This is a genomic window from Pseudomonas sp. LBUM1662, from assembly GCF_059695915.1.
In genome coordinates this window covers 1,150,829-1,380,631 of the sequence record NZ_CP166793.1, presented here as the reverse complement: position 1 = coordinate 1,380,631, position 229,803 = coordinate 1,150,829, and the positions used below count along the sequence as shown (strand labels likewise).

Genomic DNA, 229,803 nt, shown 5'->3' with positions numbered 1-229,803 from the left:
CGCTTCTCTGTAGGCATCCATGCGCGGCTTGACGATGGTCAGGTCCGGGCACAGCTTCAAGGCATGCCCGGAAGACATCGCCGAGCGCACACCATAGGCCCGCGCCTCATAGTTGCAGGTGGCAATCACCCCGCGCCGGTCCGCCGAACCACCCACCGCCAAGGGTTTACCCGCCAGGCGCGGGTCGTCACGCATCTCGATGGCAGCGTAGAAGCAGTCACAATCGACGTGGATGATTTTTCGCTGGGTCATATAAAAGCGGTGTTCATGGTGAAGAAATGGCGTATTGGCGTGTCGGATCGGCAGTATCTCACTGACACTGTATATAGCACCAGTAGTCTGAATCTTCTTCCCCACCGGTAGGAAAAGTAACCGATGAATTTATTTTCTCAATCGAAAAGCTCAGCCCAATAGAGCTGCAAGCCTTGCCATACCTGACTCGCAGACGATCGCCCTCCCCTGATTTCAAGCTAAGCGATTGAACCAGAAGAGGTTTTATCAGGATTGAAGGTTGACAGCCCAGCGATCCTCTGTAGAATGCCGACACACAGACGCGGGATGGAGCAGTCTGGTAGCTCGTCGGGCTCATAACCCGAAGGTCGTCGGTTCAAATCCGGCTCCCGCAACCAAACATCAAAAAAGGCTACTCGAAAGAGTGGCCTTTTTTGTGCGCGCCTGTTTTGTGCCGCTATTTTTACCAGAAGTGAGAAATCGTTCTGATTCCGAAACTTAGCGCTCCCCTGCGACCGTTCGCCGCTCTTTTGCGCTTATTTGATCCTTCCGGGGATTAACGGTTGACACACAGGCGTATCTCTATAGAATGCCGCCACACAGACGCGGGATGGAGCAGTCTGGTAGCTCGTCGGGCTCATAACCCGAAGGTCGTCGGTTCAAATCCGGCTCCCGCAACCAAACATCAAAAAAGGCTACTCGAAAGAGTGGCCTTTTTTGTATCTGTTGAAAAAGTCCTTTCGCAACAATGACCTGTCACTGTGTAGGGAAGCGTTCGGGATCATCATAGCCCTGAGACAGGACTATGCTGAATCGCAGACAGAACCCTCTACGACGGATGACCTGCCATCGCCGCTACCCGGTGAGAGGCGTTAATATTTGTGATTATTTTTTTCTACAGGGATTGGTAACTTGGCTCGATACCCCCATCCTGTCGCGCACAATCCAAGAGGTGATTGATGCGCGCCAACTCGTCTGATCCAAAAGACACCGTCACAGCGACACAACCGATCAAGGCCGAGCGTTTGCGCGTGCTGGATCTGGTCAGCAAATATCGTCAGCCCATCGGCCTGGCGGTTACTTTGCTGTTGTTCGCTATCGCGCTGATTGCCTGTCGTCATCTGCTGAGCGAACTCGACCTGTACGCTTTGCACGACTCGATTCTCGAAGTTCCGAAACCCGCATTGCTGGGCGCACTGGCGGCGACCGTGATCGGCTTCATCATTCTGCTGGGTTACGAATGGTCCGCCAGCCGCTACGCGGGCGTGACACTGGCACCGCGCATCCTGGCGCTGGGCGGCTTCACCGCTTTTGCCATTGGCAACGCCATCGGCCTGTCGATGCTCTCGGGGGGCTCGGTCCGTTACCGTTTATATGCACGTCACGGGTTAGGCGCCTCAGACGTCGCCCACATGACCCTGTTCGCCAGTCTCTCGCTCGGCTGCGCCCTTCCCCCACTGGCCGCCCTGGCAACCCTCAGCAATCTGCCGGCCGCCTCTGCCGCGCTGGGATTGTCCGAAGGTTTGCTGGGCGTCGTTGCCGCAGCCGTGTTGCTGCTGTTCAGCGTGCTGGCCATCGGCATCTACCGCCGTCGCCTGCCGGACCAGCCTTCCCCGGACAACCTGCTGGTCAAGGTCGGACGCCGAACCCTGCGCCTGCCTGGGCGCCGCCTGACTTTCCTGCAACTGATCATCACCGCCCTCGACGTGGCCGCCGCCGCGACAGTGCTCTATCTGTTGCTGCCGGAAGCACCGCCCTTCGGCGCGTTCCTGCTGGTGTACCTGCTGGCCCTGGCCGCTGGCGTACTCAGCCATGTGCCCGGCGGTGTCGGCGTCTTTGAAGCCATCCTGCTGGCCGCCTTCGCCGACACACTCGGCGCCGCTCCACTGGCCGCCGCGCTGCTGCTCTATCGCCTGATCTACGTCGTGCTGCCCTTGCTGGTGGCCTGTGTGTTCTTGCTGATCAATGAAGGGCAGCGCCTGTTTCAGACTCGTCAGACACTGCGCGCAGCCTCCGGTCTGGCTGCGCCGATCCTCGCGGTACTGGTGTTTCTGTCCGGCGTCGTTTTGCTGTTCTCCGGTGTGACCCCGGAAATCGACACCCGCCTGGAACACATCGGCTTTCTGATTCCGCACCGATTGGTCGACGCTTCGCACTTCGGCGCCAGTCTGGTCGGCGTCCTCTGCCTGCTGCTCGCTCAAGGCTTGCGCCGCCGGCTGTCCGCCGCGTGGATGCTGACCACCATTCTGCTGCTGGTCGGCGCCCTGCTCTCGCTGCTCAAGGGTTTCGACTGGGAAGAAGCCTGCCTGCTGATCCTGACCGCAAGCCTGCTCGGGGTTTTCCGGCGTTCGTTCTACCGCCCCAGCCGCCTGACTGAAGTGCCGTTCTCGCCGCTGTATCTGGTGTCGAGCCTGTGCGTACTCGGGGCCTCGATCTGGTTGCTGTTGTTCGCCTATCAGGACGTCCCCTACAGCCATCAACTCTGGTGGCAGTTCACCCTCGACGCCGATGCCCCGCGCGGCCTGCGCTCGTTGCTCGGCGCTGCGGTGCTGCTGGTGGTGGTGTCCCTGACCTGGCTGCTGCGCACCGCGCGTCCGGTGATTCATTTGCCAACGCCGGATGAGCTGGAGCGTGCGGTAAAGATCCTGATGGCCTCCGTGCAACCGGACGGTGGCCTCGCCCTGACCGGTGACAAGGCGTTGCTGTTTCACCCCAACGACGAGGCGTTCCTGATGTACGCCCGCCGTGGCCGCAGCCTGGTGGCCTTGTACGACCCGATCGGCCCGACCCAGCAACGGGCGGAAATGATCTGGCAGTTCCGCGACCTCTGCGACATCCACCACGCCCGCCCCGTGTTCTATCAAGTGCGTGCCGAGAACCTGCCGTACTACATGGACATCGGCCTGACCGCGATCAAACTCGGCGAAGAGGCCCGGGTGGATCTGAAGCGCTTTGATCTCGAAGCCAAGGGCAAAGAGATGAAAGACCTGCGCTACACCTGGAACCGCGGCACCCGCGATGGCTTGTCGCTGGAGATATTTGAACCGGGTCACGCGCCGATGGATGAGCTCAGGGTCATTTCCGATGCCTGGCTGACCGGCAAGAACGTGCGTGAGAAAGGCTTCTCGCTCGGTCGATTCAGCGACGACTACATCAAGCATTTCCGGGTGGCGGTGATCCGTTTCGAAGGGCGCCCGGTGGCGTTCGCCAACCTGCTTGAGACGTACGGCCATGAGCTGGCGAGCCTCGACCTGATGCGCGCACACCCGGACGCCCCCAAGCTGACCATGGAGTTCATGATGGTCGGCCTGATTCAACATTATAAAAATCATGGATACGCGCGCTTCAGCCTGGGCATGGTGCCGCTGTCGGGGTTGCAACCCCGGCGTGGCGCACCGCTGACCCAGCGTCTGGGCTCGATGGTTTTCCGCCGTGGTGAGCAGCTCTACAACTTCCAAGGCTTGCGCCGCTTCAAAGACAAATTCCAGCCTGACTGGGAACCCCGTTATATGGCCGTGCCCGCCGGACTCGATCCGCTGGTTGCCCTGGCCGATACTGCTGCCCTGATTGCGGGCGGCTTGACTGGATTGGTGAAACGCTGATGATTCAACGCTCCTTGCGGTACGTACTGGGCACGCTGGTCGTGCTGGCCCTGATTCTCGGTGGCGGCTTCTGGTACCTGAAACGCCCGGCACCCGAACCGACCCTCGAACAATTGACTCCGGCCGATGGCGCGGCGATGACCCGCGTCATCCCCGGCAACACGCCTCGCGCCCAGGTGCTGGTGGCGGTCAACGAAGACCAGAAACTCAGCGACAAACAATTGATGACCCTGAGCCGCACCGGCTCGGCGCAGATTGTTCAGGTGATTCTGCCGAAAGACTGCCTGCTGCAAAGTCGTGCCTTGCAAGCCGGCTTGCGCGAACTCAAAGGCCCGGCGACCCTGGTCAGCGGCATCGGCCCCGGCGCCGTGCTGGCGTGGCGCTGGTTGTCCGAGCAGAAGGACGACAAGGCTCAGGCCGTCTCCGTCGACCTGGCGCTGGAAAAACCCGGCTGCACCCACCTGCTGCCAAAAAGCGCCGCTCACGGTCACTGGCTGGTGGCGTGGAACGACAACCCGGACGACACCAGCGCCGGCTTCGTGCGTGACCAGGCCAACGCCGAAACCAGCATCAGCGACTACGACATCAACCTGCCGCAAGTGCTGAACAACGAGCTGCGCAAGCTCCTCGTCGGTGGCGATAAAGCCGCCGGTGGCCTGCAAATCCCCGTGGTCGAAGTCCCGGCCGGCCAGGCCAAGGACACCGTGACCCTGTTCCTGTCCGGTGACGGCGGCTGGCGCGACCTCGACCGCGACGTGGCGGGCGAGATGGCCAAGATCGGCTACCCGGTGGTCGGCATCGACACCCTGCGCTACTACTGGCAGCACAAGAGCCCGGAGCAAAGCGCCCTGGACCTCGCCGAGCTGATGCAACACTACCGGCAGAAATGGGGCACCAAGCGCTTCATCCTGACCGGTTACTCGTTCGGTGCTGACGTATTGCCAGCGATCTACAACCGCCTGGCCGAATCGGAACAGCAACGCGTCGACGCTATCATCCTGCTCGCCTTCGCCCGCACCGGCAGCTTCGAAATCGAAGTCGAAGGCTGGCTCGGCAACGCCGGCAAAGAAGCCGCCACCGGCCCGGAAATGGCCAAGCTGCCACCCGAGAAAGTGGTGTGCATCTACGGCGAAGAAGAAGTCGACGAAAGCGGCTGCACCGACAAGACCGCCGTGGGCGAAGCGATGAAACTGCCGGGCGGCCACCACTTCGACGAGAACTACCCGGCGCTGGCCAAGCGCTTGGTGGACATCATCGAGAAGCGCCAGGCCAAGAGTGAGACGGCTCAGGAGTGATCTGAGGCCCGCCCAAAAAAAGCCCCCGTTACCTCTCAGTAACGGGGGCTTTTTCATATTTACCGATTCAACTAATCACCACAGATCCCTGTGGGAGCGGGCTTGCTCGCGAAAGCGGCGTGTCAGTCGACATCAATGTTGGATGTCAGACCGCTTTCGCGAGCAAGCCCGCTCCCACAGGATCCGCATGCCAGTCTGTGCAAATGCGTCTACCACCCTAGAGACGGGTACTTAGTCTTTCCTGGCGTACCGTGTCCTCATATCGTCGTGACAAATTACATTGGCCTGATCAAAACCGGCCAAGCGCTCCGCAGCCACTGCTTCAACGCGAAGATCCTTAAGCTCGTCGAGCATTTCCTGATAGACATCGACATTGATAATGACTGCTGCTGGCTGATTATTTTTGACAATGACCAAGGACTCAATGGCACGGCTTGAGATCTCCTTGAGTCTCGTACTGAAGCCCCTGACTATTGCAGTCGTCGATACAGCACGCATTGATGATGCCGTCATACTTACCTCTCTTCACATCATGCAAATCTGAAACGCAGCTCAACGTATCGTTTACTTAACGTGTCGCAATATCGGATGACGCCCGCAGACCTTGTAGGCAAACTCCGAATCTCGCGTTTGGGCACTTTGCCGCCTTGTTGCGTTTTTCTTCGACGGGATACTCTCCGGACGTCGCTGACCTTTCAGCGATCGGGCTTGGAAACCCGTCGGATACTGGCCGCAACAGTGCCCCTTCATGATTGCATGTGTTTTTTGTGCTCATGAGTTATGGCAGCTGTGCGTGGGACGCCCTCGGGCGTGCCGGTTTCCTAGTTCCCGGTTTTCCAACCTGCGTACAGCTGTCACCCATTCGCTTGGAAACGAATGAGTCAGCTCCTCAACTAGGATTTTTGACTATGACTAAAATTGATGTTTCCGCGATTTCAGAATTAAAGACTATCGGCTTCACCCCTCTCATCTACTGCCAGGATGAGGCATTGTTCAACGTCCGCGCCGGCGTTCCCATCGTTGCTGCATTGTCACAAGCCTCCGACCTGCTGTTCCTCGCGAAATCATTTTCCGAAGATGCCGCCTACGCAAGAGACACCGACCGGCATGCCTGGGCCGCTCACTATCTGACGGCGATGGGCAAGGCCGTGATTGATGATGTGGTGAAGGTGCTGACGCCGCGACCAGCCCGTACAAAGACTGAATCAGAAGAAGACCTGCCCGAAAGCAAATAACACCGCAAATCCCCTGTGGGAGCGGGCTTGCTCGCGAAAGCGGCGTGTCAGTCGACATCAATGGCGCATGTGAGTCCGTCTTCGCGAGCAAGCCCGCTCCCACATGGGTTCTCCACTGCTATCAAGTTTTGCACTCGGGCACAAAAAAGCCCCCGTTACCGCAAAGGCAACGGGGGCTTTTTCGATTAGGGCTTACATCTCGACCTGTGTACCCAACTCAATCACCCGGTTCAGCGGCAAATTGAAGAACCGCAAATTGCCATTGGCATTCTTCAACATGAAGGCGAACAGCGCCTCGCGCCAACGGGCCATGCCTTCGAGTTTGGAGGCGATCACCGTCTCGCGGCTGAGGAAGTAGGTGGTGCGCATCGGGCTGAAGTCCAGGTCATCGAGATGACACAGTTTCAGCGCTTGCGGTACGTCCGGCTCGTCGACGAAGCCGAAGTGCAGGATCACCCGGAAGAAGCCTTCGCCGTGGGCTTCAACCTCGAAGCGCCGTGTCGGCGGGACTCGCGGAATGTCTTCGTAGACCACGGTCAGCAGCACCACTTGCTCGTGCAGCACCTGGTTATGCAGCAGGTTGTGCAACAGCGCGTGAGGCACGGCGTCCGGGCGCGCGGTGAGGAACACGGCGGTGCCCTGGACGCGATGCGGCGGTTGCACGGCGATACTGCTGATGAAAATCGGCAGCGGCAGGCCGCCCTCGTCCATGCGCTCCACCAGCAGTTGCTTGCCGCGCTTCCAGGTGGTCATCAGCACAAACAGGGCGATACCGGCGATCACGGGGAACGCGCCGCCCTGAATGATTTTCGGCACGTTGGCGGCGAAGTACAGACCGTCCACCAGCAGGAAACCGAGCAACACGGGAACAGCGAGGAACGGAGGCCATTTCCACAGCAGCAATATCACCGCCGAGACCAGGATGGTGGTCATCAACATGGTCCCGGTCACGGCCACGCCGTAAGCCGAGGCCAGGGCGCCGGAGGACTCGAAGCCCAGCACGAGCAGGATCACGCCGACCATCAGCGACCAGTTCACCGCGCCGATGTAGATCTGGCCCTGCTCGGCACTGGACGTGTGCTGGATGTGCATGCGCGGGATGTAACCGAGCTGGATCGCCTGACGGGTCAGGGAGAACGCGCCGGAAATCACCGCTTGCGAGGCAATCACCGTGGCCAGGGTCGACAACCCCACCAACGGGATCAACGCCCAGCTTGGCGCCAGCAGATAGAACGGGTTGCGAGCTGCTTCCGGATCACCGAGCAGCAAGGCGCCCTGGCCGAAGTAGTTCAGCACAAGCGCCGGCAGCACCAGGATGAACCATGCGCGGGCAATCGGCTTGCGCCCGAAGTGGCCCATGTCGGCGTACAGCGCTTCGGCACCGGTGAGTGCCAGCACCACCGCGCCGAGGATCGCCACGCCCATGCCCGGGTGAACGATGAAGAAGCGCACGCCCCAGACCGGGTTCATCGCTTGCAACACTTCCGGGTGTTGCAGGATGCCGTAGACACCGAGCGCGCCGAGCACCAAAAACCAGGTGACCATGATCGGCCCGAACAGAATGCCGATGCGCGCGGTGCCGTGGCTCTGGATCAGAAACAGCGCCACCAGTACGACCAGCGACAGCGGCACCACCCAATGGTCGATGCCTTCAAACGCCAGCCCCAGGCCTTCAATCGCCGAGAGGACGGAAATCGCCGGGGTGATCATGCTGTCGCCATAAAACAGCGCCGCGCCGATCAGCCCGCAGACCACCAGCAACCCTCGCAATTTGCGACGCCCCGCCGCCGCCCGCCTGGCCAGTGCGGTCAAGGCCATGATGCCGCCTTCGCCCTGGTTGTCGGCGCGCAGCACGAACATCATGTACTTGATCGAAACGACCCAGATCAGCGACCAGAAGATCAGCGCCAGGATACCCAGCACGCCGTCATGGTTGACCGGTACGCCATAGCCTCCGGAAAACACTTCTTTGAGGGTGTACAGCGGGCTTGTGCCGATATCGCCATAAACCACCCCGACCGCTGCGACCAGCATGCCGATCGGCTTCGCCGCCGAATGCTCGGCACCCGCTGCCTGACTACTTGCCTGACCCATCCACCACTCCTACTACCCAGATCGGACTTCTTTGAAAGAAGCACTTTGCTTTGCCACGCAGCATGCGCTGTTTTACATGACGTTACAGACGTTTTGTTGACTGTAAAAATTCGGTAAAGCGTAAAGGCGCGAAGCATAGCGCAGCACTCGTCGCATTTCCCTCCATAAAGCTGGTCAAGTGCGCCTCTCATCGCTAGAATTGCGCACTTTTTGACCAGAGGCGCAACATAGCGCCCGTCAGTCGCCTTGCCGTCTTCGGCTGGAGGCGTCTCAAATACCGAGGTTAGACATGTCCACCACTCCTGCGCCGGCCAATCCAAAGGTTGGCTTCGTATCCCTGGGTTGCCCCAAAGCACTGGTCGACTCCGAGCGCATCCTTACCCAGCTGCGCATGGAAGGTTATGACGTTGTGTCCACTTACGAGGACGCCGACGTTGTGGTGGTCAACACCTGCGGTTTCATCGACTCGGCCAAGGCTGAATCCTTGGAAGTGATCGGCGAAGCCATCAAGGAAAACGGCAAGGTCATCGTGACCGGCTGCATGGGCGTCGAAGAAGGCAACATCCGCAAGGTGCACCCGAGCGTGTTGGCCGTGACCGGTCCGCAGCAGTACGAGCAAGTGGTCAACGCCGTGCACGATGCCGTGCCGCCGCGTCAGGATCACAACCCGCTGATCGACCTGGTGCCGCCGCAAGGCATCAAGCTGACCCCGCGCCACTACGCGTACCTGAAGATTTCCGAAGGCTGCAACCACAGCTGCAGCTTCTGCATCATCCCGTCGATGCGCGGCAAACTGGTCAGCCGTCCGGTCGGTGACGTGCTCGACGAGGCTCAGCGCCTGGTCAAGGCCGGCGTCAAAGAGCTGTTGGTGATCTCGCAAGACACCAGCGCCTACGGCGTCGATGTGAAATATCGCACCGGTTTCTGGAACGGCGCGCCGGTGAAAACCCGCATGACCGAACTCTGCGAAGCCCTGAGCACCCTCGGTGTCTGGGTCCGCTTGCACTACGTTTACCCGTACCCGCACGTCGACGAACTGATCCCGCTGATGGCCGCCGGGAAAATCTTGCCGTACCTGGACATCCCGTTCCAGCACGCCAGCCCGAAAGTCCTGAAAGCCATGAAACGCCCGGCCTTCGAAGACAAGACCCTGGCGCGCATCAAGAACTGGCGCGAAATCTGCCCGGACCTGATCATTCGTTCGACCTTTATCGTCGGCTTCCCGGGCGAAACCGAAGAAGACTTCCAGTACCTGCTGAACTGGCTGACCGAAGCCCAGCTCGACCGCGTCGGCTGCTTCCAGTATTCGCCAGTCGAAGGCGCACCGGCCAACCTGCTGGACGCGGCCATCGTGCCGGACGACGTCAAGCAAGACCGTTGGGACCGCTTCATGGCGCACCAGCAGGCCATCAGCTCGGCGCGCCTGCAAATGCGCGTTGGCCGTGAAATCGAAGTGCTGGTCGATGAAGTCGACGAGCAAGGCGCCGTTGGCCGCTGCTTCTTCGATGCTCCGGAAATCGACGGTAATGTGTTCATCGACAACGGCAGCAACTTGAAGCCGGGCGACAAGGTCTGGTGCAAAGTGACCGACGCCGACGAATACGACCTGTGGGCTGAACAGATCTAAACGCAAAAAATACGAAAAGCCCTGCTCTCTTGACGAGATGCGGGGCTTTTTTACGTCTATCGTTTTGTGGGAGAAAGGACTCGCACATTCCACGGTAAAAGGGGCATTCGGCCATGCGCCAACATTCGGTCATCTACACGCCGAAACAGAGCGACTACCAAGAACTCACGCAAGTCTGGGAAGCCTCGGTGCGCGCCACCCATGACTTTCTGCCGGACAGCTATATTGAATTGCTGAAGAACCTGGTGCTGACCCGCTACCTCGACGCGGTGATGCTGATTTGCACCAAGGACTCGCGCCAGCGCATCACCGGGTTTGCCGGGGTGGCGGCGGGCAAGATCGAGATGCTCTTCATCGACCCGGCCCACCGTGGCCAGGGTTTGGGCAAGCAGTTGCTGCGTTACGCCATGGAACACCTGAACGCCGACGAGCTGGACGTCAACGAGCAGAACCCGCAAGCGCTGGGGTTTTACTTCAAGCTGGGGTTCGAGGTGATCGGCCGTTCGGAGGTTGATGGCATGGGGCAGCCGTATCCGCTGTTGCACATGCGGTTGCGCCAGGCGCAACAAAAGACACGTAATGGCTGACACTGCATGAAACCCTTGTGGGAGCGGGCTTGCTCGCGAATGCTATCTGTCAGCCGACATTGATGTCGGCTGACAGATAGCATTCGCGAGCAAGCCCGCTCCCACATTAAAAGCACCTGCGGCAAATGGAGCCGGGATTAACCGGCGCCACGCAGGTACAATGCCCACCCCTTTTTTGTTACGGCCCTGTCATGACTGACCCGATTCGTCTCTCCAAACGCCTCATCGAACTCGTCGGCTGTTCCCGTCGGGAGGCTGAGCTGTTCATCGAGGGCGGCTGGGTCACCGTGGACGGTGAAGTCATCGACGAGCCGCAATTCAAGGTCGACACCCAGAAAGTCGAGCTCGATCCAGAGGCCAAGGCCACTGCACCCGAGCCGGTGACCATCCTGCTGAACGTGCCCGTGGGCATGGACGCGGAAACGGCCATGGCAACCATCAGCGCCGAGACCCTGAGCGAAGAACACCGCTTCAGCAAACGCCCGCTCAAGGGCCACTTCCTGCGCCTGACCGCCAGCACCGATTTGCAGGCCAATGCCAGCGGTCTGCTGGTGTTCACCCAGGACTGGAAGATCTTGCGCAAGCTCACCGCCGATTCGGCCAAGATCGAACAAGAATATGTCGTCGAGGTAGAAGGCGACATGGTGGCGCACGGCCTCAACCGCCTGAACCACGGCCTCACCTACAAAGGAAAGGAACTGCCGCCGGTCAAGGCCAGCTGGCAGAACGAAAACCGCCTGCGTTTTGCGATGAAGAACCCGCAACCGGGCGTGATCGCCCTGTTTTGCCAGGCCGTTGGCCTGAAGGTCGTCGCCATCCGCCGCATCCGCATCGGCGGCGTGTCCATCGGCAAAGTGCCGTTGGGGCAATGGCGTTACCTGTCCGGCAAAGAGAAGTTCTAAGACTTTTCACGCCGCCACACATTTTGGCGCCGCTGTTTACGCGGCGCCCACTGCTGAATATCAGGATTGCACACCATGATTCATAACGACGTACTGCGCAGCGTGCGCTACATGCTCGACATCAGCGACAAGAAAGTCATCGAGATCATCAAGATCGGTGGCATGGACGTGTCCCTGGAAGACTTGCTGACCTACCTCGACAAGAAAGAGGAAGACGAGGAAGGCTTCGTACGCTGCCCGGACGAAGTCATGGCGCATTTCCTCGACGGTTTGGTGATCTTCAAGCGCGGCAAGGACGAAAGCCGTCCGCCGCAGCCGATCGAAGTGCCGGTGACCAACAACATCATTCTGAAGAAGCTGCGCGTGGCCTTCGAACTGAAAGAAGACGACATGCACGCCATCCTCAAGGCATCCGAGTTCCCGGTGTCCAAGCCTGAACTGAGTGCGCTGTTCCGCAAGTTCGGCCACACCAACTACCGCACCTGCGGCGACCAGTTGCTGCGCAACTTCCTCAAGGGCCTGACCCTGCGCGTTCGCCCGCAGTAACGTGTGAAACGTAGGCGCGGTGTAGGAGCTGTGTAGGAGCTGTCGAGTGAAACGAGGCTGCGATCTTTTGATCTTGTTTTTAAAAGATCAAAGTCAAAAGATCGCAGCCTCGTTTCACTCGACAGCTCCTACACAGCTCCTACAAGGCCGTATGGCCGCACATTCCTCGCAAAAATAGTGGCTCCGCTTCCGGCGGCTGACGACTAGGGTGTATTGACCCTCAGCTCTCAGGATTCGCCATGCACCCGTACTTTTCCCTGCAAGGCCGCACCGCTCTGGTGACCGGCGGCACCCGTGGTATCGGCAAAATGATCGCCAAGGCTTATGTCGAGGCCGGCGCTACCGTGTACGTCTGCGCCCGGGATGCCGAGGCCTGTCAGAAAACGGCTGATGAATTGAGCGCCTTCGGGACGTGCCACGGTGTGGCGGCCAATCTGGCCAATGAAGAAGGCGTATTGCAACTCGCCACGCGGCTGGGCGAACAGATTCCTCATCTGGATATTTTGGTGAACAACGCCGGCACCACATGGGGAGCACCGCTGGAAAGCTACCCGGTCAAGGGCTGGGAGAAGGTCATGCAGCTCAACGTGACCTCGGTGTTCAACTGCATCCAGCAGTTTTTGCCGCTGCTGCGCAAGGCCGGTTCAGAAGCTAATCCGGCGCGGATCATCAACATCGGCTCAGTGGCGGGGATTTCTTCCTTTGGCGAACAGGCCTATGCCTACGGGCCGAGCAAGGCTGCCCTGCATCAACTGTCGCGGATTCTCGCGCGGGAACTGGTGAGCCAGCACATCAACGTCAACGTGATTGCGCCGGGACGTTTTCCGAGCAAGATGACGCAACACATTGGCAATGATGAACAGGCGCTGGCGGAGGATACGGCGCTGATTCCGATGAAGCGCTGGGGCCGGGAGGAAGAGATGGCGGCGTTGGCGATCAGCCTCGCGAGTACGGCTGGGGCGTATATGACCGGGAATATTATTCCGCTGGATGGTGGGTTCAGTCTCTGAGATTGGTGGTGCGGCTATCGCGGGCAAGCCTCGCTCCTACAGGTTCTTTGGCTTACACATACTCCGTGTTCGCTCGATAACCCTGTAGGAGCGAGGCTTGCCCGCGAAGAGGCCCGCTCAGTCACCACCTGTCTTGAGGCCCGCCGGGTTATCATGCCCGCCCCATCCCGCCTCGACCCAAATCATGACCTACAGCGTTTCCCCCATCGGCTTCGTGCGCTCCTGTTTCAAGGAGAAGTTCGCCATTCCGCGCCAGCCGCAACTGGCCCCGGCCGCTCGCGGAGTGCTGGAACTGGTGGCGCCGTTCGACCAGGGCGATGCGGTGCAAGGTCTGGAGCAGGTCAGCCACGTCTGGTTGCTGTTCCTGTTCCATCAGGCCCTCGAAGAAAAGCCACGCCTGAAAGTCCGCCCTCCTCGTCTGGGCGGCAACAAATCCATGGGTGTGTTCGCCACCCGCGCGACGCATCGACCCAATGGCATCGGCCAATCCGTGGTGAAGCTGGACAAGGTTGAAGCCAGTCGGCTGTGGATATCGGGCATCGACCTGCTCGACGGGACGCCGATTCTCGACATCAAACCCTACGTGCCTTACGCGGACATCATCGACACGGCCTCCAATAGCATCGCCAGCGCCGCGCCACAGTTGATTCCCGTGGAGTGGACGGATTCGGCGCTGCAACAGGCTCATGGCCATGCTCAGCGCCTTGAAGAGCCGTTGGTGGCGTTGATCGAGCAATGCCTGGCACAAGACCCACGCCCGGCGTACCAGATTCCTACGCCGGAACGGGAATATGGCGCGCAGTTCTGGGACCTGGATGTGCGCTGGCATTACCCCGAGGCCGGCGTGATCCGCGTCCTCGAAGTCATCCCCGCCTCCAACCTGTAAGAGCTGTGTAGGAGCTATGTAGGAGCTGTCGAGTGAAACGAGGCTGCGATCTTTTGACTTTGATTTTGATTTTTAAAAAACAAGATCAAAAGATCGCAGCCTCGTTTCACTCGACAGCTCCTACACTGCTCCTACACAGCTCCTACGCAGTTCCCCGCAGGATTTGTGTCAGGCATAAAAAAGCCCCCATTGCCTGCACAGGCAATGGGGGCTTTTCAGTGAAGCGTTGTGCTTACTTCTCGACGAACGCACGCTCGATCAGGTAGTCACCCGGCTCGCGCATCCGCGGCGAAACTTTCAGGCCGAAGCTGTTCAACACTTCGCTGGTTTCGTCGAGCATGCTCGGGCTGCCGCACAGCATGGCGCGGTCGTCCTGCGGGTTGATCGGTGGCAGACCGATGTCGCTGAACAGCTTGCCGCTGCGCATCAGGTCGGTCAGGCGACCTTCGTTCTCGAACGGCTCGCGGGTCACGGTCGGGTAGTAGATCAACTTGTCACGCAGCGCCTCGCCGAAGAACTCGTTCTGCGGCAGGTGCTCGGTGATGAACTCGCGATAAGCGACTTCGTTGACGTAACGCACGCCGTGGCACAGGATCACTTTTTCGAAACGCTCGTAGGTTTCCGGGTCCTGGATGACGCTCATGAACGGCGCCAGACCGGTACCGGTGCTGAGCAGGTACAAATGTTTGCCAGGCTTCAAGTCATCCAGCACCAGCGTGCCGGTAGGCTTCTTGCTGATGATGATCTCGTCGCCTTCCTTCAGATGCTGAAGCTGGGAAGTCAACGGGCCATCAGGCACCTTGATGCTGAAGAACTCGAGATGCTCTTCCCAGTTCGGGCTGGCAATCGAGTACGCGCGCATGAGCGGCCGGCCGTTGGGCTGTTGCAGGCCGATCATCACGAACTGACCGTTCTCGAAGCGCAGGCCCGGATCGCGGGTGCACTTGAAGCTGAACAGAGTGTCGTTCCAGTGATGAACACTGAGGACACGCTCGTGGTTCATGTTGCTCATGTACGTGGGACTCCTGGAGATTTTGCCTGCGCCGCTGATGTGCGCAATTGCATCGCATTCTAATGGCAGCGACAATATCTGTTAAATGGATTATTAAGATAAGGGTTATCGGTTATATAGATATGCGATTTACTCTCCGTCAACTTCAAGTATTCGTCGCCGTCGCCCAGCAGGAAAGCGTATCCCGTGCTGCCTTGACGCTCAACCTCTCGCAATCGGCGGCGAGCACCTCGATCACCGAGCTAGAGCGTCAGTGCAGCTGCCAGCTGTTCGACCGCGCCGGCAAACGGCTGAGCCTCAACGCCCTCGGCAAACAGCTGTTGCCGCAAGCGGTGGCCCTGCTCGACCAGGCCAAGGAAATCGAAGACCTGCTGAACGGCAAGTCCGGCTTCGGCTCTTTGGCGGTCGGTGCGACCCTGACCATCGGCAATTACCTGGCCACCTTGCTGATCGGCAGCTTCATGCAGCGCCATCCGGAAAGCCAGGTGAAACTGCACGTGCAGAACACTGCCAACATCGTGCAGCAAGTCGCTCACTATGAAATTGATCTGGGTCTAATCGAAGGTGACTGCAGTCATCCGGACATCGAAGTGCAGAGCTGGGTCGAGGATGAGCTGGTGGTGTTCTGCGCGCCGCAGCATCCGCTGGCCAAACGCGGCATGGCGACCATGGAGGAGCTGAGTCACGAGGCGTGGATTTTGCGCGAGCAAGGCTCTGGCACGCGGCTCACCTTTGACCAGGCCATGCGTCACCATCGCAGCGCGCTGAATATCCGTCTGGAACTGGAACACACCGAAGCGATCAAGCGCGCCGTGGAATCAGGCCTGGGGATTGGCTGTATTTCGCGCCTGGCGCTGCGCGATGCGTTCCGCCGCGGCAGCCTGGTGCCGGTCGAGACACCGGATCTGGACCTGGCGCGGCAGTTCTATTTCATCTGGCACAAACAGAAATATCAGACATCGGCGATGCGCGAATTCCTCGACCTGTGCCGCGCCTTCACCGCCGGGGTTCAGCGCAGCGACGAGATCGTGCTGCCCAGCATCGCTTAAAGCAGAATCACCGCCCACACCAGCGCGATCATGCTCAACGCCACGAATTGAGCGGCGCTGCCCATGTCCTTGGCGTTCTTGGACAGTGGGTGCAATTCAAGGGAAATGCGGTCGATGGCCGCTTCTACGGCCGAATTGAGTAATTCGACGATCAACGCCAACAGGCAGACCGCGATCAGCAACGCCTGCTCGACACGGCTGACGTTCAGAAAGAACGACAGGGGAATCAGGATGACGTTGAGCAACACCAGTTGCCGAAAAGCCGCTTCGCCGGTGAAGGCTGCGCGCAGGCCGTCCAGCGAATAGCCGGAAGCGTTGAGGATGCGTTTGAGGCCGGTCTGGCCTTTGAATGGAGACATAGAGTTGGCAACTGACCAAAAAGGAATGGGAAAGCTAGATCAACCAAAGTCAAAAAAGCGTGAACAGGCCAACTCTTAGTGGCTCGAAATTGACTCAAGTTGTTGCAAGAGCAACGCAGCCTGGGTGCGAGTCCGCACATTCAGCTTACGAAATATAGCCGTAACATGCGCCTTGATCGTCGCTTCGGAAACGCTCAGCTCGTAAGCGATCTGCTTGTTCAGCAACCCTTCACAGACCATGGTCAGCACCCGGAACTGCTGCGGCGTCAGGCTTGCGAGGCCTTCGCTGGCGGCCTTGGCTTCAGCGGAAACGCTGACAGCTTCGAACGCCTGAGGCGGCCAGAACACATCGCCGTCGAGTACCGCACGCACAGCTTTCTGGATGACGCTCAGGTCACTGGACTTGGGAATGAAGCCGCTGGCGCCGAACTCGCGGGACTTCACCATGATCGTGGCCTCTTCCTGGGCCGACACCATCACCACCGGAATCTGCGGGTACTGACCGCGCAGCAGCACCAGCCCGGAAAAACCGTAGGCCCCCGGCATGTTGAGGTCCAGCAGCACCAGATCCCAGTCAGACTTTTCATCGAGTCGGGTTTCCAGCTCGGCAATGCTTGCCACTTCCACCAGACGGACATCCGGACCCAGGCCCAGGGTCAACGCTTGATGCAGGGCGCTTCGAAAAAGAGGGTGGTCATCGGCAATCAGGATTTCGTATGTGGCCATTTTTTAAATGATCCTGTTTTTCTAACAACTCAAGGTACAGCCACGGAGCTGCACCAACAGGGCACGTTCAACGCCAATTACGTGGCTATCACGTAAAGAATACGGCGTATCAAACTTTGGCCGCGCCCCAATCGGCGCCAAGCATGCCCAGCGAAACCGGGGTGGTCAAGGTGCATGGCCGGTACAGTTCTTTGCAGTATGGGCGACAATCAGCAGAGCACCGGGGCCGCGTTCTGCACGAAAGGCATCAGTTCGGCGTGGGCTGGCGTTGCAACGTTCATGTCCAACTGATGTTTGGCGTCCAGGTAATGCTGGCTGAACACGTCGAAATAAGCGTCCAGCGCCGACGCTGCGTCGGTATCGCCCGCAAGATCCAGACACAAAGCCGCCACCTCGGCGGTGCACAAATGCTCGCTGCGGGTCGACCGGCGCAGTCGATAGCGTGAAAGCTTTTCGGGCAGCAGGCTCAAAATCGGCAAGCGATCAAAATACGGGCTCTTGCGGAATATCTTCCGGGCCTCGGTCCAGGTCGCGTCGAGCAGAATGAACAGCGGGCGCTTGGCGCTATCGGCCTCGACGGTGTTCGTCACTCGTTCAGGCTCGACATATTCACCCGGGAAGACCAGATACGGCTGCCATTGCGGGTCGGCCAGCAACGCCAGCAACTGCGGATCCGTTTCCGTGCGTGACCAGATAAAGGCATGGTTGTCGCGCACCACGTCGGCGATCAGCCAACCGGTGTTGCTCGGTTTGAACACTTCTTTATTGGTCATGATCAGGCACACGCCAGAGCGGGCCTCGACCTGCGGGCGCCAGGCGCACAGGCAGTGACTCTCGATCACACGACAGGCACGGCACCGCGGTGCCCTCCAGCCACGGGCCTGAATCGGCTTGATGCCCTCCTCCTCTCGCTCGTCGCGCAAGCGGGCGACGGCGTTTGCAGCAAAGGGTGGAGTTACTGGGCTCATCGCAGGCAGCACCGGAGGGGAAAGAAAATCGACACGAAAAACACTCGGCAAGGCAGAAAGTGGCGGCAGTTTATCAGAGCGGCCGGCGCAAGCCTGTACCGTCCAGGCCTCGTCCCCTATAATTCGCCGCCACTGAACGCACAGTCATGTGACAGGTCGAACCACCAGTCACTGAACCAGGAGAGTTTCATGCTGCGCCTTATCGTTCCCACCGCTGCCCTTTTGCTGGCGTCGTCCTTCAGCGCTCAGGCTGCTTCCTTGAGTGAGCAGAATCTCAACCGAGAACTGCGAAACGTCGCCACACAAAGCAGTGTCGGTACTCCACGGGCGATCAACGAGGACATTCTTGATCAGGGCTACACCGTCGAAGGCAACACGCTGATCAACCATCTGAGCGTACAAAGCAGCCACGCCAACAAGATGCGTGCCGACCCCAAGGCCGTGTATTTCCAACTGGGCGCCTCTGTATGCAACAACCCATCGTTCCGCAAACTGATGGCCAAGGGCGCGGTCATGCGCTACGACTTCACTGAGGTGAAGACCAACCGCTCGGTCGGTTCGGCCAGCTATCAGGAATCGGATTGCCCGAAAGCGGCACCGGCCAAGAAGAAGTAATCATCGGGAATTGGCGCGCCGCTGTTCATCCTCGGCGCGCAGTTCGGCCACCAACGCCTGCAAATAGCGCGAACGCCGCTCGCCGCCCTCCAGACGCCGGCAGCACTCCTCTTCGAGACTCAAATGATTGGTCTCGGCGGATGATTTCAGCAATCGATACAGCTGCGTATCGATTTCCAGAATGACTCTGGCCATGGTGTCCAGCCTCCCTGCACCTCGCCCTGCTTGAGCGAAAAATCCTTGAACCGCTTGGACTGTGCGTCCTGCCTTTGACGCAAAGTTGTCGTGTCACGCCTGTAACTTAGTAAATCAGAGCGCCGGGCCTGCGGCACGCGTTCGGACGAACGGTGAATCCACCTTGCAAATCGTCAATAAGCGGTTGCCAGGAAAGACTTTGCGGCGCAATGATCAAGGCAGCGAGAATCTCTGCAAGGGTCTAGATTCAGAGTGTTCACGATCACTTTTCTGGGCAGGAAAGGGGCTGCCCGTCGCGTGTTTTGTTGTGCGAACGTTTCTTTCATCCAAGGGAAAAACAGAGCCTGTATGGACGACTCGAACCGAGTCGGGTGGAGCGCCCAGGCATGGGCTTGGGCTGACAGCGACACATGAGGTGTCGCGGCGCTGACGACTGTTTCGTCGGTGCCAAGGGTTCTGTGCAGAAGGAGTAGTTGAATGCCTTACCAACCGAATGACCTCCTGAGCCGTCATTTCGAAGAAAGCGGCCACGACCTCATCAGCAAGGTCGAAGAGCAACTCAACCTGGTTTCACCCAACAGTCCGAACATCCCGATTTACCGCGACATGATCCTGACCGTGCTGCGCATGGCCCAGGAAGATCACAATCGCTGGAATGCCAAGATCACCCTTCAAGCCCTGCGTGAACTGGAGCATGCCTTCCGCGTACTCGAGCAGTTCAGGGGCCGACGCAAGGTCACGGTTTTCGGCTCGGCGCGCACGCCGATCGAACACCCGCTGTATGGCCTGGCCCGGGAACTTGGCGCCGCACTGGCGCGTTCGGACCTGATGGTCATCACCGGTGCCGGTGGCGGCATCATGGCGGCGGCCCATGAAGGTGCCGGCCTGGAACACAGTCTGGGGTTCAATATCACCCTGCCCTTCGAGCAGCATGCCAATCCCACCGTCCAGGGCACGGGCAACCTGCTGCCCTTCCACTTCTTCTTTACCCGCAAGCTGTTCTTTGTCAAAGAGGCCGATGCGCTGGTCCTGTGTCCAGGCGGTTTCGGCACCCTGGATGAAGCGCTCGAAGTGCTGACGTTGATTCAGACCGGCAAAAGCCCGCTGGTGCCGGTGGTGCTGCTGGACGCGCCGGGCGGCAAATTCTGGCAAGGCGCGCTGGACTTCATTCACCATCAACTGGAGGAAAACCGCTACATCCTGCCGACCGATATGAAGCTCGTGAGCCTGGTCTACAGCGCCGAAGAAGCGGTGGAGCAGATCAATCAGTTCTATGGCAACTTCCACTCCAGTCGCTGGCTCAAGCATCAGTTCGTGATCCGCATGAACCACAAGCTCAGCGACCAGGCGCTCGAACACATGCAGGAAACGTTCGCCGACCTGTGCCTGAGCGATCACTTTCATCAGCATGCCTATAGCGGCGAGGAGCACGATGACGCGCAGTTCAGCCATCTGGCGCGTCTGGCCTTCAACTTCAACGCCAGGGATCATGGGCGCCTGCGGGAGCTGGTGGACTACATCAACCTGCCGGAAAACTGGGCCCATTCCAAACCCCAGGCGCAACAGCGCACGCGAGAGCCGTCCAAGGTGACGTGAGGCAAAACCGAGGCAAAAAAAAACGGCCCGCTATCGAAATAGCGGGCCGTTCTTATTCAATCATCCATTCCCCGACCGCTGAACAAGCGGCCGATCATTTCCATGGAGTATCCCCGATAACTAAGGAAACGCCCTTGCTTGGCGCGTTCCCGGGCGTCTATCGGCAGATGCCCGGCAAATTTGCGTCGCCAGGTCTCTTCCAGTTGCTCCTGCCAGTTGATACCGCTCTCGCGCAAGGCGAGTTCGATGTCGTTACGTTGCAGGCCGCGCTGGCTCAGTTCTTCGCGAATACGCAAAGGGCCGTAGCCGGAGCGAGAACGGTAGGAAACGAAGCTTTCGAGGTAACGGGATTCAGACAGCAACCCCTCTTCCGTCAACCGGTCGAGTGCGGTGTCGATCATTTCAGGGAGGGCGCCGCGCTGACGCAGTTTACGCGTCAGCTCGACTCGACCGTGCTCGCGTCGTGCGAGCAGGTCCATGGCGGTTCGCCGCACCGCGACGAGTGTATCGAGTACGGCGGTCATCGGATCAATCAGATATCAGCGTCAGCCAGGTCATCAGCCGTCTCTTTGACTGGCGATGCTTTGACGTCCGGCGCTGGAGTCAGCAACTTGTCACGCAGTTGCTTCTCGAGCTTGGCGGCAATTTCCGGATTGTCTGCCAGGAACTTGGCCGAGTTGGCCTTGCCCTGACCGATCTTGGTGCCTTCATAGGCATACCAGGCGCCAGACTTCTCAACGAAACCGTGCAGCACGCCCAGGTCGATCATCTCGCCGTTGAGGTAGATGCCCTTGCCGTAAAGAATCTGGAACTCGGCCTGACGGAACGGCGAAGCCACCTTGTTCTTGACGACTTTGACGCGGGTTTCGCTGCCGACGACTTCATCACCTTCTTTCACCGCGCCAGTACGACGGATGTCCAGACGAACCGAAGCGTAAAACTTCAGCGCGTTACCACCGGTGGTGGTTTCCGGGCTGCCGAACATCACGCCGATTTTCATGCGGATCTGGTTGATGAAGATCACCAGGCAGTTGGCGTTCTTGATGTTACCGGTGATTTTACGCAGCGCCTGGGACATCAGACGGGCTTGCAGGCCCACGTGCATGTCACCCATTTCGCCTTCAATTTCAGCCTTCGGAACCAGCGCGGCCACGGAGTCGACGATGATCACGTCAACCGCGTTGGAACGCACCAGCATGTCGGTGATTTCCAGGGCCTGCTCGCCGGTGTCCGGCTGGGAAACCAGCAGGTCGTCGACGTTGACGCCCAGTTTGCCGGCGTATTCAGGGTCGAGGGCGTGTTCGGCGTCGACGAATGCGCAGGTCGCGCCGGCTTTTTGAGCCTGAGCGATCACCGACAACGTCAGCGTGGTTTTACCGGAGGATTCAGGACCGTAGATTTCAACGATACGGCCTTTTGGCAGACCGCCAATGCCGAGCGCGATGTCCAGACCCAGAGAGCCAGTGGAGATAGCCGGGATCGCCTGACGGTCCTGATCGCCCATACGCATTACGGCACCCTTGCCGAATTGACGTTCGATCTGACCCAGGGCCGCAGCCAAGGCTTTCTTCTTGTTGTCGTCCATTAAAGTCCTCACGTAATCAATAAGGCCTGACGGCCAACACCTGTATAAGTAGCCAGTATTATTCCACAGCGTTTCAGGATCGCCTACCCCTGATTTGAGATTTCTCCGGCGGCATGGCGCAGCAGCCCCTCTAGCGCGGCCTTAACCGTTTGTCGGCGGACCTCATCGCGGTTACCGGCGAAGTGCTGCACCTCGCTGAACACCTGCTCACCGACGCCCCAGGCCAGCCAGACCGTGCCGACCGGTTTGTTCGGCGAACCGCCATCCGGGCCGGCTACGCCGCTGACCGCCACGGCAAAATGCGCCTGGCTTTTTTCCTGTGCGCCGCGAACCATCGCCTCGACCACCTCGCGACTGACCGCGCCTACCGCAGGGAACAATTCGGGAGAAACGTTCAACTGCTCGGTTTTCTGCCGGTTGGAATACGTCACATAACCGGCCTCGAACCACGCCGAACTCCCGGGAATGCGAGTGATCGCCTCCGAGATCCCACCGCCGGTACACGACTCGGCAGCGGTGACGTGCGCATTGAGAACCTGCAAGCGCCTGCCAAGTTCAGCGGCCAGTTGAGTGATTTCTTTCACGGTCATCTCCTGAGCGAGCGGAATGAGCACTACCGTACACGAGCGGATTGCGCTTGCAAGGCGCAGGATCGATCAAAATGTTAGCGAACAATGGCTCTGATATAGGCCTGACAAGCCTGCAAGGCAATCAGTCCGCTGTCGCCGGCGTCGGTGATGGCGATAATTCGTTGAGCATGCGCCGGGTCAAGTCGGGCTCGCGCCGCTCCATGATCCACGCCGCCGGCGCCGGAGGTGGCTTGCATTGAACAGCCTGAGGCAGCGTCATTGGTATCGAGGAGGACTGACAAGCGCACATCAGCAGTGGCAAGACGATCGCGCAGGCGACCTTGATCACGTTGGGCATCGCTAAGCGCTCGGAAATGGGTTTGTTCGCTGGCTGACAGGCGTTGCTCCAGCGCCAGGCGCTTGTCCTGTTCGGCCTGTTGTTGCGTTGCGGCGGCCAGCGTCAGCTGGTTCAGTGCCTCTGCGTGCAACCTGGTCTGATCCGCGAGTTGTCGGCCATAACGCCAATCCTGAAATTGCCAGGTCAGCGCGGCTGAGCCAGCGGCCAACACCGCCAGTAACAAAACAAGGCCAATTGCCCGGTAAGAAACCGGGATCACACCGAAGGCTGGCATAACACCGCCCTCGCCCGCGCCCAGAGTTGCAGGCGATCTTGCAAACCGTTCAGGCCACCGTTGATACGGCGGGTGATGCTGTTGAACTGATCGCGGTCGGCCAGTTCGTTCAGTCCGTTCTCTTGCCAGAACCAGGCGGCTGACTCGGCGGCCCATTGAGGCTTTTCCAGCAATTCCGGCAAAAACAACAAACGATCATCGCCGAACAGTCCGAGACTGCATTGGCGGTAATTGTCGCGACCGGTGATCTGGATCAGGCCTCGTCCGCGATACTTTTGGCCGTCGCCGTCGAGCGCTGGTGTGTTACCCAAACGGGCGGCCAGGGCGCCTGTGTCGTACTTGCTCAAATACTGATCACTGCCGAGTTCACGCACGTACTGCAATTGTCCCGACTCGTGCCCGACTTGTGCCAGAAATGCGGCGATGCGTTTGGGGGTGTTGATGTTGAAACGAAGCATGGCTTTGTTGAGAGCGGAAATGAAAACGCCCGCTTGGGAGCGGGCGTTTGGCAAGATCTTCAGCAATTGCCCTTCAGTTAGCGGCATGACACGTCCTCGACTTACTGTTTGATTGAATCGAAAAAGTGAGAGCAGTTTTTGTGTCAGTGCCTTGAGCGAGCGGCACGCTACACCACTGCGCAGCCCAAGGCTCTTCACTCAAAGCCCTATTCAAGCACCGGATGATGCTTTTGGCGGGGCTGGCTTCCTGACTCTCTTCTTTCTAGCAGGGGGCGCTTGTTCTTCGACCATCAAAACTGGCCGGTTGGCCATCGAGGGGAAGCCTTGCGTTGCCGGCCAGTTTCGCAATGCAAGTCGATAGCCCTGCAATGTTTCATACCCTGACGTTGACAGTGTGGTTTCGAGGCCTGCCTCTAACTGATCCCGATGACGCGCGACGATTGCGTCTGTCTCAAAGAGTCGGACATCACGCCATGTCCGCTCAACGACTGCCGCGAATTCAGATGCTCGATCAGGGGAGTCCTCAAGCATCGGTAAGCCATCAACGTCTGCCACGATCCGGCAGTTTCGCTGCTCTCCTGCCAGCAACAGGTCGCGATGTTCGCTGGAGATTTCAACGGCATCTTGTGGCAATACAGTGTTGATTCGTGAATCAAAGAAACCTCTTGCTGAACTGCTCCAATATATTTTCATAACGAATTATTTCCCAAACGCAATAAAGTTTCCGCCTAGCGACGGACTGGACCCTCGGGATACAAATGAACCCTGGGTATAAGGTGAAGCCGCCACATAGCCAATAGAACCAGAACCCGCGGTGTAACCGTTGCAAACAACGACCGACATAAAAGCGCTGTTAAAACTTACCGGCAATGTAGTAATCACATCTGTCGTCAAGCTATTGACAAACCCCCACTGAATGACGAACCCTCCCATCCATGATGGAAATGCCAAATATCCGATAAGCCCATTGTAATTGGTCGACAGAGTAAAACCCGACTTCAGCTTCTTCGGCGTTATCGCAGTAGCGTCATCAGTTCCGGTATTGACTTGAGCCTGAGTCGCTAATTTCAAGACACCCGAGATCAACTCGGAAGCAGAGCCTGGCACCTTATCGGATATTAATTTTGAGATGGCTTGCTTCAACTGACTGTCATCACCCTCCGATGGTGTTAACGCTCCGGCTCTAATGACTGTCAAAATCTCTTCAGTCACCGAGTTACCCCAACTCGCCGGAATCAATGATCCCGGCGTCCCGGTCAGAGGGTTTTCGTCGACAAACTTTCCATTCACCAGGCCTGCGCTGGGAATACTATTTGGGTAATCCATTATTTACTCCATCGAGTTTCGAATCGTCATAACAATGCCGACATTAAGAACGCAGAAATGAAAACGCCCGCTTGAGGGCGGGCGTTGAAGTGGACGGGGCGGAGCTGATGTTGTTTCTCGTTTTTTCCTTGAAGTCCTTATACCGTTCATCATCTATTGAAACGGCACCCTGATTTGGCCAGAAACGCGTATCTTGCACAGATGAAAACTCCGCAATAATGACCTTCCGTTCCTCACTGTCGAATTGAACATTGATCACATCCATAATAAATTCCTTATCAACTGAATGAATAACTGCCGATATACACTTCGAAAACCGGAGCCGCAGAATCACTTTGGCAAGTTATGTTAATCGTTTGTGGCGCAATCACAGGCATTGAGTAGTTGCTACCTAACGACCCACCCGAATCGAGCTTAATAGAAGCGATCTGCTGCCCTAATCCGCCGTTTGTGCTCAAAACCAAATTAAAGAATGACAAAGCGTTAGTGCCGTTAAGCAATATCATTTCCCCATTGATTTCAAATGCATTTGGAGGGACAACTCCCGCGATTGACAAGGGTGACGCATTCAGCAGAACCGTTCCCCTGAAGGCTTGGAAAAGCGGTATGAAAACTTTCCGCCCCCGCTGCGCACCAACTTTCAACTTCCCTGACGCGTCAGTTGCCCAGACGCTGATTAACGCCGAAGCGTCATAACCATTCGGCATTTTGCCGCCGCCGTACACACCAGGTGCAATCGTCGATGTACTGTTTACAGCAAGAATATTCTGTTCTCCGGTGACGGAATTATAGATAGCGTAAAGCGCAACATAACCATTGACAGGTGCAGGCCCTACATCCATCCCTCCCGCACCGGTAGTGGCGAGGTTGATAACCTTGCTGAAGTTCTGCAACCGACAGCCCACACCACTCAGTGCCGATTGAACGCTCAACTCATCAGCCTTGAAGATTCCAGTCAGTGAGGCAACGGTAATCGAGAAACTCGCATTCCCCAGCAATCCGGAAAGGGTTCCGGAGCGCTTCGAAGCGTCACTCATCAATTTTTTAATCGCTTCCAACAGCTGCTTGTTATTGCCTTCCGTGGCCGGAAGATTTGCCGCACCAATTACACCCAGTATTTCTTCAGTCACCCCATTCCCCCAACTCGCCGGAATCAACGACCCCGGCGTCCCGGCGAGCGGGTCTTCATCGACAAACTTCCCATTCACCAACCCGGCGCTGGGCACACTGTTCGGATAATCCATCTCACCATTCCTTAGTCATAATTGATGTGCACCTTGGTGTGCGCTGGTGCACTGCGGTGGATCAGGCATTCCAGCGCCGAGCCCGGGTTCATACCAAAACGTTCACCCCAGTAACTGGCACCGAAACGTCGGCCCAGCAGCAAACGTCCACCGGTATTGAGCGTCCACATGAACTGCGCCTGCCAAGTGCCGAAATGCGCCGCGCCGAATCGCGCGCGGCCCATTCGCGGGGCTTCGTGTTCGGTGATGGTGGCGTTCGGGTAGCCCTGAGTGCGGGCGATTTCGATGTAGTAGCTGACGGCCTGACTGCCGACCGCGAGCAGTCGACGGCGCACGGCAAGGCGTCGGTCGTCGAACAGCGGCGTGGCCCCCAGACACGGGTCGGGCAGGCTCATCACTCGCTCCCAGTCCGGCACCAGTTCGCTGACCCCTGCCGGGTCCATTTCGTTTAGCAGGTCGGCGGCGCGGGCGTCGAGGCGAGCCAGCTCCTGAGCGATGTCTTTGAGGACCTCTTCAAGTTCCGGCACCCGCTCTGGATCCCAGGCCGGGCCGCTGGGCAGCAAACTGCGCAGTTGCGCCTGGTACTGCGCGGCGGTTCTGATCACTGCCATACGCAGCCCCCGAAAATCAGTAACTGGTTGACGGCGGCTTGCACATTGGCCGACGGACTGGCCAGTACGTGATCACTTTCACCCGTCGCGCTGCTGATCGCTTCACGGATGTGGCTGATCAGCAAGGTGTCGCCCAGGCCGGCTTCGCGGTTGTGCAGGTCGCGCAGTTGCGCCTCGACAGCGGCGCGGACAGCGCTGGTATCGGGCGTCAGACTCAGTTGATAGGCGACTGGCTTTTGTACCGGTGGCAACACGTGCAACTCGGCGGTAACCGGGCGCAGGGGTTCGATGTAGGCCAGGACTTCAGCCAGTTGCGCGGGGGTGGGCAAGGGTTGTGGATCGTCATCGCGCATGATGAACAGGCCAACGGTGCCAGGGCCCAGGTAACTGCCGCGACACCAGGCGCGGGTCACCCCGGGAAATTCCAGCGCCCAGGTTTCGTAATCTTGCGCCGAGCCACCATGGGGGATGATGCGGTAGGAACTGATCACTCGGGACCGCAGGGATTCGAGACTTTCCCGAGCGACCCCACCGATCAATCCCGGTGCCTCAACAGTGAAGCTGCTGCCGACAATGCCCAGAATCGGCTGCACCGGAATCAGCGTCAGGCCGGCGTCGGCATTGCCCAGGCTGCCAGCGTCGAGCGCTGCGATGGTCGTGTTGTTGAGGCCATTGCGGGTGGTGCGTGAAGCGGTGACTTTATACGTGCGACCGTCGCTCGTTTGCAGCAACGTGTCGACGTCCAGCACGGCACCGGCGCTGGCGGTAAAACTGACGCTGCCCGTCGCCGCTTGAGCCGCTTTACGCGGCTGATTCAGGCGCAGTGCGGCGATCCGTTCCAGCGTCGACTCATCGGCTTTGTCTGGCAGAATCTGCTCGGCGATCCAGTCAAGGTAGCCATACAGACCATAAGCCGCGCCGCCGAGTGTTCGGGCCAGCACTTGCGCATCGGACTGGCGCAGCGAATCGCTGGCCAGGTCGCTTTGGGCGCGTTTGATCAGCACCGGCAGCGAAGGGGTTTCAAACGGCATAGATCACCTGCCAACTGTTATCAGGGTTGATGTCCAGGCGTTCGCCGTCGGCCAGGGTCAGGACCGTGCGCAGGTTCAGGCGCTGGGCGTCGAGGCGTTCGCTGATGATGTCGATAGCGCTGCAATGGCCGTCATCGAGCAGCCATTGCAAGGCTTCACGGGCATAGAACTCGGCGTCCATTTGGGTCTGACGGGTCAACTTGACCCGGCGCAGCAGCCACAGCCGCGAGCCGATCCGGTCGTCCGCCACTGTCGGAAAGGTGTCGCCCCACCAGCCGAAACGTTCCTCATCATCGAGGGCATCGTCATCGGCGGCGCGGCGCCAGGTGAACAGACTGATCAGCACTGAACGGGTCAGCGCGGTGTGGAGGGTCTGGCTGATGAACATCACTGCCCTCCTGCCGGCACACCGGTCTGGCCGTTGCCCGCCTGTACGCCCACGTGAACGTGTTTGATCTGGCTGATGCCGCCGGCAATCTGATCGCCGGTAGAAACGAGCTTTCCGGTCTGATTGATCACCGGCGTATCGAAGTTCACGGCTGTGCTGGCGCGGATGTTCAGGGTCGCGGTTTCGATGTCGATGACCCGTCCGCGCTTGAAGTGAATCTTGTCGCCCTCGTCGGTGTAGATCGCCACTTCGCCCTGGGCAAGTGCCTTAAGGCGATAGCGACGGTCCGCGACCACCAACACGATGGCGTGGGAACGGTCACCGCCCAGAAACGTAGCAATACCTTCGGCGCCGGCCAGTGGATTGCTAGTGAAACCGTAGGGTTCGAAGTGCTCCATGTCGTCGTTCACTTCGCCGGCGGTGAGGCGCATTTGCAGCGATTGAAGCTTGGTGGCCGAGTTGGCGAGCACGACAGTGCCGCGCGCCAGGAGGCGTGTCAGTAGGCTCATTGGGTTTCCTCAGGAGTCGGGGCAAACACAGAACACCTGTGGGAGCGGGCTTGCCCGCGATGGCGGTGGATCTGTCAGATAGATGTCGAATCAACTGCCGCCTTCGCGGGCAAGCCCGCTCCCACAGGTTTAGCGTCAACCTCAGGTTTTCTTCGGCGGTGCGGGGTTGGCGTCGAACGTGTGAGGTGGCGCGACTTGCAGGGTTGTGATCGAGCCCTGTTGCGAAAGCGAGTAAGTGACCTTGGAAATAAGCATGTCGCCGTCCACTTCCAGCACCGGATCCTTGACCCGCACCAGTGTGTTATGTCGCCACAAATCGCCGTTCGCTTGCCGCCAGCCTTGCACTTGATAGGTCGTGGTCAGGGCCTTGCCCATGCGGGTGGCGCTTTCCCAGTTGGCCCTTTGCAGGGCCAGTTCGGGCGTGATCTGCATGCCCTCATTGATCACGGTAGTCCGCCGTCGCTTGAAGCCCAGGTCAGTGGAAACCGCCTCGACTTCGCTGACCGCCGCCCCGCTTTTTTTGTCGTTGCCTTTCTGCTGACCAATCACCCGGTATTCGGAGAACACCTGGCTGTAGTCTGTCGGCGCATTGGCCGAGAGAATATTCTTGCCCAACTCCAGCGCTTCACTGGCACGTCCACCGCTGCCCGGCCGTGCAAGCACGACCCGGCCTTGCGCATCGTCGGTGGAAAACACTCGGAACAACGACAGCAACCGGTCGATGGACTGGAAAACCGTCTCGCCGGGCACAATGGTGTGGCTGTCTCGCCGAGCCGTTTCAGGGATTTCACTGACAACATAACCACCGTAGGACGAGACCAGGTCTTGCACGATTCGCAGCAGCGATTGCTGGTGCCACTGGTTGGGTTTGTTGGTCGCGGCACAATCCACCAGGTCCTGGGTCTTTGAGCTGCCTTCGATGCTCAAGCTGATGCGTTGCCCGTCATAGCTGATGGGGGCCTTGAACACATAGCCAGTCAGCACCAGATCACTGCCGATGCGCACTTCGCAGGGTGCGCCGGGTTGAATCCGGCGCACCTCGGTCTGCCCCGGCCATTGCCAGGTTATGTCAAGTTTGAAGGTGCGGAACTGACGCTCCAGGTCCGCCGTGATTTCTACGCTTTTCCAACCGCCATATTCCAGATTGTCGACGGTCAGGGTGACGCGATTATCCAGCTCGTTCATGGTTACTCCCCGGAGATTTTGAGTTCGCGCGGCGGGAGAAAACCCGGGTGGACAATGCCGTTGCGCTGAGTCACTTCCAGGACCCGAGTGGCGTCAGCCACCTGTCTGTAGATCGCAACCAGCGCCGGCAGGCTGTCCTGAAATGTCTTGCTCACCAGCCTGATGCCAGACGATGCAACGGCCTTGAGATGCGCTTTCAACTTCTGGCGCAGATCAGCGGCGGCCTGATAGTGCGCAGGATTGGCCTTGTCCTCGACCAGTTTGATCGCCTCTTCAATTTCTTTCAGCGCCCTTTGCACATCATCAATCACCGGCACCTCCGGGCGAGTAACCGGCTGCTCCACCTGCAGATCCAGCGGTGACGGCGAAACCTTCACCGGCAACGTCGCAATCGGCAACAACGCCACCCATTTGGCGGCCTGTACGACCAGGGCATCCTGCACCAGATTGGTCAGTGCCTGAGCCGCGGCCATGGTGTCTTTGCCGGTAGTCAATTTCGGAGCATCGGCTTTGCGGATCGCTTCGACCTGCTGGGAGACGTTGGCTATCACGCCACGATATCCCTCACGGGCGAAGTCCTTGAGCTCCTTGATGTCGCCGAGCAAAGCCTTGAACTCCGCAGCGACTTCCTTGGGCAATTCCTTCACGGCTTTGACCAGGTCGCTGATCTGGCGGTACTGGTCGATCAACGGTTGCAGCTGTTGCTGGATCACCCCGTAGATGTCCTTGATGCTGTTGCGCAGGTCGGCAATGCCGATCCGCGCCGCCTGGATCAGGCTCATGGCATCTTCGAAGCGTGCCACCGCCGAGCCCAGAAAAGTGTCCGCGGACGCCAGCAACAGTTTCTGTGTACTGACCGCCGCGACCGGAAACGGCACCGGCACATCCGGGTAGAACTTCAGGGCAAACGTCACCAACCCGCCATCCTGGCGGGTGTGGGTCATGTCGCATTCGCCGACCTTGACCTGTAGCCGTCCGAGCCACGGGTGGACCAGTTCGCCAGTGCCCTGCTCCAGCGCCTTGAGCAACTTGTCGCGCTGCTCCAGACAATCGGGGCCGACGATGAACGCCGTCAGATCGTGAACCTTCGCCTGTTGGCCAAGGCCTTCGAAATACGGCAGGTCTCGCTGCGGATACTCGTGCAGCTGGCCTTTTTGGCCGACCGGGGATTTCGCCTGGTCAATCCAGAATCCGACACCTCGAAAGGACGCCGGCATCAAACGGTCACGCCAGCTCATTAGAACCTCCAAGGGACAGTGTGCGGTAGCCGATGCGCGAAGTGAGCGCCAGCGCCGGTTGATTGGTTTGTGGTTGATCGGTGCGCATGCCGGTCGGCGCATTTTCGAAGCGCACGGTCAGGCCGCCTTCGAGTTGCGTGCGGTTGTTGGCGGCGCTTTGCTGGATCAGGGCACTGGAATGTTGTGGGAGATTGCCGGGCAACACTGAGGTCGCTTGCGGGGCCGGCGTGTCCTTGCGAAAGAACGAAGGCGCCAGGCCATTTTTGCTCTCAGCACCGGGCTTGCCATTTTGCTCGGTGACACTGTCGACGTTGCCGGTAATTGTCGCGACAAAACCGGAAAGGTTGCCATCCAGCAACGCTCTGATTGGCTCGATAACAGCCTGAAGTTTCGCCGACAAACCGCTGAACCACCCCAGTAGTGGTTCCCAGTTTGCTGTGAACTGGTCCTTGGGCGACCAACCGAATAACGACTGGAACAGGTCTTTTACTGTCTGAAGCGGGCCAGTCAAGGACGCCCACAAACCGGCAAAGTAACCTTCCACGCCTTCCCAGCAAGTGCGGACCCGTTCCTGCGCCGACCAATCGAACAAGCCTTTGAGAAGGCCCGCCACCGGCGCGCTCACCGCCCAAATGACATCCCATAGCGCGGCAAAAACACCCGCCAACGGTTGCCAGATTTCTTCGATGAGCGCTTTGGGTGACCAGGTGAACATTGACTGAAGTGTTTCCAGCCCCGCAACGACGCGGGCGGTGATGCCGTCAAAGACATGGGTATAGAGACCGACGACCGCGCTCATCGCCTTGTCGATTTGCTCTTTTGGCGACCAGTCAAAGTATGGCCTGAGTGTGTCCAGCCATCCGGTAACCGTGGTGGTGATGCTGATACCGGCTTTGAAGAAAGCCGACTTCACCTCATCCAGTGACTTGCGGATGTAGGCGCCGCCTCTGTCTATGGTGCCGGACATAGAGTCGCCCGCTTCATTCCAGTATTTCTTCACAACCTCACCCGGCTTCCAGTCGAACAGTTCCTTGACCCGGGTAAACGCAGCGTCGGTCTCACTTGAAATGCCTTGCCAGAGTCCGGCGAAAAATCCTGAAATCGGTTGCCAGTTGTTCATTATCAATCGGGCACCGATAACGAGGACCGCGACGACCGCCGCGACAGCAGCGGCAATCAAGCCAATCGGCGAGGTCAGAATGCCCATCACCGTGGCCAGGCCCATCGCGGCCACCGTGACAACGGTGAATGCCACCGCGGCGGCGGCCAACCCTTCCACCAGATAAGGGTTGTTCGCCACAAACTGGCCGATAGAGGTCATCACTGGCGCGAGCGCAGTGACGATGCTGTTGAGGGCCGGCAGCAGTGCCTGGCCGACTTTCAACGAAATGTCATCCAGTGACTTGTTGAATTTGGCGAGGTTGGCGGACGTTTCCCCGAGGTTGACTTTGGGGACTTTGAGCCCTTTTAGACGGCTGGCCTTTTTCGCCAACTCATCCTGAGCCGCGATCGCTTTTTTGATGCCGTCCTGAAACGGCTTCAACAAGCCGCCGCCAGAGATAAATCCAGAGAGATCCAGCGGCTTGAGACCGCTGTCCTCCATGCTCTTTTTAAACGCTGCGACCTTGCCGCGAATGCCCTTGAGCTCGGCGTCCAGCTTCTTGGCGCCCTGCATCACCACGATCATGTCTACCGTGGCCTGGATATTCGTCTGGCTCATGTTTATTTGTGTATTCGCCATCACTGCACCTGCTGCATCGCATTGATCCGTTGCGCGTGCTCCAGCGACTCGCGGAGCACATCCAGTGGCCTGGCCATCATCTGTTCGGGGTCAACCTTCCAGAACCAGGCCAGGTCATAGGCGACGGCGATCAGGTCGGTGATGGCGCCGACGCCGCACTCATGAAAAAACTCGCGACGGCCCAGCTCAGCGCGTTGAGGTCAGCCAGGTCCAGCTGATTGACCGACGACGGCGGGATGCCGGCGCAGACCGCGATGTATTTGGCCGCGACGTCCATGTCCAGGCTCACTTCTTCGCTCTTGTCGATCTTGTACGGCAGCGCCTTGATCGCTCGAACTTCCTGCACCGTCGGACGGCGCAGGTTGAGTTCGGTCAAGGGCTCGCCGTGAGCTTCAATCGCGACCTGAAGTTTCACAGCGCCGCTCATTGCCAAGTCCCCTTGATACCTTCGAATTTCAGTTCGATGGTGGCGTCATCGCCCTTGGATGCCGGCTCTTCCACCAGGTAGGCGCCGGCCAGCACGTAGACTTTGCCGTTGCTGAATTCGCAGGTGACGGTCATGTCGGAACCGGCCACCAGTTGCTTGAGCGGGAAGTCCGCAGTGTGCAGCGCCGTGACTTTGAACGACGGCGCGATGTCGGTTTCCTTGTAGAAGCCGGGTACGACGGTTTCCCGTTTCACCGCCATCAGTGGCGCTTCGCAGCCGCCGTTAATAGTCAGTTGAGCGCCGTCCACTTTGACGTAGCAGGTGCCCGCAATCAGTTGACCCATGGTGTTTCTCCCTTCAAATAAAAAGCCCACGCGCGGTGGGCTGAATTCACACAGTCATTACAGTCAGAGAGCGGCGGCGATCACGCTGCGTCGTCGTACTGCAGACGGAATTGGTTGAGCAGCGCGAACACGCGCAGGCCGTTGATGTAGTCCGGCGGGAACAACACGTTGACCCGGCTCGGGTCCTGCACATCGCGCTCGACGATCAGGTGCTGGGCGAACAGCTCGGCGTTTTCGACGTGGCCTTCCAGTTCGAGCTTGGCGTACTGGGCGATCAGCTCACCGCGAATAGTGCTCGGGGTCACGATCGGCTGGCCGGCGCCGAAACGGGTGCCGTCGGAAGCCAGTTTGTGGCGACCGTACTTGCTGGTGATCACGCTTTGCAGGCGACGCACGATGAATGCCGACTGGTGCATGGTTTCGCTGTCCAGGTAGGAATTGTCGGCCTGGCCGTAGGCGTTTTTCTGGTAGGTGGTGATCGAACGCTGGATGCGCACGTAGCCGCCTTCGTAGTACGCCGTAGCGATACCGTAATTGAGCAGCGACTGACGCTCGGTCAGGGTAAACCGCTCGCTCGCCGGGGCAGGGTCGAGGCCTGGCAGACTACCGCTTTGAGTCGGACGACTGGCATCGGCGGAGATGAACACCGACGTGCGTGCAGCCAGTGCAGCGGCCTGAACCCAGAATGGTTGCGGTACGCCCGGTTCCAGCGCCTGAAGGGTCATATGCTGATCGTTACGCGCCTGGCCGGCGGCAACCAGTGTTCCGATGGTGCCGCGCTTGGCGCTGTAGACGTGACCGAACAATTGCTTGGCCCACGACCAGCGACCGGTGCTGTCATCCATGACGGCTTGCCAGGTGTTGAGGGTCGACAGGTCCGACCACGGCATGCAGATGAACTCGAACGGCTCATCGCCCAGCGCTGCCACGGCGCCAACCTGATCCGGCACACCGGCGCCGCCGGCCATGGCGGTGATTGCCGAAGTCAGGCCGGCGGGCGTTTCTTCGCCATTGCTCTTGCCCAGGCGATTGAATTGCAGGCTGATGTCGTTGCCGCTGTCGCCGGTCCATTTGGCACTCAGGGTCACGACACCTTCCACCGCAGCGGCGGTGACTGGCAAATCGGCGGCTGCGTTGACTTTCAGCGCCAGCGTCGTTGCTGCTTGAGTCGCCGTCGCGCCGTTGACGATGGCTGCTTGAACACGCACGCCGCCCACATAAAGGTTGAGTACTCCGCTTTGGGTGGCCGCGCCAGTCAGGGTCAGTACACCTTTGGCAATGCTGCCTTCTGTGTTGTGCAGTGGCAGACACCAGATCTCGCCGACCGGATCGGTCTTGCGAAACGTCTCGTACATAGAGGCCAGCATCGAGCCTTGGCCACCGATGCTTTTGGCCAGCGCGACGCTGGACACCAGCACCAGTTTGCCGACATCGGCCGGCGCAATGTTGTCGTTGACCTGAGCAACGATCAGACGGCGCATGGCCGACGATGCGCTATTGGCCGCCGAGTTATCCATCTCGGCGTAGAACAGAGGAACACGAATGTCCGTGGGGATGTTGCTGAATCCGATCGCCATTATTTGGCTCCCTGTGGTTTTGCCGCTTTCACGGCTTTGGTAGTGATATCGCCATCGGCCAGACGTCGACGCCACCAGGCGTTGTCCGGCACTTCACGGCCCTCGAGGGGCAACAGATCGCCCGCTTCCGGGTCGGGCACGGCACGGCCTGGGGCCGGCAGCACGGTGATGCGTTTGCTCATGGGGTTACGTCTCCAGAGAAAGTCAGTTCCAGGCGCCCGTCGGGCCCCGGGCGTTTCAGATTGGGGTCCGCCGGGTCAATCGCATCGACCCGCACAGTGACCCCGGTAAAGGACGACAAGCCGTCCAGTTCACGTTCGTGCCAGCTCTCCGCAGGCTGGCCAGGCAGATTGCGGCCGAGCTGGAACTCGGTAAAAAAGCGCAGGCGATACAGCGCACGGCTACTGTTGATGGAAACCAGTTCGCCGCCGTCGTAGGCGATGGCGTCGTAGTCGCTGCCGGGCTTGAAACCCACCAGTGCACGCCATAGTTCGGCCCGCAGGTCGTGTATCAGATCCAGCGCTTTTGTAGCGTCCGTGGTGTCGAGCACCAGGGTTACTTCAAAGCGGTCGCGGATCGGTTGCAGGTTCAGGTGTTGCGCCACGCTCTTGCTCGCCAGATCGGCGATCGGAACGACATAGGCGCAAGGGGTTTGCAGTGGGTTGTTGGCTTGCAGCGTGGTGAGGTCGATGCCTGCGGCCACGCGATTGGCGAGGGTTGGGCAGTGATCACGCAGTTGCGAAATCAGTGGAGTGATCTTCATGGGTTTTCACCGGGCATTAAAAAACCCGCTGAGGGCGGGTTTGATTCAAAGATACTGGCCATGGGAAACCCGCATCCTTGCGGGTCGGATGCCGGTCGGCACCGCTGCTCACCAATCCATTGGACTTGGGTTTCAGTGATCCTGGCGGGTGTCGCGCGGTGGCACTTCGCAAACGCCAATTCGCTTGGCCGCCCAGCGCTCGTAAAGACCGATCGCGACGTCCGCCCCAGCCATCGCCGTCAGGCAGCCAAACGCGCAAGCGGCCCAGATAGACACGCCGGCGGCATACAGCAGCATGATGGCCGAGACTCCGCAGATAACGCAGGCTCCGGAACGCAAGGCCAGGCGCCGCATCAGTGACCAGCCACGGGCACCGTCCTTGTCGGCGCGCCACATTTCGCCGGACACCCCGCCCAACAAGGCGAGCACGATGACCAGCCAGATCGGCATGTCCAGCAACGCTTGTTGCTCGTTTGTCATGTCACGCCTCCCGGGGTGATTGATGAGTGATGTGTGGTTCTTTCAAACGATGTCTTTTGGGGTGTTGACGGTAGGTAGGCATTCCAAAAAGCCCGACGCTATATCGGGCTTTTCAGTAATGCGGTCCTGCTGACTTTTCGGCGCTACTGGCGCGGTACGAGTCCATTCAGATTGTTTTTCCGACCGCGGTCCCTGCCCGCCGGATAACTGCTTCTGGTGCTTTACGCTGCACACCCGGGTCAGTTGCCAACCCTCTGAACCGTTGAGGCCGGTTCATCGCTGCCTTTGTGATGGAACTAAAGAGATTCGTTTCGAGCTGCTTTGTTGAGCGGCTTGAGACAAATAATATGCATGGATGCATATACAGTCAATGCGTTAATGCATTTATTTATGCGCAAGAAATGCATTGACGCATCAACGCCCCGCAAATCAAGGCGCTGACGGTTTGGGCAGGCGAAAAAAAACCCGCTTGGAGGCGGGTTTTATTGCAGAGCGGAAAGGTTAACGGGCGTACATGCCCCACCAGAAGACGTGACCGAGGATGACGATTTGCTCTTCCTGGACTTCCTGGAAGGTGTAGTCCTCATCCGGATGTTCATCGCGATTGAAGCTGCGCAGGCGAATACCCGTCGGCAAGCGATAAAGCTGTTTCACCCGCAACTGGCCATTGTGATTGATGGCGTACAGGTCGCCATCAATGATGTCGCCAATCCCGCACTTGCCGGCATTCACCCCGACAGTGGCGCCATCGCGCAGCACCGGCAACATGCTGTTGCCGCGCACCGTCACACATTTGGCCTGGTCGAACTGCACACCGTTATGGCGCAAGCTGCGTTTGCCGAAGCGCAGGCTAGAGCGCTCGCTCTCTTCTATGACGAATCTTCCTGATCCCGCAGCCAATTCAACCTCGCGAAGAAAGGGAACCGACACCTCGTCATCATCGACGGGCGTATCGTCGTCCCACAGACTTATGTCCTTGAGTTCGGAATGCAATTGATCGCGCCCGGCATTGGCGGTGGCAGCGACATCTGCGCGCCCCCGCAACTGGTCGGTGCTCACGGCGAAGTACTCGGCGATTTTCGAAATGTGTTTATCCGAAGGATCGACGATCTTCCCGCTGAGGATTCGCGAGAGAGTGGATTGAGGCACGCCGGTGCGACGGTGAAGCTCCGTGGGGGAGATCCCGTGCTGATCGAGCAGCGCTCTTAGGACGGTAGAAACATTGCGTTTTTGCATAACCGGCATAGTGCTTGATCTTTTTTCGGGAGGCAAATGCTGATTTGCATAAATCGTGCACAAACCGCAGAAATGTGCAGGGGGCTTTCATGCCTGCGTCGGGCAGAGCGCTCATGTTAACCTTGCGCCCATCGCGGAAAAGCCGGGCCGATGTCCCTCCTTTGCCCTACACCTTTCAACGAATTTGCCTGATATCCGATGAATAAAGCACTGTCCGATCTGTCCTCCCACACGCCAATGATGCAGCAATACTGGCGCCTGAAAAACCAGCACCCCGACCAGCTGATGTTCTACCGCATGGGCGACTTCTACGAGATCTTCTATGAAGACGCGAAGAAGGCCGCCAAGTTGCTGGACATCACCCTGACGGCCCGTGGGCAATCGGCCGGTCAGGCGATTCCGATGTGTGGGATTCCTTACCACGCCGCCGAAGGTTACCTGGCGAAACTGGTCAAGCTCGGCGAGTCGGTGGTGATTTGTGAGCAGGTCGGCGATCCGGCGACCAGCAAAGGGCCGGTGGATCGTCAGGTGGTGCGGATCATCACGCCGGGGACGGTCAGCGATGAAGCCCTGCTGGATGAGCGTCGGGACAACCTGATCGCGGCGGTGCTGGGTGATGAGCGTCTGTTCGGCTTGGCCGTGCTGGACATCACCAGCGGCAACTTCACCGTGCTGGAAATCAAAGGCTGGGAAAACCTGCTGGCGGAACTGGAGCGGGTCAATCCAGTGGAGCTGATGATTCCGGATGACTGGCCAAAGGACCTGCCGGCGGAAAAACGTCGTGGAGTTCGTCGCTGTGCGCCGTGGGATTTCGAGCGCGACTCGGCGCTGAAAAGTCTTTGCCAGCAGTTCTCCACCCAGGATTTGAAAGGCTTCGGTTGCGAGAACCTGACTTTGGCCATCGGCGCCGCCGGTTGCCTGCTCAGCTACGCCAAGGAAACCCAGCGCACCGCCCTGCCGCACTTGCGCAGCCTGCGCCATGAGCGCCTGGACGACACCGTGGTGCTGGATGGCGCGAGCCGTCGCAACCTGGAGCTGGACACTAACCTGGCGGGCGGGCGCGACAACACGCTGCAATCGGTCGTCGATCGTTGCCAGACGGCCATGGGCAGCCGCCTGCTGACCCGCTGGCTGAACCGTCCGCTGCGCGATCTCACCGTATTGCTGGCGCGCCAGTCTTCGATTACCTGCCTGCTCGACGGTTACCGTTTCGAAAAACTGCAACCGCAGCTCAAGGAAATCGGCGACATCGAGCGAATTCTGGCGCGGATCGGCCTGCGCAATGCCCGCCCTCGTGACCTGGCACGCCTGCGCGATGCGCTCGGTGCGCTGCCAGAATTGCAAGTGGCGATGACCGAGCTGGAAGCGCCGCACATCATTCAACTGGCGAAGATCACCAGCACCTACCCGGAACTGGCGGCGCTGTTGGAAAAAGCCATCATCGACAACCCGCCGGCGGTGATCCGTGACGGCGGCGTGTTGAAGACCGGTTACGACAGCGAACTCGACGATCTGCAATCGCTGAGTGAAAACGCCGGGCAGTTCCTGATCGATCTGGAAGCACGCGAGAAGGCGCGCACCGGTCTGTCGCACCTGAAGGTCGGCTACAACCGCATTCACGGCTACTTCATCGAGTTGCCAAGCAAGCAAGCGGAGTCGGCACCGGCCGATTACATCCGCCGCCAGACGCTCAAAGGTGCCGAGCGCTTCATCACGCCGGAACTGAAGGCGTTCGAGGACAAGGCGTTGTCGGCCAAGAGCCGTGCCCTGGCCCGCGAGAAGATGCTGTACGAAGCGCTGCTCGAAGACCTGATCGCCCAGTTGCCACCTTTGCAAGATACCGCCGCGGCCCTGGCCGAGCTGGACGTGCTGAGCAACCTGGCCGAGCGCGCACTGAACCTCGACCTGAACTGCCCGCGCTTCGTTGACGAGCCGTGCATGCGCATCACCCAGGGTCGCCACCCGGTAGTCGAGCAAGTGCTGACCACGCCGTTCGTGGCCAACGACCTGAGCCTCGACGACAACACGCGCATGCTGGTGATCACCGGTCCGAACATGGGCGGTAAATCCACCTACATGCGCCAGACCGCTTTGATCGTGCTGTTGGCGCACATCGGCAGCTTCGTGCCGGCGGCCAGTTGCGAATTGTCGCTGGTGGACCGGATCTTCACCCGGATCGGCTCCAGCGATGACCTGGCGGGCGGGCGCTCGACCTTCATGGTCGAAATGAGCGAAACCGCAAACATTCTGCACAACGCCACCGAACGCAGCCTGGTGTTGATGGACGAAGTCGGCCGCGGCACCAGCACCTTCGATGGTCTGTCCCTGGCCTGGGCCGCCGCCGAACGCCTGGCCCATCTGCGGGCGTATACGCTGTTCGCCACCCACTACTTCGAGCTGACGGTGCTACCCGAAGCGCAACCGCTGGTGGCCAACGTTCACCTCAATGCCACCGAGCACAACGAGCGCATCGTGTTCCTGCACCACGTGCTGCCCGGGCCTGCCAGCCAGAGCTACGGCCTGGCGGTTGCACAGTTGGCCGGCGTGCCAAGCGAAGTGATCGTGCGTGCTCGCGAGCATCTGGGTCGGCTGGAAGCGACTGCCCTGCCCCATGAAGTTCCGAAACCGGCCAAAGGCAAACCGGCCGCGCCACAGCAGAGCGATATGTTCGCCAGCCTGCCGCATCCGGTGCTGGATGAACTGGCCAAACTGGATCTGGACGACATGACACCGCGTCGCGCGCTAGAAATGCTCTATACACTAAAGACACGGATCTAACGCACTTGCCTGCAAGCTGTTAGAATCTCGCGCGGTTTGGGATGCTGCAGGCTAATAGCCTGGCCTGCAGACTATCGCTCCCAAACCTGGCGACCCCAACGTGAAGGGGCTCCGCTGCCGCCGCCTGAGGAGAGAATTAGAAATGACCTTCGTCGTCACCGACAACTGCATCAAGTGCAAGTACACCGACTGCGTAGAAGTCTGTCCGGTGGACTGCTTTTACGAAGGCCCGAATTTCCTGGTGATTCACCCGGATGAGTGCATCGACTGCGCATTGTGCGAACCAGAATGCCCTGCCGTGGCCATCTTCTCTGAAGATGAAGTACCGGCCGGTATGGAACACTTCATTCAGCTGAACGTTGAGCTGGCTGAAATCTGGCCAAACATTACTGAGCGCAAAGACCCATTGCCCGATTCCGCTGCTTGGGATGGCAAGCCAGGCAAGATCGAACACCTCGAACGCTGATTTCTCCCGCGTTCTTGAAAAGGCCCCTCGTGGGCCTTTTTGCTTTTTTGCAGGCAAAAAAAAGGGGCGGTTTGACCCGCCCACATTTTTTCCCTATTCCCTGTGTTCCTTTTCATCGTCCTGATGAATCGCTCCCTGCGATGTCCTTCCCCTCATCCTTGAAGGGTGTGTCTGTCCGTCGACACAGTTCAGATACTAGAGAATTCCCCGCCGAGAGCAATCGACCAAAATCATCGAAGCTGTTTGTCATATGCTTTAAACATTAAATAATATTGATAAAAATCATATGGATAGCGATTACACCGAAAGAACATGGATGACTGCCACACTGTAAAAATAACGAACACTTACGAAAGAGTAAGCCAAGACTTACAGCGCAAGACTACAAAGCCGAGTCGATTGCCACCTCATATCCCAGGCAATAAAAAACCCCGAACCAGTCGGGGTTTCGATGCCACACAAGCTCATCGCCTATTGAAACAGCGACTCACTCGACAGGCCGTTCTTCTCGAGAATCTCCCGAAGACGTTTCAGGCCTTCCACCTGAATCTGTCTGACCCGTTCCCGGGTCAGGCCGATTTCAAGGCCTACATCTTCAAGCGTGCTGCTCTCGTGGCCGCGCAAGCCGAAGCGTCGGACCACCACTTCGCGTTGCTTGTCGGTCAGCTCCGAAAGCCATTGATCGATGCTCTGGGACAGGTCGTCATCCTGCAACAGCTCACATGGATCGGTTGGTCGGTCATCCGTAAGGGTGTCCAGCAGGGTTTTATCCGAATCCGGACCCAGCGAGACGTCGACCGAAGAAACCCGCTCGTTCAAGCCGAGCATGCGCTTGACCTCTGCCACTGGTTTTTCCAGCAGGTTGGCGATTTCTTCGGGTGAGGGTTCGTGATCGAGTTTTTGAGTCAGCTCCCGTGCAGCCCGCAGGTACACGTTGAGCTCTTTGACCACATGGATCGGCAACCGGATGGTCCGGGTCTGATTCATGATTGCGCGCTCGATGGTCTGACGAATCCACCAGGTAGCGTAAGTCGAAAAGCGGAAGCCGCGCTCAGGGTCGAATTTCTCCACTGCCCGGATCAGCCCGAGGTTGCCCTCTTCGATCAGGTCCAGCAGCGACAGCCCACGATTGACGTAGCGTCGGGCGATTTTCACCACCAGCCGCAGGTTGCTTTCAATCATGCGCTTGCGCCCGGCCGGATCGCCACTTTGCGACAAGCGCGCAAAATGAACTTCTTCTTCCGGGGAGAGCAATGGGGAAAAGCCGATTTCATTGAGGTACAGCTGCGTGGCATCGAGTGCCCGCGTGTAATCGATGTACTTGTGTTGCTTTAACGAAGCGGAGTGTTTGGATTTGGCACGAACGGAAGGTGGAGCAGCCCCTTCATCATTCGACATCGAATCCGTACCGATGCCGGTCTCCATCAGGAGAACCTCATCGTCGATGTCAAACTCCGGCACTTCTTTACTGAGAGCCATTGTTATAGTCCTTTGGTGAGTTCGACCTCAAGCTCAAGCGGCGCCTTTATCCTTGGCAACGCTGGAGCCTGTTCCCTCTACGTGACGGAACAGGCTGGCTAACAAATCAACGACGTGGCAGGAATTGCAGCGGATCTACAGGCTTACCTTGTCGGCGAATCTCAAAATGCAATTTCACCCGGTCTGTACCCGTTGACCCCATTTCGGCAATTGTCTGTCCGACCTTGACCTGCTGCCCCTCCCGAACCAAAAGCCTGCGGTTATGTCCGTAGGCACTGACGTAGGTATCGCTGTGTTTGATGATGACTAATTCGCCGTAGCCCCTTAAGCCACTCCCGGCGTATACCACCGTCCCATCAGACGCAGCTAAAACAGGCTGTCCCAAATCTCCGGCGATATCAATTCCTTTATTCAAACTACCGTTTGAGGAGAACTTTCCAATCAGAATGCCATTAGATGGCCATCCCCAGCCGGTCGGGGCCGGGCCGGCAGGAGGCATCGGAGCAGGGGCCGTCTTGTTGGCGACGGACGGTGCAACGACCGCTGTGCTGGTAGTTGCGCCATTCGGCTGGCGTCGGATTACCGTGGTTTTCAGCGACGACGAAGGCGTTGAATCGGTAGCACTGGCCATCGGTGCCGGGGTTGAACCGGTGCGACCGTCGAAGCGAATTGTCTGACCCGGATGGATCGTATACGGCGTAGGAATGTTGTTCCGTGCGGCGAGGGCTTTGTAGTCCCAGCCGTAGCGAAAAGCGATCGAGAACAACGTGTCTTTTGGTCGAACGACGTACTGACCCGTGGTCACCGCCGGACGCTGGGCAACACCTTTGTTGCGATCGACGACGCGCACGTCACTCGTTTTGGAACTGGAGCAACCGACCAGCAAGGTGCTCAAGACGAGGCCAGTCACCAGGCGCTGAAAGCTCTTTGTACCCATACGCTGCGCAATGACTGTGAGACTCACCCGCCGCTCCCTTTGTGGTGGCTGAAATTGTGGATTGCCGTGTTCCGGCACGAAATGTCGCAAGTATAACGGGCCGGACAGGCTTTACCTTTAATGAAGCGAAATCGCTTCGCGCACACGTTTGCTGCCCGCCGATGAATCCCGTTTAACCCATCGATGCCGCTGTAAGACCCGGGCAATCGAAGAGAATTCAGCGCGCCTGAACAAATGCTCAGGCGAGTGGCCCGTTGAGCAGTGGCACGAAGCGCACCGACCCCAGAACACGACGGGAAAAGCCGTGTTCTTCGCGGATGATCAGCATCAGTTGCTGCACCTCACCGGAGCCGACAGGAATCACCAGTCGCCCGCCTGGCGCCAACTGATCGAGCAGCGCCTGAGGGACATCGGTGGCCACTGCAGTGACGATAATGCCGTTGTACGGCGCCAGCGCCGGCCAGCCTTCCCAACCATCGCCCCAGCGAAACACCACGTTGCGCAGGTTCAGCTCCACCAGGCGTTCCTTGGCCCGGTCCTGCAAAACCTTGATGCGTTCCACGGAGAACACCCGCTCAACCAGCTGCGACAGTACCGCCGTCTGGTAGCCCGAGCCGGTGCCGATTTCCATCACCTTGTCCAAGGGACCGGCCTCCAGCAGCAACTCGCTCATGCGCGCCACCATATAAGGCTGGGAGATGGTCTGGTTGTGCCCGATCGGCAGCGCCGTGTCTTCGTAGGCGCGATGAGCCAGCGCTTCGTCGACGAACAGGTGACGCGGTGTACGGCGGATGACTTCCAGCACCTTGGCGTTGGAAACCCCTTCCTCATACAGGCGTTGAATCAGGCGCTCGCGGGTTCGTTGCGAGGTCATCCCGATGCCGCGACGCAGAATATCGTCTTGTTCACGAGCCATTAGCGCAGCCCCTCCAACCAGCCATCGAGACTTCTGAAGGCATCATTGAAGGTGCGATCCAGTTGCAGCGGGGTAATCGACACATAGCCCTGCATCACCGCGTGGAAATCGGTGCCCGGGCCGCCATCTTCGGCATCCCCGGCGGCGGCGATCCAGTAACCGGATTTGCCGCGCGGGTCGACCACTTTCATCGGTGCCGCCGCACGTGCGCGGTGCCCGAGGCGGGTCAGCTGAATGCCGCGAATGTGGTCCAGCGGCAAATTGGGAATGTTCACGTTCAATACCGTGCGCGGTGGCAGGTCGAGGTCAGCATGGGCCTCGACCAGTTTGCGCGCAAAGTAAGCGGCTGTGGGAAGGTTCTCCACTTGCCGTGAGACCAACGAAAAGGCGAACGAAGGACGCTCGAGGAAACGTCCCTCAAGGGCTGCCGCGACAGTGCCGGAATACAGCACGTCGTCCCCCAGGTTGGCGCCCAGGTTGATGCCGGAAACCACCATGTCCGGTTCGCGCTCCAACAAGCCGTTAAGGCCCAGGTGCACGCAATCGGTGGGTGTGCCGTTCAGGCTGATAAAGCCATTGGCCAGGGTTTGCGGGTGCAACGGACGGTCGAGCGTCAGCGAGCTGCTGGCGCCGCTTTTGTCCTGGTCCGGGGCGATAACCACGCATTCGGTGTAATCCGCCAGCGCAGCATAAAGCGCGGCGAGACCGGGTGCGGTTACCCCATCGTCGTTAGAAATCAGAATACGCATGGGCTGTCCGTCTGCCCCACCGGCACCAGATCAACAAGCTCGCGCACCAATACGGTGGCAAAGCATCCGGCCGGGAGGACGAATTCCAGTTGCAGAATGTCAGGCTCGGGATAATGCCACGTCAACCCACCAATGGGCAGCCGCAGGATGCGACGTTCGTGGCTCATTCCGGCGTTAATCAACCAATCGCGCAGATCCGCTTCGCGCGCGGCGATTGCCTGCTCCAGTACATGGACAGCGCCGGTCGCCGGCGAGTCACCTTCGCCCCACTGCGGGCCGGTCGGGTGCAAGTCGAGAATCGCCAGGCGCGGGTCGCTGCACTCGGCTTCGCCTGCCGGAAAAAAACTGCGGCTGTCGGTGAAGGCCAGCAGATCGCCGACCTGGGCTTTCTGCCAGGTGCCATCGGCGACACGCGCCGCCAGCACCTGATTGAACAGAAAACTGCGGGCGGTGGAAAGCAGCCGCGAACGCACGTTGCGTTGCTCCGGCAATGCCTTGCGCGCGGCCCAACCTCGTGCGTCGACCACGTTCCCGCCATCAAAGCCGAAACGCTGTGTACCGAAATAATTGGGAATACCTTGTTTGGCGATCAGTTGCAGCCGCTCTTCAATCGCGGCTTTGTCGCCGGCGAATTGCGTCAGGCGCAAGGTGAAGCCGTTGGCCGAGTGAGCGCCGCGTTGCAGCTTGCGCTTGTGCCGACCGGTCTTGAGGATTTTCAGCGTGTCGTTTTCCGCCGCCGACAAATCAGGATCTGCCTTGCCCGGCAACTGCACGCTGAACCACTGGCGAGTCAACGCCTGACGATCCTTGAGGCCCGCGTAACTGACGGTGCGCAATGGCACGCCCGCTGCCTTGGCAATCCGCCGTGCCGCTTCTTCGGTGTTCAGGCCACGCTTTTCCACCCAGATCCACAAGTGTTCGCCATCGCCGCTGAGGGGGATGTCGAGGACTTCATCGACTTGGAAATCTTCCGCCGTGGCTTTTAGAACCGCCGTGCCGAGGGCTTCGCCATAGGCTCGCGGGCCGAGCAATTGCAATTCGTTCATGCGCGCAGCAACAAGGCAACGGAATGCACGGCAATGCCTTCTTCGCGACCGACAAAGCCAAGCTTCTCGGTGGTGGTAGCTTTCACGTTCACTTGATCCAACTCAACTTGAAGATCCGCGGCAATCAGCGCGCGCATCGATTCGATATGCGGAGCCATTTTAGGCGCCTGGGCGACGATGGTGTTATCGACGTTGCCGACTTTCCAGCCCTTGGCGTGGATCAGTGCGACGACGTGACGCAACAGCACTCGGCTGTCAGCGCCCTTGAAGGTCGGGTCGGTGTCCGGGAAGTGCTTGCCGATATCACCCAGCGCAGCGGCGCCGAGCAAGGCATCGCTCAAGGCGTGCAGCAGGACGTCACCGTCGGAGTGAGCGAGCAGCCCGAAGCCGTGTGCGATACGCACGCCGCCCAGAGTAATGAAATCGCCTTCAGCGAAACGGTGCACATCATAGCCGTGGCCAATACGCATAAAAAAACGCCCCGATTTTTGTCAGGGCGTGATTCTACCTGCATTAGGCGCCTAGGGCGCGTGCGTGATGCTGCAAGTGTTCATCAATGAAGCTGGCGATGAAGAAATAGCTGTGGTCGTAGCCCGGTTGCAGGCGCAACGTCAGCGGATGACCGGCCAGTTTGGCGGCCTGTTGCAAGGCTTCAGGCTTGAGCTGAGTGGCCAGGAAATCATCGCGATCACCTTGATCCACCAGCAGTGGCAGCTTCTCGTCTGCCTCGGCGATCAGGGCGCACGCATCCCACTCGCGCCACTTCGAACGGTCTTCGCCCAGGTAACGGGAAAAGGCTTTCTGACCCCACGGGCAATCCATCGGATTGTTGATCGGCGAGAACGCCGACACCGACTGATATCGCCCCGGATTGCGCAAGGCGCAAACCAGCGCACCGTGGCCGCCCATGGAGTGACCGCTGATGCCGCGCTTGTCCGACGCCGGGAAATGAGCCTCAACCAATGCCGGCAATTCCTGCACGACATAGTCATGCATCCGATAGTGGCGCGACCACGGTTCCTGCGTGGCATTCAGATAGAACCCGGCGCCGAGACCGAAGTCCCAGGCACCGTCCGGATCGCCCGGCACATCAGGGCCGCGCGGGCTGGTGTCCGGCGCGACGATGATCAACCCCAACTCGGCAGCCATGCGCATTGCGCCGGCCTTGTGCATGAAGTTCTCATCGGTGCAGGTCAGGCCGGACAACCAGTACAGCACCGGCAACTTGCCGCCCTGCTCCGCTTGCGGCGGCAGGTACACGGCGAACACCATGTCGCAGCCGAGCACATCGGAGCGGTGCCTGTAGCGTTTGTGCCAGCCGCCGAAGCTTTTCTGGCAGGAGATATTTTCCAGGCTCATGACCGACCTCAGAAATGGATGACGCTACGGATGCTTTTGCCTTCGTGCATCAGGTCGAAAGCCTTGTTGATGTCTTCCAGGCCCATGGTGTGGGTGATGAACGTATCCAGCGGAATTTCGCCGGTTTCGGCCATCTCGACGTAGCTAGGCAACTCGGTACGACCGCGCACGCCGCCGAACGCCGAACCGCGCCAGACGCGACCGGTGACCAGTTGGAATGGACGGGTAGAGATTTCCTGACCGGCACCGGCAACACCGATGATTACCGACTCGCCCCACCCCTTGTGGCAGCACTCAAGTGCGGCGCGCATCAATTGCACATTGCCGATGCACTCGAAGGAAAAGTCGACGCCGCCGTCGGTCATGTCGACGATGACTTCCTGGATCGGACGGTCGAAATCTTTCGGGTTCACACAATCGGTTGCACCCAACTGCTTGGCGATTTCAAATTTGGCCGGGTTGATGTCGATGGCGATGATGCGACCAGCCTTGGCCTTGACCGCACCGATGATGGCTGACAAACCGATGCCGCCGAGACCGAAAATGGCCACGGTGTCACCCGGTTTTACCTTGGCGGTATTGAGCACAGCGCCGATGCCGGTGGTAACACCGCAACCCAGCAGGCAGACTTTTTCCAGGGGCGCTTCTTTCGCGATCTTGGCGACGGAGATTTCCGGCAACACGGTGTACTCGGAGAACGTCGAGGTCCCCATGTAGTGGAAAATCGGCTGGCCCTTGTAGGAAAAACGCGAAGTGCCATCCGGCATCAGGCCTTTGCCTTGAGTCGCGCGAATCGCCTGGCACAAGTTGGTTTTGCCCGACAGGCAGAATTTGCACTGACGGCATTCCGGGGTGTACAGCGGGATCACATGATCGCCGACAGCGACAGAGGTCACGCCCTCGCCGATCGCCTCAACCACCGCGCCACCTTCGTGACCGAGGATCGACGGGAAGATGCCTTCCGGGTCAGCGCCCGACAGGGTGTAGGCATCGGTATGACAAACACCGGAGGCCACCACACGCAACAACACTTCACCGGCCTTGGGCATGGCGACATCGACTTCGACGATCTCGAGGGGTTTCTTGGCCTCGAAGGCAACGGCAGCGCGCGACTTGATCATGTGGATTCTCCAGTGAATAAAAATGAGACAGGGAGTGTAATACAGCACCTTACGAGGAATAATCCGGACAAAAGCAAAACATTATTGCCATACAGGGATAATCCTTGATGTCCGAGAACCGCTGGGAAGGGATCGACGAGTTTGTCGCCGTGGCCGAGTGCAGCCAATTCACCGCTGCCGCCGAACGCCTTGGGGTCTCTTCCTCTCACATCAGTCGACAAATCGTACGCCTCGAAGAGCGCCTTCAGACGAAGCTGCTTTACCGCAGCACCCGCCGGGTCACGTTGACTGAGGCCGGGCAAACCTTTTTGCAGCATTGCCAGCGTTTGCAGGACGGTCGCGAAGAAGCCTTGCGCGCAGTCGGCGACCTGACCAGCGAACCCAAGGGCATGCTGCGCATGACCTGCGCCGTGGCGTATGGCGAACGCTTCATCGTGCCGCTGGTGACGCGCTTCATGGCGCTCTATCCGCAACTGCGCGTCGACATTGAATTGAGCAATCGCCCTCTCGATCTGGTGCACGAAGGGCTGGACCTGGCGATCCGCCTCGGTCGTCTTCAGGATTCGCGACTGGTCGCCACACGCCTGGCACCGCGGCGCATGTATTTGTGCGCCTCACCGTCCTACCTGGAACGGTATGGCCGCCCACACAGTTTGTCGGAACTCAGCCGGCACAATTGCCTGATCGGCAGTTCGGACATGTGGCAACTCGAACAGAACGGGCGGGAATTTTCGCAACGGGTGCAGGGAAACTGGCGTTGCAACAGTGGGCAAGCGGTGCTGGATGCGGCCCTGCAAGGTGTTGGGCTGTGTCAGTTGCCGGATTATTACGTGTTGGAGCATCTGAAAAACGGGGAGTTGATTTCGCTGCTGGAGGCGCACCAGCCCCCGAACACGGCGGTTTGGGCGCTTTATCCACAGCAGCGGCATCTGTCGCCGAAGGTGCGCAAGTTGGTGGATTATTTGAAGGAGGGGTTGGCGTTGAGGCCGGAGTATCGCGTTTGAAGATCAAAAGATCGCAGCCTCGTTGCACTCGACAGCTCCTACAAGGTATTGCGGTGAACGCGGACAATGTAGGAGCTGTCGAGTGCAACGAGGCTGCGATCTTTTAGCGGCGGTTAGCCCAACGCTGCCGCAGCCATTCGAGGTCTTCAGGGCGTGTGACTTTGAGGTTGTCGGATCGTCCTTCGATCAAACGAGGCGCCAGTCCCGCCCACTCCATGGCCGAAGCTTCATCCGTCACCAACGCATCCGCCACCAGACTGTCCGCCAATGCCCGATGCAACGCGCCAAGGCGAAACATCTGCGGGGTATACGCCTGCCAGATCACGCTGCGATCCACGGTTTCAACCACACGGCCGTGCTTGTCGACCCGTTTCAGGGTATCGCGTGCCGGCACTGCCAGCAGTCCACCGACAGGATCATCCGCCAATTCGCTTAGCAGTTTGTCCAGATCATCACGGCTCAGGTTGGGCCGTGCGGCGTCGTGAACCAGCACCCAGTCTTCATCGTCCGCGCCTTGCGCATGCAAATGCAGCAAGGCATTGAGCACCGAGCCGGAACGCTCGTCGCCACCGTCAACCCGCTGAATACGCGGATCGGCAGCACACGCCAGGTTCGGCCAATAAGGATCATCAACAGCAAGACTGACCACCAACCCCTTCAGGGCAGGATGATCAAGGAAACAGCCGAGGCTGTGTTCGAGAATAGTGCGCCCGCCCAGTTGCAAGTATTGCTTGGGACGGTCCGCGGCCATACGGGCACCGACGCCCGCGGCAGGAATCACGGCCCAGAAGGCCGGTAACGACTGGATCATTGGGCCAACTGGTAAAGGGTTTCACCGTCCTTGACCATGCCCAACTCATGGCGAGCCCGCTCTTCAACGGTCTCCATGCCTTTTTTCAACTCGCTGACTTCAGCGTCCATCACCCGATTGCGCTCGAGCAGACCCTCGTTCTCAGCGTGTTGATCCGCGATCTGCTGAGTCAGCTCGGCCACTTGCGCCAGACTGCCATTACCCACCCACAGGCGGTATTGCAGGCCAGCCAGCAGCAAGAGCAAGACGAGGAACAACCAATTGGGACTGCGCATCGAATATCAGGTATCCAGTGAAAAAAGACAGCCATGCCAAACTATGAAGCTTCTGATAGCACGAAGCCTGGAAGACCCAGGCTTGTGCTCTTAAGGCATCAGACTAGTGGCAAAAACGTCGCTGTAGCGATTTTTCCGACACAATCCGGTGTCTTTTTTACGCTGTAGCAATCAGCCGCGGAATTCGCTGCGACCGTTGTACTTGGCTTTGCCATTCAACTGCTCTTCGATACGCAGCAGTTGGTTGTACTTGGAAACGCGGTCCGAACGGCACAGGGAGCCGGTCTTGATCTGGCCAGCCGCGGTGCCCACAGCCAGGTCGGCAATGGTCGAATCTTCGGTTTCGCCGGAGCGGTGCGAGATCACGGCAGTGTAACCAGCGGCCTTGGCCATCTGGATGGCTTCCAGGGTTTCGGTCAGGGTGCCGATCTGGTTGAACTTGATCAGGATCGAGTTGGCGATCTTTTTATCGATGCCTTCTTTCAGGATCTTGGTGTTGGTCACGAACAGGTCGTCGCCTACCAGCTGGGTCTTCTCGCCGATCTTGTCGGTGAGGATTTTCCAGCCAGCCCAGTCGGACTCGTCCAGGCCGTCTTCGATCGAGATGATCGGATAACGCTCGGTCAGGCCTTTGAGGTAGTCAGCGAAACCTTCAGCGGTGAACACCTGGCCTTCGCCGGACAGGTTGTATTTACCGTCTTCGTAGAACTCGCTCGCCGCGCAGTCCAGCGCCAGGGTCACGTCGGTGCCCAGCTTGTAACCAGCGTTGGCCACCGCTTCCGAAATCACTTTCAAGGCGTCTTCGTTGGAAGCCAGGTTCGGTGCGAAACCACCTTCGTCGCCAACAGCAGTGCTCAGGCCACGGGCCTTCAGTACGGCTTTGAGGTGATGGAAAATCTCGGTGCCCATGCGCAGACCTTCCGAGAAAGACTTGGCGCCAACCGGCTGAACCATGAATTCCTGGATGTCGACGTTGTTATCGGCGTGCTCGCCACCGTTGATGATGTTCATCATCGGAACCGGCATCGAGTAAACACCCGGGGTGCCGTTCAGGTTGGCGATGTGAGCGTACAGCGGCAAGTCCTGGTCCTGTGCTGCTGCCTTCGCCGCGGCCAGGGAAACGGCGAGGATCGCGTTGGCGCCCAGGGAACCTTTGTTTTCAGTACCGTCGAGCTTGATCATCGCGTGATCGAGCGCTTTCTGGTCGCTTGGGTCTGTACCTTTCAACAGGTCGCGGATCGGACCGTTGATGTTGGCGACGGCTTTGAGTACGCCTTTGCCCAGGTAACGGCTCTTGTCGCCATCACGCAGCTCGAGCGCTTCACGCGAGCCAGTGGAAGCACCGGACGGCGCGCAAGCGCTACCGATGATGCCGTTATCGAGAAGCACGTCCGCTTCCACGGTGGGATTGCCACGGGAGTCGAGAACTTCACGACCTTTGATGTCGACGATTTTTGCCATTGTTGTAAACACTCCAAAGTTGACGAAAACGACGCAGCTAGAGGAAATCTTTTACCGTCGGCAAGTGGTGTGCAGCGGGCAGACTTGCGGACGATAAGGCTCAGGCCCGAGGGCCTGAGCAACAAATCGTGCGGTACTTTACCGGAGAAATGAGGTTTACGCGGTCTCTACCGTCGGAAAACTCTTCACCAGTTCGTCCAGAGCTTTGAGCTGGGCCAGGAATGGCTCCAGTTTGTCCAGACGCAAGGCACAAGGGCCGTCGCATTTGGCGTTGTCCGGGTCCGGGTGGGCCTCGAGGAACAGACCGGCCAGGGACTGGCTCATGCCGGCCTTGGCCAGATCGAGGACCTGGGCGCGACGGCCGCCAGCTGAATCGGAGCGACCGCCGGGCATTTGCAGCGCGTGGGTCACGTCGAAGAATACCGGGTATTCGAACTGCTTCATGATGCCGAAGCCAAGCATGTCGACGACCAGGTTGTTGTAGCCGAAGCTCGAACCGCGTTCGCAGAGGATCAACTGATCGTTACCCGCTTCCACGCACTTGTTCAGGATGTGTTTCATTTCCTGAGGCGCGAGGAACTGGGCTTTCTTGATGTTGATCACTGCGCCGGTCTTGGCCATTGCGACCACGAGGTCGGTCTGGCGCGACAGGAAGGCCGGCAGCTGGATGATGTCGCAGACTTCAGCGACGACCGCAGCCTGCTCAGGCTCGTGAACGTCGGTGATAATCGGCACGCCGAAGGCTTGCTTGATGTCCTGGAAAATCCGCATGCCCTCTTCCAGGCCGGGGCCACGGTAAGAGGTCACGGAGGAACGGTTGGCCTTGTCGAAGCTGGCCTTGAACACGTAAGGGATACCGAGTTTCTCGGTGACCTTTACGTATTCTTCGCAGACCTGCATCGCCATGTCGCGGCTTTCCAGCACGTTCATGCCACCGAAAAGCACCATTGGCTTGTCGTTGGCAATCTCGATATCGCCTACACGGATGATCTTCTGCGCCATTGGAGTTACGCCTTCTTCTGGTGTTGAACCAAAGCTGCTTTAACGAAACCGCTGAACAACGGGTGACCGTCGCGCGGTGTCGAGGTGAACTCAGGGTGGAACTGGCAAGCGACGAACCATGGATGATCCGGGGCTTCAACCACTTCGACCAGCGCGCCATCACCGGAACGACCGGAGATTTTCAGGCCGGCTTCCATGATTTGCGGCAGCAGGTTGTTGTTCACTTCGTAGCGATGACGGTGACGCTCGACGATCACGTCCTTGGCGTAGCAATCGTGCACCAGGGAACCCGGCTCAAGCAGGCAATCCTGAGCGCCGAGGCGCATGGTGCCGCCCAGGTCGGACGCTTCGGTACGGGTTTCGACGGCGCCGGTGGCATCTTCCCACTCGGTGATCAGGCCCACGACCGGGTGACCGCTGGCGCGATCGAACTCGGTGGAGTTGGCGTCTTTCCAGCCCAGCACGTTACGAGCGAACTCGATCACGGCCACTTGCATGCCCAGGCAGATGCCGAGGTACGGAACCTTGTTTTCGCGAGCGTATTGAACGGCGGTGATCTTGCCTTCCACGCCACGCAGACCGAAGCCGCCCGGTACGAGGATCGCGTCGACACCTTCCAGCAGCGCGGTGCCCTGGTTTTCAATGTCTTCGGAATCGATGTAGCGCAGGTTGACCTTGGTGCGGTTGCTGATGCCGGCATGACTCATCGCTTCGATCAGCGACTTGTAGGCGTCCAGCAGTTCCATGTACTTGCCAACCATCGCGATGGTGACTTCGTGTTCCGGGTTCAGCTTGGCGTCAACGACGGCTTCCCACTCGGACAGGTCGGCGCTGCCGCATTGCAGGCCGAAGCGCTCGACAACGAAATCATCCAGGCCCTGGGAGTGCAGGATGCCCGGGATCTTGTAGATGGTGTCGGCGTCTTCCAGCGCGATCACCGCACGTTCTTCAACGTTGGTGAATTGTGCGATCTTGCGACGCGACGAGATGTCGATCGGGTGATCGGAACGGCACACCAGCACGTCTGGCTGCAGGCCGATGGAACGCAGTTCCTTGACCGAGTGCTGGGTTGGTTTGGTCTTGGTTTCGCCAGCGGTGGCGATGTACGGCACCAGTGTCAGGTGCATCAGCATCGCGCGCTTGGCGCCGACTTCGAAACGCAATTGACGAATGGCTTCGAGGAACGGTTGCGACTCGATGTCACCCACGGTGCCACCGATCTCGACCATGGCCACGTCGGCATCGCCGGCACCCTTGATGATGCGGCGCTTGATTTCGTCAGTGATGTGCGGGATCACCTGGATGGTTGCACCCAGGTAGTCACCACGGCGCTCTTTGCGCAGGACGTGTTCGTAGACACGGCCGGTGGTGAAGTTGTTGTTCTGGGTCATGGTCGTGCGGATGAACCGCTCGTAGTGGCCCAGGTCCAGGTCGGTCTCGGCGCCGTCGTGGGTGACGAACACTTCACCGTGCTGGAACGGGCTCATGGTGCCCGGGTCAACGTTGATGTACGGGTCCAGCTTCAGCATGGTGACCTTAAGTCCCCGCGCCTCCAGGATGGCCGCCAATGAAGCCGAGGCAATGCCTTTCCCCAATGAAGAAACAACACCGCCCGTGACGAATATGTAGCGCGTCATGAAAAACCCTAGAAGTCTGCGTTAAAGCGGTCCGAGCCGCCGGGGAAAGCGAAGGAAGGCCGAAGCCCCCGATCACCTGCATTAATCACAGTGCACCTTTCAAAAAAACCGCCGCGTTGGGACAGACCGGCAGATGAAACACCGGTACGTTGCTCGCTACACATTTTTTGGAATCGCCCAGCAAAGACTGCTTGGTAATCGGCAACTTCTGTAATTCAGGCGAATCCACAGAAGTTGTATCAAGAAGGGAGCGTAGTCTACCGGAAAGCCCCTTTCAGCTCAAACCTTGATCTTCGCTCAGTGGGTCCCAATGCAAATGCCAGCCCTCCTGCTCGCTGCCATCAAGGCCCCGCAGGTTGGCCACCGCCAGCAATTGCTCGCCGCGATAGACCAGCGGCAATCTGCCACGGACGAAGCCCGGAACACCGCGTTCGTTGAGCAAACGCTTGAGATCCCGGTGGCCGCGATCAGGCAGATGCATGACCTCTCCCCCCTCACGATAGCGGATCTGCAGCGGGCCAGCGGGGATTTGGCCGGTGCAGGTGAGCACGCCGTTTTCCGGCAATACCAGCGCAGTCGAGGGATCAGACCAGACGCCGGCGGGTGGCGAATTGCGCAGCCAACCGCCTGACAGCCACCAGATGCGTCCGCCCGCCCGATGCAGTTCGCCTTCGGCCAGCCGCCAGACGGGACGGGCATCGCCCGTGGCATCGCGCAAATCGTCCCAACCCGACCAATGGTCGCTATCCGGCAACCGCGTCAGCGCTGTGAGCCAGTGACTCAATGCGTTGCGCTGCCGCTCGGCAGAGAGTTTTGCCAGCGGCGCCAACTCAAGGGACGGCAGCCCCAGCCAATCGAAATCATTGACGGTGTTGGCACTGGCCAGATCGATTTGCGCCAGTTCATCGAGCAACCCCTGCGCTTCGCTCAGATGCGCGGCGCTGCGGGCCATGGTCGCCATCGCTTGCGGCCAGCGCTCGGTCAATGCCGGGAACACTTGATGGCGCAGGTAATTGCGCGAGAACTGGCGGTCCTGGTTCGAAGGGTCTTCGATCCAGCTCAGCTGATGCTCGGCTGCGTAAGCCTCAAGTTCGGCGCGCGTGACATCGAGCAACGGACGCAGCAGATGCCCGCGACCCAAGGCGCGTTCGCGAGGCATGCCTGACAAGCCCCTCACCCCTGCCCCGCGTAACAGCCGAAACAGCAGGGTTTCCGCCTGATCGTCACGGTGTTGGGCGGTGAGCAGCACTTCGTTCGCTTGAGTGGCTTCAACGAAGGCGCCATAGCGCGCATCCCGGGCGGCACGCTCAAGGCTGGCGCCGGGCCGAACCTGAACGTGGACTACCTGTAGCGGCACACCCAACGCGTCACAGACCGACTGACAATGTTGCGGCCACGCATCAGCCGCAGCTTGAAGGCCGTGATGGACATGGATGGCGCTGAGCGCCGGCAAGGAATGGGTTTTTGCGAGGTGGGCGAGCAGATGCAGCAGAACGGTGGAGTCGAGCCCGCCACTGAAAGCAATGCGCCAGGTTGTGGCGTTACGCCAAGGGGCTAGATTCAGCAGAAGCCGGGACGGCAAATCAATCATGGACTGACTCATATCGATCACTTCACACGAAACAAATGTGGGAGCGGGCTTGCTCGCGAAGGCGGCTCAACATTCAACACATCAGTTGACTGTTATACCGCTTTCGCGAGCAAGCCCGCTCCCACATTGAAGCCGAGGTCAGATCAGAGACCGTAGCTCATCAGACGCTCGTAACGACGGGCCAGCAGCGCTTCGTTGTCGAACTTCTTCAGCATCGCCAGTTGCGAGCTCAGCTCGGCACGGATCGAAGCCGCAGCCGCTGCCGGATCGCGATGTGCGCCGCCCAATGGCTCGCCGATCACTTTATCCACGATACCCAGGCCTTTCAGGCGCTCGGCGGTGATGCCCATCGCTTCTGCGGCGTCCGGAGCTTTCTCGGCGGTTTTCCACAGGATCGAGGCGCAACCTTCCGGCGAGATCACCGCGTAGGTCGAGTACTGCAGCATGTTCAGCTGATCGCAAACGCCGATCGCCAGAGCGCCACCAGAACCACCTTCACCGATCACGGTGGCGATGATTGGGGTTTTCAGGCGGGCCATGACGCGCAGGTTCCAGGCAATCGCTTCGCTCTGGTTGCGCTCTTCAGCGTCGATGCCAGGATAAGCGCCCGGGGTGTCGATGAAGGTCAGGATCGGCATTTTGAAACGTTCGGCCATTTCCATCAGGCGGCACGCCTTGCGGTAGCCTTCCGGACGCGGCATGCCGAAGTTGCGGCGAACTTTCTCGCGCACTTCACGGCCCTTCTGGTGACCGATGATCATCACCGGCTGGTCGTCCAGACGGGCAATGCCGCCCACGATCGCAGCGTCGTCGGAGAAGTGACGGTCGCCGTGCAGTTCGTCGAACTCGGTAAAGATGTGTTCGATGTAGTCCAGGGTATACGGACGTTTCGGGTGACGCGCGAGACGTGCGATCTGCCAGCTGGTCAGCTTGCCGAAGATGTCTTCGGTCAGCGTGCTGCTTTTGTCCTGCAGGCGGGAGATCTCATCGCCGATATTCAGCGAATTGTCGTTACCGACCAAGCGCAACTCTTCGATCTTGGCTTGCAGGTCGGCGATCGGCTGTTCGAAATCTAGAAAATTCGGGTTCATAGGCGTCCGTCTTGGGTCGACGTCCAAGAGAGCTTGGGCCGGCCGGTTGTCTATTCGCGCCCTACCTTAAGGGACAGGCGCGTTCAGGTCGAGATTAAAAATTCAGGTCGAGATCAGGGCCTTCGGCGGAACCTGACCGTCAACGGTATTGGAGGAAGACGTTGTCTCGCCCGAACTGGTCACGCAAGGCTTGAATCAACGCATCCGCCGGGTCGATTCGCCAGGTCTCGCCAAACTGCAGCAAGGCCTTCGCATCGGGGCTCGTGTACTCCATGGTGATCGGGCACGCGCCGCGGTGACGTTTGAACAACTCACCCAGCCAGCGTAGCTGATCGCCCTTCAAATCCTTGGTCTGCAGCTTCAGGCGCAGGCTTTCGGCGAGGTTGGTGCGCGCATCTTCCATGCTCATCACCCGTTTGACCCGCAGGCGCAAGCCACCGGAGAAGTCGTCGTTGCTGACTTCGCCTTCGACTACCACCATCGCATCGGTCTGCAACAGCGATTGCGCGGAATGGAACGCTTCGGCAAACAACGAAGCTTCGATCCGACCGGAGCGGTCATCGAGGGTGATGAAACCCATCTTGTCGCCCTTTTTGTTCTTCATTACCCGCAGGGCGATGATCATGCCCGCGACGGTCTGCGTATCGCGAGCCGGCTTCAGGTCGATGATGCGCTGACGGGCAAAACGGCGGATCTCGCCTTCGTATTCGTCAATCGGGTGACCGGTCAGGTACAGGCCCAGGGTGTCTTTCTCCCCTTTCAGGCGTTCCTTGAGGGTCAGCTCCTTGGCCTTGCGGTTATTGGCGTAGACATCGGCGTCTTCTTCGACGAACAGACCGCCGAACAGGTCGACGTGACCGCTGTCTTTGGTGCGCAGGGTTTGTTCCGCGGCCTTGATCGCCCCTTCCATGGCGTTCAGCAGGACCGCACGGTTGCGGTCGATATTGGCCTGATAGGCTTTCTGCTCGTCATGGAAGTAAGGACCGAGACGATCCAGCGCGCCGCTACGGATCAAACCGTCCAGGGTGCGCTTGTTGATTCGCTTGAGGTCGACACGGGCGCAGAAATCGAACAGGTCCTTGAACGGGCCGTCCTGACGCGCCTCGGTGATCGCCTCCACCGGACCTTCGCCGACACCCTTGATCGCGCCGAGGCCGTAAATAATCCGGCCTTCGTCATTCACCGTGAACTTGAACTCCGAAGTATTCACATCCGGCGCGTCGAGACGCAGCTTCATGGTGCGAATTTCTTCGATCAAGGTCACGACCTTGTCGGTGTTGTGCATATCCGCGGACAGTACCGCAGCCATGAACGGCGCCGGGTAGTGCGTTTTCAGCCACGCGGTCTGGTACGACACCAGGCCATACGCGGCGGAGTGGGATTTGTTGAAACCGTAACCGGCGAATTTTTCCACCAGGTCGAAAATGTTACCGGCAAGGTCAGCGTCGATATTGTTGGTCTTGCAACCGTCAATGAAACCGCCGCGCTGCTTGGCCATTTCTTCGGGCTTTTTCTTACCCATGGCCCGACGCAGCATGTCCGCACCGCCGAGGGTGTAACCGGCCATGACCTGGGCAATCTGCATCACCTGTTCTTGATACAGGATGATGCCGTAAGTCGGTGCCAATACAGGCTTGAGGCCTTCGTACTGGTAGTCCGAGTGCGGGTACGCCAGTTCGGCGCGGCCGTGCTTACGGTTGATAAAGTCGTCCACCATGCCCGATTGCAGCGGGCCCGGACGGAACAGGGCCACCAGTGCGATCAAGTCTTCCAGGCAGTCGGGCTTGAGCTTTTTGATCAGCTCTTTCATGCCGCGCGACTCGAGCTGGAACACCGCGGTGGTCTCAGCCTTTTGCAGCAACTGGTACGTCGGTTTGTCATCCAGCGGGATGAACGCGATGTCCAGCGGCGGCTCATCGACCTTGGCGCGATCGCGGTTGATGGTTTTCAGCGCCCAGTCGATGACCGTCAGGGTCCGCAGACCGAGGAAGTCGAACTTCACCAGGCCGGCAGCCTCAACGTCGTCCTTGTCGAACTGGGTCACCAGACCGTCGCCGGCCTCATCGCAATAGATTGGCGAGAAGTCAGTCAGCTTGGTCGGGGCGATTACCACACCCCCGGCGTGCTTGCCGACGTTACGCACAACGCCTTCGAGCTTGCGCGCCATTTCCCAGATTTCCGCGGCTTCCTCATCGACCTTGATGAAGTCGCGCAGGATTTCTTCCTGCTCGTAAGCTTTTTCCAGGGTCATGCCGACTTCGAACGGAATCATCTTCGACAGACGATCCGCCAGACCGTAGGACTTGCCCTGCACCCGCGCCACGTCCCGGACCACAGCCTTGGCGGCCATGGAACCGAAGGTGATGATCTGGCTCACCGCGTTGCGACCGTATTTTTCGGCCACGTAATCGATCACGCGGTCACGGCCGTCCATGCAGAAGTCGACGTCGAAGTCGGGCATGGAAACCCGTTCCGGGTTAAGGAAACGTTCGAACAGCAGGTCATATTCCAGCGGATCGAGGTCGGTGATCTTCTGCACATAGGCCACCAGCGACCCGGCACCCGACCCCCGGCCTGGCCCCACCGGCACGCCGTTGCTCTTGGCCCACTGGATAAAGTCCATCACGATCAGGAAGTAACCGGGGAAACCCATCTGGATGATGATATCCAGCTCGAAATTCAGCCGGTCGACGTAGACCTGTCGCTTGGTTTCGTAATCTTCGGTGGTGTCGCGGGGCAGTAGAACGCTGAGGCGCTCTTCCAGACCGTCGAACGAGACCTTGCGGAAATACTCGTCGATGGTCATGCCATCAGGGATCGGGAAGTTGGGCAGGAAGTGAGTGCCCAGTTTTACTTCGATGTTGCAGCGCTTGGCGATCTCGACGGTGTTGGCCAGCGCTTCGGGAATGTCGCTGAACAGCTCGGCCATTTCCTCGGCGCTTTTGAGGTATTGCTGATCGCTGTAATTCTTCGAACGCCGCGGATCGTCGAGGGCGCGGCCCTCACCGATGCAGACGCGGGTTTCGTGAGCGGCAAAGTCTTCCTGCTTGATGAAGCGCACATCGTTGGTCGCGACCAGCGGCGCACCGATTTTTTCGGCCAGGGCCACGGCGCCGTGCAACTGTTCTTCGTCGTTGGGGCGATTGGTGCGCTGGATCTCCAGATAGAAACGATCCGGGAACACGGCCATCCATTCGCGCGCGAGGTTTTCTGCCTCTGCCGGATTGCCACTGAGCATGGCCAGGCCGATTTCGCCCTCTTTGGCCGCCGACAGCATGATCAAGCCTTCGCTGGCTTCGGCCACCCACTCGCGCTCGATGATGATCGAGCCATTGCGCTGGCCGTCGATGAAGCCGCGGGAAATCAGTTCAGTGAGGTTGCGATAGCCCACGGCGTTCATCGCCAGCAGGCTGATCCGGCTCAGGGCGTTGTCCGGATCCTTGTTCGACAGCCACAGGTCGGCGCCGCAGATCGGCTTGATGCCTGCGCCCATGGCCGCTTTATAGAATTTGACCAGGGAACACATGTTGTTCTGGTCGGTGACCGCGACGGCAGGCATGTTCATGCCGACCAGGGTCTTGACCAGCGGTTTGATCCGCACCAGACCGTCGACCAGGGAATATTCAGTGTGCAGGCGTAGATGAACGAATGAAGCCGGCATAGTGATCCTGTCTAGTAACGTGAAGACAACAAGGCCCGGATTGTACCGGGCCTTGGTAAAAACATCAGCCTTGCAACTAACTCTCGATCAGGCTTGCTCGCGCCTCATAAGCCAGGCGTACCGGGGCAAACGAGCGGCGGTGAATCGGGGTTGGCCCCAGGCGGGCCAGGGCTTCCAGATGAACGGGCGTCGGGTAGCCTTTGTGGCCGCCGATGCCGTAACCCGGGTAAATCAATTCGAAAGCAGCCATTTCACGGTCGCGGCTGACTTTGGCCAGAATCGATGCCGCAGCGATGGCCGGCACCTTGCCGTCGCCCTGCACCACCGCTTCGGCGCGCATGGACAGTTTCGGACAACGGTTGCCATCGATCATCGCCAGTTTCGGCTGGATGTGCAGGCCTTCGATCGCGCGCTGCATGGCCAGCATCGTGGCATGCAGGATGTTCAGCTCATCGATCTCTTCGACTTCGGCCCGGGCGATGCACCAGCTCAGGGCTTTTTCGCAGATTTCGTCGTAGAGCTTTTCGCGGCGGGCTTCGGTGAGCTTCTTCGAGTCGTTCAGGCCGAGGATCGGACGATTCGGATCGAGAATCACCGCAGCCGTGACCACGGCGCCGCAGAGCGGGCCGCGTCCGACTTCGTCGACACCGGCAACCAAATCTTCCACTTCAGCGACCAAGGTGAAATCCAGCCCCATCTGCATGCTTGTTTTGCTCATTGTACTTTGCCGATCAGTTTCAGCACGGCATCCGCCGCCTGGTTGGAGGCATCCAGACGCAAGGTCCGGTGAATTTCGTCGAAGCCGCGGGTCTGTTCTGCGCCGCCCTCGATCAACGGCGACAAGGTCTGGGCCAGAGCTTCGACCGTCGCGTCGTCCTGCAGCAACTCAGGGACCAACAGACGTTGGGCCAACAAGTTTGGCAGGGAGATGTAAGGGCTTTTCACCATGCGCTTGAGAATCCAGAACGTCAGCGGCGCCAGGCGATACGCAACCACCATCGGCCGCTTGTACAACAGCGCCTCAAGGGTCGCCGTCCCGGAGGCAATCAACACGGCGTCGCAGGCGGCAAGGGCCAGGTGGGATTTGCCATCAAGCAAGGTCAGCGGCAGATCGCGGCCCGCCAGCAGCTCTTCCAGCTGCACACGACGTTCAGGGCTGGCACAAGGCATGACGAACCGAACACCGGGGCGCAAGGCCCGCAGGCGTTGAGCGGTATCGAGGAACAACGCACCGAGACGGCCGACTTCGCCACCACGGCTGCCTGGCATCAGTGCGACCAACGGCCCGTCTGGCAAGCCGAGTTCGGCCCGTGCGGCGGCGCGATCAGCCTCAAGCGGGATCGCATCCGCCAGGGAATGCCCGACAAACCGCACCGGCACGCCCTTCTCTTCATAGAACTTCGCTTCGAACGGGAAAAGCGTCAGCATCAAGTCGCAGCCTTCGCGAATCTTCAGTACCCGCTTCTGCCGCCACGCCCACACCGAAGGGCTGACGTAATGCACGGTCTTGATGCCGGCCTGACGCAGCTTGAGTTCGATATTGAGGTTGAAGTCCGGGGCATCGATGCCGATGAACGCGTCCGGCTTTTCGGCGATCAGGTCGGCGATCAGCTTTTTGCGACGCGCCATCAGCTCGCGCAATCGACCCAGCACTTCCACCAGGCCCATGACCGAAAGACGTTCCATCGGGAAATACGAAGTCAGGCCTTCGGCCTGCATCAGCGGGCCACCGACACCGATGAATTCCACCGCCGGATGCTGAGCCTTGAGTGCGCGCATCAGACCCGCGCCCAGAATGTCACCGGAAGCCTCACCCGCCACCAGCGCAATACGCAGATTAGCCATGATTAACGTGTGATGCCGCGGGTCGAAGACTGAATGGAGTCACGAAACACCGCGACTTCCGGGAACTGATCCGAAGGCTCGGCCAGTTCGGCGAGTGCCTGCTCGACCGTCAGGCCCTGGCGGTAAACCACCTTGTAGGCACGACGCAGAGCGTGGATCGCGTCTTCGCTGAAACCACGACGGCGCATGCCTTCGAAGTTCATGCTGCGGGCTTCGGCGGGGTTGCCGAACACCGTGACGTAGGCTGGAACGTCCTTGCCAATGGCGGTACCCATGCCGGAAAAGCTGTGGGCGCCGATGTGGCAATACTGGTGGACCAGGGTAAAACCGGACAGGATCGCCCAGTCTTCAACGTGCACATGGCCGGCCAATGCAGTGTTGTTGACCAGGATGCAGTGGTTGCCGATGACGCTGTCGTGGCCGATGTGCGCATAGGCCATGATCAGGTTGTGATCACCCAGGGTCGTTTCCGAACGGTCCTGAACGGTCCCGCGGTGAATCGTCACGCCTTCACGGATGACGTTGTGGTCACCGATGACCAGACGGGTTTCTTCGCCTTTGTATTTCAGATCGGGCGTGTCCTCACCTACCGAAGAAAACTGGTAAATGCGGTTGTGCTTACCGATTCGGGTCGGGCCCTTGAGAATCACATGCGGCCCGATCACTGTCCCCTCGCCGATTTCCACACCTGCGCCGACGATCGACCATGGGCCGACCTCGACACCTTCGGCCAGAACGGCCGTCGGATCGATGATTGCGCGAGGGTCAATCAAACTCATAGTTTGCGTTCCGCGCAGATGATTTCAGCGGAGCAGACTGGCTTGCCGTCGACCGAAGCCTGGCACTCGAACTTCCAGATCTGACGCTTGCAGCTGATGAAGCGGGCTTCGAGGATCAGTTGATCGCCTGGGGTGACGGGCTGGCGAAAACGCAGCTTGTCGGAGCCGACGAAATAGTAAAGCGTGCCGTCTGCGGGCTTCACGTCGAGCATTTTGAAGCCAAGGATACCGGCAGCCTGAGCCATCGCTTCGATGATCAACACGCCCGGCATGATTGGATGCGCAGGAAAGTGGCCATTAAAGAAAGGTTCGTTGATGCTGACATTCTTGTAGGCGCGAATGCGCTTGCCTTCCACATCCAGATCCACGACCCGGTCCACCAGCAGGAACGGGTAACGGTGAGGCAGGTATTCGCGAATCTCGTTGATGTCCATCATTTCGGGGGGAAGCCTATGTAAAGATTGGGAGCGCGCGACTGACGCGCACCCCTCTAGCAAATCAAGGAGGCAGTCTAGCGGCTGTGCACACTTGATATGGAAATGGTATCAGCCATCTGATGAAGCATTACCGTCAGGGGTCACGTCCCCTACACGCTTTTCCAGCTGTCGCAGACGTCGCGCGATGTCATCGAGCTGACGGATACGGGCCGCGCTTTTGCGCCATTCGGCTGCTGGCTGCATCGCCGTACCGGAAGAATAGGAACCCTTTTCGGTAATCGAGTGGGTCACCATGGTCATCCCGGTGATAAAAACGTTGTCGCAGATTTCGATATGTCCCACCAGCCCTACGCCACCGGCGAGCATGCAATGCTTGCCGATTTTGGTACTGCCGGAGATCCCCACGCACGCAGCCATGGCGGTGTGATCACCGACCTGCACGTTGTGGGCGATCTGAATCTGATTGTCGAGCTTCACACCGTTACCCAGTACGGTATCGGCCAGCGCGCCGCGATCGATAGCGGTATTCACGCCAATCTCCACATCATCACCGACCAATACGCCACCGATCTGGGCGATTTTCTGCCAGACGCCTTTCTCGTTGGCAAAGCCGAAGCCTTCGCCACCCAGCACGGCACCGGACTGAATCACTACCCGCTTGCCGATGCGCACGTCGTGGTACAGCGTGACCCGCGGGGCCAGCCAACCGCCCTCGCCGATTTCGCACCGGGCACCGATGAAGCAATGCGCACCCACCGTCACACCAGCCGCAATACGCGCGCCGCTTTCGATCACCGCAAAGGCACCGATGCTCGCCGCCGGATCAACCACTGCGTCCGCAGCCACTACCGCCGTCGGGTGAATACCGGCCGGCGCCTTGGGCTTGGGATCGAACAGATGGGAAATACGTGCGTAGGCCAGGTAAGGATCAGGCACCACCAAGGCATCGCCGGCAAAACCTTCAGCGTCTGCGGCCTTCAGCAACAGCGCTGCGGCCCGGCAGTCCACCAGGTATTTACGGTATTGGGGGTTTGCGAGAAAGCTCAACTGAGCTGGGCCAGCCTCTTGTAAAGTGGCTAGCCCAGTAATTTCTTTCTCCGGGTCGCCACGTAGCGTGGCGCCGAGGAACTCGGCCAACTGGCCGAGCTTTATAGTCGCTGTCATGGATTACTTCAGCTGATTCATGCGCTCGATAACCTGGCGAGTGATGTCGTACTGAGGTTTGACATCAATCACTGCGCCACGCTCGAAGACCAGGTCAAAAGCACCTTTCTTGATGACTTCTTCCACAGCACTGTCCAGTTTCGGCTTGAGCTGCTTCAGCATTTCACGGTCGGCAACGGCTTTGGCTTCGTTCAATTCCTTGGACTGGAACTGGAAGTCGCGGGCCTTTTGCTTGAATTCGAGCTCAAGGCGTTCACGCTCGCCTTGCTGCATCTTGTCACCGCCAGCCATCAGACGGTCCTGAATGCCCTTGGCGCTGCTTTCCAGAGTCTTGAGCTTGGACAGTTGCGGGCCAAACTTCTTCTCGGCATCCACAGCGTATTTCTTGGCTGCATCGGATTCCAGCAGGGCCATCTGATAATTCAGAACGGCGATTTTCATGTCGGCAAAAGCCGGACCTGCTACCAGTACGGTCGCCAGGAGAACCAATTGAGTCAACTTACGCACGATGCACTCCTACAAAATCCATTGTCGTTATTTTGGGGCAGACGCTTAGAACGTCTGGCCGAGAGAGAATTGGAACACTTGAGTCTCAGCGTCATCCGGTTTCTTGATCGGCATGGCCAACGCGAAGCTCAGAGGACCCAGTGCGGTAACCCAGGTCACGCCCACACCGACAGAGCTGGCCATGTTGCTCAAGCTGATGTCGTTGCACTTTGTATTGGACGCCGAACCGTTTGCATTGGTGGTGTCTTTGCACTGCGAGTCAAAAACGTTACCCACATCCCAGAATACCGAGGTACGCAGGGAGCGTTGATCCTTCACGAACGGCAGAGGGAACAGAAGCTCTGCACCACCCTGGATCAGGACGTTGCCACCAAATGGCAGTGGATCCTGGTCCGGATCGAACGCGGTCCCCGGGTTCGTGCCACGGCTAGGCGTACTGCGCGGGCCCAGGGTGCTGTCCTTGAAACCACGAACCGAGTTGAAACCACCAGCATAGTAGTTTTCATAGAACGGCAAGCCATCGGTTGAACCGTAGCCGTCGCCATAACCCAGTTCGGTGTGCAGACGCACGGTGTAGTTATCAGACAATGGCTGGAACAACTGGCCACGGTAATCAAGTTTGAAGAACGACAGGTCGCTGCCTGGCGTGGTCGTTTCCAGTGTCAGGCTCTGGGAATGACCACGGGTCGCCAACACGCCTTTGTTCAGGGTGGACTCGGACCAGCCGGCCGACGCCTTGAAGTTCAGGTAGTTGTCGCCTTCCTTGTTTACGAAGTCGAAAATCTCGTCAACGGTGTACTGACCGGTCTTGATCTTGTCCTGTTGCGCGCTCAAGCCAAAGGTCAGGCGCGAAGTCTCGCTGATCGGGTAGCCGACGTTGACGCCTGCACCCAGGCTGTCTACGGCATAGCTGGCTACATCGACATCGAGGTCTTTGTAGTCAGTGGTGCGATAGAACGCGTTGTAACCCAGGCTCACGCCATCAGCAGTCCAGTACGGGTCGACATAACCGAAGTTATAGCGGCTTTGGTATTCGCTACGGGTCAAGCCGATGCTGACCTTGTTACCGGTACCCAGGAAGTTGTTCTGAGTGATCGAACCACCGAGGATCAGACCGGCGCTCTGGGCGAAACCGACGCTGGCGGTGATCGAACCGGAAGCTTGCTCTTCAACGCTGTAGTTCACGTCAACCTGGTCATCGACACCCGGTACGGCCGGGGTTTCGACGTTGACTTCCTTGAAGAAGCCCAGACGCTCGAGACGGGTCTTGGATTGGTCGATCAGGTAGGTCGAAGCCCAGCCGCCTTCCATCTGGCGCATTTCACGGCGCAGCACTTCGTCTTCGGACTTGGTGTTGCCACGGAAGTTGATGCGGTTGACGTAAGCACGTTTGCCCGGATCGACAGCGAAGGTGATGTCCACCGTGTGGTCTTCATCGTGAGGCTGCGGTACGCCGTTGACGTTGGCGAAGGTGTAACCCTCGTTACCCAGACGACGGGTGATCAGTTCGGAAGTGGTGGTCATCAGCTTGCGCGAGAACACCTGGCCTTTCTGAACCAGCAGCAGGGACTTGACCTGGTCTTCAGGGACTTTCAGGTCGCCGCTCAGCTTGACGTCACGAACGGTGTACTTCTCGCCTTCGTTGACGTTGACGGTGATGTAGACGTGTTTCTTGTCCGGGGTAATGGACACCTGAGTCGAAGCGATATCCATGTTGATATAGCCACGGTCCAGGTAGTAGGAGCGCAGACGCTCCAGGTCACCAGACAGTTTTTCACGGGCGTACTTGTCATCGTTCTTGAAGAACGACAACCAGTTGGTAGTCTTCAATTCGAACAGGTCGATCAGGTCCTCATCAGGGAAGACCGTGTTACCCACCACGTTGATGTGCTGGATAGCCGCAACGGTGCCTTCGTTGATGTTGACCTTCAAGCCGACGCGGTTACGCGGCTGCGGCACCACTTCGGTGTCGACGGTGGCCGAGTAGCGACCCTGGGCGACATACTGGCGCTGCAGTTCGTTACGGACACCTTCGAGGGTGGCACGCTGGAAGATCTCGCCTTCGGCCAGACCGGATTGTTTGAGGCCCTTCATCAGGTCTTCAGTAGAGATCGCCTTGTTACCTTCGATCTCGATACTGGCGACCGACGGACGCTCGACTACCGTAATGACAAGGACGTTGCCATCGCGGCCCAGCTGGATATCTTGAAAGAACCCGGTTTTGAACAGCGCACGAGTGGATTCCACCAGGCGACGATCATCCGCCTGTTCACCGACGTTTAACGGCAAAGCACCAAAGACGCTACCCGCGGAGACCCGCTGGAGGCCATTGACGCGAATATCAGAGATAGTGAAGGACTCGGCGTGAACTTCGGCGATCATCAATACGGTGAGAACCGCAGTTAGCAGCAGACGTTTCATGAAGTCCTTTCTTATTCCAACTGGCAATAAACAAACTGCCGCAAAATGCGGCAGATTCGCAATTCAGCGAAGTGTTACAGACGGCCCAAATCATTGACCAGAGCAAGCAACATCACCCCGACCACCAAACTGATACCGATCTGTATCCCCCAACCCTGCACCCGATCCGACAAGGGACGACCACGCGCCCACTCGATCAGATAAAACAACAAATGTCCCCCATCCAGTACAGGAATGGGCAACAAATTCAGAACTCCCAGGCTAATACTCAGATAAGCAAGGAAATTCAGGAAATCAGCGACACCCGACTGGGCAGAAGCGCCCGCCACTTTAGCAATGGTTATCGGTCCACTCAAGTTTTTTACCGAGAGCTCGCCGAACAACATTTTCTTGAGTGAATCGAGGGTCAGTACACTCATGGTCCAGGTGCGTCGAGCACCCTCGCCAATTGCGGCCACCGGGCCATAACTGACTTCGCGAATCATCTCTGGTGGCCAATCGACCGCTTTCACCCCGGCCCCCATATAACCGGTAGGTGCCTTGCTCTCGCCGCGAGCGGCCAACGTCACAGGGACGTCGATTTGAGCACCATCACGCTCAACACGCAGCATGATTTTGGTATCTGGATGCATACGAACGGTGTCGACCACCTGTTGCCAGTCATCGAGCGCCTTGCCATCAAGGGCCAGCAATCGATCTCCGGTCTTCAGGCCCGCGGCCTGTGCCGGACCTTTCGGATCAAGTTCGGCCAGTACGGGTGGCAAGGCTGGACGCCAAGGTCGAATACCCAACGAACGAATCGGATCCGGCTCGTCAGCACCCTTGAGCCATTTATCCAGCATCAGCTCGCGAGGCGAATCTGCGGTGGAGCCCTGCTCACGCACCAACAATTGAAGTGAACCGCTCTCGCCCAGACGGCGGACCAGTTGCAAATTGACCGCGGCCCAGCCAGACGTCGGCTCGCCATCGATGGCAATAATTTCCTGACCGGCACCCAGTCCGGCCTTGGCGGCGATACTGCCGGACTCGACCGCACCGATGACCGGGCGCACCTGCTCGCTGCCGAGCATGGCCAACACCCAGAAAAACACCATTGCCAATAGAAAGTTGGCGATCGGCCCTGCGGCCACGATGGCAATACGCTGACGGACCGATTTGCGATTGAAGGATTGATCGACCTGATCGGCCGGCACTTCGCCTTCGCGCTCGTCGAGCATCTTCACGTAGCCGCCCAACGGAATGGCGGCCACCACGAATTCAGTGCCTTTCTTGTCGTGCCAGCGCAGCAGCGGCATGCCGAAGCCCACGGAGAAACGCAGCACTTTGACCCCACAGCGACGTGCGACCCAGAAATGGCCGAATTCGTGGAAGGTGACCAGCACGCCCAATGCAACCAGGGTGCCGACAATCATATAGAGCGCGCTCATCTACTTTCTCCGCAATCCTATTCAGTGCCGCAGGGGCCAACGTATTGCAGCACTTACCGCCCGTGACGGCTCAACCATTGCCCGGCCAGTACTCGCGCTTTCGCGTCGGCCGTGAACACCGCCTCCAGATCATCCACCGCAACGACCGGCTCCAGGTTTAACACTTCCTCGATGATACTCGCGATTTCCGGGTAGCGAACCCGCTCGTCGAGAAACGCCGCGACAGCCACTTCATTCGCCGCATTGAGCATGGCCGGCGCGCTATTGCCGGCTTCGGCTGCCTGACGCGCAAGGCGCAGGCAGGGGAAGCGCTCTTCATCGGGCGCCTGGAAGTCCAGGCGTGCGATGGCAAACAGATCCAGCGGCGCTACACCCGAATCGATACGCTCCGGCCAGGCCAAGGCGTTGGCGATCGGCGTGCGCATGTCCGGATTGCCTAACTGCGCCAGCACCGAGCCATCGATATAGTCGACCAGCGAATGAATCACGCTCTGTGGGTGAATCACCACTTCGACCTGGGACGGCTTGGCGTCGAACAACCAGCAGGCTTCAATCAACTCGAGGCCTTTGTTCATCATGCTGGCCGAATCGACCGAAATCTTGCGACCCATGGACCAGTTCGGATGCGCGCACGCTTGCTCAGGGGAAACATGCGCCAACTCGGCCATCGGAGTCTGTCGGAACGGACCACCAGAGGCTGTCAGCAGAATCCGACGCACACCGACCGCGCCAAGCCCGCGAGCGAAATCCTGTGGCATGCACTGAAAAATCGCGTTGTGTTCGCTGTCGATCGGCAGCAGCACCGAGCCGCTTTTGCGCACGGCCTGCATGAACAGGGCACCCGACATGACCAGTGCTTCTTTGTTGGCCAGCAGGATCTTCTTGCCCGCCTCAACCGCCGCCAGGGTCGGACGCAAGCCCGCCGCACCAACGATGGCCGCCATGACCGCATCGACCTCAGGGTCGGAAGCCACCTGACACAGGCCCTCTTCCCCTACCAACACGCGGGTCGCCAGGCCTGCAGCGCGCAAGTCGTCCTGCAAGGTTCGGGCAGCGCCCGCCTCCGGCACGACGGCAAACCGTGGCGTATGACGCACGCATAAGGCCAGCAGCTCACTCAGGCGAGTGAAACCGCTCAACGCGAATACTTGATAACGCTCGGGATGGCGAGCGATCACGTCCAGGGTGCTCAGACCGATCGAGCCGGTCGCCCCCAGAACGGTAATCTGCTGTGGCCGGCTCACGGTGCGGCCATCCACAACAGCACGGCAAATACGGGGATCGCGGCCGTCAGGCTGTCGATGCGATCCAGCACACCGCCATGCCCCGGCAGCAGGTTACTGCTGTCCTTGATGCCCGATTGACGCTTGAACATGCTCTCGGTGAGGTCGCCCACAACCGAGATGAATACGATCACTGCCGCACCGATCAGGCCCATCAACATCTGCCCGAAACTCCAGTCGCGCACAACACCCACGATCGCGGTAATCACCAGGCTCAGCAGCAAGCCGCCGTACACGCCTTCCCAGCTCTTGCCGGGACTGACCAGCGGCGCCAGCTTGCGCTTGCCAAAGGCCCGACCGGAAAAGTACGCGCCGATATCAGCACCCCAGACCAGCACCATCACGGCCATGATCAACCAGTTACCCAAGGGTTGCTGTTTGATCTGGACCAGACCTTGCCAGGCCGGCAGCAGGATCAGCAAACCGATCACCAGCTTGCAGGCGGCGCTGGACCAGTGTTCGCTGGAACGCGGATAAGTCAGCACCAGATACGTCGCCACGCCCCACCAGAGCACCGAAGCCCCCAACACCCAGGGCGCGAGCCCCGGCAGGATGTGCATGACAAACAGCATCAAGGCGACCACAACCGCGTACGCCACGCGCATCGGCTGGGCATTGAAGCCTGCCAGGCGAGCCCATTCCCACGCACCGAGGGTCACGACCAGCCCGATGAACAGCGCAAAGCCTGTGCCTTCGAGCAGGAAAAACCCGCACAAGGCGATCGGCAGCAGGATCAGCGCGGTGATGATTCGTTGTTTAAGCATTAAACCCGGGCTCCAGACTCGACCTGCTCGCTCGTTTTACCGAAGCGGCGCTGGCGAGAAGCGAAATCGGCCAGCGCGTTACGCATGGCGTCGTGTTTGAAGTCCGGCCAGAACAGGTCGGAGAAGTACAACTCGGCATAAGCCAGTTGCCACAGCAGGAAGTTGCTGATGCGGTGTTCGCCACCAGTGCGGATGCACAAGTCGGGCAACGGCAGATCGCCGGTGGCCAGGCAGGTCTGCAACAGCTCCGGGGTGATGTCCTCCGGACGCAGATGCCCGGCCTGAACTTCCCGCGCCAGACGCTGCGCGGCCTGCGCGATATCCCACTGACCGCCGTAGTTGGCGGCGATCTGCAAGACAAAGCGGTTGGCACCGGCGGTCATCGCCTCGGCTTCACGCATGGCAGCCTGAAGCTCGGGATGAAAGCGCGAACGATCACCGATGATGCGCAGACTGATGTTGTTGTCATTGAGGCGCTTGGCCTCGCGACGCAACGCCTTGAAGAACAAATCCATCAAGGCACTGACTTCATCGGCCGGACGCTGCCAGTTCTCACTGGAGAAGGCGAACAGGGTCAAAACCTCGACCCCGGCCTCGGCGCACACCTCAATCACTGCGCGAACCGCATCCACGCCCGCTTTATGCCCGGCGACACCCGGCATAAAGCGTTTTTTCGCCCAGCGATTATTACCATCCATGATGATCGCGACATGGCGCGGCACCGCGGACGGCGCAGTCTGCTTAGTCTTTTCCATGAAAACGCGACCCTTATACGGCCATCAGGTCTTTTTCTTTCTGCGCCAGATTTGCGTCGATTTCAGCCACATACTTCTTGGTCAAATCGTCGATCTCGCCAGTGGCGCGACGTTCTTCGTCTTCGCTGATTTCTTTTTCCTTGACCAGATCCTTCAGCGAGCTGTTGGCATCGCGACGGATGTTGCGCACGGCAACACGGGCATCTTCAGCAACATCGCGAGCCTGTTTGGTGAAGCCCTTGCGGGTTTCTTCGGTCAGGGCCGGCATGGAGATCAGCAGCAACTCACCCAGGTTGGTCGGGTTGAGGTTCAGACCCGCGCTACCGATGGCTTTGTCGACAGCACCGAGCATGTTGCGCTCAAAGGCAACGACTTGCAGAGTACGGGCGTCTTTGACGGTGATGTTCGCCACTTGCTTGATCGGGGTGTCGGAACCGTAATACGGCACCATCACGCCTTCAAGAATGCTTGGGTGCGCCTGGCCGGTACGAATACGGCCGAAGTTGTGCAGCAGCGATTCCACGGATTTCTTCATACGCTCTTGAGCGTCTTTCTTGATTTCATTGATCATTGTTGGCCTTCCTCGATCAGGGTCCCTTCAGCGCCGCCATGTACGATATTCAGCAGGGCGCCGGGCTTGTTCATGTTAAAGACACGCAATGGCATCTTGTGGTCGCGGCACAGGCAAATAGCCGTCAGATCCATCACGCCCAGCTTGCGATCCAGCACTTCATCGTAAGTCAGATGATCGAACTTCTCGGCATGCGGGTCTTTGAATGGGTCAGCGGTGTAGACGCCATCGACCTTGGTTGCCTTGAGCACGACGTCAGCGTCGATTTCGATCGCTCGCAAGCAGGCTGCCGAATCCGTGGTGAAGAACGGATTGCCGGTACCGGCCGCAAAGATCACGACTTCCTTGGCGTTCAGGTGGCGCATGGCTTTGCGGCGATCGTAATGATCGGTCACGCCAACCATGGAAATGGCCGACATCACGATGGCCGAGATATTGGCACGTTCCAGCGCATCACGCATGGCCAGGGCGTTCATCACAGTGGCCAGCATGCCCATGTGGTCGCCAGTTACCCGATCCATGCCGGCTGCGCTCAGCGCTGCACCGCGGAACAGGTTGCCACCGCCGATCACCAGACCGACCTGAACACCGATGCCGACCAGTTGGCCGACTTCCAGCGCCATGCGATCCAGAACTTTCGGATCGATCCCGAACTCTTCCGAGCCCATCAGGGCCTCGCCGCTAAGCTTGAGTAGAATGCGTTTATAGCGAGCCTGATAACCACTGCCCTGCTGAGCCATTGCGAATCTCTCCTGCGGCGTATTTTAAAAATTCTTTGCGAGCTGTTTACAGCTGGCGTTCACTCTAGCTTGGCGCTGCTTCAGCGCCATCGGAACATGGCTTTGTAAGCCAGTTCCAAAGGGAAACCAATAAAAATTGGTGCCCCATCTGAAAAGAGGCTGCGCGCGTAAGCGGGCAGCCTCTTCAGGGCGACAGTTAAAAAACCGTCTTATTGCTTGGCGGCAGCCAGCTGGGCAGCAACTTCTTCAGCGAAGTTGTCGACCGGCTTCTCGATGCCTTCGCCTACTTTGAAGTAGGTGAAAGAAACGATTTCTGCACCGGCTTTCTTGGCCAGTTCGCCAACCTTGATTTCAGGGTTCTTGACGAACGCCTGCTCAACCAGGCTCGCTTCAGCCAGGAACTTGCTGATACGGCCTTTGACCATGTTTTCAACGATGTTTTCTGGCTTGCCAGCAATCTTGTCAGCGTTGAGGGTCAGGAACACGCCTTTCTCGCGCTCGACCGCTTCAGCGGAAACTTCCGATGGCAGCAGGAATTCAGGGTTGGTCGCCGCTACGTGCATAGCGATGTCCTTGGCCAGTTCAACGTTGCCGCCCTTGAGGACAACTGCAACACCGATCTTGTTGCCGTGCAGGTAACCACCGACAACATCACCTTCAACGCGAGCCAGGCGACGGATGTTGACGTTTTCGCCAACCTTGCCGACCAGAACCAGGCGATCAGCTTCTTGAGCTTCGATCAGCGGAGCAACATCAGTCAGCTTGTCAGCGAATGCTTTTTCAACGCTGGAAGCAACGAATGCCTTGAAGTCGTCCTGCAGAGCCAGGAAGTCGGTCTGCGAGTTCACTTCCAGCAGAACCGCGGATTTACCGTCTTCTTTCAAAGCGATAGCGCCTTCAGCAGCTACGTTGCCTGCTTTCTTGGCAGCCTTGATGGCGCCCGAAGCGCGCATGTCATCAATGGCTTTTTCGATGTCGCCGCCGGCCTTGGTCAAGGCCTTTTTGCAGTCCATCATGCCTTCGCCAGTACGCTCACGCAGTTCTTTAACCAACGCTGCAGTAATCTCTGCCATTTCAAAATTCCTCTTGGATAGGTTTTCAACCATTCCACCCGATCGAACGGGCGATCAATTCTTCCCGACCCCACTTGTTAGCGGCTGCACGTTACAAACGCTGTAGCTGCGCTGCTCACAAACGGTTTTCGAGGTGGCAAAAAGGGGGCCAAGCCCCCTTTTTGCTTACTGAGTCAACGCCAGGGCGTCAATTACTCAGCTGCAGCTGCCGGAGCTTCTTCAACGAACTGCTCGGTGCCGCCAGCAACGTGGTTGCGACCGCGGATAACTGCGTCAGCCATCGAACCCATGTACAACTGGATAGCGCGGATTGCGTCATCGTTGCCTGGGATGATGTAGTCAACGCCTTCCGGGCTGCTGTTGGTATCGACTACGCCGATAACCGGGATGCCCAGCTTGTTGGCTTCGGTGATCGCGATGCGCTCGTGATCAACGTCGATAACGAACAGAGCGTCTGGCAGACCGCCCATGTCCTTGATACCACCCAGGGAACGATCGAGCTTCTCAAGATCGCGAGTGCGCATCAGCGCTTCTTTCTTGGTCAGCTTGGCGAAAGTACCGTCTTCGGCTTGCACTTCAAGGTCACGCAGACGCTTGATGGAAGCACGGATGGTTTTGAAGTTGGTCAGCATGCCGCCCAACCAGCGGTGATCGACGTACGGCGAACCGCAACGTGCTGCTTCTTCAGCAACGATCTTGCCAGCGGAACGCTTGGTGCCGACGAACAGAATCTTGTTTTTGCCCTGGGCCAGACGCTCTACGAAAGTCAGAGCTTCGTTGAACATTGGCAGGGTTTTTTCAAGGTTGATAATGTGGATCTTGTTACGCGCGCCGAAAATGTACTTACCCATTTTCGGGTTCCAGTAACGGGTCTGGTGACCGAAGTGCACACCGGCCTTCAGCATATCGCGCATGTTGACTTGGGACATGATAGTTCCTTAATAAGTCGGGTTTGGCCTCCACGTATCCCAATGACCAACCAGCAGCATCAGCTGAAGGCACCCAGGTCATCGTGTCGACACGTGTGTGGATTTAAGCCTTTCGGGGTATCCCCGGAAAGCGGCGCATTTTATATCACAGGACTGCAAAAAACGGAACCCGGATTCTCGATTCCTGATGCACGACTTCAACTGCGCCCTTGGAATCGCCCAAGAATGCGCCAATCTATAGAGAGAAGCGATGCACAGAGGCTCAGATTTGCGTTGATCGTCTGTTAGAATCGCGTTTTTCAGGGTCGCGAAGATCGATCGCGTAATGCCCATTTCGTTTTAGCAAGCGCCATCGAGCGCAGAGAGAGCCTGTATGACCGTCACCCTCAAAACCCCCGAGGACATCGCAAAGATGCGTGTCGCCGGCAAACTGGCCGCCGATGTGCTGGAAATGATTGCCGAACATGTCAAGCCGGGGATCACCACCGAAGAACTGGACCGCATCTGCCACGACTACATCGTCAACGAGCAGAAAGCCATCCCCGCCCCGCTCAACTACAAAGGCTACCCGAAGTCGATCTGCACCTCGATCAACCACGTGGTCTGCCACGGCATCCCGAACGAGAAGCCGTTGAAGGATGGCGACACCCTGAACATCGACGTCACCGTCATCAAGGACGGTTTCCACGGCGACACCAGCCGCATGTTCCACGTCGGCACTGTGCCGGTCTGGGCCGAGCGTCTGTCGCAAGTGACTCAGGAATGCATGTACAAGGCCATCGAAATCGTCAAACCCGGCTGCCGCCTGGGCGACATCGGTGAAATCATCCAGAAACACGCGGAAAAGAACGGTTTCTCGGTGGTTCGCGAGTTCTGCGGTCACGGCATCGGCAAGGTGTTCCACGAAGAGCCGCAAATCCTGCATTACGGTCGCGCCGGCACCGGCATGGAACTGAAAGCAGGCATGACCTTCACCATCGAGCCGATGATCAACCAGGGCAAGGCCGACACCAAGGTATTGGGCGACGGCTGGACCGCGATCACCAAGGACCGCAAGCTGTCGGCCCAGTGGGAACACACCCTGCTGGTGACCGAAACCGGTTACGAGATCTTCACCTTGCGCGCCGATGACACCATCCCGCGCGTTTCGGCCTGATCCGACCCCAGGCAGCTCCCAGCCTTATAGATAGATAGGAAAGCCAATCAATGCCGCAGGTGGATCCCGAACTCTTCGACCGCGGCCAGTTCCAGGCTGAACTGGCCCTGAAGGCCAGCCCGATCGCGGCCTTCAAGAAGGCGATCCGCCAGGCCCGCGAGGTGCTCGACGGGCGGTTTCGCAGCGGCCGCGACATTCGCCGGCTGATCGAGGACCGCGCCTGGTTCGTCGACAACATCCTGCAAAAGGCCTGGGAGCAGTTCAACTGGAGCGAAGACGCCGACATCGCACTGGTGGCGGTCGGCGGCTACGGTCGCGGTGAATTGCACCCGTATTCCGATATCGACTTGCTGATCCTGCTGGACAGCGCCGATCACGAAATTTTCCGTGACTCCATCGAGCGTTTCCTGACACTGCTGTGGGACATCGGCCTGGAAGTCGGCCAGAGCGTGCGCTCCGTCGACGAATGCGCCGTCGAGGCCCGCGCCGACCTGACGGTCGTCACCAACCTGATGGAAAGCCGCACCATCTGCGGCCCCGAGCGCTTGCGCCAGCGCATGCTCGATGTCACCAGCACTGCGCACATGTGGCCGAGCAAGGACTTCTTCCTCGCCAAGCGCGCCGAGCAAAAAGCTCGTCATCACAAATACAACGACACCGAATACAACCTGGAACCCAACGTCAAAGGCTCGCCTGGCGGCCTGCGGGATATCCAGACGATTCTGTGGGTGGCCCGTCGCGAATACGGCACCCTGAACCTGCGCGCCCTGGCTGGCGAAGGCTTTCTGGTCGAGAGCGAAAACGCCCTGCTGGCCTCGTCCCAGGAGTTTTTGTGGAAGGTCCGGTACGCGCTGCACATGCTCGCCGGGCGCTCCGAAGACCGTTTGCTGTTCGACCACCAGCGCTCGATTGCCGGACTGCTGGGTTTCGAGGGCGATGATGCCAAGCAAGCCATCGAAAACTTCATGCAGCAGTATTATCGGGTGGTCATGAGCATTGCCCAACTCAGCGACCTGATCATCCAGCACTTCGAAGAAGTCATTCTGGCCCCGGAAGACGAAGCGCCGCCGCAGCCGATCAACTCGCGGTTCCAGCTGCACGACGGCTACATCGAAGCGCGCAACGACAACGTGTTCCGCCGCACGCCGTTCGCCATGCTCGAGATCTTCGTGCTGATGGCCCAGCAGCCGGAAATCAAAGGTGTGCGCGCCGACACCATTCGTCTGCTGCGCGAGCATCGTCACCTGATCGACGACGATTTCCGCAACGACATTCGCAACACCAGCCTGTTCATCGAGCTGTTCAAGTGCAAGATCGGTATCCACCGCAATCTGCGCCGGATGAACCGCTACGGCATCCTCGGGCGTTACCTGCCGGAGTTTGGCTTTATTGTCGGGCAGATGCAGCACGACCTGTTCCACATCTATACGGTCGACGCCCACACCCTGAATCTGATCAAGCACCTGCGTAAGTTGCAGTACACCCAGGTGTCGGAAAAATTCCCGCTGGCCAGCAAGCTCATGGGCAAACTGCCCAAACCCGAGCTGATTTACCTGGCCGGTCTGTATCACGACATCGGCAAGGGCCGGCATGGCGATCACTCGGAAATCGGTGCGGTGGATGCCGAAGCCTTTTGCCAGCGCCACCAGCTCCCGGTGTGGGACAGCCGCCTGATCGTCTGGCTGGTGCAGAACCACCTGGTGATGTCGACGACCGCCCAGCGCAAGGACTTGTCCGACCCGCAGGTGATCCACGACTTCGCACAAGCCGTCGCCGACGAAACCCGTCTCGACTATCTGTACGTGCTGACCGTCGCCGACATCAACGCCACCAACCCGACCCTGTGGAACTCCTGGCGTGCCAGCCTCTTGCGTCAGCTCTATACCGAGACCAAGCGCGCCTTGCGCCGCGGCCTGGAAAACCCGGTGGATCGCGAAATGCAGATCCGTCAGACCCAGAGCGCCGCCCTGGACATTCTGGTGCGCGGTGGCACCGATCCAGACGATGTCGAACAGTTGTGGTCGCAATTGGGCGATGACTATTTCCTGCGCCACACCGCCGGCGACGTCGCCTGGCACAGTGACGCAATCCTCCAGCAACCGGCCGATGGCGGGCCACTGGTGTTGATCAAGGAAACCACCCAGCGCGAGTTCGAGGGCGGTACGCAGATCTTCATCTACGCGCCGGACCAACACGACTTCTTCGCCGTGACCGTGGCCGCGATGGATCAGCTCAACCTGAACATTCACGACGCCCGGGTTATCACCTCCAGCAGCCAGTTCACGCTCGACACCTATATCGTGCTCGACACTGACGGCGACTCGATCGGCGATAACCCTGCGCGGGTGGCGCAGATCCGTGAAGGCCTGACCGAAGCGCTGCGCAATCCGGACGACTACCCGACCATCATCCAGCGCCGTGTGCCACGCCAGCTAAAGCATTTTGCGTTTGCGCCACAGGTGACGATCCACAACGATGCTCAGCGCCCTGTGACCGTGCTGGAACTCAGCGCGCCGGATCGCCCGGGACTGCTGGCGCGCATCGGCACGATCTTCCTCGAGTTCGACCTGTCGCTGCAGAACGCCAAGATTGCGACCCTCGGCGAACGCGTGGAAGACGTGTTCTTCATCACCGACGCGAACAACCATCCGCTGTCCGACCCGCTGCTGTGCACTCGCTTGCAGGATGCAATCGTTGAACAGCTGACCGTCAGTAATGAACCCGATATCAAATTGTCACGCATCAGTATCTGAACCAACAATTCCCCCTGTGGGAGCGGGCTTGCTCGCGAATGCGGTTTAACATTCAACATTTATGTCGACTGGCATAACGCATTCGCGAGCAAGCCCGCTCCCACATTAGATGAGGCCCCTCATGAACAACGCGTTGAACCAGTTGCAGCCCTACCCGTTCGAGAAGCTCCGCGCCCTGCTCGGTAGCGTCACGCCAAACCCGGACAAGCGCGCCATCGCGTTGTCCATCGGCGAGCCGAAGCACCGTTCGCCAAGCTTCGTCGCCGAAGCCCTGGCAAGCAATCTGGATCAGATGGCCGTGTATCCGACCACGCTCGGCATTCCGGCCCTGCGTGAAGCCATCGCCGCCTGGTGCGAACGCCGCTTCAGCGTCCCGAACGGCTGGCTCGACCCGGCGCGCAACGTGCTGCCGGTCAACGGCACCCGTGAAGCGCTGTTTGCCTTCACCCAGACCGTGGTCAACCGTGGCGAAGACGCCCTGGTGGTCAGCCCGAACCCGTTCTACCAGATCTACGAAGGCGCGGCGTTCCTCGCCGGGGCCAAGCCGCACTACCTGCCATGCCTGGACGAAAACGGCTTCAACCCGGATTTCGACGCTGTTTCGCCAGACATCTGGAAGCGCTGCCAGATCCTGTTCCTGTGCTCGCCAGGCAACCCGACCGGCGCGCTGATCCCGGTCGACACCCTGAAAAAACTGATCGCCCTGGCCGACGAATACGACTTCGTCATCGCTGCGGACGAGTGCTACAGCGAGCTGTATTTCGACGAACAAACCCCGCCGGCCGGTCTGCTCAGTGCCTGTGTGGAACTGGGCCGCAAGGACTTCAAGCGCTGCGTGGTGTTCCACAGCCTGTCCAAGCGTTCCAACCTGCCGGGATTGCGTTCAGGTTTTGTCGCAGGTGACGCCGACATCCTCAAGGGCTTCCTGCTCTATCGCACCTACCACGGCTGCGCGATGCCGGTTCAGACCCAACTGGCCAGCGTCGCCGCGTGGAATGACGAAGTGCATGTGCGCGCCAACCGTGCGCTGTACCGCGAGAAGTACGATGCCGTACTGGAAATCCTCGGCCCGGTGATGGACGTGCAGCGTCCGGATGGCGGTTTTTACTTGTGGCCGAACGTTGAAGGTGACGACGAGGCGTTCTGCCGCGATTTGTTCGTGGAAGAGCACGTGACCGTGGTACCGGGTTCTTATCTGTCCCGGGAAGTGGACGGCTTCAATCCGGGTGCTGGTCGGGTGCGGATGGCGCTGGTCGCGCCACTGGCGGAATGCGTGGAAGCCGCCGAACGTATTCGCGCGTTTATTACCCGCAAGCAATAATCCATAAAGCCGTGCCAGTTAAACTGGCACGGCAACTTGTATTATCAGATCCTACTTCAATACAACCAACCCTATTGCTTCATAAGACACCAAGGCTCTTACAAAGCCATACCACTTGTCGAGTGCAATACCCGACAACGCTAACAACACCACGTAACACACCCCGCACGTTTCCACTTTACTAATCCTGGCACCAACACTAGATTCTACTTCCGCAGAAGAATCTGCGCCCCCACCAATCCAACAAGGAAGTTAGATCATGCATTTTAGTGCAACTATTTCTATAACAGCGCGCGAACACTTCGAAGTCCACCATAACTTTGCAAATACAGCACATATGCCTACTCAATTTTTCCCAGGAGTTGCAAAATAATGTGGGCCAAGAAAACGCCTTCCAAATTCTGGACTCCCGGCCGCACTCTTCGCATCGCCTTTCTCAATGGCACAGAAGAATTCAAGGCTGCGACCATCTCTGCAGCCAACCATTGGCTGCCGCACATCAACTTGAAATTCGAATTCGTCGAAGGTAAAGAAGGCGACATCCGCATATTGAGCGAGGTAGGAACGTTCTCGTCCAACATCGGCACAGATGCACTGTTATCTACAGATGAGCCGACAATGAGGCTCTGGCCACACTCCCCCGTCCACGCACGTTATTTTGCGGCCAATGTAATGCATGAGTTCGGCCATATGCTCGGGGCAGAACATGAGCAGACCCACCCGACGGCGAACATCCCCTGGAACCTATCAGCCATTTATGCACAACATGGAATAACCGATAACCCTGAAGAAGATAACTACCGAGCCAAGTCGACGCGAGAAAGACTGCACCAATGGTACCTGGATCGCGCAGACCCCGACGCAAGCGTTTATTCAGAGTACGACCGAAAGTCGATCATGCACTACGTCATCCAACAATCCTGGACCGAAGGTGACTTCCAGGTTTTTCTGAATTTTGATCTCAGCGAAAAAGACAAGGCTTTCATGTCAAAAGTGTATGTCTATCCGGAAAGTGCATGAGACAGGTAAGTTTTCGCCCTACATAAAAAATACTCACCCACCACAAACAAGGAAGTTTTTAGATGTGTAAATTATCATCCTGTATAGCATTTAAGCCTGAAAACGAACGCGCATCGTACGAGGCAGCAATCAATGCAAATCCGGAAAACGCACCCCAGCCTGTAACCGGTGGCGCAAGCATCAGTGCTATTGCCAAACACACAAAATTTTGGCCAAGGCATCGCTGGTTAACCATCTCCTTCGTCGACAACCCACCCGAATCATTACAAGACGCAATCGAACAGCTAATTTGGCAATGGGACCCGCACGTCAGCCTGATTTTCGGCTTATCCAAGGATGCCAATGCGGACATCAGGATTTCGACAAACACGCAGCTGAATGGCTCCTGCATCGGGACTGATGCGCTGACTGTTGAAGCTGGCGAACCGACAATGTGGATCGGCCTCAAACCTGCTGACCCGGATTTCAAGGTGACTGTTTTGCATGAATTTGGCCACGCATTGGGCCTGGAACATGAACACCAACACCCTCGAGCGAATATTCCGTGGAACAAGCCAAAAGTCTATAAAACCTATGCTTCGCAATACGGCTGGGACAAAGAGACGGTTGATGAGCAGATATTCACACCAAAAGTGGCGGACAGCCTGCGAAACGCCCCCTACGATAAAACCTCGATCATGCATTACCCCATCCCGAAGGAATTTACCGATGGCGTTTGGGAAGTCGGCACCTATTCGGAGTTGAGTGAACAAGACATAAAGTCCATTAAAGAGTTTTATCCAAAGACCAACGCCTGACTTCAGCCCACTTACTCGGCAGCAGGATTCCCTGCCCGATCAGACTTGAAACGCCAAATCCTTGTGGGAGGAGCGGCTCGCGACAAAGGACTGACATTCACTCGAGATGTCGCCTGATGTACCGCTTTCGCGAGCAAGCCCGCTCCCACAGGTTTTGCGCTGGCATGACAACCACGGCCGACGCGAAACCGCTCGGTCATGGCATAATCCGTCACCTTTAATTTCCAGCACCTGCAAAGGGGGCAATTCCTTGACCGTTTCAAGCAAAACGTTGCACCTTTTCGGCATCAAAGCCTGCGACACCATGAAAAAGGCGCGCACCTGGCTCGATGAACACGCTGTCAGCTATGACTTCCATGATTACAAGACGGCCGGAATCGACCGTGAACACCTGACCCAATGGTGCGACGAGCACGGCTGGCAAGTGGTGTTGAACCGTGCAGGCACGACCTTTCGCAAACTCGACGACGAACGCAAAGCCGATCTCGACCAAGCGAAAGCGATCGAACTGATGCTCGCACAACCCTCGATGATCAAGCGCCCGGTGCTTGATCTCGGTGACCGAACCCTGATTGGCTTCAAGCCAGATATCTACGCGGCAGCTCTCAAGTAAGGCAGCCCGTTCCATTTTGTTAGAGGTATCAACATGTCCACTACTCTGTTCAGCCTGGCCTTTGGTGTCGGCACTCAAAACCGTCAAGGCGCATGGCTGGAAGTGTTTTACGCACAGCCACTGCTTAACCCTTCGGCCGAATTGGTCGCGGCCATCGCGCCGGTTCTGGGCTACACCGAAGGCAATCAGGCCATCGCGTTCAGCACCGCTCAGGCTTCTCAACTGGCTGAAGCGCTGAAAGGCGTCGACGCGCCTCAGGCTGCTTTGCTGACCCGTCTGGCCGAGAGCCACAAGCCGCTGGTCGCGACCATTCTGGCCGAAGACGCTCAGCTGACCTCCACGCCTGAGGCTTACCTCAAGCTGCATCTGCTGTCCCATCGCCTGGTCAAGCCCCACGGCCTGAACCTGGCGGGCGTGTTCCCGCTGCTGCCGAACGTGGCCTGGACCAGCCAGGGCGCCATCGACCTGGCCGAACTGGCCGAGCACCAACTGGAAGCCCGTCTGCGCGGCGAGCTGCTGGAAGTGTTCTCGGTAGACAAGTTCCCGAAAATGACCGATTACGTGGTTCCGGCCGGCGTGCGTATCGCTGATGCGGCGCGTATTCGTCTGGGCGCTTACGTCGGCGAAGGCACCACCGTGATGCACGAAGGTTTCGTCAACTTCAACGCCGGCACCGAAGGCCCGGGCATGATCGAAGGTCGTGTGTCGGCTGGTGTATTCGTCGGCAAGGGTTCGGACCTGGGCGGCGGTTGCTCGACCATGGGCACCCTGTCGGGTGGCGGCAACATCGTGATCAAGGTCGGCGAAGGCTGCCTGATCGGCGCGAACGCCGGTATCGGCATTCCATTGGGCGATCGCAATACCGTTGAATCCGGCCTGTACGTGACCGCGGGTACCAAAGTCGCGCTGCTGGATGAAAAAAATCAGCTGGTCAAAGTCGTGAAGGCCCGCGAACTGGCCGGCCAGCCTGACCTGCTGTTCCGCCGAAATTCGGAAACCGGTGCCGTGGAATGCAAAACCCACAAATCGGCGATCGAACTGAACGAAGCGCTGCACGCTCACAACTAAGCAGCGTCACACGGATTACCCTGCAGGAGCGAAGCTTGCTCGCGAAAGGGCCCTAGAGGCCGCCAAAAGCTTCGCGAGCAAGCTTCGCTCCTACAGGTTCGGCGTAGACCCGACCATCAGGTCAGGCGTACACCCGCCCATGTTCACCAGGGCTGCAAAACATGATGATTCCCTCTCCCTGGCGCGCCGACTTCCCGGCCATCGCCGCGCTACAACGGCAAGACCAGACGTATCTGGACAACGCCGCCACCACGCAAAAACCTCAAGCCCTGCTGGACGCTTTGGCGCATTACTACGCCAATGGCGCGGCCAATGTGCATCGGGCGCAACACTTGCCCGGCGCCCACGCCACCCAGGCGTTCGAGGCGAGCCGCAGCAAAGTCGCCCAATGGCTGAATGCTGGCGACTGCGGGCAGATCATCTTTACCCACGGCGCGACTTCCGCGCTGAACCTCCTGGCGTATGGCCTGGAACACTTATTCAACCCGGGCGATGAGATTGTCATCAGCGCACTGGAGCATCACGCCAACCTGCTGCCATGGCAGCAACTGGCCCTGCGTCGCGACTTGAAACTGGTCATCCTGCCGCTGGACGTTGACGGCTTGATCGACCTGGATGCCGCCGCGCAATTGATCAGTCCGCAGACCCGTTTGCTGGCGGTCAGTCAGCTGTCCAACGTACTCGGCGCCTGGCAGCCCTTGCCCGCCTTGCTGGCGATGGCCAAGGCGCATGATGCATTGACCGTGGTCGATGGCGCGCAAGGCGTGGTTCATGGCCGGCACGATGTGCAGACGCTGGGTTGCGACTTTTATGTGTTCTCCAGCCACAAACTGTATGGCCCCGACGGCCTGGGCGTGCTGTTCGGTCGCCATGAAGCGCTCAAGCAACTGCGCCATTGGCAGTTCGGTGGCGAAATGGTGCTGGATGCCGATTACCACAGTTCACGCTTTCGCCCTGCCCCACTGGGTTTCGAGGCGGGTACGCCGCCGATCGCCAGTGTGATCGGTCTGGGGGCAACACTGGATTACCTGGCGGGGCTTGATCAGGACGCCGTGTCGGCCCATGAAGCGGCGCTGCATGACTATTTGTTGAAAGGCCTTGAAGCGCGCAATGGCATTCGGCTGCTGGGCAAGCCGCAACTGGCGTTGGCCAGTTTTGTCGTCGAGGGTGTGCATAACTCTGATCTGGCGCACTTGCTGACCGAACAGGGAATCGCGGTGCGCGCCGGTCATCACTGTGCGATGCCGTTGCTGAAAAGCTTTGAGTTGGCCGGGGCGATCCGGGTGTCGCTGGCGCTGTACAACGATTCCGAAGACCTGGAGCGGTTCTTTGAAGCGCTGGATCAGGCGCTGGAGTTGTTGCGATGAGCTTGCCGGCCGATGCCGTTATCGCACTCGAAATCTTTCAGAATGCGCCCGGCTGGGAACAGCGGGCGCGGCTGTTGATGCAATGGGGCGACCGTCTACCGGCGCTGGATGACGGGGATAAAGTCGACGCCAACCGCGTGCATGGCTGTGAAAGTCAGGTGTGGTTGGTGGGTTCGCTGGATGACGGTCACTGGCAGTTTGCAGCGAGCAGCGATGCGCGGTTGATTCGCGGGTTGGTGGCGTTGTTGCTGGCGCGGGTCAACGGGTTGTCGGCGGATGAGTTGCGGCAGGTGGATTTGCCGGAGTGGTTCAATCAGCTGGGGCTTTCGCGGCAACTGTCGCCTTCGCGCAGTAATGGCCTCAATGCCGTACTCCAGCGGATGCGAGAGTTAGCAGGCTAACCGCCTTCTGTAGGAGCGAGGCTTGCCCGCGAAAGCGGTGTGTCAGGTAAGACGCCTTCGCGGGCAAGCCTCGCTCCTACGGGATTTGTGTGGAGGTCAGACGGATTTGACCCGATCCGCCGGCCGCCGAACCCCCGCCACAATCTTATCCACAGCCTTGGTCGCCGCGACCATGCCGAACGTCGCCGTCACCATCATCACCGCGCCAAACCCGCCGGCGCAGTCGAGCTTCACGCCATCGCCGACAAAACTCTTCTGCAAACAAATGCTGCCATCCGGTTTCGGGTAGCGCAGTTGTTCGGTCGAGAACACGCACGGCACGCTGTAATGACGCGTCACCGTGCGTGAAAAACCGTAATCCCGACGCAGGGTCGAGCGCACTTTCGACGCCAACGGATCATTGAACGTCCGGTTCAAGTCACAGACCTGAATCAGCGTCGGGTCAATCTGCCCGCCCGCCCCGCCGGTGGTGATGATCTGGATCTTGCGGCGCTTGCACCAGGCAATCAGCGCCGCTTTGGCGTTCACGCTGTCGATGCAGTCGATCACGCAGTCGATGTTCGGCGTGATGTATTCGGCCATGGTTTCGCGCGTCACGAAATCCGCCACCGCGTGCACCGTGCAATCCGGGTTGATACCGCGCAAGCGCTCCGCCATCACCTCGACCTTGGGTTTGCCGACGGTGCTGTCCAGCGCGTGCAGCTGACGGTTGGCATTGCTGACGCAGACGTCGTCCAGGTCAAACAGCGAAATCTCGCCCACGCCACACCGAGCGATGGCTTCCGCCGCCCAGGAACCGACGCCACCGACGCCGACGATCGCCACATGGGCCGCGCGCAGGCGCTCCAGGCCGTCGATGCCATACAAACGGGCGATGCCTGCAAACCGCGGATCTTCTGTACTCATGACCATTACCCCAAAAACCGGCGCGCATTATAGGGCTACTCGTCCACAAGATCTAAGTTACCGCGACAAGTGAAAGAACTTATGCGAAACGGGATTGCCAAACGTAGGGCATTTCCCTGCCAGCTATACGCTCAAGGAATGCCCGGTGTAGGATGCGCGCCCCTTGGCACACGCCGACCGGTCCTTCGTTCCACAGCCTTTGGAACCTGAAATAACTATGTCATCGCGTAAATTTGGACTCAACCTGGTCGTGGTGCTTGCCATCGCAGCCTTGTTTACCGGCTTCTGGGCGCTGATCAATCGCCCGGTCACCGCTCCCAACTGGCCTGAACAGATCTCCGGCTTTTCGTACTCGCCGTTCCAGCAAGGTCAGTACCCACAAAAAGAGCAGTACCCGACCGACGATGAAATGCGTCGCGATCTGGAGATCATGAGCAAGCTGACGGATAACATCCGTACTTACTCGGTCGACGGCTCCCTGCAAGACATTCCCAAACTGGCGGAAGAATTCGGTCTGCGGGTCACCCTCGGTATCTGGATCAGCCCGGACGAGGAACGCAACGAGCGTGAAATCCTGCGCGCCATCGAACTCGCCAATACTTCCCGCAGCGTGGTTCGCGTGGTGGTAGGCAACGAGGCGATCTTCCGTAAGGAAATTACCGCCGCAGAACTCAGCATTATTCTGGATCGCGTCCGCGCGGCGGTGAAAGTGCCGGTGACCACGTCCGAGCAATGGCACGTCTGGGAAGAAAACCCAAGCCTGGCCAAGCACGTCGACCTGATCGCGGCCCACGTCCTGCCGTACTGGGAACATGTGCCGATGGAGCAATCCGGGCAGTTCGTACTGGACCGTGCCCGTGACCTGAAAAAGATGTTCCCGAAAAAGCCGCTGTTGCTCTCGGAAGTCGGCTGGCCGAGCAACGGCCGCATGCGCGGCGGCGCCGATGCGTCGCCGGCGGACCAGGCGATTTACCTGCGCACGCTGGTCAACAAGCTCAACCGCCAGGGTTTCAACTACTTCGTGATCGAAGCGTTTGACCAACCGTGGAAGGCCAGCGACGAAGGTTCGGTGGGCGCTTACTGGGGCGTGTTCAACGCGGCGCGCCAGCAGAAATTCAACTTCGAAGGCCCGGTCGTTGCGATCCCGCAATGGCGCGTGCTGGCAGTCGGTTCGGTAGTGTTGGCCCTGCTCTCCCTGACCCTGCTGATGATCGACGGCTCGGCCCTGCGTCAACGCGGCCGTACTTTCCTGACCTTTATCGCTTTCCTCTGCGGATCGGTGCTGGTGTGGATCGGTTACGACTACAGCCTGCAATACAGCACCTGGTTCAGCCTGACGGTCGGGGGCCTCCTCGCCCTCGGCGCGCTCGGGGTCTTTATTGTCTTGCTGACCGAGGCCCATGAACTGGCCGAAGCGGTTTGGACCCACAAGCGCCGACGTGAATTCCTGCCGGTGGTCGGCGAATCGGACTACAGACCGAAAGTCTCGATCCACGTCCCTTGTTACAACGAGCCGCCGGAGATGGTCAAACAGACCCTCAACGCCCTGGCCAACCTCGACTATCCGGATTTCGAAGTCCTGATCATCGACAACAACACCAAGGACCCAGCGGTCTGGGAACCGGTACGCGATTATTGCGAAACCCTGGGCCCGCGCTTCAAGTTCTTCCACGTCGCCCCATTGGCCGGTTTCAAGGGTGGTGCGCTGAATTACCTGATTCCACACACCGCCAAGGATGCCGAAGTCATTGCGGTGATCGACTCGGACTACTGCGTCGACCCGAACTGGCTCAAGCACATGGTGCCGCACTTCGCCGATCCGAAAATCGCCGTGGTGCAGTCGCCACAGGATTATCGCGACCAGAACGAAAGCACCTTCAAAAAGCTGTGCTACGCGGAATACAAAGGCTTCTTCCACATCGGCATGGTTACCCGCAACGACCGTGACGCGATCATCCAGCACGGCACCATGACCATGACCCGGCGCTCGGTACTCGAGGAACTGGGCTGGGCCGACTGGTGCATCTGTGAAGACGCCGAGTTGGGTCTGCGCGTGTTCGAAAAAGGGCTGTCGGCGGCGTATTACCACACCAGCTACGGCAAGGGCCTGATGCCGGATACCTTTATCGACTTCAAGAAACAGCGATTCCGCTGGGCCTATGGTGCGATTCAGATCATCAAGCGTCACACCACCAGTTTGCTTCGCGGCAAGGGTACCGAGTTGACCCGTGGCCAGCGTTACCACTTCCTCGCGGGCTGGTTGCCGTGGGTCGCGGATGGCATGAACATCTTCTTCACCGTCGGCGCGTTGTTGTGGTCGGCGGCGATGATTATCGTGCCGCAGCGGGTCGATCCGCCGTTGCTGATTTTCGCGATCCCGCCACTGGCGTTGTTCGTGTTCAAGGTCGGCAAGATCATCTTCCTCTACCGTCGTGCGGTCGGGGTCAACCTCAAGGATGCGTTCTGCGCGGCACTGGCCGGCCTGGCGTTGTCGCACACCATCGCCAAAGCGGTGCTGTACGGCTTCTTCACCAGCAGCATTCCGTTTTTCCGCACACCGAAGAACGCCGATAACCACGGCTTCTGGGTGGCGATTTCGGAGGCGCGCGAAGAAGTGTTCATCATGCTGCTGTTGTGGGGCGCGGCGCTGGGGATCTACCTGGTGAATGGCATGCCGAGCAACGACATGCGCTTCTGGGTGACCATGTTGCTGGTGCAGTCGCTGCCGTACCTGGCGGCGCTGATCATGGCGTTCCTGTCTTCACTGCCGAAACCGGCACCTGAAGTTGAAACGGCACCGGCAGTCTAAATCTTTGCAGATGCACTAAACGGCGGCCAATGGTCGCCGTTTTGCTTTAAGATAACCGCCATTTTGCGCGCCCAGCCCTATCCCCTGTAGGAGCGAGGCTTGCCCGCGAATGAACCGACTCGGTGTAACAGATACACCGCATTATCGTTCTTCGCGGGCAAGCCTCGCTCCTACAAATAAAAGCTTCCGGAGTTTTCCATGACGGCCCACGCCGACCTTTCGCCGACCCTTCAACTCGCCATCGACCTGATCCGCCGTCCGTCCGTGACGCCGGTCGACGCCGATTGCCAGAAGCAGATGATGCAGCGCCTGGGCAATGCCGGCTTCACCCTGGAGCCGATGCGCATCGAAGATGTGGATAACTTCTGGGCCACCCACGGCAAACACGACGGCCCGGTGCTCTGCTTCGCCGGTCACACCGACGTGGTACCGACCGGCCCGGTGTCCGCCTGGCAGATCGACCCGTTCAACGCGCTGATCGACGAACACGGCATGCTCTGCGGCCGTGGCGCGGCGGACATGAAAGGCAGCCTGGCCTCCATGACCGTGGCCGCCGAGCGTTTCGTCGCCGACTACCCGGACCACAAGGGCAAGGTCGCTTTCCTGATCACCAGCGACGAAGAAGGCCCGGCGCACCACGGCACCAAAGCTGTGGTTGAACGTCTCGCCGCCCGCAAGGAACGTCTGGACTGGTGCATCGTCGGCGAACCGTCGAGCACCACGTTGGTGGGTGACGTTGTGAAGAACGGCCGTCGCGGTTCCCTTGGCGCCAAGCTGACCGTACGCGGCGTCCAGGGGCACGTGGCGTATCCGCATCTGGCCAAAAACCCGATCCATCTCGCCGCCCCGGCCCTGGCCGAACTGGCAGCCGAGCATTGGGACCACGGCAACGATTTCTTCCCGCCGACCAGTTTCCAGATTTCCAACGTGAATTCCGGCACTGGCGCGACCAACGTAATCCCCGGTGACCTGGTGGCGGTGTTCAACTTCCGCTTCTCCACCGAGTCCACCGTTGAAGGCCTGCAAAAGCGCGTCGCCGACATCCTCGACAAGCATGGTCTGGACTGGCACATCGACTGGGCGCTGTCCGGCCTGCCGTTCCTGACCGAGCCGGGTGCGTTGCTGGATGCCGTGGCGTCGAGCATCAAGGACATCACCGGCCGCGAAACCAAGGCGTCCACCAGCGGTGGCACCTCCGATGGGCGTTTCATCGCGACCATGGGTACGCAGGTTGTTGAACTGGGCCCGGTCAACGCGACGATCCACCAGGTCAACGAGCGTGTACTGGCTGCCGACCTCGACGTGCTGACCGAAATCTACTACCAGACCCTGATCAAGTTGCTCGCCTGATGCTCGCCTGCCCGATCTGCAGCGAACCGCTGAACGCGGTGGACAACGGCGTGGCCTGCCCCGCCGGGCATCGTTTCGACCGTGCGCGGCAGGGTTACCTGAACCTGCTGCCGGTGCAGCACAAAAACAGCCGCGACCCTGGGGATAACCTCGCCATGGTCGAAGCCCGTCGCGACTTCCTGAACGCCGGCCATTACGCGCCGGTGGCCAATCGCCTGGCGGAACTGGCTGCTGAATATGCGCCACAGCGCTGGCTGGACATCGGTTGTGGCGAGGGTTACTACACCGCGCAAATCGCCGATGCCCTGCCGAACGCTGACGGTTACGCCCTGGACATCTCCCGGGAAGCGGTCAAACGCGCCTGCAAACGCAACCCGCAGCTGACCTGGTTGATCGCCAGCATGGCCCGGGTGCCGTTGGCCTCGGGGAGCTGCCAGTTTCTCGCCAGCGTTTTCAGTCCGCTGGATTGGGAGGAAGCCAAGCGTTTGCTCAGCCCCGGTGGCGGCTTGATGAAAGTCGGGCCGACCAGCGGCCATCTGATGGAATTGCGCGAACGGCTGTACGACGAAGTGCGTGAATACACCGACGACAAGCATCTGGCCCTGGTGCCGGAAGGCATGGCGCTGCAACACAGCGAAACCCTGGAATTCAAACTGACGCTTTCAAAGGGTCAGGATCGCGCCAACCTATTGGCCATGACGCCTCACGGCTGGCGCGCCAGTGCCGAACGCCGAGCGGCAGTCATCGAGCAGGCGGAGCCGTTCGAGGTCACCGTGTCGATGCGCTACGATTATTTCGTACTTCAATAATTTTTGGTTTCGAGCAACGGCTCGAGGCCGGCTAAATCCGCGAATGGATTTTTCAGACCCGCAGTGAGGACATCCATGCGCCAACCCGATATCGAGATTTACCTGAAAGACGCCGACGTCGATTACAAGGCCGTCGCAGACTGGCTTAGCGAAGCGTTGGGCCAATGCAGTGAATGGGTCAAGAAGGGCCAGACCTACAAGTGCAAGGCCGGCAACGTGCCCGTCACCTGGCTGCCAAAAGCCGTCGGCAAATGGAACAGCCTGTTCCTGGACAGCGACCAGACCCCGTGGGAAGACGACATCGCCTGCGCCCGCGCCGCGTTTGCCGCGCTCAACGTCGAAGTGCGTTGCGCACCAGGTACGTGGGTCGAGGAAGAAGGTGAAGAAACAGCGGATCGCTGGATGCGCATCAGCGCTGACGGTGAAGAAGAAATCACCTGGAAAACCGCGTAACAACGACACCAATCCCATGTGGGAGCGGGCTTGCTCGCGAATGCGGTGTGTCAGTCAACATCATTGCTGCCTGACACACCGCATTCGCGAGCAAGCCCGCTCCCACAGTGGTTTTTTGGTGATCTGAAGGGTGGGTTTACAGACCCACCACATCCTCAGCCTGCAATCCTTTCTCCCCCGTCACCACGCCGTATTCAACCTGCTGACCTTCAGCCAGCGAACGATGCCCTTCGCCGCGGATCGCGCGGTAATGCACGAACACGTCCACCCCGTCCTCGCGCTGAATGAAGCCGTAGCCCTTGGCGTCGTTGAACCACTTCACATTGCCGGTTTCACGTGTTGCCATCTGTTCATACTCCTTTCTTATTATTGATCGGGCTTTTCGCAGGAAAGCCTCGGGAACATTGCTTTGCACTGAGAGGTGCCACTGTCTGGCCAGTGCGGGCACGCCGAGTATATGACAGACGTGAAAACTCTCAACTCAACTTTACTTAGCCGCTTTTTTGCCGATTTTCGACGAATCCGGCACACTATCGCCCGCCCAAGCATTTGCTTGGTTTTATTCACTCACGCAGATGCCGTATGACCCGTTCCCCGTTCCGCCGTCTTGTGTTTGGCACCCTGCGCCGACTGCTCTATCTCTGGGTTCGCTCGGAGACGATCAACCAGTCGTCGTTCACCCTCAACCTCGACCGCAGTCGTCCGGTGTTCTACGTCCTGCAAAACCCTTCGCTGACCGACCTGGCCGTGGTCGACACGGAATGCAGCAAGGCTGGCCTGCCCCGTCCGGTGCTGCCCGTGTCGGTGGGCAACCTGGTGGAACCCGCCGCGTTTTTCTACCTGACGCCGGAACCCGACTGGCTCGGTCGCCAGGACAAACGCGGCGCGCCGCCCACCCTGACCCGCCTGGTCAGTGCCCTGAGCCAGAACGCCGCCGAAGACGCGCAGATCATTCCGGTCAGCGTGTTCTGGGGCCAGTCGCCCGACAGCGAATCGAGCCCGTGGAAATTGCTCTTCGCCGACAGCTGGGCCGTGACCGGGCGCCTGCGCCGCTTGCTCAGCATCATCGTGCTGGGCCGCAAGACCCGCGTGCAGTTCTCCGCGCCGATTCACCTGCGCGAGCTGATCGACCACAACAAAGGCCACGAGCGTACTGTGCGCATGGCCCAGCGGATCCTGCGCGTACACTTCCGCAACCTCAAGGCCGCGGTGATCGGCCCGGACATCTCCCACCGCCGCAACCTGGTCAAAGGCCTGCTCAACCAACCGCTGGTCAAGCAAGCGATCCTCGACGAAGCCGAACGGGAAAACATCTCCCCGGAGAAAGCCAAGGCCCAGGCCCTGCGCTACGGCAACGAGATCGCCTCTGACTACACCTACACCGCGATCCGTTTCCTGGAAGTGGTGCTGAGCTGGTTCTGGAACAAGATTTACGACGGGATCAAGGTCAACCACATCGAAGGCGTGCAGAAGGTCGCCCAGGGTCACGAAGTGATCTACGTGCCGTGCCATCGCAGCCACATCGACTACTTGCTGCTGTCCTACTTGCTGTTCCGCAATGGCCTGACCCCGCCGCACATCGCCGCCGGGATCAACCTCAACATGCCGGTGATCGGCAGCCTGTTGCGGCGTGGCGGCGCGTTCTTCATGCGCCGCACCTTCAAGGGCAACCCGCTGTACACCTCGGTGTTCAACGAATACCTGCACACCCTGTTCACCAAAGGTTTCCCGGTCGAATACTTCGTCGAAGGCGGCCGCTCGCGCACAGGGCGCATGCTGCAACCGAAAACCGGGATGCTGGCGATTACCCTGCGCAGCTTCCTGCGTTCATCGCGCATGCCCATCGTCTTCATTCCGGTGTACATCGGTTATGAGCGCGTGCTGGAAGGCCGGACCTACCTCGGCGAACTGCGCGGCGCGAGCAAGAAGAAAGAATCGATCTTCGACATCTTCAAAGTCATCGGCGCGCTCAAGCAGCGATTTGGCCAGGTAGCCGTGAACTTCGGTGAGCCGATCAAACTCGCGGAATTCCTCGACAGCGAGCAGCCCGACTGGCGTAAACAGGAACTCGGCCCACAGTTCAAACCGGCCTGGCTCAACGAAACCACCAACCGCCTCGGCGAGAAAGTCGCGCAGCATTTGAACGAAGCGGCGGCGATCAACCCGGTGAACCTGGTGGCCCTGGCGCTGCTGTCCACTACCCGTCTGGCGCTGGATGATCGCGCCATGGCGCGGGTACTGGATTTGTATCTGGCGCTGTTGCGCAAGGTCCCGTACTCGCCGCACACCACGTTGCCGGAAGGCGACGGCCGGGCGCTGATCGAACATGTGAAGGACATGGACCTGCTGTCCGAACAGAGCGATGCACTGGGCAAGATTCTGTATCTGGACGAGCAAAATGCCGTCCTGATGACCTACTACCGCAACAACGTGCTGCACATCTTCGCCCTGCCGGCGCTGCTCGCAAGTTTCTTCCAGAGCGCCTCGCGCATGAGTCGCGAACAGATCCAGCGCTACACCCGGGCGCTGTATCCGTACCTGCAATCGGAGCTGTTCATTCGTTGGACGCTGGACGAACTGGATGGCGTGATCGATCAATGGCTCGAAGCGTTCGTCGAGCAAGGCCTGCTGCGTTTCGAGAACGACGTCTACCTGCGTCCGGCGCCGAGTTCGCGGCATTTTGTGTTGCTGACGTTGTTGTCGAAGAGCATCGCCCAGACACTGCAACGCTTCTACATGACTGTGTCCCTGCTGCTCAACAGCGGCCAGAACAGCATCAGCGCCGAAGAACTGGAAGACCTGTGCACCGTCATGGCCCAGCGCCTGTCGATCCTGCACGGCCTGAACGCCCCGGAGTTCTTCGACAAGAGCCTGTTCCGGCACTTCATTCAAACCCTGCTGGACCTCGACGTGCTCAAGCGCGACGAAGCCGGCAAGTTGAGTTATCACGAACTGCTGGGTGAACTGGCGGAAGGTGCGGCCAAACGGGTGTTGCCGGCGGAGATCCGTTTGTCGATCCGTCAGGTGGCGTTGCATCGAAGTGAAGATGCAGCGGACCAGGCTTAGTTGCAGTCGGCTGTAACTTTCTGACAATGACTATAAGAACAAGGATGTTCTTATAATCTGTCAATTATGAATTAATAGAGGCCCATTCAATCCCGATATGGATATCGCGATGAGCCAATTAGATAACACCCGCAACTACATCACCCTGACGTTCAGTTTGCCGGAAGACTTTCTGCCCCCACGCGACGGTCAAGGCGAAACGTATGTAAGCGTTCAAACTGCCAACACCTCGCCTTCTGTAAAAGTTGCGCAATTGCGTGAACCGATATTGCGCAACGGATGCTGGAACTTTTCATTCCCCCACAACTATTCCGATATAAGCGTCAAATACCTTGTGACGATCAACATGACCCATAACGGAGTTCCCCTGCTGATTGACCTGGACTACTTCGTGATCGTCCACCGCGCGCCGCACCGACAGACCCTGCACCTGAGCCCGATAGGCCGTCTCTACATACAGGCGCAAGCGCCCCGAGTGGTCGACCCCGAACATGCCGTCACCGTTGCCGCTCACGAGCATGACGACACTCGCGCACTCGTCACCCAAATCCATGTCAGTGAAAAAATGGCGCAGGCGTTTTATCTGGAATACGATCCCGCCACTGTTGTGCCCGGCAAGCGCTATACCCTGACCGCCACTGAAAACGAATACCGGAATTCAATAGCGGTGTATCCGGGATCCGTTGTATTGAAGCCCTTCAGCACGATTTGAAAGAAAGGCCAATAATCTGCTTATCGCGCGCCATCTCTCTCGCTGCAATCCGTGCACGGATCGAAACCACCGAACAAGTGATCTTAGCGACCACCAAGGATCACGCCGTGCAGTTGGGTGTTGACCACCTCCGTCCTGAGGACGTTATTGTCCGCAACGTTCGTACAAAACCAGACGGTAACTTCTAAGCCCCCGGCTGAAAAAATCCGTTAAATTGTCGTTGGCGCCGGTCTTCTTCGGGCGCCAGGGACAAGGATTGAATTCATGAAAAAAAGCTCGCTTTTGGGACTGGCTGTTTTGCTCAGTGCCTGCCAGACCCTGCAACCTGCCACGAAAACCAGCCTCGATGGCGAAGTCTTCTACCTGCAACGCATCGCCCTGCCACCGAACGCCACTTTGAGCGTCAGCCTGCAGGACGTGTCCCTCGCCGATGCGCCCGCCGTTATCCTCGATGAACAAAAAGGCCCGGTCAAAAGCCAGGTGCCGCTGCCTTTTCATCTGAGTTACGATCCGGCCCAGGTCAAATCCGGCCATCGCTATTCTGTCAGCGCGCGCATCGAAGTCGACGGCAAACTGATGTTCATCACCACCGAACATCACGCCGTACAGCTTGATGGCAGCGATCCGCAGCCACTGAAAATCCGTGTCGACGCCGTCCGCTAATTCTATTTTTAACAAGGAAGCCGCCATGCTCCGCCCTACCCTTCGCTTCGCCGGCCTCTGCGCAGGCTTGATGATCTCCGCCAGCGCACTGGCGCTGTCGCTCAACGACCTGTCGCAAAAAGACGCCACCGGCGGCCTCAAGGACGCCCTGACCCAAGGCGCGCAACTGGCCGTCAAACAACTCGGCACCCCGGGCGGCTTCAGCAACAATCCGGACGTGAAAATCGAACTGCCAGGCAAACTGGGCAAAGTCGCCAGCAAAATGAAACAGTTCGGCATGGGCGATCAAGTCACTCAGCTGGAAACCAGCATGAACAAAGCGGCCGAAACCGCCGTGACCCAAGCCCAGCCGATCCTGGTGGACGCCGTGAAGAAAATGAGCGTCGATGACGCCAAAGGGATTCTCAGCGGCGGCAACGACTCGGCCACCCAGTACCTGAGCAAGACCAGCCGCGAACAGATTCGCCTCAAGTTCCTGCCAATCGTGAAACAAGCCACCGACCAGGTCGGCCTGGCCAAGCAATACAACACTTTCGCAGGTCAGGCTGCGACCCTGGGCGTGCTGGATGCCAAGAACGCCAACATCGAAAGCTACGTGACCGAGCAGGCCCTGAACGGTTTGTTCGAGATGATCGGCAAACAGGAAGAAACCATTCGCCAGAATCCGGCGGCTGCGGCGACGAGTCTGGCGAAGAAAGTGTTTGGTACGCTCTAAGCCTTAACACCGATTCTGTGGGAGTGAGCCTGCTCGCGATAGCGGTCGTCCAGTCGAAAAATTTGTTGCCTGACACGACTCCATCGCGAGCAAGCCCGCGCCTCTAACGGGTCAAGTCATCGATGCGGCACGCAAAAAGAACACCCATTCACGCCCCATCTTTCTCTTCTCAAATACATTCAATTCAACCAACCCGTTCAACGTGGCTGATGCGGTGTTGTACGAGCAATCCAGATTCTCTTTTACATTGACCGCCGTGAACTCTTTGGCCATCCCACTCTTGGCTACTTGGTAAACGGCACGCTGCTTCTCGGTCAGTCGATCGAAAAATCCGGATTCTGTCAGCCAGCGATCAAAGCGTTCCGTATACGCCAGACTTTTCCGATACGCCTCGGTAAAACCACTGACAGCTCGCAGAATCACTGAACACTGAAAGTCGATGAAGTAAGTCAGGTCCAGATCATCCGCCTCGGTATTCAAATAGGATCGCCCATATTTCACAGGCGCATTGCGCAGTAAAATACTGATCGCTATATAGCGGAATGCAGAAAAATCACTCTTGAACATGAACCAGTAAAACAGCGCCCGCGCGACCCGGCCGTTGCCGTCGCGGAAAGGATGCTCATAGCCCAGGGCAAAATGCAGCGCGATACCTTTAATCATCGGATGCAGATAGTCCGCCCGCTCGGGATCGTCGTGTGACTGGTTGATCCATTCCGACAATGTACGCAATCGCGAGACCAGCCCCAGGGCAGGTGGCGGCGTATGAACGGTGTTCCCCTCCCCGTCCTGCACGACCACATCGTCGTTGGCCCTGAATTCCCCGGGCGAATACTGTGCATCGTCAATCCCCTCGACACCGACGCAGTGCATCGCTGTTATCAGCTGGACACTCAGGGGTTCGTAGCGCCGTTCCCAGGCGAAATTCATCATCTTGTAATTGCCCACCACCATTCGCTCATCCGGTGTGCGCGGCAGCCTTTTGCGCTTGAGCATGTCCTTGGCCACCCGTGTGGTGGTTGCCGCACCTTCGAGCTGACTGCTGCTGATGGCTTCGTCTTCGATCAGGTCGTTGAGCAGATAGCTGAAATGCGCATGCTCACCGATCCGGCTGGTCATGTATTCCAGCGCAGCTGTCGTGGCCTGCCGGTCTACCGCAGAAATGGCTTTTTGCGCCAACGGGGTCAAAACGAAGTTGCCCCACTGAACGGGCTCGCCCAATGGCAGGAGACTTGAATACTGTGCGGTCCGGGCTTTCTTCACCAAGGCCCAGCACAGACTTGAATCCATTCCTGGCGCCCAGCGGTAGCGTAATTCGTGGAATGGCAGGTAACGCCCCTGATCATCCAGCGGCTTGAGCAAGGCGAGATAGTCAGCAAGGCGCTCTTTGTGGGGCGACTGCGCCAATAGATCAAACACCGGGTCCGAACGTCCCGAGTACAAGGGTGGTTTTTTCACTATTGCTGTCTCAAAAGCTCATTAAACTGAGCCTCGAGTACAGCATTCGGACCCCTCTGACTCAATATCAGAGAGATCCGAGATTGTTGTAGGAAGTCAGACCGCCTCTTTCTTGATCCTGAACCACGCCGCATACAACGCCGGCAAAAACAGCAGCGTCAGCGCCGTCGCCACGATCAACCCGCCCATAATCGCCACCGCCATCGGTCCGAAGAATACACTGCGGGACAACGGGATCATCGCCAGCACAGCCGCAAGTGCCGTCAACACGATCGGCCGGAAACGCCGCACCGTGGCTTCGATAATCGCTTGCCACGGCTTGAGCCCGGCGGCGATGTCCTGCTCGATCTGGTCCACCAGGATCACCGAGTTACGCATGATCATCCCGGACAACGCGATGGTCCCGAGCATCGCCACAAAACCGAACGGCTGGCGGAACACCATCAGGAACAGCGTCACCCCAATCAGGCCCAGCGGCGCAGTCAGGAACACCATCACCGTGCGTGAGAAGCTGCGCAATTGCAGCATCAGCAAGGTCAGCACCACCACGATGAACAGCGGCACGCCGGCCTTCACCGAGTTCTGGCCACGGGCCGAGTCTTCCACGGTGCCGCCGACATCCAGCAAGTAACCGTCCGGCAGTTCGGCGCGAATCGGGTCGAGGGTCGGCATGATTTGCTGCACCAGCGTCGCCGGCTGTTCCTTGCCGTAGATGTCGGCGCGGATCGTCACGTTCGGCAAGCGGTTGCGGTGCCAGATGATGCCTTCTTCGAAGCCGTATTCCAGCGTCGCGATCTGCGACAGCGCCACGCTGCGGCCGTTGTCGGTCGGCACCGCCAGGCTTGGCAGCAACGACAGCTCGGTGCGCTCATGCAAGGTGCCGCGCAGCAGGATCTCGATCAACTCGTTGTCTTCGCGGTACTGGCTGACGCTGGAACCGGTCAGGGAGCTTTGCAGAAACTTCGACAAGTTCGCCGTGCTTACGCCCAGGGCTCGGGCGCGGTCCTGATCGACGTTCAGGTAGACGACTTTGCTCGGCTCTTCCCAGTCCAGATGCACGTTCACCACGTGCGGGTTTTCGCGAACCTTGGCCGCCACTTTGCGGGCCAGTGCGCGGACCTCTTCGATGTGCTCACCGGTGACCCGGAACTGCACCGGATAGCCAACCGGCGGGCCATTTTCAAGACGCGTGACCCGCGAGCGCAAGGCCGGGAATTGTTCGTTGAGGGTTTCGATCAGCCAGGTGCGCAGGGTTTCGCGCTCCTCGATGGTCTTGGCCAGAACCACAAACTGGGCGAAGCTCGCGGCCGGCAGTTGCTGATCCAGCGGCAGGTAGAAACGTGGCGAACCGGTGCCAACGTAGGCCACATAATTGTCGATGCCGGCGTGATCCTTCAGCAGCGCTTCAAGGCGTTTGACCTCGTCGGCGGTGTTGCTCAGGGACGCGCCTTCAGCGAGTTTCAGATCGACCATCAACTCGAGTCGACCCGAGGCCGGGAAGAATTGTTGTGGCACAAAACGGAACAGCACGATGGAGCCGATGAACAGCACGACGGTCAGCACGATAACGGTTTTACGCCAGCGCACGCACCATTCCACCAAGCGTCTGACCCGCTGATAGAACGGCGTACCGTAAGGGTCGGGTTGACCCGCGCCATGTTTGGCGGCATGAATCTTCGCCAGATCGGGCAGGAGTTTTTCCCCCAGATACGGCACGAAAACCACCGCTGCAATCCATGAAGCCAGCAGCGCGATGGTCACCACCTGGAAGATCGAACGCGTGTATTCGCCGGTGCCTGATTGCGCGGTGGCGATTGGCAAGAAACCGGCAGCGGTGATCAGGGTGCCAGTGAGCATCGGGAACGCGGTGCTGGTCCAGGCATAACTGGCGGCCTTGATGCGGTCGAAGCCCTGCTCCATTTTGATCGCCATCATTTCCACGGCGATGATCGCGTCGTCCACCAACAGGCCCAGCGCCAAAACCAACGCGCCGAGGGAAATCTTGTGCAAGCCGATGCCGAGGTAATACATGCAGGCGAAGGTCATCGCCAGCACCAGCGGAATCGCCAGCGCTACCACCATGCCAGTGCGCACGCCGAGGGAGAAAAAGCTCACCAGCAACACAATCGCCAAGGCTTCCACCAACACCTGAACGAACTCGCCGACACCGGTTTTCACCGCCGCAGGCTGATCGGAAACCTTGCGCAGCTGCATGCCGGCCGGGAGGTTTTTCTGGATGCGGTCGAACTCGACTTCCAGCGCCTTGCCCAGCACCAGAATGTCGCCGCCGTCCTTCATCGCCACGGCCAGTCCGATGGCGTTTTCCGCCATGAAGCGCATGCGCGGTGCCGGTGGATCGTTGAAGCCGCGACGCACATCCGCCACATCGGAAATACGGAAGGTGCGATCACCGACACGGATCGGGAAGTTCTTGATCTCGTCGACGGTCTGAAAATTCCCCGAAACCCGTAGCTGCAATCGCTCACTGGTGGTTTCAAAGAACCCGGCGGTGGACACTGCGTTCTGCTCTTCCAGCGCTTGCTGCACGGCGGCCAACGGCAAACCCAGCGTGGCGAGTTTGACGTTGGAGAGTTCGATCCAGATCTTCTCGTCCTGCAACCCGAGCAGATCCACCTTGCCCACATCCTTGACCCGTTGCAGCTGGATCTGGATGCGGTCGGCGTAATCCTTGAGCACCGCGTAATCAAAACCGTCTCCGGTCAGCGCGTAGATGTTGCCGAAGGTAGTGCCGAATTCATCGTTGAAAAACGGCCCCTGAATGCCCGGCGGCAAGGTGTGCCGAATGTCGCTGACCTTTTTGCGGACCTGATACCACAGCTCCGGGATTTGCACCGAATGCATGGAGTCCCGGGCAATGAAAGTGACCTGGGATTCACCAGGACGCGAGAACGAGACGATGCGCTCGTATTCGCCGGTTTCCATCAGTTTCTTTTCAATGCGCTCGGTGACCTGGCGCGACACTTCCTGCGCCGTGGCGCCCGGCCAGTTGGTACGGATCACCATGGCTTTGAAGGTGAACGGCGGGTCTTCGCTTTGGCCGAGTTTGGTGTAGGAAAGCGCGCCGACGATAGCCAGCAAGAGCATCAGGAACAGTACGATCTGGCGATTGCGCAGCGCCCATTCGGAAAGATTGAAACCCATCGGGGATTACTCCTTGTGCGCCAGATTGACCACGCGGTTGGAGCGATCCACCGGGCGCACTTGCTGCCCTTCCAGCAGGACATGGACGCCAGCGGCCACCACCCAGTCGCTGGCATTCAGGCCTTCGAGCACCGGGACGGTTTTCTCGCCAAAGGCACCGACCCGGACCGGGGTTTTCTTCAAGGTATTGTTGGCACTGACGACCCAGACGTAGGTCGCGCCGTTTTCCGCCGTCAGTGCCGACAGCGGCACAGACAGCGGTATCACGTCAGCGGTCTGGACGAACACCCGGGCGCTCTGGCCGAGTTCGGCCGGGACCTTGCCGCCGGTGAATGAAATGCGGGCAGCGAAGGTGCGCGACTTTGGATCGGCAGAGGGTGACAGCTCACGGATGCGCCCGGCGAAACGCTGATCGGGTTGGGTCCAGAGTTCTACCGACACCGGCTGACCGACCTTGAAGCGGCCGAAGCTTTGTTCCGGCAAGCTGATCAACACTTCGCGCTCACCATCGGTGGCGAGGGTAAACACGGTTTGCCCCGCCGCTACCACTTGCCCGACTTCCACTGCGCGTTTGGCCACGACGCCATCCTGAGGCGCACGCAGCACTGCGTAGCTGGCCTGATTGGTCGACACGTTGAATTCGGCTTTGATTTGTTTAAGGCGTGCTTCACCGGATCGGTAAAGGTTTTCGGCATTGTCGTATTGCGAACGGCTGACCATCTGCCGTTCCATCAGCGTTTTGTAGCGATCACGCTCGGCGCGCACCATGCTCAGGTTGGCCTCGGCGGCGGCCACTTGGGCGCGGGTAGCTTCCAGTTGCAGGCGCACGTCCTGGGGATCAAGTTCGGCCAGAGGCTGATCGGCCTTGACCCGCTGCCCTTCTTCAACCAGTCGTCGGCTGACTTTGCCGCCAATGCGAAACGCCAGGTCTGGCTCATAACGAGCCCGCACTTCACCGGGATAGCTTTCCATTGCCTGGGCCGAAGGCTCTGGCTGCACCACCATGGCCGGGCGAACAGTGGCTTTCGGCGCCTCTTCGTGGCCACACGCAGACAATAAAAACGCCAGACCGACTGGCAACGCGAGGGGCAAGGCATAGCGGAACATGGTGAAGGACCTTTCGCTAATGGTGCTTGGAATAATTATACTGGCGAGTATGTTATTAATAGCAAACTCACCAGTCCAGTATTAAAGCGAAGAATGTCGAACAATCTTTCAGCACCCAACGGTCCGGGCCGTCCCAAGGATCTGGCCAAGCGCCAGGCCATCCTCGATGCGGCGAAAATTCTGTTTCTGAGTAATGGTTACGCCAGCACCAGCATGGATGCCGTGGCGGCTGAAGCCGGCGTGTCGAAGCTGACCGTCTACAGCCATTTCAACGACAAGGAGACGCTGTTCTCGGCCGCTGTGATGGCCAAGTGCGAAGAACAGTTGCCCACGCTGTTTTTCGAGTTGCCGGACGGCATTTCGGTAGAAACGGTGCTGCTGAACATCGCGCGTGGCTTTCATCACCTGATCAATAGCGATGAATCGGTGAACCTGCATCGGCTGATGATGGCCCTGGGCAGCCAGGACCCGAAACTCTCGCTGATCTTCTTCGAGGCCGGGCCGCAGCGCATGCTGCACGGCATGGAGCGGTTGCTGACCAAGGTTGATCAGAGCGGCGCGTTGAGCATTGATAAACCGCGCAATGCGGCCGAGCATTTCTTTTGCCTGCTCAAGGGCGCGGGGAATTTTCGCTTGCTGTATGGCTGCGGCGAGCCGGTGACCGGTGATGCGGCCGAGGAGCATGTGCGGGAAGTGGTGGAGTTGTTTATGCGGGCCTACAGGCCTGGGACAAACTGATGGGTTTTGGTTGTCTGGACTGACGCCTTCGCGGGCAAGCCTCGCTCCTACAGGGTTTAGCGCAGATCCTGTAGGAGCGAGGCTTGCCCGCGAAGGGCGCGACACGTCTTACGGCTTGAGCGCTTTCTTCGGATAAATGTCATACCGACTGGATTTCCCGTCCAGCGCATGACTCGGCTTCGGCCCCTCAATGCAAGGCGCCTTGCGCGGTCGCTTGACCACCACCCGATGGCTGGCCAGTGCCAATGCGGCTTCGAGCAATGCCGGCGCATCCGGATCATCGCCGACCAACGGCCGGAACAGGCGCATTTCCTTCTTCACCAATGCCGTTTTCTCACGATGGGGAAACATCGGGTCGAGGTAGATCACCTGCGGCGGCTCCCCTTCCCAGTTGCGCATCACCTCGATTGAATTGCCCTTGAGCAACTTCATCCGCGCCACAATCGGCGCGACATCGAAATCTTCCGCCGCACGGGCCAGTCCATCCTCCAGCAACGCCCCAATCAGCGGCTGACGCTCGATCAGGCTCATCTCGCAGCCCAGGCTCGCCAGCACGAACGCATCCTTGCCCAGCCCTGCCGTGGCATCCAGCACACGCGGACGCACGCCCTGGGCGATGCCAACCGCCTTGGCGATCATCTGCCCCGTGCCGCCGCCGAACAAACGCCGATGCGCTGCGCCACCTTCCACGAAGTCCACTCGCACCGGCCCCGGCGCGTCCGGCCCGAGTTGTTGCAGCTGCAAACCCTGTTCGCCCACCTGCAAGGCAAACTCGCCGTCATCCACTTGCAAAGGCAAGCCCAGGCGTTCGGCCCATTGCTCGGCTTGTGACTGAAACGCCGGGGCCGAGGCCTCGACATGGATGCGGCAGGCCGCAGGTTGCTCAATCATGGGAAAACACGCTCAAAAAATTAATGATCGGCAAAAACGGCCGATAACAAAACTAACGAGCATTTTGCCAGAGCTGAGCGTCGACCGAGAAAAATGTCAGGCATTCAATCCACATCCGTTGGCTACATTTCGCGTCATGGCGATTATGGCCTGCGAAACTCGCAAGCACTGAGCGGCGTCAGTCACCTGTGGCAGGATTTTTTTGCCCAGGCCCTGGCCGAACAGTCGACCGATGTGGTGCCGGCGTGCGGGACTTTCCCACCGGTTGATCTCGACAGCCCGGTCGAGCCGACCGTCGGCAGCGAGCTGCTGGCGCACATCGTCAGCCAGCGCGAATGCGATGTGAAAGAAACCGAAGTCAAGCCACCCGAGCCACTGTTCCTGCCGATCGCCGAGTTCGAAATGGACCTGGCCGACAAACCTTTCCCGCCGTTCCCGGCCGAAGAAATCGTCGCCCAGCAGAAACAACAAGACTTCGAAAGTGGCTGGGTGCGTCCGATCGTGCTCACTGCCGGCCAACCTGTTCCAGAAGCCGGCCCGGCGCCACAACCGCGTCCGCTGCGCTTGCCGATCGCTGAATTCGAAATGGACCTGCTGGACAAACCGTTCCCGCCGTTCTCCCCTGAAGAACTGGTGGAGCAACAGAAACAATTCGATTTCGATAACGGCTGGGCTCGCCCGATCGTCCTGCAGAACCTGCGCATCGCCGCCTAAGCCTAATCCTCAACCTCAGCGACACACCCACCACGGCCCGACATCGACATGAAAATGATTGCGATGGGCGGCGTTGTAATCCGGGCTCAACACCACACTGAACAAGCCACAGGCGCCATCTCGAACCTGGCGCAGAAACCGCGCGTCCTGATTATCCTTCGGCCAATCCTTGAGCACGCTGATGGCGCGACCGTCCGCCAGGCGAAAACCGGCAATGTCCAGCGCATCGGCGCTGGCATGCTGGCTTCGCCTGCCGTTTTCGCGGCCGTAGACGTTGCGGCAGGCAAAGCTGCCGAGGTGATCGACCCGGCTGACAGGCTGCCCATACACCGATTGTGCGGCGGGTTGCAGGGCATGGTACTCGAACAGGGCAAACGAAACCGCCAGGCGACAACTGGCGAGAAAGCTGCTGCTTAGCGCGACATCGCCGCCCTGCACACGCAAGGTGTTGATCAACGGACACGTCGCGCCAGGGCTGTCGGCCTGATGCGTGACGCGCAATCCGGAACTGCTCAAGGCCTGATCACACAATTGCGGATCATCGCGCAGGCGCATCAGTTTGTAGCGCGTCAGAAAGTTCGGTTCGGCCTTCACGTCCAACGGTGCCCAAGGGTTCCATTGGGGTGGCAGCGAGATCCAGCCACGCCAGACGCTCACGCCCGCCGCACCGATGATCAACAGCATCAGCAACAGCCACCACCGAAACCGCATCGTCAGCCTTTGAACAATTGATTGGCCTTCGCGTACGGCATGGACCTTGACGTGAACCCGAAGGTGCCCGACGTCTTGATCTCTTCGGCGGCGCGGAAGAACTCGCCATAGGCCGCCAGCGCCAGGGCAGAACCGACGCTGATGCGTTTGACGCCCATCTCGCTCAACTGCTCGACCGTCAATTTGAGCCCGCCAGACATCAGCACATTGACCGGTTTCGGCGCCACAGCGCGGACCACCGCCAACACGTCTTCAGCGCTGCGCAGACCCGGCGCGTACAACACGTCGGCGCCCGCCTCAGCGAACGCCTGCAACCGGCGGATGGTATCGGCCAGGTCTGGATTGCCGTGCAGAAAATTCTCGGCACGGGCGGTCAGCATGAAAGGGAAAGGCAGGCTGCGAGCCGCTGCGACGGCGGCTTCAATGCGCGCCACGGCATGTTCGAAACAGTAGATCGGCGCGTCTTCATGGCCGGTGGCATCCTCGATTGAACCACCGACAGCGCCGGCCGCTGCAGCCTGCAGGATGCTTTGTGCGCATTCGGCCGGGTCGTCTGCAAAACCGTTTTCCAGGTCCACCGCCACCGGCAAGTCGGTTGCCGCGACAATCGCCCGGACGTTCATCAGCGTGTCGTCCAGCGTCAATCCGCCATCGGGGCGGGCGTTGGAAAAGGCGTAACCGGCACTGGTGGTCGCCAGCGCCTCGAACCCCAGGCTGGCGAGCATCTTCGCCGAGCCGGCGTCCCACGGATTGGGAATGACAAAAGCGCCCTCGCGTTCGTGCAGTGCTTTGAACGCCTGGGCTCGAAGGGTTTGCGCATCCATTGGCAGGCTCCTGAAAAGGGGGACAAATCCGCCTCAGAGCAGGCCAAGTTGCTCGGCGGCGGGCTCTCTGTATAGCTCAGGCAACGGCGGCAAGCCAGGCAAACGCAGCATCAGCTTTGCGTGAAAACGTTGCGCCAGTTTCGCGGCCAGCAGGTTATCGGCGGTGTGCAGGAAGATATAGGGCGTACGGCCCTCTTCGATCCACACGGCGATTTTCTCGACCCAGGGCTCCAGGAACGGATCGTTCGCTTCAAGCTGCGGATGGCCGATGAAGCGCACCTGCGGGAATTGGGTAAACGCTGCCGGACGCGGCGGCACCCTGGGCTTTTTCGATTGGGCGTGGAGCACCGATGGATCGGTCGACGTGCAGCTGAATAGCGCTCGCGGATCGAGGCAGATGCGCTCGACGCCACGGTCCAGCAGCAGACGATTGAGCATGCGCTCGCTATCACCTTTGGCGAAGAATTCGTCATGCCGCACTTCAACGGCCAGCGGTCGCTCAAGCGCATCGATGAAACCGGCCAGTTCGGGCAGTCGGTGCGGGGTGAAGCTTTTCGACAGTTGCAGCCACAGCGGCGAAACCCGTTCACCAAGCGGTTTGAGCAATTGCAGGAAAGTTTCGGCAGCGGTCAGTTGTTCGCGCAGGTCACCGCCGTGGCTGATGTCGCCGGGAAACTTGGCGGTGAAGCGAAAGTGTTCGGGCATGGTCTCGGCCCAGCGCTGCACCGTGCTGGCAGCCGGGCTCGCGTAGAAGGTCGTGTTGCCTTCTACGGCGTTGAATACTTGGGAATAGAGATTCAGGAATTCGGAGGATTTGGCGTCTGGTGGATACAGGTAATCGCGCCAGGCGTTTTCACTCCAGGACGGGCAGCCGAGGTAGTAAGGCAGCAGCATCAGATGTACAGGTCGAGGCCCATGACATCGTTATCCCAATCGACAAAACCGGCGGTACTCAGGTAGCTGGCGAGTGCCGTGGCAACGCTTTTGCTCATGGCGCGGTGGTAAATCATGTCTTGCTGACGGGCCGGGAGGTTGCTCAGGCGTTGCGCGGAGGCTTTGGCGGCACGGGCGGCCATTTGCTCTTCGGACGGAATTTCCAGCTCGCCGTCGATATCGACGTAGTCGTCATCCGCCACCGGGCCTTTGCGGGGCTTGCGCTTGATGGGGTAGGACTGGGAGGAAACGCCGTCTATACGCATGGAGTACATGTCCGGTATCAGTAGTGGCAGTCTAGTGGCACATAACCCACTTCGCAAACCGCCGAGTGATAACTAGAACACAGAAATACGAAAAGGTTTAAAAGCGAGGGTTAGAAAGTGACGATTGGCTGCTTCTGTTAGATCGCTTTCGCGGGCAAGCCTCGCTCCTACAGGGTTTGTGTCGTTCACGCATTTTGCGATCGGCTCAAACCTGTAGGAGCGAGGCTTGCCCGCGAAGGGTTCAACTCGGTCTCGGATCAACGCGCCTTGGGCGTCGCCACTTTATCGCGCAGATAAACCGGCTGAGCCTCATCCGCCACAATCGCCTCACCGCGTTCCCAGGCAAACCGCGCCAGCGTCAGCAGGTCTTCAGCGTGCGGCAGCATGCTCGCGTCCTGCCCGCTCAGGCTGACGGCGATGCGCTCGGCATATCCCCAACCCGTGCCAGCGCCAAACCATTCACCACTGGCATCGGCCGGCAATGCAGCCACTTCCGGCGGCAACACCGCTTCATTACCGACCAGACGCATCTCGCCTGCCGTTTCGCGGTAGCAACCCCAATACACTTCATCCATCCGCGCATCGATGGCGGCCGCGACCTGGCTCACGCCGTGTTCGCGATACGCCCGTTGCGCCAGCACCGCCAGGTTGGAGACCGGCAACACCGGTCGATCCAGAGCAAACGCCAGGCCTTGCACCACGCCGATGGCGATCCGCACGCCGGTGAATGCGCCCGGCCCACGGCCGAAGGCGATGGCATCGACCGCTTGCAGGGTGGTGCCGGCATCGGCGAGCAGCTGCTGGATCATCGGCAACAGCTTCTGCGCATGCAGGCGCGGGATCACCTCGTAATGGCTCGTGACTTTGCCGTCATGCAGCAAGGCAACGGAGCAAGCTTCAGTCGCGGTGTCCAGGGCCAGCAAGGTGCTCATCGATGTTTCCGTAAGAGAGGTCAGAAAAAGTGCGCCAGTATAAACAACTACGGCCCGCAAGCGGGCCGTAGAAGATGAAGCGGATCAGTCTTTTCAGTTCAGCGCTTCAAGCACCTTGCCGGTGATCGCTTCAACCGAGCCAATGCCTTCGACGTGGCTGTACTTCGGTTTGCCCTGAGCGACGGACAGTTCCTGGTAAAACTTCACCAGAGGCTCGGTCTGGGCGTGGTAGACCGACAGGCGATGACGCACGGTTTCTTCGGTGTCGTCTTTGCGCTGTACCAGCTCTTCACCGGTGATGTCGTCTTTACCGGCAATTTTCGGCGGGTTGTAGACGATGTGGTACACGCGGCCGCTGGCCTCGTGAACACGACGGCCAGCGATACGCTGGACGATGTCTTCGTCTTTAACGTCGATTTCCAGCACGTGGTCCAGCTCGACGCCGGCTTTCACCAGGGCTTCAGCCTGGGGAATGGTGCGCGGGAAACCGTCGAACAGGAAACCGTTGGCGCAATCGGCCTGGCTGATGCGTTCCTTGACCAGATTGATGATCAGGTCATCGGAAACCAGGCCACCGCTGTCCATGACGCTCTTGGCGATCAGGCCCAGCTCGGTGCCGGCCTTGACCGCGGCACGCAGCATGTCGCCGGTGGAGATTTGCGGGATGCCGAACTTTTCGGTGATGAACTTAGCCTGAGTACCTTTACCGGCCCCGGGAGCTCCCAGCAGAATGACGCGCATCGATGTGCTCCTCAATTTTTTATATAGATAACAACGGATTCGCCTCGTGGGGCCAATCTCAAAAACAGGGTCGTGACCGCCCAAACGGTCAAAGGCTGATCAAGATACACAGCAGGCCCGGACCACACAAGCCGCCGAAAGTCGGAGAAACCCGCGCCTTGCGTGACCTTTCGACGGGGTACCCCAAGTCGCAACCCCATCATTAACTGTCGCCTGGCAGACCTTTTCCGCCCTTCGCCCGCCGGCACCCGAAGCTCGCGTCGGGTGCCTTCCCCCACGACGAAAACCTTAGCCGGTATTTCGCAAACCGGCAGCAATCCCCGCCACAGACACCAGCAGCGCCTGCTCTACCGGGCTGCCCTGCGCCACTTCCTGTTGCCGCGAACGGGCCAACAGTTCGGCCTGCAATAGATGAAGCGGGTCGAGATAGGTGTTGCGCAAGCGGATGAATTCGAGGGTGGCTGGGCTATGTGCCAGTAGCTGGGACTGACCGGTCAGCCCAAGGACCACGGCGCAGGCCTGCGACAATAGGTCGCGTAAATGCGCACCCAATGGAAGCAAATCCGGCTCGACCAGACGCTCATCGTAGGATCGGGCGATGTCGGCATCGGCTTTGGCCAACACCATTTCCAGCATATCGATGCGCGTACGGAAAAACGGCCACTGTTCGCGCATCTGCCCCAGCAGTTCGCCTTCGCCACGTTCCAGCGCCTTGCTCAGCGCGGCTTCCCAGCCGAGCCAGGCCGGCAACATCAAGCGGGTCTGGGTCCAGCCGAAGATCCATGGAATGGCGCGCAGGCTTTCGATCCCGCCGGCGCGGCGCTTGGCCGGACGGCTGCCCAACGGCAAACGGCCCAATTCCTGTTCCGGGGTGGACTGGCGGAAATACTCAACGAACTGCGGATTTTCCCGCACCACGGCGCGGTAAGCCTTGACCCCGTCGGCGGCCAATTCGTCCATCAGATGGCGCCAGGCCGGTTCCGGTGGAGGGGGCGGCAGCAAGGTCGCTTCCAGCACCGCCGCCAGGTACAGATTGAGGTTTTGCTCGGCGATGTCCGGCAGGCCGAATTTGAAACGAATCATTTCCCCCTGTTCGGTGGTGCGGAAACGTCCCGCTACAGAACCGGGTGGCTGCGACAGAATCGCCGCGTGCGCCGGACCGCCGCCGCGTCCCACGGTGCCGCCGCGACCGTGGAACAACAACAGTTCGACTTGCTGCTCGCGGCAGATATCGACCAAACGCTCCTGCGCCCGATACTGCGCCCAGGCCGCGGCGGTGGTGCCAGCGTCCTTGGCCGAGTCGGAATAGCCGATCATCACTTCCTGCGGCCCTTGCAGGCGCGAGCGATAGCCCGGCAGCAGCAACAGCTTTTCGATCACCGGGCCGGCGTTGTCGAGGTCGGCGAGGGTTTCGAACAGCGGCACCACGCGCATCGGCCGCAACACCCCGGACTCTTTGAGCAACAGTTGCACGGCAAGCACGTCGGATGCGGCGCCGGCCATGGAGATCACATAAGAGCCGAGCGAAGCTCCCGGGGCGGCGGCAATTTCGCGGCACGTCGCCAGCACTTCGGCGGTGTCGGCCGACGGTTTGAAGTACGCCGGCAGCAACGGCCGACGGTTGTTCTGTTCACGCACCAGGAAGGCGATGCGCTCTTCCTCGCTCCAGTCTTCGTAGCGACCTAACCCAAGGTAATCGGTGATTTCAGTCATCGCCGCCGTGTGGCGGGACGAGTCCTGACGTACATCGAGCCGAACCAGGAACAGGCCGAAGGTCACCGCCCGACGCAGGCAATCGAGCAACGGACCGTCCGCGATCACGCCCATGCCGCACTCGTGCAAAGACTGGTAACACAACTCCAGCGGATCCAGCAGGTCACGGTTGTTATGCAGCACATCGGCCGGCGCCGGGGTGGTGGCCGTCAACGAGGCATGCGCCCAGTTACGCGTCGCTCGCAGACGCTCACGCAATTGTTTGAGTACGGCACGATAAGGTTCGGCGCTGTCCCCGGCCTTGGCTTTGAGCGCATCGCTGGCCTGCTGCATCGACAGTTCAGCGGCGAGGTGATCGACATCGCGCACATACAAATCAGCGGCCATCCAGCGCGCCAGTAGCAACACTTCACGGGTCACGGCGGCCGTCACGTTAGGGTTGCCGTCACGGTCGCCGCCCATCCAGGAAGCAAAGCGAATCGGTGCGCCTTCCAGCGGCAGGTGCAAGCCGGTGGCGTCATGCAGGGCTTTATCGGCCTTGCGCATGTAGTTGGGGATCGCTTGCCACAGCGAATGCTCGATCACCGCAAAACCCCATTTGGCTTCATCGACCGGCGTCGGGCGCGTGCGGCGGATTTCTTCGGTGTGCCAGGCTTCGGCGATCAGGCGCTGCAACTTCGCCTGGATCTGCTCGCGCTCGGCAGAGGTCAGGTCGCGATGGTCCTGGGCGGCCAGTTGCGCGGCGATGGCGTCGTATTTCTGGATCAGCGTGCGGCGTGCGACTTCGGTCGGGTGCGCGGTGAGGACCAGTTCGATCTCCAGCCGGCCCAGTTGCCGGGCCAGTGATTCAGCGCTATGGCCTTCGGCGCGCAGGCGAGCGAGCAGTTCCGGCAGCACTCGTGCTTCAAACGGGGCGGGCTGCGACTCCTCGCGGCGGTGAATCAGCTGATATTGCTCGGCGATATTGGCCAGGTTGAGAAACTGGTTGAACGCTCGCGCCACCGGCAGCAACTCTTCTTCGCTCAACTGGTTGAGGCTGGCGCTCAGTTCAGCGTCCATCGAACCGCGACGGTCGGCTTTTGCGCCCTTGCGGATCTGCTCGATCTTGTCGAGAAAGCCGTCCCCGTACTGTTCACGAATGGTGTTGCCCAACAGCTCACCCAACAGGTGAACGTCCTCGCGCAAGCGTGCATCAATATCGGTCATCAGCAGTTCTCCAGCGAAATCCGGGTGTCTATGAATGCCATGCTCTGATCACAGAGAGTGCCGCTCTAAAGCGCTTCTTACAAGCAGACGACGAAGGGACGTTAAACCTTGCGGGTTCCAGCTAGTCTGAAGAGTAAGCCGTACAACGGCTTGCCGCCGACCATTGGCGGACACTCACACCGCCTGCCACGAGCAGGAGCGAAATGAGGTTTTTATGAAAATCCGCGAACTTGCCCAGCATTGGGAAGAAAACGCAAAAGGTCGCCTGACCGACACCGGTTACAGGATTCATCTGGACATGGAAGCAGCCGCACGGCTGGCGGCGATTACCGAGATGTACCCCAAACGCCAGCCCGAAGAACTGCTTGGCGAGCTGATCGGCGCCGCGCTGGAAGAGCTCGAAAAGAGCTTTCCCTACGTGAAAGGATCGACCGTGGTGGCCACCGATGAAGAAGGTGATCCGCTGTACGAAGACGTCGGCCCGACCCCGCGTTTCCTCGCGTTGTCCCGTCGTCACTTGCACGACTTGTCTTCCGGTGACGACAAGCAGAAACATTGATTCCCCACTGAACCCTGTGGGAGCGGCTTGCTCGCGAAGAGGCCGTATCAGTTGATAAAAATGTTGACTGACACACCGCCTTCGCGAGCAAGCCCGCTCCCACATTGACCTGCGTACCCCCTTCAATAATTGCGTATCCCGAGCCTTTAAAAGGTCGGGTATACCGCTGCACATCGCCAAAGTTCCCGATTTAGAGCCTTGTCCGTTCGGTCAAAGTATTTTCGGGCGATAGGCCATCTTCTCTGAACTTTTGAAAAACCCCTCGGGTCACAGCCAGTAACCACGCCTGGGACGGCCGTTTCAAAACACCCCCGGAAATCGACGGTTACGGCTCCTTGCCCAGCATGGATTTTTAAGTTTTTCAGGAGTTATACCAATGGAGTTGAAGACCATGAAGATCAGCACTGCCAAGACCTCGTTCAATCACCTGCGCGGTTTGAAACTGGCTGCTTTGGCAATCGGCAGCAGCTTCGTACTGGCCGGTTGTGCCGGCAATCCGCCGACCGAGCAATTCGCCGTGACCCAATCCGCTGTGAATGGCGCCGTCAGCGCCGGCGGTACCGAGTTTGCTGCCGTGGAAATGAAGTCCGCGCAAGACAAGCTCAAACAAGCCGAAATCGCCATGCATGACAAGAAGTATGCCGAGGCCAAAGTGCTGGCCGAGCAAGCTGAGTGGGACGCTCGTGTGGCTGAACGCAAAGCTCAGGCGATGAAAGCCGAACAGGCTGTGAAGGACTCTCAGAAAGGGGTTCAGGAACTGCGTCAGGAAAGCCAGCGCACCGTGCAGTAAGCGCGCATCCCGATACCAGACTTGAAGCTCTTATCGATAGAAAGGACGAATTATTATGCGTAAACAATTGATGATCCCCGCTCTCCTGGCCGCAAGCGTTGCACTGGCTGCCTGCTCCACCCCGCCTAACGCGAACCTGGAACTGGCCCGCACCAACTACAGCGGCCTGCAAGCCAACCCGCAAGCCAGCAAAGTCGCGGCACTGGAAACCAAAGACGCCAGCGATTACCTGGACAAGGCCGACAAGGCTTATCTGGACAAGAAAGATCCGAACGAGGTCGATCAACTGGCCTACCTGACCAATCAGCGTGTTGAAGTGGCGAAGCAGACCATCGCTCTGCGCACCGCTGAAGCCAATCTGAAAAACGCAGCCGCGCAACGTGCCCAGGCGCGTCTCGATGCTCGCGATCAGCAGATCAAGCAGTTGCAGGACAGCCTGAACGCCAAGCAGACCGATCGCGGTACGCTGGTGACCTTCGGTGACGTGCTGTTCGCCACCGACCGTGCTGACCTGAAATCCAGCGGTCTGGTGAACATCAACAAACTGGCGCAGTTCCTTCAGGAAAACCCTGATCGCAAAGTGATCGTCGAAGGCTACACCGACAGCACTGGTAGCGCAGGCCACAACCAGTCGCTGTCCGAGCGTCGTGCCGGTTCCGTGCGCACCGCACTGGTGAAGATGGGCGTTGATCCAGCGCGCATCGTTGCCCAGGGTTATGGCAAGGAATACCCGGTTGCTGAAAACACCAGCACCTCGGGTCGTGCGATGAACCGTCGTGTGGAAGTGACCATTTCCAACGACAACCAGCCAGTGATCCCGCGTTCGGCTATCAGCTCGAACTAAGCTTCGCCTGCTGAAACACAAAAGCCCCGCCTGAGTCGATCAGGTGGGGCTTTTTTTAAAGATCAAAAGATCGCAGCCTCGTTGCACTCGACAGCTCCTACATTGGAATGCGTTCCCCTGTAGGAGCTGTCGAGTGCAACGAGGCTGCGATCTTTTCAGCCGCGCTACGGTTGCAGTTTCTGCGGGGTTTCCTCGCCCATGCAGCGCACGGCTTTTTTCTTGCTGTTGACCAGTACACCGGTCAGGCCTTTCTGTTCAGTGTCGAACATCACCAGCACGCCATCGATGCACTGGGCCACTTGCGGCGCCGGCTCCAGGGAGACTTTGTAGTCTTCGCCCGGCACGGTCTTGAGCATGGTGAAGTCGCTGAGCAGCAGCGCATCTTCGGGTTTGGCGAAGTGCAGGTAGCCGTAGTACCACAAGGCGCCAACAGTGCCGAGGATGCTGCAGATACCGGTGATGATCAGCGGGATAGCGTTACGTTCTTCACTCATTGCGGACTCTCTGAGGGTTCATCTTCTGAATTCGGGGGTGCCGGGTAATTGGGGATTTCACCCAGGCGGCGCAGGCCGTTGAAGTGCTGCGGATCGTCGAGATAACGCAGCATGACCTTGCGCCAGACCGGGTCGGCAAAGGTCTGCACATGACCGCCACGGGTCAGTTGCAGCACTCGCGGCGGCGGCGCAGCTTGATACAGACGGATGCCGTTGGAAAGGGGCACGATCGGATCGTCGATGCTGTGGTAGATCAGTTTCGGCACGCCGTTGAGCTGCGCCATGGAATTGATCGCGCTGTCGCCGTCCGGCACCAGCCATGAAAGCGGCACCTGGAACGCCCAGGTCAGCCAGGAATTGCTCAGGGCGAACTGGCCGATGCTGCGGTAACTGGCGGGCACGCCGTCGAGGACGAAAGCCTTGAGTTGTTTCTGGCGTTCCGGATGCTGAACCAGGTAATGCACGGCCATCGAACCGCCAAGGCTCTGGCCGAGCAGGATCAACGGCTTGCCTTTGACCTCCGGCGCCTGATCGAGCCACTTGAACGCGGCGTCGATGTCCTGATAAATCGCCGGCAGGCTCGGTTCACCTTCGGATAACCCGTATCCGCGATAGTCGATCAGCAGCACTTGATAGCCTTCCTCCGGCAACCACCAACTGCCGCCCAGATGCATCGGCAGATTGCCGCCGTTGCCGTGCAGGTGCAGCACCGTGCCTTTGACCTCGACACCTTTTTTCGCCGGCAGCCACCAAGCGTTCAGCCTGAGGCCATCGGCGGTGGTGAGGGTCACTTCGCGGTATTCGAGCTTGGCCTTTTCCGGGGTGAACAGCTGACCGGGTTCGGGGTAGAACAGCAGCGAGCTGCAACCGCTCAAGGTCAGGAGAAGGCAGAGGATGCCGAGGATTCTCATCCGTTGAAACCTCGCAGAGATGGAGTGGGAAAGCACCGCGAACCTGTAGGAGCGAGGCTTGCCCGCGAAGGCGGTTTAACATTCAACATCTATGTTGACTGACATATCGACTTCGCGGGCAAGCCTCGCTCCTACAGGTCTTGTGGTGATCACAAAATATTGGAGTAATCCGCTTCGATCCGGTCCAGGCTCAGGTGGTTGAGGAAGTTGGAGAAGCACATCCACGCCGACAGTGCGTTCAGGTCGCGGAACTGATCCGGCAAATACTTCGGCGGCACCACCAGCCCTTCATCCACCAACTGGCGCAAGGTGCGCATGTCTTCCAGCGTGGTCTTGCCGCAAAACAGCAGCGGAATCTGCTCAAGCTTGCCTTTACGCACGGCCAACTGAATGTAGTTGTAAACCATGATAAAGCCCTTGAGGTAGGACAAGTCTTTGGTAAATGGCAGCCCGGTCGGTATCGAACCACGGAACACCCGGCTGGCATTGCCGTAGCTTTCAGCCATTTCAAAACCTTGCTCGCGGAAGAACTCGAAGACCTGCAGGAAGTCCGCTCCCTCCTCCACCATGTGAATGGCCCGGGTGCGGTTGGTCAGCTTGCGCAGGCGGCTCGGGTAAGAGGCGAAGGTGATGATTTCCATCAGGATCGCCAGGCCTTCCTGGGTCACCGTCGACGACGGCGGGCCTTTGGACAGGAAGGTGCAGATCGGCTGGTTCAACCCGTTGAGCGTGGTGCCGACATGCACCAGCCCTTCATGCACTTCCAGGGCGCGCACGTCACGTTCGTTGAACATCGCGTCGGTGCGGATCTTGATGTAGTCGGCACCAGCCGCCGCATCGGCCACGATGCCGTCGGACTCGAACACCCGAATGGTTTCCTCGGCTTCGCCAAACACTTTGCTCAAGCGGGTTTGCAACAGATGCACGGCATCCTTGGCGGTGAGGATTTTCGGCTCGTCCTTCAGGTCACCGCGGCCATCGATGTTGTTCAGGTAATCGGAGAGCATCAGGCCGAGGTCGGACAGGGTCGGGTCGCCGGCGTGGAACGCGTCGGACGCAGCGCCATACAGCTCCTGGGAAATCAGCCCGAAATCCTCGGTGCCGCGCGCTTCGAGCATGCGCACCACCATCCGGTATTCCTTGCACATGCGCCGCATGATCTGGCCGACCGGGTTGAACTGGCCGAGCTGACGGGTGATGTCACGCTCGATGTTCTGGAACTCCAGCTTCACTTTGCTGGAGTCAAACGACAGCGGCCGATTGAGGTAATAGTCGCGGTCCACGGCCGGCATTTCCTTGCCCTTGGCCTTGAGGAAACCCTTGCGGATGTTGTCGTCCCACTTGACCGCATCGAGGACGCGGATCGGCGTCTGCGCCAGCACAATGCGATCGGACAAAATGCGTATCGTCTGCTGGTAATCGTCCACCCGAAACTCCTGTAGAAAAACCGTTTACGTGCTGGATTTATTTGGTTTTGGCCAGGCGCTGATAGCGCACCGCCTCGACGAAGACATCGGAATTGGCCGGATCATCGAGGTAGGCAAAGACCTGGTCCATGCTGTTGTTGATCAAGACGCCGTTGCCATCATCGGTCGCGAAGCCTTCGCCACTCAGAACTTTTTGCCCGAGGGCTTGATTGATCTGCTCGAGATCGAGGTTGTAGACCACCAATTCATGCTTATCGGTGAGTTCAAAACCGGCAATCGTGAAATGCCCGCCGAACTGCGCCGGGACCTTCGCCGACAAGTACCAGCGGTTGCCATGGCGCGACACCGTAAAGGGGTAGGCTTCACGCTCTTTGGGTTTGGCCTTGAAGTAGCTGACCGCCTGATAGCGATTGTCGCCCAGACGCGTCAGCTCCAGGTTCATCGGTTCGCCCCAGGCGTTGGTGCTGGTCCATTTGCCCAGTAAACCTTTGGGCGCGGGGTCGCTGGCGGGCAGTGGGTCCTTGAAGGTCACCAGACAGCCACTGAGCAGCAGGAACGACAAGGCGATCACAACGACACGCCAGGCTTTCATTCAACACTCCCTATGAACACACGCAGCCCCGGATGGTCATCGAACCTGTAGGAGCGAGGCTTGCCCGCGATGGCGATATGTCAGTCAACATAGATGTTGAATGTTAAGCCGCCTTCGCGGGCAAGCCTCGCTCCTACAGGGTCGCGGTGCACCCCGGAATCACACCGACGCCAATACCAGGTGCATGTAGCGATTGAGGATACCGAGCATTTCAGCTTCGGCGACAGGCTCGGCGTCGTTGAGCAGGCCCTGATATTCCATCCGTCCGATAATCGCCGTCAACACCTTGGCATCCTGTTGCGGTTCGCGCGAACCCAATACCTGGAAAAGCTGGCACGTACCCTGTAGCAGAATCTGTTGATGCGAGCGTACCAACAGCGCCAGGCGCGGGTTCAGCAACGCTTCCTGACGGAACGCCTGTTCGGCCATCAAGTGTTCGCGGCGATTGATCAGTTGCCGGTGCACATAGTCCGCCATCAACCGCGCAATGTCGTCGGCCAGTTGCGAGCGCGACTCAGGGCTGCCGTCGCCGCTGACCACCATCTCGCGCAGCAGGCCCTCGTTGTTCACCCACAGCTTGGCCATGAACGCGGCACTGCGTTCGACGTATTGGGCGAAGGTATCGGTGAGCAAGTCATCGATATCCTTGAAGTAGTACGTGGTGGCCGACAGCGGCACGCCGGCCTCTGCGGCTACCGCACGGTGACGCACGGCCCGCACGCCATCTCGCACGACAATGCGCATCGCCGCATCGAGAATATCCTGTCGACGCTGCTCGCTGCCCTGTCGGCTGGCCTTGCGACCTTGGTACTGAACGCTTTCAGCGACCGCAGTGGCGACGCCCGCTGCACCTTCTTGAGCAATTGCACGGTTCACGACAGGTATTCCTCTCTTACTTCAAAAGTAACCATTTGATACGTTTGTACCAGACAGGCAATAAAAAGCCGCCTGTTATAGGCGGCTTTTTTATTGAAACACTTACGCTTGCGGCCGCATGTGCGGGAACAGGATCACGTCGCGGATCGACGGTGAGTTGGTCAGCAACATCACCAGACGGTCGATGCCGATCCCTTCACCGGCCGTTGGCGGCATGCCGTACTCCAGCGCGCGAACGAAGTCGGCGTCGTAGTGCATGGCTTCGTCGTCGCCCGCGTCCTTGTCGGCTACCTGAGCCATGAAGCGCTCGGCCTGGTCTTCCGCGTCGTTCAACTCGGAATAGGCGTTGGCGATTTCACGGCCACCGATGAACAGTTCAAAACGGTCGGTGACGTTCGGGTTCTCGTCGTTACGACGGGCCAGCGGCGACACTTCGAACGGGTACTGAGTGATGAAATGCGGCTGCTCCAGCTTGTGCTCGACCAGTTCTTCGAAAATCATCACCTGCAATTTGCCCAGACCTTCGAAGCCCAGCACCTTGGCGCCGGCCTTCTTGGCGATGGCGCGAGCCTTCTCGATGTCGGTCAGGTCGTCAGCGGTCAGCTCGGGGTTGTACTTGAGGATCGAGTCGAACACCGACAGACGCACGAACGGTTCGCCGAAGTGGAACACTTTGTCGCCGTAAGGCACGTCGGTGCTGCCCAGAACCAGCTGCGCCAGTTCGCGGAACAGTTCTTCGGTCAGGTCCATGTTGTCTTCGTAGTCGGCGTACGCCTGGTAGAACTCCAACATGGTGAATTCCGGGTTGTGACGAGTCGAAACGCCTTCGTTACGGAAGTTGCGGTTGATCTCGAACACTTTCTCGAAGCCGCCAACCACCAGGCGCTTCAAGTACAGCTCAGGCGCGATACGCAGGAACATTTCCATGTCCAGCGCGTTGTGGTGCGTCTCGAACGGCTTGGCCGCCGCGCCGCCAGGAATGGTTTGCAGCATTGGCGTTTCGACTTCGAGGAAGTCGCGCTTCATCAGGAAGCTGCGGATGTGCGCAATCACTTGCGAACGCACGCGGAAGGTCTGGCGCACCTCTTCGTTGACGATCAGGTCAACGTAGCGCTGACGGTAGCGCTGTTCGGTGTCGGTCAGGCCGTGGTGCTTGTCCGGCAGCGGGCGCAGCGACTTGGTCAGCAGGCGCACTTCAGTCATTTCAACGTACAGGTCGCCTTTGCCGGAACGGGCCAGGGTGCCAACGGCGGCAATGATGTCGCCCATGTCCCAGGTTTTCACCGAGGCCAGGGTTTCTTCGGACAGGGTTTTACGGTTGACGTAGACCTGAATGCGCCCGGTCATGTCTTGGATCACCATGAACGAGCCACGGTTGAGCATGATGCGACCGGCAACCTTGACCGGGATCGCAGCCTCTGCCAGCTCTTCCTTGGTCTTTTCCGCGTATTTCTTCTGCAGTTCTTCGCAGTAGTTTTCGCGGCGGAAGTCGTTGGGGAAGGCATTGCCCTTGGCGCGCTCGGCAGCAAGCTTTTCCTTGCGCAGGGCGATCAGGGAGTTTTCTTCCTGTTGCAGGGCTTGCGGGTCGAGTTGTAGGTCGCTCATGTCTTTAAAAATTCCATCACGGGTTCGTTGCCCCTGCCTTGCGGCAGGGTTCGCGGGCAAGCCTCGCTCCTACAGGGTCGTGGTGACCCTGTAACGCGTGCCTTTACAGCCCTTGTTTCAGGCTCGCCACCAGGTATTCGTCGATATCGCCGTCCAGTACCTTGTCGCAGTCACTGCGTTCGATGTTAGTGCGCAAATCCTTGATTCGCGACGCATCGAGCACGTAAGAGCGAATCTGGTGACCCCAGCCGATGTCCGACTTGGTGTCTTCCAGGGCCTGGGAGGCGGCGTTGCGTTTCTGCACTTCCTGCTCGTACAAGCGCGCCCGCAACATTTTCATCGCGGTGTCTTTGTTGGCGTGCTGGGAGCGTTCGTTCTGGCAACTGACCACGGTGTTGGTCGGTACGTGAGTAATACGTACGGCCGAGTCGGTGGTGTTTACGTGCTGACCACCGGCACCCGAGGAGCGGTAGGTGTCGATGCGCAGGTCCGACGGGTTGATGTCGATTTCGATGTTGTCATCGATTTCCGGCGACACGAACACGGCCGAGAACGAGGTGTGGCGACGGTTGCCGGAGTCGAACGGGCTCTTGCGCACCAGACGGTGCACGCCGATCTCGGTGCGCAGCCAGCCAAAGGCGTATTCGCCCTTGATGTGGACCGTGGCGCCCTTGATCCCGGCGACTTCACCGGCGGACAGCTCCATGATGGTCGCGTCGAAACCGCGTTTGTCAGCCCAGCGCAGGTACATGCGCAGCAGGATGTTGGCCCAGTCCTGGGCTTCGGTACCGCCGGAGCCGGCCTGGATGTCCAGGTAGGCGTTGTTGGCGTCCATCTCACCGCTGAACATGCGACGGAATTCGAGTTTTTCCAGCGACTCGCGCAGGCGCTCGACTTCGGCAGCGACGTCATCGACGGCGGCCTGGTCTTCTTCTTCGGCGGACATCAGCAGCAAATCTTTGGCGTCGGCCAGACCGCTGTGCATTTCGTCGAGGGTTTCGACGATCTGAGCCAGCAGCGACCGCTCGCGGCCCAGTTCCTGAGCGTACGACGGGTTGTTCCAGACAGCCGGATCTTCAAGCTCGCGATTGACTTCAGTCAGACGCTCATGCTTTTGATCGTAGTCAAAGATACCCCCGAATAGTTTCGGAGCGCTCGGACAGGTCCTTGATACTGTTAAGGATCGGGTTGATTTCCATGGCGGGCAGCACTCGTTGGCGAACTTTTGAAAGCCGGCGAGTATAACGTAATCAAGCTGTCACGGCAGCCCGCCTGGCGGCTTTAGGGGCGAATGGATTGAGGTTATTTGCCTGGCTTGAGATCGTTCCCCTCACCCTAACCCTCTCCCCAGAGGGTAGAGGGGACTGACCGAGTTGTTCTTAGAGTTACATCGACCTGAAATTCCGAGTCGAACTCAGGCTTTGAAAAGCTTGAAGATCTGCTCCCTTTCCCCCTCTCCCCCCTGGGGAGAGGGCTGGGGTGAGGGGTGGATTCAAGCCGCAGCACAAAATCCCAACCAATCCTCACTCAATGCCGACCTGATTACGCCCATTGTTCTTCGCCAGGTACAGCCCCTTGTCCGCCGCCGAGATCAGTTGCCGGCAATCGCTGCCCGGCTGCGGGATCATGGTCGACAGGCCGATGCTGATGGTCAGGCTTGAGCCTTCGCTGGGGAAAATGTGCGGAATTTTCAGCGCCTCCACGGTCATGCGGAGTTTTTCCGCCACCAGTCGTGCGCCGCCCGGCGTGGTGTTGGGCAGCACCAGGACAAACTCCTCACCCCCGTAACGGGCCGGCAGGTCCGAAGGTCGGGCGCTCGCATCGCGAATCGCGGTGGCGACTTTACGCAGGGCTTCGTCGCCTTCGAGGTGGCCAAAGCTGTCGTTGTAGGACTTGAAGTAGTCGACATCGATCATCAGCAGCGACAACTGGCTTTGATCGCGCAGCGAACGGCGCCATTCCAGTTCCAGGTATTCGTCGAAGTGCCGGCGGTTCGACAGCCCGGTCAAGCCGTCGGAGTTCATCAGCCGTTGCAGCACCAGGTTGGTGTCGAGCAACTGCTGCTGGCTGACCCGCAACGCGCGGTAGGCGGCATCGCGCTGCAACAGCGTCATGTAGGACCGCGAGTGATAGCGAATGCGCGCCACCAGTTCGATGTTGTCCGGCAGCTTGACCAGATAATCATTGGCCCCGGCCGCAAACGCCGCGCTCTTGATCAGCGGGTCTTCCTTGGTCGACAGGACAATGATCGGGATGTTCTTGGTCGCAGGATGGTTGCGGTATTCACGCACCAGGCTCAGGCCATCCAGCCCAGGCATTACCAAATCCTGCAGGATCACCGTCGGTTTGATGCGGATCGCCTGCGCAATGGCCTGGTGCGGGTCGGCGCAGAAGTGGAAGTCGATATTGTCTTCGTTCGACAACCCGCGGCGTACCGCCTCCCCGATCATTGCCTGATCGTCCACCAACAACACCATGGCGGCGTTTTCGTCGGTCTTGAAGTCGTCGAGCTGTAAGTCAGTCATGTGCGGTCACCTGAATACTGCTTGGGCCAGGATTGCTGCGAAAAGTCTTCATTTTGGGAAAATCTCCAGCAATCGTGGCGCTATCTTGTCCAGTGGGCGTACTTCCACGGCGGCATCAATGGCCGCTGCCGCTTTCGGCATTCCGTAAACCGCACTGCTTTGTTGGTCCTGAGCGATGGTCAGGTAACCCTGTTGGCGCATGAGTTTAAGCCCCTGCGCACCGTCCCGCCCCATGCCGGTGAGCAAAACCCCCACGGCATCGCCGTTCCAGTAACTGGCCACGCTCTCGAAAAACACATCGATCGAGGGCCGATAGATCTCGTTGACCGGATCGGCGGTATAGGCCAGCGTGCCGTTTTTCAGCAAGCGAATATGGTGGTTGGTGCCGGCCAGCAACACCGTGCCGGCCTGCGGGGGCTCGCCTTCCTGGGCCAGGCGCACCTTCAGGCCGCTGGCGCTGCTGAGCCATTCGGCCATGCCGGCGGCGAACACCTGGTCCACATGCTGCACCAGCACGATCGCGGTCGAAAAATCCTGTGGCAGGCCCTTGAGCAAAACTTCCAGCGCTGCCGGGCCACCTGCGGACGAGCCGATCGCGACCAGACGCTGGCGCGAAGCCGAACTGCGCAGCGGACTGGGGGCCGGTCGTTCGCGATTGCCCTTGTCACCAATCAGCCAGCCAATGTTCATGATCTTGCGCAACAACGGCGCCGCCGCCTCTTGGGCATTGCCGGCACCGATGGCCGGGGTGTCGACCACGTCCAGCGCGCCGTGGCCCATGGCCTCGAACACCCGGTGCACGTTCTGCTGACGGTCGACCGTGACAATGACGATGGCACAAGGCGTCTCGGCCATGATCCGCCGGGTAGCCTCCACGCCGTCCATCACCGGCATGATCAGGTCCATCAGGATCAGGTCCGGGGTATTTTCGGCGCAACGTTGCACCGCCTCGGCGCCATTGCTGGCAACCCAGACCACTTCATGCGCCGGTTCGAATGCCAGGGCGCGGCGCAGAGCCTCCACCGCCATGGGCATATCGTTGACGATCGCTATTTTCATGCCCGCGCTCCTCCGATGAGCTCAACCACTGCATCAAGCAGGGCGTCGTCATGAAAACTGGCTTTGGCTAGATAATAGTCGGCTCCGGCGTCCAGTCCACGACGACGGTCCTCTTCGCGATCTTTATAGGACACCACCATAACCGGCAGCGATTGCAGGCGATTGTCCTGGCGCAACAAAGACACCAGTTCGATGCCGTCCATGCGCGGCATATCAATGTCAGTGATCAGCAGATCAAAATCCTCCGAACGCAGGGCGTTCCAGCCATCCATACCGTCGACCGCCACGGCCACGTCGTAACCGCGATTGAGCAACAACTTGCGCTGCAACTCGCGAACGGTCAACGAATCGTCGACCACCAGAATCCGTTTGCGAGCCGCCTCTACCGCCTGGTTGCCCTGGCGGGCAATCCGCTCCAGACGCCCGGTGTTGAGCAGTTTGTCCACCGAGCGCAGCATGTCTTCAACGTCGACGATCAGCACCACCGACCCGTCGTCGAGCAAAGCCCCGGCGGAAATGTCCTGCACCTTGCCCAGACGTTCGTCCAGCGGCAAAACGACCAGCGTTCGCTCGCCGATGAATCGCTCGACCGCCACACCGTAAATCGCCTCGCGCTCGCGGATCACCACGACTTTCAGGGTTTGCTGGCTGCTCGGGCTCGCCGGACGCTGCAACAGCTGACTGGCAGCGACCAGCCCGACATGCCGGCCTTCGTGCCAGAAGTGCTGACGCCCTTCGACCTGAACGATGTCCTCCGGCGCCAGGTCGCACATGCGTTCGATGTGCGCCAGCGGAAACGCGTACGCCTCGTCACCGACCTCCACCACCAGACTGCGCACCACCGACAACGTCAGCGGCACTTCGAGGTGAAAACGGCTGCCCTCGCCCGCCGTCTGCTCCAGCACCACCGCACCGCGCAACTGACGGACCATGTGCTGAACCGCATCGAGGCCGACGCCGCGCCCGGACACTTCGGTGACCGTGTCGCGCAGGCTGAAACCCGGCAGAAACAGGAACGTCAGCAGCTCTTCTTCGCTCAACTGGGCAGCGGTTTCGGCCGGGGACAGTTGCCGCGCGATGATGCTGCGGCGGACCTTTTCCAGGTCGACACCGTGACCGTCATCGCTCAACTCCAGCACCAACAACCCGGCTTGATGTGAGGCGCGCAGACGAATCAGACCTTCTTCAGGTTTACCGGCCAGCAGACGTTGTTCGGGGGACTCGATGCCGTGATCGACGGCATTGCGCAGCAAGTGCGTCAGCGGTGCCTCGAGTTTTTCCAGGACGTCACGATCCACCTGGGTTTTCTCGCCCTCGATCTCCAGCCGCACCTGTTTACCGAGGCTGCGTCCGAGGTCGCGGACCATACGCACTTGCCCGCCCAACACGTCGGCAAACGGCCGCATGCGACAGGCCAGCGCGGTGTCGTACAACACCTGCGCCCGTTGACTGGCTTGCCAGGCAAACTCATCCAGTTCGGCGTTTTTTTCCACCAGCACTTGCTGCGCCTCGGCCAGCAGTCGCCGGGCATCGCTCAGGGCCTCCTGGGCTTCGAGGCTCAAGGCATGTTCCTTGAGATGCACGTTGAGATTTTCCAGCGCCCGCAGGCCATTGTTCTGCATGCGCTTGAGGCGTTGCATCGTGGCCAGGTGCGGCTTGAGTCGCTGGGTTTCCACCAAGGATTTGCTCGACAGGTCGAGCAGGCTGTTCAAGCGTTCAGCCGTGACGCGCAGCACCCGTTCGCCAGTATCGGTGGTGCGCCGGGTCCTTTTCGCGGGTTCTGCGGGTGGCGGCTCGGCGACCGGAATCAGGGCTTCGACCGTTGGCGCGAGCGCTTCAGGCTCCGGTTCGGACTCGGCCATGAACGGGGCGATCGGCGTGCTGATCGGCATGGCCAGCGCCAGCGGATCCAGCAACCGCGCCATCAACGCCACATAGGCCTCGATATCCGCCGGCCCGGGATTGTTATTGGGCGTCGCAATGCGCATCAGCAAATCGGTGCCTTGCAACAAGGCGTCGATGTGCTCTGGCCGCAAGTACAGGCGCCCTTCCTGCGCGCTGACCAGGCAATCTTCCATCACATGCGCGACGCTGACGCCGGCATCAACCCCGACAATCCGCGCCGCGCCCTTGAGCGAGTGAGCCGCGCGCATGCACGATTCGAGGTGATCGGCCTGGGTCGGATCGCGTTCAAGCGCCAGAAGCCCTGCGCTCAGCACCTGGGTCTGGGCCTCGGCTTCGAGGCTGAACAGCTCCAGCAACGAGGCGTCGCGCATTTGCTCGGGGGTCATGTGAGGCTCCGGGTCACGGCGGACAACAGCTGTTCTTCATCCAGCCAACGCAGGCTGCGACCTTTGAATGGCAACACGCCCCGGGTGTATCTGGCACTGGCCTGGGTGCCGGATTGCGATGCGGCATCGAGGATGCGTTCGTCGATGGCGTGAATCCCGTCCACTTCATCCACCGGCACCACCACCGGCCCGCCGTGGGCGGCGATGATCAACATCCTCGGCATCACGCGCGCGCCGGAGGCCACGCTGCCGGTGTCATCGAGGCCGAGCAGTTCCACCAGCGACAGGCACGCCACCAACGCACCGCGCACGTTCGCCACGCCAAGCAGGGCCCGGGAGCGCTGGTGCGGCAACGAGTGAATCGCTTGCAGCGGCGCCACTTCCACCAGGCTGCGGGTGGCCAGGCCCAGCCATTCTTCGCCGAGACGGAACATCAGCAACGAACGGGTTTTTACGTCGATTTCGACCGCTGCCGAGACTTGCTGGCGATCGTCCTGTTGCAAGGCGTAACGGTCGAGCAAGCGCGTGGCCGCGGCGGAATACACCGCGCAGTTGCGGCAGTGAATGTGTTCGATCAGCAGCGGGCAGGACTTGTCGCCGTGGATCCCGATACGGTTCCAGCAGTCGTCGATGGCCTGGGCATCTTCATGGGTGACGCTCAAGGTGTCGGAGACGTTCATCGTTTACGCTCACTGTCGGCGGCGCGCTCGCTGCGGGCGGCGCGGTCCTGCAATCGTTTCGCACCCGCCGTGTCGCCCTGGGATTGCAGCAAGGCGGCCAGGTGCATCAAAGCGTCGGGATGTTGCGGTTCGAGATACAACGCCTTGCGATAAAAACCCTGGGCTTCGAGGACTCTGCCGGCGACATCGCTGAGCAGCCCCAGCCAGTAAAACACCTGGGCCACCGGTTCGTGACTGCGCAAATAACTTTCGCAGGCCGCGCGGGCGTCGGCGCTTTTGCCTTCGTTGGCCAGCGCGGCGATGTTCGCCAGCAGCGCGGCCGCGTCCGGATTAGCCGTTTTCGGGGTGTTGGCGAGTGGCGCGACGGCAGTGAACGGGCGATTGCGTATCGGCGGCGGTGTCACGCTGCGCACCGGTTGGCGCACGGGCAGCGGTGTCGGCACGAAGACCGGCACAGGCTCAGGCGCGCTTTTTCGGCTGAACGCAAAAGACTGCGGGATGCCAATCGAGCGCATACCGAAACGGCCGAGCAGATTGCCTTCGGCCGGGCCGATAAACAAAACGCCATCGACATGCGTCAGACGTTTGAGTACTTCGAAGACTTGCTGCTGAGTGGGCAGATCGAAATAGATCAGCAGGTTGCGGCAGAACACAAAATCATAGGGTGGCTCGCTGGCCAGCAAGGCCGGATCGAGCAGATTGCCGACCTGCAAACGCACCTGTTCCAGCACCCGTTCGCTGAGGCGATAGCCGTCTTCTTCGGCACTGAAATGCCGCTCGCGAAACTCGATGTCCTGGCCTCGAAACGAATTCTTGCCGTACAGCGCACGCCTGGCTTTTTCCACCGACAGCGGGCTGACGTCCATGCCTTCGACCTTGAACTGATGCGGCTTGAGCCCGGCATCGAGCAAGGCCATGGCAATGGAGTACGGCTCCTCGCCCGTGGAACACGGCAGGCTGAGTATCCGCAGCGCGCGCATATGGTTGATGTCGGCCAAGCGCTGGATCGCCAGTTTCGCCAGGGTGGCGAAGGATTCCGGGTAGCGGAAAAACCAGGTTTCGGGAACGATCACCGCTTCGATCAACGCCTGCTGTTCGTCCTGCGAACCTTGCAACGTGTGCCAATACTCATCCGCCGTCAGCGCCTTGGAGGCCGTGCTGCGCTGGCGCACCGCGCGCTCGATGATCGCCGGGCCCACCGACGTCACGTCGAGGCCGATGCGTTCCTTGAGAAAATCGAAAAAACGCTGATCGCTGCTCATGGCCGCTCCTCAAGCAGCGCCATGTCCAGGGGAGGCGAAGGAAACAGCAGCGCGCGCACCTGATCGTCAAGCAGATCGGCCACCCGCACCCATTGCAGCAACCCTTGGGCATCTTCACGGACCGGCCCCAGGTAAGGCGCCTGGCGATTGTCCAGGCCATAGGGTTTAAAGTCCGCCGGGTTGCAGCGCAAGGTGTCGGTGGCTTGCTCCAGGATCAGCCCGAGCAACTGCGCAGGTGTGTCCTCATCCGGCCAATAGTGCACCAGCACCAGCCGCGTGCTGGTGCGGGCTTGCGCCGGTTCGCCAAACGTCAGCGCGCTGAGGTCGATCACCGGCACCACCGCGCCGCGATAAGCGAAGACACCCGAGACCCAGTCCGGGGCCTTGACAATCGGCTTCAATGGCAGACGCGGCAGCACCTCGGCCACTTCGCGCGCTTGCAAGGCAAACCGCTCGTTGCCGATGCGGAACAGCAGAAACAATGCGTGCTTGGCCGGCATCACCGCGCCGCGCTTGACCACAAGTTCGCTCATCAGACTTTGAATCGCGAAACGCCGCCCCGCAGCCCTACGGCCACCTGGCTCAGCTCGTCAATGGCGAAACTGGCCTGGCGCAGGGACTCGACGGTCTGGCTGCTGGCATCGCCCAACTGCACCAGCGCGTGGTTGATCTGTTCGGCGCCAGTCGCTTGCGCCTGCATGCCTTCGTTGACCATCAACACCCGCGGCGCCAGCGCCTGAACCTGGTGGATGATCTGCGACAGCTGCTCGCCGACCTGCTGCACTTCGGACATGCCGCGGCGCACTTCTTCGGAGAACTTGTCCATGCCCATGACCCCGGCCGACACCGCCGACTGGATCTCACGGACCATCTGCTCGATGTCGTAGGTGGCGACGGCGGTCTGGTCCGCCAGACGCCGTACTTCGGTGGCGACCACCGCAAACCCGCGACCGTATTCGCCAGCCTTTTCGGCTTCGATAGCCGCGTTCAGCGACAACAGGTTGGTCTGGTCGGCGACTTTGACGATGGTCACCACCACCTGATTGATGTTGCCGGCCTTCTCGTTGAGGATCGCCAGTTTGGCGTTGACCAGATCGGCCGCGCCCATCACCGAGTGCATGGTTTCTTCCATCCGCGCCAGGCCTTGCTGACCGGAACCGGCCGCTACCGAGGCTTGATCGGCGGCGGTAGAAACTTCGGTCATGGTGCGCACCAGATCGCGCGAGGTGGCCGCGATTTCACGGGACGTCGCACCGATTTCGGTGGTGGTGGCAGCGGTTTCGGTGGCGGTAGCTTGTTGTTGCCTGGAGGTCGCGGCGATCTCGGTCACCGACGTGGTGACCTGGACAGAGGAGCGCTGGGCCTGGGACACGAGCGAAGTGAGTTCGGTCATCATGTCGTTGAAGCCGGTTTCCACGGCACCGAATTCGTCTTTGCGCTCCAGGTTCAGGCGCCCGCTGAGGTCGCCGGTGCGCATGATTTCGAGGATCTGCACAATCCGGTTCATCGGCGCCATGATTGCGCGCATCAGCAGCAAACCGCAGAGGCCGGCGGCTAACACCGCGACCAGCAGGGAAATGCCCATGATCACTTTCGCGGTGATCACGGCGTCATCGATGTTCGCGATGTCCTGATCGGCCACCGCTTTGTTTTCACGGATGATGTCATTGAGCTTCATGCGACCTGCGGTCCAGGCCGGGGTCAGTTGCTCGTTGAACAGTTTGATGGCGTCGGCTTCCTGATTGCGCTTGTGCAAGTCGAGCACGGCCGCCAGGACCTTGTTGTAATCGTCATGGAGCTTTTCAAAAACGGCGTATTCGACCTTGTCTTCGTCCGTGGTGACGGTGGCCTGGTAGTTCTTCATCTGCTCCTGCAAGCGCGCCTCGAAGTTTTTGAAGCTGTCAGCTTCTTCAGCGCTGTAGCCCTGCCCCTCTTTCAGACCGAGCATTTCCTGGGTTCGAAGGTAGCTGTCGACCCAGGCGCTGCGAACCATCGAGCTGTAATACAACCCGGGCAACGCGTCCTCACGCACACTGGCTTCGCTGGTTTCAATCTTCAACAGCCGCGAATACGAGACGATGACCATCAGCAACATGATGGCAATAATCACCGCAAAGCTCGCCAAGATGCGTTGGCGCAACGTCCAGTTCTTCACAGTCAGTCCTCGGGGCGGTTCAAATGCTGCGAAGTATAGCTGAGGGTGTTTCATTTATAAGACGAGGGTTTCCCGGTTCTCGGCCTCAGGGGAGAAAACGGTGGCAGAGCCTTTGGGTTGGGCTTTGCGTTGGATCGGGTGGAGTAGATTGGCCATCGGAAGATGGTGAGGCTTGGGACGCCTTCGCGGGCAAGCCTCGCTCCTACAAGTTCAGCGCAGTACCTGTGGGAGCGAGCGGGCGGCGATCCGACTTGCCCGCGAAAGCGATCTTGAACCTTACAGGGAAGCCTGCCGCACCTGCTTCTCCAGCTCCGCCTTCAACCCAGGTTCCAGCTTCAACTGCCGCGCCAGTTCATCGAGGTAGGACTTCTCCATGAAGCTCTCCTCATCCACCAGCATCACGCTGGCGATGTACATCTCGGCAGCCATTTCCGGGGTGCTGGCCGCGCGGGCGACTTCGGTCGGGTCGAGCGGCTTGCTGAGTTCGGCGTGCAGCCACTGCTGCAATTCCTGATCGTTATCGAGCTTGGTGAATTCACCCTCGATCAGCGCACGCTCGCGATCATCAACGTGACCGTCAGCCTTGGCTGCGGCGACCAGCGCCTTGAGAATCGCCTGACTGTGCAACTCGACCTGCGCGGGCGGCAGACGATCGAGTGTCTGCGGCTCAGTCTTCGGCGCAGTGCCCTGCTGGGCCTGCCAGTTGCCATACGCTTTGTAAGCAATGACGCCGAGCGCCGCGAGGCCGCCGTAGATGGCGACTTTGCCGCCGACATTGCGGGCCTTTTTGCTGCCGAGCAACAAGCCCATGGCGCCCGCCGCCAGTGCACCACCGCCCGCACCGGAGAGCAACCCACCGAGCCCACCCGAACCACCACCGCCGCCGCCGAGCAAACCGCCCAAGCCACCGCTGGATGACTTGTTTTGATTGCCGCCGGCCTTGTTCTGCATCAGGTCCTGACCGGACTTGAGTAGTTGATCGAGCAATCCACGCGTATTCATTTTGCCGCCTCCACGAAAGGGGTTAACCGGACACTTAAGGCCACCAGCCTAGAACGAAAGTGCCCGGCGACCGGGGACGAGAGTGCTTCTGGATGTTGCCTGGAAAAACATAGCTATCGATTAAAGCGATATACACTCAGGCGAATCTATAAAAACCGCCCTCCGGGTAATTCCCCATGATGACCTTGCGTCAGATTCGTCACTTCATTGCCGTGGCCGAGACCGGCTCGATCTCCGCCGCCGCGCAAACCGCGTTCATTTCCCAGTCGACATTGACCCTGGCGATCCAGCAACTGGAAGAGGAGATCGGCGTTGGCCTGTTCAACCGACACGCCAAGGGCATGAGCCTGACCCACCAGGGTCATCAATTCCTGCGCCAGGCGCACCTGATTCTGGCCACGGTGGACAACGCCAAACGCAGCCTGCAACAAAGCACCGACCAGGTCGCCGGCCAGTTGATCATCGGCGTGACCAGTCTCGTTGCCGGTTACTACCTCGCGGATTTGCTCACTCGCTTCCAGCGCGCCTATCCCAACGTCGAGATCCGGGTGATGGAGGATGAACGCCCGTATATCGAGCATTTGCTGGTCAGCGGCGAGATCGATGTCGGTGTATTGATCCTTTCCAACCTCGAAGACCGCCACGCCTTGCAAACCGAAGTGTTGACTCATTCGCCCCATCGGCTGTGGCTGCCGGCTCAGCATCCGCTACTGGAACACGACAGCATCAACCTCGCCGACGTGGCCCGTGAACCGTTGATTCAGCTCAACGTCGATGAAATGGACCGCAACGCCCACCGCATGTGGTGCGGCGCCGGCCTGCAACCGCGCATCACCCTGAAAACCGCGTCGACGGAAGCTGTTCGAAGCCTGGTGGCCGCGGGACTTGGCGTATCGATCCAGCCCGACATGACCTACCGCCCCTGGTCACTGGAGGGCGACATCATCGAAGCGCGCCCCATCGCAGACCTGAGCCAAACCCTCGACGTCGGCCTGGCCTGGCGCCGTGGCACCGCGCGCCCGGCGTTGGTGGATCCATTTTTGACCGTCGCCCGCGAGCAACCCCACGGCGGGCGCAAGCCATCTATTTAATCGAACGCCACCTTCAGTATTTAGAATTTGTCGACCTCGGGCCCGCGCACTAGTCTTGCTACATCAATAAGACGGCCGGGCCCCAGTCACTGGGAGCAGCATGGCCACACAAGAAAAGAGAACCCGAAAAATGGCTGGCGCGCAGACCCCGTTGTTCACCGCGTTGTTGATCGATGGCGAATTGGTCGCGGGCCAGGGTTTTGTAGAACCGATCCTCAACCCGGCCACCGGAGAAGTGCTGACCCACATCGCCGAAGCCAGCACCGAGCAAGTCGAAGCCGCCATTCTCGCCGCCCACCGCGCCTTCGCGGGTTGGTCGCGGACCACGCCGCAGCAACGCTCGAACCTGTTGCTGGACATCGCCAACGCCATCGAAAAACAAGCTGACCTCCTCGCCCGTCTCGAATCGCTGAATTGCGGCAAGCCATTGCACCTGGCCCGTCAGGATGACTTGAGCGCGACGGTCGATGTGTTCCGCTTTTTCGCTGGCGCCGTGCGCTGCCAGACCGGCCAGCTCAGCGGCGAATACCTGCCGGGTTACACCAGCATGGTCCGTCGCGATCCGATTGGCGTGGTCGCCTCGATTGCACCGTGGAACTACCCGATCATGATGGCCGCGTGGAAAATCGCCCCGGCCCTCGCCGCGGGCAACACGCTGGTGTTCAAACCTTCCGAACACACCCCCCTGTCGATTCTGGCCCTGGCGCCCGCGCTGGCCGAGATCCTGCCGCGCGGCGTGATCAACATTGTCTGCGGCGGCGGTGAAGGTGTCGGCAGCCACTTGGTCAGCCACCCCAAAGTGCGCATGGTGTCGCTGACCGGCGATATCGTCACCGGGCAGAAAATCCTCCAGGCCGCCTCCAAAACCCTGAAACGCACGCACCTTGAACTCGGCGGCAAAGCGCCGGTGATCGTCTGCAACGATTCGGACATTCAAGCCGTGGTCGAAGGCGTGCGCACCTACGGTTATTACAACGCCGGCCAGGATTGCACCGCGGCTTGCCGGATTTATGCGCAGGCCGGGATTCACGATCGGTTGGTGGCTGAACTCGGCGCGGCGGTCAGCAGCTTGCGCTTTGCTGGCAAACGCGACGCCGACAACGAAATCGGCCCGCTGATCAGCACCCGCCAGCGCGATCGCGTGGCCAGTTTCGTCGAACGTGCCCTCGGCCAGCCGCACATCGAGCGGGTGACCGGCGCGGCGGTGCATTCCGGCGCCGGCTTCTATTACCAGCCAACCTTGCTGGCCGGTTGCAAACAGAGCGATGAAATCGTCCAGCGCGAAGTGTTCGGGCCGGTGGTCACCGTGACGCGTTTCGATCAACTCGAACAAGCGGTGGACTGGGCTAACGACTCGGAGTACGGCCTCGCCTCGTCCGTCTGGACGCAGAACCTCGACAAAGCCATGCAGGTCGCGGCGCGGTTGCAGTACGGCTGCACCTGGATCAACAGCCATTTCATGCTGGTCAGCGAAATGCCCCACGGCGGCCTGAAGCGTTCGGGCTATGGCAAAGACTTATCCAGCGATTCGCTTCAGGACTACAGCGTGGTGCGGCACATCATGGCGCGCCACGGCCAGCATCTCTGACTACGCTAATAACAAGCCGCTCACGGCATGCTTCACCACGTTCACAACTGCCCCGACCATAATTAAAGAAGAGGGAATTCCCATGTTCGTGCACAAGACCGCACTGCTCAGTGCAATCACCACGGCGCTGCTGGCCAGCGCCAGCCTCCAGGCCGCCGAACCGCTGAAAGCCGTCGGCGCCGGCGAAGGTCAGCTGGATATCGTGGCGTGGCCCGGCTACATCGAACGTGGCGAAAGCGACAAGGCCTACGACTGGGTGACCGGTTTCGAGAAGGAAACCGGCTGCAAGGTCAATGTGAAGACCGCGGCGACTTCCGATGAGATGGTCAGCCTGATGTCCAAGGGCGGCTACGACCTGGTGACGGCATCGGGCGATGCCTCGTTGCGGTTGATCGTCGGCAAGCGTGTGCAGCCGATCAACACCGCGCTGATCCCGAACTGGAAGAACATCGACCCTCGTCTCAAGGATGGCCCGTGGTACGTCGTCAATAAACAAACCTTTGGCACCCCGTATCAATGGGGTCCGAACGTGCTGATGTACAACACCAATGTGTTCAAGACCGCCCCGGACAGCTGGAACGTAGTGTTTGAAGAGCAGACCCTGGCGGACGGCAAGTCCAACAAGGGCCGGGTCCAGGCGTACGACGGCCCGATCTACATCGCCGATGCGGCGCTCTATCTCAAAGCGAAACAGCCGGAACTGGGGATCAAGGACCCGTACCAGCTCAACGAAGCGCAATACAAAGCGGTACTGGACCTGCTTCGCAAACAACAGCCCTTGATCCACCGCTACTGGCATGACGCGACCGTGCAGATGAGCGACTTCAAAAACGAAGGTGTCGTGGCCTCCAGCACCTGGGGCTACATGGTCAATGGCCTGGTGGCGGACAAGCAGCCGGTTGCCTCGGTCATTCCAAAAGAAGGTGCAACGGGTTGGGCCGACACCACCATGCTGCACGCCGACGCCAAGCACCCGAACTGCGCCTACAAGTGGATGGACCACTCGCTGCAACCGAAAGTCCAGGGTGACCTGGCCGCCTGGTTCGGTTCGTTGCCGTCAGTTCCGGCCGGGTGCAAGGAGAGCGAATTGCTGGGTGCCGAGGGTTGCAAGACCAATGGTTTCGACCAGTTCGAGAAAATCGCCTTCTGGAAAACCCCGCAGGCTGAAGGGGGCAAGTTCGTGCCTTACAGCCGCTGGACCCAGGATTACATCGCGATTATGGGCGGCCGTTAAGCCCCCTTCGCGAGCAAGCCCGCTCCCACATTTTGATCGCATTCCAATGTGGGAGCGGGCTTGCTCGCGAAGCTTTTAAGGTTTTTCAGTTTTCGGAGCACCGCACCATGACGCTTGCAGTCCAGTTCACCAACGTTTCCCGTCAGTTCGGCGAAGTGAAGGCCGTTGACCGGGTTTCCATCGATATCCAGGACGGCGAGTTTTTCTCCATGCTGGGCCCTTCCGGCTCGGGCAAGACCACGTGTTTGCGCCTGATCGCCGGTTTTGAACAACCGAGCGCAGGGTCTATCCGGATTCATGGCGAAGAAGCCGCCGGGCTGCCGCCGTATGAACGTGACGTCAACACTGTGTTTCAGGATTACGCGCTGTTCCCGCACATGAACGTGCTCGACAACGTCGCCTATGGTTTGAAAGTCAAAGGCGTCGGCAAAGCCGAACGGCAGAAGCGTGCCGAAGAAGCCCTCGACATGGTCGCACTCGGCGGTTACGGCCAACGCAAACCGGTGCAACTGTCCGGCGGTCAGCGCCAGCGTGTGGCCCTGGCCCGTGCGCTGGTCAATCGCCCTCGCGTGCTGCTGCTCGACGAGCCGTTGGGCGCTCTCGATTTGAAGCTGCGCGAACAAATGCAGAGCGAGCTGAAGAAGCTGCAACGCCAACTCGGCATCACCTTCATCTTCGTCACTCACGATCAGACTGAAGCGCTGTCGATGTCCGATCGCGTGGCGGTGTTCAACAAGGGTCGCATCGAACAGGTCGACACACCGCGCAACCTGTACATGAAACCGGCGACCACATTCGTCGCGGAATTCGTCGGCACGTCCAACGTGATTCGTGGCGATCTGGCGAAGCAATTGAGCGGTAATCCACAGCCGTTTTCGATTCGCCCGGAACACGTGCGTTTCGCCGAGGGGCCGCTGGCCAGTCACGAGATTGAAGTCAGCGGCCTGCTCCACGACATTCAGTACCAGGGCAGCGCCACACGCTATGAACTGAAACTGGAAAACGGCCAGACCCTCAATATCAGCCAGGCCAACGTCCAGTGGCTGGACGTCAGCGCCCAGCACCAGACCGGGCAACGCATCAGCGCACGCTGGGCGCGTGAGGCGATGATTCCGCTGCACGACAACGCTGTCGGCGGGGTGTGAGATGACCAGCGTGGCTATCCCTCAAACCCCGGCCGGCGGCTCGCCGTTGCGCAGGTTTTCCAACCTGCTGTATCGCCGACCGAATTTTTACCTGTCGCTGCTGCTGGTGCCGCCGCTGCTGTGGTTCGGCGCGATCTACCTCGGCTCGCTGCTGGTCCTGCTGTGGCAAGGCTTCTACACCTTCGATGACTTCACCATGGCGGTCACCCCCGACCTGACCCTGGCGAACTTTGCCGCGCTGTTCCAGCCGTCGAACTTCGACATCATCCTGCGCACGCTGAGCATGGCTGTCGTCGTCTCGATTGCCAGCGCCATCGTCGCGTTCCCGATTGCCTATTACATGGCGCGCTACACCACCGGCAAGACCAAGGCGTTTTTCTACATCGCGGTGATGATGCCGATGTGGGCCAGTTACATCGTCAAGGCTTACGCCTGGACCTTGCTGCTGGCCAAGGGCGGCGTTGCGCAGTGGTTCGTTCAGCACCTTGGACTGGAGCCGGTTTTGCAGTTTGTGCTGGGCATTCCGGGGGTCGGTGGCAGCACGTTGTCGACCTCGCATCTGGGCCGTTTCATGGTGTTCGTCTACATCTGGCTGCCGTTCATGATCCTGCCGATCCAGGCTTCGCTCGAACGCCTGCCGCCATCGCTGCTGCAAGCGTCGGCCGACCTTGGCGCCAAGCCACGCCAGACTTTCATGCAGGTGATTCTGCCGCTGTCGATTCCAGGCATCGCGGCCGGTTCGATCTTCACCTTTTCGCTGACCCTGGGCGACTTCATCGTGCCGCAACTGGTGGGGCCGCCGGGTTACTTCGTGGGCAGCATGGTGTACGCCCAGCAAGGTGCGATCGGCAACATGCCGATGGCGGCGGCCTTCACGCTGGTGCCGATTGTGCTGATCGCCATTTACCTGACCATCGTCAAACGACTGGGGGCCTTCGATGCACTCTGAGAAAGCCTCATTAGGTTTGAAAATCGCAGCCTGGGGCGGGTTGGTGTTCCTGCACTTCCCGATCCTGATCATTTTCCTGTACGCCTTCAACACCGAAGACGCAGCGTTCAGCTTCCCGCCCAAGGGCTTCACCCTGAAGTGGATCGGCGTCGCGTTCTCGCGTCCCGACGTGCTGGAGGCGATCAAGCTGTCGCTGCAGATTGCGTCCGTCGCGACGTTGATCGCATTGGTCCTCGGCACCCTCGCGTCGGCGGCGTTGTACCGGCGGGATTTCTTCGGCAAACAAGGCATCTCGCTGATGCTGATCCTGCCGATTGCGTTGCCCGGGATCATCACCGGCATCGCGTTGCTGGCGACGTTCAAGACCTTGGGAATCGAACCGGGGATGTTCACCATCATCGTCGGCCACGCGACCTTCTGTGTGGTGATCGTCTACAACAACGTGATCGCCCGTTTGCGCCGCACTTCGCACAGTTTGATTGAAGCGTCGATGGACCTCGGCGCCGACGGCTGGCAGACCTTCCGCTACATCGTCCTGCCGAACCTCGGCTCGGCACTGCTGGCCGGCGGCATGCTCGCGTTTGCGCTGTCGTTCGACGAAATCATCGTCACCACTTTCACCGCCGGACATGAACGCACATTGCCGTTGTGGCTGCTCAATCAACTCAGTCGCCCACGGGATGTGCCGGTGACCAACGTCGTCGCCATGGTGGTGATGATGGTGACCATGCTGCCGATTCTCGGCGCGTATTACCTGACCCGGGGCGGTGAGAGCGTGGCTGGTAGCGGCGGCAAATAACCGACAACTCAGATCCCAATGTGGAAACCGGATCCTGTAGGAGCGAGGCTTGCCCGCGAAAGCGGTGTGTCAGCCAACATCAATGTTGAATGTGATGACCTCTTCGCGGGCAAGCCTCGCTCCTACAGGGATCCGGTTTCGACAGAACAATAAAAGCGTCAATGAGGGCAAGACAATGCAAACCAAACTCTTGATCAACGGCCAACTGATCGACGGCGACGGCCCCGCCCAACCGGTGTTCAACCCGGCCCTCGGTCGGGTGCTGGTGGAAATCAACGAAGCCAGCGAAGCTCAGGTCGATGCCGCCGTGCGTGCCGCCGACAGCGCCTTCGAAGGCTGGTCGCAAACCACGCCGAAAGAACGCTCGTTGCTGCTGCTCAAACTCGCCGACGCCATCGAAGCCCACGGCGAAGAGCTGGCCAAACTGGAATCGGACAACTGCGGCAAACCCTACAGCGCCGCGCTAAACGACGAGATCCCGGCGATTGCCGACGTGTTCCGTTTCTTCGCCGGCGCCAGCCGTTGCATGAGCGGTTCGGCCGGCGGCGAATACTTGCCCGGCCACACCTCGATGATCCGCCGCGACCCGGTTGGCGTGATCGCCTCCATCGCGCCGTGGAACTACCCGCTGATGATGGTCGCCTGGAAAATCGCCCCGGCCCTCGCCGCCGGTAATACCGTGGTGCTCAAACCGTCGGAACAAACCCCGCTGACCGCGTTGCGTCTGGCGGAACTGGCGTCGGAAATTTTCCCGGCTGGTGTACTCAACCTCGTCTTCGGCCGTGGTCCTACCGTGGGCAGCCCGCTGGTCACGCATCCAAAAGTGCGCATGGTCTCGCTGACCGGTTCAATCGCCACCGGTTCGAACATCATTTCCAGCACCGCTGACAGCGTCAAACGCATGCACATGGAACTGGGCGGCAAGGCCCCGGTGATCATCTTCGACGACGCCGATATCGACGCTGCGGTAGAAGGCATTCGCACCTTCGGTTTCTACAACGCCGGCCAGGACTGTACCGCCGCCTGCCGCATCTACGCGCAGGAAGGCATCTACGAAAAATTCGTCGAGAAGCTCGGCGAAGCGGTCAGCAGCATCAAGTATGGGTTGCAGGATGATCCGTCGACCGAGCTGGGGCCGTTGATCACTGCGCAGCACCGTGACCGTGTGGCCGGGTTTGTCGAGCGTGCCGTGGCACAACCGCATATCCGTCTGGTCACGGGCGGCAAGGCTGTGGAAGGCAATGGTTTCTTCTTCGAACCGACGGTGTTGGCGGACGCTCAGCAGGACGACGAAATCGTCCGTCGTGAAGTGTTCGGGCCGGTGGTGTCGGTGACCAAGTTCATCGATGAAGCACAGGTGCTGGGTTGGGCCAACGACTCGGACTACGGCCTGGCGTCGTCGGTCTGGACCTCGGATGTCGGGCGCGCGCATCGCTTGTCTGCACGCTTGCAGTACGGCTGCACCTGGGTGAATACGCACTTCATGCTGGTCAGCGAAATGCCCCACGGCGGTCAGAAATTGTCTGGCTACGGGAAGGACATGTCCATGTATGGGCTGGAGGACTACACCGTCGTTCGGCATGTGATGTTCAAACATTAAAAGCATCGCGAGCAAGCTTCGCTCCTACAGGCTCACCGCAGTACCTGTAGGAGCGAGGCTTGCCCGCGATGGCGTCACCGCAATCTCAAGGAAGAAACCGGCACTAAGCACCACCAGGTTCCACCCTAGAAAACCAAAACAATAACCACCGATCCGGGCAGCGCCTTCACGGCCCCGCCACGGTTTCGGACATCCGAAATCTGCCGATTTTCCGGAGCTGACACATCATGAGTACACCCGAACTATCCCCATCCGTCGTCGACAGCGACGCCGAGCAACTGCGCAAACTGGGTTACACCTCAAACTTCAATCGCAGCATGAGCCTGTGGGAAAACTTCGCCCTGGGCTTCACTTACCTCTCCCCGGTCGTAGGGGTTTATACCCTCTTCGGCCTGTGCCTCGCCGCTGGCGGGCCACCGATGTTCTGGGCGTATTTGCTGGTCGGTTGCGGCCAGTTGCTGGTGTGCCTGATCTTCGGTGAAGTGGTCTCGCAGTTCCCGATTTCCGGCGGCGTCTACCCATGGGCCCGTCGTCTGGTGGGCAAGCGCTGGGCGTGGATGGTCGGCTGGATCTACTCCATCGCCCTGTGCGTGACCATCGCTGCTGTTGCGGTGGGTGCCGGCCCGTACATGGCCGCGATGATGGGCTTTGAACCGAGCAACAACACCAACATCGTCATTGCGCTGTTCCTGACGCTGTTCGCCACCCTGGTCAACCTCAGCGGCACCAAAGTGCTGGCGCGAATCGCCATGTTCGGCTTCCTTTGCGAACTGGTCGGCGCGGTGATCGTGGGCGTTTACCTGCTGATCTTCGAGCGTCACCAGCCGATCAGCGTATTGTTCAACACCTTCGATATCAGCATCGACGGCTCGTATTTGCCGGCTTTCCTCACCGCCTCGCTGGCGGGGATGTTCCTGTACTACGGCTTCGAAGCCTGCGGCGACGTGGCCGAAGAAACCCCGAACCCGAGCAAGCAGATCCCGGTGGCCATGCGCATGACCATTTACATCGGCGGCATCGCCGCGATGTTCGCCTGCCTGGCGCTGATCCTCGCCGTGCCGGACATGCAAGCCGTGATCAACGGCACTGACAAAGACCCGGTCACCACCATCCTCAACAACGCCTTCGGCCCGGTCGGTTCGAAAGTGGTGATGGGCGTGGTGATGATCTCCTTCATCTCCTGCGTCATCAGCCTGCAAGCGGCGGCGAGTCGCCTGCTGTATTCCTACGCCCGGGATGAAATGGTCATCGGCAGCTCACTGCTGAAAAAGATATCTCCTACAACTCAGGTTCCGGTGGCTGCACTGTTCGTGTCCGGCGTCCTGCCGGCGCTGATCATCATCCTCGGTTTCTTCCTGCAAGATGCCGTCGCAACCATCGTCAGCTTCGCCGCGATCGGCATCTACCTGGCGTTCCAGATGATCGTGCTCGCAGCGCTTTACGCACGCATGAAAGGCTGGAAACCAAGTGGCAAATTCACCCTCGGCGGTTGGGGTTGGGCGGTGAACATCGGCGCGCTGGTGTATGGCGTCGGCGCGATCATCAACATGGCCTGGCCGCGTACACCGGATGCGGCGTGGTATATCAACTATGCGATGGTGTTGAGTACGGCCATTGTGATTGGGTTGGGGTTGATCTACATGTGGTTGGCCAAGCCGTATGACCATGGGACTGCGCCAGCGGGGGATGCTTGGAAGGTTAGTCGGTAAGTTTTTTGCTCTCTCGGCACCGTTTGTGGTGCCGACGCTGAAATCTCCCCTTTCTCACATTCCTAGAGAAAGGGGAGTTATTGACAGCCGTAGACTGAAGATAAAACCATCAAAGCAAAAGCTCTGCTTGGTCGTGCTTCAGCAAGGATATACGATCGAAAAGCTTGATTTTTTCATCTGCCTTTTGTTTAGCGTAATCCGACATAAAGGCGACGAGTTCCTCAAGCTGATTCACATCCCCTACCACCTTAAAGATTTTTTCTTTATTAACGAAAACGAGCGATTTCTTTTTTCGAGACAACAGTTCAATTACGTTACTCAGTGTGCCAGTACTTTTTGCATCCCAAATCATCAAGCCGTAATCCGCGGCCTCGGCCATGACAACATCCTTCGCCGTAAAAAAAGCTCGTGACCCTTTTGAGTGCTGGGTTTCCACTGTTCGAGCTGGCCATTCTCCAAGATTGTTTCTCGGGACGACGCCACTGCAATAAATAGTAGTTTTTGATCTGGCCAGGCTCAACAAATACTCTTGGATAGCTGTGTCGGCTCCGCCTGCGTCGCCAACCACAACATCAAACTCTGAATCAACGATATTATTGATACGCTCTTTAACCTTCGGATCAAGGTGCTTGATATTAATAGAGCCCGCAATAAATACAGTTGTCATCTATCTCATTTCCAAGTTAATGCCGCGACGTAAATCTTCCCAACTTTTGGATACTTACGCAAAGCAGCACAGGCAGCATCCATAGACGCCCCACTGTCAAACAAATCATCAACAACCAAAACATTCCAACAACCTGTACTGGTAATTTGATCATTCACACTGAAACTAGCTCCAATAGCAGCAACCTTTTCAGCCTTGGAATGCAAATCCTTAAGCGATTGCCCCGTAGCGGCCTTTCGGAGTAAATCCGAGAATACAGGCTTTCCGATTATTCGTCCTAACTCCACGGCTACCTCGGTAACGGGTTGTCGGGGACGTACATTCGAAGCCGGCATAGGAACTACGAACCCTACTTGAGCAAGCTTGGGTAAAACATTCGCAGCGACCGCTTGAGCAAGAGGGCCCACCTGAGACCAATCCTTCTGGTATTTGAGCTGGTAGGTTGCCTGTCCTACCTCGGTCCGGTGGTTATCGAAGCGTGGGTTTCCGTGTTCATCTTCCCCTAGGAAGGTACTACTTATCATGTGCTTGTCCAGCACCCATCCCAAGTCCCACGGGCCGTTTATCTGTTTGAGGGATACTTTCAAGGCATTCTCCATTTTTAAGCCTGTCCGTTAAGCACCGAAATTTCCTTGGCGCTTTTTGACCATAGGCAATGAAAAACAGAGATTCCAGTCGAACGCCGCGTTGCGCTGTCGCTGCATGCAAAAACAGGAAATTCCTACAGACCGAGCCTTCCGGTGAAGACTCCAATTCCTACAGCACGCGGTGCCGGAGTAGACTTGGCGCCGCGAGCGCCTGAACGATAGGCTTTACTCCGTCGCTGCCAAATCAGCGACCCGGAGTCGAAGCCGGGAAATGTCAGAACGGTGCTTACGCGCCCCCATAGAACCTTGGCTGTTTTCTGCCTTTAGTTCTGCATTATGGCGGGCCGTGTGGCGCGGGCCTTTCGGCTTCCGTTTTGACTGGAAGTGTCCCGACTTCGAACGCCACTCGGTTCGCCACCCAACCTGTCGAAGGGTTGGTGGCGACTTTCCTGATCAAAACGGAAGTCACTTCATGTCAGCTCACGCTCAAAACTCTCTTCAACCTTACTTCACACCAACCGTCTTCACCCGCCACAACCGCTTCCTCCACGCTTTCATGCAGGACAACCAAGCCTGGTTCTGCGTCCAGGACCTCGGTCGCTTGATGGGCCGTCCGCTGGACCAACGCCTCACCCTGAAACTCGATCCCGATCAACGCCGATACGTCTGGTTGCTGAAAGACGGCAAAACCGTCGAATCACTGATGGTCAGCGAATCGGGAATGTATGCGCTGCTAGTCCATCATTTCATCCCGGAAAACCGACACCTGCGTCAGTGGCTAAGCAACGAAGTCATCCCAACGCTGCGTGAGTCGGAAGCGGCTGTGGATAACATTCCAAGCCTGAGTTCGTTGCAGTGGGCAGGCATCTCGGTGCCGCTGCTGCACTGGCAGCATCAAGCATGGATCAAGTGGCGGGACATGCCGGATCTGATGCAGGCACAACGACCATTCACGATCGTGGGCACTTGCAGTTGAAGGCAGGGTGAAAAATGAAAAAGGGGCAGACTTCACAGTCCGCCCCTTTGGTTTAGCGCTCAAAACCGCGAAACACTCCTCATCGCATCCACCAGATACCGCATCGCAATCCGGTCGTTTTCCGACAACTCGCGATACCGCTCCAGCAGCTTCATTTCGTCCGAACTGAGCCGATGCCTTCGCCGCCCGGTTGCCAGGCAAGGGAAGATTCCCAACATTTCGGTGATGCCTTGTACTTTCGTCATGGACGATGTCCTTCTATAAGCCCGAGAAAACTTCAAAAACCGCATCGCCCTATCCTTTTATTAGTCGCCGGCCTGAAGGGCAGAAACCGGCCATGAACACAGAATAGGAAGATTCCCGGCGCTGAAAAGCGGTTTTTAGAGTAATTAGTCAAAAAAAGCAGAAATGCCCTAAAAATCAGAAAGTGCTGTCGGAAAAATTAACCGACATTTCTTGTTTCATTGCCGCATCATCAAAGTGCTACCAATCATTTTTTCTCTGTAACCGAACGGTTTAAGCTATTTGTTATCTGTTTAAAGTCCGTTGCGTTTGGCCGAAGGCATGTCCGAACCGATATTTTTGATCCAGCACGTGCCAGGAACGGCGCGGGATTGTTCACGACAGGTTGTACTTATGCATCGCAGGAATTTGCTCAAAGCGTCCATGGCCATCGCTGCCTACACCGGTTTGTCAGCCACCGGCCTGCTGGCCGCCCGGGCCTGGGCGGGCAACGGCGCCGCTGATGGCGAGGCGCAGGCGTTTGATTTCGAGGCGCTGAAGATTCAGGCCAAGCAACTCGCCGGCAATCGCTATCAGGACACCAAGCAGGTGCTGCCGCCGACGCTGGCGACCATGACGCCGCAGAATTTCAACGCGATCCGCTACGACGGTAACCACTCGCTCTGGAAAGACTTGAACGGTCAGCTGGACGTGCAGTTTTTCCACGTCGGCATGGGCTTCAAGCAGCCGGTGCGCATGTACAGCGTCGATCCCAAGACGCGTCAGGCCCGTGAAGTGCATTTCCGCCCTTCCCTGTTCAACTATGAGAAAACCACGGTCGACACCAAGCAGCTGACCGGCGACCTGGGGTTTTCCGGGTTCAAGCTGTTCAAGGCCCCGGAACTGGACCGGCACGATGTGTTGTCATTCCTCGGCGCCAGTTATTTCCGTGCGGTAGACGCCACCGGCCAGTACGGTCTGTCGGCCCGCGGCCTGGCGGTCGATACCTACGCCAAGAAGCGTGAGGAATTTCCGGACTTCACCAAGTTCTGGTTCGAGACCCCGGGCAAGGACAGCACCCGCTTCGTGGTTTACGCCCTGCTGGACTCGCCGAGCGCGACCGGCGCCTACCGTTTTGACATCGATTGCCAGGCCGAACGCGTGGTCATGGAAATTGACGCTCACATCAACGCGCGCACCGCCATCGAACAACTGGGCATCGCTCCGATGACCAGCATGTTCAGCTGCGGCACCCACGAGCGCCGCATGTGCGACACCATTCACCCGCAAATCCACGACTCCGATCGCCTGGCCATGTGGCGCGGCAACGGCGAGTGGATCTGCCGCCCGCTGAACAATCCGGCGACCCTGCAGTTCAACGCGTTCGCCGACACCGACCCGAAAGGTTTCGGCCTGGTGCAGACCGATCACGAATTCGCCAATTATCAGGACACCGTCGACTGGTACAGCAAGCGCCCAAGCCTGTGGGTAGAACCTACGACCGCGTGGGGCGAAGGCTCAATCGACCTGTTGGAAATTCCTACAACCGGCGAAACCCTCGATAACATCGTTGCGTTCTGGACCCCGAAAAAACCGGTCGCGGCCGGTGATTCCCTGAACTACGGCTACAAGCTCTACTGGAGTGCGCTGCCACCGGTGAGCACGCCGCTGGCGCGGGTCAACGCGACCCGTTCGGGCATGGGCGGCTTTATCGAAGGCTGGGCGCCGGGCGAGCATTACCCTGAGGTCTGGGCGCGACGCTTTGCCGTGGACTTCACGGGTGGCGGTCTGGACCGTCTGCCGGAAGGCGCGGGCATCGAGCCAGTGGTGACCTGCTCAAACGGCGAGGTGAAGGATTTCAACGTGCTGGTGCTGGATGACATCAAGGGTTATCGGATTACCTTTGATTGGTACCCGACCAATGACAGCGTGGCGCCGGTTGAGCTGCGGTTGTTCATTCGCACCAATGACCGGACGTTGAGCGAGACCTGGTTGTACCAGTATTTCCCGCCGGCGCCGGATAAGCGTAAGTACACCTGATAGCAAGTCGGTGTCTGGGCCGGCCTCTTCGCGGGCAAGCCTCGCTCCTACAGGGGCATGCGATCAACTGTAGGAGCGAGGCTTGCCCGCGAAGACGGCCTGACAGACGACAAATATTCCGGCACAGAAACGCAAAAGCCCCGATCAACTCGATCGGGGCTTTTTGGTTTTACGGCATCACTCAATCACGCAAATCCGACTCATGAATCGGCTGATCCCGATGCGTCGCCCGCTGATACTGCGCCGGCCAGATCGCCTTGCGACCGCCCAGATCATCATCGGCATGCAACGGCCAGTATGGGTCGCGCAGCAGCTCCCGCGCGAGGAAGATGATGTCCGCCTGGCAGGTGCGCAAAATGTGCTCGGCCTGGGCCGGCTCGGTAATCATTCCTACCGTGCCTGTGGCGATGCCTGACTCTTTGCGTACACGTTCGGCGAAACGCGTCTGATAGCCCGGTCCTGTAGGGATTTCCGCGTTGGCCGCCGTACCGCCTGACGAAACGTCAATCAGGTCCACGCCCAAATCTTTGAGGCGCCGCGCCAACTCTACTGTTTCATCAGGATTCCAGCCGTCTTCCACCCAGTCGGTGGCCGACACTCGCACAAACACCGGCAGCTCCTCAGGCCAGACCGCACGCACCGCTTCGGTGACTTGCAGCACCAGCCGGATCCGGTTCTCGAACGAACCGCCATATTGATCGCGGCGCTGATTGCTCAGGGGCGAAAGAAACTGATGCAGCAGGTAACCGTGAGCGGCGTGGATTTCCACGACTTTGAAACCCGCAGTCAGTGCCCGCTTGGCTGAGGCGACAAAAGCCTGAATAACCTCGGCGATCTCGCTTTCATCAAGTTGCTTGGGATGTGTGTGCTGGGGATCGAACGCAATCGGCGAAGGCCCCACCGGCACCCAGCCACCGTCTTCGGGTTTGACGCTGCCATGCTTGCCGATCCACGGCCGATGGGTGCTGGCCTTGCGCCCGGCGTGCGCCAGTTGAATGCCGGCTACAGCGCCCTGAGCGGCGATGAAGCGGGTGATGCGTTGCAGGGGTTCGATCTGTTCGTCATTCCACAGGCCGAGGTCCTCGGCGGTGATGCGCCCGTCGGCCGTGACCGCCGTGGCTTCGGTAAAAATCAGGCCGGCGCCGCCAACGGCGCGGCTTCCGAGGTGGACCAGGTGCCAGTCATTGGCCAGCCCATCGACGCTGGAGTACTGGCACATCGGTGATACGGCAATGCGGTTGAGCAGGGTCAATTGACGAAGGGTATAGGGTTCAAGCAGCAGACTCATGGGGCACCTCTCGAATCAGTGGGCAGGCTCCAGGGTTCTGTTTGAAAAGTCGACGAGTGACAGGAAAAAGGCGCAGCACCCGCCCCCGCGGGCAAAAATTGGACAAGACGTCACAAGGATAATCAAGCAGTGCTTAGAGCCTAGTCGACATCGGGGGATGAGGGAGGGTTCCGAGGGATTGGGTGTCAGAAAGATCGCTTTCGCAGGCTAGCCTCGCTCCTACAGGTAACAGTGATCTGTAGGAGCGAGGCTTGCCCGCGAAGGCCTCAACGCGGTTCGATGTGGGCAATCATCAGTTGCACCGTCTCATTCCCGCGAAACTCGTTGAGGTCGAGTTTGTAGGCCAATTCCACCCATTTGATCGTCGGATTCGGCCAGATGTCGCGGTCGATGCCAAAGGCAATGCCATCAAGCTTCACCGAGCCACATTCGCTTCTCAGCACTACCTTGAGATGCCGCTCGCCGACCACGCGCTGCTCAACCAACTGAAACACGCCATGAAACAGCGGCTCCGGGAAGTGCTGCCCCCACGGCCCGGCATGGCGTAGCGCACGCGCCAGTTCAAGATGGAATTCTTCGACTGCCAAAACCCCATCCGACAACAGACGCCCGGTCAGGTCTTCTTCGCGCAATTGCCTGCGCACCTCAGCGTCAAAGGCCTCGGCGAACAACGGAAAATTCGCTTCCGGCAAGGTCAGACCGGCCGCCATGGCGTGGCCGCCGTACTTGCTGATCAGATTCGGATGCTGTGCCGCCACCACGCTCAAGGCGTCACGGATGTGGAAACCCTGCACCGAACGCCCCGACCCCTTGAGCAAACCATCGCCGGCATCGGCGAAGGCAATGGTCGGACGGAAATAGCGCTCTTTCATACGCGAAGCGAGGATGCCGATGACACCCTGGTGCCACTCGGGATCAAACAGGCACAGGCCAAACGGCATCGACTCGACCGGCAAATCCTTCAACTGAGCCAGCGCTTCACGCTGCATGCCCTGCTCGATGGATTTGCGGTCCTGGTTCATGCCGTCGAGCTGCACGGCCATTTCCCGCGCCAGACCCGCGTCGTCGGTAATCAGGCATTCGATGCCCAGGCTCATGTCATCCAGGCGCCCCGCCGCATTCAGGCGCGGGCCGACAATAAAGCCCAGGTCAGTCGAGGTGATGCGCGCCGGTTCACGCTTGGCCACTTCGAGAATTGCTTTGATCCCCGGACGGGCACGCCCGGCGCGAATCCGCTCCAGGCCCTGGTGCACCAGAATCCGGTTGTTGGCATCCAGCGGCACCACGTCGGCGACGCTGCCCAGCGCCACCAGGTCCAGCAACTCGCCGATGTTCGGCTGCGGCGTGTTTGCGTACCAGCCGAGGCTGCGCAACCGCGCGCGAAGGGCCATCAATACGTAGAAAATCACCCCGACACCGGCCAGTGCCTTGCTCGGAAATTCACATCCGGGCTGGTTCGGATTGACGATGGCATCGGCCAGCGGCAGTTCGTCGCCGGGCAAGTGGTGGTCGGTGACCAGCACGTTCAGGCCCGCCTTTTTTGCCGCCGCCACGCCTTCGACACTGGAGATGCCGTTGTCCACGGTGATCAGCAACTGAGGCGTGCGCGTCAGCGCCACTTCAACGATTTCCGGGGTCAGGCCATAGCCGAATTCAAATCGGTTCGGCACCAGATAATCGACATGCGCCGCGCCCAGCAGCCGCAACCCCAGCACGCCCACGGTGCTTGCCGTCGCACCATCGGCGTCGAAGTCGCCGACAATCAGAATCCGCTGACGCTGCTCCAGCGCCGTGACCAGCAAATCCACCGCCGCATCGATGCCCTTGAGCTGCTGGAACGGAATCAGCCGCGCCAGGCTCTTGTCCAGTTCCGCCTCGGATTGCACGCCCCGCGCCGCGTAAAGACGCGTCAGCAGCGGCGGCAGATCACCGAGGAATGGCAGGGTGTCGGGCAACAGGCGAGGTTCGATGCGCATGGGGTGACAGTTGCTTCTCTTGAATACGTAGGATAAAACCGGATAACGCGAAGGAACGGCGAAAAATCAGCCGCGTTCGCCGCTCAGCCACTGCAACTGCACTTCATGTTGACCACGGTCGTCGGTGACGAAAATCGTCCCTTCGCTGATCATCACGTCCCACTTGATAACGCGGGGCATGTCTTTGGCCAGGGTTTCCAGGATGTCCTGAGGCACGGCCGCGATGTGCACGTTCTTCAGGTTCTTGATCGCCGGGATCACCTTGGTTTCCCAGACGCGCAGGCTACCGTAGGCCAACAGACTGGTGCGCTCGGTGCGGCGCGAGCACCAGGTCAGGCGATCGGCGTCGGGCTGGCCGACTTCGATCCAGTGCAAGACACGGTCGTCCAGGCTCTTTTCCCACAGGGCTGGTTCATCCACGTCTGACAGACCGCGACCGAACGACAGTTGCTCGTTGTACCAGAAGGCGTAGGCCAGCAGCCGCACGGTCATGCGCTCTTCGGTTTCCGAAGGGTGGCGGGCGATGGTCTGCTTCACGGTCTCGTAAACGCTGCGGTCGAGGTCGGTGAGGTTCAGTTCAAACTTGTAGGTCGTGGACGGCTGGGCCATGAACGGGCTTCTTGATACGAGGAAAGGCGGCAAGTCTAACCGATGCAGTAGGCAATCAACGAATAGAAGGCGATGAAGCTTGGTCGTCTGACATTGGGCTATGTTAAAAGGCTATATCCGCTCAGCCTTTGTCCTACAGGATCCAGCATGCCGTTCACCGCCAAACCGCTCTCAGGTCTGAAAGTCATCGAATTGGGCACCTTGATCGCCGGGCCGTTTGCCTCGCGCATTTGCGGTGAGTTCGGCGCCGAAGTGATCAAGATCGAATCACCCGACGGCGGTGATCCACTGCGCAAATGGCGAAAACTCTACGAAGGCACCTCGTTGTGGTGGTTCGTCCAGGCCCGCAACAAGAAGTCCCTGACGCTGAACCTGAAACACCCCGATGGCTTGGCGATCCTGAAAAAACTGCTGAGTGAAGCGGACATCCTGATCGAAAACTTTCGCCCTGGCGTGCTGGAAAAGCTCGGCCTGGGCTGGGACGTCTTGCACGCCCTCAACCCGAAACTGGTGATGGTGCGGCTGTCGGGGTTCGGCCAGACCGGGCCGATGAAAGATCAGCCCGGTTTTGGTGCGGTCGGTGAATCCATGGGCGGCCTGCGCTACATCACCGGTTTCGAAGACCGGCCACCGGTGCGCACGGGGATTTCCATCGGCGACTCGATCGCTGCGCTGTGGGGTGTGATTGGCGCGCTGATGGCGTTGCGTCATCGCGAGGTCAACGGTGGCCAGGGCCAGGTGGTGGACGTGGCGCTGTATGAAGCAATCTTCGCCATGATGGAAAGCATGGTGCCGGAGTTCGACGTATTCGGTTTCATTCGTGAGCGCACCGGCAACATCATGCCGGGCATCACGCCCTCCTCGATCCACACCAGCGCCGACGGCAAGCATGTGCAGATCGGCGCCAATGGCGACGCGATCTTCAAACGCTTCATGTTGGTCATCGGTCGCGAAGACCTGGCCAACGACCCGGTGCTGGCCAGCAACGATGGCCGCGACAGCCGCCGCGACGAGATTTACGGGGTGATCGATCGCTGGGTCAATTCGCTGCCGCTGGACACCGTGCTAACGCAGCTGAATCAGGCCGAGGTGCCCGTCAGCCGGATCTTCAGCGCCGAAGACATGTTCAGCGATCCGCAATACCTGGCCCGGGAAATGTTCCTGCAGGCCAAGCTGCCGGACGGTAAAGACTTCAAGATGCCGGGGATTGTGCCGAAACTCTCTGAGACACCCGGCGATTGCGAATGGGTCGGGCCACAACTGGGTGAGCACAACGCACAGGTACTCAACGATCTTGGTTACGACCAGCAACAGATTGCCAAGCTGCGCGAAGACGGGGCCATCTAAGCTGAAGCGCCTGCTTTCAACAGCCAATCACACCACCCGCAACTGGCGTACAGCGGCGGTGCTGGGGCTATTGGCCGGGCTGGCAACCCCCGTTTTGGCGCAACCCAAAGAGACGCTGATCTGGTTACTGCGCGACTTGCCGCCCACGATGATCTTCGAAGGTCCGAAAAAAGGTCAGGGGATTGTCGATCAGATCCTGCCGCTGTTGATTGCCGGCATGCCGCAATACGAGCACACCCTGATGCGGGTCAACCGGGCTCGCGGCATGCAGATGCTTCAGGAAGAATCGTTTACCTGTGATCCCTCGCTGGTCTGGACCAAGGCGCGTGAACAGTGGATTGCGTTCTCGATTCCGGCCTTCCGCGCGGTAAGCAATGGGCTTGTCGTCCGCCGGGCCGACCGTGCGGTGCTGGATTCTTTTCTGATCGATGGCGAAGTCGATCTCGCGGCACTGCTGGCCAGTGGCGGGAAGAAAATCGGGGTTGTCGCCGAGCGCAGTTATGGTCAAGTCCTCGACGCGATGCTGAAACTGGCGCCACCGGACGCGCTGACACCCCATTACGGCAACGATGCCCTCGCCAGTCTGCTGCAGATGCAGCGCCTGGGCCGTTTGCAAATAGTCTTGGGGTATTGGCCGGAGATTCGCTATCAGGCCAATCGAGAGCACATCGCCGACGATCAGCTGGAGTTTTACCCGGTCAGGGGCACGGGCAAATACCTGTCCGGGCACATTGGTTGCTCCAATACGCCTCAGGGCCGACAAGCCATTTTCGAGATCAATCAGCTGTTGCGTACCCTTCCCCATGATCGATTGGATCAGCTGTACGCTGACTGGCTGGACCCGGAGAGACGCAGCGACTACCTGAAAGAAGCCAAAGCCTTTTTCGAGCATCAGGCGCAGCAATGACAAATCGCAGGCAAAAGAAACCCCGAGAAGTGGGGAGACGACTCGGGGTTAAACGTGGCCTACATAAAGACCAGTAGCAGCAAGCTACAAGCACCGGAGCACAATGCTTGATCCTGCTGTTACATGGTCTGACGACCTGAGTGCAGGAAGGTTCCCACAAAAGAACAATTCAATTTCGACTGGCCAGAATCTTGTCCTGAGCCGCATTGCGCAGAGCCGCGATGACGCAGGGCTCCAGCCGTCCTTCGGCAATCAGCACATCACGGTGCAAGCCGTCGACGACATCCGTCAGCTGACGGTAATCGGTTAACTGGGCTTGATTGAACTCACGTTCGACCACGATCGCGCCGGTCGCATTCTTCAGTGTCACCAGGCATTCGCCATGGGCGCCCGACGGGGTCAGCGTGACCTGATAAGGGCTCAGAGCCTCACCGAGCAATAGACTGATACTTTCCATCTCGATCACCACTCAATAGTCCGAAAACAAAGTGCCTGGGGCGTGTTCACAGTAAGTGACCACCGGCCCGAGAAGAAAGTTCTGGATTCCAGGTGCAGACGCGTCGGCGTCCTTGGTCGATTGAGCATGCACGGCAAAGATGACAGGGAAAAAACAGCCGCTTCACATTTGCCTGGTCCGGCGACCGATATCGGTCCATCCCCCCAGCAACCCTCGCAATTGGCCGTCGGCGCTGTAGAACGGCACCGTCCACTGGTAGATATCCCGGACACCGTTGTTGAACATCAGTTGACGCTCGGTGAACCGTGGCTTTCGAGTCTCCATCTGCGCCATGAATTCAGCATGCAGCAGCGCTGCAGTCTCTTTGGGCAACACATCAAGTTCAATCAGCCGTCGACCCTGAACCTGATCAAAACGGGTGCCGAGGCTCTCCTCGTAACTTTTGTTGCACATGATCAAACGTCCTTGCAGATCACGAACGAACATCGGATCGGGCATGGCGTCCATCAACGCGTGCTGGAACGCCAGTTGATCGCCGAGACCTATCTCGGCGTCAACGCGCTGCTTGATCAGCGCCGCAAGCCTGCGGTTCCAGAGCAAGGAAAGCAGGCCGAACAGGCTGACGATAAACATGCTCCAGCAAAACCAGTGAGTCATTTTCCGCCAGGGAGAAGGTGACTGAACGGGAGCGATCCCATTGAGCCATTTCAGGCGAATGGCGCGCAATTCCGCCGCAGGGAAGGCCTCAAGCGCCTTGTTCAGAATGCTCAGCAACGGCGACTGGCCTTTGCGTACCGCGAGGTGATCAGCCTCCCATTTGCCCTCCACGGCACGCCCGACCTTGAGCTGGCCCAACGGATAGAGCTGCGCGCCGATTTCATTTTCGATGGTGGCAAAGGCTTCACCACTTTCAACCAGCGCCCTGGCTTCGGCGTATGTCTTGACCGTGCGCAACTCGATCGCCGGGTGGTCACGGCGAATCGTGCCTTCGAGTGCGTGCCGGGCCGGCAACACAAGCACTCTTTTTGCCAATTGCTCCAGCGAGTGCACGACGGGTGCATCTGCCCGCCCGACCACCACCCACCCAGCGCCACCGAACGCGTGACTGAAATCCAGGAACGCCTTGCGGTCGTCATTCATTGCCAGAGTGGTACTCATGTCCGCCTCGCCACTTTCCAGGCGCCCGAGCAGTTGATCGGTGGAAAACGACTCTTCGTGAACAAACTGCAAGCCCGTCATGGCACTGATGCGATTGAGCAGATCGCTGTTCAGACCGCTCCACTGACCGTGTTCGTCCTTGAACAGATAAAGCGGGTACTGCACCGATGAGACGATGACTTGCGGGTGCTCGGCAATCCACCTCAATTCCTGAGCGTCCAGCTCGATGGTTGCGCCGCCGCCCGAGCCGCTGGACTCGGGTGCCGCCAATTGTGCAGCCGCCCCCTCTTGGGCAAAGCCCAGGACGCCGATCAAAAACATCCAGCACACGGCTGGCTTTAACCCTCTGAAAAACAGCATTACCACTTCCTTCGCAATCAACTCGCCCGTCCTTCCTGGGGCGAAAACGCGACAAGTGTGGCATGCAGAAATGAGAAAGCCCGTCAGGAGACGGGCTTCAAAATGTGACAGCTTTTAGCGGTTACAGCGGCTTGCCGCGGTTGCCATGCTGACTGACAAAGGCCTGCACGGCTTTCAAATCATTCGGCAACACGGTGCAACGCTCATCTCTCTCAAACAAATCAGAAAGATGTGCAGGTAGTTCAAGCGCTTTTCCTACGCCGGCCTTCTCCACTGCATCCGGGAATTTGACCGGATGGGCCGTGCCGAGAATCACCATTGGAATATCCAGGCTACGACGGCATTCGCGTGCAGCCTTCACACCGATGGCGGTGTGCGGATCCAGCAGCTCGCCGGTTTGCTCGTAGACCTCGGCGATGGTTTCGCAGGTTTGTGCGTCATCCACGGCCAGGGAATCGAACAGCTTGCGGGCTTCAGTCCAGCGCTCCTGTTCGACGCTGAAACCGCCACCCTGCTTGAAGTTGTCCATCAAACCGGCAATCGCTGCGCCGTTGCGACCGTGCAGGTCGAACAGCAGGCGTTCGAAGTTCGACGACACCATGATGTCCATCGACGGCGACAGCGTGGCGTGCAGGGTTTCCTTGACGTACTGATTGCCGCTCATGAAGCGGTGCAGGATGTCGTTGCGGTTGGTGGCGACGATCAACTGGTTGATCGGCAGGCCCATGTTGCGTGCAAGGTAACCGGCGAAGATGTCGCCGAAGTTGCCGGTCGGCACCGAGAACGACACCGAACGCGCCGGACCGCCCAACTGCAGGGCTGCGTGGAAGTAGTAAACGATCTGGGCCATGATCCGCGCCCAGTTGATCGAGTTCACGGCGACCAGACGCGTGCCCTTGAGGAAGCTCTGATCGGCGAAGCTCGCCTTGACCATTTCCTGGCAGTCATCGAAGTTGCCTTCGATGGCGATGTTGTGGATGTTCTCGCCGAAGATGGTGGTCATCTGGCGACGCTGCACTTCAGACACACGGTTGTGCGGGTGCAGGATGAAGATGTCGACGTTTTCGCAGTGCTTGCAGCCTTCGATGGCAGCCGAACCGGTGTCACCGGAGGTGGCGCCGACGATGACCACGCGCTCGCCGCGCTTTTCCAGCACATAGTCGAGCAGACGACCGAGCAGTTGCAAAGCGAAGTCCTTGAACGCCAAGGTCGGGCCGTGGAACAGCTCCAGCACCCATTCGTTGCCGTTCAGCTGACGCAGCGGAGCAATGGCGTTGTGCGAGAACACGCCGTAAGTCTCTTCAAGAATCTTTTTGAAATCGGCATCGGGAATGCTGCCGGTGACGAACGGGCGCATCACCCGGAAGGCCAGCTCGTGATACGGCAGGCCGGCCCAGGAAGCGATTTCTTCCTGGGTGAAACGTGGCAGGTTTTCCGGGACGTACAGACCGCCGTCGGTGGCGAGACCGGCCAGCAGGACATCTTCGAAATTGAGGGCCGGTGCCTGGCCGCGGGTACTGATATAACGCATGACTGGCTCCAATAGACAGTGTTCGCAAACCCGGGCCCGCACGCGGGCCCGGTGAACGATAACGGCTTAGTTCAGGTGTTCGACGCGAATCCGTACGACCGGACCGACCACGCCCGCCAGGGCTTCCAGCGCGGCGATCGCGTCGTTCATGTGCTGTTCCAGTACACGGTGGGTCAGCAGGATCATCGGCACCAGACCGTCATGCTCTTCGACTTCTTTCTGCATGATCGATTCGATGTTGATGCCGCGCTCCGACAGGATGCTCGCGACCTGAGCCAGCACGCCCGGATGGTCCTTGGCCTGAATGCGCAGGTAGTAGGCGCTTTCGCAGGCTTCGATCGGCAGGATCGGGTGCGCCGACAGCGAATCCGGCTGGAAGGCCAGATGCGGCACGCGGTTTTCCGGGTCGGAGGTCATGGCGCGAACCACGTCCACCAGGTCGGCGATCACCGACGAAGCAGTCGGCTCCATGCCGGCGCCCGCGCCGTAGAACAGGGTCGAACCGGCAGCGTCACCGTTGACCATCACTGCGTTCATCACGCCGTTGACGTTGGCGATCAAGCGATCGGCCGGGATCAGCGTCGGGTGCACGCGCAGTTCGATGCCCGAAGCGGTGCTGCGAGCAACGCCCAGGTGCTTGATGCGATAGCCCAGCGCTTCGGCGTAGTTCACGTCAGCGGTGGTCAGCTTGGTGATGCCTTCGGTGTAGGCCTTGTCGAATTGCAGCGGGATGCCGAAGGCGATGGAGGCCAGGATCGTCAGCTTGTGGGCTGCGTCGATCCCTTCAACGTCGAAGGTCGGATCGGCTTCGGCGTAACCCAGGGCTTGCGCCTCGGCGAGGACGTCTTCGAAGGTGCGACCCTTCTCACGCATTTCGGTGAGGATGAAGTTGCCGGTGCCGTTGATGATCCCGGCAACCCAGTTGATGCGGTTGGCGGACAGGCCTTCACGGATCGCCTTGATCACCGGAATGCCACCGGCCACAGCCGCTTCGAACGCCACGATCACGCCTTTCTCGCGAGCCTTGGCGAAAATCTCATTACCGTGAACGGCGATCAGTGCCTTGTTCGCGGTGACCACATGCTTGCCATTCTCGATGGCCTTGAGTACCAGCTCGCGGGCAACGGTATAGCCGCCCATCAGCTCTATAACGATGTCGATCTCAGGGTTCGTGGCCACTTCGAAGACATCGTTGGTAATCGCAATACCGGTCGTTTGGAACTGAGGCTTTGGCGTGCGCATGGCAATTTGTGCCACTTCGATTCCACGCCCGGCACGACGAGCAATTTCCTCGGCGTTGCGCTGAAGTACGTTGAAGGTACCGCCACCGACGGTCCCTAACCCACAGATGCCTACTTTGACCGGTTTCACTGTGAACTCCCCATAAAACGGCCGACTCAAGGCCGGCCGTGAAAACAGCCGCATGCTCGCGGCTCTCTATTAATGGCCCGGCAAATGGTGCCACCGGACCATGATCGTCAAAGGCTGGCCGTGACGATGCGAATTATTTCGCGCCCAGCGCCAGTTTGGCGACTTGTGGCGCAGGCTGGTAGCCCGGAATGACCTGACCGTCGGCCAAAACGATGGCCGGTGTACCGTTCACTCCAATCGACTGACCGAGGGCGAACTGCTTGGAAACCGGGTTATCGCACTTGGCGGCCTTGATTTCCTTGCCGTCGACCATTTTATCCATGGCGGCTTTCTTGTCTTTCGAGCACCAGACTGCTTGCAGCTGTTCATCACCCGGCGAGCCCAGGCCCTGGCGCGGGAACGCGACGTAACGCACTTCGATGCCGCGCTTGTTCAGCTCAGGCACTTCGGCGTGCAGTTTGTGGCAGTACGGGCAGGTGGTGTCGGTGAACACGGTGATGTGCGATTTGGTTTCGCCGATCGCCGGGTAGACCACGGTTTCCGCGACGGGAATGGCGTTGACAAGCTTGGACACGCCCAGGCGTTCGGTTTTCTCGGTCAGGTTGATCGGTTTGCCGTCCTTGAGCTGGAACATGTAGCCCTGAACCACGTATTGACCGTCGGCGCTGGCGTAGAGCACGCGGCTGCCTTGCAGCTTGACTTCATACAGGCCCGGCAGCGGACTGGCGGAGATGCTTTCTACCGGCACTTCGAGCTGGAGGTTTTCCAGGCTTTTACGAATGGCTTTGTCGGCCGCGTCATCGGCGACGGCAAAGGTGCTGACCAACGCAATGGCTGCGGCGGCGAAAATCTGGGTCAGACGCATGAGAACTCCTGAAGACGGACAAATGGGACGATCAGAACGCCCGTGCCGAAACACCGGGTCATAACCGCCCATCGTGCAAACCGGCAAAGCCTACCACATAAGGCCCGCGTGGCCGAATGCGCCTGACGCAACGCTTCGTACAACGCTAAACCCGTGGGAGCGGGCTTGCTCGCGAATGCGACGGCACATTCAACATTGATGTAACTGATAGATAGCTTTCGCGAGCAAGCCCGCTCCCACAGGGATCTCATTCAGCCGCGCGGGTGGTGTTTGGCGTGCAGGTCCTGCAAGCGTGCGCGGGCGACGTGGGTGTAGATCTGGGTGGTCGACAGGTCGCTGTGGCCGAGCAGCATTTGCACCACCCGCAAGTCGGCGCCGTGGTTGAGCAGGTGCGTGGCGAACGCATGGCGCAAGGTGTGCGGCGACAGCGACTTGCCGATCCCGGCGGCCTTGGCCTGGTGCTTGATGCGGTGCCAGAAGGTCTGGCGGGTCATCTGCTCACCGCGCTGGCTGGGGAACATGACGTCGCTGGGACGTCCACCGAGCAGCTCTTGGCGACCATCACGCAGGTAACGCTCGACCCAGACAATCGCCTCCTCGCCCATCGGCACCAGCCGCTCCTTGCTGCCCTTGCCCATCACCCGCAGCACGCCTTGGCGCAGATTGACCTGCTCCAGCGTCAGGCTGATCAGCTCCGTCACCCGCAAGCCGCAGGCGTAAAGCACTTCGAGCATGGCGCGGTCGCGTTGGCCAATGGCTTCGCTCAGGTCTGGTGCCTTCAGCAGCGCTTCCACGTCTGCTTCCGACAGAGATTTGGGCAACGGCCTACCGAGTTGGGGCATATCGACGCGTAACGTCGGATCGACCGCGATCAACTTTTCCCGCAGCAGATAGCGATAAAAGCCGCGCACACCCGAGAGAAATCGCGCTGTTGAACGGGGTTTGTAGTTTTGCTCCAGACGCCAGGCCAAGTGATCGAGGATCAATTCGCGGCCGGCGTTGATCAACTCCAGTCCTTTCTCCTGCAGCCAGCCGTTGAACAGGGCCAGGTCGCTGCGATAGGCATCGCGGGTGTTATCGGAGAGACCTTTCTCCAGCCACAGCGCGTCGAGAAACTGGTCTATCAAGGGATGATCGATGGCGGGCATAAAGGCTCAGGCAAGACCGACAATGGTCAGGGAAGATAAATCGCAGGCAACAAAAAAGCAGCCCGTAGGCTGCTTTTTTCTGCATCGGAAGCTGGACTTAAGCCAGTTTTTCCTTGATGCGAGCTGCTTTACCGGACAGGTCACGCAGGTAGTACAGCTTGGCTTTACGTACGTCACCGCGACGTTTAACGGCCATGCTGTCGATTTGCGGGCTGTAGGTCTGGAAAGTACGCTCTACGCCAACACCGTTGGAGATTTTACGAACGGTGAAAGCACTGTTTACGCCGCGGTTACGCTTGGCGATAACAACACCTTCGAACGCTTGCAGACGCGAACGGTCGCCTTCCTTCACTTTCACCTGAACGACAATGGTGTCGCCCGGGGCAAAGGTAGGGATCTCTTTGGTCATCTGCTCTGCTTCGAGTGCAAGGATGATTTTGTTAGTCATGCTGTGCTCCTAAGGTAGATCGTCGGATCTACCATCGATACGTTGTTAACTATCGTCCCGCTCGCGGATGTATTCCTCGAGCAGCTTCTTCTCTTCTCCAGAAAGCGAGCGGCTTTCCAGAAGATCGGCGCGTCGTTCAAAGGTCCTACCAAGGGACTGCTGTAAACGCCAACGCCGGATATGCGCGTGATTGCCACTTAGCAATACGTCGGGAACACGCTGATCCGCATACACCTCCGGTCGGGTGTAGTGCGGGCAATCCAGCAAACCATCCGTAAAGGAATCTTCCTCGGCGGAGTCCGCATGCCCTAAAGCTCCAGGCAGCAGTCGTGTAACCGCATCGATCAGGACCATCGCCGGCAGCTCGCCGCCAGACAGTACATAGTCGCCAATCGACCACTCTTCATCGACATGAGCTTCAATAAAACGCTCGTCAATGCCTTCATAGCGGCCGGCAATCAGGATCAATGCATCCAGATTCGCCAACTCGCGTACCGCCGACTGAGTCAGTTGACGGCCTTGGGGGGACAGGTAAATCACCTTCGCCGCCTCCCCGGCTGCTGCCTTGGCCTGAACCAGAGCATCTTCCAGGGGCTTGATCTTCATCACCATGCCCGGGCCACCGCCAAATGGGCGATCGTCCACAGTGTGATGTCGATCCGTCGTGTAGTCTCGCGGATTCCAACAGGTGAGCTGCAACAGCCCCTGTTTCACCGCACGACTGGTGATGCCGTACTCGCTGATGGCGGAGAACATCTCGGGAAACAAACTGATCACTTCTACGCGCAAGTTAGCCACGCTTAGAAGTCCGCATCCCATTCCACCTTCATCTCGCCTGCGGCAAGGTCGACGGCCAACACGCATTGCTCCGTATAGGGCAACAGGCGTTCGCGATCATCCAGGCTGCCAGCGCAAGGCTTGACCACCATTACATCATTAGCGCCGGTTTCCAGAAGATGGTCGATTTTCCCGAGCAATTGCCCGAGTTGATCAATAACCTTCAGACCTTCCAGCTGGTACCAGTAGTACTCGCCGTCGGTCAATTCAGGGAACAGGTTGCGCGGCACGCAGATCTCATAACCGGCCAGAAGACGAGCTTCTTCACGATCATCAAGACCCTTGAGCTTTGCGACCAGGAACTTGTCGTTCCCGCGTCCACTGACCAGCTCGACCTGCTTCACATTGCCTTCGCGCTTGAGCGTCCAGGTTTTGTACTGCAACAGGTTTTCAGTCGGATCAGTAAAGGAATAAACCTTCACTTCGCCGCGAACGCCGTGAACAGAGTAAATCTTGCCGATAACGATCAAATCATCAGCAACAGCAGGCGTCGCGTTCATATTGCTCAGGCCGCAGCCTTAGCAGCGTCCTTCAACAACTGAGCAACACGCTCAGAAGGCTGTGCACCAACGCTCAGCCAGTAGGCTACGCGCTCTTGGTTCACGGACAGACGGACTTCTTGACCACGAGCAACAGGGTTGAAGAAACCAACCTGTTCCTTGTGCGAACCGTCGCGCGGGTTGCGGCTGTCGGTTACGGTCAAGTGGTAAAACGGGCGCTTTTTGGAGCCGCCAAGGGCAAGACGGATTGTTAGCATGTGAACATCGTTCCTGTAGTCGGTGCTGCAAATCTAAAGGCACAGCGGGCATAGGTGCCCGAAAGGCCGCATATTCTAAGGAATATCCGGACTTTTGCAAATGACTTTTTCCGACGACCTTTCGGACGCCATCAAGATTTGCTATAGAGCCGTCGTTGAAAACGGCCAGTCAGCTCCCGCCAAGTGCGGGTTTGCTGGAGATCCCGCATCCCTGCGGGTCTGCGCCGACATGACTGCCGGCGCGGATTCTTTACATCTTGGGCATGCCGCCGCCGGGCAACATACCGCCCATGCCGCGCATCATTTTGGCCATTCCGCCTTTTGCGGAGAATTTCTTCATCATCTTCTGCATCTGCTTGTGTTGCTTGATCAAGCGACCGATGTCCTGCACCTGAGTGCCGGAACCCATGGCTATCCGGCGTTTGCGCGAACCGCTGATCAGCTCAGGGTCGCGGCGCTCGGCCGGGGTCATGGAATTGATGATGGCTTCCATCTGCTTGAATTGCTTCTCTGCCGCACCCTGGGCATTGCCCATCTGAGCCAGATTGACGCCACCGATGTTCGGCAGCTTGTCCATGAGGCCGCCGAGGCCGCCCATGTTCTTCATCTGTTGCAGCTGATCGCGGAAGTCTTCGAGGTCGAAGCCCTTGCCCTTCTTCAGCTTCTTGGCCAGTTTGTCGGCCTTGTCCTTGTCGAGGGTCGCTTCAGCCTGTTCGATCAGGCTGAGCACGTCGCCCATGCCGAGGATGCGCGAAGCGATACGCTCGGGGTGGAACGGTTCGAGCGCTTCGCTCTTCTCGCCCATACCGATGAACTTGATCGGTTTGCCGGTGATGGCGCGCACCGACAGCGCAGCACCACCACGGGCGTCGCCGTCGACCTTGGTCAGGATCACACCGGTCAGCGGCAATGCGTCGCCGAAGGCCTTGGCCGTGTTGGCGGCGTCCTGGCCGGTCATGGCGTCGACCACGAACAGGGTTTCAACCGGGTTGATCGCGGCGTGCAAGGCCTTGATCTCGCCCATCATCTCTTCATCGATGTGCAGACGACCGGCGGTGTCGACGATGACCACATCAATAAACTTAAGCTTTGCTTCTTTTATAGCCGCTTGCGCGATCTCGACCGGCTTCTGGCTCAGGTCGGACGGGAAGAAGGTAACGCCGACTTCACCCGCGAGCATTTCCAGCTGCTTGATCGCCGCCGGACGGTAAACGTCCGCGGACACGACCATGACCGACTTCTTCTTGCGCTCTTTAAGGAAGCGCGCGAGTTTGCCGGCGGTGGTGGTTTTACCCGCGCCCTGCAAACCGGCCATCAGCACGACGGCTGGCGGAACGGCGCTCAGGTTCAAGTCTTCGTTGGCGGCGCCCATCAGGCTTTCGAGTTCGGCCTGAACGATCTTCACGAAGGCCTGGCCCGGCGTCAGGCTGCGTGACACCTCGGTGCCGACGGCGCGCTCCTTGACCGAATTGACGAAGTCCTTCACCACCGGCAAGGCGACGTCGGCTTCGAGCAACGCCATGCGCACTTCGCGCAGGGTGTCTTTGATGTTGTCCTCGGTCAGCTTGGCCTTGCCGGTGACATGGCGCAGCGTCTGCGAGAGACGGTCGGTTAAGTTTTCAAACATTGCGCGATCCTTTCAGGCCCTGTGTAGACCGGGATAATGGCGGCCCAGACCGGAAAAAACATGAGCTCGGCGAGCCTGCGGCGTGGGCAGGTCGCGGATTATAGCGAAGACTGCGTCTGGCGGACACCTCGTCGTCAGGTTGCATGGTCTTTCGTGCTGCGGGGGTTCTATGCCAAACTCAGCGCCTTTCGGGCTTGCCTAACAGGATTTATGCTCCCCTTGTCACCCAGTTTGCTGACTACCCTCGCCGCCGCCTGCTTATATGCCGCTGCGACTATCTATCAAGGCACTCGTCTGGCCACTGGCGCCAAGGCGAACAAGCGCCTGCTGGTCACGCTCGGCGTGCTTGCCGTGCTGGCTCACAGCGCCAGCCTGTTCACCCACTTGCTGACACCGATCGGCCTGGGCCTGGACTTTTTCAGTGCCGCCAGCCTGATTGCCGCAGCGGTCATCGGCTTGACCCTGCTGGCCTGTTCGCGGATCCCGGTGGAAAACCTGCTTATATTGCTGTTCCCGCTCGGGGCCGCCACGGTGCTGCTGGCACAGTTCGCCCCTGCCGGCACGGTGCAGGTCATCGACGAAGAGCCGGGCATCCTCGCCCATATCCTGCTGTCGATCCTCGCCTACGGCATGTTCACCATCGCGATGTTTCAGGCCTTGTTGCTGCTGGTCCAGGACCATCAGCTCAAGCACAAGCATCCATCGGGGCTGATCAAGAACTTCCCGCCGCTGCAAACCATGGAAAGCCTGCTGTTCGGTTTCCTCTGGGCCGGCTGGACCTTGCTGTCGTTGTCGCTGCTCTCCGGCTGGCTGTTCGTCGACAACCTGTTTGCCCAGCACCTGGTGCACAAAACCCTGCTGGCTTGCCTGGCCTGGATCGTTTTCAGCGTGCTGCTTTGGGGCCGTAACCGCCTCGGCTGGCGCGGACACAAGGCCATTCGCTGGACCCTCGCCGGTTTCTGCCTGCTGATGCTGGCGTACTTCGGCAGTAAGCTGGTCCGTGAATACATCCTGCACATCTGACGGGCGGCATTAATGGACGATTTGCCCATAGGGCCGATGCTCGCGGTATTGGCCCTGCTGATTTTATGGTCGGGGCTGTTTACCGCCATCGAAACGGCACAACAGCATTTGCTGGCGCAACGAACCGCCTCGCGTTCCAGCGACAAACCGGTCGCGAAGCTGAGCTTCCCGCTCAACAGCCTGATCCTCTGCAATACCCTGTGTCGCGCGCTCGCCGTGGTCATCAGCACCTTGCTGGCGATCTTCATCTGGGCAGAAAACGGTCCGTGGGTTGCTTGCCTGGGTGCCGGAGTCGCGCTTCTGGTGTTCGCCGACTACCTGCCGCGCACCCTCGCCGTGCGCTATCCCGACGCAATCCTGGCCCTGGGCAACACGCTGCTCGGCGCGCCACTGAAAATCATCTACCCGGCGGCCTGGCTGCTCAATGGCTTCACTCAGCTGCTGATGCGGCCGTTTGCCCGCAAAGTCAAAGTGGTGCAAAAAAGCGAAGACGAGACGCCGAACGACCGCAAGGACGAATTCGATCAAGCCGTCTGCCGCCCGCACCCGCTGGCGGGCATCCACGCGCTCGACAACATCACGGTCAACGACATCCTGGTGCCCCGCAGTGACGTCGACGGGATCAACCTCGACGATTCCCTTGAAGAGATCATCGAGCAACTGCGCAACAACAAGCGCACGCGGCTGCCGGTGTTCCACAGCGACATCAACCAGGTGGAAGCGGTGCTCAATACCCGGCAGATCCGCCACCTGCTGCCCGACGCAAGCCTGACCCTCGAAGCGCTGCTGGCCGCCAGCCACGAACCGTACTTCGTGCCGGAAAGCACCCCGCTGCAGCTGCAACTGCTGAATTTCCACAAACAGCAGCGGCGCCTGGGCATGGTGGTCGACGAGTACGGCGAAGTGCTCGGCATCGTGACCCTGGAAGACATTCTCGAAGAAATCGTCGGCGAATTCGAAAGCCAGCACAGCCTGGACAACCCGCACATCCATCCGCAGGCCGATGGGCGACTGATGATCGAAGGTGCGGCGTCGATTCGCGAATTGAACAAGAGCCTGGGCTGGCACCTGCCCAGCGATGGTCCGAAGACCCTTAACGGCTTGGTGACCGAGGCGCTGGAGACGATTCCGGACAGCGCGGTGTGCCTGAAGATCGGGCGTTATCGGCTGGAAATTCTTGAGACGGAAGACAATCGCGTTACGCGTGTGCTGATCTGGCATACCAGCTCGGTGCCAGTCGTTTTACCGACTCGCTGAAAGATCAAAGGATCGCGGCCTCGTTTCACTCGACAGCTCCTACAGGGAACGGTGACACCCGGAATTTCGCGATTCGGACCGCATACGACTCCCCTGTAGGAGCTGTCGAGTGAAACGAGGCTGCGATCTTTTGATCTTGTTTGATCGTTAGCCACCTTCCTATAATCGAATCCGCTTACCCAAGCCCCGCCGGACCACGTGCTTACCCCGCACGCAGCAGGTTCCGGCCAGACATCGGCAATTTCCGCACCAAACCGACGACTGTTCCTACCTTGAACAGCGGCCGCGCCTCACTCCCACATCCCTGGGTGTTCGACCATAATAATTCGCTCCACTGGGGCACATGACTGTCAGGGATAACCGCATGACGACCAGCACGACTTATAACGAAACCACGCCTGCGCAACCGACGAACTCCGCCACCCGCGTAGCGACGGCGAGTTTTATCGGCACAGCCATCGAGTTTTACGACTTCTACGTCTACGCGACCGCCGCGGCGCTGGTGATTGGTCCGGTGTTCTTTCCGCAGACCTCCGGCACCGCGCAGATGCTGTCGGCGTTCCTCACTTTTGGCATCGCCTTCCTCGCACGACCATTGGGCTCGGCGCTGTTTGGCCATTTCGGTGACCGCATCGGGCGTAAATCGACACTGGTCGCGTCCTTGCTGCTGATGGGCGTGTGCACCACGTTGATCGGCGTGCTGCCGGGTTACGACAGCATCGGGGCCTGGGCGCCGATCCTGCTGTGCGTGCTGCGCTTCGGCCAAGGCTTGGGATTAGGCGGCGAATGGGGCGGCGCGGCGCTGCTGGCGACGGAGAATGCACCCAAGGGCAAACGTGCCTGGTTCGGCATGTTTCCGCAGCTCGGCCCTTCGATCGGTTTCCTCGCAGCCAACGGCCTGTTTCTTACGCTGGCGATGACCCTGGATGACGAGCAGTTCCGCTCGTGGGGCTGGCGGATTCCGTTCCTGCTCAGCGCCGCGCTGGTGATGGTGGGCCTGTATGTGCGCCTCAAACTCCACGAAACCCCGGTGTTTGCCAATGCAATGGCCCGCCAGGAGCGAGTGAAGATTCCGCTGGTCGAGCTGTTCAGCCAGTACTGGGCGCCCATGCTGTTGGGGGCCGGGTCGATGGTGGTGTGCTACGCGCTGTTCTACATCTCGACTGTGTTTTCGCTGAGTTATGGCGTATCGACGCTCGGCTATACCCGCGAGACTTTCCTCGCGCTGCTGTGCTTCGCCGTGCTGTTCATGGCCGCCGCTACGCCGCTGTCGGCCTGGGCCAGTGACCGTTACGGGCGCAAACCGGTGCTGATCATTGGCGGCGTATTGGCGATTCTGTCGGGATTCTTGATGGAGCCGCTGCTGACCCAAGGCTCGACCTGGGGCGTGGCGCTGTTCCTGTGCATCGAGCTGTTTCTGATGGGCGTGACGTTTGCGCCGATGGGCGCGCTGCTGCCGGAGCTGTTTCCAACGCACGTGCGCTATACCGGCGCGTCGGCCGCCTACAACCTGGGCGGAATCGTCGGAGCCTCGGCGGCGCCGTTCTTCGCGCAGAAACTGGTGGCAATGGGTGGTTTGAGTTATGTCGGCGGGTATGTGTCGGGGGCGGCGGTGTTGAGTTTGATTGCGGTGCTGTGCCTGAAGGAGACACGGCATAACGATCTGAATCGGGTGACCTGACTGAAAAAGCTTCGCGGGCAAGCCTCGCTCCTACGGGTTCGCGTCGAACGACAATAACGCGCTCGACAAATAACCTGTAGGAGCGAGGCTTGCCCGCGAACGGCGCGCCTCGGTTTACAGCTCGACTACAACAGCCTGCGAAGCACGGGTCGCTTTTGCACGAGCCGCTTCAATCGACTCATCCCGCGCCAACGCCACGCCCATCCGGCGCTGGCCATTGACCTCAGGCTTGCCGAACAGACGCAACGCCGTATCCGGCTCGCTCAATGCAGCACCCAGGTTGGCAAAAGCGGTCTGGGTCGACTGCCCTTCCACCAGAATCACCGCCGACGCCGAAGGCCCGAACTGACGGATCAACGGAATCGGCAGGCCCAGGATCGCCCGTGCGTGCAGCGCGAATTGCGACAGGTCCTGGGAAATCAGGGTCACCAGGCCGGTGTCATGCGGGCGCGGCGAGACTTCGCTGAACCACACCTGATCACCTTTGATGAACAGCTCGACACCAAACAGACCACGACCGCCCAGGGCTTCGGTGACGGCTTTGGCGACGCGCTCGGATTCAGCCAGGGCAATCGGGCTCATGGCTTGTGGCTGCCAGGATTCCTGATAGTCGCCCTTCTCCTGACGGTGGCCGACGGGTGCGCAGAAGGTGGTGCCGCCGACGTGACGGACGGTCAGCAAGGTGATTTCGTAGTCGAAGTCGATAAAGCCTTCGACGATCACGCGACCTTTACCGGCGCGGCCGCCTTCTTGAGCGTAATCCCAAGCGGTTTTCACATCATCAGCACTGCGCAGCAGGCTCTGGCCTTTGCCCGACGAACTCATCACTGGCTTGACCACGCACGGGAAGCCCAGGTCCTGGACGGCTTTGCTGTAGTCCTCGAAGGTGTCGGCGAAATGGTACGGCGAGGTCGGCAGGTCCAGCTCTTCAGCAGCCAGGCGACGGATGCCTTCGCGGTTCATGGTCAGCTGCGCCGCCCGTGCGGTCGGGATCACGGTGAAGCCTTCGGCTTCCAGTTCCACGAGCGTTGCGGTGGCGATGGCTTCGATTTCCGGCACGATGAAGTGCGGCTTCTCGGCTTCGATCACGGCACGCAGGGCGGCGCCGTCGAGCATGTTGATCACGTGGCTGCGATGCGCAACTTGCATGGCCGGCGCGTTGGCGTAACGGTCGACGGCAATCACTTCAACGCCCAGGCGTTGCAGTTCGATCACCACTTCCTTGCCCAACTCACCACAGCCACACAGCAATACGCGGGTCGCGGTTGGCGACAATGGAGTTCCGATACGGGTCATCTCAGGTCCTCAAGAAGCGGATCATCGAGGGTCGCGGCGCCTGGCGCGCTTCCCATGGGGAGAAAGCGCGGCATTTTACATGAACCGCAGGGTTTGGCTTCAGCTGGCGACGGCCTGTTTGCGCAAGCGCCAGGCCATGATCAGCCACACGACCGTCACTCCCGCGAACTTGGAGCCCATGGCGGTGAGGATCACGGCCGGGGTGAAGGCGTCGATCATGCCGAAGAAGATGAAAGTGTCGAGGGGAATGCTCAGGGCCGAACTTATCCACAGGCGATCGTGCAATGGGCGTTTGGTGACGCTGAACACCAGCCAGTCAATGCACTCGGACACCGCGAAGGCCGTGGCGCTGGCCAAGGCGATGGACGGATCGGAAGTGACATAGGACAGGACCAGCGCTGCGAGCATCGCCGCAATGGCGCCATGGCCGAAGCGGGTTTGCACCATGTCGCGCAAGACAAACACCAAGCCGCCCCAGGCCGACCAGATGATGTCCAGGTGCGGGGCAGTGGAAAAGGCGTAGTTGATCAGCACGACGCTGCTGATGTAAGCGATCAGGAAGAGCATGGGGCGCAAAGATACCTGTCAATTTGGCGCACAGAGTACCGTAGGAGCTGACGAGTGCAACGAGGCTGCGATGTTTTGACTTTGATTTTTAAGATCAAGATCAAAAGATCGCAGCCTCGTTGCACTCGACAGCTCCTACACACCTCCTACAGGTCTGGGGTTTTGCCGAGCATCCAGACCAGGCCGCTGGACTTCGCCCGTTCATGACACAACCCCAACACCTTGCGGCGCTCTTCGTTGTCCATCCGGCTCCAGCGCGTGATCTCTTCGACCGTGCGCTGGCACCCGGTACAGATATCGTCCTCGTCCAGCGCACAAATGTTCACGCACGGCGATAGCACCGGCCGTTCGGTGGCGTTCATTCTTCCTGCTCGACCAGATCACGGGCATAACGCTGCGAGTTATGCACATAGTGCGCAGCGCTGGCCTCCAGCATCTTCTTTTGCGGCTCGGTCAACTCACGAACCACTTTGCCCGGCGAGCCCATGACCAGCGAACCGTCGGGAATCTCCTTGCCCTCGCCGATCAGCGAGTTGGCCCCGATGATGCAGTTCTTGCCGATTTTCGCGCCGTTGAGAATCACGGCATTGATACCGATCAGGCTGTAATCGCCCACGGTGCAGCCGTGAAGCATGGCGTTGTGGCCGATGGTTACGCCAGTGCCGATGGTCAGCGGATAGCCCATGTCGGTGTGCATCACCGTGCCGTCCTGGACGTTGCTGTTCTTGCCGATCAGGATCAATTCGTTGTCGCCACGCAACACGGCGTTGAACCAGACGTTGGCGCCCTCTTCCAGTTTGACCTTGCCCACCAGCACGGCATTGGGTGCGACCCAGCTCTGCGGATGGGTTTCGACGCGGGCGTCGCCCAGGCGATATTTCATCTTGTTTTCCTCAAAGGCTCAGGCAGCCGCGTTTCACGCCATACGAACGATGGCTTCAAGTATTGATATAGCTTTTGGGTGGGTGATGCAGGCTGATGTCGGCGTCATAGAGCAGGTTGATCAACTCGACGATCATGATCGCGGTCAGGCCCCAGATCTTGTACTCGGCGTAACGATAACTCGGCACGTACCAACTGCGCCCCTGGTAATCGATGCGATGGGTGTGTTCCCGAGGATCCTCGCGGAAGAACTCCAGGGGCACGCTGAACACCGCGGCGATCTCGGCATCGTTGGCCAGGTATTCGACAAAATCCGGAATCACTCCGACATAAGGCGTGACCTTGATGCCGTGCAGGGAGATCAGCGGGCTCAGCGGGCCGATCACTTCGACCAACCCCGGCGGCAAGCCGATTTCTTCTTCGGCCTCTCGCAGCGCGGTGAAAATCAGGTCAGGGTCTTCGGGGTCGCGGCGCCCGCCGGGGAAGGCGACTTCACCGCCATGGGTCGAGAGCCCGCTGGCGCGCAGGGTCAGAACCAGCTCCGGTTCGTCACTGCGGGTGATGGGCACCAGCACCGCAGCTTCGGGGAAACGTCGATCGGATTCCAGGGTACGCGGCGTGTGGTTGCTTACCCGGTGAAGTAGCTCGTCCAGCATGAGTCTTCTCGATTTATTCGCTACCTTGCATCATGCACCAATCGCACCGGCCGCCCAACCCCATAACCACTGCATGTCGCTAAACGACAACTTGCCGACAGGCACCGCCGCACGCCAAGATAGGCGCAGCATTCAGGAACCCCCGTATGAAATTTTGCAGTCAGTGCGGCAACCCGGTCACCCAGCGCATCCCCGAAGGCGATTCGCGCCTGCGTTTTGTCTGTGACAGCTGTCAGGCGATTCACTATCAGAACCCCAACATCGTCGCCGGTTGCGTAGCGACCTGGGGCTCGAAAGTGTTGCTGTGCCGGCGCGCCATCGAGCCTCGGCTCGGTTACTGGACCCTGCCCGCCGGTTTCATGGAGAACGGCGAAACCATCGAGCAGGCCGCCATTCGCGAGACTGCCGAAGAAGCCTGCGCGCGGGTGCGCAACCTGAACATCTATACGCTGATCGACGTGCCACACATCAGCCAGGTGCATGTGTTCTTTCGCGCGGAGCTGGTGGACCTGGATTTTTCCGCCGGCCCCGAGAGCCTCGAAGTGCAGCTTTTCGACGAAGCCGACATCCCGTGGTCCGAGTTGGCTTTCCGCACGGTGGGCCGTACCTTAGAATGCTTCTTCGCTGACCGGCGGACCGAGGTCTACCCCGTGCGGTCCGAGTCGATCCCGCCGCTTGCTCAGCCTGCCATCACCTAAAGCTCCTTGCTCCAAAATCACCTATAACTAAATAGTCGCGACACCTTTCAGGGATATCGTTTCAATGCGCTGGTTGCTTGCCGTGTTTTGCTTGTCGTTCGTCGCTATGTCACAGGCTTCCGTTGCGGAAACCCTGAACGGCAAAGTCATCGAAAAAGTTCTGGTGCTCAAATCCGCTCACCAATTGCAATTGATCAATGACGGCAAGCCGCTCAAGACGTATCGCATTTCCCTGGGCAGAAACCCGAAAGGCCAAAAACTGATGGAAGGCGATAGACGCACGCCTGAAGGTTTCTATTGGCTGGACTGGCGCAAGGTCAGCGATAAATTCAATCTGTCCATGCACATCTCCTACCCGAACATCAGCGACGCTGCCCGCGCCCGGCGTGAAGGCGTCGAGCCTGGCGGCATGATCATGATCCATGGCACGCCGGACACCGAAGAAAACCCGGAAGACCTGTTCCACACCCTGGACTGGACCGACGGCTGCATCGCCATGCGCAACATGGACATGCGCGAAGTGTGGGGCCTGGTGCCGGACGGGACGATGATCGAGATTCGCCCGTAACCCCAAGCTTCCCCTTCCAAAGCCGAACGCGGAACGCGGAACGTCCGTTGAGGCATTCCCACGCAGAGCGTGGGAACGATCAAGCCTCCGATTCCGTCTCCCGAGCGCTACCTTCGGTCGCCCCTCGAAAAATAATTTCAAAAGTTCGCAGCCTTCGGTAATGCCTGCCGGGAAGATACCAATCCTCCCGGCAAGCGTTACCGCAGGCTGCGATCTTTGCATTCAAAACCCCCACCTCTAATACCACTTAAAACCAAACCTCAATCCAACCGCCCAACAGGGCTAGCTTTGCCACGCCCATAGCAAAGCACTGGCATTGACATGGTATTCAAGTGGTATTAATTTCCGGCCATTCGCGGAACACAACACTCCAATATCCGCATCGGACATCCCTGACATGAACGACCTCCAGGCCCTACGCCCTGACGACACTCAGCCCACGCCGTTATACCTGCAACTGGCGCGCAACCTGGAAGCGGCCATCCATGCCGGCCAGTGGAAAGCCGAGCAGGCGATGCCCTCCGAGCGCAACCTCAGCGAGCTGCTGGGCATCTCCCGCGTTACCGCCCGCAAGGCGCTGGAAGTGTTGTTCGAGCAAGGTCTGATCCGCCGCAACCAGGGTTCCGGCACGTTCATCACGCCACGCCTGGAACAACCGCTGTCGCGCCTCTCGGGCTTCAGCGAAATGCTGCGCCTGAAGGGTTTCGTCCCCGGCTCGCAATGGCTGGAACGCGAAATCACACCGCCGACCCACGAAGAACTGATCCGCCTCAGCCTCTCGCCCAATGACAAGGTCGCGCGGCTCAAACGCCTGCGCAAAGCCGATGACACGGTGATGGCGATCGAGATGAGCACCCTGCCGGCCTCGATCATTCCCAAGCCGCAAGCAGTGGGCGACTCCCTCTACGAATACCTCGACGGCATCGGCAAACCGATCGTCCGTGCGCTGCAACATATCCAGGCGATCAACGCCTCGGACGAGTTCGCCGCCCTCGTCGGCATCGCCCCCGGCACCGCCATGCTGCTGATGACCCGGGTCGGCTACCTGGAAGACAACACACCGATCGAAGTCACCGACACCTACTGCCGCAACGACTACTACGACTTTGTCGCAGAGCTTCGTAGATAAAAGGCTTCGCCGATAAAAGGCTTCGCAGCAATCGAGCAACGAGAACCGATCATGTCCGAAGACAATATCCTCACCGCCCACGGCTGGGTTCGCGGCCGGCTGATTCACGAACACGGCAAAGTCGTGTCCATCGAAGGCGCGCCCTGCGATCCGGCCGACAACGACTTGCCTTATCTGCTGCCCGGCTTCATCGACCTGCACGTTCACGGCGGCGGCGGCAAAGACATCATGGAAGGCGCAACCGCCTTCGAAACCATCAGCAAAACCCACGTGCGCTTCGGCACCACGTCGCTGCTGGCGACCACCATGACTGCGCCGCCGGAAGAGATTTCCAGCGTACTCAAAGCCGTCGGCGAGTTCTGCGAGCAGCGGCCGAAAGGCTGCGCCCGAGTACTCGGCGTGCACCTTGAAGGCCCATACATCAACCCCGGCAAACTCGGCGCCCAGCCAAATTTCGCCCACACCGCGTTGATGGCCGAAGTCGAGGAATACCTGGCGCTGGCACCGATCCGGGTGATAACCATCGCCCCGGAAATCGCCGGGCACGACGCCTTGATCCGCACCCTCAGTGCCCGCGGCATCCGCATGCAGATCGGCCATACCCTCGGCAGTTACGAGGAAGGTGTCGCCGCGCTGGCGGCCGGTGCCAGCAGCTTCACTCACCTCTACAATGCCATGAGCCCGCTGCATCACCGCGAGCCGGGTATCGTCGGCGCCGCGCTGGCCCACGCCAAATACGCCGAGCTGATCCCGGACTTGCTGCACGTGCACCCCGGAGCGATCCGTGTGGCCTTGCGCTCAATCCCCTGCCTGTATTGCGTGACGGATTCCACCGCCGCCGCCGGCATGCCCGACGGTGAATACAAGCTCGGCAGCCACACCGTGACCAAGTGCCTGGGCGGCGTGCGCTTGCCCGACGGCACCCTGGCCGGCAGCACGCTGACCATGGATCAGGCGCTGCGCAATCTGGTGAAGATCGGTCTGCCGATCGCCGAGGCCTCGCAACGTCTTTCGCAATTCCCCGCCGACTACCTCGGTCTCACCGAACGCGGCCGCCTGCAAGCCGGCAGCTGGGCCGACTGCGTGCGGCTGGATCGCTCACTCACACTCACCGCCGTCATGGTCGAAGGAGAAGACATTGACTTCAAAAATGCTTGAAGAGGCGCTGTCCTCGTTCGAGGCCGTGCAAGCCCAACTGCAGCAACTCGACCCGCAGATGATCGAGATCGCCGGGCGCCTGCGCCGTCAGCCGCCGCAAGTGGCGATGACCGTCGCTCGCGGCAGCTCCGACCACGCCGCCAGCTATTTCGCCTACCTGACCATGCAGCAACTGGGCATTCCGGTGGCGTCGTTGCCGATGTCGGTGGTGACCATGCTGCAAGCACCGTTGAAGGTCAGCGGTCAGGTGGCGTTTGCGTTCTCGCAGTCGGGACAAAGCCCGGACCTGGTGAACAGCCTGCGTCTGTTGCGCAAACGCGGCGCCCTGAGCATTTCCATGGTCAACGCCGAAAGCTCGCCGCTGGAAGCCGCGTGCGAATTCAGCCTGCCGCTGTGCGCCGGCACGGAAAGCAGCGTCGCCGCGACCAAGAGTTTTATCGCCACCCTCAGCGCCAGCGCCAGGCTGATCGCCCATTGGAAAGAAGACGTGGAATTGCTGGACGCCGGCAACGCCTTGCCAGATGGCCTGCGCGAGGCGGCGAAGCAGGACTGGAGCCCGGCCATCGACGCCCTGCGTGATTGCCAGCGCTTGATGGTGATCGGTCGCGGTGCGGGTTTTGCCATCGCTCAGGAGGCGGCCCTCAAATTCAAGGAAACCTCGGCAATTCAGGCCGAAGCCTTCAGCAGCGCCGAAGTCCGTCACGGCCCGATGGCGTTGATCGATGAAAATTATCCCCTGCTGATCTTCGCCCCACGCGGTGCCGAGCAGGCCGGTTTGCTGAGCCTCGCCGCAGACATGCGTCAGCGCGGTGCCCGTGTATTGCTGGCGGCACCGGATGACATTGCCGAACGCGAACTCACCCTGAGCCGTGCCGAGCACCCGGTCCTTGATCCGATTCTGGCAATCCAGAGTTTCTACGTCATGGCCGCCGGTTTGGCCGTGGCCCGAGGTATGGACCCTGATCAACCGCGGCACCTCAGCAAAGTCACACGAACCCACTGAGCCGAATAGGCCCCCTGTAGGAGCTGTCGAGTGAAACGAGGCTGCGATCTTTTGACTTTAGATTGTAAAAAACAAGATCAAAAGATCGCAGCCTCGTTTCACTCGACAGCTCCTACAGGGAGGGTGAGTTGATCTGAACCGTAGTTTTTACTGATGAGACCGAGCCATGCATAACAACAATAAAGAGCTGACCCTCAGCGCCCCGCTCAGCGGCCCGGTGCTCACGCTCGCCAAAGTCCCGGACCCGGTGTTCGCCAGCGGGGCCATGGGCGACGGGATCGCCATCGACCCGCTGAACGACACCCTTCACGCGCCGTGTGCCGGCGTCGTGGTGCACGTCGCCCGCAGCGGTCACGCCGTCACTTTGCGTGCCGACAACGGCGCCGAATTGCTCCTGCACCTGGGCCTCGATACGGTCGAGTTACAGGGCGAAGGCTTCTCGATGCTGGTCAAGGAAGGCGCGCGGGTCAGCAACGGCCAGCCACTGTTGCGCTACGACCTGGACAAGGTCGCGCAGCAGTGCAAAAGCCTGGTCAGCCTGATGATCCTGACCAACAGCCAAGAGTTTCAGGCACGGCCCATTACCCTGAAATCGGTGAAAGTCGGTGATCCGCTGCTGCACATCATTCGCCGGTACGCGCCGGGGGCGCAGGCGGAAGTGGAGCTTTCAGGTGAAGAGATTGTCGGCCACACTCGCGTCGCCCATCGTGGCGGCCTGCACGCTCGGCCGGCCGCGCTGATTCGTCAGACTGCGCAAGGCTTCAAGAGCAAATCGCAGCTGCATTTCGCCGGAAAATCGGCGACCTGCGACAGCTTGATCGGGCTGATGAGCCTGGCTGTCGGCGAGCAGGACGAGGTTCAGATCAGCTGCCAGGGCCCGGATGCCGAAGCGGCGTTGCAAGCGTTGCTGATCGCCTTGTCCACCGCGTTGGCCGAAGACAGTCACGCCGCCGCGCCTGCACCGATCACCCGCCGCAATCGGACGGCCGAAGCCGGTGTGCTGCACGGTGTGTGCGCCGCGCCCGGCCTGGTCGGCGGGCCGCTGTTTCGCTTGAACGCGATCAGCCTGCCGGTGGATACCGGCCGCCACGATCCCGAGCAACAACTGCAAGACCTCGGTACTGCGCTAAGCGCCGTACGCTGCGAAATCGACCACACATTGGCCCAGGCCAGGAAACACAAAAACACTGACGAAGAAGCGATCTTTACCGCGCACCTCGCCTTGCTCGAAGACCCGGCATTGCTGGACGCGGCCAACGTCTCCATCGCTCAAGGCATGGCCGCGACACACGCCTGGAGCCAATCGATCGACGCGCAATGCGACGTCCTCCAGCAACTCGGCAGCGCATTGCTGGCCGAACGCGCCAACGATCTGCGTGACCTCAAGCAACGGGTGCTGCGCGCCCTGCTCGGCGAGGCCTGGCATTACGACGTGCCGGCCGGCGCCATCGTCGCTGCCCATGAACTGACGCCGTCGGACTTGCTGCAACTGAGCGAGCAAGGGGTCGCCGGGTTGTGCATGGTCGAGGGCGGCGCGACGTCCCATGTCGCCATTCTGGCGCGAGGCAAAGGCTTGCCGTGTCTGGTTGCGCTGGGTTCGGCACTGCTGGATCAACCGCAAGGCCAAGCGGTGGTGCTGGATGCCGATGGCGGCCGTCTCGAATTGACGCCGACGGCCGGACGCCTGGCCGAGGTGCATCAGGCGCAACTCGATCATCAACAACGCCGCGCGCTTCAACAATCTCAGGCTCACACCCCGGCACTGACACTCGACGGCGTGCACATCGAGGTCGCCGCCAATGTTGCCTCCAGCACGGAAGCGGCCGACGCGCTGGCCAATGGCGCCGATGGCGTCGGCCTGCTGCGCACCGAGTTTCTGTTTGTCGACCGCAACACCGCGCCAGACGAACAGGAACAACGCCTCGCCTACCAAGCCGTGCTCGATGCCATGGGCGACAAGTCGGTGATCATCCGCACCATCGATGTAGGTGGCGACAAGCAACTCGACTATCTGCCGCTGCCGGCTGAAGCCAATCCGGTACTCGGCTTGCGCGGCATTCGCCTGGCTCAGGTGCGCCCGGAATTGCTCGATCAGCAACTGCGCGCGCTGCTCCACGTCAGCCCGCTGTCGCGCTGCCGGATCCTGTTGCCGATGGTCACCGAAGTCGATGAGTTGCTGCACATCCGCCAGCGCCTCGATGCCTTGTGCATTGAACTGGAGCTGACCCAGCGCCCGGAGCTAGGCGTAATGATCGAGGTCCCGGCCGCTGCGCTGCTGGCCGAGCAACTGGCCGAACACGCGGACTTCCTGTCCATCGGCACCAACGACTTGTCGCAATACACCCTGGCGATGGACCGCGACCACGCCGGCCTCGCCTCCCGTGTCGACGCCATGCACCCGGCCCTGCTGCGGCTGATCGCCCAGACCTGCGCCGGTGCGGCGGTGCATAACCGTTGGGTTGGCGTTTGCGGTGCACTCGCCTCTGACCCGCTGGCCACGCCGGTCCTGATCGGCCTGGGCGTCAGCGAGTTGTCGGTGAGCCCGGTGCAGATCGGTGAAATCAAGGACCGCGTGCGTCACCTCGACGCCACCGAATGCCGGCGTATCAGCCACGACCTGCTCAAGTTGAGCAGCGCCGGAGCGGTGCGTCACGCCTGTCACCAGCAATGGCCTCTGAGCTGAACAACTACAACAACTCTCAAATAAAAAGAGCACAGGGAGAACCGCCATGTACCAATACTTTATCGAAGGTCTGCAGCGCCTCGGCCGCGCGCTGATGCTGCCGATTGCGATCCTGCCGATTGCCGGCCTGTTGCTGCGCCTCGGCGACACCGATTTGCTGAACATCGCGATCATCCACGACGCCGGCCAGGTGATCTTCGCCAACCTGGCGATGATCTTCGCCATCGGCATCGCGGTCGGTTTCGCCAAGGACAACAACGGCACCGCCGGCCTCGCCGGGGTCATTGGTTACCTGGTGATGATCTCCACGCTCAAGGTGCTGGATGCGAGCATCAACATGGGCATGCTCGCCGGGATCGTCAGCGGCTTGATGGCCGGCGCACTCTATAACCGCTTCAAGGACATCAAGCTGCCGGAGTACCTGGCGTTATTCGGTGGCCGGCGCTTCGTGCCGATCGTCACCGGCTTCGCCGCCGTCGGTTTGGGCGTGGTGTTTGGTTTGATCTGGCCACCGATCCAGCATGGTATCAACGGCTTCGGCACCTTGATGATGGAGAGCGGCAGCATCGGCGCCTTCGTCTTCGGCGTGTTCAACCGCCTGCTGATCGTCACCGGCCTGCACCACATCCTCAACAACATGGCGTGGTTCGTCTTCGGCAACTTCACCGACCCGACCACGGGCGCCATGGTCACCGGCGACCTGTCGCGTTACTTCGCCGGTGACCCGAAAGGCGGCCAGTTCATGACCGGCATGTTCCCCGTGATGATCTTCGGCCTGCCCGCCGCCTGCCTGGCGATGTACCGCAACGCCCTGCCGGAACGCCGCAAGGTCATGGGTGGGATCTTCCTGTCCATGGCGCTGACCTCGTTCCTGACCGGTGTCACCGAGCCCATCGAATTTGCGTTCATGTTCCTCGCGCCGTTTTTGTTTTTGCTCCATGCGCTGCTGACGGGCCTGTCGATGGCGGTCACCAATGCGCTGAACATCCACCTGGGATTCACTTTCTCCGGCGGCTTCATCGACATGGTGCTCGGCTGGGGCGAATCCACCAACGGCTGGCGGGTGGTGCCGGTGGGGTTGGCGTATGCGGTGATCTATTACGTGGTGTTTGATTTCTGTATTCGCCGTTTCAACCTCAAGACACCAGGGCGTGAAGAGGTGCCGATGGGTGACAAGGTGGTGGTCGCCGAGAATGAACGCGCCGGGGCTTACATCAAGGCGCTCGGTGGTGCACAGAATCTGATCACCGTCGGGGCCTGTACGACCCGGTTGCGCCTGGACATGGTGGATCGCAACAAGGCAAACGATGCGGAGTTGAAAGCGCTGGGGGCGATGGCGGTTGTGCGTCCGGGCAAGGGCGGAAGTTTGCAGGTAGTGGTCGGGCCGATGGCGGACAGCATTGCCGATGAGATTCGCTTGGCGATGCCGGCGCTGGGGCGTGCGCTTGTTTCCTCCCCTCCTGCCGTCGTTGATGCGCCTGAACCTGCGGCTGTAGCGAAGTCAGAGGCGCAGCAATGGCTGAAAGCGTTGGGCGGCGGAGACAATGTGTTGCAGATGGATTGCGTGGCCATGACCCGGATTCGGTTGCAACTGGCGGATGGCAAGGCGTTGTCGGAAGGTGATTTGAAGGCGCTGGGTTGTCAGGGGGTCAGTCAACTTGAAGGGGGCGTGTGGCACCTGCTGATCGGCGACAAGGCGCCGAGTTTGAGCGGGGCTCTGGAGGCGTTGGCCAATCGCAGTGAGGTCAGCGCAAAAGTCTAACCCTCGCCCCCTGTAGGAGCTGTCGAGTGAAACGAGGCTGCGATCTTTTGACTTTGGTTTTTAAAAGCAAGATCAAAAGATCGCAGCCTCGTTTCACTCGACAGCTCCTACAGGGGTTGTGGGCATTTCTTGAGTTTTAGGCAATAAAAAACCCGCTGATTTTCATCAGCGGGTTTCTCATTTCAGCAGCGCAAGATCAGAAATCCTCCAACCGCCACACTTCATAAGCCGGTGTCTCATAGGGATGGCTGAGTTTCAACGCGGCCCTTCGTTAACCCAGACCCGCGCATTACGGAACATACGCATCCAAGGTGCGTCTTCGTTCCAGTCTTCCGAACGCCACGAGCTCTGCACGGCGCGGATTCGGTTGCAACTGGCGGATGGCAAGGCGTTGTCGGAAGGTGATTTGAAGGCGCTGGGTTGTCAGGGGGTCAGTCAACTTGAAGGGGGCGTGTGGCACCTGCTGATCGGCGACAAGGCGCCGAGTTTGAGCGGGGCTCTGGAGGCGTTGGCCAATCGCAGTGAGGTCAGCGCAAAAGTCTAACCCTCGCCCCCTGTAGGAGCTGTCGAGTGAAACGAGGCTGCGATCTTTTGACTTTGGTTTTTAAAAGCAAGATCAAAAGATCGCAGCCTCGTTTCACTCGACAGCTCCTACAAGGGTTGTGTGGATCATTGAGTTTTAGGCAATAAAAAACCCGCTGATTTTCATCAGCGGGTTTCTCATTTCAGCAGCCGGGAAGATTAGAAATCCTCCAACCGCCACACTTCATAAGCCGGTGTCTCATAGGGATGGCTGAGTTTAAACGCGGCCCTTAGTTAACCCAGACCCGCGCATTACGGAACATACGCATCCAAGGCGCGTCTTCGTTCCAGTCTTCCGAACGCCACGAGCTCTGCACGGCGCGGATTCGGTTGCAACTGGCGGATGGCAAGGCGTTGTCGGAAGGTGATTTGAAAGCGCTGGGTTGTCAGGGGGTCAGTCAGCTTGAAGGGGGCGTGTGGCACCTGCTGATCGGCGACAAGGCACCGAGTTTGAGCGGGGCTCTGGAGGCGTTGGTCAATCGCAGTGAGGTCAGCGCAAAAGTCTAACCCTCGCCCCCTGTAGGAGCTGTCGAGTGAAACGAGGCTGCGATCTTTTGCACTTTGGTTTTTAAAAGCAAGATCAAAAGATCGCAGCCTCGTTTCACTCGACAGCTCCTACAAGGGTTGTGGGCATTTCTTGAGTTTTCGGCAACAAAAAACCCGCTGATCTTCATCAGCGGGTTTCTCATTTCAGCAGCGCTAGATCAGAAATCCTCCAACCGCCACACTTCATAAGCCGGTGTCTCATAGGGATGGCTGAGTTTCAACGCGGCCACCACGGCCACGATCAACTCATCCGCCACCACCAGCTCAACCTTCCATTCCTCGACCTGCTCGACCTGCCCCGTTTCACCCATAAACGGCTGACTGCCATCCAAAGGCCGAAACTGACCCAACCCAAGCACCTGCCACGCGCAGTGATCATAAGCGCCGATTCGCCCGCCACCGGCAGCGAATACAGCGCTCTTGACCAACTCGACATGGCTGGTTGGAACGAAAAAGCTGAGCTTATACACGGCCCTTAATTAACCCAGACGCGCGCATTACGGAACATACGCATCCAAGGCGCGTCTTCGTTCCAGTCTTCCGAACGCCACGAGTTCTGCACGGCGCGGAACACGCGTTCCGGGTGCGGCATCATGATCGTTACGCGACCGTCGCGGCTGGTCAAACCGGTGATCCCGCGCGGCGAGCCGTTCGGGTTGGCCGGGTAGTTTTCGGTGACCTTGCCGTGGTTGTCGACGAAACGCATCGCCACGCAACCCGACAGATCGGCTTCCAGCAACGCTTCTTCGCTGGCGAACTCGGCATGACCTTCACCGTGAGCAATAGCGATCGGCATACGCGAACCGGCCATGCCTTGCAGGAAGATCGAGTTCGATTCCTGGACCTGAACCATCGCCACGCGCGCTTCGAACTGCTCGGAACGGTTACGCACGAAGTGCGGCCAGAACTCGCTGCCCGGGATCAGCTCGTGCAGGTTGGACATCATCTGGCAACCGTTGCACACGCCGAGGGTGAAGCTGTCGGTGCGTTCGAAGAAACCCTGGAATGCATCGCGGGCACGGCTGTTGAACAGCGCGGACTTGGCCCAGCCTTCGCCGGCACCCAGTACGTCGCCGTAGGAGAAACCACCGCAAGCCACCAGACCTTTGAACTCGTTCAGGTCGACACGGCCGGCCAGAATGTCGCTCATGTGCACGTCGATCGCGTTGAAACCCGCGCGGTCGAACGCGGCTGCCATTTCCACCTGACCGTTGACGCCCTGCTCACGCAGCACGGCAACCTGTGGGCGAATGCCTTTCTTGATGTAAGGCGCGGCGACGTCCTGGTTGACGTCGTAGCTGAGCTTGACGCTCAGGCCCGGGTTGTCTTCTTCCAGCAGTACGTCGAACTCTTGTTCGGCGCAGTCGGCGTTGTCACGCAGACGCTGGATCTGGTAGCTGGTTTCAGCCCAGGTACGTTGCAGCAGACGACGCTGACCTTCGAACACGGTTTCGCCGTTGAAGGTGATGTTGATCTGGCCGTTGTTCATTGGCTGACCGATCACCGACACGCACTCACCCAAGCCAGCCGCGCTGAACTGCGCGAGGATGTCCGGGGTAGCGTCCTGGCGAACCTGAATTACGGCGCCCAGTTCTTCGTTGAACAGGATTGCTGCGATGTCGGCAGAAGTTTCTGCCAGGCCGTCGAGGTTCAGGCTCAGACCGCAGTGGCCGGCGAAAGCCATTTCCACGGTGCTGGTCAACAGACCACCGTCGGAACGGTCGTGGTAGGCCAGCAGGTGACCGTCGGCGTTGAGGCCCTGGATCACGGCGAAGAAGGCTTTGAGGTCTTCGGCATCATCGACGTCCGGCGCTTGCGAACCGAGCTTGCCGTGAACCTGGGCCAGGATCGAGGCGCCCATGCGGTTCTGGCCACGGCCCAGATCGATCAGGATCAAGTCGGTGGTGCCCTTGTCCATGCGCAGTTCTGGGGTCAGGGTCTGACGGATGTCAGCCACTGGCGCGAAACCGGTCACGATCAGGGACATCGGCGAGGTCACGGTCTTGTCTTCGCCGTTGTCGTTCCAGCGCGTGGCCATGGACATGGAATCCTTGCCCACTGGAATGGTGATGCCCAGGTCCGGGCACAGTTCCATGCCGACCGCTTTCACGGTGTCGTACAGACGCGCGTCTTCACCCGGGTGACCGGCAGCGGACATCCAGTTCGCCGACAGTTTGATGTCGGAGATCTTGTTGATGCGCGAAGCGGCGATGTTGGTCAGGGTTTCGCCGATGGCCATGCGGCCCGACGCCGGAGCGTCCAGGAGTGCCAGCGGAGTACGCTCGCCCATGGCCATGGCTTCACCGGTGTAAACGTCGAAGCTGGTGGCGGTGACGGCAACGTCGGCCACCGGAACCTGCCAAGGGCCGACCATCTGATCACGAGCCACTAGGCCGGTGATGGTGCGGTCGCCGATGGTGATCAGGAAGCTTTTGCTCGCCACAGCCGGGTGATGCAGAACGCGCTCGACGCAGTCTGCAATATCCAGAGTCGACGGATCGAAATCGTCACCCAGTTCGTTTTCACGAACGGCCGAACGGTGCATGCGCGGGGCTTTGCCCAGCAGCACTTCCAGCGGCATGTCCACCGGGCTGTTGCCGAAGTGACTGTCGGTGACCGTCAGTTGCGGCTCGGCAGTGGCTTCGCCGACGACGGCGAATGGGCAACGCTCGCGCTCGCAGATCGCCTGGAAGCGTTCGAAGTCAGCCGGGCCAACGGCCAGAACGTAGCGTTCCTGGGATTCGTTACTCCAGATTTCGTGCGGGGCCATGCCCGGCTCGTCGTTTGGAATGTTGCGCAGTTCGAAACGACCGCCACGGTTGCCGTCGTTGACCAGTTCCGGGAAGGCGTTGGACAGACCGCCCGCGCCTACGTCGTGGATGAAGCTGATCGGGTTTTTGTCACCCAGTTGCCAGCAACGGTCGATGACTTCCTGGCAGCGACGCTCCATTTCCGGGTTTTCGCGCTGTACCGAAGCGAAGTCCAGGTCGGCCGAGCTGGTGCCGGTGGCCATGGAGGAAGCTGCGCCGCCGCCCAGGCCGATCAACATTGCCGGGCCGCCGAGGACGATCAGCTTGGAGCCGACGGTGATCTCGCCTTTCTGTACGTGTTCGGCACGGATGTTACCCATACCGCCGGCCAGCATGATCGGCTTGTGGTAACCGCGAACTTCGTCGCCACGCGGGGTGGTGATCGACTGTTCGAAGGTACGGAAGTAACCGGTCAGGGCTGGACGACCGAATTCGTTGTTGAACGCGGCGCCACCCAGTGGGCCTTCGATCATGATGTCCAGCGCAGTGACGATGCGCTCAGGCTTGCCGTACGGCACTTCCCACGGCTGTTCGAAGCCCGGGATCTGCAGGTTGGACACGGTGAAACCGGTCAGGCCAGCCTTTGGCTTGGCACCGCGACCGGTTGCGCCTTCGTCACGGATCTCGCCACCGGAACCGGTGGATGCGCCCGGGAACGGAGCAATCGCAGTCGGGTGGTTGTGAGTTTCGACTTTCATCAGGATGTGCACCGGCTCCTGCACCGCGCCGTACTGGCGGGTCTCAGGGTCCGGGAAGAAACGGCCGGCGACGTTACCGACGATCACCGAAGCGTTGTCCTTATAAGCCGACAGAACGCCTTCGCTGTGCATCACGTAGGTGTTCTTGATCATGCCGAACAGGCTTTTTTCCTGGCTTTCGCCGTCAATGTCCCAACTGGCGTTGAAGATCTTGTGACGGCAGTGCTCGGAGTTCGCCTGGGCGAACATCATCAGTTCGATGTCGTGCGGGTTGCGCTTCAAGCCGACGAAGGCGTTGACCAGATAGTCGATCTCGTCTTCGGCCAGGGCCAGGCCCAGCTCGGTGTTGGCTTTTTCCAGCGCGGCGCGGCCGCCACCCAGCACGTCGATTGCGGTCAGCGGTTTCGGCTCGGCGTGGCTGAACAGGCCGGCGGCTTGTTCGAGGTTGCCGAGGACGATCTGGGTCATGCGATCGTGCAAGGCGTCCGAGATCAGCTGCGCTTGAGCGTCGCTGAACTGGCCGGCGACGTAGAACGCGATGCCGCGCTCCAGGCGCTGGATCTTGCTCAGGCCGCAGTTGCGAGCGATGTCGCTGGCCTTGCTGGACCACGGCGAGATGGTGCCGAAACGTGGCAACACCAGGAACAGACGACCGGTCGGTTCTTGTACCGGAACGCTGGGACCGTACTTCAGAAGGCGCGCGAGCACCTGCTGTTCGTCGCCGGTCAGGACGCCGGTAACTTCGGCGAAGTGAGCGAATTCAGCATACAAGCCGCTGACAGCCGGGACTTTCTGGCTCAGTTGCTCAAGGAGTTTGCTGTGGCGAAAGGCAGAAAGGGCAGGAGCGCCGCGCAGGATCAACATCTTCGGGACAGCCTCGGGAAGGGGTGTGCTTTGAGGCCGTGCATTCTAGCCTAAACCGCCCGCGACATCACCCGAAACGGTGCGCGCGGCCGTACCCGAACGTCGGGCCGGGTATTTGGACCTCATGCAGCGGTTCGCCGAGGGTTATTTTTTATGACACAAATTACCGTTTGGGCCCATTCCTGCGGGCTCCAAGCGGGTTTTTCGCTCCCTAGCAGACAAGCCCTTCGCTGTCGAGATATGGCGGTCGTGGTCCTTTGCGTATACTGCGCAGATGTTTTCCCCAACGGCTTTGCGTCCGCGATACGCCAAATGGCTGATCGCAACCGGACTCTTCCTGATGCTCAGTGGCTGTGTTGATAAACCCAACACGCTGGAGCGCGTAAAGGAGGATGGTGTGCTGCGGGTGGTTACCCGAAACAGTCCCGCCACCTACTTTCAGGATCGCAACGGTGAAACCGGCTTCGAATACGAGCTGGTGAAGCGCTTCGCCGACGATCTGGGGGTTGAACTCAAAATCGAGACCGCCGACAACCTTGACGACCTGTTTAATCAGGTGGGCAAGCCTAACGGCCCGGTGCTGGCTGCTGCCGGTCTGGTCAGCAGCGAGCAACGCAAGCAACAGGTGCGGTTTTCCCACTCCTACCTGGAAGTCACCCCACAGATCATCTACCGCAACGGCCAATCGCGGCCGACCGACGCGGGCGATCTGGTCGGCAAGAAGATCATGGTGCTCAAGGGCAGCACCCACGCCGGGCAGTTGGCGGAGCTGAAAAAGAAATATCCCGGCATTGAATACGAAGAGTCCGACGCGGTTGAAGTCGTCGACCTGCTGCGCATGGTCGATGAAGGTCAGATCGACCTGACCCTGGTCGACTCCAACGAAGTGGCGATGAACCAGGTGTATTTCCCCAACGTGCGCGTCGCCTTCGACCTCGGTGACGCCAGCGATCAGAGCTGGGCCGTGGCGGCCGGCGACGACAACAGCCTGCTCAACGAGATCAACGCCTACCTCGACAAGGTCAAGAAGAACGGCACCCTGCAACGCCTGAAAGACCGTTACTACGGGCACGTCGACGTCCTTGGCTACATGGGCGCCTACACCTTCGCCCAGCACTTGCAGCAACGGCTGCCCAAGTACGAACAGCACTTCAAGGCGTACGCCAAGAAAGAGAAAGTCGACTGGCGCCTGCTGGCGGCCATCGGTTATCAGGAATCGTTGTGGCAAGCGGCGGTCACGTCCAAGACCGGCGTGCGCGGCCTGATGATGCTGACCCAGAACACCGCGCAGGCCATGGGCGTGTCCAACCGGCTCGACCCCAAGCAAAGCATCATGGGCGGCGCCAAATACCTGGCCTATATGAAGGATCAGCTGGATGAGTCGATCCAGGAGCCGGATCGCACCTGGTTTGCCCTGGCCGCCTACAACGTCGGCAGCGGTCACCTGGATGACGCGCGCAAACTGGCGGTGAAGGAAGGACTGAACCCGGACAAGTGGCTGGATGTGAAGAAGATCCTGCCGCGCCTGTCAGAGAAGAAGTGGTACAGCAAGACGCGTTATGGCTACGCCCGTGGCGGCGAGCCGGTGCATTTCGTGGCGAACATCCGTCGCTACTACGACATCCTGACGTGGGTCACGCAGCCGCAGCTTGAAGGTAATCAAGTGGCTGAAGGCAACCTGCATGTGCCGGGGGTCGACAAGACCAAGCCGAGCCAGGAAACCCCGCAGCTTTAACTTTGTGTTGTTTTCAATGACGGCTTCGCGGGCAAGCCTCGCTCCTACAGGACCGCGCCGAACACAAAGTTGTGGTTCAACTCGTACCTGTGGGAGCGTGGCTTGCCCGCGAAGGCAGCACCTCGGTCTTAGCCCTTCAACGCCGCAGCCAGGATCAACGCTTTCATTTCCGACACAGCCGACTTGAACCCGACAAACAACGCATGCGCCACCAGTGCGTGGCCGATGTTCAGTTCGTTGATGCCCTTGATCGCGGCCACCGCTTCAACGTTGTGATAGTGCAGGCCGTGGCCGGCATTGACGATCAACCCCTGAGCCAGGCCAAACGCCACGCCATCCGCCACTCGCTTGAGCTCTTCAGCCACTTCGGTCGGCGTCTCGGCATCGGCGTAACGGCCGGTGTGCAGTTCAATCGCCGGAGCCCCCACACGACGGGACGCTTCGATCTGCCGCTCGTCCGCATCGATGAATAGCGACACCTCACATCCAATCTTCGCCAGGCGATCCACCGCGGCCTTGATCCGCGCTTCCTGCCCCGCGACGTCCAGACCGCCTTCGGTGGTCAGTTCCTGACGGGTTTCCGGGACCAGGCAAATGTGCGCCGGGCGGATGCGCTCGGCGAACACCATCATTTCTTCGGTGACGCCCATTTCGAAATTCATGCGGGTTTGCAGCACATCCTTGAGCAACAGCACGTCGCGTTCCTGGATGTGCCGGCGGTCTTCGCGCAGGTGCACGGTGATGCCGTCAGCGCCCGCCTCTTCCGCGTCCAGTGCTGCCTTGACCGGATCCGGGTAGCGCGTGCCCCGGGCCTGACGCAGGGTGGCAACGTGGTCGATGTTCACGCCAAGAAGAATGCGATTGCTGGTGGTCACGGAAGCGCTCCTGAAGATAGGGAAGTTCGGTGCACAGCATACACGGGGATTTTACGGCTTTCGAAACAACTCTCGGGAAACCAGCGGTCGACCACCCAAATGCACAGCCAGCGCCTGACGCATCAAACGTTTGGCTGCGGACAAGGCGCCGGGCGCGGTCCAGTCGGCCTCAGACATGGCCAACAGTTCGGTGCCGTTGAACAGGCCGGGTTGCAGCAGGTAGACCTGCTCCAGGCCGGCATCCACTTGCAAACGGTAGAGACCGTCCGGGGCGATGGGCTCACCGTGGATGTCGGTGGTCAGGGCGAAACCGTAACCGAGGTCGTCGAGCAGGCGCCATTCGAAAGAGCGCAATAACGGTTCCAGCGGGCGACCTTCGGCCAGCGCGAGCAAGGTGGCGGCGTAGTGATCGAACACGCCTGGGTGCGGGTCTTCGGCAGGCAAAAGGCGGATCAGCAGTTCGTTGAGATAGAGGCCACTGAACAGCGCCTCACCGTTGAGCCAGGTCGAGACACCGGCGGCCTCCATTCGCCCAACGTTCTTCAGCTCACCCCGCCCGCGAAACTCCACTTCCAGCGGCACGAACGGCCGGCCCAGTGTCCCGGCCTTGCCCCGCGCGCTGCGCAACACCGCCCGCAGCCGACCTTGCGGCGTGAGGAAGTCCACCAACGCGCTGCTTTCGCGGTAGGCGCGGGAGTGGAGGACGTAGGCGGGTTGGCCGATGGGTTGGGACATGGAGTTCTCAATGACGGAACGCAGTTTTACAAGCAACCCAAACCCAATGTGGGAGCGGGCTTGCTCGCGAATGCGGTGTGACAGTCAACATCAATGCTGAATGTTACATCGTCTTCGCGAGCAAGCCCGCTCCCACAAGGGTTCTTCGGTGTATCAGGAACCGGTGTTACAGGTCGCCGTAACCCAGCGAACGCAACGCACGCTCATCGTCGGACCAGCCGCCTTTCACTTTCACCCACAGGTTGAGCATGATCTTGGAATCGAACAGCAATTCCATATCCTTGCGCGCCTCGGTGCCGATACGTTTGATGCGCTCGCCCTTGTCGCCAATGATGATCTTCTTCTGGCCGTCACGCTCGACGAGGATCAAGGCATGGATGTGCAGGGTTTTGCCCTGCTGCTTGAACTCTTCGATTTCGACGGTGATCTGGTATGGCAGCTCGGCGCCCATCTGGCGCATGATTTTCTCGCGCACCAGTTCTGCGGCGAGGAAACGGCTGCTGCGGTCGGTGATCTGGTCTTCCGGGAAGAAGTGATCGTTTTCCGGCAGGTAGCCGGCAATCACACGCTCCAGCGTTTCGAGGTTGTGCCCGTGCTGGGCCGAGATCGGCATGATCTGCGCGTTCGGCAGCTGTTCCTGCAACCAGGTCAGGTGCGGCATCAGCTCGGCTTTGTCTTCGATGCGATCGGTCTTGTTCAGCGCCACGATCAGCGGACCGGTCACGTACTGGACGCGCTCGAGGACCATCTGGTCTTCGTCGGTCCACTTGGTGCGATCCACCACAAAAATCACCACGTCGACGTCTTTCAACGCCGCCGAAGCGGTCTTGTTCATGTAGCGGTTCAAGGCCTTTTCGCCGCCCTTGTGCATGCCCGGGGTGTCAACGTAGATCGCCTGCACGGCGCCTTCGGTCTTGATGCCCAGCATGTTGTGGCGGGTGGTTTGCGGCTTGCGCGAGGTGATCGCCAGCTTCTGACCCAGGATGTGGTTCAGCAGCGTGGACTTGCCCACGTTGGGACGGCCGACGATGGCAACATAGCCACAGCGAGTTGCAGTTGAATCAGTCATTGCCATTCTCCACACCCAGGGCAATCAGTGCTGCGGCGGCCGCTACCTGTTCGGCAATACGACGACTCACACCCTGACCTCGGCTTTTTTCATTCAGTAAGGTGATTTCACATTCGACGAAGAACGTCCGGCAATGCGGCTCACCCTGGATATCCACCACTTCGTAACGCGGCAGGTCACACCCGCGCGATTGCAGGAATTCCTGCAGGCGGGTTTTTGGATCTTTGTTGGTGTCTACCAGCGTCAGGCCTTCGAACTCACCGGCCAGCCAGGCCAGCACGCGCTCGCGCGCCATGTCCATGCCGGCGTCCAGGTAGATCGCACCAATCAGCGCTTCCAGGGCATCGGCCAGAATCGATTCGCGACGGAAACCGCCGCTCTTCAACTCTCCGGAGCCCAGGCGCAGGTATTCGCCCAGATCGAAACCACGGGCCAGTACGGCCAGCGTCTCACCTTTCACCAGGCGTGCGCGCAAACGCGACAACTGGCCTTCGCGCGCCAGCGGGAAGCGATCGAACAGCGCCTCGCCTGCGACGAAGTTGAGGATGGCATCACCGAGGAATTCCAGGCGTTCGTTGTTGCGCCCGGCAAAACTGCGGTGAGTCAGGGCCAGGACCATCAGTTCCTGATCCTTGAAGGTGTAGCCGAGCTGACGCTCTAGACGGCTTAAGGAGACGCTCACGGTTTACCCACGCTGAGTTCGTGGCTGGATTCCACCGCCATGGCCGAGAGACGGCGCAGGCTTGGGACAATTAACGCTGTGTTCAAAAATTACGTCCTGAATATCATTGTTTTCATGCCTCTGGCGCCGATTGTGTCGACTCCAGAAATGCATTCGGCGCTGTGTTCAACAGCGCCGTGCGTGATTACTTGATCAGGCCAACCCGCGAGAAATTCGGCAGGTGACTGAGTTTGGGTTCCGGCCAGCTCATCCAGACTGCGAAGGCCTTGCCGACGATATTCTTGTCGGGAACCATGCCCAGCAGATCCTTGGGAATGCTCGGATCATCCCAGTAGCGACTGTCGTTGGAGTTGTCGCGGTTGTCGCCCATCATGAAGTAGTGCCCGGCCGGCACGGTCCAGGTATGGTCCGGCGTGGCGCGGTAGCGGCTCATTTCCTTGCGGATCAGGTGCTCGGCGACGCCGAGTTTTTCCTTGTAGAGCTCGGCACTGCCCAGCGTGCCCGGCTCGGAGCCGACCAGTTGTTCGGCAATCGATTCGCCGTTGACGAACAGACGCTTGTCGGCGGTGTAGCGAATCTGGTCACCCGGCAGGCCGACCACTCGCTTGATGTAGTTGACGTTCGGGTCGCTCGGGTAGCGGAACACCATCACATCGCCGCGTTGCGGATCACCGACTTCGATGACTTTCTTGTCGAGCACCGGCAGGCGGATCCCGTAAGAAAACTTGTTCACCAGAATGAAGTCGCCGACGTCCAGGGTCGGTTTCATCGAGCCGGAAGGAATCTGGAACGGTTCCACCAGGAACGAACGCAGCACCAGCACGATGAACAACACCGGGAAGAACGACTTGCCGTATTCGACCAGCAGCGGCTCTTTGTTCAGTTTCTCGACGACCACCATGTCAGCCTGGCTGACGCTCCCCTGATAGGAGTTGATGGCAGCCCGGCGCCGAGGCGCCAGGAACAGCAGATCGAGCAACGCCAACAGGCCGCAGACGAACACGGCGATGACCAGCAACAGCGGGAAATTTAGTGACATAGGACCTAACTATCCAACCTGAGCACTGCAAGGAAGGCTTCTTGTGGAATTTCCACGTTGCCGACTTGCTTCATGCGTTTCTTACCGGCCTTCTGCTTTTCCAACAGCTTGCGCTTACGGCTAACGTCACCGCCGTAGCATTTGGCCAATACGTTCTTTCTGAGAGCCTTGACGGAGGTCCGCGCAATGATCTGCCCGCCAATGGCGGCCTGGATCGCGACGTCGAACATCTGGCGCGGAATCAGTTCTTTCATCTTCTCGGTCAACTGGCGACCTTTGTAGTGCGCATTGTCCCGGTGCACGATCAACGCCAGGGCGTCGACCTTGTCGCCGTTGATCAGCACATCCAGTTTCACCAGACTAGCCGATTGGTAACGGTCGAAATGGTAATCCAGCGAAGCATAGCCGCGGCTGGTGGATTTCAGACGGTCAAAGAAGTCCAGGACCACTTCGTTCATCGGAATATCGTAGGTCACCTGGACCTGGGACCCGAGGAACAGCATGTCGTGCTGCACGCCACGCTTCTCGATGCACAGGGTAATGACGTTGCCCAGGTGCTCTTGCGGCACAAGAATATTGGCCCGCACGATCGGCTCACGCATGTCTTCGATCGAAGACACGTCCGGGAGCTTCGACGGGTTGTCGACGTAAATCGTTTCACCGGTTTTCAGCAACAGCTCGAAAATTACCGTCGGCGCCGTGGTGATCAGGTCCAGGTCGTACTCGCGCTCCAGGCGCTCCTGGATGATTTCCATGTGCAGCATGCCGAGGAACCCGCAACGGAAGCCGAAGCCCAGGGCGTCGGAGCTTTCCGGGGTGTACTGCAGCGACGAGTCGTTGAGCGTGAGCTTTTGCAGGGCTTCACGGAAATCTTCGAAGTCGTCGGAGCTGACCGGGAACAGGCCGGCGTAGACCTGCGGCTGAATGCGTTTGAAGCCTGGCAGCACGTCAACGTCTGGCGTGGAGCTCAAGGTCAGGGTGTCACCGACCGGTGCACCGTGAATGTCCTTGATGCCGGCAATGATGAAGCCCACTTCGCCGGCCTTCAGGTCAACGGTGGCGGTGTGTTTCGGGTTGAAGACACCGACGCTGTCCACCAGGTGGATCTTGCCGGTGGACTTGACGAGGATCTTGTCGCCCTTCTTCACACGACCGTGACGCACGCGTACCAGGGAAACGACGCCCAGGTAGTTGTCGAACCAGGAGTCGATGATCAACGCTTGCAGCGGATCTTCGTAGTTGCCGGTCGGCGCAGGAATGGTGTGAACCAGGCGCTCGAGCACTTCGTCGACGCCCAGGCCGGTCTTGGCCGAGCACTCGACCGCATCGGTGGCATCGATGCCGATGATTTTTTCGATTTCTTCTTTGACGCGGTCCGGATCGGCCTGTGGCAGGTCGATCTTGTTCAGGACCGGCATGACTTCCAGGCCCTGCTCGATCGCCGTGTAGCAGTTGGCAACCGACTGCGCTTCAACGCCCTGACCGGCATCGACCACCAGCAACGCACCTTCACAGGCCGCCAGCGACCGGCTGACTTCGTAGGTGAAGTCAACGTGGCCCGGGGTGTCAATGAAGTTCAACTGGTACTTGATGCCATCGCGCGCGGTGTAATACAGGGTGACGCTGTGGGCCTTGATGGTGATCCCGCGTTCACGTTCCAGGTCCATGGAGTCCAGCACCTGGGCTTCCATTTCGCGCTCGGCAAGGCCGCCGCACATCTGGATGAAGCGATCGGCCAGCGTTGACTTGCCATGGTCAATGTGGGCGATGATGGAGAAATTGCGGATATGACTCAAATCACTCACGGATCAACACTCAAAAAGGCTGCAGGCATAGCCCGCCGAAAAATAGCCGGGAATTGTACCTGATCCTCGGCGCAAGCGTCACGTTCACAGGTCAGACGGTGAATACAAAAACGCCCCGGTCTTGCGACAGGGGCGTTTTTTATCACCAGCAAGGTCGGGGAAAACCCCTGATCAGCCGGCTCGGCGCAACAGCCAGACACCGGCCAGGGCGCAGACACCCGCCGGAACCAGCACCGCAAACAGCGGCGAGAAACCGAACACCAGACTCGAAGGCCCCAGCAAATCCTGGACGATGCGGAAGGTGAAGCCCACCAGGACGCCCGTGAAGACCCGCTGACCGAGGGTCACCGAGCGCAGCGGGCCGAAGATGAAGGAAATCGCCATCAGTACCAGCGCGGCGGTCACCAGCGGCTGCAACACCTTGACCCAAAAAGCCAGCCAGTAACGGCCGTTGCTCAGGCCCTGGTCTGCCAGGTAGTGAATGTAGCCCCACAGACCGCTGATCGACAGCGTGTCCGGCGACATCACCACCGTACTCAACAATTGCGGGCTCAAGGCAACATCCCAGCGCTCGACGGGGGTGGTGACCACTTCGGTGCTCTTTTCATGGAACAGCGTGGTGGTGACGTCGCTCAGTTGCCAGTGATCCTCATCGAACTTCGCCCGCTTGGCGAAGCTGGACGACAGCATATGACGCTCATTATCGAAGCGATAACGGGTGACGCCATACAGCAGACCGTTCGGTTGCACGGAGTTGACGTGAATGAACTCGTCACCCTGGCGATGCCACAAACCATGCTTGGCGCTCTGCGCATCGCCGCCACCCTGAGCCAGGGAACGGTTGGCCTGCGCGGTGACTTCGGTGGCCGGCGCGACGTACTCGCCGATCAGCACACCCACCACCATCAGCACCAGCATCGGCTTCATGACCGCCCAGACGATCCGGCCGACCGACACGCCAGCGGCGCGCATGATCGTCAGTTCGCTGTGGCTGGCCAGGCTGCCCAGGCCGATCAGGCAACCGATCAGGGCCGCCATCGGCAACATGTCGTACAAACGACGGGGCGCAGTCAGCAGGACGTAGCTCAAAACGTCCATCAAGGTGTAGGTGTCGCTGACTTCACTCATCTCATCGATGAAGGCAAACAGGGTCGCCAGGCCAAGAATAATCCCCAATACCGCGAGGATGGCTACGAATACGCTGCTACCAATGTAGCGATCGAGCTTAACCACGGGCCACCTCCAGCGCGCTGCGGCGACTCGCCATCTTCAAGCGCAACGGCTCCCAGTAGAGCAAGCCCAGGCCAATGGCCAGGAAAATCCCGTGAACCCACCACAACCCCAGCGCCGGCGGGATCTTGCCCTTTTCGAGGGCGCCGCGCGCGGCAATCAGAATGCTCAGGTAAGCCATATAAAGAAGAATCGCCGGCAGCAGCTTGAGGAAACGGCCCTGGCGCGGATTGACCCGCGACAGCGGCACCGCCATCAGGGTCACGATGAACACCAGCAACGGCAGGGACAGACGCCATTGCAGTTCAGTGCGCGAGCGGATGTCATCACTTCCGATCAGGGAACGGGTGGTCATTGCATCGCGGTCGGTGACTTCATCGCTGACGTCCGGCTTGGGCAGCAATACGCCGTACTCTTCGTACTTGATTGCCCGGTAGTCGGCCTGTCCCGGGTTACCGTCGTAGCGATAGCCGTTGTCGAGAATCAGGTAGCGGTTGCCGTCAGGGCGGATTTCCTGACGACCCTTCTCGGCCACCAGTACGGAAATCCCGCGATCCTTCTTGTCGGAGCTGATGTTCTTTTGAGAAATGAACACGCCGCCCAGATTGATGCGGTCATCCGACAGCTGTTCGGTGTAGGTCACGCGAGTGCCGTCGCGCAGGGCCTGGAAGCGACCCGGCTCCAGCGTGTCGAACTCGGTCAGCGCATCCTGCTTGTTCAGCAGCAGCTGGAACTGATTGGCACCTTGTGGCGCCAGGCTCAGGCTCAGCCAGGCCACGACCAGCGCAACCAGCGTGGCCGGAAACAGGGTCATGACCAACAGACGCTGCTGGCTCATGCCCGTGGCCGACAACACGGTCATTTCGCTTTCGAGGTACAGGCGACCGTAGGCCAGCAGGATCCCGAGAAACAGGCCCAGCGGCAGGATCAGCTGCAGAAACCCCGGCAGGCGGAAGCCCATGATCAGGAACAGAGAGCCCGGATCCAGCAGGCCCGAGGCCGCCTGGGCGAGGTATTTGATGAAGCGCCCGCTCATGATGATGACCAGCAGCACGGCGCTGACGGCGCTCAAGGTCAACAGGACTTCGCGGGACAGATAACGGAAGACAATCAAACCAGACACTCCAGGGTTGTCAGGCTAAGGCGGCCAAACAAGCAAACGTATCAGACAGCCCGCAGGGCAGGGCCGCCGAAAAAGTTGGCGCATTATCCTGTGATTGGGTGCGCCTGTCACTGCGCATGCTCAAGCAGGCGGGTAATGCGTTGAAGATCGTACAACCGAGGGTTGTCAGGCGCAGGGAGCGAGGTTCAAACTGCGGCCTTTGTCGCGGGCCGTGACCTGCGTCTTCTATTTATAAGCAAGCGTCTGTGCGCCGCCGTTTTGCCCGCGCACGTTGACCATTAATTCAGGGACCCGGACATGGAACTGGTTGTAAAAAGCGTTAGCCCAGAAACGTTGAAGACCGCCACTCTGGTGGTCGCCGTCGGCGAAGGCCGCAAGCTCGGCGCCGTCGCCAAACAACTCGACGAACTGAGCGGCGGCGCCATCAGCGCAGTACTCAAGCGCGGCGACCTGGCCGGCAAAGTCGGCCAGAGCCTGTTGCTGCACAGCCTGCCGAACCTCAAGGCCGAACGCGTTCTGCTCGTCGGCGTGGGCAAAGACGAAGAGTTGGGCGACCGCCCGTTCCGCAAAATCATCGCCGGCGTCCTCAACACCCTTAAAGGCCTGGGCGGCAGCGACGCCGTACTGGCGCTGGACGAAATCATCGTCAAAGGCCGCGACAGCTACGGCAAGACCCGTCTGCTGGCCGAAACCCTGGTCGACGGCGAATACACCTTCGACCAGTTCAAGAGCCAGAAAGCCGAACCTCGCTCCCTGAAAAAAATCACCCTGGTGACCATCAAGGCTGCACAGGCCGAAGTCGAGCGCGCCGTGGCCCACGCCACTGCAATCGCCAACGGCATGGCGTTCACCCGCAACCTGGGCAACCTGCCACCGAACATCTGCCACCCGACCTTCCTCGGCGAACAAGCCAAGGGCCTGGGCAAAGAGTTCAAGAGCCTGAAAGTCGAAGTCCTCGATGAGAAGAAGATCAAAGACCTGGGCATGGGCTCGTTCTACGCCGTCGGTCAAGGCAGCGCCCAGCCGCCACGCCTGATCGTCATGCAATACAACGGCGGCAAGAAATCCGAGAAGCCGTACGCACTGGTCGGCAAGGGCATCACCTTCGACACCGGCGGCATCAGCCTGAAACCGGGCGCCGGCATGGATGAAATGAAGTACGACATGGGTGGCGCCGCCAGCGTCTTCGGCACCCTGCGTGCGGTGCTTGAGCTGAAACTGCCGATCAACCTAGTGTGCATCCTGGCCTGCGCCGAGAACATGCCGAGCGGCAATGCTTCGCGTCCGGGCGACATCGTCACCACCATGAGCGGCCAGACCGTGGAAATCCTCAACACCGACGCCGAAGGCCGTCTGGTGCTGTGCGATGCCCTGACCTACTCCGAGCGTTTCAAGCCGCAAGCCGTGATCGACATCGCCACCCTGACCGGCGCTTGCGTCGTTGCACTGGGCGCGCACACCTCCGGCCTGCTGGGCAACAACGACGAGCTGATCGGCCAACTGCTGAGCGCCGGCAAGGCTGCAGACGACCGCGCCTGGCAACTGCCGCTGTTCGATGAGTACCAAGAGCAGTTGGACAGCCCGTTCGCCGACATCGCCAACATCGGCGGCCCGAAAGCCGGCACCATCACCGCCGCCTGCTTCCTGTCGCGCTTCACCAAGAACCTGAACTGGGCGCACCTGGACATCGCCGGCACCGCATGGACCAGCGGCGGCAAGGACAAGGGCGCCACTGGCCGTCCGGTTCCATTGCTGACCCAATACCTGCTGGACCGCGCCAAAGCCTGAAACCGATGACCCGGGGCGGCGTCACTTTCGGGTGACGCCGTTCCTGGCTCAGGAACCGCAATGACCAAAGTCGATTTCTACATCCTGCCCAGCGCCGATCCGTCGGCACGGCTGGATTTCGCCTGCAAGCTCACCGAAAAAGCCTGGCGCATGGGCCATCGCATCTACCTGCATTGCAGCGATGCCGCCCAGCGCGAGGATCTCGATGCACGTTTGTGGGCCTTCAAGGGTGAAAGCTTCGTGCCCCACGGCCCTGCTGAAAGCGAGCCGGACAACTTGATCGTTCTGGGTCTTGGCGATGACTGCGGTCCGCATCAGGATCTGCTGGTCAACCTCGACCTGAAAGTCCCGGCATTCGCCAAACAGTTCGCCCGCGTGGCGGAAGTGGTGGTGGAAGATCCGACGATTCGTGCGGCCGCGCGGGAGAGTTTCCGTTTCTACCGCGAACAGGGCTATCCTCTGCAAGACCACCGTTTACAGCGACTCTGAGCATTCCGATGGACACTCCGAAACCGCAACAAAAGTCCGCGCACCTGCTGGATGACCTTGAGTCGATCCGCCAACTGCTCGGCGATGACAACCTGCAACCACCGTTGTTGACCGACACAGTCAATGAAGATGAACAGGAACAGATTCCGATGTTGTTCGATTCCGTCAGCGGTGCGCCGCAGACCGTCGAACCGACACCGCCCGCCCCTGCCGCGCAACCGGCACCGGCGACCAGCAAAGGCCCCGACGCCTTGCTGCACCTGGACACCGAACTGCGCGCTGCTGCGCTGTTGATCATGCAAGACGTCATCGATGACTTCGCCCCGCACATTGAAACCGAGATCAAGCGCCGGCTGGAGGCGCGGATGGAACGGTTGCTCAGCCAGTACGAATAACGCTATCCCCTGTGGGAGCGGCGGTGCGACGATTCGACTTGCTCGCGAAAGCGGTGTGTCAGTCGAGTCAAATGGTGACTGACACACCGCTTTCGCGAGCAAGCCCGCTCCCACATTAGTTCTGCGCCCTGTCCGCCCCTGCTCGCCCTCCGCCCCATGCCCCGCTATACTCGTCGGCTTTTCCTGAATTAATGCCAATAGGGTCCCGCCGCGCATGGATAAGACCTACCAGCCGCACGCCATTGAAACTTCCTGGTACAACACCTGGGAGTCTGAGAATTACTTCGCCCCGCAAGGCGCGGGCGAGTCCTACACCATCATGATCCCGCCGCCGAACGTCACCGGCAGCCTGCACATGGGTCACGGTTTCAACAATGCGATCATGGACGCCCTGATCCGTTTCCGCCGCATGCAGGGTCGCAACACCCTGTGGCAGCCGGGTACCGACCACGCTGGTATCGCCACGCAAATGCTGGTGGAACGCCAACTCGAAGCCCAGGGCCAGAATCGTCACGATCTGGGCCGTGAGAAATTCCTCGAGAAAGTCTGGGAATGGAAGGATCAGTCCGGCGGCAACATCAGCCGTCAGATCCGCCGCCTCGGTTCGTCCGTGGACTGGAGCCGCGAGCGCTTCACCATGGACGACGGCCTCTCGGAAGCCGTTAAGGAAGCCTTCGTTCGTTTGCACGAAGACGGCCTGATCTATCGCGGCAAGCGCCTGGTCAACTGGGACACCAAGTTGCACACGGCGATTTCCGACCTCGAAGTGGAAAACCACGACGAGAAAGGTTTCCTGTGGAACCTGAAATACCCGCTGGCCGATGGCGTCAAAACTGCTGAAGGCAACGATTTCCTGATCGTCGCGACCACTCGCCCGGAGACCATGCTCGGCGACGCCGCCGTCGCGGTTAACCCGAACGACGAACGCTACAAAGCCTTGATCGGCAAATTTGTCGAGCTGCCGCTGGTCGGCCGCCGCATCCCGATCATCGCCGACGATTACTGCGACCCTGAATTCGGCACCGGCTGCGTGAAAATCACCCCGGCCCACGATTTCAACGACTACGAAGTCGGCAAGCGCCACAACCTGCCGCTGCTGAACATCTTCGACAAGAACGCCGCCGTACTGCCGGCCTGTCAGGTGTTCAACCTCGACGGCACGCTCAACGAAAGCATCGACGGCAAGATCCCGGCCGAATACGTCGGCCTCGACCGCTTCGAAGCGCGCAAGCAGATCGTTGCTGCGTTCGATGCCGCCGGCCTTTTGGTTAGCGTCAACGATCACGCGCTGAAAGTGCCGAAAGGCGACCGTTCCGGCACCATCATCGAGCCGTGGCTGACCGACCAGTGGTACGTGTCGACCAAGCCATTGGCCGAGCCTGCGATTGCCGCCGTTGAAGACGGCCGTATCCAGTTCGTGCCGAAACAGTACGAAAACATGTACTTCTCGTGGATGCGCGACATCCAGGATTGGTGCATCAGCCGTCAGCTGTGGTGGGGCCACCGGATTCCGGCCTGGTACGACGAGTCGGGCAAAGTCTATGTCGGTCGCGACGAAGCCGAAGTGCGTGCCAAGCACAACCTCGGCCCGGACGTTGCGCTGCAACAGGACAATGACGTACTCGACACCTGGTTCAGTTCGGGCCTGTGGACGTTCTCCACCTTGGGCTGGCCTGAGCAGACCGAATTCCTGAAGAAATTCCACTCCACCGACGTGCTGGTGACTGGCTTCGACATCATTTTCTTCTGGGTTGCCCGGATGATCATGCTCACCATGCACTTGGTGAAAAACGAAGACGGCACGCCACAGGTTCCGTTCAAGACCGTTTATGTCCACGGTCTGGTGCGGGACGGCCAGGGCCAGAAGATGTCCAAGTCCAAGGGCAACGTCCTGGACCCGCTGGACATCATCGACGGCATCGAGCTGGAAGAGCTGGTGCAGAAACGCACCTCCGGCATGATGCAGCCGAAACTGGCGAAGAAGATCGAGAAGCAGACCCGCGACGAGTTCGCCGACGGCATCGCCAGCTACGGCACCGACGCCCTGCGCTTCACCTTCTGCTCGCTGGCGTCTACCGGCCGCGACATCAAGTTCGACATGGGCCGCGTCGAAGGCTATCGCAACTTCTGCAACAAGATCTGGAACGCCGCGCGTTATGTTCTGGACAAGGGTGAAGACTGCGGCCAGAACGGCGAGGCCTATGAGCTGTCCCTGGCGGATCGCTGGATCATCTCGCAGCTGCAACGCACCGAAGCCGAAGTGACCCGTCAACTCGATCAGTTCCGTTTCGACCTGGCGGCGCAAGCCTTGTACGAGTTCATCTGGAACCAGTATTGCGACTGGTACCTGGAACTGTCCAAGCCTGTGCTGTGGGACGAAAACGCGCCGGTTGAACGTCAGCGCGGCACCCGTCGCACGCTGGTTCGCGTACTGGAAGTCGCGCTGCGTCTGGCGCACCCGTTCATGCCGTTCATCACCGAAGAAATCTGGCAGCGCATCGCGCCGCTGGCCGGTATCGAAGGCAAGACGATCATGCTGCAACCTTGGCCTGTGGCCAATGAAGAACGCATCGATCCGGCGGCCGAGAACGACATCGAGTGGCTCAAGGAGCTGATGCTCGGCACGCGCAACATCCGTGGCGAGATGAACATCGGTCCGGGCAAGCCGCTGAACCTGTTCCTGAAGAACGTCAGCGCCGAAGATCAACGTCGTCTGACCGAGAACGAAGCCCTGTTGAAGAAACTGGCTCGTCTCGAATCGATCACCGTGTTGGCTGCCGACGAAGAAGCACCGCTGTCCGCCACCGCACTGGTCGGCGAGATGGAAGTGCTGGTGCCGATGGCCGGCCTGATCGACAAGGACGCCGAACTGGCGCGTCTGGACAAGGAAATCCTGCGTCTGCAGGGTGAAGTCCAGCGCGTCGGCGGCAAGCTGTCGAACGCCGGTTTCGTCGACAAGGCCCCGGCCGAAGTCATCGAGAAGGAACGCGCCAAACTGGCTGAAGCTGAACAGGCTTTGGGCAAGTTGGCCGAGCAGCATGCGCGGATTGCCAGCCTGTAACGGCACATCGCAATGAAAGAGGGAGGCCAGATGGCCTCCCTTTTTTATGCCTCAAACTTCCCTGTAGGAGCTGTCGAGTGAAACGAGGCTGCGATCTTTTGATCTTGCTTTTAAAGATCAAGATCAAAAGATCGCAGCCTCGTTTCACTCGACAGCTCCTACAAGGGAAAATCCTTGCGGCCGGGTGCTCGCGGACTGAATGTGGGACAATACCCGCCACTTTTAGCCATACCCGAATCGACCACGCCCATGAACGCCCCCCGCACACCAAGACCTGCGCGCAAGAAGCCTGACACCGCGACCCCGGCCAAAGCCGTTGAGCCGCGTGAAAAGGCCAGCCTGCACCCGCGCAATCGCCACCAGGGTCGCTACGACTTCCCGGCGCTGATCAAAACCACGCCGGAACTGGCGAAGTTCGTGATCATCAACCCGTATGGCAAGGAAAGCATCGACTTCGCCAGCCCTGACGCGGTGCGGGTGTTCAACCGGGCACTGCTCAAGTCGTTCTACGGCATTGCCCATTGGGACATCCCGGCCGATTACCTCTGCCCACCGGTTCCGGGGCGTGCCGACTACGTGCACTTCCTGGCCGACCTGCTGGCCAGCGTCAACGACGGTGAAATCCCGCGCGGCGCGCCGGTCAAGGTGCTCGATATCGGCATGGGCGCCAACTGCGTCTATCCGTTGATCGGTTACAGCGACTACCGCTGGCACTTCCTCGGCTCGGAAATCGACCCGACGGCGGTGGCCGCGGCCAAAGCCATCGTGCAGTCCAACGGGCTGAACAAAGCCATCCAGTTGCGCCAGCAAAGCAATCCCAAGCACATTCTGCTGGGCCTGCTGGAACCCGGCGAACGCTTTGACCTGACCATGTGTAACCCGCCGTTCCACGCGTCGATGGACGAAGCGACCAAAGGCAGCGAGCGTAAATGGCGCGCCCTGGGCCGTGCCGATCCGAAGCGCAAGCTGCCGGTGCTGAACTTTGGCGGTCAATCGGCAGAACTGTGGTGCGAAGGGGGCGAAGCCCGGTTTGTGACGCAGTTGATCGCTGAAAGTGCGCATTTCCAGCACAAAGTGCTGTGGTTCAGCACGCTGGTGTCGAAGGCTTCGAACCTGCCTTCGATCCAGACCGCGCTGAAAAAGGCCGGCGTCCTGGAAAGCCAGGTCGTGGAGATGTCCCAGGGCCAGAAGCAAAGCCGCTTCGTCGCCTGGACCTTCCAGACCAAATCCGAGCAGCAGGTGTGGCGTGAGCGTTGGGTTAAAAAAAGCTGAGTAACTGACCGATACAAATCAAATGTGGGAGCGGGCTTGCTCGCGAAGGCGGTGTGTCAGTCGACTTCAATGGTGACTGACTCACCGCTTTCGCGAGCAAGCCCGCTCCCACAATTGGTTTTGCGGTGTCCCAGGTAAATCGCAGGCACAAAAAAGCCGTGACCGGATTGCTCCGGAGCACGGCTTTTTTTACTGCGTCTTACTTGTTAACAGCGTCGGTCAGGCCTTTGGCCACAACCAGCTTGATAACTTTCTTGGCAGCGATTTCGATGGCAGCGCCAGTCGAAGGGTTACGGCCGGTACGGGCTGGACGCTCAGTCACTTTCAGTTTGCCGATACCTGGCAGAGTGATTTCGCCGCCGTTTTCCAGCTGATCGGCAACGATTTGGCCCAGTTGGTCCAGAGCGTTACGCGCGGTGGTTTTTGGCGCGTCGATAGCTTCAGCGATGTCGGCGATCAGTTGGTCTTTAGTAAGAGCCATGTAGTGTTCCTTCCCTATCAAATTCATATGGATTGCAGAGTGCAGTGTCAGCCATCGAGCCCGATCTTCTGGATCTGGCACCCTCGGCCAATAACCACGGGATCGGGGTTATAGATACCGAAATCAGGGTTTGGTTCGACCTGACAAATGCTGAATGCACGCTTAACGCAGTGACTTCGCGTAAGACGGGGCAAAACTAGCACAGAGACGGGGAAATATCCGCCTCTAGCTACCCATTTGGTCAGCTTTATTGCTCTAAAACAGGAAAAAACTGCATAAGGGCCGTCGCTCGGCTGCGAATTGCCCTTCGAGCCGCGCCAAAACCAGTGGTTGCGGTACACTTGGCACTTTTTCGGGAGCCTGCCCTGCTCTCTCCAACCAGCCGCTTCAAACAGCCGAGAAGCCCATGCCGATCCGCCATTGCATCGTCCACCTGATCGACAAAAAACCCGACGGCACACCTGCAGTTCTCCAAGCTCGCGACTCCGAACTGGCCGAGTCGAGCGCCATCGAGAACATGCTTGCCGACCTCAACGAAAGCTACAACGCCAAGCAAGGCAAGGCCTGGGGTTTCTTCCATGCCGAGTCCGGGGCGCATCCGTTCAGCGGCTGGCTGAAGGAATACCTCGAGGGCGGCAAGGATTTCACGGCATTCAGCCGCGTGGCGGTGGAACACCTGCAAAAACTGATGGAAGAGTCGAACCTCTCTGTGGGCGGCCACGTGCTGTTCGCGCATTACCAGCAGGGCATGACCGATTACCTGGCGATCGCCCTGCTGCACCACAGTGAGGGCGTTGCAGTAACCGATCAGCTGGACGTGACCCCGTCCCGGCACCTCGACCTGGGCCAATTGCACCTGGCCGCGCGGATCAACGTGTCCGAGTGGCAGAACAACAAACAGTCCAAGCAGTACATTTCGTTCATCAAAGGCAAGAACGGGAAAAAGGTTTCGGAGTATTTCCGCGATTTCATCGGTTGCCAGGAAGGCGTCGACGGCCCGGGCGAAACCCGCACCCTGCTCAAGGCTTTCAGTGATTTCGTTGAAAGCGAAGATTTGCCGGAAGAGTCTGCCCGCGAGAAGACCAAGACTTTGGTGGATTACGCCAGCAGCCAGGCCAAGCTCGGCGAGCCGATGGGACTGGAAGAACTCTCGGAACTGATCGACGAAGAGCGCCCGAAAGCCTTCTACGATCACATCCGCAACAAGGATTACGGCCTGTCTCCGGAAATCCCGGCGGATAAACGCACCTTGAATCAGTTCCGTCGGTTTACCGGTCGCGCCGAAGGCCTGTCCATCAGCTTCGAAGCACACCTGCTGGGCTCGAAGATCGAATACGACGAAGAAGCCGGCACGCTGATTATCAAGGGCCTGCCCACTCAGTTGACCGATCAGCTGAAGCGACGCAACTGATGCTGAACGGCATTCTGAAAAAATTCCTGCTGATCCTGCTGGTGGTCGTGGTCTATCAGAACTGGGGCAAGATCGAGCGGGTGTTCAACCCTTCGCAAGTGGTGTCGGAGCAGACTCAGGCCAAGGCCAGCGTCGTGCTCTATGCCACCGAGTGGTGCGGCTACTGCAAATTGACCCGGCGTTTTCTCGATCAGAAAGGTGTTCCGTACAAGGAATTCGATATCGAGAAAGACGCCGAGGCGCGCACGGCTTACGAAGCACTGGGCGGCGGCGGGATCCCGATCATCGATGTGAACGGGACGTTGATTCGCGGGTATGACCCAGACGCGATTCTCGCCGCGTTGAAGTAAACACAAAACCCTGTGGGAGCGGGCTTGCTCGCGAAAGCGGTTTATCAATCAACATCAATGTTGAATGTTATGGCCTCTTCGCGAGCAAGCTCGCACCCACATTTCGTTCATCAGCGTTTTTCGATGCGGAACCCGAACCGCGGAAAGTGCACATGCACCACACCGCCCCGCTCGTCCTCCCGACGCAGAATCAACTCTTCCCTGCCCGCAAACAGCAACTCCCCGGCCACCGGATCCACCCCGTAATCGGTCGCCGCGATCACCACCTGCTGACCCGCCTCAAAACCATTCGGTTCATCAAACTGCTCATCCGGTAACGCTGCCGGCGTGGCATTGCGCGCCACCACCAACGCTTCCTCGGATGTCATCTCGCTGGACGCACCATGGCCGAAGCCCATCACCCGCCCTAACCACGCAGAAACCGCCGGATAAGCATCGACCAACGGTGCAGTCACCGGCGTCGCCTTGAGAAACCACAGGCAGTGAGCCAACGCAAAATCGGCAATCGATGGCTCGCCGAACAGGAAATCACCCTGCTCGCGCTGAAGCTGCTGCTCAAGGCGCCCCATGATCGTCGGCCATTGATGCCGCGCTTGTTCGGCCGACAACCTGGTAGCGCTGCCGCCACTGAACAACCCGGCGCGATCAGCCAGGAATGCCTTGATCGCTTCCGGCGGCATATTGCCGAAGCGCACGGCGATGGATTCAGGCTGAAACACCAGGCTGACAGCATGCTGGAACACCACCGAATCGGCCCAGGCGGCGAAGGACGCGACGATCATTTCCTGACCTTCAGGGAAGAACGCCGGCAAGGCTTTTTCCTGCTCCAGACGACGGACGATCAGCGCGGTGTCGCAATAGATATCAGCGCCAATCTGCAACACCGGGGTCTTGCGATAGCCGCCCGTCAGGGCCGTCAGATCAGGTTTTGGCATCACCGGCGAGATCTTCACCGAGCGCCAGGACAGCCCCTTGAAACCCAGCAGCAGGCGGGCCTTTTCGGCGAAAAGGGACGTCGGGTAATGATGGAGAATCAACTCGGACATGCTCGGCTCCGCCGCACGGATAATGAATCCGCAGCTTAGCGCGCAATCCGGGGGCAGCCTACAGATCTGCCTGATGGGCCCTTATCAATCAGGTTGATAAGCCGGCGACAGCGCTTGCGACCAGGCATTCCTTGGCGCTTTTCTTGAGTTTTTTGATCAGCCGTTCCTGGCGCAAGGCTTCGCTTTTGTCGCGGCAGACTTCGGTGTAGACCAAGGCCACGGCTGGGCTGGAGAGGAAGAATCTTGCGCCCTTGCCGCTCTGGTGAGTGGCGAAGCGGCGCACGGGATCATCGCTAATCCCGCAGTAGAGCGAACCATTGGCTGCGCGAACGAGGTAGACGAACCAGGGTTTGCTGACCAACACCGGTTCGGCGGCAATGATGGAGGATTCGCTCGGGGTGTTCACGTGACGATCAAGGCTTGAAAGGAAACAAGCCGCGATCTTATCAGCGACTGGCCTGGAATGCCTTCAACCCCTTCAGCGCTTGAGCGCGAACGGCGTTTCTTACCGCTGGCGACCAGCCCAGCAGCAACCCCTTGAAACCCAGCGCCTGCCGCGACCAGGCCCACATATCGAAGCTGTCATGGTGTTCGCAGATCTTGCCGTCACGAAACATGAACTGCGCCTGAATATCGTTGACCACTGTGTTGCCGGTCTGGCTGAACAGATAGGTCGCGACCCAATGTGCGCCGCCCGTGCGTTCCTCGGCTCGAACGTTGTCGAACGTCAGGGAGAAATCCTTCGCCCGCGTCGTGAGCATGCGCCACATGTCGCCGGCATCGCGACCGCGCAGTTCGCCGAACGCCGGATCACTGAACACCACATCGTCGGTGTAGCAGGCGCTCATGGCCTCGGCATCCAGCCGCTGGAAGGCTTGATAGAACTGGGTGATCAATGCGCGGTTGGCATCACTCATGGGCAGGCTCCGAACGTTTGAAGGATTGCCTGCACGATAGTCAACAAATGCGCGGAACACTATCGGCATTCGTGGGCCGAATACCGAGAGTGTGAGGGGGTCAGATTTTTTCGCTTACGACCTGAACGTACAACGACCGTCCGGCGCCGAGGCCGGCGAGGATCGCGCCAAGGCCTATCACACCAAAGATCCAGCCCAGCGCCGTCCAGCCGCCGGTCCAGTCATGCACGATACCGACCGCGAACGGCCCCATCGAGGCCAGGGTATAACCGAAGCCCTGGGCCATGCTCGACAGGTTCGCCGCCACATGGGAATCGCGCGAGCGCAGCACGATCAGGGTCAACGCCAGGCTGAACGTACCGCCCTGCCCCAGGCCGAGCAGGATCGCCCAGCCCCACAGGCCTTCGATCGGTGCGTAGAGACAGCCGAACAACCCACCGAGCGTCAGCAGCATAACCACGACAATTGCCAGCCGCTGATCCTTGCCGCGAGTCGCCAGCCACGGCGCCGCCAGTGAACTGGCCAACTGGACAATCACCGAACCCGAGAGCACCAGACCAGCCTGGGTCGGGGTCAGGCCGCGACCGATCAGGATCGATGGCAACCAGCCAAATACGATGTACGCCAACGATGATTGCAAGCCCATGTACAGCGTGACTTGCCAGGCCAGTGGATCACGCAACAGACCGCGAACCCGATACGCAACGTTATGTGCGCCGTGTTTCTGACCGACTTGCGGCAACCAGAAAATCGCCGCGACCAGCGCCGGCACCACCCAGAAACCGAGGCCCAGGGCCCAGCTCTTGTCGAAATGCTCGCTCAACGGCACGGTCGCGCCGGCCGCCATGGCTGCGCCCAGACACAAGGCCATGGTGTAGACGCCGGTCATGGTCCCGGCCTGTTTCGGAAAATCGCGCTTGACGATACCCGGCAACAAAACGCCGATCACCCCGATGCTCGCCCCGGCCAGCACACTGCCAGCAAACAGGCCGATTTCACCGAATGAACTGCGCAGGATGATTCCGCCCGCCAGCATCAACAGAATCCCCAACACCACGCGCTCGGCGCCAAAACGTCGCGCCAGCAACGGCGCCAGCGGAGCAAACAAACCGAGGCACAACACTGGCAAGGTCGTCAGCAACCCGGCCTGGGCCGCCGACAAACCGAGGGTCTTCGAGACTTCGCTGAGCATCGGCGCCATGCTCGACAGCGCCGGGCGCAGGTTCAGCGCCACCAGAATCAGCCCCAGCAGCAACAGCCACGGACGACGCAGGATCGGGTGGTTTTGCTGGACCTCCTCGTCATCGGCCTCGGCATCGATCAGCAGTTCTTCGAGTTCTGCTGTGCGCTTGGGTTGAGTGATGTTGCTGTTGCTGCTCGACATGGAATTCTCGGTTTCAAGGTTCATTGATCAACTGCCTCGACAAGGCTTTCGCCCGTTCCGGGTCGCGTTGCTCGACGGCATCAAGCAGTTCGATGTGCAGATCAAACACTTCCTGGCGGCGGGGCGTGACGCTCAGCGTCTGGCGCAATTGCGCGCCGACAACGCTGGAGAAGTAGCGGTACAACTCGCTGAGGGTCGGGTTGTGTGCGGCGTCCACCAGGCGGCGGTGGAACACCAGATCGCAGGCGATGTAGCTGTCGAGATCGCCGTGGTAGTGGCTGCCGCTGACGCCCAATGCTTCGCGCAATGCCACCAGGTCTTCGTCGGTTCGACGCAGCGCAGCCAGGCCGATGGCCTCGACTTCGAGAATGTGTCGGGTCTCGCGGGCCTGTTCGTGGGAGCAGCGCGACAAGGCTTTCATGGTATCCAGCGGGTCGATCACGGCGCGCAGGTAACTGCCGTCGCCCTGACGGATTTCGATTAATCCGGAAAACGCCAACACGCGCATGGCTTCACGCACGGTATTGCGGCTGATGCCCAATTCGGCGGACAGCTCTGGCTCGGTGGGCAGGCGCTGGCCGACCTGCCAGGCGCCGCTGTTGATGCGGTGACGCAGTTGATCCAGGGCCTGATCGACCAGGGATCGCTTAACGAGTGGAGAAATGTCTGACATAAGATTCGCCCTTTCATCCAATCATAGGATGAATTTTCTGACATGTTAGTCAGCTTCATGTAGGACGGCAACCGCCTATTGTCAGGGAGCGGGGAATGAAGCGGGATTTTCGATTAGTCAAAATTACCCTTTAAGGGTAATTTTATAGGCAGGGTAAACGGCTTCTTATGGAAAAGAACACACCTCACTATGACTTGGCGGTAGTCAAATCGGAGGTCATCAGATTAGGGACGAAGGCATTTACCGGTGCCGCACGGGAAGGCGGTCGACAACTTGATTTAAGCCTTCCCCAAATGCTGCAAATCGTCTGTTCGCTGGAAAACCGGATGCTGTACAAATCGATGACGACCTTTGCCGACCATCGCATCTGGCAAGACGTTTATTACATTAAGACTCACGGCCTGGAGATTTACATCAAAGTGACCTATCGCCCCGGTGGTGGGCCTCCCGTAATCTCCTTCAAGGAGAAAGACAAATGAATGGAAAGCAATGTTTCAGCTGCGGTACTCATGATGGGCTGCAGTACTTCGATGGGCGCAGTTTCACCATCGACTTCAAACAGATGTCACGTCAGCTAGGCGACATTTCAGGCTATGAATGCCGGGTCTGCGGCGAAGTCGAATTCGATGACGACAGCGCAGAGCGTTACTCCCAGGCAAGCGATCAACTGCTGCTCGATTGCCGTCAACTTATGGCCACCGAGATGAAGCGTATTCGTCGCAAGCTGAAACTCTCGCAGAAAGAAGCGGTGAAGTTGCTCTCGGGGGGTGGCCACAACGCTTTTTCCCGATATGAGCGCGCCGAACTCGCACCGCCCCAACCGCTATTTATGCTGATGCGCCTGCTTGATCGGCATCCAGAGTTACTGGGCGACGTGCAAGTACTTCGAGAAGGTGCAGACTTGCAAAGTCTGTTGGCAAACCTCGACCAATCACACCCATCCGCGCTCGCATCCTGAACACAAACCCCAGGCAAAAATAAACCCGGAACACTGTCCGGGTTTATTTCAAAGCCAAGTGCCAATCAATGCAAAATCTGGCTCAAGAACAGCTTCGTCCGCTCATTCTGCGGGTTGTCGAAGAAGTCGTTCGGCGCAGCCTGTTCAACGATTTCGCCCTTGTCCATGAAGATCACGCGATTGGCCACGGTGCGGGCGAAGCCCATTTCGTGGGTCACGCAGAGCATGGTCATGCCGTCTTCAGCCAGGCCGATCATGGTGTCGAGCACTTCCTTCACCATCTCAGGGTCGAGTGCCGAAGTCGGTTCGTCGAACAGCATGATTTTCGGCTTCATGCACAAGGCACGGGCAATCGCCACACGCTGTTGCTGACCGCCGGACAATTGCCCCGGGTACTTATGCGCCTGCTCCGGAATGCGTACGCGCTCCAGATAGTGCATGGCGATCTCTTCGGCCTGGCGCTTGGGCATCTTGCGCACCCACATCGGCGCCAGCGTGCAGTTCTGCAGGATGGTCAGGTGCGGGAACAGGTTGAAGTGCTGGAACACCATGCCGACTTCACGGCGCACCGTTTCGATCTGCTTGAGGTCGTTGGTCAGTTCCACGCCATCGACCACGATACGGCCCTGCTGGTGTTCTTCCAGACGGTTGAGGCAACGGATGGTGGTGGATTTGCCGGAACCCGACGGGCCGCACAGGACGATTCGCTCGCCCTGCTTGACGTTCAGGTTGATGTCTTTCAGCACGTGGAACTGGCCGTACCACTTGTTCACGCCCTGCATCTGAATAATGCCTTCAGGGCTCACAGGCTTTTTGATTGCTTCGCTCATTTCAGAACTCCTAACGCTTGTGGCCAGTGTCGAGCTTGCGTTCCAGATGCATGGAATAGCGCGACATACCGAAACAGAAAATCCAGAACACCAGGGCCGCGAACACATAGCCTTCGGTGGCCATGCCCAACCATTTCGGGTCGGCGGCGGCTTGTTTGACGCTGTTGAGCAGGTCGAACAGGCCGATGATGATCACCAGGCTTGTGTCCTTGAACAGCGCAATGAAGGTGTTGACGATGCCCGGGATTACCAGCTTCAGGGCTTGCGGCAGAATCACCAGGCCCATGCTGCGCCAGTAACCGAGGCCCATCGCTGCAGCCGCTTCGTACTGACCTTTGGGAATCGCTTGCAGACCGCCACGCACCACTTCGGCGACGTAGGCCGACTGGAACAGGATCACGCCGATCAGCGCCCGCAGCAGTTTGTCGAAGTTCATGCCTTCGGGCAGGAACAACGGCAGCATCACCGAGGACATGAACAGCACCGTGATCAACGGCACGCCGCGCCAGAATTCGATGAAGGTCACGCAGACCACGCGAATCGCCGGCATGTTCGAACGACGGCCCAGCGCCAGTACGATCCCCAGCGGCAACGCACCGGCGATACCGACGGTGGCGATTACCAGGGTCAGCATAAGGCCGCCCCATTGGCTGGTCGCCACCTGGGTCAGGCCGAAAACGCCGCCATGCAGCAGGCACCAGGCAATGATCGGGTACACCACCAGGAAGCTCAGGCCATACACCGCTTTGCGATGGAAGCGCGAGATGAACAGCGGTGCCACGCCAATGACTGCCAGCCATACGGTCAGGTCTACACGCCAGCGCAGGTCCGCTGGGTAGTAGCCGTACATGAACTGGCCGAAGCGCTGCTGGATGAACACCCAGCAGGCGCCCTCCTTGGTGCAGTCGGCGCGGGTGGTGCCCACCCAGTTGGCGTCCAGGATCGCCCAATGCAGGATCGGCGGAACCACCAGGTAGATCAGATAGAACGCGAACAGGGTCAGCACGGTGTTCAGCCAGCTGGAGAACATGTTCGCGCGCATCCACGCCACCGGCCCGAAGACTTTGCTCGGTGGCGGCATATCAGGCTTGAAAGTATGAGTACTCATGCGCTTTTCCTTACCGCTCGATCAGCGCAATGCGCTTGTTGTACCAGTTCATCAGCAGGGAAATGCTGATACTGATCGCCAGGTACACGCTCATGGTGATCGCAATCACCTCGATCGCCTGCCCGGTCTGGTTCAGCACCGTACCGGCAAACAACGACACCATTTCCGGATAACCGATACCGGCCGCCAGCGAGGAGTTCTTCGCCAGGTTCAGGTATTGGCTGGTCAGCGGTGGAATGATCACGCGCAGGGCTTGCGGGATGATCACCTTGCGCAGAGTCGGACCGTTGCGCAGGCCCAACGAGTGCGCCGCTTCGGTCTGGCCGTGGCTGACCGACTTGATGCCCGAACGCACGATCTCGGCGATGAACGCCGCGGTGTACACGGTCAGGGCCAACGTCAGCGCCAGCAGTTCCGGGATCAGCACCCAGCCACCGACGAAGTTGAAGCCTTGCAGCTTCGGCATTTCCCAGTGCACTGGCGCACCGAAGATCAATGCGCACAGCGCCGGGATCACCAGGAACAGCGCCAGGCCGACCCAGAATTTATGGAACGGCACACCGGTCGCTTCGAAGCGTTTGGTGGCCCACCGGCTCATCAGCACGATGGCGACGATGGCCACGACGACGCTGACCACAAACGGCCAGAAACCGTCCGCCACCAACGCGGCCGGCATGTTCAGGCCGCGGCTGCTGACGAAGAAGGTGTCGCCGAAGTTATGGCTGTTGCGAGGCCCCGGCATGGTCAGGAACACCGCGAAGTACCAGAACAGGATTTGCAGCAGCGGCGGAATGTTGCGGAAGACTTCCACATAAACAGTCGCCAGCTTGGCAATGATCCAGTTCTTCGACAGTCGTGACACGCCGACGATGAACCCGAGGATCGTTGCCAGGATCACGCCGATGAAGGTCACCAGCAGCGTGTTGAGCAGGCCGATGACAAACACCCGGGCATAGCTGTCCGATTCGGTGTAGTCGATCAGGTGTTGAGCGATGCCGAAACCGGCACTGCGCTCCAGAAAGCTGAAACCGGAGGTAATGCCCCGGTGCTGAAGGTTGGTCTGCGTATTGTCGAACAGGTACCAGCCCATCGAGACCACCGCCACAACGGTGATGATCTGAAATAGCCACGCACGCACTTTGGGATCGCTGAGGCTGAGCCTCTGCTTTGGTGCGCCGATTGAATTTTGCATGAAGTGCCCCGGATGTAATGGAACAGAACATCACCCGGTGGTTGGCCCACCGGGTGATAGAACCATCAGCGCACTGGTGGTGCGTATTGAATGCCGCCGTTGTTCCACAGAGCGTTCAGCCCGCGGTCGATTTCAAGCGGAGTGCTCTTGCCGAGGTTTTTGTCGAACACTTCGCCGTAGTTACCGACTTGCTTGATGATTTGCACGACCCAGTCTTTCTTCACTTTCAGGTCTTTGCCGTATTCACCGTCAGTGCCCAGCAGACGAGCAACGTCAGGGTTCTTGGTGCCTTTGGCTTCAGCTTCGACGTTCTTCGAAGTGATGCCGGCTTCTTCGGCGTTGAGCATGGCGTAGCCAGTCCAGCGCACGATGGCCAGCCACTCGTCGTCGCCATTACGCACGACCGGGCCCAATGGTTCCTTGGAAATGGTTTCCGGCAGAACCACGAAGTCCTTCGGCGACGCCAGTTTGCTGCGCTGAGCGAACAGTTGGGACTTGTCGGAGGTCAATACGTCGCAACGACCGGATTCCAGCGACTTGGCGCTTTCGTCGGAGGTGTCGAAGGTGATCGGGGTGTATTTCAGACCGTTGCCACGGAAGTAGTCGGAAACGTTCAGCTCAGTAGTGGTACCGGCCTGGATGCAGATGGTTGCACCGTCCAGCTCTTTGGCACTTTTGACGCCCAGCTTGCTGTTAACCAGGAAGCCGATGCCGTCGTAGTAAGTGATGAAGCCAGGAAACTTCAGGCCCATACCCGCGTCACGGGAGCTGGTCATGGTGGTGTTGCGCGACAGGATGTCAATTTCGCCGGACTGCAGCGCGGTGAAGCGCTCTTTGGCGTTCAACTGACTGAACTTGACCTTGGTCGCGTCGCCAAAAACGGCAGCAGCCACAGCACGGCAGAAGTCGGCATCGATCCCCAGAATCTTGCCGGTAGCGTCCGGAACCGAGAATCCCGGCAGACCGTCACTTACGCCGCATTGTACAAAGCCTTTCTTCTGCACTGCATCCAGGGTTGCACCCGCCTGAGCGAACCCGCTGACACCAAGTACTGCAGCTGCAGTCACGATAGCCAGGGTGGATTTCAACATCTTCATTCAAACCTCCAGTTTTGCTCTTGTTGTGTCGGAGCTTGAGTCCTGTCGCACCCTTATGAGGCGTAGTCGACCCGTGTTGGCTTTTTTTGGGGTCAACCGACGTAGGACCTGCGCTATGAGTCTAGTAGGAGAAAATCCACATCATGGACCACTCACTTCTCACCAATCGGCCGAACGGGCGGTAGCCCTTTCACGTTCGCGAAGCCCGTAACGGCCACTGGCGAACATCCATCACCGGATTCTTTTGCTATCCCACCAACCACCATGGCCTGATAGTGTTACCGACAGGCGTGGGATTTTCAGTACAGGCTTTCCCATAGCAAAGCCCGTACCAGACCGCTCGCCGAAGCCGTTCGGCGACAGGTCAATAGCAAAACTTGTAGCCTTGCGACATCTTCTTAACGGATCAACCAGACGCGCACTCACCTCTCGCACTCTTTGAGAGCGCACGCACAAAATTGGAGCAGCCATGACCGAGCCCTTGATTCTTCAACCCGTAAAGCCCGCAGACGCCTGCGTTATATGGCTGCACGGCCTGGGCGCCGACCGCTACGACTTCCTGCCGGTGGCTGAAGCCTTGCAGGAAAGCCTGCTGACCACCCGCTTCGTTCTCCCGCAGGCACCGACCCGCGCCGTCACCATCAACGGCGGTTACGAGATGCCGAGCTGGTACGACATATTGGCCATGAGCCCGGCACGCGCGATCAGCCGTGAGCAGCTGGAAGCGTCGGCGCAGCGAGTCGTTGATTTGATTGAAGAGCAGCGCACCAGCGGAATAGACGCCTCGCGGATATTCCTGGCAGGTTTTTCCCAGGGCGGCGCCGTGGTGTTGCACACCGCTTTCTTGAAGTGTCAAGGGCCGTTGGGTGGCGTACTTGCCCTCTCGACTTATGCACCGACCTTCAGCGATGAACTGGAGCTCAGCGCCAGCCAGCAGCGCATTCCCGTGCTGTCGTTGCACGGCCAGTACGATGACGTCGTTCAAAACTCGATGGGCCGCACCGCTTACGAGTTTTTGAAGCAGCATGGTGTCACCGTGACATGGCAGGAATACCCAATGGGCCACGAAGTGTTACCCGAGGAAATTCGCGACATCGGCGTCTGGCTGACCGAGCGTTTGCGCTAAAAGCTACCCATTGATCCATCCCACTACGCCGCGCCCGATTCTTGCATTACACTGGCCGGCGTATATTCCTTAACCAATTGATGAGATGACCGTGCTCAAAGCACTCAAGAAAATGTTCGGTAAAAGCGAGACTGAGCAGCTCGCGCCAGCTCCCAGCGCTCCGTCTCACATCCCCAGCCACCGCACCGACGGTAATCAGCCTGGCCGGACCGCAACCGTAGCGGCACCGAAACACGAGCCAGTGACCACACCGGCCGCCCAACCTGTCGAGATTATCGCCGCCGAACCACCGCGCAGCGAAACGCCGAAACCTGTAAAACCGCGTCGCGAACCGAAACCGAAAGCGCCGGTCATTCCCTGGAAACTCGAAGACTTCGCCGTCGAACCCCTGGAAGGCAAAACCCGTTTCCACGATTTCAAACTCGCCCCGGAACTGATGCACGCCATCCAGGACCTCGGCTTCCCGTATTGCACGCCGATCCAGGCGCAAGTGCTGGGCTTCACGCTCGCGGGCAAAGACGCCATCGGTCGCGCCCAGACCGGCACCGGCAAAACCGCTGCGTTCCTGATCTCGATCATCACCCAGCTGCTGGAAACCCCGCCACCCAAGGAACGCTACATGGGTGAGCCGCGGGCACTGATCATCGCGCCGACCCGCGAACTGGTGGTGCAGATCGCCAAGGACGCCGCCGATCTGACCAAGTACACCGGCCTCAACGTCATGACGTTCGTTGGCGGCATGGACTTCGACAAGCAACTCAAGCACCTCGAAGCCCGTCACTGCGACATCCTCGTGGCTACCCCGGGCCGCCTGCTCGACTTCAACCAGCGCGGCGACGTGCATCTGGACATGGTCGAAGTCATGGTGCTGGACGAAGCCGACCGCATGCTCGACATGGGTTTCATCCCGCAAGTGCGTCAGATCATTCGCCAGACGCCGCCGAAGAACGAGCGTCAGACGCTGCTGTTCTCCGCGACCTTCACCGAAGACGTGATGAACCTCGCCAAGCAGTGGACCACCGACCCGTCGATCGTCGAGATCGAGTCGCAGAACGTGGCCAGCGAAAACGTCGAGCAACACATCTACGCTGTGGCCGGTGCCGACAAATACAAACTGCTCTACAACCTGGTCACCGACAACGGTTGGGAGCGGGTGATGGTGTTTGCCAACCGCAAGGATGAAGTGCGGCGCATCGAGGAACGCCTGGTGCGTGACGGCGTCAACGCCGCGCAACTGTCCGGCGACGTGCCGCAGCACAAGCGCATCAAGACCCTGGAAGGTTTCCGCGAAGGCAAGATCCGCGTGCTGGTCGCCACCGACGTGGCCGGTCGCGGCATCCACATCGACGGCATCAGCCACGTCATCAACTTCACCCTCCCGGAAGTCCCGGACGATTACGTGCACCGTATCGGTCGTACCGGCCGTGCTGGCGCTGATGGCGTGTCCATCAGTTTTGCCGGTGAAGATGACTCCTACCAGCTACCGTCCATCGAGGCGTTGCTGGGTCGGAAAATCAGTTGTGAAACGCCGCCGACGCATCTACTGCGGGCGGTTGAGCGCAAGCGTCCGTAACTCGGGCCCTTGCTGAAAGAGGCGCAGCCGGAAACGGACTGCGCTTTTTTTTCGCCCCGATATTGCCCAAGACAACTAAAAGTCCATAATGGACAAATTAGTTTAATTGCAGCGCTCGGAGCCGACCATGTCCAGTACGCCTTACGTGATCACCCAACCCCAGGCCCGCGAGTTGCTGGCGCAGATCGACGTGCCGCAGATCCTGCGCAAACTGTTCCGCGATCTGGCAGCCGGGCAAGCGGTGCAACCGGTGCAGCAACTGGTGGAATTCCCTCAAGGCGCCGGCGACTTCATCAACTACTTGGGTGTGCTGGCTGAAGACGGCGTGTACGGGGTCAAGACCTCGCCTTACATCGTCCGCGAGCAAGGTCCGTTGGTGACGGCCTGGACATTGTTGATGTCGATGCAGACCGGCCAACCGCTGCTGCTGTGCGACGCTGGCGAACTGACCACCGCACGCACGGCCGCGACCACCGCCGTCGCCGTCGATGCCCTCGCCCCGTTGAACGCCCGGCGCCTGGCGATCATCGGCAGCGGCAAGGTGGCTCAGGCGCACCTGCATTACGTTAAAAACCTGCGCGAGTGGCAGAGCATCAGCCTCTACTCGCCGAGTCTGAGCGATAAAAATCCTGAAACGCTGGCACAGCTCAAAAGCCTCGATCCACGCCTGACCATCGCCGACAGTCGCGAAGCGGCCATTGAGGACGCCGACGTGATCATGCTCTGCACCTCGTCCGCAGGGCCGGTGATCGATCCCTCGAGCGTGAGCAAACCGGCGCTGATCACCTCGATCAGCACCAACGCCCCGCGCGCGCACGAAGTGCCGCCGCAGAGCCTCAATGACATGCAAGTGTTCTGCGACTATCGTCTGACCACCCCGGGCTCGGCGGGGGAAATGCTGATTGCGGGCGAACAGCACGGCTGGGACAAAAGCGCCATCGTTGGCGACCTGCCCGACTTGCTCAGCGGAAAAGCCCAACGCCCCGAGTACGACCGCACTGTGTTCTTCCGTTCGATCGGCCTGGGCCTGGAAGACATCGCGCTGGCCAATGCCATCTACCGCCTACACCCCTAACCCCACGCCCCCCCCCTGTAGGAGCTGTCGAGTGAAACGAGGCTGCGATCTTTTGATCTTGTTTTTTTAAAGATCAAGATCAAAAGATCGCAGCCTCGTTTCACTCGACAGCTCCTACAAGGTCCACCGACACCATTGGCATTTGCGCTCGACAGGAGACGTTCATGAGCCAGGCAGATTTCATCATTATCGGCGGCGGGATTGCTGGCGCTTCCACTGGGTTCTGGCTGTCTCAGCACGCCCGGGTGATTGTGCTCGAACGCGAATCCCATCCGGCTTATCACTCCACCGGACGCTCCGCCGCCCTGTATACCGCCGCCTATGGCACACCGCAGGTGCGCGCACTGACCCAGGCCAGCCGCGACTTCTTCGACGCCCCGCCCAGCGGTTTCTGTGAACATCCGCTGCTGACCCCGCGCGGCGAGATGACCGTGGACTTCACCGGCGACCCAGCCGAGTTGAACAATCAATACCTAAGCGCCAAGGCCACGGTGTCGGAGATGCAACTGCTCAGCGCCGACGAAGCCTGCGCACGGCTGCCGATTCTGCGGCGGGAAAAAGTCCATGGCGCAATCTACGACCCGACCGCCAGCGACATCGACACCGATGCCCTGCACCAGGGTTACCTGCGCGGCATCCGTCGCAACAAAAGCGAAGTGCATACCGACTGCGAAGTGCTGGGCCTGACCCGTGATGCCCAAGGCCTGTGGCAGGTGCAAACCAACGGTCAGACCTTCAGCGCACCGGTCATCATCAACGCGGCAGGCGCATGGGCCGACAAAATCGGTGAGCTGGCCGGGGCCAAACCGCTGGGCCTGCAACCGAAGCGGCGTGCGGCGTTCATTTTCGCCGGCCCCGAGGGCGTGGACATCCACCATTGGCCGATGCTGGTCAGCCTCGACGAATCGTTCTACATGAAGCCTGACGCCGGCATGTTTCTCGGTTCGCCGGCCAACGCCGACCCGGTCGAGCCGCACGACGTGCAGCCCGAAGAGCTGGACATCGCCATGGGCATCTACCAGATCGAAGAAGCCACCACCCTGACCATCCGCCGTCCGACCCGCACCTGGGCCGGCCTGCGCAGCTTCGTCAGCGATGGCGATTTGATCAGTGGTTTCGATACGCAGGTGCCGGGGCTGTTTTGGGTCGCGGCACAGGGCGGTTACGGCATCCAGACTTCACCGGCCATGGGCCAGGCCAGCGCCGCGCTGGTACGCGGTGAAGCCTTGCCGGATCAGCTCAGCCGTTTCGGCCTGGACGCTGAGATGCTCTCCCCCGCTCGCCTGGGCTGATTGTCGTCCTCAGGTGACGTGTCGACACGATTGCGGCAAACTTCCAGCGCCCTTTTTGCAGGGCGCTGACGCTGCCTGGAGCTGCACTGTATGAACGCACCTGAACAAGACCCGGCTGTGGATAACGCCTCTCTGGACAACTACCGCGCGATCGCCGATGCCATCGCGACCCTGTTCTTTCCCCACGCCGAAGTGGTGCTGCATGACCTGCGCACGCAAAAGGTCGATTACATCGCCAACAACCTGTCCAAGCGGGAAATCGGTGACGATTCTGCACTGGAGGACATGCTCAGCGACGATGTCAGCGAACGGAACATCGGGCCATACGAAAAGCTCAATTGGGATGGCCAGAAGATTCGCAGCCTGAGCAGCGTCTTGCGCGACAGCGAAGGTCATCCGCTGGCGGTGCTGTGCATCAACCTGAATATTTCGTTGTTCGAAAACGCGAAGGCTGCACTGGATCTGTTCCTGTCGCCGAGCAAGCTGATCCCGCAGCCGGATTCACTGTTTCGCGATGACTGGCAGGAGCGGATCAATACCTTTCTGCACGCCTGGCTGCGTGAACGTCAACTGAGCCTGAATGTGCTGACGCGCGACCACAAACGCGAACTGGTGCTTGCGTTGCACGCTGAAGGGGCCTTCAAGGGGAAAAGCGCTTCGAACTATGTGGCCAATGTGCTGAACATGGGGCGGGCGACTGTTTACAAGCATTTGAAGGAATTGAAGGGCTGAAGATCAAAAGATCGCAGCCTCGTTTCACTCGACAGCTCCTACAAGGGTTTTGCATTCCCCTGTAGGAGCTGTCGAGTGAAACGAGGCTGCGATCTATGTTAATCAGTCGCCGTAGATGTCGGACTTGAAGTACTTCTCGGAAATTTTCTGGTATTCGCCACTCGCGCGAATGCCATCGATGGCCGTGTTCAGCTCGGCAACCAACTCGCTGTTACCCTTGCGCACCGCAATCCCGGCGCCCTCGCCCACGTACTTCGGATCCTTGAGCTCCGGCCCGACAAACGCATAGCCCTTGCCGCGCGGCATCGCCAGGAAGTCACTCAGCGGAATGGTGTCGGCAAAAATGGCGTCGAGACGACCGGCTGCCAGGTCCATGTAGATTTCTTCGTTGTTGCCGTAGCGCTTGACGTTGATGCCCTTCGGTTCAAAAACCTCGGTGGCGTAACGGTCGGTGGTGGTTGCGCGCTGCACGCCCACAGTCTTGCCCTTGAGGCTGGCGTACTGGTCATCCACGGCCGCGCCTTCCTTCATCACCAGACGCGATGAAGTGAAGTAATACTTGTGGGTAAAGTCGACCGACTTCTTGCGGTCTTCGTTGATGGTCATGGACGACAGCGCCATGTCGATTTTCTTCACTTTCAGGGAAGGAATCAGACCGTCGAATTCGCCTTCGACCCACACACACTTGACCTTCATCTGCGCGCACAGGGCATTGCCGATGTCGTAGTCGAAACCGACGATCTCGCCCTTGTCGGTCTTGGAGGCGAACGGCGGATAAGCGGCCTCGATGCCGATGCGCAGGGTTTTGTCAGCGGCGAACAGAGAACTGCACGCCAACAGGCTCAGCGCCAGACCGGTGATGAGGGGGAATTTCTTCATGTTCGTTCTCTCGCGGGTTGTTGTTGGTTTGGCAAGACAGAAGAAAGAGCTGAAACAGGGGGACACGCCTTTTTTGTACTTATAATTCCATACTGGACTTTTATGTATAAGCCGTCAATCGGGCCAAATGAAGATGTGCCGGCCGGTGGTCGGGCGGTGGGTCATTGGGATTTTTGGTGTTGCTGATGGCCTCTTCGCGGGCAAGCCTCGCTCCTACGGGTTTTCGTGTCGTTCACATAATGTGTGCTCGGCATAGAACCTGTAGGAGCGAGGCTTGCCCGCGAAGGCGTACTTGCAGACACCGCAGGAATCACTGCTTCCAGCGATCCGCCGCCGCATGATCGCTGTCACGCCCTTCTACCCAACGCGGGCCGTCACGGGTGTTTTCTTTCTTCCAGAACGGCGCACGGGTTTTCAGGTAGTCCATGACAAAGGCGCAGGCATCGAACGCAGCCTGGCGGTGCGCGCTTGCGGCACCGACGAAGACGATCGGTTCGCCCGGTTCCAGAGCGCCGATCCGGTGCAACACTTCCAGCTTGAGCAACGGCCAGCGCTGCTCGGCCTCGGCGGCAATCTTGCCAAGGGCCTTTTCAGTCATGCCCGGATAGTGTTCGAGAAACATCCCGGCAACATCAAGCCCGTCATTGAAGTCGCGCACATAACCGACAAAACTCACCACCGCGCCAACGCCGACATTGGCGGCGTGCATGGCGTTGACTTCAGCGCCCGGATCGAACGCCGTGGACTGCACGCGAATCGCCATGTCAGCCCCCGGTCACGGTCGGAAAGAACGCCACTTCATCACCGTCAGTCACCGGCTCGTCGAGCTGGCAAAGGTCCTCGTTGCGGGCGCACATCAGGTTCTGTTCGCTCAGCACCTCGGCACCGTCACGCTGTGCCAGCAGCGCACGCACATCGTCGACCGTGGCGAAATCGCCCTCAACCTTGACCGAGTCCACGCCAAGGGCCTCGCGGTAGCGGGCAAAAAACTTCACGGTGAGGTTCATGGCTGATCTGCCTGGAAATGGCCGCTCTTGCCGCCGAGTTTTTCCAGCAACCGCACGCTTTCGATGGTCATGCCACGGTCAACGGCCTTGCACATGTCGTAAATGGTTAGCGCAGCGACGCTGGCAGCGGTCAGGGCTTCCATCTCGACGCCGGTCTGCCCGGACAGTTTGCAACGCGCGACGATGCGCACGGTGTCGTCGCCCTCGGCACTGAGTTCGACCTTGACGCCGGTGAGCATCAGCGGATGGCACAGAGGAATCAGATCGCTGGTTTTCTTCGCTGCCTGGATGCCGGCGATGCGTGCCACGGCGAACACATCACCCTTGGGGTGACCGCCGCTGACGATCATCTGCAGGGTTTCGGGCAGCATGCGCACCAGCGCTTGGGCCGTCGCTTCACGGAACGTCACGGCTTTATCGGTGACGTCGACCATGTTGGCGCGACCTTGGGAATCGAGATGAGTCAGCACAGGGTTACTCCTGATCAGGAGCGGCGATTGTAAACCTGCGGGTCAACAATCCGCACGTTTGATTATCGGGTCACCAAAATCCCCTGTGGGAGCGGGCTTGCTCGCGAATGCGGTGTGTCAGTCGACATAGATACTGACTGTCAGACCGCATTCGCGAGCAAGCCCGCTCCCACATTTAATTTGTGTTGGGCATAAAAAACCGGGCGGCTTTTGGGGCCGCCCGGTTCTGGTGACGCGATTACAAATGCGATTCGGCGTATTCGGCCAGAATCGAACGTGGCACCCCTTGCAGGGTGATGTGTACACCGTTGGGGAAATCCTTGAAGCGTTCGGTCAGGTACGTCAGCCCGGAGCTGGTCGCGGACAGGTAAGGGGTGTCGATCTGCGCCAGGTTACCCAGGCACACCACTTTGGAACCGGCGCCGGCACGGGTGATGATGGTTTTCATCTGGTGCGGTGTCAGGTTCTGGCATTCATCGATCAAAATCAGACTCTGCTGGAAGCTGCGACCTCGGATGTAGTTGAGGGATTTGAACTGCAACGGCACTTTGCTGAGGATGTAATCGACGCTGCCATGGGTGTTTTCGTCATCCATGTGCAAGGCTTCGAGGTTGTCGGTGATGGCGCCCAGCCAAGGCTCCATTTTTTCCGCTTCGGTGCCGGGCAGGAAACCGATTTCCTGATCCAGGCCCTGCACGCTGCGCGTTGCGATGATCCGGCGGTAGCGCTTGCTGACCATGGTCTGCTCGATCGCCGCCGCCAGGGCGAGGATGGTTTTACCCGAGCCAGCGGCCCCGGTCAGGTTGACCAGGTGGATGTCCGGATCGAGCAAGGCGTACAGCGCCAGGCTTTGATAGATATCACGCGGTTTCAGGCCCCAGGCTTCCTGGTGCAACAGGGGTTCCTGATGCAGGTCGAGGATCAGCAGGCGGTCTTCCTCGATCTCCTTGATCCAGCCGACAAAACCTTGTTCGTCGATGATGAACTCATTGATATGCACGGCCGGCAGGTTGTCGATCAGCTGCACCTGATGCCAGGTGCGACCGTGGTCCTGACGGGTTTCGACATTCTTCACGCGATCCCAGAAGGAGCCGTCCATGTTGTGAAAACCATTGGGCAGCAGCGAGACGTCGTCAACCAGTTGGTCGGTGCTGTAGTCCTCGGCCGCGATCCCGCACGCCCGAGCCTTGAGGCGCATGTTGATGTCTTTGGTGACCAGCACCACGGGCAATTTTGGCTCGCGCGCATGCAGGTCAATCAACTGGTTAATGATGATGTTGTCGTTCAGGTGTTCCGGAAGAATGATGTTCGGCTCGGCACGCTTGCTCATCAGAATTGACAGCAAACCCTTTGGTCCGCTCTTGCCACGCTGGATCGGCACACCGAACTCGACGTCTTCAGGGCTGGCATCGCCCAACGTCTTGTCGATCAGGCGAATCGCCTGACGGCATTCCGCAGCCACGCTGTGATGCCCGCTCTTGAGCTTATCCAGCTCCTCAAGCACGGTCATCGGGATGGCAACATGGTGTTCTTCGAAGTTAAGAAGGGCGTTTGGATCGTGAATCAATACGTTGGTATCGAGTACATAAAGGATTGGCTGGTTGGAGGAAGAACTACGTCCGTGATCATCCATACTCGGTCACCTTTGTGGGAGCCATTCGACGCAATACCTTGGCGGTGCTGCGCCTCGAAGTGACTACCGAATTTCACCTGCTGGGACTCAAGTGAACTGCATCCATAGCGGGGTCTTGGGAGACGCCACCTGTGGTGCAGGTTTCGGCGGTCTGTCTTCGTAATACTCCAAAACCCATGACAGAAAAAAGTACTTTGACGCTTTTTTGAAGTTTATTTTTCAGAGTGACCAATAGCACTAGGCGGATGGCCATCACCCCGTTAAAGTCGGAAGTCCGCCTGCATCGAATTCTGCACAAAAATCACCCCACCCTGCCCTCTTCCCCAATGATTCCGGGCTTTTTACGGTTTCAGCGAAACGCGTCCTGACAGTCCTCCCAACCGATCCCGCTTTGCGCCGTTTGCGTGATGAGCCAGGGCATCGCCGTTTTCACCGCATCCTGCTTCACATTGAAGTTAATCACCCCGTGTCGCCACAGCAGCATCAGCGTCAGCACGCGCTGGGCGCTCGGGTTGCCCTTGAGCTTGCCGGCGCCGTCCTGGGCATCGATGTCCCACAGCGCCACCTGCAAACCCTGAGCCTTGAAGAAGCCTTCGGCATCGGAACGGCGCTGGCCATCGGGCGGACGAAACAGTGGTACGTAGTTCTCCGGCAGTTTGCTTTTGACCAGATCGACGCTACGGCGCACCGAATCCTGCCAGTCCTGCCAGTAGCTGTGGGAGCGAAACTCCCAGCCCTGGACGCCGATGCATTGCGTTGAATACGTCGCCTGCAGACTGGCCACCGAGCGCTCGGCCAGACGCGCCTGGATGTCTTTGCCCAGCACAAAGAACGTGCCGCTCATGTTCGACTTGCGCAGGTATTCCGTGACCCAGCCGGTGTTGTCCGGCATGACATTGGCGGCGCTGTCGAAGGTCAGTAAAAACAGCCGGTCATGCATCTCGTCGCCGTTGCGTTCATAGTCGCCAAAACGATCGACTTCGCTGCTGCTCTGTGGAAACAGTGCGGCCTTGCGCAATTGTTCGTCGAGATACTGGGCGTGGAACAACCGGCTCGGCTCCGACCACTTTATGTAGTAGCTGTCGTCGCTAACCTGAAACTTGGCCGCTTGCTGGCGCAGGGTGTCCATGTCCTCGACGAGGAAACAGAAGGAAGCGTCCTGATCGCAGCTCTGCTGGGCGAAGTTGTAGTTGGTGAGCAAGCGCTGCCACAGACGTTGGCGCAGGCTGTTGACGGCCTCCAGATTAATCTTGCGCAGCCCCAGGCGTTGGGCCAGGGCCGGTTCATCCAGAGACTCGCTGGCCAGCAGCACGCGCGCGAACATGAGGATTTCGGCGCGTGATGCCACGTCGAACAGCGTCGGGCTGCTGAGCTGCTCCGGCCAGGTGCTGCGATCAAGCGTCGCCACGTCACCCGGCGCCGCCATGGCACCGAAGCTCAAGAGCCACGCCGAAAATAGAAAAACGATACGCAAAGGGATGTCTCCATAACAAAACCCGCGCGGCACTATAGCTGATCCGGTGCTGTCCACGATCTGCTGTAGGAGCGAGGCTTGCCCGCGAAAGCGGTATATCAGTCTAATCATCAGTAACTGACACACCGCCTTCGCGGGCAAGCCTCGCTCCTACAAGGGTTTGTGCAAAACCGCCGATCACCTATGGACTTGATAGCTGGAGTCAACCGGTCCAACCCCCTAGAATCGCCCCCACGATTAAAGGAGACGACTTCATGCTGATGGTGATTTCCCCCGCCAAGACCCTCGACTACGAAACACCGCCGGCGACCCAGCGCTTTACCCAGCCGCAATACCTCGACCACTCCCAGGAGCTGATCATGCAGCTGCGCGACCTGACGCCAGCGCAGATCAGCGAGTTGATGCACGTCTCCGACAAGATCGGCGGCCTCAACGCCGCGCGTTTCGGCAGCTGGACGCCCGCGTTCACCCCGGAGAACGCCAAGCAGGCGTTGCTTGCATTCAAAGGCGACGTGTACACCGGGCTCAACGCGCAAACCTTCAGCGAAGCCGATTTCGATTACGCGCAACAACACTTGCGCATGCTCTCCGGCCTTTACGGCCTGCTGCGCCCGCTGGACCTGATGCAGCCGTATCGGCTGGAAATGGGCACCAAACTGGCGAATGCTCGGGGCAAGGATCTGTATGCGTTCTGGGGTACGCGGATCAGCGAATGGCTGAACGAAGCCCTGGCCGATCAGGGCGACGATGTATTGCTGAACCTGGCCTCCAACGAGTACTTCTCGTCGGTCAAACGCAGCGCCTTGAATGCACGCATCATTAATACCGATTTCAAGGACTTGAAGAACGGCCAATACACGATCATCAGTTTCTACGCGAAAAAAGCGCGGGGAATGATGAGCCGTTTTGTCATTGAAGAGCGCGTCAACGACCCGGCAGACCTCAAAAAATTTGACGTTCAAGGCTATCGGTACAGCGCCGAGCAGTCTAAACCGGACCATCTGGTGTTTCTGCGCGATCACGCGCCAGAGTAAGCTCCCGGTCGGCGCACGATCGCAAAAAATCGTCGTGCGCCGCCGTCTGATCGTCTAACAATCCCCCGCCTTATTCGTCGATTTCCTGACGCCAGAAATCCATCACTCTATTTTCTAACTTTAGTTTCACTCGACTTTGATGATTTTTTTCAGTAGTGGCACTGAAAATTTTTATCGGTAGTGGCACAAAACTATCGGAGCCGATAATAAGCCTATATATAAAGGGCCAAACGGTAAGTGCTATCAATATGAGAGCAGTGCCATCTTTCTCAATATTTCAAGAAATTTCAGAATTCGCGATGGGCGGACAGGAACTATGTCCAAATGCGTAGCTCATACCACCGGTAACGATTTTCTCAATGCATGTACGAGATAACTTACGCAGAGAAGAGTGTCACGTAGCGAAGTTGTCATATTAACTTCTGCAGACTGGGCCTCTGATTTGGGCAACACATAAAGGACAGGAGATAGGCTCATCAATATCCCCTTCAAGGCCAAGGCTGCGCCCCTATAAACGTGCTCATCTGAGCACCCAACCGCTTGATTTACGGGCTTCTTGCCTGGCTTTGAGCGCGCAAGACCTTTGCTCACGATCCTCTGATTAGAAGATCGGCTGCATAACAGGGCACATCAGAATAATAAGGCCTAGTTGCGCACATCTTGAGTGCACTTATTTAGACACTCGGAACTTTGTATGCCTGCACGCGGCACTGTGGCGCCTGTAAGCCGCACTTCCGAGTGCACTATACCGCTGAACACCATTAACTCCGGCCATGTAATGGCTTGATAAAACACAGAGGTAATTGCGATGCGCATCAGCATATTTGGTTTGGGTTACGTCGGCGCAGTCTGTGCCGGTTGCCTGTCTGCACGGGGCCATGACGTCGTAGGCGTCGATGTTGCCAAAGACAAAATCGATATGATCAACGCCGGTAAATCGCCGATCGTTGAACCGGGTCTGGGCGAACTTCTGAAGAAGGGCATCGAGACGGGCAAATTGCGCGGCACGACCAACTTCGCCGAGGCGATTCGCGACACCGATCTGTCGATGATCTGCGTCGGTACGCCGAGCAAGAAGAACGGCGACCTGGAACTGAACTACATCGAAGCCGTGTGCCGCGAGATCGGTTTTGTCCTGCGTGACAAGACCACCCGCCACACCATCGTGGTTCGCAGCACCGTTTTGCCGGGCACTGTCGCAAACGTTGTCATCCCGATCCTTGAAGACTGCTCCGGCAAGAAAGCCGGTGTTGATTTCGGCGTTGCAGTGAACCCTGAGTTCCTGCGTGAAAGCACCGCGATCGCCGACTACGACCTGCCACCGATGACCGTCATCGGCGAGTTCGACAAGGCTTCGGGCGACGTTCTGCAATCGCTGTACGAAGAGCTCGACGCACCGATCATCCGCAAGGACATCGCCGTTGCCGAGATGATCAAGTACACCTGCAACGTGTGGCACGCCACCAAAGTGACCTTCGCCAACGAGATCGGCAACATTGCCAAAGCGTGCGGCGTTGACGGTCGCGAAGTGATGGAAGTGGTCTGCCAGGACAAGACACTCAACCTGTCCCAGTACTACATGCGCCCAGGCTTCGCGTTCGGCGGCTCTTGCCTGCCCAAAGACGTGCGCGCCCTGACCTACCGCGCCGGTGCCCTGGACGTGGAATCGCCGCTGCTGAACTCACTGATGCGCAGCAACGAATCCCAGGTGCAGAACGCCTTCGACATCGTTTCCAGCCACGACAAACGCAAAGTCGCCCTGCTGGGCCTGAGCTTCAAGGCCGGCACCGATGACCTGCGCGAAAGCCCGCTGGTTGATCTGGCGGAAATGCTGATCGGCAAGGGTTACGACCTGAGCATCTACGACAGCAACGTCGAATACGCCCGTGTCCACGGCGCGAACAAGGATTACATCGAGTCGAAGATCCCTCACGTCTCGTCCTTGCTCAACGCTGACTTCGACGACGTCATCGCCAACTCCGACGTGATCATCCTCGGCAACCGTGACGAGAAATTCCGCGCCCTGGCGCAGAACGCTCCGCACGGCAAGCAAGTCGTCGACCTGGTCGGCTTCATGACCAAAGCCACCAGCGTCAGTGGCCGTACCGAAGGCATCTGCTGGTAACAAGCCGCTCCCTGTAGGAGCCAGGCTTGCCGGCGAACCAGGCAACGCGGTGTGTCAGGCACGCCGCCTTCGCGGGCAAGCCTCGCTCCTACGGTTTTTATGCCTGCCTTAACCCCATCGGGCCACCCCACAGGCTCGCCCGAGATAGAGACGGATGCAGATTATGCACAGGCTAAAGCACGGCCTACTTCAGGCCGCCGGTTGGCTGTTTTACCTAAGTTTATTGATGGGCATCGCCATGGCGTTGCCTGCGTCCACATTCGATTCCGATTCGAAGGATTTCATCTTCCTCATCGGTTTCATCGGCATCTGGCGCTACTCGATGGGCGCCACGCACTTTGTGCGCGGGATGCTGTTTCTGTACGTGGTCTACCCGCACCTGCGGCGCAAAGTGCGCAAGCTGGGTGACGCGGCAAACCCGTCCCATGTATTTCTGATGGTCACCAGCTTCCGTATCGACGCGCTGACCACCGCACAGGTCTACGCCTCCGTCATTCGCGAAGCGATCGACTGCGGCCTGCCGACCACCATGGTGTGTTCCATCGTGGAAATGTCCGATGAGAAGCTGGTGAAAAGCCTCTGGACGAAGATGAATCCGCCGGATCGGGTCAAGCTCGACTTCGTGCGCATTCCCGGCACCGGCAAGCGTGATGGCCTGGCCTACGGTTTCCGCGCAATCTCCCGCCACCTGCCGGACGACCGCGCCGTGGTGGCTGTGATCGATGGCGACACCGTGCTCGCTGAGGGCACCGTGCTCAAGACTGTGCCGTGGTTCCAGTTGTTCGGCAATGTCGGCGGCCTGACCACCAACGAGTTCTGCGAAGTGCGTGGCGGCTACATCATGAGCGAGTGGCACAAACTGCGCTTCGCCCAGCGCCACATCAACATGTGCTCGATGGCCCTGTCCAAGCGCGTACTGACCATGACCGGCCGGATGTCGGTGTTCCGCGCGACCGTGGTCACCAACCCGGACTTCATCGCCGACGTGGAAAGCGACTCGCTGCAACACTGGCGCCTGGGCCGCTTCAAGTTCCTGACCGGTGACGACAAGTCGAGCTGGTTCAGCCTGATGCGTCT

Annotated in this window: 215 protein-coding genes, 2 tRNA genes and 6 pseudogenes (2 of these 223 only partly in view); 81 read left to right on the top strand and 142 right to left on the bottom strand. The window is 59.4% G+C overall.

Features of this window, described 5'->3' with window-relative positions:
• Positions 1–252: the 5' end (the start) of a DNA polymerase IV gene (dinB, locus tag ACA049_RS06100; RefSeq protein ID WP_109628261.1), read on the bottom strand. It extends 810 nt beyond the left edge of the window; 252 of the gene's 1,062 nt are visible here — the first part of the coding sequence; the start codon lies at positions 250–252; its stop codon lies off the left edge, out of view.
• 300 nt (positions 253–552) lie between these two features.
• Between dinB and ACA049_RS06095 the strand changes: the two genes are divergently transcribed.
• From ACA049_RS06095 to ACA049_RS06080, 4 genes are all read left to right on the top strand, one after another.
• A tRNA-Met gene (locus ACA049_RS06095) sits at positions 553–629 on the top strand.
• A 206-nt stretch (positions 630–835) separates the two neighbouring features.
• Positions 836–912: transfer RNA gene (locus ACA049_RS06090), tRNA-Met, on the top strand.
• A gap of 278 nt (positions 913–1,190) precedes the next feature.
• On the top strand, positions 1,191–3,833 hold the full coding sequence (gene mprF / locus ACA049_RS06085; RefSeq protein ID WP_497333897.1) for a bifunctional lysylphosphatidylglycerol flippase/synthetase MprF: 2,643 nt from the start codon (positions 1,191–1,193) through the stop codon (positions 3,831–3,833).
• Positions 3,833–5,128 carry a virulence factor family protein gene (locus ACA049_RS06080; protein ID WP_497333895.1) on the top strand — a complete coding sequence of 432 codons (1,296 nt, stop codon included), beginning with the start codon at positions 3,833–3,835 and terminating at the stop codon, positions 5,126–5,128. Before mprF ends, ACA049_RS06080 begins: the two co-directional genes overlap by 1 nt.
• A gap of 231 nt (positions 5,129–5,359) precedes the next feature.
• Here the strand turns inward: ACA049_RS06080 and ACA049_RS06075 are convergent, their stop codons facing one another.
• Positions 5,360–5,641 carry a type II toxin-antitoxin system Phd/YefM family antitoxin gene (locus ACA049_RS06075; RefSeq protein WP_497333893.1) on the bottom strand — a complete coding sequence of 94 codons (282 nt, stop codon included), beginning with the start codon at positions 5,639–5,641 and terminating at the stop codon, positions 5,360–5,362.
• 395 nt (positions 5,642–6,036) lie between these two features.
• Here ACA049_RS06075 and ACA049_RS06070 point away from each other — a divergent pair, with 395 nt between their 5' ends.
• Positions 6,037–6,363, top strand: a complete 327-nt coding sequence (locus ACA049_RS06070) for a DUF3077 domain-containing protein (protein WP_497333891.1) — start codon at positions 6,037–6,039, stop codon at positions 6,361–6,363.
• A 192-nt stretch (positions 6,364–6,555) separates the two neighbouring features.
• On the opposite strand, the gene ACA049_RS06065 is transcribed toward ACA049_RS06070, so the two are convergent.
• Positions 6,556–8,457: a potassium transporter Kup gene (locus ACA049_RS06065; RefSeq protein WP_497333889.1), complete on the bottom strand. Its 1,902-nt coding sequence runs from the start codon at positions 8,455–8,457 to the stop codon at positions 6,556–6,558.
• A 289-nt stretch (positions 8,458–8,746) separates the two neighbouring features.
• Between ACA049_RS06065 and rimO the strand changes: the two genes are divergently transcribed.
• The 6 genes from rimO to tsaA all read left to right on the top strand — a co-directional run bounded on the left by rimO (position 8,747) and on the right by tsaA (position 14,015).
• A complete protein-coding gene (gene rimO / locus ACA049_RS06060; protein ID WP_010462684.1) occupies positions 8,747–10,084 on the top strand; it encodes a 30S ribosomal protein S12 methylthiotransferase RimO in 1,338 nt (445 codons plus the stop codon).
• 113 nt (positions 10,085–10,197) lie between these two features.
• Positions 10,198–10,671 (top strand): acetyltransferase, encoded by a 474-nt coding sequence (locus ACA049_RS06055; protein ID WP_497333887.1) that lies wholly within the window; start codon positions 10,198–10,200, stop codon positions 10,669–10,671.
• Positions 10,672–10,862: 191 nt separating this feature from the next.
• Positions 10,863–11,573 (top strand): rRNA pseudouridine synthase, encoded by a 711-nt coding sequence (locus ACA049_RS06050; RefSeq protein WP_010462687.1) that lies wholly within the window; start codon positions 10,863–10,865, stop codon positions 11,571–11,573.
• A gap of 75 nt (positions 11,574–11,648) precedes the next feature.
• The gene (locus tag ACA049_RS06045) at positions 11,649–12,119 is read left to right on the top strand and encodes a YehS family protein (RefSeq protein WP_497333885.1); all 471 of its coding nucleotides are present in this window, start codon (positions 11,649–11,651) and stop codon (positions 12,117–12,119) included.
• Between the two features lie 239 nt (positions 12,120–12,358).
• A complete protein-coding gene (locus ACA049_RS06040) occupies positions 12,359–13,129 on the top strand; it encodes an SDR family oxidoreductase (protein WP_497333883.1) in 771 nt (256 codons plus the stop codon).
• Between the two features lie 184 nt (positions 13,130–13,313).
• Positions 13,314–14,015, top strand: a complete 702-nt coding sequence (tsaA, locus tag ACA049_RS06035; RefSeq protein ID WP_497333881.1) for a tRNA (N6-threonylcarbamoyladenosine(37)-N6)-methyltransferase TrmO — start codon at positions 13,314–13,316, stop codon at positions 14,013–14,015.
• A gap of 232 nt (positions 14,016–14,247) precedes the next feature.
• On the opposite strand, the gene fpr is transcribed toward tsaA, so the two are convergent.
• On the bottom strand, positions 14,248–15,027 hold the full coding sequence (fpr, locus tag ACA049_RS06030; RefSeq protein WP_003443014.1) for a ferredoxin-NADP reductase: 780 nt from the start codon (positions 15,025–15,027) through the stop codon (positions 14,248–14,250).
• A gap of 122 nt (positions 15,028–15,149) precedes the next feature.
• On the opposite strand from fpr, the gene ACA049_RS06025 reads away from it, so the two are divergent.
• Complete coding sequence (locus ACA049_RS06025; protein ID WP_497333879.1) at positions 15,150–16,076, top strand: LysR family transcriptional regulator; 927 nt, start codon at positions 15,150–15,152, stop codon at positions 16,074–16,076.
• Here ACA049_RS06025 and ACA049_RS06020 read toward each other — a convergent pair.
• The 3 genes from ACA049_RS06020 to ACA049_RS06010 all read right to left on the bottom strand — a co-directional run bounded on the left by ACA049_RS06020 (position 16,073) and on the right by ACA049_RS06010 (position 18,129).
• The gene (locus tag ACA049_RS06020) at positions 16,073–16,435 is read right to left on the bottom strand and encodes a diacylglycerol kinase (RefSeq protein ID WP_008010143.1); all 363 of its coding nucleotides are present in this window, start codon (positions 16,433–16,435) and stop codon (positions 16,073–16,075) included. The genes ACA049_RS06025 and ACA049_RS06020 overlap by 4 nt on opposite strands.
• A gap of 75 nt (positions 16,436–16,510) precedes the next feature.
• The gene (gene erdR, locus ACA049_RS06015; RefSeq protein ID WP_497333877.1) at positions 16,511–17,161 is read right to left on the bottom strand and encodes a response regulator transcription factor ErdR; all 651 of its coding nucleotides are present in this window, start codon (positions 17,159–17,161) and stop codon (positions 16,511–16,513) included.
• Positions 17,162–17,370: 209 nt separating this feature from the next.
• Positions 17,371–18,129, bottom strand: coding sequence for a tRNA-uridine aminocarboxypropyltransferase (locus tag ACA049_RS06010; protein ID WP_497333875.1), 759 nt, complete (start codon positions 18,127–18,129; stop codon positions 17,371–17,373).
• A 189-nt stretch (positions 18,130–18,318) separates the two neighbouring features.
• Between ACA049_RS06010 and ACA049_RS06005 the strand changes: the two genes are divergently transcribed.
• On the top strand, positions 18,319–18,744 hold the full coding sequence (locus tag ACA049_RS06005) for a PA3611 family quorum-sensing-regulated virulence factor (protein WP_497333873.1): 426 nt from the start codon (positions 18,319–18,321) through the stop codon (positions 18,742–18,744).
• Here the strand turns inward: ACA049_RS06005 and ACA049_RS06000 are convergent, their stop codons facing one another.
• The gene (locus tag ACA049_RS06000; RefSeq protein ID WP_094468832.1) at positions 18,745–18,939 is read right to left on the bottom strand and encodes a hypothetical protein; all 195 of its coding nucleotides are present in this window, start codon (positions 18,937–18,939) and stop codon (positions 18,745–18,747) included. It abuts the gene before it with no gap.
• 477 nt (positions 18,940–19,416) lie between these two features.
• Here ACA049_RS06000 and ACA049_RS05995 point away from each other — a divergent pair, with 477 nt between their 5' ends.
• On the top strand, positions 19,417–20,535 hold the full coding sequence (locus tag ACA049_RS05995) for an LOG family protein (RefSeq protein ID WP_497333871.1): 1,119 nt from the start codon (positions 19,417–19,419) through the stop codon (positions 20,533–20,535).
• A gap of 56 nt (positions 20,536–20,591) precedes the next feature.
• Here ACA049_RS05995 and recX read toward each other — a convergent pair whose 3' ends face one another.
• The 24 genes and pseudogenes from recX to ACA049_RS05875 all read right to left on the bottom strand — a co-directional run bounded on the left by recX (position 20,592) and on the right by ACA049_RS05875 (position 37,879).
• A complete protein-coding gene (gene recX / locus ACA049_RS05990; protein ID WP_497333869.1) occupies positions 20,592–21,059 on the bottom strand; it encodes a recombination regulator RecX in 468 nt (155 codons plus the stop codon).
• Positions 21,060–21,067: 8 nt separating this feature from the next.
• Positions 21,068–22,120, bottom strand: coding sequence for a recombinase RecA (recA, locus tag ACA049_RS05985; RefSeq protein WP_007907270.1), 1,053 nt, complete (start codon positions 22,118–22,120; stop codon positions 21,068–21,070).
• Positions 22,121–22,203: 83 nt separating this feature from the next.
• Positions 22,204–22,704 (bottom strand): CinA family protein, encoded by a 501-nt coding sequence (locus ACA049_RS05980; RefSeq protein ID WP_438661965.1) that lies wholly within the window; start codon positions 22,702–22,704, stop codon positions 22,204–22,206.
• Positions 22,705–22,784: 80 nt separating this feature from the next.
• Complete coding sequence (locus ACA049_RS05975; RefSeq protein ID WP_497333867.1) at positions 22,785–23,321, bottom strand: lysis system spanin subunit; 537 nt, start codon at positions 23,319–23,321, stop codon at positions 22,785–22,787.
• On the bottom strand, positions 23,303–23,866 hold the full coding sequence (locus ACA049_RS05970) for a glycoside hydrolase family 19 protein (protein ID WP_497333865.1): 564 nt from the start codon (positions 23,864–23,866) through the stop codon (positions 23,303–23,305). The genes ACA049_RS05975 and ACA049_RS05970 overlap by 19 nt, the downstream gene beginning before the upstream one ends.
• A gap of 123 nt (positions 23,867–23,989) precedes the next feature.
• Entirely contained in the window at positions 23,990–24,472 is a 483-nt protein-coding gene (locus ACA049_RS05965) for a phage tail assembly chaperone (RefSeq protein WP_497333863.1), read from the bottom strand.
• A gap of 6 nt (positions 24,473–24,478) precedes the next feature.
• Positions 24,479–24,712: a gp53-like domain-containing protein gene (locus ACA049_RS05960; protein ID WP_497336781.1), complete on the bottom strand. Its 234-nt coding sequence runs from the start codon at positions 24,710–24,712 to the stop codon at positions 24,479–24,481.
• 186 nt (positions 24,713–24,898) lie between these two features.
• Positions 24,899–25,105, bottom strand: a pseudogene (locus tag ACA049_RS05955) (phage tail protein); the annotation flags it as partial.
• 43 nt (positions 25,106–25,148) lie between these two features.
• A complete protein-coding gene (locus ACA049_RS05950; RefSeq protein ID WP_497333861.1) occupies positions 25,149–25,370 on the bottom strand; it encodes a hypothetical protein in 222 nt (73 codons plus the stop codon).
• A gap of 13 nt (positions 25,371–25,383) precedes the next feature.
• Positions 25,384–26,349, bottom strand: coding sequence for a hypothetical protein (locus ACA049_RS05945; protein ID WP_497333859.1), 966 nt, complete (start codon positions 26,347–26,349; stop codon positions 25,384–25,386).
• An 11-nt stretch (positions 26,350–26,360) separates the two neighbouring features.
• A complete protein-coding gene (locus tag ACA049_RS05940; protein WP_497333857.1) occupies positions 26,361–26,960 on the bottom strand; it encodes a YmfQ family protein in 600 nt (199 codons plus the stop codon).
• Complete coding sequence (locus tag ACA049_RS05935; RefSeq protein ID WP_497333855.1) at positions 26,951–27,991, bottom strand: baseplate J/gp47 family protein; 1,041 nt, start codon at positions 27,989–27,991, stop codon at positions 26,951–26,953. The genes ACA049_RS05940 and ACA049_RS05935 overlap by 10 nt, the downstream gene beginning before the upstream one ends.
• Positions 27,981–28,379, bottom strand: a complete 399-nt coding sequence (locus tag ACA049_RS05930) for a phage GP46 family protein (RefSeq protein WP_497333853.1) — start codon at positions 28,377–28,379, stop codon at positions 27,981–27,983. The genes ACA049_RS05935 and ACA049_RS05930 overlap by 11 nt, the downstream gene beginning before the upstream one ends.
• On the bottom strand, positions 28,379–28,888 hold the full coding sequence (locus ACA049_RS05925; RefSeq protein ID WP_497333851.1) for a phage baseplate assembly protein V: 510 nt from the start codon (positions 28,886–28,888) through the stop codon (positions 28,379–28,381). The genes ACA049_RS05930 and ACA049_RS05925 overlap by 1 nt, the downstream gene beginning before the upstream one ends.
• Before the next feature lie 141 nt (positions 28,889–29,029).
• Positions 29,030–30,073 (bottom strand): phage baseplate assembly protein, encoded by a 1,044-nt coding sequence (locus tag ACA049_RS05920; RefSeq protein WP_497333849.1) that lies wholly within the window; start codon positions 30,071–30,073, stop codon positions 29,030–29,032.
• Between the two features lie 2 nt (positions 30,074–30,075).
• A complete protein-coding gene (locus ACA049_RS05915; RefSeq protein WP_497333847.1) occupies positions 30,076–31,311 on the bottom strand; it encodes a DNA circularization protein in 1,236 nt (411 codons plus the stop codon).
• Positions 31,298–33,052 (bottom strand): phage tail family protein, encoded by a 1,755-nt coding sequence (locus ACA049_RS05910; protein WP_497333845.1) that lies wholly within the window; start codon positions 33,050–33,052, stop codon positions 31,298–31,300. Before ACA049_RS05910 ends, ACA049_RS05915 begins: the two co-directional genes overlap by 14 nt.
• A 130-nt stretch (positions 33,053–33,182) precedes the next feature.
• A complete protein-coding gene (locus ACA049_RS05905) occupies positions 33,183–33,479 on the bottom strand; it encodes a phage tail assembly protein (protein WP_109628233.1) in 297 nt (98 codons plus the stop codon).
• Complete coding sequence (locus tag ACA049_RS05900) at positions 33,476–33,823, bottom strand: phage tail tube protein (RefSeq protein ID WP_109628232.1); 348 nt, start codon at positions 33,821–33,823, stop codon at positions 33,476–33,478. The genes ACA049_RS05905 and ACA049_RS05900 overlap by 4 nt, the downstream gene beginning before the upstream one ends.
• Before the next feature lie 80 nt (positions 33,824–33,903).
• Positions 33,904–35,400, bottom strand: coding sequence for a phage tail sheath subtilisin-like domain-containing protein (locus tag ACA049_RS05895; RefSeq protein ID WP_497333842.1), 1,497 nt, complete (start codon positions 35,398–35,400; stop codon positions 33,904–33,906).
• On the bottom strand, positions 35,400–35,582 hold the full coding sequence (locus ACA049_RS05890) for a DUF2635 domain-containing protein (RefSeq protein ID WP_003198311.1): 183 nt from the start codon (positions 35,580–35,582) through the stop codon (positions 35,400–35,402). Before ACA049_RS05890 ends, ACA049_RS05895 begins: the two co-directional genes overlap by 1 nt.
• A complete protein-coding gene (locus tag ACA049_RS05885; RefSeq protein WP_497333840.1) occupies positions 35,579–36,163 on the bottom strand; it encodes a phage tail terminator protein in 585 nt (194 codons plus the stop codon). The genes ACA049_RS05890 and ACA049_RS05885 overlap by 4 nt, the downstream gene beginning before the upstream one ends.
• A gap of 132 nt (positions 36,164–36,295) precedes the next feature.
• The gene (locus tag ACA049_RS05880) at positions 36,296–36,643 is read right to left on the bottom strand and encodes a phage holin family protein (protein WP_497333838.1); all 348 of its coding nucleotides are present in this window, start codon (positions 36,641–36,643) and stop codon (positions 36,296–36,298) included.
• Between the two features lie 501 nt (positions 36,644–37,144).
• Positions 37,145–37,879, bottom strand: coding sequence for an XRE family transcriptional regulator (locus tag ACA049_RS05875; protein ID WP_102594303.1), 735 nt, complete (start codon positions 37,877–37,879; stop codon positions 37,145–37,147).
• A gap of 210 nt (positions 37,880–38,089) precedes the next feature.
• Here ACA049_RS05875 and mutS point away from each other — a divergent pair, with 210 nt between their 5' ends.
• Complete coding sequence (mutS, locus tag ACA049_RS05870) at positions 38,090–40,657, top strand: DNA mismatch repair protein MutS (RefSeq protein ID WP_497336778.1); 2,568 nt, start codon at positions 38,090–38,092, stop codon at positions 40,655–40,657.
• A gap of 142 nt (positions 40,658–40,799) precedes the next feature.
• Positions 40,800–41,123: a ferredoxin FdxA gene (fdxA, locus tag ACA049_RS05865; protein ID WP_497333836.1), complete on the top strand. Its 324-nt coding sequence runs from the start codon at positions 40,800–40,802 to the stop codon at positions 41,121–41,123.
• Between the two features lie 471 nt (positions 41,124–41,594).
• Here fdxA and rpoS read toward each other — a convergent pair whose 3' ends face one another.
• From rpoS to ACA049_RS05825, 8 genes are all read right to left on the bottom strand, one after another.
• Complete coding sequence (gene rpoS / locus ACA049_RS05860) at positions 41,595–42,602, bottom strand: RNA polymerase sigma factor RpoS (protein ID WP_056856224.1); 1,008 nt, start codon at positions 42,600–42,602, stop codon at positions 41,595–41,597.
• Positions 42,603–42,708: 106 nt separating this feature from the next.
• Positions 42,709–43,566 carry a peptidoglycan DD-metalloendopeptidase family protein gene (locus tag ACA049_RS05855; RefSeq protein ID WP_497333834.1) on the bottom strand — a complete coding sequence of 286 codons (858 nt, stop codon included), beginning with the start codon at positions 43,564–43,566 and terminating at the stop codon, positions 42,709–42,711.
• A 211-nt stretch (positions 43,567–43,777) separates the two neighbouring features.
• Complete coding sequence (locus ACA049_RS05850; RefSeq protein WP_170948756.1) at positions 43,778–44,413, bottom strand: protein-L-isoaspartate(D-aspartate) O-methyltransferase; 636 nt, start codon at positions 44,411–44,413, stop codon at positions 43,778–43,780.
• Between the two features lie 41 nt (positions 44,414–44,454).
• Positions 44,455–45,204 carry a 5'/3'-nucleotidase SurE gene (gene surE, locus ACA049_RS05845; protein ID WP_131059177.1) on the bottom strand — a complete coding sequence of 250 codons (750 nt, stop codon included), beginning with the start codon at positions 45,202–45,204 and terminating at the stop codon, positions 44,455–44,457.
• Complete coding sequence (gene truD, locus ACA049_RS05840) at positions 45,192–46,250, bottom strand: tRNA pseudouridine(13) synthase TruD (RefSeq protein WP_497333832.1); 1,059 nt, start codon at positions 46,248–46,250, stop codon at positions 45,192–45,194. Before truD ends, surE begins: the two co-directional genes overlap by 13 nt.
• A complete protein-coding gene (ispF, locus tag ACA049_RS05835) occupies positions 46,247–46,720 on the bottom strand; it encodes a 2-C-methyl-D-erythritol 2,4-cyclodiphosphate synthase (protein ID WP_010462780.1) in 474 nt (157 codons plus the stop codon). Before ispF ends, truD begins: the two co-directional genes overlap by 4 nt.
• Positions 46,721–46,763: 43 nt before the next feature.
• The gene (gene fghA, locus ACA049_RS05830; RefSeq protein WP_497333830.1) at positions 46,764–47,609 is read right to left on the bottom strand and encodes an S-formylglutathione hydrolase; all 846 of its coding nucleotides are present in this window, start codon (positions 47,607–47,609) and stop codon (positions 46,764–46,766) included.
• An 8-nt stretch (positions 47,610–47,617) separates the two neighbouring features.
• On the bottom strand, positions 47,618–48,730 hold the full coding sequence (locus ACA049_RS05825; protein ID WP_497333828.1) for an S-(hydroxymethyl)glutathione dehydrogenase/class III alcohol dehydrogenase: 1,113 nt from the start codon (positions 48,728–48,730) through the stop codon (positions 47,618–47,620).
• A 107-nt stretch (positions 48,731–48,837) separates the two neighbouring features.
• On the opposite strand from ACA049_RS05825, the gene ACA049_RS05820 reads away from it, so the two are divergent.
• A complete protein-coding gene (locus ACA049_RS05820; RefSeq protein ID WP_497333826.1) occupies positions 48,838–49,734 on the top strand; it encodes a LysR family transcriptional regulator in 897 nt (298 codons plus the stop codon).
• A gap of 103 nt (positions 49,735–49,837) precedes the next feature.
• On the opposite strand, the gene ispD is transcribed toward ACA049_RS05820, so the two are convergent.
• The 23 genes from ispD to rpsB all read right to left on the bottom strand — a co-directional run bounded on the left by ispD (position 49,838) and on the right by rpsB (position 75,958).
• On the bottom strand, positions 49,838–50,545 hold the full coding sequence (ispD, locus tag ACA049_RS05815; protein ID WP_109628219.1) for a 2-C-methyl-D-erythritol 4-phosphate cytidylyltransferase: 708 nt from the start codon (positions 50,543–50,545) through the stop codon (positions 49,838–49,840).
• Entirely contained in the window at positions 50,542–50,820 is a 279-nt protein-coding gene (gene ftsB, locus ACA049_RS05810) for a cell division protein FtsB (RefSeq protein WP_008028992.1), read from the bottom strand. The genes ispD and ftsB overlap by 4 nt, the downstream gene beginning before the upstream one ends.
• A 171-nt stretch (positions 50,821–50,991) precedes the next feature.
• Entirely contained in the window at positions 50,992–52,281 is a 1,290-nt protein-coding gene (gene eno, locus ACA049_RS05805) for a phosphopyruvate hydratase (RefSeq protein WP_131059171.1), read from the bottom strand.
• 156 nt (positions 52,282–52,437) lie between these two features.
• Positions 52,438–53,283 carry a 3-deoxy-8-phosphooctulonate synthase gene (gene kdsA, locus ACA049_RS05800; protein ID WP_084322286.1) on the bottom strand — a complete coding sequence of 282 codons (846 nt, stop codon included), beginning with the start codon at positions 53,281–53,283 and terminating at the stop codon, positions 52,438–52,440.
• A 5-nt stretch (positions 53,284–53,288) separates the two neighbouring features.
• A complete protein-coding gene (gene pyrG, locus ACA049_RS05795) occupies positions 53,289–54,920 on the bottom strand; it encodes a CTP synthase (RefSeq protein ID WP_109628218.1) in 1,632 nt (543 codons plus the stop codon).
• A 274-nt stretch (positions 54,921–55,194) separates the two neighbouring features.
• Positions 55,195–56,523 carry a tRNA lysidine(34) synthetase TilS gene (gene tilS / locus ACA049_RS05790; RefSeq protein WP_497333823.1) on the bottom strand — a complete coding sequence of 443 codons (1,329 nt, stop codon included), beginning with the start codon at positions 56,521–56,523 and terminating at the stop codon, positions 55,195–55,197.
• Positions 56,524–56,654: 131 nt separating this feature from the next.
• Positions 56,655–57,602: an acetyl-CoA carboxylase carboxyltransferase subunit alpha gene (locus ACA049_RS05785; protein WP_010462799.1), complete on the bottom strand. Its 948-nt coding sequence runs from the start codon at positions 57,600–57,602 to the stop codon at positions 56,655–56,657.
• A 139-nt stretch (positions 57,603–57,741) separates the two neighbouring features.
• Complete coding sequence (gene dnaE, locus ACA049_RS05780) at positions 57,742–61,263, bottom strand: DNA polymerase III subunit alpha (protein ID WP_497333821.1); 3,522 nt, start codon at positions 61,261–61,263, stop codon at positions 57,742–57,744.
• Positions 61,264–61,339: 76 nt separating this feature from the next.
• Entirely contained in the window at positions 61,340–61,966 is a 627-nt protein-coding gene (rnhB, locus tag ACA049_RS05775; RefSeq protein ID WP_497336776.1) for a ribonuclease HII, read from the bottom strand.
• 11 nt (positions 61,967–61,977) lie between these two features.
• The gene (gene lpxB / locus ACA049_RS05770) at positions 61,978–63,108 is read right to left on the bottom strand and encodes a lipid-A-disaccharide synthase (protein WP_497333819.1); all 1,131 of its coding nucleotides are present in this window, start codon (positions 63,106–63,108) and stop codon (positions 61,978–61,980) included.
• Positions 63,109–63,110: 2 nt separating this feature from the next.
• Positions 63,111–63,887 (bottom strand): acyl-ACP--UDP-N-acetylglucosamine O-acyltransferase, encoded by a 777-nt coding sequence (lpxA, locus tag ACA049_RS05765; RefSeq protein ID WP_131059164.1) that lies wholly within the window; start codon positions 63,885–63,887, stop codon positions 63,111–63,113.
• A complete protein-coding gene (fabZ, locus tag ACA049_RS05760) occupies positions 63,884–64,324 on the bottom strand; it encodes a 3-hydroxyacyl-ACP dehydratase FabZ (RefSeq protein ID WP_008154051.1) in 441 nt (146 codons plus the stop codon). The genes lpxA and fabZ overlap by 4 nt, the downstream gene beginning before the upstream one ends.
• A gap of 108 nt (positions 64,325–64,432) precedes the next feature.
• Entirely contained in the window at positions 64,433–65,488 is a 1,056-nt protein-coding gene (gene lpxD / locus ACA049_RS05755) for a UDP-3-O-(3-hydroxymyristoyl)glucosamine N-acyltransferase (RefSeq protein ID WP_497315907.1), read from the bottom strand.
• A 3-nt stretch (positions 65,489–65,491) separates the two neighbouring features.
• Positions 65,492–65,995 carry an OmpH/Skp family outer membrane protein gene (locus tag ACA049_RS05750; protein ID WP_010462812.1) on the bottom strand — a complete coding sequence of 168 codons (504 nt, stop codon included), beginning with the start codon at positions 65,993–65,995 and terminating at the stop codon, positions 65,492–65,494.
• Positions 65,996–66,040: 45 nt separating this feature from the next.
• The gene (gene bamA, locus ACA049_RS05745) at positions 66,041–68,416 is read right to left on the bottom strand and encodes an outer membrane protein assembly factor BamA (RefSeq protein WP_497333817.1); all 2,376 of its coding nucleotides are present in this window, start codon (positions 68,414–68,416) and stop codon (positions 66,041–66,043) included.
• Positions 68,417–68,490: 74 nt separating this feature from the next.
• A complete protein-coding gene (gene rseP, locus ACA049_RS05740) occupies positions 68,491–69,843 on the bottom strand; it encodes a sigma E protease regulator RseP (protein WP_497333815.1) in 1,353 nt (450 codons plus the stop codon).
• Positions 69,844–69,896: 53 nt separating this feature from the next.
• On the bottom strand, positions 69,897–71,087 hold the full coding sequence (gene ispC, locus ACA049_RS05735) for a 1-deoxy-D-xylulose-5-phosphate reductoisomerase (protein WP_497333813.1): 1,191 nt from the start codon (positions 71,085–71,087) through the stop codon (positions 69,897–69,899).
• Positions 71,084–71,890: a phosphatidate cytidylyltransferase gene (locus tag ACA049_RS05730; RefSeq protein ID WP_497333811.1), complete on the bottom strand. Its 807-nt coding sequence runs from the start codon at positions 71,888–71,890 to the stop codon at positions 71,084–71,086. Before ACA049_RS05730 ends, ispC begins: the two co-directional genes overlap by 4 nt.
• Positions 71,890–72,645, bottom strand: a complete 756-nt coding sequence (uppS, locus tag ACA049_RS05725; protein WP_461979908.1) for a polyprenyl diphosphate synthase — start codon at positions 72,643–72,645, stop codon at positions 71,890–71,892. The genes ACA049_RS05730 and uppS overlap by 1 nt, the downstream gene beginning before the upstream one ends.
• A gap of 13 nt (positions 72,646–72,658) precedes the next feature.
• Positions 72,659–73,216, bottom strand: a complete 558-nt coding sequence (frr, locus tag ACA049_RS05720; RefSeq protein ID WP_208669802.1) for a ribosome recycling factor — start codon at positions 73,214–73,216, stop codon at positions 72,659–72,661.
• Positions 73,213–73,956, bottom strand: coding sequence for a UMP kinase (pyrH, locus tag ACA049_RS05715; protein WP_003172271.1), 744 nt, complete (start codon positions 73,954–73,956; stop codon positions 73,213–73,215). Before pyrH ends, frr begins: the two co-directional genes overlap by 4 nt.
• 209 nt (positions 73,957–74,165) lie before the next feature.
• Positions 74,166–75,029 (bottom strand): translation elongation factor Ts, encoded by an 864-nt coding sequence (gene tsf / locus ACA049_RS05710; protein ID WP_063342635.1) that lies wholly within the window; start codon positions 75,027–75,029, stop codon positions 74,166–74,168.
• A 191-nt stretch (positions 75,030–75,220) separates the two neighbouring features.
• Positions 75,221–75,958 carry a 30S ribosomal protein S2 gene (rpsB, locus tag ACA049_RS05705; protein ID WP_007907989.1) on the bottom strand — a complete coding sequence of 246 codons (738 nt, stop codon included), beginning with the start codon at positions 75,956–75,958 and terminating at the stop codon, positions 75,221–75,223.
• A gap of 373 nt (positions 75,959–76,331) precedes the next feature.
• Between rpsB and map the strand changes: the two genes are divergently transcribed.
• The 9 genes from map to ACA049_RS05660 all read left to right on the top strand — a co-directional run bounded on the left by map (position 76,332) and on the right by ACA049_RS05660 (position 86,454).
• Entirely contained in the window at positions 76,332–77,114 is a 783-nt protein-coding gene (gene map / locus ACA049_RS05700; protein WP_128872777.1) for a type I methionyl aminopeptidase, read from the top strand.
• Positions 77,115–77,164: 50 nt separating this feature from the next.
• On the top strand, positions 77,165–79,867 hold the full coding sequence (locus ACA049_RS05695) for a [protein-PII] uridylyltransferase (RefSeq protein WP_497333808.1): 2,703 nt from the start codon (positions 77,165–77,167) through the stop codon (positions 79,865–79,867).
• Positions 79,868–79,988: 121 nt separating this feature from the next.
• A complete protein-coding gene (gene dapC, locus ACA049_RS05690) occupies positions 79,989–81,188 on the top strand; it encodes a succinyldiaminopimelate transaminase (RefSeq protein ID WP_497333806.1) in 1,200 nt (399 codons plus the stop codon).
• Positions 81,189–81,560: 372 nt separating this feature from the next.
• The gene (locus ACA049_RS05685; RefSeq protein ID WP_497333804.1) at positions 81,561–82,208 is read left to right on the top strand and encodes a zinc metalloprotease; all 648 of its coding nucleotides are present in this window, start codon (positions 81,561–81,563) and stop codon (positions 82,206–82,208) included.
• A 62-nt stretch (positions 82,209–82,270) separates the two neighbouring features.
• Complete coding sequence (locus ACA049_RS05680; protein ID WP_497333802.1) at positions 82,271–83,005, top strand: M12 family metallopeptidase; 735 nt, start codon at positions 82,271–82,273, stop codon at positions 83,003–83,005.
• A gap of 250 nt (positions 83,006–83,255) precedes the next feature.
• Positions 83,256–83,618 (top strand): ArsC family reductase, encoded by a 363-nt coding sequence (locus tag ACA049_RS05675; protein ID WP_010462846.1) that lies wholly within the window; start codon positions 83,256–83,258, stop codon positions 83,616–83,618.
• Between the two features lie 33 nt (positions 83,619–83,651).
• Positions 83,652–84,686, top strand: a complete 1,035-nt coding sequence (gene dapD / locus ACA049_RS05670; RefSeq protein ID WP_497333800.1) for a 2,3,4,5-tetrahydropyridine-2,6-dicarboxylate N-succinyltransferase — start codon at positions 83,652–83,654, stop codon at positions 84,684–84,686.
• Between the two features lie 161 nt (positions 84,687–84,847).
• On the top strand, positions 84,848–86,053 hold the full coding sequence (locus tag ACA049_RS05665) for an aminotransferase class V-fold PLP-dependent enzyme (RefSeq protein ID WP_497333798.1): 1,206 nt from the start codon (positions 84,848–84,850) through the stop codon (positions 86,051–86,053).
• Positions 86,050–86,454 carry a SufE family protein gene (locus ACA049_RS05660; RefSeq protein WP_497333796.1) on the top strand — a complete coding sequence of 135 codons (405 nt, stop codon included), beginning with the start codon at positions 86,050–86,052 and terminating at the stop codon, positions 86,452–86,454. Before ACA049_RS05665 ends, ACA049_RS05660 begins: the two co-directional genes overlap by 4 nt.
• A 96-nt stretch (positions 86,455–86,550) precedes the next feature.
• On the opposite strand, the gene tcdA is transcribed toward ACA049_RS05660, so the two are convergent.
• On the bottom strand, positions 86,551–87,360 hold the full coding sequence (tcdA, locus tag ACA049_RS05655) for a tRNA cyclic N6-threonylcarbamoyladenosine(37) synthase TcdA (protein ID WP_497333794.1): 810 nt from the start codon (positions 87,358–87,360) through the stop codon (positions 86,551–86,553).
• A 217-nt stretch (positions 87,361–87,577) separates the two neighbouring features.
• Here tcdA and ACA049_RS05650 point away from each other — a divergent pair, with 217 nt between their 5' ends.
• The 4 genes from ACA049_RS05650 to ACA049_RS05635 all read left to right on the top strand — a co-directional run bounded on the left by ACA049_RS05650 (position 87,578) and on the right by ACA049_RS05635 (position 92,781).
• Positions 87,578–90,169: a glycosyltransferase gene (locus ACA049_RS05650; RefSeq protein WP_497333792.1), complete on the top strand. Its 2,592-nt coding sequence runs from the start codon at positions 87,578–87,580 to the stop codon at positions 90,167–90,169.
• A gap of 198 nt (positions 90,170–90,367) precedes the next feature.
• Complete coding sequence (gene dapE, locus ACA049_RS05645) at positions 90,368–91,519, top strand: succinyl-diaminopimelate desuccinylase (RefSeq protein ID WP_497333790.1); 1,152 nt, start codon at positions 90,368–90,370, stop codon at positions 91,517–91,519.
• Complete coding sequence (locus ACA049_RS05640; RefSeq protein WP_497333788.1) at positions 91,519–92,328, top strand: putative RNA methyltransferase; 810 nt, start codon at positions 91,519–91,521, stop codon at positions 92,326–92,328. Before dapE ends, ACA049_RS05640 begins: the two co-directional genes overlap by 1 nt.
• A gap of 75 nt (positions 92,329–92,403) precedes the next feature.
• Entirely contained in the window at positions 92,404–92,781 is a 378-nt protein-coding gene (locus ACA049_RS05635) for a hypothetical protein (RefSeq protein ID WP_128872768.1), read from the top strand.
• 136 nt (positions 92,782–92,917) lie between these two features.
• On the opposite strand, the gene ACA049_RS05630 is transcribed toward ACA049_RS05635, so the two are convergent.
• Complete coding sequence (locus tag ACA049_RS05630) at positions 92,918–93,127, bottom strand: cold-shock protein (RefSeq protein ID WP_008146705.1); 210 nt, start codon at positions 93,125–93,127, stop codon at positions 92,918–92,920.
• 236 nt (positions 93,128–93,363) lie between these two features.
• On the opposite strand from ACA049_RS05630, the gene plsB reads away from it, so the two are divergent.
• From plsB to ACA049_RS05610, 4 genes are all read left to right on the top strand, one after another.
• Positions 93,364–95,847, top strand: a complete 2,484-nt coding sequence (gene plsB, locus ACA049_RS05625) for a glycerol-3-phosphate 1-O-acyltransferase PlsB (RefSeq protein ID WP_497333786.1) — start codon at positions 93,364–93,366, stop codon at positions 95,845–95,847.
• Positions 95,848–95,956: 109 nt separating this feature from the next.
• Positions 95,957–96,559, top strand: coding sequence for a hypothetical protein (locus ACA049_RS05620; protein ID WP_497333784.1), 603 nt, complete (start codon positions 95,957–95,959; stop codon positions 96,557–96,559).
• A 264-nt stretch (positions 96,560–96,823) separates the two neighbouring features.
• Entirely contained in the window at positions 96,824–97,222 is a 399-nt protein-coding gene (locus ACA049_RS05615) for a YbaY family lipoprotein (protein ID WP_497333782.1), read from the top strand.
• Positions 97,223–97,247: 25 nt separating this feature from the next.
• Positions 97,248–97,937 carry a DUF4197 domain-containing protein gene (locus ACA049_RS05610; protein WP_497333780.1) on the top strand — a complete coding sequence of 230 codons (690 nt, stop codon included), beginning with the start codon at positions 97,248–97,250 and terminating at the stop codon, positions 97,935–97,937.
• Positions 97,938–98,048: 111 nt separating this feature from the next.
• Here ACA049_RS05610 and ACA049_RS05605 read toward each other — a convergent pair whose 3' ends face one another.
• From ACA049_RS05605 to ACA049_RS05595, 3 genes are all read right to left on the bottom strand, one after another.
• On the bottom strand, positions 98,049–99,395 hold the full coding sequence (locus ACA049_RS05605) for a Fic family protein (RefSeq protein WP_497333778.1): 1,347 nt from the start codon (positions 99,393–99,395) through the stop codon (positions 98,049–98,051).
• Positions 99,396–99,491: 96 nt separating this feature from the next.
• The gene (locus ACA049_RS05600; protein ID WP_497333776.1) at positions 99,492–102,557 is read right to left on the bottom strand and encodes an efflux RND transporter permease subunit; all 3,066 of its coding nucleotides are present in this window, start codon (positions 102,555–102,557) and stop codon (positions 99,492–99,494) included.
• A gap of 6 nt (positions 102,558–102,563) precedes the next feature.
• Positions 102,564–103,664 carry an efflux RND transporter periplasmic adaptor subunit gene (locus ACA049_RS05595; protein ID WP_497333774.1) on the bottom strand — a complete coding sequence of 367 codons (1,101 nt, stop codon included), beginning with the start codon at positions 103,662–103,664 and terminating at the stop codon, positions 102,564–102,566.
• Positions 103,665–103,757: 93 nt separating this feature from the next.
• On the opposite strand from ACA049_RS05595, the gene ACA049_RS05590 reads away from it, so the two are divergent.
• Positions 103,758–104,402: a TetR/AcrR family transcriptional regulator gene (locus tag ACA049_RS05590; RefSeq protein WP_497333772.1), complete on the top strand. Its 645-nt coding sequence runs from the start codon at positions 103,758–103,760 to the stop codon at positions 104,400–104,402.
• 108 nt (positions 104,403–104,510) lie between these two features.
• On the opposite strand, the gene ACA049_RS05585 is transcribed toward ACA049_RS05590, so the two are convergent.
• Positions 104,511–105,293, bottom strand: coding sequence for a class I SAM-dependent methyltransferase (locus ACA049_RS05585; RefSeq protein WP_497333770.1), 783 nt, complete (start codon positions 105,291–105,293; stop codon positions 104,511–104,513).
• Between the two features lie 93 nt (positions 105,294–105,386).
• On the opposite strand from ACA049_RS05585, the gene ACA049_RS05580 reads away from it, so the two are divergent.
• On the top strand, positions 105,387–106,007 hold the full coding sequence (locus ACA049_RS05580) for an energy transducer TonB (protein ID WP_497333768.1): 621 nt from the start codon (positions 105,387–105,389) through the stop codon (positions 106,005–106,007).
• A 15-nt stretch (positions 106,008–106,022) separates the two neighbouring features.
• Here ACA049_RS05580 and ACA049_RS05575 read toward each other — a convergent pair whose 3' ends face one another.
• The 7 genes from ACA049_RS05575 to ppc form a co-directional block, all read right to left on the bottom strand.
• Positions 106,023–106,718: an extensin-like domain-containing protein gene (locus ACA049_RS05575; RefSeq protein ID WP_497333766.1), complete on the bottom strand. Its 696-nt coding sequence runs from the start codon at positions 106,716–106,718 to the stop codon at positions 106,023–106,025.
• A 2-nt stretch (positions 106,719–106,720) separates the two neighbouring features.
• Positions 106,721–107,542: an isocitrate lyase/PEP mutase family protein gene (locus tag ACA049_RS05570; RefSeq protein WP_497333764.1), complete on the bottom strand. Its 822-nt coding sequence runs from the start codon at positions 107,540–107,542 to the stop codon at positions 106,721–106,723.
• Positions 107,543–107,575: 33 nt separating this feature from the next.
• Positions 107,576–108,436 (bottom strand): DUF72 domain-containing protein, encoded by an 861-nt coding sequence (locus tag ACA049_RS05565; protein WP_497333762.1) that lies wholly within the window; start codon positions 108,434–108,436, stop codon positions 107,576–107,578.
• On the bottom strand, positions 108,436–108,741 hold the full coding sequence (locus tag ACA049_RS05560) for a hypothetical protein (protein WP_497333760.1): 306 nt from the start codon (positions 108,739–108,741) through the stop codon (positions 108,436–108,438). Before ACA049_RS05560 ends, ACA049_RS05565 begins: the two co-directional genes overlap by 1 nt.
• 257 nt (positions 108,742–108,998) lie before the next feature.
• Positions 108,999–109,673 (bottom strand): tRNA (adenosine(37)-N6)-threonylcarbamoyltransferase complex dimerization subunit type 1 TsaB, encoded by a 675-nt coding sequence (tsaB, locus tag ACA049_RS05555; RefSeq protein ID WP_497333758.1) that lies wholly within the window; start codon positions 109,671–109,673, stop codon positions 108,999–109,001.
• Positions 109,674–109,766: 93 nt separating this feature from the next.
• A complete protein-coding gene (gene adk, locus ACA049_RS05550) occupies positions 109,767–110,414 on the bottom strand; it encodes an adenylate kinase (RefSeq protein ID WP_109628179.1) in 648 nt (215 codons plus the stop codon).
• Positions 110,415–110,702: 288 nt separating this feature from the next.
• Positions 110,703–113,333, bottom strand: coding sequence for a phosphoenolpyruvate carboxylase (gene ppc / locus ACA049_RS05545; RefSeq protein WP_497333756.1), 2,631 nt, complete (start codon positions 113,331–113,333; stop codon positions 110,703–110,705).
• Between the two features lie 214 nt (positions 113,334–113,547).
• Here ppc and ACA049_RS05540 point away from each other — a divergent pair, with 214 nt between their 5' ends.
• The 3 genes from ACA049_RS05540 (at position 113,548) to lptF (ACA049_RS05530) (ending at position 115,526) form a co-directional block, all read left to right on the top strand.
• Entirely contained in the window at positions 113,548–113,892 is a 345-nt protein-coding gene (locus ACA049_RS05540; RefSeq protein WP_094468905.1) for a pilin assembly protein, read from the top strand.
• A gap of 376 nt (positions 113,893–114,268) precedes the next feature.
• Entirely contained in the window at positions 114,269–114,682 is a 414-nt protein-coding gene (locus ACA049_RS05535; RefSeq protein ID WP_094468906.1) for a DUF4398 domain-containing protein, read from the top strand.
• Positions 114,683–114,737: 55 nt separating this feature from the next.
• Complete coding sequence (gene lptF / locus ACA049_RS05530) at positions 114,738–115,526, top strand: lipotoxin F family OmpA-related lipoprotein LptF (protein ID WP_497333754.1); 789 nt, start codon at positions 114,738–114,740, stop codon at positions 115,524–115,526.
• Between the two features lie 164 nt (positions 115,527–115,690).
• Here lptF (ACA049_RS05530) and ACA049_RS05525 read toward each other — a convergent pair whose 3' ends face one another.
• From ACA049_RS05525 to ACA049_RS05455, 15 genes are all read right to left on the bottom strand, one after another.
• Positions 115,691–116,020, bottom strand: a complete 330-nt coding sequence (locus ACA049_RS05525; RefSeq protein ID WP_497333752.1) for a PA3694 family proteiin — start codon at positions 116,018–116,020, stop codon at positions 115,691–115,693.
• The gene (locus ACA049_RS05520) at positions 116,017–116,931 is read right to left on the bottom strand and encodes an alpha/beta hydrolase (RefSeq protein WP_497333750.1); all 915 of its coding nucleotides are present in this window, start codon (positions 116,929–116,931) and stop codon (positions 116,017–116,019) included. Before ACA049_RS05520 ends, ACA049_RS05525 begins: the two co-directional genes overlap by 4 nt.
• Before the next feature lie 149 nt (positions 116,932–117,080).
• Complete coding sequence (locus tag ACA049_RS05515; protein WP_497333748.1) at positions 117,081–118,358, bottom strand: flavohemoglobin expression-modulating QEGLA motif protein; 1,278 nt, start codon at positions 118,356–118,358, stop codon at positions 117,081–117,083.
• 37 nt (positions 118,359–118,395) lie between these two features.
• Positions 118,396–118,950: a hypothetical protein gene (locus ACA049_RS05510; RefSeq protein WP_497333746.1), complete on the bottom strand. Its 555-nt coding sequence runs from the start codon at positions 118,948–118,950 to the stop codon at positions 118,396–118,398.
• 159 nt (positions 118,951–119,109) lie between these two features.
• Positions 119,110–119,826, bottom strand: a complete 717-nt coding sequence (locus ACA049_RS05505; protein WP_438662621.1) for a TetR/AcrR family transcriptional regulator — start codon at positions 119,824–119,826, stop codon at positions 119,110–119,112.
• Between the two features lie 102 nt (positions 119,827–119,928).
• The gene (gene lysS, locus ACA049_RS05500) at positions 119,929–121,431 is read right to left on the bottom strand and encodes a lysine--tRNA ligase (RefSeq protein WP_497333744.1); all 1,503 of its coding nucleotides are present in this window, start codon (positions 121,429–121,431) and stop codon (positions 119,929–119,931) included.
• A 103-nt stretch (positions 121,432–121,534) separates the two neighbouring features.
• Positions 121,535–122,630 (bottom strand): peptide chain release factor 2 gene (gene prfB / locus ACA049_RS05495; RefSeq protein ID WP_102593528.1). Its coding sequence is split into 2 segments (ribosomal slippage): positions 121,535–122,557 and positions 122,559–122,630, totalling 1,095 coding nucleotides; the frame shifts between segments, so codons are not numbered across the junction.
• A 324-nt stretch (positions 122,631–122,954) separates the two neighbouring features.
• The gene (locus ACA049_RS05490) at positions 122,955–123,956 is read right to left on the bottom strand and encodes a diguanylate cyclase domain-containing protein (protein WP_497333742.1); all 1,002 of its coding nucleotides are present in this window, start codon (positions 123,954–123,956) and stop codon (positions 122,955–122,957) included.
• A 48-nt stretch (positions 123,957–124,004) separates the two neighbouring features.
• Positions 124,005–125,015: a chemotaxis response regulator protein-glutamate methylesterase gene (locus tag ACA049_RS05485; protein ID WP_497333740.1), complete on the bottom strand. Its 1,011-nt coding sequence runs from the start codon at positions 125,013–125,015 to the stop codon at positions 124,005–124,007.
• Positions 125,012–127,306, bottom strand: a complete 2,295-nt coding sequence (locus ACA049_RS05480; RefSeq protein WP_497333738.1) for a hybrid sensor histidine kinase/response regulator — start codon at positions 127,304–127,306, stop codon at positions 125,012–125,014. The genes ACA049_RS05485 and ACA049_RS05480 overlap by 4 nt, the downstream gene beginning before the upstream one ends.
• Positions 127,303–127,986: a chemotaxis protein CheW gene (locus ACA049_RS05475; RefSeq protein ID WP_497333736.1), complete on the bottom strand. Its 684-nt coding sequence runs from the start codon at positions 127,984–127,986 to the stop codon at positions 127,303–127,305. The genes ACA049_RS05480 and ACA049_RS05475 overlap by 4 nt, the downstream gene beginning before the upstream one ends.
• Positions 127,983–129,248 (bottom strand): CheR family methyltransferase, encoded by a 1,266-nt coding sequence (locus ACA049_RS05470; RefSeq protein ID WP_497333734.1) that lies wholly within the window; start codon positions 129,246–129,248, stop codon positions 127,983–127,985. The genes ACA049_RS05475 and ACA049_RS05470 overlap by 4 nt, the downstream gene beginning before the upstream one ends.
• Positions 129,245–129,781 (bottom strand): chemotaxis protein CheW, encoded by a 537-nt coding sequence (locus tag ACA049_RS05465; protein ID WP_497333732.1) that lies wholly within the window; start codon positions 129,779–129,781, stop codon positions 129,245–129,247. The genes ACA049_RS05470 and ACA049_RS05465 overlap by 4 nt, the downstream gene beginning before the upstream one ends.
• A complete protein-coding gene (locus tag ACA049_RS05460; protein WP_497333730.1) occupies positions 129,781–131,403 on the bottom strand; it encodes a methyl-accepting chemotaxis protein in 1,623 nt (540 codons plus the stop codon). The genes ACA049_RS05465 and ACA049_RS05460 overlap by 1 nt, the downstream gene beginning before the upstream one ends.
• 276 nt (positions 131,404–131,679) lie before the next feature.
• A complete protein-coding gene (locus ACA049_RS05455; protein WP_497333728.1) occupies positions 131,680–132,405 on the bottom strand; it encodes a tellurite resistance TerB family protein in 726 nt (241 codons plus the stop codon).
• Between the two features lie 176 nt (positions 132,406–132,581).
• Here ACA049_RS05455 and ACA049_RS05450 point away from each other — a divergent pair, with 176 nt between their 5' ends.
• The 8 genes from ACA049_RS05450 (at position 132,582) to ACA049_RS05415 (ending at position 142,520) form a co-directional block, all read left to right on the top strand.
• Complete coding sequence (locus tag ACA049_RS05450) at positions 132,582–133,496, top strand: LysR family transcriptional regulator (protein ID WP_094468922.1); 915 nt, start codon at positions 132,582–132,584, stop codon at positions 133,494–133,496.
• 100 nt (positions 133,497–133,596) lie between these two features.
• Positions 133,597–135,084: a gamma-aminobutyraldehyde dehydrogenase gene (locus tag ACA049_RS05445; RefSeq protein WP_497333726.1), complete on the top strand. Its 1,488-nt coding sequence runs from the start codon at positions 133,597–133,599 to the stop codon at positions 135,082–135,084.
• An 82-nt stretch (positions 135,085–135,166) separates the two neighbouring features.
• The gene (ydcS, locus tag ACA049_RS05440) at positions 135,167–136,318 is read left to right on the top strand and encodes a putative ABC transporter substrate-binding protein YdcS (protein ID WP_497333724.1); all 1,152 of its coding nucleotides are present in this window, start codon (positions 135,167–135,169) and stop codon (positions 136,316–136,318) included.
• 107 nt (positions 136,319–136,425) lie between these two features.
• On the top strand, positions 136,426–137,463 hold the full coding sequence (locus ACA049_RS05435; RefSeq protein ID WP_497333722.1) for an ABC transporter ATP-binding protein: 1,038 nt from the start codon (positions 136,426–136,428) through the stop codon (positions 137,461–137,463).
• Position 137,464: 1 nt separating this feature from the next.
• Positions 137,465–138,412, top strand: a complete 948-nt coding sequence (locus ACA049_RS05430) for an ABC transporter permease (protein WP_497333720.1) — start codon at positions 137,465–137,467, stop codon at positions 138,410–138,412.
• Positions 138,402–139,211 carry an ABC transporter permease gene (locus ACA049_RS05425; protein WP_497333718.1) on the top strand — a complete coding sequence of 270 codons (810 nt, stop codon included), beginning with the start codon at positions 138,402–138,404 and terminating at the stop codon, positions 139,209–139,211. The genes ACA049_RS05430 and ACA049_RS05425 overlap by 11 nt, the downstream gene beginning before the upstream one ends.
• A gap of 175 nt (positions 139,212–139,386) precedes the next feature.
• The gene (locus tag ACA049_RS05420) at positions 139,387–140,811 is read left to right on the top strand and encodes a gamma-aminobutyraldehyde dehydrogenase (RefSeq protein ID WP_497333716.1); all 1,425 of its coding nucleotides are present in this window, start codon (positions 139,387–139,389) and stop codon (positions 140,809–140,811) included.
• 227 nt (positions 140,812–141,038) lie between these two features.
• Positions 141,039–142,520: an APC family permease gene (locus ACA049_RS05415; RefSeq protein ID WP_497333714.1), complete on the top strand. Its 1,482-nt coding sequence runs from the start codon at positions 141,039–141,041 to the stop codon at positions 142,518–142,520.
• Between the two features lie 109 nt (positions 142,521–142,629).
• Here the strand turns inward: ACA049_RS05415 and ACA049_RS05410 are convergent, their stop codons facing one another.
• Both ACA049_RS05410 and ACA049_RS05405 read right to left on the bottom strand, forming a co-directional pair.
• Positions 142,630–143,187, bottom strand: coding sequence for a hypothetical protein (locus ACA049_RS05410; RefSeq protein WP_497333712.1), 558 nt, complete (start codon positions 143,185–143,187; stop codon positions 142,630–142,632).
• A gap of 5 nt (positions 143,188–143,192) precedes the next feature.
• Positions 143,193–143,774 (bottom strand): ComF family protein, encoded by a 582-nt coding sequence (locus ACA049_RS05405; protein ID WP_497333710.1) that lies wholly within the window; start codon positions 143,772–143,774, stop codon positions 143,193–143,195.
• Positions 143,775–144,246: 472 nt separating this feature from the next.
• Here ACA049_RS05405 and ACA049_RS05400 point away from each other — a divergent pair, with 472 nt between their 5' ends.
• Complete coding sequence (locus tag ACA049_RS05400) at positions 144,247–144,750, top strand: BRO-N domain-containing protein (RefSeq protein WP_497333708.1); 504 nt, start codon at positions 144,247–144,249, stop codon at positions 144,748–144,750.
• A gap of 59 nt (positions 144,751–144,809) precedes the next feature.
• Here the strand turns inward: ACA049_RS05400 and ACA049_RS05395 are convergent, their stop codons facing one another.
• A complete protein-coding gene (locus ACA049_RS05395; RefSeq protein ID WP_010462962.1) occupies positions 144,810–144,995 on the bottom strand; it encodes a hypothetical protein in 186 nt (61 codons plus the stop codon).
• Positions 144,996–145,386: 391 nt separating this feature from the next.
• Between ACA049_RS05395 and ACA049_RS05390 the strand changes: the two genes are divergently transcribed.
• Positions 145,387–147,012: a glucan biosynthesis protein D gene (locus tag ACA049_RS05390; RefSeq protein WP_497333706.1), complete on the top strand. Its 1,626-nt coding sequence runs from the start codon at positions 145,387–145,389 to the stop codon at positions 147,010–147,012.
• A gap of 181 nt (positions 147,013–147,193) precedes the next feature.
• Here ACA049_RS05390 and ACA049_RS05385 read toward each other — a convergent pair whose 3' ends face one another.
• The 3 genes from ACA049_RS05385 to ACA049_RS05375 all read right to left on the bottom strand — a co-directional run bounded on the left by ACA049_RS05385 (position 147,194) and on the right by ACA049_RS05375 (position 150,885).
• Complete coding sequence (locus ACA049_RS05385) at positions 147,194–148,300, bottom strand: NADH:flavin oxidoreductase/NADH oxidase (protein WP_403105080.1); 1,107 nt, start codon at positions 148,298–148,300, stop codon at positions 147,194–147,196.
• 266 nt (positions 148,301–148,566) lie between these two features.
• Entirely contained in the window at positions 148,567–150,276 is a 1,710-nt protein-coding gene (gene recJ, locus ACA049_RS05380) for a single-stranded-DNA-specific exonuclease RecJ (RefSeq protein WP_497333704.1), read from the bottom strand.
• Between the two features lie 66 nt (positions 150,277–150,342).
• The gene (locus ACA049_RS05375) at positions 150,343–150,885 is read right to left on the bottom strand and encodes a YaeQ family protein (protein ID WP_150709869.1); all 543 of its coding nucleotides are present in this window, start codon (positions 150,883–150,885) and stop codon (positions 150,343–150,345) included.
• Positions 150,886–151,032: 147 nt separating this feature from the next.
• On the opposite strand from ACA049_RS05375, the gene ACA049_RS05370 reads away from it, so the two are divergent.
• Entirely contained in the window at positions 151,033–152,232 is a 1,200-nt protein-coding gene (locus tag ACA049_RS05370) for a CaiB/BaiF CoA transferase family protein (protein WP_497333702.1), read from the top strand.
• Positions 152,180–153,139: a TIGR02285 family protein gene (locus tag ACA049_RS05365; protein ID WP_497333700.1), complete on the top strand. Its 960-nt coding sequence runs from the start codon at positions 152,180–152,182 to the stop codon at positions 153,137–153,139. Before ACA049_RS05370 ends, ACA049_RS05365 begins: the two co-directional genes overlap by 53 nt.
• Positions 153,140–153,308: 169 nt before the next feature.
• On the opposite strand, the gene ACA049_RS05360 is transcribed toward ACA049_RS05365, so the two are convergent.
• From ACA049_RS05360 to ffh, 11 genes are all read right to left on the bottom strand, one after another.
• Complete coding sequence (locus tag ACA049_RS05360; protein ID WP_497333698.1) at positions 153,309–153,596, bottom strand: DUF3509 domain-containing protein; 288 nt, start codon at positions 153,594–153,596, stop codon at positions 153,309–153,311.
• A gap of 162 nt (positions 153,597–153,758) precedes the next feature.
• A complete protein-coding gene (locus tag ACA049_RS05355) occupies positions 153,759–155,114 on the bottom strand; it encodes a transporter substrate-binding domain-containing protein (RefSeq protein WP_497333696.1) in 1,356 nt (451 codons plus the stop codon).
• Between the two features lie 121 nt (positions 155,115–155,235).
• The gene (gene thrC, locus ACA049_RS05350) at positions 155,236–156,645 is read right to left on the bottom strand and encodes a threonine synthase (RefSeq protein ID WP_497333694.1); all 1,410 of its coding nucleotides are present in this window, start codon (positions 156,643–156,645) and stop codon (positions 155,236–155,238) included.
• 66 nt (positions 156,646–156,711) lie between these two features.
• Positions 156,712–158,016: a homoserine dehydrogenase gene (locus ACA049_RS05345; protein ID WP_010462982.1), complete on the bottom strand. Its 1,305-nt coding sequence runs from the start codon at positions 158,014–158,016 to the stop codon at positions 156,712–156,714.
• Between the two features lie 133 nt (positions 158,017–158,149).
• Positions 158,150–158,881 carry a bifunctional protein-disulfide isomerase/oxidoreductase DsbC gene (dsbC, locus tag ACA049_RS05340; protein ID WP_109628141.1) on the bottom strand — a complete coding sequence of 244 codons (732 nt, stop codon included), beginning with the start codon at positions 158,879–158,881 and terminating at the stop codon, positions 158,150–158,152.
• A 251-nt stretch (positions 158,882–159,132) separates the two neighbouring features.
• Positions 159,133–160,029, bottom strand: a complete 897-nt coding sequence (gene xerD / locus ACA049_RS05335) for a site-specific tyrosine recombinase XerD (protein WP_497333692.1) — start codon at positions 160,027–160,029, stop codon at positions 159,133–159,135.
• Between the two features lie 97 nt (positions 160,030–160,126).
• Positions 160,127–160,477, bottom strand: a complete 351-nt coding sequence (gene rplS, locus ACA049_RS05330; RefSeq protein WP_003175895.1) for a 50S ribosomal protein L19 — start codon at positions 160,475–160,477, stop codon at positions 160,127–160,129.
• Between the two features lie 45 nt (positions 160,478–160,522).
• Positions 160,523–161,296 (bottom strand): tRNA (guanosine(37)-N1)-methyltransferase TrmD, encoded by a 774-nt coding sequence (gene trmD / locus ACA049_RS05325; RefSeq protein ID WP_154503229.1) that lies wholly within the window; start codon positions 161,294–161,296, stop codon positions 160,523–160,525.
• Positions 161,278–161,814, bottom strand: coding sequence for a ribosome maturation factor RimM (gene rimM / locus ACA049_RS05320; protein ID WP_008014731.1), 537 nt, complete (start codon positions 161,812–161,814; stop codon positions 161,278–161,280). Before rimM ends, trmD begins: the two co-directional genes overlap by 19 nt.
• Positions 161,815–161,819: 5 nt before the next feature.
• Positions 161,820–162,071, bottom strand: coding sequence for a 30S ribosomal protein S16 (gene rpsP, locus ACA049_RS05315; protein ID WP_007944872.1), 252 nt, complete (start codon positions 162,069–162,071; stop codon positions 161,820–161,822).
• Between the two features lie 250 nt (positions 162,072–162,321).
• The gene (gene ffh, locus ACA049_RS05310; protein WP_017340267.1) at positions 162,322–163,698 is read right to left on the bottom strand and encodes a signal recognition particle protein; all 1,377 of its coding nucleotides are present in this window, start codon (positions 163,696–163,698) and stop codon (positions 162,322–162,324) included.
• 210 nt (positions 163,699–163,908) lie between these two features.
• Here ffh and ACA049_RS05305 point away from each other — a divergent pair, with 210 nt between their 5' ends.
• From ACA049_RS05305 to ACA049_RS05295, 3 genes are all read left to right on the top strand, one after another.
• Complete coding sequence (locus ACA049_RS05305) at positions 163,909–164,721, top strand: cytochrome C assembly family protein (RefSeq protein WP_497333690.1); 813 nt, start codon at positions 163,909–163,911, stop codon at positions 164,719–164,721.
• Positions 164,722–164,733: 12 nt separating this feature from the next.
• Positions 164,734–165,978, top strand: coding sequence for an HlyC/CorC family transporter (locus ACA049_RS05300; protein ID WP_497333688.1), 1,245 nt, complete (start codon positions 164,734–164,736; stop codon positions 165,976–165,978).
• Positions 165,979–166,342: 364 nt separating this feature from the next.
• Positions 166,343–167,659, top strand: a complete 1,317-nt coding sequence (locus ACA049_RS05295; RefSeq protein WP_497333686.1) for an MFS transporter — start codon at positions 166,343–166,345, stop codon at positions 167,657–167,659.
• Positions 167,660–167,773: 114 nt separating this feature from the next.
• Here ACA049_RS05295 and purT read toward each other — a convergent pair whose 3' ends face one another.
• From purT to ACA049_RS05270, 5 genes are all read right to left on the bottom strand, one after another.
• Positions 167,774–168,955, bottom strand: a complete 1,182-nt coding sequence (gene purT, locus ACA049_RS05290) for a formate-dependent phosphoribosylglycinamide formyltransferase (protein WP_461957368.1) — start codon at positions 168,953–168,955, stop codon at positions 167,774–167,776.
• Between the two features lie 99 nt (positions 168,956–169,054).
• Positions 169,055–169,522 carry a preQ0 transporter gene (locus tag ACA049_RS05285; RefSeq protein WP_497333684.1) on the bottom strand — a complete coding sequence of 156 codons (468 nt, stop codon included), beginning with the start codon at positions 169,520–169,522 and terminating at the stop codon, positions 169,055–169,057.
• Between the two features lie 146 nt (positions 169,523–169,668).
• Complete coding sequence (locus tag ACA049_RS05280) at positions 169,669–169,884, bottom strand: DUF1289 domain-containing protein (RefSeq protein WP_497333682.1); 216 nt, start codon at positions 169,882–169,884, stop codon at positions 169,669–169,671.
• The gene (locus ACA049_RS05275) at positions 169,881–170,405 is read right to left on the bottom strand and encodes a gamma carbonic anhydrase family protein (protein ID WP_007954617.1); all 525 of its coding nucleotides are present in this window, start codon (positions 170,403–170,405) and stop codon (positions 169,881–169,883) included. The genes ACA049_RS05280 and ACA049_RS05275 overlap by 4 nt, the downstream gene beginning before the upstream one ends.
• Positions 170,406–170,460: 55 nt before the next feature.
• Positions 170,461–171,060, bottom strand: a complete 600-nt coding sequence (locus ACA049_RS05270; protein WP_497333680.1) for a CoA pyrophosphatase — start codon at positions 171,058–171,060, stop codon at positions 170,461–170,463.
• A 146-nt stretch (positions 171,061–171,206) separates the two neighbouring features.
• On the opposite strand from ACA049_RS05270, the gene ACA049_RS05265 reads away from it, so the two are divergent.
• The 7 genes from ACA049_RS05265 to nagE all read left to right on the top strand — a co-directional run bounded on the left by ACA049_RS05265 (position 171,207) and on the right by nagE (position 180,061).
• Positions 171,207–171,758 (top strand): NUDIX hydrolase, encoded by a 552-nt coding sequence (locus ACA049_RS05265; RefSeq protein ID WP_497333678.1) that lies wholly within the window; start codon positions 171,207–171,209, stop codon positions 171,756–171,758.
• A gap of 64 nt (positions 171,759–171,822) precedes the next feature.
• Positions 171,823–172,326, top strand: coding sequence for a L,D-transpeptidase family protein (locus ACA049_RS05260; RefSeq protein WP_497333676.1), 504 nt, complete (start codon positions 171,823–171,825; stop codon positions 172,324–172,326).
• A 397-nt stretch (positions 172,327–172,723) separates the two neighbouring features.
• The gene (locus ACA049_RS05255; RefSeq protein WP_415759253.1) at positions 172,724–173,455 is read left to right on the top strand and encodes a GntR family transcriptional regulator; all 732 of its coding nucleotides are present in this window, start codon (positions 172,724–172,726) and stop codon (positions 173,453–173,455) included.
• 51 nt (positions 173,456–173,506) lie between these two features.
• Positions 173,507–174,613, top strand: coding sequence for an N-acetylglucosamine-6-phosphate deacetylase (nagA, locus tag ACA049_RS05250; RefSeq protein WP_497333674.1), 1,107 nt, complete (start codon positions 173,507–173,509; stop codon positions 174,611–174,613).
• Entirely contained in the window at positions 174,594–175,616 is a 1,023-nt protein-coding gene (locus ACA049_RS05245) for an SIS domain-containing protein (protein WP_497333672.1), read from the top strand. Before nagA ends, ACA049_RS05245 begins: the two co-directional genes overlap by 20 nt.
• Positions 175,617–175,782: 166 nt before the next feature.
• Positions 175,783–178,299, top strand: coding sequence for a phosphoenolpyruvate--protein phosphotransferase (gene ptsP / locus ACA049_RS05240; RefSeq protein WP_497333670.1), 2,517 nt, complete (start codon positions 175,783–175,785; stop codon positions 178,297–178,299).
• 46 nt (positions 178,300–178,345) lie between these two features.
• Positions 178,346–180,061 carry an N-acetylglucosamine-specific PTS transporter subunit IIBC gene (gene nagE / locus ACA049_RS05235; RefSeq protein ID WP_497333668.1) on the top strand — a complete coding sequence of 572 codons (1,716 nt, stop codon included), beginning with the start codon at positions 178,346–178,348 and terminating at the stop codon, positions 180,059–180,061.
• A gap of 196 nt (positions 180,062–180,257) precedes the next feature.
• On the opposite strand, the pseudogene ACA049_RS05230 reads toward nagE, so the two are convergent.
• Positions 180,258–180,323, bottom strand: a pseudogene (locus tag ACA049_RS05230) (NGG1p interacting factor NIF3); the annotation flags it as partial.
• Positions 180,317–180,421 (bottom strand): annotated as a pseudogene (locus tag ACA049_RS05225) (hypothetical protein); the annotation flags it as partial. The pseudogenes ACA049_RS05225 and ACA049_RS05230, both read right to left, overlap by 7 nt.
• Here ACA049_RS05225 and ACA049_RS05220 point away from each other — a divergent pair.
• A pseudogene (locus ACA049_RS05220) lies at positions 180,420–180,605 on the top strand (PTS sugar transporter subunit IIB); the annotation flags it as partial. The pseudogenes ACA049_RS05225 and ACA049_RS05220 overlap by 2 nt on opposite strands.
• 268 nt (positions 180,606–180,873) lie before the next feature.
• On the opposite strand, the pseudogene ACA049_RS05215 reads toward ACA049_RS05220, so the two are convergent.
• A pseudogene (locus ACA049_RS05215) lies at positions 180,874–180,966 on the bottom strand (hypothetical protein); the annotation flags it as partial.
• Here ACA049_RS05215 and ACA049_RS05210 point away from each other — a divergent pair.
• Positions 180,965–181,150: pseudogene (locus tag ACA049_RS05210) on the top strand (PTS sugar transporter subunit IIB); the annotation flags it as partial. The pseudogenes ACA049_RS05215 and ACA049_RS05210 sit on opposite strands and share 2 nt — an antisense overlap.
• A 197-nt stretch (positions 181,151–181,347) precedes the next feature.
• Here the strand turns inward: ACA049_RS05210 and ACA049_RS05205 are convergent.
• Both ACA049_RS05205 and purL read right to left on the bottom strand, forming a co-directional pair.
• Positions 181,348–181,659 (bottom strand): NGG1p interacting factor NIF3, encoded by a 312-nt coding sequence (locus ACA049_RS05205; protein WP_497333666.1) that lies wholly within the window; start codon positions 181,657–181,659, stop codon positions 181,348–181,350.
• 5 nt (positions 181,660–181,664) lie between these two features.
• On the bottom strand, positions 181,665–185,561 hold the full coding sequence (gene purL, locus ACA049_RS05200; RefSeq protein WP_497333664.1) for a phosphoribosylformylglycinamidine synthase: 3,897 nt from the start codon (positions 185,559–185,561) through the stop codon (positions 181,665–181,667).
• Between the two features lie 274 nt (positions 185,562–185,835).
• On the opposite strand from purL, the gene mltF reads away from it, so the two are divergent.
• Complete coding sequence (gene mltF / locus ACA049_RS05195) at positions 185,836–187,296, top strand: membrane-bound lytic murein transglycosylase MltF (protein WP_497333662.1); 1,461 nt, start codon at positions 185,836–185,838, stop codon at positions 187,294–187,296.
• A gap of 128 nt (positions 187,297–187,424) precedes the next feature.
• On the opposite strand, the gene pdxJ is transcribed toward mltF, so the two are convergent.
• The 8 genes from pdxJ to lptF (ACA049_RS05155) form a co-directional block, all read right to left on the bottom strand.
• On the bottom strand, positions 187,425–188,171 hold the full coding sequence (gene pdxJ / locus ACA049_RS05190; protein WP_497333660.1) for a pyridoxine 5'-phosphate synthase: 747 nt from the start codon (positions 188,169–188,171) through the stop codon (positions 187,425–187,427).
• A gap of 51 nt (positions 188,172–188,222) precedes the next feature.
• On the bottom strand, positions 188,223–188,906 hold the full coding sequence (gene recO, locus ACA049_RS05185; RefSeq protein ID WP_497333658.1) for a DNA repair protein RecO: 684 nt from the start codon (positions 188,904–188,906) through the stop codon (positions 188,223–188,225).
• Positions 188,907–189,072: 166 nt separating this feature from the next.
• Entirely contained in the window at positions 189,073–189,975 is a 903-nt protein-coding gene (era, locus tag ACA049_RS05180) for a GTPase Era (RefSeq protein ID WP_008151577.1), read from the bottom strand.
• Complete coding sequence (gene rnc, locus ACA049_RS05175) at positions 189,968–190,657, bottom strand: ribonuclease III (protein ID WP_497333656.1); 690 nt, start codon at positions 190,655–190,657, stop codon at positions 189,968–189,970. Before rnc ends, era begins: the two co-directional genes overlap by 8 nt.
• 184 nt (positions 190,658–190,841) lie before the next feature.
• Positions 190,842–191,696: a signal peptidase I gene (lepB, locus tag ACA049_RS05170; RefSeq protein ID WP_497333654.1), complete on the bottom strand. Its 855-nt coding sequence runs from the start codon at positions 191,694–191,696 to the stop codon at positions 190,842–190,844.
• Positions 191,697–191,701: 5 nt separating this feature from the next.
• Positions 191,702–193,501, bottom strand: coding sequence for a translation elongation factor 4 (lepA, locus tag ACA049_RS05165; RefSeq protein WP_090188076.1), 1,800 nt, complete (start codon positions 193,499–193,501; stop codon positions 191,702–191,704).
• 171 nt (positions 193,502–193,672) lie between these two features.
• Complete coding sequence (gene lptG, locus ACA049_RS05160; RefSeq protein ID WP_497333652.1) at positions 193,673–194,734, bottom strand: LPS export ABC transporter permease LptG; 1,062 nt, start codon at positions 194,732–194,734, stop codon at positions 193,673–193,675.
• Positions 194,727–195,845, bottom strand: a complete 1,119-nt coding sequence (lptF, locus tag ACA049_RS05155; protein ID WP_497333650.1) for an LPS export ABC transporter permease LptF — start codon at positions 195,843–195,845, stop codon at positions 194,727–194,729. The genes lptG and lptF (ACA049_RS05155) overlap by 8 nt, the downstream gene beginning before the upstream one ends.
• A gap of 306 nt (positions 195,846–196,151) precedes the next feature.
• Here lptF (ACA049_RS05155) and ACA049_RS05150 point away from each other — a divergent pair, with 306 nt between their 5' ends.
• The 5 genes from ACA049_RS05150 to rlmF all read left to right on the top strand — a co-directional run bounded on the left by ACA049_RS05150 (position 196,152) and on the right by rlmF (position 202,859).
• Positions 196,152–197,642, top strand: a complete 1,491-nt coding sequence (locus ACA049_RS05150; RefSeq protein ID WP_497333648.1) for a leucyl aminopeptidase — start codon at positions 196,152–196,154, stop codon at positions 197,640–197,642.
• Between the two features lie 60 nt (positions 197,643–197,702).
• Positions 197,703–198,131, top strand: coding sequence for a DNA polymerase III subunit chi (locus ACA049_RS05145; protein WP_497333646.1), 429 nt, complete (start codon positions 197,703–197,705; stop codon positions 198,129–198,131).
• Between the two features lie 8 nt (positions 198,132–198,139).
• Positions 198,140–198,526: a DNA polymerase III subunit chi gene (locus ACA049_RS05140; RefSeq protein ID WP_497333644.1), complete on the top strand. Its 387-nt coding sequence runs from the start codon at positions 198,140–198,142 to the stop codon at positions 198,524–198,526.
• Between the two features lie 214 nt (positions 198,527–198,740).
• A complete protein-coding gene (locus ACA049_RS05135; RefSeq protein WP_497333642.1) occupies positions 198,741–201,587 on the top strand; it encodes a valine--tRNA ligase in 2,847 nt (948 codons plus the stop codon).
• A gap of 249 nt (positions 201,588–201,836) precedes the next feature.
• Positions 201,837–202,859, top strand: coding sequence for a 23S rRNA (adenine(1618)-N(6))-methyltransferase RlmF (rlmF, locus tag ACA049_RS05130; RefSeq protein WP_461979734.1), 1,023 nt, complete (start codon positions 201,837–201,839; stop codon positions 202,857–202,859).
• Between the two features lie 199 nt (positions 202,860–203,058).
• Here rlmF and ACA049_RS05125 read toward each other — a convergent pair whose 3' ends face one another.
• Positions 203,059–203,340, bottom strand: coding sequence for an HU family DNA-binding protein (locus ACA049_RS05125; RefSeq protein ID WP_007905514.1), 282 nt, complete (start codon positions 203,338–203,340; stop codon positions 203,059–203,061).
• A gap of 406 nt (positions 203,341–203,746) precedes the next feature.
• Between ACA049_RS05125 and yejK the strand changes: the two genes are divergently transcribed.
• Both yejK and ACA049_RS05115 read left to right on the top strand, forming a co-directional pair.
• Positions 203,747–204,751: a nucleoid-associated protein YejK gene (yejK, locus tag ACA049_RS05120; RefSeq protein ID WP_497333640.1), complete on the top strand. Its 1,005-nt coding sequence runs from the start codon at positions 203,747–203,749 to the stop codon at positions 204,749–204,751.
• A complete protein-coding gene (locus tag ACA049_RS05115; RefSeq protein WP_497333638.1) occupies positions 204,751–205,101 on the top strand; it encodes a glutaredoxin family protein in 351 nt (116 codons plus the stop codon). The genes yejK and ACA049_RS05115 overlap by 1 nt, the downstream gene beginning before the upstream one ends.
• A gap of 110 nt (positions 205,102–205,211) precedes the next feature.
• Here ACA049_RS05115 and ACA049_RS05110 read toward each other — a convergent pair whose 3' ends face one another.
• The 5 genes from ACA049_RS05110 to ACA049_RS05090 form a co-directional block, all read right to left on the bottom strand.
• The gene (locus tag ACA049_RS05110) at positions 205,212–206,147 is read right to left on the bottom strand and encodes a glutathione S-transferase family protein (RefSeq protein WP_497333636.1); all 936 of its coding nucleotides are present in this window, start codon (positions 206,145–206,147) and stop codon (positions 205,212–205,214) included.
• Positions 206,148–206,235: 88 nt separating this feature from the next.
• A complete protein-coding gene (locus ACA049_RS05105) occupies positions 206,236–206,553 on the bottom strand; it encodes a GIY-YIG nuclease family protein (protein WP_497333634.1) in 318 nt (105 codons plus the stop codon).
• A gap of 40 nt (positions 206,554–206,593) precedes the next feature.
• Complete coding sequence (locus ACA049_RS05100; protein ID WP_497333632.1) at positions 206,594–207,064, bottom strand: nuclear transport factor 2 family protein; 471 nt, start codon at positions 207,062–207,064, stop codon at positions 206,594–206,596.
• Positions 207,065–207,164: 100 nt separating this feature from the next.
• On the bottom strand, positions 207,165–208,472 hold the full coding sequence (locus ACA049_RS05095; protein ID WP_497333630.1) for a CynX/NimT family MFS transporter: 1,308 nt from the start codon (positions 208,470–208,472) through the stop codon (positions 207,165–207,167).
• Positions 208,462–209,121 (bottom strand): FadR/GntR family transcriptional regulator, encoded by a 660-nt coding sequence (locus tag ACA049_RS05090; protein ID WP_497333628.1) that lies wholly within the window; start codon positions 209,119–209,121, stop codon positions 208,462–208,464. The genes ACA049_RS05095 and ACA049_RS05090 overlap by 11 nt, the downstream gene beginning before the upstream one ends.
• A gap of 167 nt (positions 209,122–209,288) precedes the next feature.
• Here ACA049_RS05090 and ACA049_RS05085 point away from each other — a divergent pair, with 167 nt between their 5' ends.
• Complete coding sequence (locus tag ACA049_RS05085; protein WP_497333626.1) at positions 209,289–209,600, top strand: type II toxin-antitoxin system MqsR family toxin; 312 nt, start codon at positions 209,289–209,291, stop codon at positions 209,598–209,600.
• Entirely contained in the window at positions 209,597–210,079 is a 483-nt protein-coding gene (locus tag ACA049_RS05080; RefSeq protein WP_497333624.1) for a type II toxin-antitoxin system MqsA family antitoxin, read from the top strand. Before ACA049_RS05085 ends, ACA049_RS05080 begins: the two co-directional genes overlap by 4 nt.
• A gap of 65 nt (positions 210,080–210,144) precedes the next feature.
• Here the strand turns inward: ACA049_RS05080 and ACA049_RS05075 are convergent, their stop codons facing one another.
• From ACA049_RS05075 to ACA049_RS05060, 4 genes are all read right to left on the bottom strand, one after another.
• Positions 210,145–210,909, bottom strand: a complete 765-nt coding sequence (locus ACA049_RS05075; protein WP_497333622.1) for an amino acid ABC transporter ATP-binding protein — start codon at positions 210,907–210,909, stop codon at positions 210,145–210,147.
• Between the two features lie 10 nt (positions 210,910–210,919).
• Positions 210,920–212,017 carry an amino acid ABC transporter permease gene (locus tag ACA049_RS05070; RefSeq protein WP_497333620.1) on the bottom strand — a complete coding sequence of 366 codons (1,098 nt, stop codon included), beginning with the start codon at positions 212,015–212,017 and terminating at the stop codon, positions 210,920–210,922.
• 10 nt (positions 212,018–212,027) lie between these two features.
• Positions 212,028–213,209: an amino acid ABC transporter permease gene (locus tag ACA049_RS05065; protein WP_497333618.1), complete on the bottom strand. Its 1,182-nt coding sequence runs from the start codon at positions 213,207–213,209 to the stop codon at positions 212,028–212,030.
• Positions 213,210–213,274: 65 nt separating this feature from the next.
• Positions 213,275–214,306 carry an amino acid ABC transporter substrate-binding protein gene (locus tag ACA049_RS05060; RefSeq protein ID WP_497333616.1) on the bottom strand — a complete coding sequence of 344 codons (1,032 nt, stop codon included), beginning with the start codon at positions 214,304–214,306 and terminating at the stop codon, positions 213,275–213,277.
• Positions 214,307–214,775: 469 nt separating this feature from the next.
• On the opposite strand from ACA049_RS05060, the gene ACA049_RS05055 reads away from it, so the two are divergent.
• The 5 genes from ACA049_RS05055 (at position 214,776) to ACA049_RS05035 (ending at position 220,104) form a co-directional block, all read left to right on the top strand.
• Positions 214,776–215,432: an alpha/beta hydrolase gene (locus tag ACA049_RS05055; RefSeq protein WP_497333614.1), complete on the top strand. Its 657-nt coding sequence runs from the start codon at positions 214,776–214,778 to the stop codon at positions 215,430–215,432.
• Positions 215,433–215,517: 85 nt separating this feature from the next.
• Complete coding sequence (gene rhlB, locus ACA049_RS05050; protein ID WP_497333612.1) at positions 215,518–217,005, top strand: ATP-dependent RNA helicase RhlB; 1,488 nt, start codon at positions 215,518–215,520, stop codon at positions 217,003–217,005.
• Positions 217,006–217,132: 127 nt separating this feature from the next.
• Positions 217,133–218,080, top strand: a complete 948-nt coding sequence (locus ACA049_RS05045; protein WP_497333610.1) for an ornithine cyclodeaminase family protein — start codon at positions 217,133–217,135, stop codon at positions 218,078–218,080.
• 164 nt (positions 218,081–218,244) lie between these two features.
• The gene (locus tag ACA049_RS05040) at positions 218,245–219,372 is read left to right on the top strand and encodes an NAD(P)/FAD-dependent oxidoreductase (protein WP_497333608.1); all 1,128 of its coding nucleotides are present in this window, start codon (positions 218,245–218,247) and stop codon (positions 219,370–219,372) included.
• 90 nt (positions 219,373–219,462) lie between these two features.
• Positions 219,463–220,104: a helix-turn-helix transcriptional regulator gene (locus ACA049_RS05035; protein WP_497333606.1), complete on the top strand. Its 642-nt coding sequence runs from the start codon at positions 219,463–219,465 to the stop codon at positions 220,102–220,104.
• 102 nt (positions 220,105–220,206) lie between these two features.
• On the opposite strand, the gene ACA049_RS05030 is transcribed toward ACA049_RS05035, so the two are convergent.
• The 6 genes from ACA049_RS05030 to ACA049_RS05005 all read right to left on the bottom strand — a co-directional run bounded on the left by ACA049_RS05030 (position 220,207) and on the right by ACA049_RS05005 (position 225,567).
• Positions 220,207–220,983, bottom strand: a complete 777-nt coding sequence (locus ACA049_RS05030; protein ID WP_497333604.1) for an ABC transporter substrate-binding protein — start codon at positions 220,981–220,983, stop codon at positions 220,207–220,209.
• 310 nt (positions 220,984–221,293) lie between these two features.
• Positions 221,294–221,746 carry a molybdopterin synthase catalytic subunit MoaE gene (gene moaE, locus ACA049_RS05025; protein WP_497333602.1) on the bottom strand — a complete coding sequence of 151 codons (453 nt, stop codon included), beginning with the start codon at positions 221,744–221,746 and terminating at the stop codon, positions 221,294–221,296.
• 1 nt (position 221,747) lies between these two features.
• Positions 221,748–221,990, bottom strand: a complete 243-nt coding sequence (moaD, locus tag ACA049_RS05020; RefSeq protein WP_123451855.1) for a molybdopterin converting factor subunit 1 — start codon at positions 221,988–221,990, stop codon at positions 221,748–221,750.
• The gene (gene moaC, locus ACA049_RS05015) at positions 221,987–222,460 is read right to left on the bottom strand and encodes a cyclic pyranopterin monophosphate synthase MoaC (RefSeq protein ID WP_253436675.1); all 474 of its coding nucleotides are present in this window, start codon (positions 222,458–222,460) and stop codon (positions 221,987–221,989) included. Before moaC ends, moaD begins: the two co-directional genes overlap by 4 nt.
• 238 nt (positions 222,461–222,698) lie before the next feature.
• Complete coding sequence (locus tag ACA049_RS05010) at positions 222,699–224,093, bottom strand: PhoH family protein (RefSeq protein WP_497333599.1); 1,395 nt, start codon at positions 224,091–224,093, stop codon at positions 222,699–222,701.
• Between the two features lie 349 nt (positions 224,094–224,442).
• Positions 224,443–225,567 carry a polysaccharide deacetylase family protein gene (locus tag ACA049_RS05005; RefSeq protein ID WP_497333597.1) on the bottom strand — a complete coding sequence of 375 codons (1,125 nt, stop codon included), beginning with the start codon at positions 225,565–225,567 and terminating at the stop codon, positions 224,443–224,445.
• A 254-nt stretch (positions 225,568–225,821) separates the two neighbouring features.
• On the opposite strand from ACA049_RS05005, the gene yaaA reads away from it, so the two are divergent.
• The 3 genes from yaaA to alg8 all read left to right on the top strand — a co-directional run.
• Positions 225,822–226,601: a peroxide stress protein YaaA gene (yaaA, locus tag ACA049_RS05000; protein ID WP_497333595.1), complete on the top strand. Its 780-nt coding sequence runs from the start codon at positions 225,822–225,824 to the stop codon at positions 226,599–226,601.
• A gap of 808 nt (positions 226,602–227,409) precedes the next feature.
• Complete coding sequence (locus tag ACA049_RS04995; RefSeq protein WP_497333593.1) at positions 227,410–228,726, top strand: nucleotide sugar dehydrogenase; 1,317 nt, start codon at positions 227,410–227,412, stop codon at positions 228,724–228,726.
• 163 nt (positions 228,727–228,889) lie between these two features.
• Positions 228,890–229,803: the 5' portion of a mannuronan synthase gene (gene alg8 / locus ACA049_RS04990; protein WP_497315735.1), read on the top strand. Its footprint extends 568 nt past the window's final position; the window shows 914 of its 1,482 coding nt (coding positions 1–914); the start codon lies at positions 228,890–228,892; the stop codon falls past the right edge of the window.

Coding starts and splice junctions, on each gene's coding strand:
- purL (WP_497333664.1), bottom strand. CDS start 185,561: ATGTTGATCCTGCGCGGCGCTCCTGCCCTTTCTGCCTTTCGCCACAGC.
- ACA049_RS05965 (WP_497333863.1), bottom strand. CDS start 24,472: ATGAAAATATATTGGAGCAGTTCAGCAAGAGGTTTCTTTGATTCACGA.
- ACA049_RS05090 (WP_497333628.1), bottom strand. CDS start 209,121: ATGTCAGACATTTCTCCACTCGTTAAGCGATCCCTGGTCGATCAGGCC.
- tsf (WP_063342635.1), bottom strand. CDS start 75,029: ATGGCAGAGATTACTGCAGCGTTGGTTAAAGAACTGCGTGAGCGTACT.
- ACA049_RS05075 (WP_497333622.1), bottom strand. CDS start 210,909: ATGAGCGAAGCAATCAAAAAGCCTGTGAGCCCTGAAGGCATTATTCAG.
- nagE (WP_497333668.1), top strand. CDS start 178,346: ATGTACCAATACTTTATCGAAGGTCTGCAGCGCCTCGGCCGCGCGCTG.
- ACA049_RS05945 (WP_497333859.1), bottom strand. CDS start 26,349: ATGGATTATCCGAACAGTGTGCCCAGCGCCGGGTTGGTGAATGGGAAG.
- ACA049_RS06045 (WP_497333885.1), top strand. CDS start 11,649: ATGATTCATAACGACGTACTGCGCAGCGTGCGCTACATGCTCGACATC.
- ACA049_RS05305 (WP_497333690.1), top strand. CDS start 163,909: ATGCTCCCCTTGTCACCCAGTTTGCTGACTACCCTCGCCGCCGCCTGC.
- ACA049_RS05900 (WP_109628232.1), bottom strand. CDS start 33,823: ATGGGTCAACTGATTGCGGGCACCTGCTACGTCAAAGTGGACGGCGCT.
- recX (WP_497333869.1), bottom strand. CDS start 21,059: ATGACCGCCGTACTCGATACACTCGTCGCGGTGCGGCGAACCGCCATG.
- ACA049_RS06005 (WP_497333873.1), top strand. CDS start 18,319: ATGCTGCGCCTTATCGTTCCCACCGCTGCCCTTTTGCTGGCGTCGTCC.
- ACA049_RS05355 (WP_497333696.1), bottom strand. CDS start 155,114: ATGCTGTTTTTCAGAGGGTTAAAGCCAGCCGTGTGCTGGATGTTTTTG.
- ACA049_RS05730 (WP_497333811.1), bottom strand. CDS start 71,890: ATGCTTAAACAACGAATCATCACCGCGCTGATCCTGCTGCCGATCGCC.
- ACA049_RS05030 (WP_497333604.1), bottom strand. CDS start 220,983: ATGAAGAAATTCCCCCTCATCACCGGTCTGGCGCTGAGCCTGTTGGCG.
- recA (WP_007907270.1), bottom strand. CDS start 22,120: ATGGACGACAACAAGAAGAAAGCCTTGGCTGCGGCCCTGGGTCAGATC.
- ACA049_RS05055 (WP_497333614.1), top strand. CDS start 214,776: ATGACCGAGCCCTTGATTCTTCAACCCGTAAAGCCCGCAGACGCCTGC.
- ppc (WP_497333756.1), bottom strand. CDS start 113,333: ATGACCGATATTGATGCACGCTTGCGCGAGGACGTTCACCTGTTGGGT.
- ACA049_RS05145 (WP_497333646.1), top strand. CDS start 197,703: ATGACCAAAGTCGATTTCTACATCCTGCCCAGCGCCGATCCGTCGGCA.
- ACA049_RS05270 (WP_497333680.1), bottom strand. CDS start 171,060: ATGCTGGACGAGCTACTTCACCGGGTAAGCAACCACACGCCGCGTACC.
- xerD (WP_497333692.1), bottom strand. CDS start 160,029: ATGCCCGCCATCGATCATCCCTTGATAGACCAGTTTCTCGACGCGCTG.
- ACA049_RS05620 (WP_497333784.1), top strand. CDS start 95,957: ATGAGCCAATTAGATAACACCCGCAACTACATCACCCTGACGTTCAGT.
- ACA049_RS06040 (WP_497333883.1), top strand. CDS start 12,359: ATGCACCCGTACTTTTCCCTGCAAGGCCGCACCGCTCTGGTGACCGGC.
- ACA049_RS05695 (WP_497333808.1), top strand. CDS start 77,165: ATGCCGCAGGTGGATCCCGAACTCTTCGACCGCGGCCAGTTCCAGGCT.
- ACA049_RS05575 (WP_497333766.1), bottom strand. CDS start 106,718: ATGCGGTTTCGGTGGTGGCTGTTGCTGATGCTGTTGATCATCGGTGCG.
- frr (WP_208669802.1), bottom strand. CDS start 73,216: ATGATCAATGAAATCAAGAAAGACGCTCAAGAGCGTATGAAGAAATCC.
- rpsB (WP_007907989.1), bottom strand. CDS start 75,958: ATGTCCCAAGTCAACATGCGCGATATGCTGAAGGCCGGTGTGCACTTC.
- lpxA (WP_131059164.1), bottom strand. CDS start 63,887: ATGAGTTTGATTGACCCTCGCGCAATCATCGATCCGACGGCCGTTCTG.
- bamA (WP_497333817.1), bottom strand. CDS start 68,416: ATGAAACGTCTGCTGCTAACTGCGGTTCTCACCGTATTGATGATCGCC.
- ACA049_RS05425 (WP_497333718.1), top strand. CDS start 138,402: ATGCACTCTGAGAAAGCCTCATTAGGTTTGAAAATCGCAGCCTGGGGC.
- lptF (WP_497333754.1), top strand. CDS start 114,738: ATGCGTAAACAATTGATGATCCCCGCTCTCCTGGCCGCAAGCGTTGCA.
- ACA049_RS05385 (WP_403105080.1), bottom strand. CDS start 148,300: ATGAGTCTGCTGCTTGAACCCTATACCCTTCGTCAATTGACCCTGCTC.
- ACA049_RS05595 (WP_497333774.1), bottom strand. CDS start 103,664: ATGTTCCGCTATGCCTTGCCCCTCGCGTTGCCAGTCGGTCTGGCGTTT.
- tsaB (WP_497333758.1), bottom strand. CDS start 109,673: ATGAGCACCTTGCTGGCCCTGGACACCGCGACTGAAGCTTGCTCCGTT.
- lpxD (WP_497315907.1), bottom strand. CDS start 65,488: ATGACAGCGACTATAAAGCTCGGCCAGTTGGCCGAGTTCCTCGGCGCC.
- ACA049_RS05665 (WP_497333798.1), top strand. CDS start 84,848: ATGATGATTCCCTCTCCCTGGCGCGCCGACTTCCCGGCCATCGCCGCG.
- ACA049_RS06010 (WP_497333875.1), bottom strand. CDS start 18,129: ATGAGCCCAGTAACTCCACCCTTTGCTGCAAACGCCGTCGCCCGCTTG.
- dnaE (WP_497333821.1), bottom strand. CDS start 61,263: ATGCCGGCTTCATTCGTTCATCTACGCCTGCACACTGAATATTCCCTG.
- rseP (WP_497333815.1), bottom strand. CDS start 69,843: ATGAGCGCGCTCTATATGATTGTCGGCACCCTGGTTGCATTGGGCGTG.
- ACA049_RS05890 (WP_003198311.1), bottom strand. CDS start 35,582: ATGAGCAAACGCATCACCGTGCTGCCGGCCCCAGGCCGTGCCGTGCCC.
- ACA049_RS05930 (WP_497333853.1), bottom strand. CDS start 28,379: ATGTTCATCAGCCAGACCCTCCACACCGCGCTGACCCGTTCAGTGCTG.
- ACA049_RS05465 (WP_497333732.1), bottom strand. CDS start 129,781: ATGAGCGAACTTGTGGTCAAGCGCGGCGCGGTGATGCCGGCCAAGCAC.
- ACA049_RS05420 (WP_497333716.1), top strand. CDS start 139,387: ATGCAAACCAAACTCTTGATCAACGGCCAACTGATCGACGGCGACGGC.
- ftsB (WP_008028992.1), bottom strand. CDS start 50,820: ATGCGCAGTCCCAATTGGTTGTTCCTCGTCTTGCTCTTGCTGCTGGCT.
- ACA049_RS05480 (WP_497333738.1), bottom strand. CDS start 127,306: ATGACCCCCGAGCAAATGCGCGACGCCTCGTTGCTGGAGCTGTTCAGC.
- ACA049_RS05995 (WP_497333871.1), top strand. CDS start 19,417: ATGCCTTACCAACCGAATGACCTCCTGAGCCGTCATTTCGAAGAAAGC.
- ACA049_RS05950 (WP_497333861.1), bottom strand. CDS start 25,370: ATGGATGTGATCAATGTTCAATTCGACAGTGAGGAACGGAAGGTCATT.
- ptsP (WP_497333670.1), top strand. CDS start 175,783: ATGCATAACAACAATAAAGAGCTGACCCTCAGCGCCCCGCTCAGCGGC.
- ACA049_RS05540 (WP_094468905.1), top strand. CDS start 113,548: ATGAAAATCCGCGAACTTGCCCAGCATTGGGAAGAAAACGCAAAAGGT.
- ACA049_RS05635 (WP_128872768.1), top strand. CDS start 92,404: ATGCGCCAACCCGATATCGAGATTTACCTGAAAGACGCCGACGTCGAT.
- ACA049_RS05060 (WP_497333616.1), bottom strand. CDS start 214,306: ATGAAGATGTTGAAATCCACCCTGGCTATCGTGACTGCAGCTGCAGTA.
- recJ (WP_497333704.1), bottom strand. CDS start 150,276: ATGCGCATCGAACCTCGCCTGTTGCCCGACACCCTGCCATTCCTCGGT.
- ispD (WP_109628219.1), bottom strand. CDS start 50,545: ATGATCCAGTCGTTACCGGCCTTCTGGGCCGTGATTCCTGCCGCGGGC.
- lpxB (WP_497333819.1), bottom strand. CDS start 63,108: ATGGCTAATCTGCGTATTGCGCTGGTGGCGGGTGAGGCTTCCGGTGAC.
- ACA049_RS05535 (WP_094468906.1), top strand. CDS start 114,269: ATGGAGTTGAAGACCATGAAGATCAGCACTGCCAAGACCTCGTTCAAT.
- mprF (WP_497333897.1), top strand. CDS start 1,191: ATGCGCGCCAACTCGTCTGATCCAAAAGACACCGTCACAGCGACACAA.
- eno (WP_131059171.1), bottom strand. CDS start 52,281: ATGGCAAAAATCGTCGACATCAAAGGTCGTGAAGTTCTCGACTCCCGT.
- ydcS (WP_497333724.1), top strand. CDS start 135,167: ATGTTCGTGCACAAGACCGCACTGCTCAGTGCAATCACCACGGCGCTG.
- ACA049_RS05135 (WP_497333642.1), top strand. CDS start 198,741: ATGGATAAGACCTACCAGCCGCACGCCATTGAAACTTCCTGGTACAAC.
- ACA049_RS05850 (WP_170948756.1), bottom strand. CDS start 44,413: ATGACCTCGCAACGAACCCGCGAGCGCCTGATTCAACGCCTGTATGAG.
- ACA049_RS06000 (WP_094468832.1), bottom strand. CDS start 18,939: ATGGCCAGAGTCATTCTGGAAATCGATACGCAGCTGTATCGATTGCTG.
- surE (WP_131059177.1), bottom strand. CDS start 45,204: ATGCGTATTCTGATTTCTAACGACGATGGGGTAACCGCACCCGGTCTC.
- ACA049_RS05510 (WP_497333746.1), bottom strand. CDS start 118,950: ATGAAAGCCTGGCGTGTCGTTGTGATCGCCTTGTCGTTCCTGCTGCTC.
- ACA049_RS05285 (WP_497333684.1), bottom strand. CDS start 169,522: ATGCTCTTCCTGATCGCTTACATCAGCAGCGTCGTGCTGATCAACTAC.
- ACA049_RS06025 (WP_497333879.1), top strand. CDS start 15,150: ATGCGATTTACTCTCCGTCAACTTCAAGTATTCGTCGCCGTCGCCCAG.
- ACA049_RS05570 (WP_497333764.1), bottom strand. CDS start 107,542: ATGGATGCGCAAACCCTTCGAGCCCAGGCGTTCAAAGCACTGCACGAA.
- ACA049_RS05920 (WP_497333849.1), bottom strand. CDS start 30,073: ATGAACGAGCTGGATAATCGCGTCACCCTGACCGTCGACAATCTGGAA.
- ACA049_RS05640 (WP_497333788.1), top strand. CDS start 91,519: ATGCTCGCCTGCCCGATCTGCAGCGAACCGCTGAACGCGGTGGACAAC.
- ACA049_RS05905 (WP_109628233.1), bottom strand. CDS start 33,479: ATGAGCGGCGCTGTGAAACTTCAGGTCGCGATTGAAGCTCACGGCGAG.
- ACA049_RS05375 (WP_150709869.1), bottom strand. CDS start 150,885: ATGGCCCAGCCGTCCACGACCTACAAGTTTGAACTGAACCTCACCGAC.
- ACA049_RS05140 (WP_497333644.1), top strand. CDS start 198,140: ATGGACACTCCGAAACCGCAACAAAAGTCCGCGCACCTGCTGGATGAC.
- ACA049_RS05360 (WP_497333698.1), bottom strand. CDS start 153,596: ATGGAAAGTATCAGTCTATTGCTCGGTGAGGCTCTGAGCCCTTATCAG.
- ACA049_RS05485 (WP_497333740.1), bottom strand. CDS start 125,015: ATGAAAATAGCGATCGTCAACGATATGCCCATGGCGGTGGAGGCTCTG.
- ACA049_RS05880 (WP_497333838.1), bottom strand. CDS start 36,643: ATGACAAACGAGCAACAAGCGTTGCTGGACATGCCGATCTGGCTGGTC.
- ACA049_RS05935 (WP_497333855.1), bottom strand. CDS start 27,991: ATGCCGTTTGAAACCCCTTCGCTGCCGGTGCTGATCAAACGCGCCCAA.
- ACA049_RS05260 (WP_497333676.1), top strand. CDS start 171,823: ATGCGCTGGTTGCTTGCCGTGTTTTGCTTGTCGTTCGTCGCTATGTCA.
- ACA049_RS05295 (WP_497333686.1), top strand. CDS start 166,343: ATGACGACCAGCACGACTTATAACGAAACCACGCCTGCGCAACCGACG.
- ACA049_RS05660 (WP_497333796.1), top strand. CDS start 86,050: ATGAGCTTGCCGGCCGATGCCGTTATCGCACTCGAAATCTTTCAGAAT.
- ACA049_RS05785 (WP_010462799.1), bottom strand. CDS start 57,602: ATGAACCCGAATTTTCTAGATTTCGAACAGCCGATCGCCGACCTGCAA.
- tilS (WP_497333823.1), bottom strand. CDS start 56,523: ATGAGTCAGTCCATGATTGATTTGCCGTCCCGGCTTCTGCTGAATCTA.
- ACA049_RS06075 (WP_497333893.1), bottom strand. CDS start 5,641: ATGACGGCATCATCAATGCGTGCTGTATCGACGACTGCAATAGTCAGG.
- ACA049_RS05960 (WP_497336781.1), bottom strand. CDS start 24,712: ATGGGAGGGTTCGTCATTCAGTGGGGGTTTGTCAATAGCTTGACGACA.
- ACA049_RS05580 (WP_497333768.1), top strand. CDS start 105,387: ATGTCAGGCATTCAATCCACATCCGTTGGCTACATTTCGCGTCATGGC.
- ACA049_RS05430 (WP_497333720.1), top strand. CDS start 137,465: ATGACCAGCGTGGCTATCCCTCAAACCCCGGCCGGCGGCTCGCCGTTG.
- ACA049_RS06055 (WP_497333887.1), top strand. CDS start 10,198: ATGCGCCAACATTCGGTCATCTACACGCCGAAACAGAGCGACTACCAA.
- nagA (WP_497333674.1), top strand. CDS start 173,507: ATGTCCGAAGACAATATCCTCACCGCCCACGGCTGGGTTCGCGGCCGG.
- ACA049_RS05600 (WP_497333776.1), bottom strand. CDS start 102,557: ATGGGTTTCAATCTTTCCGAATGGGCGCTGCGCAATCGCCAGATCGTA.
- ACA049_RS05560 (WP_497333760.1), bottom strand. CDS start 108,741: ATGCGTATAGACGGCGTTTCCTCCCAGTCCTACCCCATCAAGCGCAAG.
- ACA049_RS05085 (WP_497333626.1), top strand. CDS start 209,289: ATGGAAAAGAACACACCTCACTATGACTTGGCGGTAGTCAAATCGGAG.
- fpr (WP_003443014.1), bottom strand. CDS start 15,027: ATGAGCAACATGAACCACGAGCGTGTCCTCAGTGTTCATCACTGGAAC.
- ACA049_RS05035 (WP_497333606.1), top strand. CDS start 219,463: ATGAACGCACCTGAACAAGACCCGGCTGTGGATAACGCCTCTCTGGAC.
- pyrH (WP_003172271.1), bottom strand. CDS start 73,956: ATGGCTCAGCAGGGCAGTGGTTATCAGGCTCGCTATAAACGCATTCTA.
- mltF (WP_497333662.1), top strand. CDS start 185,836: ATGTTTTCCCCAACGGCTTTGCGTCCGCGATACGCCAAATGGCTGATC.
- ACA049_RS05370 (WP_497333702.1), top strand. CDS start 151,033: ATGCCGTTCACCGCCAAACCGCTCTCAGGTCTGAAAGTCATCGAATTG.
- ACA049_RS05065 (WP_497333618.1), bottom strand. CDS start 213,209: ATGCAAAATTCAATCGGCGCACCAAAGCAGAGGCTCAGCCTCAGCGAT.
- ACA049_RS05895 (WP_497333842.1), bottom strand. CDS start 35,400: ATGGCGATCGGATTCAGCAACATCCCCACGGACATTCGTGTTCCTCTG.
- ACA049_RS06050 (WP_010462687.1), top strand. CDS start 10,863: ATGACTGACCCGATTCGTCTCTCCAAACGCCTCATCGAACTCGTCGGC.
- moaD (WP_123451855.1), bottom strand. CDS start 221,990: ATGAACCTCACCGTGAAGTTTTTTGCCCGCTACCGCGAGGCCCTTGGC.
- ACA049_RS05275 (WP_007954617.1), bottom strand. CDS start 170,405: ATGAAATATCGCCTGGGCGACGCCCGCGTCGAAACCCATCCGCAGAGC.
- lepB (WP_497333654.1), bottom strand. CDS start 191,696: ATGTCACTAAATTTCCCGCTGTTGCTGGTCATCGCCGTGTTCGTCTGC.
- ACA049_RS05100 (WP_497333632.1), bottom strand. CDS start 207,064: ATGAGTGATGCCAACCGCGCATTGATCACCCAGTTCTATCAAGCCTTC.
- ACA049_RS05455 (WP_497333728.1), bottom strand. CDS start 132,405: ATGAATACGCGTGGATTGCTCGATCAACTACTCAAGTCCGGTCAGGAC.
- ACA049_RS06065 (WP_497333889.1), bottom strand. CDS start 8,457: ATGGGTCAGGCAAGTAGTCAGGCAGCGGGTGCCGAGCATTCGGCGGCG.
- ACA049_RS05970 (WP_497333865.1), bottom strand. CDS start 23,866: ATGCCGCTAACTGAAGGGCAATTGCTGAAGATCTTGCCAAACGCCCGC.
- tcdA (WP_497333794.1), bottom strand. CDS start 87,360: ATGAGTACAGAAGATCCGCGGTTTGCAGGCATCGCCCGTTTGTATGGC.
- thrC (WP_497333694.1), bottom strand. CDS start 156,645: ATGCGTTATATCAGTACCCGCGGCCAGGCACCGGCCCTCAATTTCGAA.
- yejK (WP_497333640.1), top strand. CDS start 203,747: ATGCCGATCCGCCATTGCATCGTCCACCTGATCGACAAAAAACCCGAC.
- ACA049_RS06020 (WP_008010143.1), bottom strand. CDS start 16,435: ATGTCTCCATTCAAAGGCCAGACCGGCCTCAAACGCATCCTCAACGCT.
- ACA049_RS05915 (WP_497333847.1), bottom strand. CDS start 31,311: ATGAGCTGGCGTGACCGTTTGATGCCGGCGTCCTTTCGAGGTGTCGGA.
- dapC (WP_497333806.1), top strand. CDS start 79,989: ATGAACAACGCGTTGAACCAGTTGCAGCCCTACCCGTTCGAGAAGCTC.
- ACA049_RS05825 (WP_497333828.1), bottom strand. CDS start 48,730: ATGATCAAGTCGCGCGCTGCCGTTGCCTTCGAGGCCAAGAAACCCCTC.
- ACA049_RS05940 (WP_497333857.1), bottom strand. CDS start 26,960: ATGGCAGTGATCAGAACCGCCGCGCAGTACCAGGCGCAACTGCGCAGT.
- ACA049_RS05255 (WP_415759253.1), top strand. CDS start 172,724: ATGAACGACCTCCAGGCCCTACGCCCTGACGACACTCAGCCCACGCCG.
- ACA049_RS05875 (WP_102594303.1), bottom strand. CDS start 37,879: ATGCAAAAACGCAATGTTTCTACCGTCCTAAGAGCGCTGCTCGATCAG.
- ACA049_RS05110 (WP_497333636.1), bottom strand. CDS start 206,147: ATGTCCGAGTTGATTCTCCATCATTACCCGACGTCCCTTTTCGCCGAA.
- ACA049_RS05975 (WP_497333867.1), bottom strand. CDS start 23,321: ATGCCAGCCTTCGGTGTGATCCCGGTTTCTTACCGGGCAATTGGCCTT.
- ACA049_RS05615 (WP_497333782.1), top strand. CDS start 96,824: ATGAAAAAAAGCTCGCTTTTGGGACTGGCTGTTTTGCTCAGTGCCTGC.
- uppS (WP_461979908.1), bottom strand. CDS start 72,645: ATGGAAAAGACTAAGCAGACTGCGCCGTCCGCGGTGCCGCGCCATGTC.
- ffh (WP_017340267.1), bottom strand. CDS start 163,698: ATGTTTGAAAACTTAACCGACCGTCTCTCGCAGACGCTGCGCCATGTC.
- ACA049_RS05080 (WP_497333624.1), top strand. CDS start 209,597: ATGAATGGAAAGCAATGTTTCAGCTGCGGTACTCATGATGGGCTGCAG.
- dapE (WP_497333790.1), top strand. CDS start 90,368: ATGACGGCCCACGCCGACCTTTCGCCGACCCTTCAACTCGCCATCGAC.
- pyrG (WP_109628218.1), bottom strand. CDS start 54,920: ATGACGCGCTACATATTCGTCACGGGCGGTGTTGTTTCTTCATTGGGG.
- ACA049_RS05525 (WP_497333752.1), bottom strand. CDS start 116,020: ATGAGTGAAGAACGTAACGCTATCCCGCTGATCATCACCGGTATCTGC.
- ACA049_RS05585 (WP_497333770.1), bottom strand. CDS start 105,293: ATGATTGAGCAACCTGCGGCCTGCCGCATCCATGTCGAGGCCTCGGCC.
- ACA049_RS05565 (WP_497333762.1), bottom strand. CDS start 108,436: ATGCTGCTGCCTTACTACCTCGGCTGCCCGTCCTGGAGTGAAAACGCC.
- ACA049_RS05280 (WP_497333682.1), bottom strand. CDS start 169,884: ATGAACGCCACCGAACGGCCGGTGCTATCGCCGTGCGTGAACATTTGT.
- ACA049_RS05390 (WP_497333706.1), top strand. CDS start 145,387: ATGCATCGCAGGAATTTGCTCAAAGCGTCCATGGCCATCGCTGCCTAC.
- ACA049_RS05925 (WP_497333851.1), bottom strand. CDS start 28,888: ATGAGCCTACTGACACGCCTCCTGGCGCGCGGCACTGTCGTGCTCGCC.
- ACA049_RS05265 (WP_497333678.1), top strand. CDS start 171,207: ATGAAATTTTGCAGTCAGTGCGGCAACCCGGTCACCCAGCGCATCCCC.
- ACA049_RS05885 (WP_497333840.1), bottom strand. CDS start 36,163: ATGAAGATCACTCCACTGATTTCGCAACTGCGTGATCACTGCCCAACC.
- ispF (WP_010462780.1), bottom strand. CDS start 46,720: ATGCGTATTGGCCACGGCTATGATGTGCACCGTTTCGCTGAAGGCGAT.
- ACA049_RS06080 (WP_497333895.1), top strand. CDS start 3,833: ATGATTCAACGCTCCTTGCGGTACGTACTGGGCACGCTGGTCGTGCTG.
- ACA049_RS04995 (WP_497333593.1), top strand. CDS start 227,410: ATGCGCATCAGCATATTTGGTTTGGGTTACGTCGGCGCAGTCTGTGCC.
- ACA049_RS05630 (WP_008146705.1), bottom strand. CDS start 93,127: ATGGCAACACGTGAAACCGGCAATGTGAAGTGGTTCAACGACGCCAAG.
- plsB (WP_497333786.1), top strand. CDS start 93,364: ATGACCCGTTCCCCGTTCCGCCGTCTTGTGTTTGGCACCCTGCGCCGA.
- fdxA (WP_497333836.1), top strand. CDS start 40,800: ATGACCTTCGTCGTCACCGACAACTGCATCAAGTGCAAGTACACCGAC.
- rplS (WP_003175895.1), bottom strand. CDS start 160,477: ATGACTAACAAAATCATCCTTGCACTCGAAGCAGAGCAGATGACCAAA.
- ACA049_RS05395 (WP_010462962.1), bottom strand. CDS start 144,995: ATGACGAAAGTACAAGGCATCACCGAAATGTTGGGAATCTTCCCTTGC.
- ACA049_RS05650 (WP_497333792.1), top strand. CDS start 87,578: ATGTCATCGCGTAAATTTGGACTCAACCTGGTCGTGGTGCTTGCCATC.
- lysS (WP_497333744.1), bottom strand. CDS start 121,431: ATGAGCGACCTACAACTCGACCCGCAAGCCCTGCAACAGGAAGAAAAC.
- truD (WP_497333832.1), bottom strand. CDS start 46,250: ATGAACGAATTGCAATTGCTCGGCCCGCGAGCCTATGGCGAAGCCCTC.
- ACA049_RS05115 (WP_497333638.1), top strand. CDS start 204,751: ATGCTGAACGGCATTCTGAAAAAATTCCTGCTGATCCTGCTGGTGGTC.
- ACA049_RS05125 (WP_007905514.1), bottom strand. CDS start 203,340: ATGGCTCTTACTAAAGACCAACTGATCGCCGACATCGCTGAAGCTATC.
- rnhB (WP_497336776.1), bottom strand. CDS start 61,966: ATGCAGATGGGGCTGGATTTCACCTTGGTCGCTGAAGTGGAAGATTTG.
- ACA049_RS05590 (WP_497333772.1), top strand. CDS start 103,758: ATGTCGAACAATCTTTCAGCACCCAACGGTCCGGGCCGTCCCAAGGAT.
- rhlB (WP_497333612.1), top strand. CDS start 215,518: ATGACCGTGCTCAAAGCACTCAAGAAAATGTTCGGTAAAAGCGAGACT.
- ACA049_RS05150 (WP_497333648.1), top strand. CDS start 196,152: ATGGAACTGGTTGTAAAAAGCGTTAGCCCAGAAACGTTGAAGACCGCC.
- purT (WP_461957368.1), bottom strand. CDS start 168,955: ATGACCCGTATCGGAACTCCATTGTCGCCAACCGCGACCCGCGTATTG.
- recO (WP_497333658.1), bottom strand. CDS start 188,906: ATGTCCCAACCCATCGGCCAACCCGCCTACGTCCTCCACTCCCGCGCC.
- erdR (WP_497333877.1), bottom strand. CDS start 17,161: ATGGCCACATACGAAATCCTGATTGCCGATGACCACCCTCTTTTTCGA.
- ACA049_RS05410 (WP_497333712.1), bottom strand. CDS start 143,187: ATGACAACTGTATTTATTGCGGGCTCTATTAATATCAAGCACCTTGAT.
- kdsA (WP_084322286.1), bottom strand. CDS start 53,283: ATGGCGCAGAAGATCATCCGTGTAGGCGATATCGAGATTGCCAACGAC.
- ACA049_RS05680 (WP_497333802.1), top strand. CDS start 82,271: ATGTGTAAATTATCATCCTGTATAGCATTTAAGCCTGAAAACGAACGC.
- dapD (WP_497333800.1), top strand. CDS start 83,652: ATGTCCACTACTCTGTTCAGCCTGGCCTTTGGTGTCGGCACTCAAAAC.
- ACA049_RS05475 (WP_497333736.1), bottom strand. CDS start 127,986: ATGAACGTCTCCGACACCTTGAGCGTCACCCATGAAGATGCCCAGGCC.
- ACA049_RS05450 (WP_094468922.1), top strand. CDS start 132,582: ATGATGACCTTGCGTCAGATTCGTCACTTCATTGCCGTGGCCGAGACC.
- map (WP_128872777.1), top strand. CDS start 76,332: ATGACCGTCACCCTCAAAACCCCCGAGGACATCGCAAAGATGCGTGTC.
- ACA049_RS05610 (WP_497333780.1), top strand. CDS start 97,248: ATGCTCCGCCCTACCCTTCGCTTCGCCGGCCTCTGCGCAGGCTTGATG.
- yaaA (WP_497333595.1), top strand. CDS start 225,822: ATGCTGATGGTGATTTCCCCCGCCAAGACCCTCGACTACGAAACACCG.
- ACA049_RS05820 (WP_497333826.1), top strand. CDS start 48,838: ATGTCCGAGAACCGCTGGGAAGGGATCGACGAGTTTGTCGCCGTGGCC.
- ACA049_RS05520 (WP_497333750.1), bottom strand. CDS start 116,931: ATGAGAATCCTCGGCATCCTCTGCCTTCTCCTGACCTTGAGCGGTTGC.
- rlmF (WP_461979734.1), top strand. CDS start 201,837: ATGAACGCCCCCCGCACACCAAGACCTGCGCGCAAGAAGCCTGACACC.
- rpsP (WP_007944872.1), bottom strand. CDS start 162,071: ATGCTAACAATCCGTCTTGCCCTTGGCGGCTCCAAAAAGCGCCCGTTT.
- rimM (WP_008014731.1), bottom strand. CDS start 161,814: ATGAACGCGACGCCTGCTGTTGCTGATGATTTGATCGTTATCGGCAAG.
- ACA049_RS05910 (WP_497333845.1), bottom strand. CDS start 33,052: ATGGCGAATACACAAATAAACATGAGCCAGACGAATATCCAGGCCACG.
- ACA049_RS05470 (WP_497333734.1), bottom strand. CDS start 129,248: ATGAGCAGCGATCAGCGTTTTTTCGATTTTCTCAAGGAACGCATCGGC.
- ACA049_RS05445 (WP_497333726.1), top strand. CDS start 133,597: ATGGCCACACAAGAAAAGAGAACCCGAAAAATGGCTGGCGCGCAGACC.
- ACA049_RS05490 (WP_497333742.1), bottom strand. CDS start 123,956: ATGACTGACTTACAGCTCGACGACTTCAAGACCGACGAAAACGCCGCC.
- ACA049_RS05415 (WP_497333714.1), top strand. CDS start 141,039: ATGAGTACACCCGAACTATCCCCATCCGTCGTCGACAGCGACGCCGAG.
- ACA049_RS05685 (WP_497333804.1), top strand. CDS start 81,561: ATGTGGGCCAAGAAAACGCCTTCCAAATTCTGGACTCCCGGCCGCACT.
- ACA049_RS05010 (WP_497333599.1), bottom strand. CDS start 224,093: ATGGATGATCACGGACGTAGTTCTTCCTCCAACCAGCCAATCCTTTAT.
- era (WP_008151577.1), bottom strand. CDS start 189,975: ATGACTGATTCAACTGCAACTCGCTGTGGCTATGTTGCCATCGTCGGC.
- ACA049_RS06070 (WP_497333891.1), top strand. CDS start 6,037: ATGACTAAAATTGATGTTTCCGCGATTTCAGAATTAAAGACTATCGGC.
- ACA049_RS05095 (WP_497333630.1), bottom strand. CDS start 208,472: ATGAACCTTGAAACCGAGAATTCCATGTCGAGCAGCAACAGCAACATC.
- tsaA (WP_497333881.1), top strand. CDS start 13,314: ATGACCTACAGCGTTTCCCCCATCGGCTTCGTGCGCTCCTGTTTCAAG.
- fabZ (WP_008154051.1), bottom strand. CDS start 64,324: ATGATGGACATCAACGAGATTCGCGAATACCTGCCTCACCGTTACCCG.
- ACA049_RS05070 (WP_497333620.1), bottom strand. CDS start 212,017: ATGAGTACTCATACTTTCAAGCCTGATATGCCGCCACCGAGCAAAGTC.
- rimO (WP_010462684.1), top strand. CDS start 8,747: ATGTCCACCACTCCTGCGCCGGCCAATCCAAAGGTTGGCTTCGTATCC.
- ACA049_RS05435 (WP_497333722.1), top strand. CDS start 136,426: ATGACGCTTGCAGTCCAGTTCACCAACGTTTCCCGTCAGTTCGGCGAA.
- adk (WP_109628179.1), bottom strand. CDS start 110,414: ATGCGCGTCATTCTGCTGGGAGCTCCCGGGGCCGGTAAAGGTACTCAG.
- trmD (WP_154503229.1), bottom strand. CDS start 161,296: ATGGGATGCGGACTTCTAAGCGTGGCTAACTTGCGCGTAGAAGTGATC.
- ACA049_RS05300 (WP_497333688.1), top strand. CDS start 164,734: ATGGACGATTTGCCCATAGGGCCGATGCTCGCGGTATTGGCCCTGCTG.
- moaE (WP_497333602.1), bottom strand. CDS start 221,746: ATGGCGATTCGCGTGCAGTCCACGGCGTTCGATCCGGGCGCTGAAGTC.
- ACA049_RS05400 (WP_497333708.1), top strand. CDS start 144,247: ATGTCAGCTCACGCTCAAAACTCTCTTCAACCTTACTTCACACCAACC.
- ACA049_RS05045 (WP_497333610.1), top strand. CDS start 217,133: ATGTCCAGTACGCCTTACGTGATCACCCAACCCCAGGCCCGCGAGTTG.
- dsbC (WP_109628141.1), bottom strand. CDS start 158,881: ATGCGTCTGACCCAGATTTTCGCCGCCGCAGCCATTGCGTTGGTCAGC.
- ACA049_RS05040 (WP_497333608.1), top strand. CDS start 218,245: ATGAGCCAGGCAGATTTCATCATTATCGGCGGCGGGATTGCTGGCGCT.
- fghA (WP_497333830.1), bottom strand. CDS start 47,609: ATGAGCCTGGAAAATATCTCCTGCCAGAAAAGCTTCGGCGGCTGGCAC.
- rpoS (WP_056856224.1), bottom strand. CDS start 42,602: ATGGCTCTCAGTAAAGAAGTGCCGGAGTTTGACATCGACGATGAGGTT.